At 69.8% G+C, this 227482-nt stretch carries 192 protein-coding genes and 1 pseudogene (2 of these 193 cut by a window edge); 95 read left to right on the top strand and 98 right to left on the bottom strand.

The window, feature by feature from the left end; genetic code table 11:
• Together Q9R17_RS20060 and Q9R17_RS20055 are read left to right on the top strand one after the other, a co-directional pair.
• On the top strand, positions 1-642 hold the end of the coding sequence (locus Q9R17_RS20060) for an amino acid adenylation domain-containing protein (protein WP_308156338.1). The gene continues 3270 nt to the left of window position 1, outside the view; 642 of the gene's 3912 nt are visible here — the last part of the coding sequence; its start codon lies off the left edge, out of view; its stop codon occupies positions 640-642.
• Positions 633-1397 (top strand): 2,3-dihydro-2,3-dihydroxybenzoate dehydrogenase, encoded by a 765-nt coding sequence (locus Q9R17_RS20055; RefSeq protein WP_308156337.1) that lies wholly within the window; start codon positions 633-635, stop codon positions 1395-1397. Before Q9R17_RS20060 ends, Q9R17_RS20055 begins: the two co-directional genes overlap by 10 nt.
• A gap of 83 nt (positions 1398-1480) precedes the next feature.
• On the opposite strand, the gene Q9R17_RS20050 is transcribed toward Q9R17_RS20055, so the two are convergent.
• The 10 genes from Q9R17_RS20050 to Q9R17_RS20005 form a co-directional block, all read right to left on the bottom strand.
• Entirely contained in the window at positions 1481-2956 is a 1476-nt protein-coding gene (locus Q9R17_RS20050; RefSeq protein ID WP_308156336.1) for an esterase-like activity of phytase family protein, read from the bottom strand.
• A 22-nt stretch (positions 2957-2978) separates the two neighbouring features.
• Complete coding sequence (locus Q9R17_RS20045; protein ID WP_308156335.1) at positions 2979-5297, bottom strand: TonB-dependent receptor; 2319 nt, start codon at positions 5295-5297, stop codon at positions 2979-2981.
• Positions 5298-5600: 303 nt separating this feature from the next.
• Positions 5601-7976, bottom strand: a complete 2376-nt coding sequence (locus Q9R17_RS20040; RefSeq protein ID WP_308156334.1) for a TonB-dependent hemoglobin/transferrin/lactoferrin family receptor — start codon at positions 7974-7976, stop codon at positions 5601-5603.
• Between the two features lie 106 nt (positions 7977-8082).
• Positions 8083-9543 (bottom strand): DUF2271 domain-containing protein, encoded by a 1461-nt coding sequence (locus Q9R17_RS20035; protein ID WP_308156333.1) that lies wholly within the window; start codon positions 9541-9543, stop codon positions 8083-8085.
• 126 nt (positions 9544-9669) lie between these two features.
• Complete coding sequence (locus Q9R17_RS20030; RefSeq protein ID WP_308156332.1) at positions 9670-10578, bottom strand: EF-hand domain-containing protein; 909 nt, start codon at positions 10576-10578, stop codon at positions 9670-9672.
• A 29-nt stretch (positions 10579-10607) separates the two neighbouring features.
• Complete coding sequence (locus Q9R17_RS20025; protein WP_308156331.1) at positions 10608-11405, bottom strand: DUF4198 domain-containing protein; 798 nt, start codon at positions 11403-11405, stop codon at positions 10608-10610.
• Between the two features lie 199 nt (positions 11406-11604).
• On the bottom strand, positions 11605-11991 hold the full coding sequence (locus Q9R17_RS20020; RefSeq protein ID WP_308156330.1) for a DUF2894 domain-containing protein: 387 nt from the start codon (positions 11989-11991) through the stop codon (positions 11605-11607).
• Entirely contained in the window at positions 11981-12646 is a 666-nt protein-coding gene (locus Q9R17_RS20015) for an OmpA family protein (RefSeq protein ID WP_308156329.1), read from the bottom strand. Before Q9R17_RS20015 ends, Q9R17_RS20020 begins: the two co-directional genes overlap by 11 nt.
• Positions 12643-14874 carry a DUF802 domain-containing protein gene (locus Q9R17_RS20010; RefSeq protein WP_308156328.1) on the bottom strand — a complete coding sequence of 744 codons (2232 nt, stop codon included), beginning with the start codon at positions 14872-14874 and terminating at the stop codon, positions 12643-12645. The genes Q9R17_RS20015 and Q9R17_RS20010 overlap by 4 nt, the downstream gene beginning before the upstream one ends.
• 10 nt (positions 14875-14884) lie before the next feature.
• Positions 14885-15538: a DUF3348 family protein gene (locus Q9R17_RS20005; RefSeq protein ID WP_308156327.1), complete on the bottom strand. Its 654-nt coding sequence runs from the start codon at positions 15536-15538 to the stop codon at positions 14885-14887.
• Between the two features lie 143 nt (positions 15539-15681).
• Between Q9R17_RS20005 and Q9R17_RS20000 the strand changes: the two genes are divergently transcribed.
• On the top strand, positions 15682-16599 hold the full coding sequence (locus Q9R17_RS20000) for a M14 family metallocarboxypeptidase (RefSeq protein ID WP_308156326.1): 918 nt from the start codon (positions 15682-15684) through the stop codon (positions 16597-16599).
• Positions 16600-16635: 36 nt separating this feature from the next.
• Here the strand turns inward: Q9R17_RS20000 and Q9R17_RS19995 are convergent, their stop codons facing one another.
• From Q9R17_RS19995 to Q9R17_RS19955, 9 genes are all read right to left on the bottom strand, one after another.
• Complete coding sequence (locus tag Q9R17_RS19995; RefSeq protein ID WP_308156325.1) at positions 16636-16956, bottom strand: hypothetical protein; 321 nt, start codon at positions 16954-16956, stop codon at positions 16636-16638.
• Positions 16953-17525 carry a sigma-70 family RNA polymerase sigma factor gene (locus tag Q9R17_RS19990; RefSeq protein ID WP_308156324.1) on the bottom strand — a complete coding sequence of 191 codons (573 nt, stop codon included), beginning with the start codon at positions 17523-17525 and terminating at the stop codon, positions 16953-16955. Before Q9R17_RS19990 ends, Q9R17_RS19995 begins: the two co-directional genes overlap by 4 nt.
• The gene (locus Q9R17_RS19985; protein ID WP_308156323.1) at positions 17518-17886 is read right to left on the bottom strand and encodes a DUF6249 domain-containing protein; all 369 of its coding nucleotides are present in this window, start codon (positions 17884-17886) and stop codon (positions 17518-17520) included. The genes Q9R17_RS19990 and Q9R17_RS19985 overlap by 8 nt, the downstream gene beginning before the upstream one ends.
• 65 nt (positions 17887-17951) lie before the next feature.
• Positions 17952-19472: a serine hydrolase domain-containing protein gene (locus Q9R17_RS19980; protein ID WP_308156322.1), complete on the bottom strand. Its 1521-nt coding sequence runs from the start codon at positions 19470-19472 to the stop codon at positions 17952-17954.
• 154 nt (positions 19473-19626) lie between these two features.
• Positions 19627-20109, bottom strand: coding sequence for a hypothetical protein (locus Q9R17_RS19975; protein WP_308156321.1), 483 nt, complete (start codon positions 20107-20109; stop codon positions 19627-19629).
• Positions 20110-21549 carry an efflux transporter outer membrane subunit gene (locus tag Q9R17_RS19970; protein ID WP_308156320.1) on the bottom strand — a complete coding sequence of 480 codons (1440 nt, stop codon included), beginning with the start codon at positions 21547-21549 and terminating at the stop codon, positions 20110-20112.
• Positions 21546-22430 carry a biotin/lipoyl-binding protein gene (locus Q9R17_RS19965; RefSeq protein WP_308156319.1) on the bottom strand — a complete coding sequence of 295 codons (885 nt, stop codon included), beginning with the start codon at positions 22428-22430 and terminating at the stop codon, positions 21546-21548. Before Q9R17_RS19965 ends, Q9R17_RS19970 begins: the two co-directional genes overlap by 4 nt.
• Before the next feature lies 1 nt (position 22431).
• Entirely contained in the window at positions 22432-22641 is a 210-nt protein-coding gene (locus tag Q9R17_RS19960; RefSeq protein ID WP_308156318.1) for a DUF1656 domain-containing protein, read from the bottom strand.
• Positions 22631-24628, bottom strand: a complete 1998-nt coding sequence (locus tag Q9R17_RS19955) for an FUSC family protein (protein WP_308156317.1) — start codon at positions 24626-24628, stop codon at positions 22631-22633. The genes Q9R17_RS19960 and Q9R17_RS19955 overlap by 11 nt, the downstream gene beginning before the upstream one ends.
• Before the next feature lie 80 nt (positions 24629-24708).
• Here Q9R17_RS19955 and Q9R17_RS19950 point away from each other — a divergent pair, with 80 nt between their 5' ends.
• The gene (locus tag Q9R17_RS19950) at positions 24709-25512 is read left to right on the top strand and encodes a helix-turn-helix transcriptional regulator (RefSeq protein WP_308156316.1); all 804 of its coding nucleotides are present in this window, start codon (positions 24709-24711) and stop codon (positions 25510-25512) included.
• Positions 25513-25540: 28 nt separating this feature from the next.
• Here Q9R17_RS19950 and Q9R17_RS19945 read toward each other — a convergent pair whose 3' ends face one another.
• The 3 genes from Q9R17_RS19945 to Q9R17_RS19935 form a co-directional block, all read right to left on the bottom strand.
• Positions 25541-26728: a serine hydrolase domain-containing protein gene (locus tag Q9R17_RS19945; RefSeq protein WP_308156315.1), complete on the bottom strand. Its 1188-nt coding sequence runs from the start codon at positions 26726-26728 to the stop codon at positions 25541-25543.
• 145 nt (positions 26729-26873) lie between these two features.
• Complete coding sequence (locus Q9R17_RS19940; RefSeq protein WP_308156314.1) at positions 26874-27554, bottom strand: hypothetical protein; 681 nt, start codon at positions 27552-27554, stop codon at positions 26874-26876.
• A 154-nt stretch (positions 27555-27708) separates the two neighbouring features.
• The gene (locus Q9R17_RS19935) at positions 27709-27978 is read right to left on the bottom strand and encodes a hypothetical protein (protein WP_308156313.1); all 270 of its coding nucleotides are present in this window, start codon (positions 27976-27978) and stop codon (positions 27709-27711) included.
• Between the two features lie 401 nt (positions 27979-28379).
• Here Q9R17_RS19935 and Q9R17_RS19930 point away from each other — a divergent pair, with 401 nt between their 5' ends.
• Both Q9R17_RS19930 and Q9R17_RS19925 read left to right on the top strand, forming a co-directional pair.
• Positions 28380-28703: a hypothetical protein gene (locus Q9R17_RS19930; protein WP_308156312.1), complete on the top strand. Its 324-nt coding sequence runs from the start codon at positions 28380-28382 to the stop codon at positions 28701-28703.
• Entirely contained in the window at positions 28700-29479 is a 780-nt protein-coding gene (locus Q9R17_RS19925) for a helix-turn-helix domain-containing protein (RefSeq protein WP_308156311.1), read from the top strand. Before Q9R17_RS19930 ends, Q9R17_RS19925 begins: the two co-directional genes overlap by 4 nt.
• A gap of 54 nt (positions 29480-29533) precedes the next feature.
• Here the strand turns inward: Q9R17_RS19925 and Q9R17_RS19920 are convergent, their stop codons facing one another.
• The 4 genes from Q9R17_RS19920 to Q9R17_RS19905 form a co-directional block, all read right to left on the bottom strand.
• Entirely contained in the window at positions 29534-31054 is a 1521-nt protein-coding gene (locus Q9R17_RS19920; protein WP_308156310.1) for a sulfite reductase flavoprotein subunit alpha, read from the bottom strand.
• Complete coding sequence (locus tag Q9R17_RS19915) at positions 31051-31479, bottom strand: PAS domain-containing protein (RefSeq protein WP_308156309.1); 429 nt, start codon at positions 31477-31479, stop codon at positions 31051-31053. The genes Q9R17_RS19920 and Q9R17_RS19915 overlap by 4 nt, the downstream gene beginning before the upstream one ends.
• Before the next feature lie 139 nt (positions 31480-31618).
• A complete protein-coding gene (locus Q9R17_RS19910) occupies positions 31619-31936 on the bottom strand; it encodes an AzlD family protein (RefSeq protein ID WP_308156308.1) in 318 nt (105 codons plus the stop codon).
• A complete protein-coding gene (locus Q9R17_RS19905; RefSeq protein ID WP_308156307.1) occupies positions 31936-32670 on the bottom strand; it encodes an AzlC family ABC transporter permease in 735 nt (244 codons plus the stop codon). The genes Q9R17_RS19910 and Q9R17_RS19905 overlap by 1 nt, the downstream gene beginning before the upstream one ends.
• Positions 32671-32795: 125 nt before the next feature.
• On the opposite strand from Q9R17_RS19905, the gene Q9R17_RS19900 reads away from it, so the two are divergent.
• The 15 genes from Q9R17_RS19900 (at position 32796) to Q9R17_RS19830 (ending at position 59574) form a co-directional block, all read left to right on the top strand.
• Entirely contained in the window at positions 32796-33260 is a 465-nt protein-coding gene (locus Q9R17_RS19900) for an Lrp/AsnC family transcriptional regulator (protein WP_308156306.1), read from the top strand.
• A gap of 222 nt (positions 33261-33482) precedes the next feature.
• Positions 33483-34166 (top strand): STN domain-containing protein, encoded by a 684-nt coding sequence (locus Q9R17_RS19895; RefSeq protein ID WP_308156305.1) that lies wholly within the window; start codon positions 33483-33485, stop codon positions 34164-34166.
• Between the two features lie 16 nt (positions 34167-34182).
• A complete protein-coding gene (locus Q9R17_RS19890; protein ID WP_308156304.1) occupies positions 34183-34713 on the top strand; it encodes a sigma-70 family RNA polymerase sigma factor in 531 nt (176 codons plus the stop codon).
• A 69-nt stretch (positions 34714-34782) separates the two neighbouring features.
• A complete protein-coding gene (locus Q9R17_RS19885) occupies positions 34783-35754 on the top strand; it encodes a DUF4880 domain-containing protein (protein ID WP_308156303.1) in 972 nt (323 codons plus the stop codon).
• A gap of 57 nt (positions 35755-35811) precedes the next feature.
• Entirely contained in the window at positions 35812-36372 is a 561-nt protein-coding gene (locus Q9R17_RS19880; protein WP_308156302.1) for a hypothetical protein, read from the top strand.
• 117 nt (positions 36373-36489) lie between these two features.
• A complete protein-coding gene (locus Q9R17_RS19875; protein WP_308156301.1) occupies positions 36490-37077 on the top strand; it encodes a hypothetical protein in 588 nt (195 codons plus the stop codon).
• A 57-nt stretch (positions 37078-37134) separates the two neighbouring features.
• Positions 37135-37572 carry a type II secretion system major pseudopilin GspG gene (gspG, locus tag Q9R17_RS19870; RefSeq protein ID WP_308156300.1) on the top strand — a complete coding sequence of 146 codons (438 nt, stop codon included), beginning with the start codon at positions 37135-37137 and terminating at the stop codon, positions 37570-37572.
• Between the two features lie 9 nt (positions 37573-37581).
• Positions 37582-38487, top strand: a complete 906-nt coding sequence (gene gspK / locus Q9R17_RS19865; protein ID WP_308156299.1) for a type II secretion system minor pseudopilin GspK — start codon at positions 37582-37584, stop codon at positions 38485-38487.
• Positions 38484-39650: a type II secretion system protein GspL gene (gspL, locus tag Q9R17_RS19860; RefSeq protein WP_308156298.1), complete on the top strand. Its 1167-nt coding sequence runs from the start codon at positions 38484-38486 to the stop codon at positions 39648-39650. The genes gspK and gspL overlap by 4 nt, the downstream gene beginning before the upstream one ends.
• Positions 39647-40198 carry a type II secretion system protein GspM gene (gene gspM / locus Q9R17_RS19855; RefSeq protein WP_308156297.1) on the top strand — a complete coding sequence of 184 codons (552 nt, stop codon included), beginning with the start codon at positions 39647-39649 and terminating at the stop codon, positions 40196-40198. Before gspL ends, gspM begins: the two co-directional genes overlap by 4 nt.
• On the top strand, positions 40195-42552 hold the full coding sequence (gene gspD / locus Q9R17_RS19850) for a type II secretion system secretin GspD (RefSeq protein ID WP_308156296.1): 2358 nt from the start codon (positions 40195-40197) through the stop codon (positions 42550-42552). The genes gspM and gspD overlap by 4 nt, the downstream gene beginning before the upstream one ends.
• Entirely contained in the window at positions 42549-43991 is a 1443-nt protein-coding gene (gene gspE / locus Q9R17_RS19845; RefSeq protein ID WP_308156295.1) for a type II secretion system ATPase GspE, read from the top strand. Before gspD ends, gspE begins: the two co-directional genes overlap by 4 nt.
• A 5-nt stretch (positions 43992-43996) precedes the next feature.
• Entirely contained in the window at positions 43997-45196 is a 1200-nt protein-coding gene (gene gspF, locus Q9R17_RS19840; protein ID WP_308156294.1) for a type II secretion system inner membrane protein GspF, read from the top strand.
• A 630-nt stretch (positions 45197-45826) separates the two neighbouring features.
• The gene (locus tag Q9R17_RS19835; protein ID WP_308156293.1) at positions 45827-47002 is read left to right on the top strand and encodes a substrate-binding domain-containing protein; all 1176 of its coding nucleotides are present in this window, start codon (positions 45827-45829) and stop codon (positions 47000-47002) included.
• Positions 47003-47202: 200 nt separating this feature from the next.
• The gene (locus Q9R17_RS19830; RefSeq protein WP_308156292.1) at positions 47203-59574 is read left to right on the top strand and encodes a filamentous haemagglutinin family protein; all 12372 of its coding nucleotides are present in this window, start codon (positions 47203-47205) and stop codon (positions 59572-59574) included.
• A gap of 174 nt (positions 59575-59748) precedes the next feature.
• Here the strand turns inward: Q9R17_RS19830 and Q9R17_RS19825 are convergent, their stop codons facing one another.
• The 3 genes from Q9R17_RS19825 to gspH are packed head-to-tail and all read right to left on the bottom strand — an operon-like array spanning position 59749 to position 61177.
• Positions 59749-60378 carry a prepilin-type N-terminal cleavage/methylation domain-containing protein gene (locus Q9R17_RS19825; protein ID WP_308156291.1) on the bottom strand — a complete coding sequence of 210 codons (630 nt, stop codon included), beginning with the start codon at positions 60376-60378 and terminating at the stop codon, positions 59749-59751.
• Positions 60375-60734, bottom strand: coding sequence for a type II secretion system minor pseudopilin GspI (gspI, locus tag Q9R17_RS19820; RefSeq protein ID WP_308156290.1), 360 nt, complete (start codon positions 60732-60734; stop codon positions 60375-60377). Before gspI ends, Q9R17_RS19825 begins: the two co-directional genes overlap by 4 nt.
• Positions 60731-61177 (bottom strand): type II secretion system minor pseudopilin GspH, encoded by a 447-nt coding sequence (gspH, locus tag Q9R17_RS19815; RefSeq protein ID WP_308156289.1) that lies wholly within the window; start codon positions 61175-61177, stop codon positions 60731-60733. Before gspH ends, gspI begins: the two co-directional genes overlap by 4 nt.
• A gap of 115 nt (positions 61178-61292) precedes the next feature.
• On the opposite strand from gspH, the gene Q9R17_RS19810 reads away from it, so the two are divergent.
• Positions 61293-61751 (top strand): hypothetical protein, encoded by a 459-nt coding sequence (locus Q9R17_RS19810; RefSeq protein WP_308156288.1) that lies wholly within the window; start codon positions 61293-61295, stop codon positions 61749-61751.
• Positions 61752-61758: 7 nt separating this feature from the next.
• Here Q9R17_RS19810 and Q9R17_RS19805 read toward each other — a convergent pair whose 3' ends face one another.
• Positions 61759-62100: a hypothetical protein gene (locus tag Q9R17_RS19805; protein WP_308158390.1), complete on the bottom strand. Its 342-nt coding sequence runs from the start codon at positions 62098-62100 to the stop codon at positions 61759-61761.
• A 174-nt stretch (positions 62101-62274) separates the two neighbouring features.
• Here Q9R17_RS19805 and Q9R17_RS19800 point away from each other — a divergent pair, with 174 nt between their 5' ends.
• From Q9R17_RS19800 to Q9R17_RS19695, 22 genes and pseudogenes are all read left to right on the top strand, one after another.
• A complete protein-coding gene (locus Q9R17_RS19800; RefSeq protein WP_308156287.1) occupies positions 62275-63915 on the top strand; it encodes a ShlB/FhaC/HecB family hemolysin secretion/activation protein in 1641 nt (546 codons plus the stop codon).
• Positions 63916-63965: 50 nt separating this feature from the next.
• The gene (locus Q9R17_RS19795) at positions 63966-65750 is read left to right on the top strand and encodes a MotA/TolQ/ExbB proton channel family protein (RefSeq protein WP_308156286.1); all 1785 of its coding nucleotides are present in this window, start codon (positions 63966-63968) and stop codon (positions 65748-65750) included.
• 9 nt (positions 65751-65759) lie between these two features.
• The gene (locus Q9R17_RS19790) at positions 65760-66173 is read left to right on the top strand and encodes a biopolymer transporter ExbD (RefSeq protein ID WP_308156285.1); all 414 of its coding nucleotides are present in this window, start codon (positions 65760-65762) and stop codon (positions 66171-66173) included.
• Between the two features lie 3 nt (positions 66174-66176).
• Complete coding sequence (locus Q9R17_RS19785; RefSeq protein ID WP_308156284.1) at positions 66177-66848, top strand: energy transducer TonB; 672 nt, start codon at positions 66177-66179, stop codon at positions 66846-66848.
• A 50-nt stretch (positions 66849-66898) separates the two neighbouring features.
• Complete coding sequence (locus Q9R17_RS19780; RefSeq protein ID WP_308156283.1) at positions 66899-68647, top strand: putative porin; 1749 nt, start codon at positions 66899-66901, stop codon at positions 68645-68647.
• A gap of 11 nt (positions 68648-68658) precedes the next feature.
• Positions 68659-69384: a hypothetical protein gene (locus Q9R17_RS19775; protein ID WP_308156282.1), complete on the top strand. Its 726-nt coding sequence runs from the start codon at positions 68659-68661 to the stop codon at positions 69382-69384.
• Positions 69347-69688, top strand: a complete 342-nt coding sequence (locus tag Q9R17_RS19770) for a hypothetical protein (RefSeq protein ID WP_308156281.1) — start codon at positions 69347-69349, stop codon at positions 69686-69688. Before Q9R17_RS19775 ends, Q9R17_RS19770 begins: the two co-directional genes overlap by 38 nt.
• 120 nt (positions 69689-69808) lie before the next feature.
• Complete coding sequence (locus tag Q9R17_RS19765) at positions 69809-70309, top strand: RNA polymerase sigma factor (RefSeq protein WP_308156280.1); 501 nt, start codon at positions 69809-69811, stop codon at positions 70307-70309.
• A gap of 85 nt (positions 70310-70394) precedes the next feature.
• A pseudogene (locus Q9R17_RS19760) lies at positions 70395-71344 on the top strand (FecR domain-containing protein).
• Positions 71345-71490: 146 nt separating this feature from the next.
• Positions 71491-74604, top strand: a complete 3114-nt coding sequence (locus tag Q9R17_RS19755; protein WP_308156279.1) for a TonB-dependent receptor — start codon at positions 71491-71493, stop codon at positions 74602-74604.
• A gap of 57 nt (positions 74605-74661) precedes the next feature.
• The gene (locus tag Q9R17_RS19750) at positions 74662-75426 is read left to right on the top strand and encodes a Slam-dependent surface lipoprotein (RefSeq protein WP_308156278.1); all 765 of its coding nucleotides are present in this window, start codon (positions 74662-74664) and stop codon (positions 75424-75426) included.
• Positions 75427-75504: 78 nt separating this feature from the next.
• Positions 75505-76977, top strand: a complete 1473-nt coding sequence (locus Q9R17_RS19745) for a surface lipoprotein assembly modifier (protein WP_308156277.1) — start codon at positions 75505-75507, stop codon at positions 76975-76977.
• 46 nt (positions 76978-77023) lie between these two features.
• Positions 77024-77623: a biliverdin-producing heme oxygenase gene (locus Q9R17_RS19740; RefSeq protein WP_308156276.1), complete on the top strand. Its 600-nt coding sequence runs from the start codon at positions 77024-77026 to the stop codon at positions 77621-77623.
• A 94-nt stretch (positions 77624-77717) separates the two neighbouring features.
• Positions 77718-78422, top strand: coding sequence for a tonB-system energizer ExbB (exbB, locus tag Q9R17_RS19735; RefSeq protein WP_308158389.1), 705 nt, complete (start codon positions 77718-77720; stop codon positions 78420-78422).
• Positions 78409-78837 (top strand): biopolymer transporter ExbD, encoded by a 429-nt coding sequence (locus Q9R17_RS19730; RefSeq protein WP_343238760.1) that lies wholly within the window; start codon positions 78409-78411, stop codon positions 78835-78837. The genes exbB and Q9R17_RS19730 overlap by 14 nt, the downstream gene beginning before the upstream one ends.
• Entirely contained in the window at positions 78834-79586 is a 753-nt protein-coding gene (locus Q9R17_RS19725; protein WP_308156274.1) for a TonB family protein, read from the top strand. The genes Q9R17_RS19730 and Q9R17_RS19725 overlap by 4 nt, the downstream gene beginning before the upstream one ends.
• Positions 79587-79712: 126 nt before the next feature.
• Positions 79713-80888, top strand: a complete 1176-nt coding sequence (locus Q9R17_RS19720; RefSeq protein WP_308156273.1) for an efflux RND transporter periplasmic adaptor subunit — start codon at positions 79713-79715, stop codon at positions 80886-80888.
• Positions 80885-83998, top strand: coding sequence for a multidrug efflux RND transporter permease subunit (locus tag Q9R17_RS19715; RefSeq protein ID WP_308156272.1), 3114 nt, complete (start codon positions 80885-80887; stop codon positions 83996-83998). Before Q9R17_RS19720 ends, Q9R17_RS19715 begins: the two co-directional genes overlap by 4 nt.
• Positions 83995-84687, top strand: coding sequence for a heavy metal response regulator transcription factor (locus Q9R17_RS19710; protein ID WP_308156271.1), 693 nt, complete (start codon positions 83995-83997; stop codon positions 84685-84687). Before Q9R17_RS19715 ends, Q9R17_RS19710 begins: the two co-directional genes overlap by 4 nt.
• Positions 84684-86054, top strand: a complete 1371-nt coding sequence (locus tag Q9R17_RS19705; RefSeq protein ID WP_308156270.1) for a heavy metal sensor histidine kinase — start codon at positions 84684-84686, stop codon at positions 86052-86054. Before Q9R17_RS19710 ends, Q9R17_RS19705 begins: the two co-directional genes overlap by 4 nt.
• Positions 86055-86189: 135 nt before the next feature.
• Positions 86190-86594, top strand: coding sequence for a response regulator (locus tag Q9R17_RS19700; protein ID WP_308156269.1), 405 nt, complete (start codon positions 86190-86192; stop codon positions 86592-86594).
• 58 nt (positions 86595-86652) lie between these two features.
• Positions 86653-88179: a PAS domain-containing sensor histidine kinase gene (locus Q9R17_RS19695; RefSeq protein WP_308158388.1), complete on the top strand. Its 1527-nt coding sequence runs from the start codon at positions 86653-86655 to the stop codon at positions 88177-88179.
• Positions 88180-88214: 35 nt separating this feature from the next.
• On the opposite strand, the gene Q9R17_RS19690 is transcribed toward Q9R17_RS19695, so the two are convergent.
• The gene (locus Q9R17_RS19690) at positions 88215-89540 is read right to left on the bottom strand and encodes a hypothetical protein (RefSeq protein WP_308156268.1); all 1326 of its coding nucleotides are present in this window, start codon (positions 89538-89540) and stop codon (positions 88215-88217) included.
• A gap of 213 nt (positions 89541-89753) precedes the next feature.
• On the opposite strand from Q9R17_RS19690, the gene Q9R17_RS19685 reads away from it, so the two are divergent.
• Positions 89754-90170, top strand: a complete 417-nt coding sequence (locus Q9R17_RS19685) for a host attachment family protein (RefSeq protein WP_308156267.1) — start codon at positions 89754-89756, stop codon at positions 90168-90170.
• Positions 90171-90236: 66 nt separating this feature from the next.
• Here the strand turns inward: Q9R17_RS19685 and Q9R17_RS19680 are convergent, their stop codons facing one another.
• A complete protein-coding gene (locus tag Q9R17_RS19680) occupies positions 90237-92900 on the bottom strand; it encodes an autotransporter outer membrane beta-barrel domain-containing protein (RefSeq protein WP_308156266.1) in 2664 nt (887 codons plus the stop codon).
• A gap of 251 nt (positions 92901-93151) precedes the next feature.
• Between Q9R17_RS19680 and Q9R17_RS19675 the strand changes: the two genes are divergently transcribed.
• A complete protein-coding gene (locus tag Q9R17_RS19675; RefSeq protein ID WP_308158387.1) occupies positions 93152-95503 on the top strand; it encodes a GH92 family glycosyl hydrolase in 2352 nt (783 codons plus the stop codon).
• Positions 95504-95813: 310 nt separating this feature from the next.
• Here the strand turns inward: Q9R17_RS19675 and Q9R17_RS19670 are convergent, their stop codons facing one another.
• Together Q9R17_RS19670 and Q9R17_RS19665 are read right to left on the bottom strand one after the other, a co-directional pair.
• Positions 95814-97190, bottom strand: coding sequence for a sensor histidine kinase (locus tag Q9R17_RS19670; protein WP_308156265.1), 1377 nt, complete (start codon positions 97188-97190; stop codon positions 95814-95816).
• Positions 97183-97857 (bottom strand): response regulator transcription factor, encoded by a 675-nt coding sequence (locus Q9R17_RS19665; RefSeq protein ID WP_308156264.1) that lies wholly within the window; start codon positions 97855-97857, stop codon positions 97183-97185. Before Q9R17_RS19665 ends, Q9R17_RS19670 begins: the two co-directional genes overlap by 8 nt.
• A gap of 62 nt (positions 97858-97919) precedes the next feature.
• On the opposite strand from Q9R17_RS19665, the gene Q9R17_RS19660 reads away from it, so the two are divergent.
• From Q9R17_RS19660 to Q9R17_RS19650, 3 genes are read left to right on the top strand one after another with little or no spacing between them, the layout of a single operon-like run.
• On the top strand, positions 97920-99167 hold the full coding sequence (locus Q9R17_RS19660) for a TolC family protein (protein ID WP_308156263.1): 1248 nt from the start codon (positions 97920-97922) through the stop codon (positions 99165-99167).
• Entirely contained in the window at positions 99164-100357 is a 1194-nt protein-coding gene (locus Q9R17_RS19655; RefSeq protein WP_308156262.1) for an efflux RND transporter periplasmic adaptor subunit, read from the top strand. Before Q9R17_RS19660 ends, Q9R17_RS19655 begins: the two co-directional genes overlap by 4 nt.
• The gene (locus Q9R17_RS19650) at positions 100354-103440 is read left to right on the top strand and encodes a CusA/CzcA family heavy metal efflux RND transporter (protein ID WP_308156261.1); all 3087 of its coding nucleotides are present in this window, start codon (positions 100354-100356) and stop codon (positions 103438-103440) included. Before Q9R17_RS19655 ends, Q9R17_RS19650 begins: the two co-directional genes overlap by 4 nt.
• A 197-nt stretch (positions 103441-103637) precedes the next feature.
• Here Q9R17_RS19650 and Q9R17_RS19645 read toward each other — a convergent pair whose 3' ends face one another.
• The 9 genes from Q9R17_RS19645 to Q9R17_RS19605 all read right to left on the bottom strand — a co-directional run bounded on the left by Q9R17_RS19645 (position 103638) and on the right by Q9R17_RS19605 (position 112356).
• Complete coding sequence (locus tag Q9R17_RS19645; protein WP_308156260.1) at positions 103638-105140, bottom strand: PepSY domain-containing protein; 1503 nt, start codon at positions 105138-105140, stop codon at positions 103638-103640.
• Positions 105141-105148: 8 nt separating this feature from the next.
• Positions 105149-107281 (bottom strand): TonB-dependent receptor, encoded by a 2133-nt coding sequence (locus Q9R17_RS19640; protein ID WP_308156259.1) that lies wholly within the window; start codon positions 107279-107281, stop codon positions 105149-105151.
• 202 nt (positions 107282-107483) lie between these two features.
• Complete coding sequence (locus Q9R17_RS19635; protein ID WP_308156258.1) at positions 107484-107957, bottom strand: DUF2946 family protein; 474 nt, start codon at positions 107955-107957, stop codon at positions 107484-107486.
• Positions 107958-108055: 98 nt separating this feature from the next.
• On the bottom strand, positions 108056-109450 hold the full coding sequence (locus tag Q9R17_RS19630; RefSeq protein ID WP_308156257.1) for a heavy metal sensor histidine kinase: 1395 nt from the start codon (positions 109448-109450) through the stop codon (positions 108056-108058).
• The gene (locus Q9R17_RS19625) at positions 109447-110145 is read right to left on the bottom strand and encodes a heavy metal response regulator transcription factor (protein WP_308156256.1); all 699 of its coding nucleotides are present in this window, start codon (positions 110143-110145) and stop codon (positions 109447-109449) included. Before Q9R17_RS19625 ends, Q9R17_RS19630 begins: the two co-directional genes overlap by 4 nt.
• 51 nt (positions 110146-110196) lie before the next feature.
• On the bottom strand, positions 110197-111075 hold the full coding sequence (gene copD / locus Q9R17_RS19620) for a copper homeostasis membrane protein CopD (RefSeq protein WP_308156255.1): 879 nt from the start codon (positions 111073-111075) through the stop codon (positions 110197-110199).
• Positions 111076-111087: 12 nt separating this feature from the next.
• Positions 111088-111465 (bottom strand): copper homeostasis periplasmic binding protein CopC, encoded by a 378-nt coding sequence (copC, locus tag Q9R17_RS19615; protein ID WP_308156254.1) that lies wholly within the window; start codon positions 111463-111465, stop codon positions 111088-111090.
• Between the two features lie 101 nt (positions 111466-111566).
• A complete protein-coding gene (locus Q9R17_RS19610) occupies positions 111567-111914 on the bottom strand; it encodes an alpha/beta fold hydrolase (protein ID WP_308156253.1) in 348 nt (115 codons plus the stop codon).
• Complete coding sequence (locus Q9R17_RS19605; RefSeq protein WP_308156252.1) at positions 111901-112356, bottom strand: alpha/beta hydrolase; 456 nt, start codon at positions 112354-112356, stop codon at positions 111901-111903. The genes Q9R17_RS19610 and Q9R17_RS19605 overlap by 14 nt, the downstream gene beginning before the upstream one ends.
• A 148-nt stretch (positions 112357-112504) precedes the next feature.
• Between Q9R17_RS19605 and Q9R17_RS19600 the strand changes: the two genes are divergently transcribed.
• Both Q9R17_RS19600 and Q9R17_RS19595 read left to right on the top strand, forming a co-directional pair.
• Positions 112505-113065, top strand: a complete 561-nt coding sequence (locus tag Q9R17_RS19600) for a sigma-70 family RNA polymerase sigma factor (protein WP_308156251.1) — start codon at positions 112505-112507, stop codon at positions 113063-113065.
• Positions 113062-113730, top strand: coding sequence for an NrsF family protein (locus Q9R17_RS19595; RefSeq protein ID WP_308156250.1), 669 nt, complete (start codon positions 113062-113064; stop codon positions 113728-113730). Before Q9R17_RS19600 ends, Q9R17_RS19595 begins: the two co-directional genes overlap by 4 nt.
• A gap of 9 nt (positions 113731-113739) precedes the next feature.
• Here the strand turns inward: Q9R17_RS19595 and Q9R17_RS19590 are convergent, their stop codons facing one another.
• The gene (locus Q9R17_RS19590) at positions 113740-114669 is read right to left on the bottom strand and encodes an AraC family transcriptional regulator (protein ID WP_308156249.1); all 930 of its coding nucleotides are present in this window, start codon (positions 114667-114669) and stop codon (positions 113740-113742) included.
• Between the two features lie 97 nt (positions 114670-114766).
• Between Q9R17_RS19590 and Q9R17_RS19585 the strand changes: the two genes are divergently transcribed.
• The 11 genes from Q9R17_RS19585 to Q9R17_RS19535 all read left to right on the top strand — a co-directional run bounded on the left by Q9R17_RS19585 (position 114767) and on the right by Q9R17_RS19535 (position 128897).
• Positions 114767-116095, top strand: coding sequence for an MFS transporter (locus Q9R17_RS19585; protein ID WP_308156248.1), 1329 nt, complete (start codon positions 114767-114769; stop codon positions 116093-116095).
• A gap of 25 nt (positions 116096-116120) precedes the next feature.
• Complete coding sequence (locus tag Q9R17_RS19580) at positions 116121-117146, top strand: SDR family NAD(P)-dependent oxidoreductase (protein ID WP_308156247.1); 1026 nt, start codon at positions 116121-116123, stop codon at positions 117144-117146.
• Entirely contained in the window at positions 117143-118567 is a 1425-nt protein-coding gene (locus tag Q9R17_RS19575) for an aldehyde dehydrogenase family protein (protein WP_308156246.1), read from the top strand. Before Q9R17_RS19580 ends, Q9R17_RS19575 begins: the two co-directional genes overlap by 4 nt.
• A 98-nt stretch (positions 118568-118665) precedes the next feature.
• A complete protein-coding gene (locus tag Q9R17_RS19570) occupies positions 118666-119460 on the top strand; it encodes a MipA/OmpV family protein (protein ID WP_308156245.1) in 795 nt (264 codons plus the stop codon).
• 27 nt (positions 119461-119487) lie between these two features.
• Positions 119488-120150: a response regulator transcription factor gene (locus Q9R17_RS19565; RefSeq protein ID WP_308156244.1), complete on the top strand. Its 663-nt coding sequence runs from the start codon at positions 119488-119490 to the stop codon at positions 120148-120150.
• Positions 120147-121511, top strand: a complete 1365-nt coding sequence (locus Q9R17_RS19560) for an ATP-binding protein (protein WP_308156243.1) — start codon at positions 120147-120149, stop codon at positions 121509-121511. Before Q9R17_RS19565 ends, Q9R17_RS19560 begins: the two co-directional genes overlap by 4 nt.
• Before the next feature lie 96 nt (positions 121512-121607).
• Positions 121608-122768 (top strand): efflux RND transporter periplasmic adaptor subunit, encoded by a 1161-nt coding sequence (locus tag Q9R17_RS19555; RefSeq protein WP_308156242.1) that lies wholly within the window; start codon positions 121608-121610, stop codon positions 122766-122768.
• Complete coding sequence (locus Q9R17_RS19550) at positions 122765-125812, top strand: efflux RND transporter permease subunit (RefSeq protein ID WP_308156241.1); 3048 nt, start codon at positions 122765-122767, stop codon at positions 125810-125812. Before Q9R17_RS19555 ends, Q9R17_RS19550 begins: the two co-directional genes overlap by 4 nt.
• Before the next feature lie 124 nt (positions 125813-125936).
• A complete protein-coding gene (locus Q9R17_RS19545; RefSeq protein WP_308156240.1) occupies positions 125937-126956 on the top strand; it encodes an NAD-dependent epimerase/dehydratase family protein in 1020 nt (339 codons plus the stop codon).
• On the top strand, positions 126953-127639 hold the full coding sequence (locus Q9R17_RS19540; protein ID WP_308156239.1) for an NAD-dependent epimerase/dehydratase family protein: 687 nt from the start codon (positions 126953-126955) through the stop codon (positions 127637-127639). The genes Q9R17_RS19545 and Q9R17_RS19540 overlap by 4 nt, the downstream gene beginning before the upstream one ends.
• Positions 127632-128897, top strand: coding sequence for an MBL fold metallo-hydrolase (locus tag Q9R17_RS19535; protein WP_308156238.1), 1266 nt, complete (start codon positions 127632-127634; stop codon positions 128895-128897). Before Q9R17_RS19540 ends, Q9R17_RS19535 begins: the two co-directional genes overlap by 8 nt.
• A 9-nt stretch (positions 128898-128906) precedes the next feature.
• On the opposite strand, the gene Q9R17_RS19530 is transcribed toward Q9R17_RS19535, so the two are convergent.
• The 5 genes from Q9R17_RS19530 to dkgB are packed head-to-tail and all read right to left on the bottom strand — an operon-like array spanning position 128907 to position 133001.
• Positions 128907-129905 (bottom strand): aldo/keto reductase, encoded by a 999-nt coding sequence (locus tag Q9R17_RS19530; RefSeq protein ID WP_308156237.1) that lies wholly within the window; start codon positions 129903-129905, stop codon positions 128907-128909.
• Positions 129906-129945: 40 nt separating this feature from the next.
• Positions 129946-130272: an adenylate cyclase gene (locus tag Q9R17_RS19525; RefSeq protein WP_308156236.1), complete on the bottom strand. Its 327-nt coding sequence runs from the start codon at positions 130270-130272 to the stop codon at positions 129946-129948.
• Complete coding sequence (locus Q9R17_RS19520) at positions 130269-131207, bottom strand: cyclase family protein (RefSeq protein ID WP_308156235.1); 939 nt, start codon at positions 131205-131207, stop codon at positions 130269-130271. The genes Q9R17_RS19525 and Q9R17_RS19520 overlap by 4 nt, the downstream gene beginning before the upstream one ends.
• Positions 131208-131239: 32 nt before the next feature.
• Positions 131240-132187, bottom strand: a complete 948-nt coding sequence (locus tag Q9R17_RS19515) for a TIGR03571 family LLM class oxidoreductase (RefSeq protein WP_308156234.1) — start codon at positions 132185-132187, stop codon at positions 131240-131242.
• Between the two features lie 10 nt (positions 132188-132197).
• Complete coding sequence (gene dkgB / locus Q9R17_RS19510; RefSeq protein ID WP_308156233.1) at positions 132198-133001, bottom strand: 2,5-didehydrogluconate reductase DkgB; 804 nt, start codon at positions 132999-133001, stop codon at positions 132198-132200.
• Positions 133002-133114: 113 nt separating this feature from the next.
• On the opposite strand from dkgB, the gene Q9R17_RS19505 reads away from it, so the two are divergent.
• A complete protein-coding gene (locus Q9R17_RS19505) occupies positions 133115-134017 on the top strand; it encodes a LysR substrate-binding domain-containing protein (RefSeq protein ID WP_308156232.1) in 903 nt (300 codons plus the stop codon).
• An 81-nt stretch (positions 134018-134098) separates the two neighbouring features.
• Here Q9R17_RS19505 and Q9R17_RS19500 read toward each other — a convergent pair whose 3' ends face one another.
• The gene (locus tag Q9R17_RS19500; protein WP_308156231.1) at positions 134099-135517 is read right to left on the bottom strand and encodes an aldehyde dehydrogenase family protein; all 1419 of its coding nucleotides are present in this window, start codon (positions 135515-135517) and stop codon (positions 134099-134101) included.
• Between the two features lie 115 nt (positions 135518-135632).
• Between Q9R17_RS19500 and Q9R17_RS19495 the strand changes: the two genes are divergently transcribed.
• Positions 135633-136568, top strand: a complete 936-nt coding sequence (locus Q9R17_RS19495; protein WP_308156230.1) for a LysR family transcriptional regulator — start codon at positions 135633-135635, stop codon at positions 136566-136568.
• Between the two features lie 114 nt (positions 136569-136682).
• Here Q9R17_RS19495 and Q9R17_RS19490 read toward each other — a convergent pair whose 3' ends face one another.
• On the bottom strand, positions 136683-137555 hold the full coding sequence (locus tag Q9R17_RS19490; RefSeq protein ID WP_308156229.1) for an AraC family transcriptional regulator: 873 nt from the start codon (positions 137553-137555) through the stop codon (positions 136683-136685).
• A 130-nt stretch (positions 137556-137685) separates the two neighbouring features.
• Here Q9R17_RS19490 and Q9R17_RS19485 point away from each other — a divergent pair, with 130 nt between their 5' ends.
• Entirely contained in the window at positions 137686-139875 is a 2190-nt protein-coding gene (locus tag Q9R17_RS19485; RefSeq protein ID WP_308156228.1) for a TonB-dependent receptor, read from the top strand.
• Between the two features lie 41 nt (positions 139876-139916).
• Here Q9R17_RS19485 and Q9R17_RS19480 read toward each other — a convergent pair whose 3' ends face one another.
• Complete coding sequence (locus tag Q9R17_RS19480; protein ID WP_308156227.1) at positions 139917-140408, bottom strand: MerC family mercury resistance protein; 492 nt, start codon at positions 140406-140408, stop codon at positions 139917-139919.
• Positions 140409-140441: 33 nt separating this feature from the next.
• On the opposite strand from Q9R17_RS19480, the gene Q9R17_RS19475 reads away from it, so the two are divergent.
• From Q9R17_RS19475 to acpA, 9 genes are all read left to right on the top strand, one after another.
• Positions 140442-140975 (top strand): DUF2796 domain-containing protein, encoded by a 534-nt coding sequence (locus tag Q9R17_RS19475; protein ID WP_308156226.1) that lies wholly within the window; start codon positions 140442-140444, stop codon positions 140973-140975.
• 10 nt (positions 140976-140985) lie between these two features.
• Complete coding sequence (locus tag Q9R17_RS19470; protein ID WP_308156225.1) at positions 140986-141681, top strand: ATP-binding cassette domain-containing protein; 696 nt, start codon at positions 140986-140988, stop codon at positions 141679-141681.
• Positions 141674-142927, top strand: a complete 1254-nt coding sequence (locus Q9R17_RS19465; protein ID WP_308156224.1) for an ABC transporter permease — start codon at positions 141674-141676, stop codon at positions 142925-142927. Before Q9R17_RS19470 ends, Q9R17_RS19465 begins: the two co-directional genes overlap by 8 nt.
• An 83-nt stretch (positions 142928-143010) precedes the next feature.
• Complete coding sequence (locus tag Q9R17_RS19460; RefSeq protein WP_308156223.1) at positions 143011-143499, top strand: DUF3299 domain-containing protein; 489 nt, start codon at positions 143011-143013, stop codon at positions 143497-143499.
• Positions 143489-144121, top strand: a complete 633-nt coding sequence (locus Q9R17_RS19455; protein WP_308156222.1) for a DUF3299 domain-containing protein — start codon at positions 143489-143491, stop codon at positions 144119-144121. Before Q9R17_RS19460 ends, Q9R17_RS19455 begins: the two co-directional genes overlap by 11 nt.
• 5 nt (positions 144122-144126) lie before the next feature.
• The gene (locus tag Q9R17_RS19450; protein ID WP_308158386.1) at positions 144127-144882 is read left to right on the top strand and encodes a hypothetical protein; all 756 of its coding nucleotides are present in this window, start codon (positions 144127-144129) and stop codon (positions 144880-144882) included.
• 126 nt (positions 144883-145008) lie between these two features.
• Positions 145009-146538 carry an MFS transporter gene (locus Q9R17_RS19445; protein ID WP_308156221.1) on the top strand — a complete coding sequence of 510 codons (1530 nt, stop codon included), beginning with the start codon at positions 145009-145011 and terminating at the stop codon, positions 146536-146538.
• Between the two features lie 16 nt (positions 146539-146554).
• Complete coding sequence (locus tag Q9R17_RS19440; protein ID WP_308156220.1) at positions 146555-147100, top strand: TetR/AcrR family transcriptional regulator; 546 nt, start codon at positions 146555-146557, stop codon at positions 147098-147100.
• Between the two features lie 88 nt (positions 147101-147188).
• Positions 147189-148988: an acid phosphatase gene (gene acpA / locus Q9R17_RS19435; protein WP_308156219.1), complete on the top strand. Its 1800-nt coding sequence runs from the start codon at positions 147189-147191 to the stop codon at positions 148986-148988.
• A 16-nt stretch (positions 148989-149004) separates the two neighbouring features.
• Here acpA and Q9R17_RS19430 read toward each other — a convergent pair whose 3' ends face one another.
• The 13 genes from Q9R17_RS19430 to Q9R17_RS19370 form a co-directional block, all read right to left on the bottom strand.
• Positions 149005-149922, bottom strand: a complete 918-nt coding sequence (locus tag Q9R17_RS19430) for a hypothetical protein (RefSeq protein ID WP_308156218.1) — start codon at positions 149920-149922, stop codon at positions 149005-149007.
• Entirely contained in the window at positions 149919-150584 is a 666-nt protein-coding gene (locus Q9R17_RS19425; protein ID WP_308156217.1) for a response regulator transcription factor, read from the bottom strand. The genes Q9R17_RS19430 and Q9R17_RS19425 overlap by 4 nt, the downstream gene beginning before the upstream one ends.
• A 208-nt stretch (positions 150585-150792) precedes the next feature.
• Positions 150793-152292, bottom strand: a complete 1500-nt coding sequence (locus Q9R17_RS19420) for a S8 family serine peptidase (RefSeq protein ID WP_308156216.1) — start codon at positions 152290-152292, stop codon at positions 150793-150795.
• 245 nt (positions 152293-152537) lie between these two features.
• Entirely contained in the window at positions 152538-153212 is a 675-nt protein-coding gene (locus tag Q9R17_RS19415) for an oxidoreductase (protein ID WP_308156215.1), read from the bottom strand.
• A 16-nt stretch (positions 153213-153228) separates the two neighbouring features.
• Positions 153229-153789 carry a lipocalin family protein gene (locus Q9R17_RS19410; protein WP_308156214.1) on the bottom strand — a complete coding sequence of 187 codons (561 nt, stop codon included), beginning with the start codon at positions 153787-153789 and terminating at the stop codon, positions 153229-153231.
• A 10-nt stretch (positions 153790-153799) separates the two neighbouring features.
• Positions 153800-154870 carry a class I SAM-dependent methyltransferase gene (locus Q9R17_RS19405; RefSeq protein WP_308156213.1) on the bottom strand — a complete coding sequence of 357 codons (1071 nt, stop codon included), beginning with the start codon at positions 154868-154870 and terminating at the stop codon, positions 153800-153802.
• On the bottom strand, positions 154867-155661 hold the full coding sequence (locus Q9R17_RS19400) for a DUF1295 domain-containing protein (RefSeq protein WP_308156212.1): 795 nt from the start codon (positions 155659-155661) through the stop codon (positions 154867-154869). Before Q9R17_RS19400 ends, Q9R17_RS19405 begins: the two co-directional genes overlap by 4 nt.
• Entirely contained in the window at positions 155658-156203 is a 546-nt protein-coding gene (locus Q9R17_RS19395) for a DUF2878 domain-containing protein (protein WP_308156211.1), read from the bottom strand. Before Q9R17_RS19395 ends, Q9R17_RS19400 begins: the two co-directional genes overlap by 4 nt.
• A 1-nt stretch (position 156204) precedes the next feature.
• Positions 156205-157464, bottom strand: coding sequence for a cyclopropane-fatty-acyl-phospholipid synthase family protein (locus tag Q9R17_RS19390; RefSeq protein ID WP_308156210.1), 1260 nt, complete (start codon positions 157462-157464; stop codon positions 156205-156207).
• Positions 157461-158228 carry a DUF1365 domain-containing protein gene (locus Q9R17_RS19385; protein WP_308156209.1) on the bottom strand — a complete coding sequence of 256 codons (768 nt, stop codon included), beginning with the start codon at positions 158226-158228 and terminating at the stop codon, positions 157461-157463. Before Q9R17_RS19385 ends, Q9R17_RS19390 begins: the two co-directional genes overlap by 4 nt.
• Positions 158225-159502 carry an FAD-dependent oxidoreductase gene (locus Q9R17_RS19380; protein WP_308156208.1) on the bottom strand — a complete coding sequence of 426 codons (1278 nt, stop codon included), beginning with the start codon at positions 159500-159502 and terminating at the stop codon, positions 158225-158227. The genes Q9R17_RS19385 and Q9R17_RS19380 overlap by 4 nt, the downstream gene beginning before the upstream one ends.
• A 1-nt stretch (position 159503) precedes the next feature.
• A complete protein-coding gene (locus Q9R17_RS19375) occupies positions 159504-160463 on the bottom strand; it encodes an acyl-CoA desaturase (RefSeq protein WP_308156207.1) in 960 nt (319 codons plus the stop codon).
• Between the two features lie 110 nt (positions 160464-160573).
• Positions 160574-161344: a hypothetical protein gene (locus Q9R17_RS19370; RefSeq protein WP_308156206.1), complete on the bottom strand. Its 771-nt coding sequence runs from the start codon at positions 161342-161344 to the stop codon at positions 160574-160576.
• A gap of 144 nt (positions 161345-161488) precedes the next feature.
• Here Q9R17_RS19370 and Q9R17_RS19365 point away from each other — a divergent pair, with 144 nt between their 5' ends.
• From Q9R17_RS19365 to Q9R17_RS19355, 3 genes are all read left to right on the top strand, one after another.
• Complete coding sequence (locus Q9R17_RS19365; protein ID WP_308156205.1) at positions 161489-162112, top strand: sigma-70 family RNA polymerase sigma factor; 624 nt, start codon at positions 161489-161491, stop codon at positions 162110-162112.
• Positions 162109-162786: a ChrR family anti-sigma-E factor gene (locus Q9R17_RS19360; RefSeq protein WP_308156204.1), complete on the top strand. Its 678-nt coding sequence runs from the start codon at positions 162109-162111 to the stop codon at positions 162784-162786. The genes Q9R17_RS19365 and Q9R17_RS19360 overlap by 4 nt, the downstream gene beginning before the upstream one ends.
• Before the next feature lie 179 nt (positions 162787-162965).
• Positions 162966-163418 carry a PA2169 family four-helix-bundle protein gene (locus Q9R17_RS19355; RefSeq protein WP_308156203.1) on the top strand — a complete coding sequence of 151 codons (453 nt, stop codon included), beginning with the start codon at positions 162966-162968 and terminating at the stop codon, positions 163416-163418.
• 72 nt (positions 163419-163490) lie between these two features.
• On the opposite strand, the gene Q9R17_RS19350 is transcribed toward Q9R17_RS19355, so the two are convergent.
• The 6 genes from Q9R17_RS19350 to Q9R17_RS19325 form a co-directional block, all read right to left on the bottom strand.
• Positions 163491-165674, bottom strand: coding sequence for a hypothetical protein (locus tag Q9R17_RS19350; RefSeq protein ID WP_308156202.1), 2184 nt, complete (start codon positions 165672-165674; stop codon positions 163491-163493).
• A gap of 111 nt (positions 165675-165785) precedes the next feature.
• Positions 165786-168164, bottom strand: a complete 2379-nt coding sequence (locus Q9R17_RS19345; protein ID WP_308156201.1) for a response regulator — start codon at positions 168162-168164, stop codon at positions 165786-165788.
• 4 nt (positions 168165-168168) lie between these two features.
• Entirely contained in the window at positions 168169-168639 is a 471-nt protein-coding gene (locus Q9R17_RS19340) for a response regulator (protein WP_308156200.1), read from the bottom strand.
• On the bottom strand, positions 168636-170876 hold the full coding sequence (locus Q9R17_RS19335) for an ATP-binding protein (RefSeq protein WP_308156199.1): 2241 nt from the start codon (positions 170874-170876) through the stop codon (positions 168636-168638). Before Q9R17_RS19335 ends, Q9R17_RS19340 begins: the two co-directional genes overlap by 4 nt.
• A 243-nt stretch (positions 170877-171119) precedes the next feature.
• The gene (locus tag Q9R17_RS19330; protein WP_308156198.1) at positions 171120-174008 is read right to left on the bottom strand and encodes a type 2 lanthipeptide synthetase LanM family protein; all 2889 of its coding nucleotides are present in this window, start codon (positions 174006-174008) and stop codon (positions 171120-171122) included.
• Positions 174009-174085: 77 nt separating this feature from the next.
• Entirely contained in the window at positions 174086-174292 is a 207-nt protein-coding gene (locus Q9R17_RS19325) for a DUF6229 family protein (RefSeq protein WP_308156197.1), read from the bottom strand.
• A gap of 309 nt (positions 174293-174601) precedes the next feature.
• On the opposite strand from Q9R17_RS19325, the gene folE2 reads away from it, so the two are divergent.
• Both folE2 and Q9R17_RS19315 read left to right on the top strand, forming a co-directional pair.
• Positions 174602-175561, top strand: a complete 960-nt coding sequence (gene folE2 / locus Q9R17_RS19320; RefSeq protein ID WP_308156196.1) for a GTP cyclohydrolase FolE2 — start codon at positions 174602-174604, stop codon at positions 175559-175561.
• A 38-nt stretch (positions 175562-175599) separates the two neighbouring features.
• Complete coding sequence (locus Q9R17_RS19315; protein ID WP_308156195.1) at positions 175600-176043, top strand: DUF4124 domain-containing protein; 444 nt, start codon at positions 175600-175602, stop codon at positions 176041-176043.
• Positions 176044-176062: 19 nt separating this feature from the next.
• Here Q9R17_RS19315 and Q9R17_RS19310 read toward each other — a convergent pair whose 3' ends face one another.
• The 8 genes from Q9R17_RS19310 to Q9R17_RS19275 all read right to left on the bottom strand — a co-directional run bounded on the left by Q9R17_RS19310 (position 176063) and on the right by Q9R17_RS19275 (position 185207).
• Positions 176063-176704: a response regulator transcription factor gene (locus Q9R17_RS19310; protein ID WP_308156194.1), complete on the bottom strand. Its 642-nt coding sequence runs from the start codon at positions 176702-176704 to the stop codon at positions 176063-176065.
• Entirely contained in the window at positions 176697-177755 is a 1059-nt protein-coding gene (locus Q9R17_RS19305) for an ATP-binding protein (protein WP_308156193.1), read from the bottom strand. Before Q9R17_RS19305 ends, Q9R17_RS19310 begins: the two co-directional genes overlap by 8 nt.
• Positions 177756-177839: 84 nt before the next feature.
• Positions 177840-178577: an MgtC/SapB family protein gene (locus tag Q9R17_RS19300; protein WP_308156192.1), complete on the bottom strand. Its 738-nt coding sequence runs from the start codon at positions 178575-178577 to the stop codon at positions 177840-177842.
• A gap of 28 nt (positions 178578-178605) precedes the next feature.
• Positions 178606-181365 carry a magnesium-translocating P-type ATPase gene (mgtA, locus tag Q9R17_RS19295; RefSeq protein WP_308156191.1) on the bottom strand — a complete coding sequence of 920 codons (2760 nt, stop codon included), beginning with the start codon at positions 181363-181365 and terminating at the stop codon, positions 178606-178608.
• Between the two features lie 140 nt (positions 181366-181505).
• Positions 181506-181814 carry a hypothetical protein gene (locus Q9R17_RS19290; RefSeq protein WP_308156190.1) on the bottom strand — a complete coding sequence of 103 codons (309 nt, stop codon included), beginning with the start codon at positions 181812-181814 and terminating at the stop codon, positions 181506-181508.
• 344 nt (positions 181815-182158) lie between these two features.
• Entirely contained in the window at positions 182159-183091 is a 933-nt protein-coding gene (locus Q9R17_RS19285) for an ornithine cyclodeaminase family protein (protein ID WP_308156189.1), read from the bottom strand.
• A gap of 5 nt (positions 183092-183096) precedes the next feature.
• Positions 183097-184227 (bottom strand): DSD1 family PLP-dependent enzyme, encoded by a 1131-nt coding sequence (locus tag Q9R17_RS19280; RefSeq protein WP_308156188.1) that lies wholly within the window; start codon positions 184225-184227, stop codon positions 183097-183099.
• On the bottom strand, positions 184227-185207 hold the full coding sequence (locus tag Q9R17_RS19275; protein WP_308156187.1) for a threo-3-hydroxy-L-aspartate ammonia-lyase: 981 nt from the start codon (positions 185205-185207) through the stop codon (positions 184227-184229). The genes Q9R17_RS19280 and Q9R17_RS19275 overlap by 1 nt, the downstream gene beginning before the upstream one ends.
• 151 nt (positions 185208-185358) lie before the next feature.
• Between Q9R17_RS19275 and Q9R17_RS19270 the strand changes: the two genes are divergently transcribed.
• Positions 185359-186318 (top strand): LysR family transcriptional regulator, encoded by a 960-nt coding sequence (locus tag Q9R17_RS19270; RefSeq protein ID WP_308156186.1) that lies wholly within the window; start codon positions 185359-185361, stop codon positions 186316-186318.
• 181 nt (positions 186319-186499) lie between these two features.
• Positions 186500-186685, top strand: coding sequence for a hypothetical protein (locus Q9R17_RS19265; protein WP_308156185.1), 186 nt, complete (start codon positions 186500-186502; stop codon positions 186683-186685).
• A gap of 19 nt (positions 186686-186704) precedes the next feature.
• Here the strand turns inward: Q9R17_RS19265 and Q9R17_RS19260 are convergent, their stop codons facing one another.
• On the bottom strand, positions 186705-187607 hold the full coding sequence (locus tag Q9R17_RS19260; protein ID WP_308156184.1) for a LysR family transcriptional regulator: 903 nt from the start codon (positions 187605-187607) through the stop codon (positions 186705-186707).
• 141 nt (positions 187608-187748) lie between these two features.
• Here Q9R17_RS19260 and Q9R17_RS19255 point away from each other — a divergent pair, with 141 nt between their 5' ends.
• Complete coding sequence (locus Q9R17_RS19255) at positions 187749-188432, top strand: hypothetical protein (protein ID WP_308156183.1); 684 nt, start codon at positions 187749-187751, stop codon at positions 188430-188432.
• A 63-nt stretch (positions 188433-188495) separates the two neighbouring features.
• Here the strand turns inward: Q9R17_RS19255 and Q9R17_RS19250 are convergent, their stop codons facing one another.
• From Q9R17_RS19250 to Q9R17_RS19225, 6 genes are all read right to left on the bottom strand, one after another.
• Complete coding sequence (locus tag Q9R17_RS19250; RefSeq protein ID WP_308156182.1) at positions 188496-189656, bottom strand: alpha/beta hydrolase-fold protein; 1161 nt, start codon at positions 189654-189656, stop codon at positions 188496-188498.
• A gap of 22 nt (positions 189657-189678) precedes the next feature.
• The gene (locus Q9R17_RS19245; RefSeq protein WP_308156181.1) at positions 189679-189987 is read right to left on the bottom strand and encodes a hypothetical protein; all 309 of its coding nucleotides are present in this window, start codon (positions 189985-189987) and stop codon (positions 189679-189681) included.
• Between the two features lie 98 nt (positions 189988-190085).
• The gene (locus tag Q9R17_RS19240; RefSeq protein ID WP_308156180.1) at positions 190086-191042 is read right to left on the bottom strand and encodes a pyridoxal-phosphate dependent enzyme; all 957 of its coding nucleotides are present in this window, start codon (positions 191040-191042) and stop codon (positions 190086-190088) included.
• A 125-nt stretch (positions 191043-191167) separates the two neighbouring features.
• Entirely contained in the window at positions 191168-191938 is a 771-nt protein-coding gene (locus Q9R17_RS19235) for an SDR family NAD(P)-dependent oxidoreductase (protein ID WP_308156179.1), read from the bottom strand.
• Between the two features lie 23 nt (positions 191939-191961).
• Positions 191962-193143, bottom strand: a complete 1182-nt coding sequence (locus Q9R17_RS19230; RefSeq protein ID WP_308156178.1) for an arabinose transporter — start codon at positions 193141-193143, stop codon at positions 191962-191964.
• Positions 193144-193207: 64 nt separating this feature from the next.
• A complete protein-coding gene (locus Q9R17_RS19225; RefSeq protein ID WP_308156177.1) occupies positions 193208-194533 on the bottom strand; it encodes an amidohydrolase family protein in 1326 nt (441 codons plus the stop codon).
• Between the two features lie 151 nt (positions 194534-194684).
• Here Q9R17_RS19225 and Q9R17_RS19220 point away from each other — a divergent pair, with 151 nt between their 5' ends.
• A complete protein-coding gene (locus Q9R17_RS19220) occupies positions 194685-195620 on the top strand; it encodes a LysR family transcriptional regulator (protein ID WP_308156176.1) in 936 nt (311 codons plus the stop codon).
• On the opposite strand, the gene Q9R17_RS19215 is transcribed toward Q9R17_RS19220, so the two are convergent.
• Positions 195617-196486: an NAD(P)-dependent oxidoreductase gene (locus tag Q9R17_RS19215; RefSeq protein WP_308156175.1), complete on the bottom strand. Its 870-nt coding sequence runs from the start codon at positions 196484-196486 to the stop codon at positions 195617-195619. The genes Q9R17_RS19220 and Q9R17_RS19215 overlap by 4 nt on opposite strands.
• 44 nt (positions 196487-196530) lie before the next feature.
• Positions 196531-197733 carry an MFS transporter gene (locus tag Q9R17_RS19210; protein ID WP_308156174.1) on the bottom strand — a complete coding sequence of 401 codons (1203 nt, stop codon included), beginning with the start codon at positions 197731-197733 and terminating at the stop codon, positions 196531-196533.
• 100 nt (positions 197734-197833) lie between these two features.
• Here Q9R17_RS19210 and Q9R17_RS19205 point away from each other — a divergent pair, with 100 nt between their 5' ends.
• A complete protein-coding gene (locus tag Q9R17_RS19205; RefSeq protein WP_308156173.1) occupies positions 197834-198766 on the top strand; it encodes a LysR family transcriptional regulator in 933 nt (310 codons plus the stop codon).
• Positions 198767-198785: 19 nt separating this feature from the next.
• Here Q9R17_RS19205 and Q9R17_RS19200 read toward each other — a convergent pair whose 3' ends face one another.
• Entirely contained in the window at positions 198786-199955 is a 1170-nt protein-coding gene (locus tag Q9R17_RS19200) for a M23 family metallopeptidase (RefSeq protein WP_308156172.1), read from the bottom strand.
• A 431-nt stretch (positions 199956-200386) separates the two neighbouring features.
• Here Q9R17_RS19200 and Q9R17_RS19195 point away from each other — a divergent pair, with 431 nt between their 5' ends.
• Positions 200387-207283, top strand: coding sequence for a CshA/CshB family fibrillar adhesin-related protein (locus Q9R17_RS19195; RefSeq protein WP_308156171.1), 6897 nt, complete (start codon positions 200387-200389; stop codon positions 207281-207283).
• A complete protein-coding gene (locus Q9R17_RS19190) occupies positions 207280-210966 on the top strand; it encodes a hypothetical protein (protein WP_308156170.1) in 3687 nt (1228 codons plus the stop codon). Before Q9R17_RS19195 ends, Q9R17_RS19190 begins: the two co-directional genes overlap by 4 nt.
• A 37-nt stretch (positions 210967-211003) precedes the next feature.
• On the opposite strand, the gene Q9R17_RS19185 is transcribed toward Q9R17_RS19190, so the two are convergent.
• On the bottom strand, positions 211004-211657 hold the full coding sequence (locus tag Q9R17_RS19185; RefSeq protein WP_308156169.1) for a hypothetical protein: 654 nt from the start codon (positions 211655-211657) through the stop codon (positions 211004-211006).
• Between the two features lie 131 nt (positions 211658-211788).
• Here Q9R17_RS19185 and Q9R17_RS19180 point away from each other — a divergent pair, with 131 nt between their 5' ends.
• The gene (locus tag Q9R17_RS19180; protein ID WP_308156168.1) at positions 211789-212886 is read left to right on the top strand and encodes a crosslink repair DNA glycosylase YcaQ family protein; all 1098 of its coding nucleotides are present in this window, start codon (positions 211789-211791) and stop codon (positions 212884-212886) included.
• Positions 212887-212958: 72 nt separating this feature from the next.
• Here the strand turns inward: Q9R17_RS19180 and Q9R17_RS19175 are convergent, their stop codons facing one another.
• The 6 genes from Q9R17_RS19175 to Q9R17_RS19150 all read right to left on the bottom strand — a co-directional run bounded on the left by Q9R17_RS19175 (position 212959) and on the right by Q9R17_RS19150 (position 218533).
• The gene (locus Q9R17_RS19175) at positions 212959-213219 is read right to left on the bottom strand and encodes a hypothetical protein (RefSeq protein WP_308156167.1); all 261 of its coding nucleotides are present in this window, start codon (positions 213217-213219) and stop codon (positions 212959-212961) included.
• Positions 213216-214568 (bottom strand): TFIIB-type zinc ribbon-containing protein, encoded by a 1353-nt coding sequence (locus Q9R17_RS19170; protein WP_308156166.1) that lies wholly within the window; start codon positions 214566-214568, stop codon positions 213216-213218. Before Q9R17_RS19170 ends, Q9R17_RS19175 begins: the two co-directional genes overlap by 4 nt.
• A 21-nt stretch (positions 214569-214589) precedes the next feature.
• A complete protein-coding gene (locus Q9R17_RS19165) occupies positions 214590-215729 on the bottom strand; it encodes an SPFH domain-containing protein (RefSeq protein ID WP_308156165.1) in 1140 nt (379 codons plus the stop codon).
• A 146-nt stretch (positions 215730-215875) separates the two neighbouring features.
• Positions 215876-216769, bottom strand: a complete 894-nt coding sequence (locus Q9R17_RS19160) for an NAD(P)-dependent oxidoreductase (RefSeq protein WP_308156164.1) — start codon at positions 216767-216769, stop codon at positions 215876-215878.
• Positions 216770-216832: 63 nt separating this feature from the next.
• Positions 216833-217111, bottom strand: coding sequence for a hypothetical protein (locus Q9R17_RS19155; protein WP_308156163.1), 279 nt, complete (start codon positions 217109-217111; stop codon positions 216833-216835).
• Positions 217112-217186: 75 nt separating this feature from the next.
• Entirely contained in the window at positions 217187-218533 is a 1347-nt protein-coding gene (locus Q9R17_RS19150) for a sigma-54 dependent transcriptional regulator (RefSeq protein ID WP_308156162.1), read from the bottom strand.
• Positions 218534-218927: 394 nt separating this feature from the next.
• Here Q9R17_RS19150 and Q9R17_RS19145 point away from each other — a divergent pair, with 394 nt between their 5' ends.
• The 6 genes from Q9R17_RS19145 to Q9R17_RS19120 all read left to right on the top strand — a co-directional run bounded on the left by Q9R17_RS19145 (position 218928) and on the right by Q9R17_RS19120 (position 224415).
• Complete coding sequence (locus Q9R17_RS19145) at positions 218928-219455, top strand: hypothetical protein (protein WP_308156161.1); 528 nt, start codon at positions 218928-218930, stop codon at positions 219453-219455.
• Positions 219452-220075: a hypothetical protein gene (locus Q9R17_RS19140; protein WP_308156160.1), complete on the top strand. Its 624-nt coding sequence runs from the start codon at positions 219452-219454 to the stop codon at positions 220073-220075. The genes Q9R17_RS19145 and Q9R17_RS19140 overlap by 4 nt, the downstream gene beginning before the upstream one ends.
• Before the next feature lie 44 nt (positions 220076-220119).
• Positions 220120-221433 carry an adhesin gene (locus Q9R17_RS19135; protein ID WP_308156159.1) on the top strand — a complete coding sequence of 438 codons (1314 nt, stop codon included), beginning with the start codon at positions 220120-220122 and terminating at the stop codon, positions 221431-221433.
• Between the two features lie 153 nt (positions 221434-221586).
• On the top strand, positions 221587-222309 hold the full coding sequence (locus tag Q9R17_RS19130; RefSeq protein WP_308156158.1) for a C39 family peptidase: 723 nt from the start codon (positions 221587-221589) through the stop codon (positions 222307-222309).
• A gap of 13 nt (positions 222310-222322) precedes the next feature.
• Positions 222323-223075 carry a hypothetical protein gene (locus Q9R17_RS19125; RefSeq protein WP_308156157.1) on the top strand — a complete coding sequence of 251 codons (753 nt, stop codon included), beginning with the start codon at positions 222323-222325 and terminating at the stop codon, positions 223073-223075.
• A 44-nt stretch (positions 223076-223119) separates the two neighbouring features.
• A complete protein-coding gene (locus Q9R17_RS19120; RefSeq protein WP_308156156.1) occupies positions 223120-224415 on the top strand; it encodes a hypothetical protein in 1296 nt (431 codons plus the stop codon).
• Between the two features lie 10 nt (positions 224416-224425).
• Here the strand turns inward: Q9R17_RS19120 and Q9R17_RS19115 are convergent, their stop codons facing one another.
• Positions 224426-225313, bottom strand: coding sequence for a LysR family transcriptional regulator (locus tag Q9R17_RS19115; RefSeq protein ID WP_308156155.1), 888 nt, complete (start codon positions 225311-225313; stop codon positions 224426-224428).
• 93 nt (positions 225314-225406) lie between these two features.
• Between Q9R17_RS19115 and Q9R17_RS19110 the strand changes: the two genes are divergently transcribed.
• Both Q9R17_RS19110 and Q9R17_RS19105 read left to right on the top strand, forming a co-directional pair.
• Positions 225407-226117 (top strand): SDR family NAD(P)-dependent oxidoreductase, encoded by a 711-nt coding sequence (locus tag Q9R17_RS19110; RefSeq protein WP_308156154.1) that lies wholly within the window; start codon positions 225407-225409, stop codon positions 226115-226117.
• Positions 226118-226137: 20 nt separating this feature from the next.
• Positions 226138-226383, top strand: a complete 246-nt coding sequence (locus Q9R17_RS19105) for a 4-oxalocrotonate tautomerase family protein (RefSeq protein WP_308156153.1) — start codon at positions 226138-226140, stop codon at positions 226381-226383.
• Between the two features lie 6 nt (positions 226384-226389).
• On the opposite strand, the gene Q9R17_RS19100 is transcribed toward Q9R17_RS19105, so the two are convergent.
• Positions 226390-227482 carry the 3' portion of an MFS transporter gene (locus Q9R17_RS19100; protein ID WP_308156152.1) on the bottom strand. 140 nt of this gene lie beyond the right edge of the window, so only the last 1093 of its 1233 coding nucleotides appear in the window; the start codon falls outside the window, past its right edge; it ends in the stop codon at positions 226390-226392.

Raw genomic sequence — 227482 nt, 5'->3', positions numbered from 1 at the left:
CCGGGCAGCATCGAAGCCATGGCCAATGCTTACGTGCAGCGCGTCATCGCATTGCAGCCACAGGGACCGGTCCATCTGCTGGGCTGGTCGGTGGGCGGCATCCTGGCGCAGGCGATGGCGGTACGCCTGCAGGAGATCGGCCGTACCGTCGGCGAGCTGGTACTGCTGGATGCCTACCCCAGCGAGTGCTGGCGCGCCGAGCCCGAGCCCGACCCCATCGCAGCGCTGCGTGCGCTGCTCGCCATTGCCGGCCACGACCCGGACGCGCATCCGGAACTGGATGACCGCGAGCGCATCCTGGCGTTCCTGCGGCGCGGCGGCAGCGCGCTGGGCAGTCTGCCGGACCCCGTGCTGGATGGGGTGGTACGGGCAGTGACCGGCACCAATCGGCTCATCCGCGATCACCACCACCGACCGTATGACGGCACGCTGGTGCATGTCCGCGCGGGCCGGGATCACCAGGCACGACCGCAGCTGCAGTCGGCGCTGTGGCAGGCGCACGCACGGCAGGTCGAGGCGCGTGAACTGCCGTTCCTGCATGCCGAGTTGACCGGGCGCGATGCGGTGGCACAGATCGCGCCGTGGCTGTCGCAGCGGCTGCAGGCGTGGGACCACGAACAGGAGACAGGTGAATGCAGCTGAGCGGATTTGCGGGGCGCATCGCGCTGGTGACAGGGGCGGGCGGTGGCATTGGCGCCGCCTTGGTCGGGCAGCTGGCGGCGGCGGGTTGCGTGGTGGTGGCGACCGATCGCCACGTGCCGAGGGTCGATGCAGCGCAGGGGCGGGTACATGCCTTTGCACTGGACGTGCGCGATGCCGCGGCCGTGGATGCGTTCGTGGATCTGGTGGAGGAGTCACTGGGACCGATCGGGCTGGCTGCCAGCGTGGCCGGCGTGCTGCACGTGGGCGCGGTGCAGGACACGCGGGATGAGGACTGGCGGCAGGTGTTCGCGGTCAATGCCGATGGCGTGTTCCATCTGGGCCGCGCCCTGGCGCGGGTGATGTCACCGCGCCGCGAGGGCGCACTGGTGGTGGTCAGCTCCAACGCCGCTGGCGTCCCGCGCCATGGCATGGCGGCCTATGCCGCGTCGAAGGCCGCCGCGACGATGTTCACCCGCTGCCTCGGGCTGGAGCTGGCGCCCTTGGGCATCCGCTGCAACATCGTGGCCCCGGGCTCGACCCTGACCCCGATGCAGACCGGGATGTGGGAGGACGGGCAGGGCGTGCAACGGGTGATCGATGGCAGCCTGGACACCTACAAGGCAGGCATTCCCCTGCGCAAGCTGGCCACGCCGGAGGACATCGCCAACGCGGTGATGTTCCTGCTGAGCGAGCAGGCCGGGCATGTGGCGATGAGTGACCTGTACGTGGATGGCGGCGCCACGCTGCGCGGCTGAGTCCAGCACACCGTGGCCTGTCATGGCAGGCGCGGTGGTGCATCCGCCAGGCCGGGCCTGGCGCTACCGGAACATCTGCCGGGTCAGGGCAGGGTCAGGCGGTACACCAGGATGCGGTTGTCATTGTCGTACGGGCTGTCGCACGCCTCGCCCTGCATCACACAGTGGCGGGCGATGAAGTCGTTGTCATTGCCGACCAGCAGCAGGACATCGTCCGGCCGGGCCGGGTCCAGCGCGGGCAGTACGTCCATGGCTTCCCATTTCTCCGACAGCAGCCCGTCGTGCGGGCCGCGCGTGGTATCCAGGTCCAGGCCCGCACGGGCCAGCTGGCCACGGTCGAGCAGGTTCAGCAGCTCGGTGGAGTGTGCCGCGTGCAGCCCCGGCTTCAGCGCGGCCGCATCGGCATGGGCAAGTACCGTATCCGTGCCGGTTTCATGGGCGGTGCCGGCCAGGTTGCTGGCCTTGCCGATGTCCACCAGCAGCACGGACTTGTAGACGATCGGGTCCGGCCCGTCCTTGCCCAGGCCGTTGCCATCGCGGGCCAGCAGCAGGAAGCGGTCATGGTCCAGCACCCGCAGTTCGCTCTGCGCGGCGGTACGGTCCAGTTTGCCCTTGCCGTCGTGGGCATAGGCGGGCAGGGTGACCACGTAGTGGCCGATGGGTGCCGACGGGGTGGCACCGGCCGAGACGTCGTACACCAGCACGCGGGTATTGATCCGGCCTGCGGCGTTGCCACGGGCGCTGTCCTGCAGCAGCGCGCTCTGCAGCGCGACGAACAGGCGCTTGCCGTCCGGCGACAGGCCCAGGCCTTCCACGCCCTGGTTGTTGCGGCGACCGGTCTGCGGCGGGGCCAGCGAGCCGAAGGCCGGCGCGCCGTCACGGCGCGGCTGCACGGCCGGCGGCGGCACGATCACGCCCTGCAGCTGGCCCTGCGCGTCGAAGTAGTAGACGTTGGCCGTGTACTCATCGCCGATGTAGAAGTGCCCGTCTGCGGTGAACTGCAGCGACTCGGCATCCAGCGAGATCCTGCCCGCGCCGATGCCTCCGGCAGGCGAGGGCAGCACGATGCCGCGCTGCTGCACGGTATGGTCGCCCGGGTCTGCGCCGGTGAAGGGTTGGCCGTTGAAGTCCTTCAGTACCCGCCCGCCGTCCGGTACCAGCGTTACCGTTCCGGCGGCGCGGGTCGCCTGCGTGTTTGCCCCGGTGATGCGCAGCTGCAGCTTCTCCAGGCGCCCGGCGTAGTCGTAGAACAGGCCGGCATCGGGATCATTCCGGCCACGGTCGGGCAGGGTCCACAACGTGCCCTCGTAGCCGTCGGCCGTACGCCGCCAGGTGCCCGGCTGCACGGCCAGCGAGGAGAACGACCCCAGCGTGTCGCCGAGGAAATCCACCGTGCCGGCCGGCAGCCGCCCGGCCGCCACCAGCCCCTTGTCGACATAGCGGCGGCCCCCGGCCTGCACGGTGCGTGGCGGCGTGCCCTGTGCCTCGTGCGGCGCGGCATGGCCGGCAACCGGGGCGGTGGACAGCAGCGAGGTCAACAGCAGGGCGGTGGCAAGCATCGGGGCAGGTCCTGGGCGCGGGTCAGAAGCGTACGTCGATGGAGCCGAACACCTGGCGCGGCGCCGACGCATGGAACACGTACAGCTTGCCGGCCGGATCGCTGGGTGCGAACACGCTCGAATCCAGGTTGCTGGCGTAGCGCTTGTCGGTCAGGTTGGTCACGTTGAAGGACAGGCGCACAGCCTTGGCGAAGCCGACGCGGCCCAGATCGTAGCCGCCGGCCAGGTCGAACACCGTGAAGCCACCGAAGCCCTGGTCGTTGGTGTAGGTGTAGAAGCGCTCGCCGGTGTACTTGCCGCGCAGGGTGGCAAACCAGCCGTTGTTGCGCCAGGTCAGTTCCGTGGCCAGCAGGCGCTGCGGGGTGTCGGTCTGGATCTTGCCCTTGATCTGCTGCTCCACGCCGGCCTGCACGTAGTTCGATGCGTAGGTCGAACGGTTCAGCGAGGCCGAGGTGTACCAGCTGAAATGGGCGTTCGGGGTCCACAGCACGGTGAACTCCGCGCCGCGGCTGTCCACGCCGCCCACGTTGTAGAAGCGGTTGCCGCAGGTGGGGCCGACCGGCTGGCGCGAGTCGCAGGGGTTGTACTGCAGCAGGCGGTTGTCGAAGCGCACCGTATAGGCAGCCACGGAGGCCTGCACGGTATCGCCCACGAAGCGGTAGCCGGCTTCCAGCGAGCGCGATTCTTCCGGCTTCAGGTCGCCCTGCGCATTCCAAGTGGCCTGGCTGACCGCCTGCGGCCCCAGCTTGAATCCGCCCTGGAACATCGCGATGTTCTCGGCGTAGCTGGCGAACACCTCGTGGTGGTCGGCCAGGCGGAAATTGGCGCCCACGCTGGGCAGCAGGTTCTTGCTGGCCTTCAGCGAGCCGGTGGCGAACTGGTTGTTGGAGGTGGCTGCAATCGGGGTCTTCGCATCGCCCGGCAGGGCCTGCGCATCGGAGGTGGCATGCGGGCTCTTGGCACCGAATTCCAGCGTCAGCCGGTCATCCAGCAGGCGCCAGGTGTCCTTCAGGAAGACCTGGTGGGTCTTCCAGCGGGTGCGCTGGGCGAACACGCCGACGTCAGAAGGCAGGGTGTTCATGCCGCTCAGGTCGCGTGGGCCATCCACCGCCGTCTGGTAGCGTTCGGCGCTGCTGGTGTTGCGCTCGTACCAGACACCACCTTCGATGCGGTGCGCACCCAGTTCCCAGTCGAAGGAAAGCGTGCCGCCATCGCGGTCGATGGTGTAGATGGTGTTGCGGAAGATGATCGGGATTTCCTGCGCGGTGCCCTTGTTGGAGTACGCGCCGCTGTTCCAGTTGTGGCCTTCGCCACGATCGTCGTGATGATAGGCCAGCGCACGCACGGTGAAGCCGTCGGCCACGAAGAAATCGCCGGCCAGGTAGTACAGGTTGTCATCGCGCAGGATCTGGCCGGCGGTGAAGGCGCCATCGGCATCCTTGTCCGGGCCGCTGGCATCGCACCTGGCCGCGTTGAAGCTGGCGGTGTTGCAGTACGCCTTGGCCACGGCCTTGTTCCAGTCCGGTGCATAGCCGCCCCAGTCCCAGCCCAGCCCGCGGGCCATCGCATCCTTGGACAGGTAGAAGTAGTCGGCCTGGCTGGTGCGCGAGGTATCGACGAAACCGGTCACCTGGCCCCGCCCGAAGTTCCACACGCCCTTGGCGTTGAACTGCCGGGTCGTGGATCTGTTGTAGGCGGTCTGGTCGTTCCACAGGTCCGAGACGGCGTTCATGCCGGACACGTAGCCGGAGAAGCCGTTGTACTCGCCGCTGTCCACGCGCACGGAGGTGCGGCGGTTGGCATCGCTGCCGAAGGTCTGCACCAGGCGCCCGCCCCGTTCCTTGGCCGGGCGGTCGGAGGTGTAGGAGATCGTGCCGCCCAGGTTGCTGGTGGAGGGCGTGCCCAGGCTGCCGATGCCCACGGCCAGTTCGGCGCCGGCCATGTTCTCGCTGATCAGGGCGCGGTTGATGGTCAGGCCGTTGTAGTTGTTGTAGGCGCCATCGCCCAGCGGCACGCCATCGAGCGTGTAGCCCAGGCGGGTGGAATTGAAGCCACGCAGGCTCAGGGTCATCGACTGCTCGTTGGTGCCCAGCGCATCGGCCGACTGTGCGTTGACACCCGGCAGCAGGTTCAGCGTCTTCTGCAGGCTGGTGCCCGGCGGCAGGATGTCGAGGTTTTCACGGGTGATGCGCTGCACCTGGCGGGCCTCGCCGCTGCCGATCACCGACACGGCATCCAGGTCGGTGGCGGTGGTGCCGCCGGAGGTCGGGGCAGCGTCCTGCGCCAGGGCCGTGGATGTCAGGACAACAGACAACGCAACGGCCAACAACGTCTTGTTCATGGTCGATCACTCAGGCAGGTGCGAGCCACCGCGTGCGGGCGCGGAGCTCAGGGAACCAGGGAGGGGAAACGGCAGGTGTGACGCGGTGGCGGCAGCCGCCTTGCGTCAGCGTGAAAAGGGTGCGCCTTTTCGATGACTGTCTGGTGACACGTTAAGCATTCGTGCGGCCAGACCTGCGGTGTCCGCCGCAGCCCTCATGCCTGTCTGCAAGGCCCGGGCACGCAGGGCGTGCCACGGACCGGAGCGGGGGTGCCGATGGCTCAGCGTGGGCAGGGTGCGCCCACGGCAATGCCAGCGCCCGTCTCAGAGGAAGTCATAGCTGACGGTGAAGCGCACGTTGCGGCCCGGCTGCGACCAGCGGCCGATGCCCACGGCGCTGGTGGCACCCTGGAAGATCGCGGTGCCGGCACCGGCCGTGCGTACGCGGTTCCACAGGTAGTACTCCTTGTCGAACACGTTGTAGACACCGGCGGTCAGGTGCAGTCTGGGGGTCAGGTCGTAGCTGCCGAAGATGTCCAGCAGCGTGTATTCGCGGGCCTTGCTGGCGTACACCGGCACGACCTCGGCGCCGTAGCTGCTGTTGGTCACGCTCTTGCCATAGTCGGCCGGGTCCTTGCGGTCCTGGTGGGTGACGTTGGCGGTCAGGCTCCAGCGGCGCGACGGTGCGGTGTAGGTCAGGCCGGCCACGGCCTTGGCCGGGATGATGCTGGCCAGTGGCTGGCCATCGTTGTCCTTGCCTTCGTTGTACGAATAGGCGACGCGGGCCAGCCAGTCATCGGCCAGCAGCCACATGCCTTCCACTTCCACGCCCTTGACCACGACCTCGCCACGGTTGATCGGCATGGTGTAGGTGTAGCCGTCGGTCACCACCGGCTTGCCGCCGACGATCTTGCTGTAGGCGGTGCCAGCGTCGGCCACGAACTGCGCGCTGTCGATGAAGTTGCTGTACTTGTCACGGAAGGCCGAAACACCCAGGCGCAGGCGATCGCTCTGGTAGCGCCAGCCCAGTTCCAGGTTGAGGCTGCGCTCGGCGTCCAGGTCCGGGTTGCTGCGGCCATCGGCCACGGTGACGGTCGCGCCATCGGACACGCGCGTGATCTGCGTGGTCGAGGAACTGCCGTACATGTCATTCACCCCCGGTGCGCGGAAGCCACGCCCGACCTGGGCCCACAGCGAGTTGGCGTCGGTCAGCTTGAACTCCGTGCCCAGGTTCCAGGTGGGCGAGGAGAAACGGGACGTTCCCACGCTGCCGGCCTTGTCCTGGTAGCCGGACTGGCCATTGCCGGTGGTCGCGGTCTGCGGCACGTACTTGTAGCTGTCATAGCGCACGCCGCCGGTCAGCGACAGGCGATCATCCAGCAGGCGCACCCGATCACGCAGGTAGGCGGTCAGGTCCGTTTCACGGGTGTCCGGCCACAGCGAGGGATCGGTTTCCCGGCTGTACAGGGTGCCGGTGTTGCCCCAGCGCGAGTCCACCGAGTTCCAGTGGATCTTCGCCTGCTGCCAGGCCGCACCGTAGACCAGGTCGTGGTGCAGGCCGCCAGTGTCCACCTGCTTGTCGAAGTCCAGCGCGACGCGGTTGCGCTTCTGCGTATCCCAGCGGTTTTCCTGGCGCGAGCACAGCGCCGTCGTCGAACACCGCGTGCCGTAGGTCGCAGCGGTGCCGTTGGCGACCTGCACGTTGGTCTGCCCCTGGATGTAGTTCTTCTGGTAGTCGGCGGTGGCTTCCAGGCTGTCGAACAGGGCGTTGCCTGCCTTCCAGGTGTACTTCAACCCATAACGGTCGCGGTCGCTGCGGTCGACGGCACTGCGGAAGTAGTACGAGCCGACGCCATCGCTGCGGGTCCAGTTGTCGATGTCATTGGTGGCGCGTGCGCGTTCGTAGATGACACCCAGCGTCTGCGTGCCCGTGGCCAGGAAGTTCACCTTGGCCAACAGGTTGTCGCTGCGGCGGTCCATCGGGTCGGGCGTGCGCCGGTCCGGGCCGAGCAGTGCATCGGTGGTGTCATACCACCCCTCGGTCTCGTGGCCGTCGCGCCGGGTATAGACCAGCAGCGACTCGAAACGGCCGGTGCGGTTGGCGAACGTCAATGACCCCATGTTCTCGCTGCTGGAGCCGGTATAGCCATACTTGACCGAGCCGAAGCTGTCGTTGCCGGTGGCCTTGAGGAAGTCGGCCGGGTCCTTGGTGGTGAACATCACCGCGCCACCGAGTGCGCCGCTGCCGGCGGTGATGGCATCGGCCCCCTTGATGATCTCCACGCTCTTCACCGCTTCCAGATCGACGCTGCCACGGCCGGAGCGGAAGAATTCATAGGGCTGGTAGGAGCCGGGGTCCAGGCTCTGCGGGAAGCTCAGGCCATCCAGGGTGATCGCCACCCGGTCGGCTTCCAGCCCGCGGATGTTGAAGCCATTGAAGCCGGCACGGCCCAGATCGACCATTTCCACGCCGGGGACGTAGCGGATGGCATCGTCCATGCTCTGTGCGCCCTGCTGCTGCAGGGTGCGGGCCGAGAGCCGGGTGACGTTCTGGGTGTCGGACTTCTTCCGGGTTTCCGTTACGTGGATCGTATCGAGGGTGCTGGCGGCATCGGCGTCGGCGGCGGCCGCACGCGTGGTCAGTGGGGTTGCGATGCTGCTGGCGACCGCCAGTGCAAGCAGGGAGGGGTGCAGTCTCATGGGTAACTCCGCAGGAAGGAGGGAAGGGCGGGGATGCATTCCTGGCTGCGGGGTGCCATCGGGTGGCCGGTGTGCGTCGCTGGGAAGAAGGGGGGCAGGGGGCGGGCTAGCGCGCGGTGGAGCGCACGCGGACCTGCCCGATCTCGGTCTGGCCTTGCTGTTGCTGGTCCACCGTGCGGTCCGGGTGCAGCACGACCGGCACGGACAGGTATTCGTGTCCGCCACCCTGGCGGGCGGCTTCCATCTGCAGCAGGTAGTGCCCGGCGGGCAGGGCCCGGCCGCGGTCATCGCGGCCATCCCAGGCCACCGTGTACTGCCCGGGAAGGCGGGTGGGGCGGGCCATGCCCTGGATCGCCGGCAGATCGTCCTTGCCATACCGGCGCCACCATTGCGGCAGTTCGTGCAGGTAGCGCGAACGGTCACCGAGCACCAGCAACTGCCGCAGCGGTGCGCCGTCCGCGCCGGCGATCCACATCGCCAGGTACGGTGCGTGGTACATCGCCGTGGCCTGCGGTGGAATCTGGTACTCCACCACCAGATGCTGTTCGTCGGTGGTACGTACCGGCGCGTCTGCCAGCAGGGTGGGCCATGCCCGGGAGATGAATGACGTGCCGGTATCGCTGAGGATGAAAGCGGCGACCTGCGGCAGCTGGTCGGCCAGCGCGATGCCATCGCGGATCGGCATCACCGATAGGGTGGTGGCCAGCGCATCGGCGGTCGCGGCATCGGCAGCGGTGACGGTTGCTGCCGGTGCGAACTGCATCGGCCAGCCGGAGAACGGGTCAAGGATGTGGCTGTAGCGGCGGTACCCGACCTGGTAGCCACGGGTGGCGTGGCCACTGGCGGCGATGGCGCGGTTGTGCAGGGCCAGCGCGGCCAGTGGCTGGCCGTTGTCGCGCGGCAGGCGTGCGTCGGCCACGCCCACCATCCAGGGGGCCGCATGGCCGGCGGCCTGCCAGTACACGGCATCGCCGCCGATATCGAGCTTGATGGCGGTGGCGGCCGGTGCGGCGGCGCGCGCCGCTTCCAGCGCCCGGTCGAGGATGTAGCCCTTGGCCACGCCGTCGATATCGAAGACAACGCTGGCCGGTCGGCTGACCGGCCCGGCGGTGTCGATCACCACCTCGGCGTCGCGTGCTGCGGCTGCCAGTGCGCGCATTTCCTCGCGTGCGGGCAACACCCCGGATGCTGCCGCCGCGCGCCAGCGCGCCGCCGGCAGGCCGAGCCTGCAGCTGAACATGCCCTCCGTGCGTGCCAGCCACGTCTCGCACAGCCCCAGCACGGCACGCAGGTCCGGTGACAGGTGCTGCGGGGTGGTGCTGGCGTTGAAGCGCGCCAGCTCGCTGTCTTCGTGCCAGCGGCTCAGGATGCCGTCAAGCCGGGTGACCTCGGCAAGCACGGCCTGCAGTGCCGTGTCGGCGTCGGCGGGTGCAGCCTCGACGGCAAGGTCGAGCGAGGTACCCAGCACGTCGTCGCGGTGGAAGCTGGCAGGTGCATCCGCTGACGCCGGCGGCAGGGCCAGACCGGTGGTGGCGCTCAACAGCAGGCGGGAAGCAAGGCGATACATGGGGCGGTCTCGGGCACGCACGCGGTGGTGCGGCAGGCCGTTGGCCGGCGTTGCCGCGGGTGATCCCGGTCCATGGGCGGTAACGGGGGCGCGATGGCGCCTGCCATTGCAGGCGCCCTGCGTGCGTCAGCGGCGTGGGGCGGGGGCCGGCAGGGCGGCGTCGGCCGCATCGACGACACCGTCCTTGTTGCGGTCGGCCGTGTCGAACAGGCGCTTGCCGGACACCTGGTACTCGGCGAAGGTCATCGCCCCGTCCTTGTCCGCATCCAGCACGCCGAAGCGCACATGCGCCTGGCGATCCTCGCCCTGGTCCAGCGTGGCGGCGCGGCGGTCGATGCGGCTCTCGAACTCGGCCAGGTACTCGTTGGCGCTCAGGCGGCCATCGCCGTTGCTGTCGGTGCGGGTGAACTGCGCATCGCGCACGCGCTGGAACTCGGCCTTGTCCACCGTGCCGTCGCCATTGCTGTCGTACAGTTCGAGGAAGCCTTCGGCGCTGTGGCTGCTCGGCAGGTTCAGGCGGCTGCGCGGGCCGTTGTCGAAGCGCTGCGCGCCGGCGGCGGTCCGCTCGGTGCCGCGTGCCGCTGGCGTGCCGGTGCGGTCCTGGCTGGCCAGCCGCTTCTGCGCGGCCTGCCAGGTCTTTTCGCCGGCCGCATCGAACGCGGAGCGCGATACCAGGCCGTCCGTGCCGGGGCCCAGCTGGGCGAAGCGGCTGCGCGCCTGCTCCATCAGGCCTGCGCGCTCGCGTTCGACCTCCGCAGCCATGCGCTCGCTGAACTCACGCACGTACTCGTCCTCGTCCAGCGTGCCGTTGTGGTCGTAGTCGGTGGCATCGAAACGGGCGCGGCGGAAGGCCTCGAACTCGGCCCAGGTGACCTTGCCATCGCCGTTGTCGTCGAATTCGGCAATGAAGGCCTGCACGTTGTTGCCGTGGCCACCGACCAGCGGCCGTGGGTGGGTGGCAGGCGACTCGGCAGCGGCGACGGCGGACAGCAGCAGGGCACCGGCGCAGGCGCCGATGAGCAGGGAGCGTTTCATGACAACCTCGACAGGTACGAAGGGGGGGATTAGGGGTTCAGGACGCGGAAGCTGAGCGTGTAGCTGTGGCTGTACTCGGCCACGGGCGCGCCGTCGGGGGCGGGCCTGCGCAATCGGGTCAGCGCGATCCAGGTACCGGCGGCCTGCAGGGGCATGCGTGCGTGGCCCTGCGCGTCGGTGGTGAGCGTGACCACCTGCGGGGTGCGGTCCGAACTCCATACCGCCTCGGTCACCTCCACCTTCTGCCCGGGCAGCGGCTGGCCGTCGTACTGGACGATGAACGCGAAGGTCTCGCCCACGTAGAGATCATTGGGGTGGCTGACGGCGACCAGCTCCAGCCCGTTGTCGCGTGGCTTCAACGCGGCGCGGTCGGGGTTGCCGGCGGTGACGTAGGTTTCGGCGCGGGTAATGGACTGGAAGTCGGCGATGACCTTTGCACCGGCGGGAATCTTCACTGCCGGATCGCGCGAGCTTGCACGTGTGCCGTTGATCTCCCAGGTGCGGAACAGTGCGCCCATGCGCAGCCCCGTGCTGAACCGGTAGGTGCCCGCCCCTGCGGGGAGGGTGTACTCGGCCACCGTCCGGTTGGTCATGGCCCGTGACGGCACCACCTGGTCCTTCCCGTCCGGGCCGACAACACCGAAGGTGCTGTTGTCGAAGGCCACTTCGGGCACGAAGAACGTCTCGGCGAACGAGGCGTCCAGGGCAATGGTGCTACCGGCGCGCGGCGCGAAGCTGCTGGGCACGAGGTAGGGGGTATGCGCCGATGCCGGCAGGCATGCGGCAAGCAGCAGTGCGGCAAGACCCGCACGGGTAAAGGCCTTCATGGAACCCTCGAATCGAAGAGCGTGGACGCTGGCGAGTCGACGGGCGAGGCTGGCGGAGCGCATCCTAGTGCAAATGGGAATTGTTCGCAACATGTGAAGCCGGCCTGCATGCGAACGGCTGTCGGGGTGCCTGCAGGATGGGGCGACGCTACCCGGGGGCGGGGCAGCAGCAGTGCCCGGGGCGTTTGAATCGTCTACGTCAACCGTCGCTGGCCTTGGCGGCGCGGGGCTTGCGCGTGCGCTTGGGCTTCGGTGCGTCAGCGCCGCTGGCGGCGCTGTCCTGCCGTGCCTGCAGCCACGACAGGGTGTCGATGTAATCGATGAAATGCCGCAGGTAGCCGGGGCTGGCCTGCTGCATCGTGTCGAGCATGCGCTGCACCAGCACGGCCGAATTCAGCGGGCCACCGTCGGCGGGGGCTTCGGTGCGCAGCGAGCGGCGCACCTGCAGTTCGCTGCGCAGTTCGGACCAGCTGCGCCGTGCCTCGTCCAGCATCGGCACGTGTGGGTAGTGCGGCAACGCGCGCGATCCGGTATCCAGATCACGCACCAGCGCCTGCAGGCTGTCGGCGGCGGGCTTAGTGGCCATCGGTGGCCGTGGGGCGGGCGGCGGCAGCATTCGCCTTGGGCTTGGCAATCGGTGCGATCTCCACGCGGCGGTTGCGTGCGCGGCCGTCTTCGCTGGTATTGGAACTGACCGGCTGCTCGCTGCCGAAGGCGGCGGCAAACACCGCGTCGGCGGGCACGCCATCGGCGATCAGGGTGCGGGTGACGGTCAACGAACGCTGTGCGGACAGCTCCCAGTTGTCGGCGAAACGGCGGTTGCCATCGCGGATCGGGGCGTCGTCGGTGAAGCCGCTGACCATCAGGATTTCTTCGCGGCTGCCCAGGTAGGCGGCCAGCGGGGCGGCCAGGCTGCGCAGCAGCTCCTGGCCTTCCGGTTGCAGCTGGTCGGAATTGAGGGCGAACAGCACGCTGCCGCTGATGCCGATGCGGCCATCGACCAGCGTCACCCGGCCGGCGGCGAGCGGGCCGGCCAGGGCCTGTTCGAGGGTCTGCAGGCGCTTGGCTTCGGCCTGGCGCTGCTTCACCTCGTCCTCCAGCCGCTGCGACAGCTCCAGCTGCACCGCGACCACGCCGACCAGGATCAGCACGAACGCGCCCAGCAGCACCGACATCAGATCGCCGAAGGCGGCCCAGATGGGGGCGTGCGATCCGCCGTCGACTTCGATGTCATCGCTCATGCGGTGCCGGCCTTGCCGCGGCGCGTGGCCAGCTGCTGCAGTTCTTCCATCACCTGTTTCTGCGAGAGCAGGCTCAGGTCGACCACTTCGCGGGCCTGGGCGACGTAGTAGGCCAGCTGTTCGTCGCTGCGGGCCAGCGAGGCATCCAGTGCGCCGCCGATCTGCTCCAGGCGCGCGGCCAGGTCGGTCGAGGCGGCGCCGAACTGCGCCACTGCCGTGCCCAGCCTGCCGGCCAGTTCGCCGACATCACCGGCACTGCCAGCCAGCTGTGCGGCGATGCCGTCCAACTTGCCGGTCTCGGCGCTGATGTGGTCGGTGAAGCGGCTGCCCACGCGCTCCAGCAGTTCGGCCGAGCCGCCGACCAGGGCATCCACTGCGCTGCGCTGTTCATGCGAGGCATGGTTGACCGCGTCCAGCAGCGTCTGCACGGTGGCCAGCAGGTGGCCACGCTCTTCCAGCATGGCGTTGTCGCGTACCAGGCTGTCCGACAGCGAGGTGCGCAGCTCGTTGATGACATCGGCGGCGGCCTTCGGCGCGGCCGCGGCGGTCTGCAGCAGGGTCGATACTTCGGCCAGGGTGGCCTGGGCCTGGGCGCGGCCGTTGTCGCCGATCTGCTGCGCGGTCTGTGCCAGCGCGTCGCAGACCTGCTGCTGCTGCGTGGCCAGGTCGGCCGACACGGCCTGCAGGGCATCGCTCCAGCGCTGCAGGCGCTGTTCGTCACCGGCCTGCAGCTGCGCCTGCAGCGCGGCGTGGGCCTGCTGCAGTTCGGCCGCCGCGGCATCCCAGCGCGCCTGGCGCTGTTGTTCGCGGGCGTCGAGGTGGTCCTGCAGCTCGCGGTGTGCACCGGTGCTTGCGGCCTGCGCGGCCTGCCATTCCTGCTGGCGCTGCTGTTCGTGCTCCTGCAGCAGGGCCTGCAGGCTGGCATGGCGTGCGTCCAGCGCCTGCAGCACGGCCTCGGCGCGGGCATCCAGCTGCGCCCCGGTGGCCTGCAGCGCCTGTTGCTGGCGCTCGATCAGTGCGTGATTCACCGCCTGCTGCCGCTCGGCGGCGGTCCGCCAGGCCTCGGCCGTGCCTTCGGCATCGGCCTGCAGACGCTCACCGATGCTGCCCAGCAGGGCCTGCGCCTGTACGCCCTGGCCTTCGCTGAAGGCGTGCAGGTGCTGGCGCAGATCGGCCACCAGCGTCTGCTGTGCGCGGGTCTGTTCGTCCACCACCCGTGCCCAGCTGGCCTCGGTGGCGGTGCGGCTGCGTTCGAAACCGTCGGCCAGGCCGGTCAGCTGCTGCTGCACCGCCTGTTCGATGCGCGCATGCAGGGCCTGGCCATGCTGGGCCAGGCCAGCCAGCGTGGTTTCGGCCATCGGCTGCAGCGCACCGCCGATGGCCGCGGCACTGGCCTCGGCGCCGTCGCGCAGCGACTGCTGCAGTGATACCGCCAATCGTTCCTGCAGCGCCTGGCTCTGGGTGAGGAAGTCGGCCTGGCCGGCCAGCAGGCGTTCGTTGGCTGCCGTGCTGTGCTGTTCGAACGCGGCGGTCATCGCCTGCAGGCGGTCCACCAGCACCGGCAGCGCGGCCGATTGTGCCTGCAGCAGGCGCAGCGACTCGGCGCGCTGCCACGCCTGTGAATACGGGTGCAGTTCACCGGCGATGGCGCGGTCGAGCTGCTGTACCACCTGCAGGCGCTCGCGGCGCAGCAGGGCCGACAGCAGGCCCAGCATGGCCGAACTGGCAACGCCGGCGATCGAGGTGCCGAAGGCCACGGCCAGGCCCTGCACCGGCGAGGCCAGCGAGCCGCGGATGGCGGCCATGTCGGTGGCGCTCTGCAGGGCAAGGCCGGTGCCGCGCAGGGTATCCATCATGCCCAGCAGGGTGCCGAGCATGCCCAGCAGCACCAGCAGGCCGACCAGGTACGGGGTCAGCACCGGGCCGGGCAGGGCGGTGCGCTCGCCTTCCACGCGCAGGCGCACGGCGTTGCGCAGGCCCACCGGCACGCGCTCCAGCCACGGTGCCAGGCGTTCGCTGGCAGCCGAAAGATCGCCCAGTGCCGCGCGCAGGCCGTTGCTGGCCTGCCGGTAGCGGTACAGCTCCACGCCACCGGTGATGTAGCAGGCGGCGATGACCGCCGCCACGGCGGCCCCCAGCGGATGCACCGCGACATAGCCGATGCCGATCCAGCACACGGCCAGCAGCCCGACAAGGAAAACAACGACAGCGAATGCAGTTCTGGACATGGTGTTCCGGTCAGTGGGAGCGCAGGGCCGCAAGCAGCCCGTGGATCGGGTGGAAGCGCAGTTCAAGCTCGGCCAGCAGCAGGCTGCGCATGTCATGGCGGAACGGCGCGCGCCAGCCGGGCTGGCCGTGCACGCGTTCAAAGCGGGTGCCCAGCACTGCCGGCGCGGTGGCCAGCAGCGCGTGTTCGCGCGGGCTGAGAGTCTGTTCCATCACCGCATCGACCTCGGCCAGTCGCGCCAGTGCGGGCGATACCTGCACCAGCTGCTCACGCAGGCGCCCGCGCAGCCGCCCGGTGGCGGTCTGGATGGCCCGCTGCAGCACCAGGTAGCGTTGCCGCAGCGAGGCGAAATTCGGTGCGGCGGCGGCTTCGGCAAGGTCGAGCAGGCGCTCGGCTTCGGCATCGTCGTGGATCGATGCCTGCAGGCTGGCTTCGGCCTGGGCGCAGTCGGCCAGCACATCGTCTGCCGCCTCGCCGGCTCCGCCGGGCTCGGGCAGGCGCCCGGTCAGCGCGGCGGACAGGGCGACGGCACGGTTCCAGTCCACCCACTGGCCGAGGCGATCGGTCAGGGCGGGACTGGTGGCCGGCATCGCGCCGTCGCTGAGACGGGCGAGCAGGCGGAGGAAATCCGGTCCACCCAGGACCGGCTGCGCTGCGTTCGCCATCAAGGGGTGAGGGGCCAAAAACCGTTGATTTTACAGCCAGATGACCCGGCCAGCATGAAAGGGCCGGGTGAGGGCGGCCGCGCCCGGGCCGCAGGGCTTAGAATGGGAGGCTGTACCCGTTCAGTTCGACCCTGGAGCACGCCATGACCGCTGCGCATTTCTATCCGATCGGCACCCCCGGCCAGCCCTGGGGCGAGGCGGAGAAGACGCAGTGGCGGGCGCGCCAGCAGCGCCAGCGCAGCTACCAGACCGATGTGGTGGCGGCCCTGCAGCCGCTGGACGGGCGCCTGCAGGTGATCCAGTACGGCCAGCTGGACTACGCACCGGACCAGTACCCGCTGTTTGCGGTGGTGAACCGTGACTGGAACCCGGCGCTGCCGACCGCGCTGATGACCGGTGGCGTGCATGGCTACGAAACCAGCGGCGTGCATGGCGCGCTGCAGTTCCTGCACCAGCATGCGATCGGCTACCTGGGCCGCTTGAACCTGATCGTGGCCCCCTGCGTGTGTCCCTGGGGTTACGAGCGCATCCAGCGCTGGAATCCCCAGGCCATCGACCCGAACCGGAGCTTCCGTGACGGTGGGCAGATCGAGGAAGCCGCTGCGCTGATGCGTTTCGTGGCCGACCGCAACGCCACCCTGCGCGTGCACCTGGACCTGCACGAAACCACCGACAGCGACCTGCAGGAGTTCGACCCGGCCCGCTGCGCGCGCGACGGCAAGCCGCTCGGCTACGAAGCCATTCCCGATGGCTTCTATGTGATCGGCAACAGTGAAGACCCGCAGCATGAATTCCAGAAGGCGCTGATTGCGGCCGTGGCCCCGATCACCGCCATCGCCCCGCCGGATGCCAACGGCAACCTGGCCGGCATGCCGCTGCAGTCCACCGGCGTGGTCTGGGGCGAATCGCGTTCGATCGGTGCGTGCGCCGGCTTCACCGATGCGCGCTATGCCACGACCACCGAGGTGTACCCGGACAGCCCGCGGACGAACCCGCAGGAGTGCAACGACGCCCAGGTGGCGGCGGTGTGCGCGGGCCTGGATTTCGCGCTGGCGCACTGACGCGCCCTGCGCTGCAACGCCAGGCCATGCCTGGCTTCACGCCTCGCGGGCTTCGGCCAGGCCCCAGGCCATCACCAGTGCGGCAACCGCCAGGGCGATCGCCCAGGTTGCAGCGCCTGCGGGGGAAGGGGCCCCTGCCAGCCAGTCCCCCCAGCCCGCGCGCAGCAGGGGGGCCCGGGCCAGGGTCACGGCGCAGGCCAGCACGCCCAGCCCTGCGCCGGCCCACAACGGCCAGCGCGTGCGCCGGCGCGGGGGCAGGTGCTGCATCACCCGTGCACTGAATCCCTCATCGGCTACCGGGCCGGCAAACTGCCCGCGCAGCAGCGCATCGATATCGTCAGGGTCATCGGTCGTCATGGGAATTCCTCGTCGCCGTCGGCAGGATGCCATGCCGCCAGCCATGTCTTCAGTTTGGCCCTGCCGCGCAGGGCATGCGTCTTCACCGTGCCCAGCGGCAGGGACAGCACGTAGGCGGCCTCCTCGTGGCTCAGCCCAAGCTGCACGCAATGCAGCAGTACGGCCTGTTCAGCCGGTGACAGCCGGCGCATCGCCTGTTCCAGGTCCAGCTGCAGGTCGATCCGTTGGCGGGGGGCGGGCAGCTGCTCCAGCCCCCCGTCCTCGTCGCCCTCCGGTTGTGCGGGGCGTCGCCGTGCCTGCAGGAAGCAGGAGTAGGCCACGCGGTACAGCCAGGTGGAAAAGCGCGCATCACCACGGAACTGGTCCAGCTTGCGCCATGCCAGCACGAAGGTCTCCTGCGCCAGGTCATCGGCAGTGGCGTCGTCACCGTGCAGCAGGCGCCGCAGCTGCGCGCGCACCGTGCCCTGATGGCGGCGCACCAGCTGCTCGAAGGCCTGGCGGTCACCGTTGTGCTGTACGCGCCTGGCCAAGGCCAGATCGATGCGCGCCTCGGCCGCATCATCAGCCACGCACGTCCCCGCGCCGGTTGAACCACCAGCTGGCCAGGTAGCCCAGCCCGGTCATCAGGGGCAGCAGGCCGATGCCCCACAAGCGGCTGATGCCCAGCCCGCTGTCCAGCTGCCCGGGCAGTGCCAGGAACATGGCGATCACACCGATGCCGCCGCCGATCAGCACGAACGCACGGCGCCGTTCGATCGTGGACGGCAGGGGTTCGTACAGCAGGCGGTCGGGCAGTTCCACGCCCTTGTCGGCCAGCGCCAGCAGCGTGCTGTAGCGCGCCTGTGCCTGCAGGTGGCGGTAGCGGAGCACGATCAGCACGATCAGCACCGGTGCCGCCATGACCAGCAGGGGAATGAAGATGAAATCCATGGAGAGCTCCAGAAAAGCGAGGAAACAAACGGGGCATGCACCGTGCAGCATCGCATGCCGTGAATTCAGCGCGATGCGTCCCCGGCGGCCAGCAGATCGGCGATGCGTTCGGCCAGCATCCAGTTCTGCGATGCGCCCTGGTTGCTGGTCATGGCAACGGCGGCACCGGTTTCCCACACGATGGCCAGGTTGGCGGTGGTGCCTTCGATGCCACCGGCATGCCCGCGGATATGGCGCCCCTGCGAGAGGCGGTCACCGAAGCCGGCGGCATAGCTGCCGGGGCCGGCCGGCACCCGGTCGTCGAACATGGCGGCCAGCGTCGCCGGCCGCACCAGCCTGCCCGCGCGCAGCGCCGTGGCGAACTTCAGCAGATCGGCAGTGGTGGAGTAGCCGCCACCGGCAGGCCCGCCCTTGTAGCCCAGCTTGAGCCACGCCGCTTTCCAGTCGGTGGCGAACAGCCCGTCGCGGTAATAGCCCACGGCCAGCCGGGGCACCACCTCGTCGATGGCATCGAAGCCGCTGTCGGCCATCGCCGCCGGGCCGAACACGTGGTGCTGCAGGTAGTCGGTGTAGCGCTGGCCGGAGGCCTTTTCGATGACACGGCCCAGCAGCATGTAGCCGGCGTTGCTGTAGCGCCATTGCGTGCCGGGCTCGCCGGCCAGCGGCTGGCGGGCGATCAGCTCCAGATAGTCGGCCGGTTCGACGAAGCGCTGGGCATGTTCAAAGTACTCCGGGACCAGGAAGTCGCCCAGGCCAGCGGTATGGTGCAGCAGCTGCCATAGCGTGATCTTCCCGGCGGTTGCCTGGTCGGGATACTCCGGCAGATGCTGGGCGAGCGTGTCCTGCCATGACAGCTTGCCGGCCTCGACCAGCTGCGCGATGGCCACGGCGGTGAACATCTTGTTCATCGAACCGATGTGGAAGCGCGTCTGTGGTGTGGCGGGCACCTGGAAGCTGCGCTCCGCCTGGCCCCGGCATTCGTTGAAGATGATCTGGCCTTCGCGCTGCACCGCGATGCAGCCGGAGAAATCATCGCTGCGTACAAGGTGGTCCAGCGCCTGGCGGATCAGGCGCGCCAATGCCGGTGTCGCCGGCGTGCCGGTGCTGGGCCAGCCCGCATACACGGCCGGATCGTCCATCGCAACGGCCATGGCCTGCGACAGCTGTGCAGGCTGGTCCGGGTCGGCAGCGAGCCAGAGCAGGGCACGCCGGCCATCGCGGCGGCCTTTGACGGCCACTTCAAGCAGGCCGGGCTGACGGGGATCGGTACGGACATCGAACAGGTCCACGCCACCACTGTCGCGAGCGGCTGATGTCAGGTCACCGATGAAGGCGTTGCTGTCTTCCGCACCGATACGGGGCGACAGCACCGAGGGTGCCCACTGCTGGATGCGGGCCGGATCGGCCATGTTGATCTGGGCCAGCAGGTGGCCGGCAATCGCCCCGGCCGGCGTGTCCGGCAACACGGGGCTGGCCGTGGCCGGAGCGCCAAGGGTGCCGGTGATGCCGGCCACGATCGCGGCCACCCACAGCGTGGTGGCCCTGAGGTGGCGGGACACCAGGCAGGGAAGGAAGGAAATGGTCACGGGACGCGCTCGCAGATCACCGGCCGACACGGCGGTTTCAGCATCTTGGATGCAGGAACTGCCCGGTTTGGATTCAGCCGTGGCGATGCCGCCGACCGGGCGCCATGCCGATGCAGCGGGCACGGCGTGGCCCGCCCCCGCCACGACCCTTCGGTCAGCGATGGGGTGTGCTGCCGCGGCCTCTGCCCAGGTAGATGCGGAAGGCCAGCAACACCGCAAACGCGATGGCAGCGGCCTGCACCCGTGGCAGGACGATGACGCCCTCCTGCGGCCAGAACGACACCCAGAGGGCGAAGCCCGCAAGCGCGGCCAGGACCAGCAGAAGCGCCTTCTTCGCTACCCCGCGGGAGAACGGGAACGCAAGCAGTGGGGTGGACAGGAGAAGTGCTGTGGCAGCCGCCATGTACACACCCGTCCGGCCCTGGACGGCATGGCCGGAGATGGCAAGCGCGACCAGGAGCAGGCCGACGCCTGCAGCGCAGGTGCCCATCGCAAGCGCCACGAGGTTGAGCACAGGGCGCCATCGCACCCCTTTGTGTTTGTCGGCCTGGCGCCGCATCCCGTCCATGGGCGGATCGTAGAAGCAGCCGGTGTGGCCGGCAAGCGGACTGTCACCGTGCCTGCTGGTTTCCGACATTCATCGGCTGTGCCCGGCCCCGTCATCCATCGCCGACCATCCCCCGCCCAGTGCCAGGAACAGGTCCACCTGGCGGTCGGCCGATTGTGCGCGTGAGGCTTCCAGCGCCGATTCGGCGTCGGCCAGTGCGGCTTGCGCGGACAGCACGTCCAGGAAGCCGATCTTGCCGGACTGGTAGAGCCTGCTGGCCTGTGCACTGGCACGGCGGGCATCGTCACGGGCGCGGGCCAGGCTCTGCTCGCGCTCCATTTCCCGGGCATACGATGACAGCGCACTCTCGGTCTGCCGCAGGGCCTGCAGCACCGTGCCGTCGAACGATGCCAGCGCGGCGTCGGCATCGGCCCCGGCCGCATCGATGCGTGCCTTGGCCAGTGTGCGGTTCGGCCAGTGCCAGGACAACAGCGGCCCGAAGGTGGCGCCGAAGCTGTCACCGGACAGCAGCCGCCTGAACGTACCGGCGGTCCCTGCCGAAGCACCGATGCTGACCTGCGGATAGAGGTCGGCGGTCTCGATCCCGATCCTCGCGGTGGCGGCGGCCAGCTGGCGTTCGGCGGCACGGATGTCCGGGCGGCGCTGGATCAGCTGCCAGCCGTTGCCGACCGGAATGGGCTGGCGAAGCTGCGGTGGCTGCGTGCAGCGTGCCGCCGCCTGCGGGGCGTCGGCCGGCAGCCGGCCCATCAGTGCGCCCAGGGTGAATACCGCCGCCTGCCGATCGGCCACCAGGCGCGGCAACGCCGCCGCGCCGCGGTTCACGGCGGCGCGCGCGCGGCTGACATCGAAATCCGTGCCGCGGCCCCCCGCTGCCAGCCGGGTGGTGGCCTCCAGCGTGGCGCGCTGTGTGTCCAGCACCTGCTGCGTGGCGGCCAGTGTGCGGTTGGCCGAACAGGCGCCCAGATAGGCACGGGTGACCGCTGCGGCCACCGCCGTCCGCACATGGTCGCGTGCGGCGGCCACGGCGTCGGCATCGGCGCTGGCCGCTTCGATGCCCCGGCGGATGCCGCCGGCCAGATCCAGCGGGTAGGACAAGGTGATGCCCAGCGCATAGACCTGGGGCACCGACGTGGTGGCCAGCGCGTAGCCACCGACATCGGCGAACGTCGCCGACGCCGTCGTGGCGGTATCCACCCCGCCGTATGCCCGGGATTGCCGCACCCGTGCCGAGGCACGGCGCAGGTTGGCGTCGGCCACGCGCAGATCGGTGTTGGCGCGCAGCGCCTCGGCCACGTAGGCCTCCAGCTGCGGGTCGTCATACAGCCGCCACCAGTGGTCGGGCAGGTCGGCCTGGGTAGAGACCGCCGTGGTGGCGGAGACGAAGGCACCGCGCGCTGCCGGTGCCACCGCAGCGGCACTGGCGGGCAGGTGGTAGTCCGGGCCGGACACGCAGCCGGCCAGCGACAGCGCCAGGCCGAGCGTGCCCAGGCGACGCAGGCAGGTCGTCACTTGCAGTTCCCCTGCAGGGAGGGGGTGACCGTGACGCTGGCCGAGCGGCCGATGATCAGGCGGGTGTCCGGCGGCACGTCGTCCAGCTGGATGCGCACGGGAATGCGCTGGGCCAGGCGTACCCACTGATAGGTGGGTGCCACCGCCGGCAACAGGTTGTGCGTGCTGGAACGCTGGTCATCGGCGATGCCGGCGGCGATGCTTTCCACCTGCCCGTGCAGGTCGCGGGCATCGCCCATCAGCCGCGCCGTTGCCGGGTCGCCTTCGGTGATGCAGTTGAGCTTGGTTTCCTCGAAGTAGCCCTCGATGCGCAGGCTGCCGGTGGCCACCAGTGCCATGGCCTGCGCACCGGGCTGCAGGAAGTCGCCCGGGTGCAGGTCCAGGTTGGTCACGATGCCATCGGCGGTGGCGCGCACTTCGGTGCGCTGCAGGTTCAGCAGTGCGACGTTCCGTTCGGCCTGTGCCTGCGCCAGCCCGGCAACTTCGGTATCGACCCTGGCCGCGTTCTGTTCGCGGGTTTCCACGGCCACCAGGTTGCCCAGGGCGATGTCACGCGTGGATTCGCGGCGGGCCAGGGCCAGCGTGGCCTGCGCGCTGCGGACACGCGCATCGGCCTTTTCCAGTGCGGCGGCAAAGCGCGGCTGGTCCAGCACCAGCAACAGCTGGCCGGCGCTGACCCGCTGGTTGTCGTGCACCCGTACCTGGGTGACCAGCCCGCCCTGGTCCGAGGCCACGCGGACCACATCGGCACGCACACGGCCATCACGCGTCCACGGGTGGCGCTCGTAACGGTTCCAGATCGACAGTGCGGCAATCACGGCCAGGGCAAACAGGCAGAGCGTGGCGCTCCAGCGGCCAAGGGCAACGAGCATCGGTTTCATTTCAGTTCTCGAGCAGGGGCGCGAAGCGGGTGAGCAGCGCGGTGAAAATCACGAACAGGGACAGGCCGACCAGCGGGCCGTTGGCAAACACGCGGTACAGCCCCAGGCGCGCCAGGCCGCGCGTTGCCAGCAGCGCCAGCAGCAGGGCGATCACCGCGACGTTGACCAGGCCGGGAATGAACACACCATCGATGGAAAGGTCAGGCACCATCGCGTTGGCCTCCGCTGGGCGTCAGGGGGGAAAGCAGGTCGCGGCGCAGGTTCGACAGCGCCAGCAACAGTTCGGCGCGCTCGGGGGCATCGCCTGCCAGCAGGGCCGTGCGTGCCTGCTCCAGGCGCTGCAGCACGCGGGCATCGGGCGGCACGGGCGTGGCGAACGGGCTGCGCGGCGGCGTGGCCAGGCACGCGTTCAGGGGGGCAAGCGCAGCGCGGGCGCTGGGGCTGATCGCCGCGTTGCCCAGTGCACGCAGTTCGGCGATCGCCATGGCCGCACGCATGCCGGCGAAGGCGCGGCGCAGCAGCCCGGCAGCATCGGCATGGCCACGCAGGCGCGGTGCCAGCAGGCCCAGCCGGTCCACCATGCGGCTGGTCCACACGGTGGCATCCCCGCTGCGTCCGGCCGCATGCCGGGCCATGCCCGCGGCCAGCACATCCTGCAGACGACGCCGGCTGTAGTTGGCATCCAGGGTCTGGAACAGCAGCATGCTGCACAGCGCCGCGCCGGTGCCGGCAAACAACGCGACGCCACTGTTGATCGCGCCGATGAAGCTCCACGCATTCGTTGCGCCCAGCCCGGCAACCAGCGGGAAGGTCAGCAGCACGCCGAGCGCGGCCATGATGTACGGCGGCCGTGCCAGGAAGCAGCCGCCCAGCAGCAGGGCCGGTGCCAGTACCGCGATGAGGGTGGGAAAGCCGGAGACGGCCGGAAACACCGCCAACCCGTACACCAGCCCCACGGCCACGCCGATGGCAGAGCCGGCCAGGTAGCGCAGCACGTTGCCCGCCGGCGCATCGCTGGTACCGAACAGCACGCAGGCGGTGCCGATGATGGACACGGCCGTGGCCCCGTCCGGCCACGCGCTGCCGATCCACAGGGCGCAGCTGAGCAGGATGCCGACGAAGGCGCCCAGGGCGCTGCGCAGGGCCAGCCGGTGGTCACGGTGCAGCTGATGCCCGTTGGCGGCACCGGCCAGATGCGGGGGCACCCGCCGCCGCCAGTCGGGCGCGGCGCTGTGCAGCTGCCGCTCCAGCAGGCGGCAGTCGTGCTGCGCGGCCTCCAGTTCCACCCACTGGCGCGACAGGCTGGCCTGCAGCAGGTCGGTCCAGCTGCCGGCGTCGGCGGGCCCGTGCGCCGTGGCACGCAGCTGCGCCTGCGCATCATCCACCGCGCTGGACAGCACCAGTACATCCAGCAGGCGGTCATGCAGTGCCCGCAGGATCTGAACCTGGGTGATGCCGTGCGCACTGTCGAACGGCAGGTGGATGGACAGCGTGTGCAGCTCCAGCAGGTCCATGGCCAGCTTCGCGCGGTCCTGTGCCAGCGCCGTGCCGGCCGCACCGGTCTGCATGTCGGCGGTCCAGCGTTCGGCATCGGCCAGGACGGCGGCTGCGCGCTGCCGTACCCGGGGCCCGACCCGGCGTGGCAGCAGCAGGGCGTGCACCAGCGTGGCGGCGAGGATGCCGATGGCGATCTCCTGCACGCGCACCAGCGCGATGCTGAACACCTCGCCGGGTGCCATCACGCTGGGAAAGCCGATCAGGCTGGTGGTATAGCCCGCCAGCAGGAACGCATAGGCGCGTGGCGTGCGGTCCAGCATGGCCAGGTACAGGCACAGCGCCATCCAGGCGGCGAGCGCCGCACTGAGCACCAGGGGCGCATTGGCAAAGCGCGGCACCAGCAGCACGGTGGCCGCGGCCCCGCCGGCGGTGCCCAGCAGGCGGAACAGGCCGCGGCTGAGCGTGGCCCCGGAAAGGGGCTGGGAGACCAGGTACACCGTGCCCACCACCCAGAACGGACGGGTCAGGCCGATGCGCAGCGAGACGTACAGGCCCAGCACGGCGGCCAGCAGGCATTTGAGTGAAAACAGTGCGGCTTCCTGGTCGGCCCTCAGTGCGGGTGAGGTGAGCAGGGCCAGCGGGCGGTCCAGCGAACGCCGGATCCGCCAGCGGCGGAGGGCGATGGGGTGGGGGATGTGCATGGCCGCCATCGTAGGCAGCCGCCCCGGGCGCCGAATCTCGTTACAATGACAACATATCGCTAAATCCGGTCAATGTGAGAATGGCTCGCATTTCCTTTCCCGGCTTCGACGTCCATCCCGATGCCACCGACCGGCCGGCCGTGGCCCGGCGGCTGCAGGTGGCCGAGCATGATGCCGAGATTCCGGTGCATGACCACCGCAAGGGCCAGCTGGTGCTGGCCCTGCATGGCGCGGTCAGCTGCGAGGTGGCCAATGCGCTGTGGATCGTGCCACCGCAGTGCGGTGTCTGGATTCCCGGCGGCATGCCGCACAGCAACCGTGCCACCGCCAATGCGCGCCTGTGCTATCTGTTCGTTGAGCCCGGCGTGGTCGAACTACCGCCGCAGTGCGTGACCCTGTCGATTTCGCCGATGCTGCGCGAGATGATCCTGCAGCTGGCCGATGCGCCGTTCGATTACCCGCCGGACGGGCATACCGGCCGGCTGGCACGCGTGCTGCTGGACGAGCTGGTGCGGATGCCGGCCGAGCGGCTGTACCTGCCGGTGAGCGACCACCCGAAGATCCAGGCGCTGGCGGCGGCGTTGTCCACGCACCCGGAAGACCGCGGCACCATCACCGACTGGGCACGCCGACTGGCACTGGGCGAGCGCACGCTCACCCGGTTGATCGCCCGCGAGACCGGCCTGTCATTCGGCAGGTGGCGACAGCAGCTGCACCTGCTCATCGCCGTGCGCGAACTGGCCGCCGGCGTGCCGGTGCAGCGGGTGTCCGAACGGTTGGGCTATGAGTCGGTGACGGCGTTCATCACCATGTTCAAGAAGGCGCTGGGGCTGTCGCCGACGCGGTATTTTGCCGCGCGGCTGCAGGGGCAGGGCGACGGCTGACAGGACGATGATGCCGGGCGGCGGCGTGTCATCGGAACACGCCAGTGCCAGCGGCGCGCTCCTGTTCGGCGATCCGGTTGACCACTGCGTCCACGGCCTTCTCCATGGCGCGCGCGGTCTGGTCGCCACTCTGGTTGGTGATGATGAAGATGCCCAGATCGTACTTCGGCAGGATGTACACGTAACACTGCGAGCGGGGTACGCCGCCATGATGGACGTAGTAATCACCTTTCACGGCGTCGCCGCGGGCGATGTTCCAGAAGTAGCCGATGCTGAATTCCGGATCGAACGTGGCCAGGGCGCGATGTGATTCCGCCACGACGGGGCTGTCACCCAGTTGGAACCGGAGGAAATTCACCATGTCCGGGACGGTGGTCTTGACGCCGCCAGCGGCGGCCCACGGCAGCGCCGGCATGGGCGTGGTCGGCACGGTGTTGTCGCTGTGGTAGCCGGGCGCGAGCCGGGATGCGTCGGCGTCGTTCAACCGGATACGCAGGTCGGTCATCCCGGCAGCATCGCGGAAGAAGCGGCGCAGTAGTTGTTCGTAGTCGCTTGCATAGACCGTTTCCAGAATATGCGCCACCAGTTCGGTGCCGGCGCTGGAGTAGGCGTAGGTCTTGCCGGGGGCCTGATGGATCTCGACGCTGTGCAGGTCCTTGAGGAAATCGGGCTTGCCGTAGTGCGCGTAGATCGCGTTGAGGTTGCGGGGCGTATCGTGATCCAGGAAATCGGCCAGCACGGTGTTGGCGCGTTCCGGCAGCATGTTCGGCAGCCCGCCCGTATGCGAGAGCAGATGGCGGATGCGGATGGGTTCGCCCTGGTACTGCAGGTTCGGGTAGTCGCCCTGCAGATAGCGGCGAACATCGTCGTCCAGGCCCAGCCGGTGTTCCAGCACGGCATTGGCCATCAGCGCGCCCGCCAGCGTCTTGCTCAACGAGCCGATTTCATACAGGGTCGCGTCGGTCGGCGGGCTGGGCCGGCCTGCCTGCATGTCGCCACGATGGCGGATGAATGCCTGCCCTCGGTAGACGACGCCGATGGAGGTTGCGTGAAGCAGTGGCCGCTCGATCAGCGTTGCGGCGGCTTCGTCGAGGGTTGCCCCGAGATCCTGGGGGGACGCAGGCGTCTGCCTGCACCCGGCCCCCAGCAACGCAGCGCAAAGCAGCAGACAGCTGAACCACCCCCTGTTCCGGACCATCATCGGTGTTGCGTGCATGCGTCGGCGCCTTGACCGCGTGGCGGGCTGTCCCCTGATGGAAGCCGATCCTAAGGGGGACAGGGGCGGCCAACAAGCAGGAGCTCCGGCGCAGCCTGTCACCGTGCGCTGACCGATGCGGCTGCAACGGTGCGCCGGCCTGCTGCTACTTGCCGGCGTGCCTGTGGTCCTTCCGGTCGTCGGCCTGCGCCGCCCCACGGCTCTGCGCGAAGGCCGGGAAGGTGCTTGCCAGGGAGTCCTTGTCCGGCAGGATGTAGAACACACCGCCACGCTCGAAGGTGGCGTGCACAACCGCTTCGTAGAACTCGGGTGTGACGTTGATGCAACCGTGGGTGACGCGGTTGTCGTCAGGCGTGGGTGTGGCCAGCCGTTCGGCACGTTTCTCGGCCGGGGGGCCGGGTGGGGTCGGATGGAGGGAAACGGCGGAATCGTAGTCCACCCACAGCACGCGCCCGGCATCGATCGAGGGACCGTAGCCGCCGACGAAACGCCCGGCAGGCGTGGTGCGGTCCCGGCCTGGAATGGCGCGAAGGGCAAGGCCGGCGACGCCGGGCGCCGAATGGTCGCCTGTGGCCGAGCCGAACAGGGCCGGTGCCGCGCCGCGAAGCTTGCCATCGCCACCGAATACGAGGATCTGCGCAGCCGCCTTGTCCATGATCGCGAACGGATAGCCCTGGCTGTCCTTGCTGGCGACCACCCAGCCGGCCAGTTCGATCACCGTTTCGGAAACGTGCTGGTCCGGTGGAAGCGCATCGACAGCAGCGGGCGGCTGTGTGGCCGGGTTTCCAGCGCTGGCCACGCCGGCGCACGCGAACGCCAGTGCCATGGCCAGCGCGGCACGAACGGCCCGGCGTGCAGGGGATGAAGGGATTCGGATGAGCGGCCTCCCGGGCATCAGGAATGCATGGCGGGTGGACGCCAGTGGCCGGTGAGGGCCACTGGGTCCGGATTCAGAAATTCGTCAGAGGGCGCAGGAGCGGTTACCCGCGTGGCGTGCGGCGGGGGGCTTTTTCGAGCTGCTGGACGCGGCTCTCGATCTGATCCAGGCGCTGGTTGGCCTGCTGTGCGGACTGGTTGGCCGATTCGGCGCTCTGTGCAGCGCCCTGTACCTTTACATCGAGTTGGTCCAGGCGTGAGTTGATCGTTGCGAACTCATCCTTGTAGGTGGCGCAGGCGCCAAGGCTCACGGTGGTGATGAGGGCCACGCTGAGTGCGCGGGCCACCTTCAGGTGTTGCGAGGTCAGGTTCATTCCACTCCTCCTTCGTCTGGGGAGACTGGAATATAGCGGCGTTTTTCCATCGGCTGCGAACGGCTTTCAGCTGGAATTGGAAGACGTGGAAGCACTGTGAAGAACGCGCGTTGAGCATGCCGTGGCGCCCCGGGACCCGCGTGCCGTTCCGCCGCGAAGAACGGGGATGGCTGCTGTGGTGTGGCACTCCCCATTCATCGGCAGTGCCACGGTGGTGCACCGCGCCGCATCCAGGCAGGCGCAGGCGCCAGCAGTGGGCAGGCGACAGCCATCCCCCGCCTGGCGGCGCGACACCCTACACTATCCACCGATCTTCGCTTCGACGTTGAACCTGTGATTCCAGAGCACCTTGCCTCACCTGCCGACTGCCTTGCCTGCACCGCCGCCGCGGAGCAGGCCCGATGAAGGTCCAGCTGCACCAGCAGTCGCTGCGCCTGCACCTGTCGATGGCGGATCTGCAGGCCCTGCTGGCCGGCGAATCCATCGAGAATTTCACCGGTTTCGGTGCGTCCGGCGGCTGGACGGTGGCGGTGTCGCTGCACGGCGGCGAGCAGCCGGTGTTGCTGGACGGCGGCACCTTCTGCCGCGTGGTCCTGCCACGCGCCACGGTGGAAGCACTGGCGCCATCGCCGGCACCGGACCTGTCGCTGCCGATCTACCTGGACGATGGGCAGGTGCTGCAGGTGCAGCTGGCGGTGGACGCAGGCGACGCGGGCCCGCCATGAGCGTGCCGTCACCGCGCGCGCCGCGCCGTACCGCCACGGCGGCCACGCCCAACCCGGCCGCCGCCGACGATGGGGATGCGCTGCATTTCTGCAGCACCTGCGCGTTTTCCGATGCATGCATGTCGCAGGGCTACGACAAGGCCGCGCTGGGTGAGCTGCATGTGCTGGTCGATCACGTAGGCCCCTTCCATGCAGGCGATGCACTGTTTCGCGCGGGAGATCCGTTCGACGCCATCGCTGCCGTGCGCGCGGGCGTGGTGAAGACGGTGCACGATGATGCGCAGGGCAACGAACAGATCCTGGGCTTCCATCTGCCGGGCGAAGTGATCGGTTTGAGCGGCATCCACGGCGCGCGTTACCCGTGCCATGCGGTGGCGCTGGATACGGTGTACCTGTGCCGCTTCTCGTTCCCGAAGATGAGCGTGCTGGCCACGCGCATGCCGGGGTTGCAGGCGCGGTTGTTCAGCCTGTTGAGCGCGGAGATCGGTAAGGCATCGGTGCTGTCGGCGCCGCAGCGCACCGACGTGCGCATGGCGGCGTTCCTGCTGGACCTGTCCCAGCGCTACGCGCGGCGCGGGTTCTCGGCCACGCATGTGCCGCTGGTGATGGCGCGCAACGAAATCGCCAACTACCTGCGCATGGCACCGGAGACCGCCAGCCGGGTGATGCGGCGCCTGGCCGACGACGGGCTGATCGCGGTGGAGCCGCGGCAGGTGGTGGTGCTGCAGCCGCAGCGACTGGCGGCGCTGGCAGCCGGCGATGGGATTGAAGACTGAGGGCACAGCGGCAGCCCATCCCTGCGGGCTGCAGGATGGGCCCGGCCCGGCGGGTCAGTACAGCTCGCAGTGCAGTCGGTTTTCGTTACGCAGGCGGGCCCAGCAGTCCTCACCGGTGATGGCATCGATGGCGCTGCGCACGGCGTTTTCCAGATGCGCCTTGTTGCCGCACAGGTAGACGTGCCCGCCACGATCCAGCAGGTGGCGCACGTCGTGGTGGCGTTGCTGCAGCACATCCTGCACGTAGACCTTGTCGGCGCCGTCGCGGGAAAACGCGGTGTGCAGGCCGGTGATCAGGCCGCTGGCCTGCCAGTCCTGCAGGTGCTGCTGATACAGGAAATCCTGCGCGCGGTGCTTTTCGCCGAACACCAGCTGTACCTCGCGGCGGCTGCCGGTGGCCTGCAGTTCCTGCAGCAATCCCATCAGCGGGGCGATGCCGGTCCCGGTGCCCACCATCAGCAGAGGTGCGCGTGCATCACCGGGCAGATGGAAACCGGGGTTGGCGCGGCAGTACACCCGGGCGGTGTCGGCCCCGTGCAGCAGGCTGCCGGTGGCGGTGCCGACACGCTCCCGGCCGCGCAGGGTATAGCGCACTTCGCGCACGCACAGGTCCAGGGTCTGGCCGTGCGGGTGCGAAGCGATGGAATAGGCGCGTGGCAGGCAGGGGGAGAGCAGCCCCGCCAGGGTGGCCAGCGGTACGTTGTCCGGCGTGGCGTGGTCCTGCAGCACATCCAGCAGGTCCAGGCCGTGCAGGTAGGCATCCAGTTCGGGTTTCCGGCTGATCTTCAGCAGGCCCTTCAATGCCTCGCTGCCACTGAGGCGGGCCAGTTCACGCAGCACGCCCTTGCCGGGCAGCCGCAGTTCGCGGTCGTGCAGGGCGGTGACGGCCGCAGGGTCGCCGTACCAGTGGGCCAGTGCCTGCAGCAGGGCCGGATCGTTGTCCGGCACCACGTGCAGGGTGTCGCCGGCGCGGTAAGCCATGCCGCTGCCGCTGATGTCCAGCTGCACGTGCCACGCCGCGGGGTGGCTGCGGGACAGGCGTTGGCACGCCACGATGCGGGCCGGGAAGGCGGCGTCCTGGTGGTAGGCGGTGACCTGCAGGCGCAGGTGTTGCCCTGCGCGGGCATCACCGGACAGCACCTGCGCCAGTACCGGTTGCCATTGGCGGTAGAACGGTTCGTAGCCCAGGTCGGCATCCACGCGCTGCAGCAAGGGGTGCGCCTGGCGTTCAAGCAGTGCAGCGTCCAGCGCCTTGGTGAAGCCGCAGAAACGCGGGTAGCCGGTGTCACCCAGGCCGAACACCGCATAGCGCAGGCCGGGCAGCGCGGGCTGTGCCTGCAGGCGCGCGAAGAAGCGTTCGCCATTGGCCGGCGGTTCGCCATCACCAAACGAGCTGGACACCGCCAGCAGCACGTCGCCGTGGCCGAGGCTGGCCACGTCGATCGCATTGAACGGCAGCACCTGCGGCGCGTGCGGCTGCAGGTCCGCGCCCAGGCGCTCGGCCAGCGCCTGGGCATTGCCCGATTCGGAGGCAAAGCCCACCAGCAGCCGGGTGATCGGGGCAGGGATGTTCACGCGGCCTCGTAGGCGTCGTCGAAGGCGTCCTTGCAGAATTCGACCCGCTCGAAGTCCTGCATCAGGTCGTTCACCACGCGGCGGATGCTGATGTACCCGGTGATCCCGCCATGGGCGTCGAACAGCGGCTGCACGGTGGTATCGACCACGTACAGCACGCCGCCCTTGCCGAGGTTGGGCACGATGCCGGTCCAGATGTTGCCGGCCTTGATGGTGTCCCACATGTCCTTGTAGACGGCCTTGGGTACGTCCGGGTGGCGCACCATGCTGTGCGGCTGGCCGATCAGCTCTTCGCGGGCGAAGCCGGTGAGCGTGCAGAACAGGTCGTTGGCATAGGTGATGTTGCCCTGCAGGTCGGTGGTGGAAATCACCATGACGTTCTGCAGGGCATCGAGCAGCTGCTGGTTGTCGGGGGTGTAGGTCATCGCAGGGTCCTCGTGGGGCCGGCCGGGCCGGCGCAGTGGGTTCCTGCATAGAAATACGCGCCCCGGGCGGGGGCAGGCTTGACGTGGGTCAAGCGCCTGCCGCGCCGGCCTGCGACCGGGTGTCGCAGGGCTGCGCGCGTCAGCCCATGGCGGCGCGCAGCACCGCTGCCGACGCCACGCCGATCAGTACCGTGGGCAGCATCGAGAGGCGGCTGGCCGCGGCCAGGGTGATGGCCAGCGCGATGAGGTCGGCAGGGCGGTCGGCCACGAAATCCGGCGCGATCACCGCGATCAGCACGCAACCGGGGGCGGCTTCCATCACGCTGACCGCGCGGCGGCTGAGGGTGCGGTTGCGCAGGGCCAGGAAGCCGATGATGCGGGTGAGGTAGGTGACCACCGCCATGCCGAGGATGGCCAGCAATGAGCTCCAGTGGATCAGGTCGTGCGGCGCGGGCATCAGGCGTCCCTCCCGGCCAGCAGCCATGCTGCCGCCAGGCCGGCCACGGCACCGGTGGCCACGTACCAGGCACCGGGCACCAGCAGGGAGGTGGCGGCGGCCACCACCAGGCTCACCAGCCAGGGCCGCGCGGCGCGCAGCCCCTGCCACATGCCCCGCAGCAGCACCAGGAACACGGCCGGGAAGGCCATGTCGAACCCGTAGGCATGCACATCGCCCAGCAACGGCCCGGCCAGCGCGCCCAGCGTGGTGCACAGCACCCAGATGACATACAGCCCGGCCGATACGCCGACGTAGTAGGGCAGGCTGAAGCCAAGCGCACGGCGGCGGGCATCGGCCACGCCCAGTGCCCAGCTCTCATCGCACATGAAGAACAACGCGGGCAGCACGCGCCGGCGCGGCAGGTGCTGCAGCAAGGGCGCCAGGCTGGCCCCCATCAGCAGGTGGCGACTGTTGACCAGCGCGGTGACGGCCACGATCAGCGCGATGTGCGGCGGTGAGGTCCACAGCTCCACCGCCGCGAATTCCGAGCCGCCGGCGAAGTTCAGGCCGGTCATCAGCGGCACTTCCAGGGCGGACAGGCCCTGCTGCGCGGCCTGCGCGCCCAGCACCAGGGCGAAGGGGATGAAGCCGATCATCACCGGCACGCCCGCGCGCAGGCCGCGCAGGAACTCGCTGCCGGTGGTGTCGTCCTGGCCGAGCAGGGGCGGTGAAAGCGGGGTACGGGCGTCCATGGGGCGTGAGCGTAGGGGGGGACGACCATGGTAGGCGGCGATCGCCAGAATCGGGTTGCGTTGATGCGGCATGCGCGCGACTATCTGGAATCCTGTTGCGCCCTTGGCAGAAAAGCTGAAATACGATGCAATCGCCCCTGGATAACCTGGACCGCCGCATCCTCGATGCCCTGCAGGGCGATGGCCGCCTGCAGAACCTGGAGCTGGCGCGGCGGGTCGGCCTGTCCGCATCCGCTTGTCTGCGCCGGGTGCGGCTGCTGGAGGAGGCCGGCTACATCGACCGCTACGTGGCCCTGCTGAACCCGGCCAAGGTGGGGCGCGGGTTCACGGTGTTCGTGCGGGTGTGGCTGCGCGGGCAGGACGAAGACACCACCAACCACTTCATCGACAGCGTGAAAATCCTGCCGGAAGTGCTGGAATGCCACCTGATGGCCGGCGACTGCGATTTCCTGCTGCGGGTGGCCGTGGCCGACCTGGATGCCTACCGGCAGTTCCAGATCCAGCACCTGAACCGCATTGCCGGGGTGCAGAACACCAAGACCGACATTCCGATGCAGCGGATCAAGCAGACCACCCGGTTGCCCCTGTAGACCCACGCCATGCGTGGAAGGCTTCCCCGATCGGCCTCTCCGGTAGATCCACGCCTTGCGCGGATGCGCCTGCCTTGATCCAGCCGCCTGAACAGGCCCCGGTCATCGCAATGACATGTGACGCAGTTACGGTCTGAACCCGCTTGCCAGTACCGGGCAGCGCGGCCGCTGGGCCGGCGCCGACCCGGGGCTGCCGCAGCTGCAGTCGCTGCCGAGGGTCACGTGTTCAACGTCAGGGGGCTGGATGGACACCACACGCGCAGGTCATGGAGGACGGCCATCGCCGCATGGCTGCTGCTGTGCTGTGCCGCCGTGCATGGCCAGGACGATGCACCCCGCCGTTTCGACCTTCCCGCGCAGCCGCTGGAACAGGCGGTGGAGCGCTTCAGTGTCATCAGCGGGTGGTCGGTGATGTACCGCGGCGAACTGGCCGCTGGCCGCACCAGCCAGCCCGTGCAGGACACCCTGCCGCCGGCGCAGGCGCTGCAGGCATTGCTGGCCGGTACCGGGCTGGACATTGCCATGGCCGGCCCGCAGCGTGCGGTGCTGCACCCCGCAGGGGCGATGGTGGACCCCCGGGATGCGCCGCTGGCGCCGCTGCCTGACAGGGAGCGCCAGCGCCGTTACGGGCAGCTGCAGCAGCAGCTGCGCACGGCGTTCTGCGGTGATCCGATGCTGGCCCCGGGCCGCTATGCCGCCACGTTGGCGTTCCAGGTGGACGCGCGGGGCCAGGTGCAGGCCGTTGAACTGCATGAAGGCACCGGCGACCCCGGCCGCGATGCGCGGCTGCGCGCGGCGCTGCTGGCCCTGCCGCTGGGCACCGATGCCGCCGCGCTGCCGCAGCCGGTGCTGCTGCACATCCAACCACGGGCAGGGCGCCATGAGTGCGCCGCCGACCGACCCTGACATCAAGGATCCGATCATGAACAACAGCACGGCTGGCGCAGTGGACCTGATGGATTACCTGCTGGGCACCTATGACGACCTCAAACGGCGCCTGGTGCGCCGCCTGGGCTCGGAGGACCTGGCCGGCGATGCACTGCAGGACACCTGGATGCGCCTGAGCGCGCGCCGTGACCGGCTCGACCCGGTGCAGAACCCGGCCGCCTACCTGCTGCGCATGGCGATGAACACGGTGGTGGACCGCCAGCGTGCCGACCACCGCCTGCTGAGCGTGGAGGAGGTGGATGCCCTGATGGACCTGGCCGATCCGGGCCCGGGCCCGGCGCAGGTAGCCGAGCAGGATTTCGCGCTGGAGGAAATGGTGGGCCTGCTGCAGCGCATGCCCGAGCGGCGCCGGGGCATCCTGCTGGCGATCCGGGTCGATGGCCTGCAGCAGCGTGATGTTGCCGACCAGCTGGGCGTCTCGCTGCGGCTGGTGCAACGTGAACTGAAGGCGGCGCAGGAATACCTGGCCGCGCGCAGTGGCCAGGGGAGCCCGGTGCGGTTCTGAGCCGCGTCATCCGTCTACACTTTGACGCCGAGCAGAACCCCGCAGCGTGCGGGGACGGCATGAGCCCCCATGGATGCTGATTCCACACCGCACCGCCCGGTCGACGCCGTCGAGCGCCAGGCGCACGCGTGGCTGGTGCGGCTGACGTCCGGCGAGGCGACGGCGGCCGAGGGCGAGCAGTTCCGCCGCTGGTGCGCGGCCGATCCGGCCCATCGCGCGGCCTTCGCACAGGCCCGGCAGCAATGGGAACAGATCCGCCTCGCGGGGCAGTCACTGCCTTCCCGGCAGTTGCAGGTGGACACCCGCCGCCGCTGGACGCGGCGGGCCTTCCTGGGCGCAGCGGTGGCGGCCCCGGCCAGCCTGGCGGTGGTGGCGGCAGTGCACCCGCCGCTGGGGCTGTGGCCGCCGGTATCGGCGATGGTGGCGGATTTCCATACCGGCACGGGGCAACGCCTGCGCGTCGCACCGGCCCCGCAGGTGCAGATCGAGCTGGACACCCAGACCAGCCTGCGCCGGCGTACCGACACGCTGGGTGCGGCGTTCGAACTGGTGCAGGGGCAGGCGGCGGTGCTGGCCGGGGGTGGCACGCGGCTGGCGCTGTATGCAGGCGCGGGCTGCGTGGTGGCCGATGAGGGCCCGGCCTGGCTGGATGCGCGCAACACCGATGGCCGGGTGCGGGTGACCTGCCTGCGTGGCAGCGTGCGCATCGAGCACCCGCAGGGCCGGTTGCAGCTGCAGGCCGGGCAGCAGACCCGCTACGACGACCGCCTCAGCGGCGTGGTGTCCGAAGCGGTGGCCGCCGAAGTGAACGCGTGGACCGAGGGCATGCTGGTATTCCGCCGCGCACCGCTGGCCGAGGTGGTGGCTGAACTGAACCGCTACCGGCGTGGCCGGGTGCTGCTGGGCAGCCCGGCACTGGCACGCGAGCCGGTCAGTGGCCGGTTCCGCATCGACGATCCCGATGCCGCGCTGGAGCAGCTGCGGCAGACGTTGTCGCTGGGGCTGCGTCGCTATCCCGGGCGCATTGCCGTCATTGGGTAGGGCGTTGCCGCGCAGACCGCGCGGGGCGTGACCACTGCGAAGGGGAGACAGCCAGGGATGCGCAACGAGACCGTCGGCGTGCTGGACCTGCGGCGCAATCTGTCCGCATTGCTGGAAACCACACAGCGCCGCCCATTGATGGTGCACCGCTATGGATCGCCCTGGGTGTGCGTGGTGTCCGATGCCTATTGGCAGCGGCATGCCGCGCTGCTGGCATTCGACCCGCTCTCGCACCCGCTGGCCATGCTGCTGCGCCTGCAGCGGCACTGGCTGCCGCTGCAGGAGTCTGGCATGGCCGACGGACTGGGCCCGGCGCAGGTGGCGCGGGCCCTGCTGCTGCAGGCGATGCATGCGCTGGGGGGCATGCACGCGTTGCATGACCAGGTACGCCATCATCGGCTGTGGCACTGGTTTGTGGCCGGTGGCCACGACGTGATCGAGGCATGGCGGCTGCCGGCCCTGCGTGCCGGCCTGCAGGCGTTGCTGGATGACACCGGCGCACGTGACGCGCTGCTGATGTTCGCGCAGCGCGATGATGTGGCCGTGCTGGCCCGCCGCTGTGGTGGTCTGCCGCCCCACATCGATGCCGATGCTTGCAGGCGCATGACCATGGCGTGACCACGGCGCGATCCTGCGCACCCGCGCACAGCCTGGTGCAGCCGCTGTCGTGTCCTTGCCACTGCGTGCGTCTTCTGCACAGAAGGCGCGCGTTGCGCCACGGAGCAGGCGCCAGCGATGAGCGAAAGCCGCCGGATCACCATGCTGGATCTGGACCGCCACTTGAGCCAGGCCCTGGAACAGGCGCGGCATGCACCGTTGAGCGTGCAGCGCTATGGCCAGCGCTGGGTATGGATGGTGTCGAGCACGGCATGGGCCGATGCGGTGCGCTGGGGGGCGCTGGATGCCGCCGCGCATCCGCTGCTGCAGCTGCGCCACGCGCTGGATCTGCAGCTGCGCGCGTGGCCGGAGGCGGTGATGGCCGCACTGCGGGTGGACGCCAGCAGCGTACGCGAGCAGCAGCGTGCCGCACTGCTGGTGGCCGCCTATGCGCCGTGCAGTGCGCAGCGTCTGCATGACGATCTGCATTACCAGCAGGTGTACCGGCAGTTCATCGGCCTGGATGCAGGCAGTGTCTGGCCGCTGCAGGACTGTGCGCGGATGCTGGCCGCCTGTGGCTCGGCCATGGTGCAGGCCACGCTGGCGGATGCGGTGGCGACGCTGCCGCGGGCGCTGCTGGCCGCTGCCTGCGTGCAGGGCAGCGTGCTGCTGCATGCGCACGATGGCATGCCGCAGCAGATTGAAGGGTCTTGTTTATCGTACTGACACATGCACCGCTGACGATGGTGCAGCGGTCTCTTCCAGGATGACGAGGGCGGAACCATGCGTAGGCAGCATCGCGGTCGCAACAATCGGCAACAGGGCTTCAGCCTGATCGAGATCATGGTGGTGGTGGTGATCATCGGCATTCTGGCGGCGTTGATCGTGCCGCGGCTGATGGACCGGCCCGACCAGGCGCGTGCCGTGGCGGCGCGCCAGGACATCGCTGCGCTGATGCAGGCCTTGAAGCTGTATCGGCTGGACAATGGCCGCTACCCGAGTGCCGGACAGGGCCTGCAGGCACTGGTCAAGCCGCCGCAGGGCAGTGGTGCGGTGCCGGTGACGCCCTACCTGGAGCGCCTGCCCAACGATCCATGGGGGCACCCGTACCAGTACCAGAACCCGGGCAAGCACGGTGATATCGACGTGTTTTCGCTGGGAGCGGACAGCGCGCCCGGCGGTGATGCCGGCAATGCGGACATCGGTTCCTGGCAGCTCTGAGGCAGGCCGATGCCTTCGCATGCGTGCAGGTCCCTGCGCGGCCGCCAGCGCGGCATGGCGGTGATCGTGGCGATGCTGGTGGTGGCGATCGTGGCCGTGATGGCTGCCGCGCTGCTGACCCGGCAGGCCGCTGCGCTACGGACGTTGCGCAGCGAGCAGCTGCGTGCGCAGGTGGACATGGCCGTGGATGCGGCCCTTGAACAGGCCGGTGTGCAGCTGCGCGAGGATGCGCGCGGGCAGCTGGCCACCGTGCTGCAGGGGCGGTGGGCGCAGCCCCTGCAGCTGCAGGCACCGCTGCCGGTACGGCTGCAGCTGGTGGATGCACAGGGCCTGTTCAACCTGCGCAACCTGCTGAAGGACGGCCGTCCCGATGGGGCTGCCGGGCAGGCCTTCCAGCAGTTGTGCAACGCCCAGGGCCTGGCGCCTGGCGAATGCGGGCAGGCGCAGGCGTTCCTGCAGGCGCGCCTGCGCGATGGCGAGCGCGCGGCGCTGGCCCCCCTGCCGCGTGAGGAGGCGCTGGCACTGGCACTGCCCGGCAGTGACCCTGCTGCGGTCCTGGCCCTGGCACGGCGCACGGTGGTGCTGCCGGCACACACCCTCATCAATGCCAATACCAGTGATGTCAGCCTCCTGCAGGCCAGTGCGGCCGGGATCGCGCCGGCACGGGTGAAGGCCCTGCTGGATGAGCGCGACCAGGGGCGCTGGTTCGCCAACCGGGGTGACATCGCCAACCGCCTGCGCCTGACCGATCTGCAGATGGAGCGGGTGCCGTGGGGCATCCACAGCGAATGGTTCCTGGCCGTGGGCGAAGTGCAGGCCGATGCACGCCGCGTGGATTTCCGTGCGCTGATCTGGCGCGAATACCGTGATGACGAGGTGCGCGTGCAACGGGTGTGGACGAGGGTAGGCGCATGAAGGCGCACCTGCGGTTGCAGCTGCCGCCGTTGCAGCGGCTGCGCGGCGAGGCATGGGTGGACTGGGCGTGGCTGGAACGCGGCCAGGTAGTGGCGCACGGGCATGATCCGCTGGTGGTGCTGGGGGCACGCCACCCGGATGCACCGGTGCTGGCCGGCCTGGATGCGCAGGACCTGATCCTGCTGGAACTGCAGCTGCCCCCCCTGCCGGCCCGGCGCCTGCCGGCGGCGCTGCAGGGGGAGGTGGAAGCCCTGTTGCTGGATGACCTGCACGACGTGGTTCTGGGACACGGGCCGCAGGGCGCCGATGGCGTAGTGCCGGTGGCATGGCTGGGCGTTGCGGCACTGGAGCAGCTGGTGACCGCATTGGCGGCGTGCCAGCTTCGCCTCCACGCGCTTTACCCAACCCCGCTGCTGCTGCCATGGCAGGAAGGCGTTGCAACGGTGCAGGCCAGCGGTGACCACGTGGTGGTGCGCAGCGGTCGCGACCGTGGGTTCGTGCTGTGGCGTGCAGCCACCGGGCCGGGCGAGCGTTGGGAGGCGCTGTCGGCCCGGCTGCGCGCGGTGGGAATGGAGACGGTGCAATGGCTGGATGCGGTACCTGCTGACTGGCCTGTCGTGCTGCGCGCACAGGCCGTATCTCCTGCGGCACAGTGGACGGGCCCGTTGCCGGGATGGTCGTTGCCGCTGCCGGCGGCACGCAGGCGTTTTCCGCGGCTGGCGTTGGGGCTGGCAGCGGCGGCGCTGCTGCTGCTCGCGCTGGGCCTGCAGGTCCAGGCGCTGCAATGGCGCAGCCAGGGCCAGGCGTTGCAGCGCGATCTGCAGGCGCAGCTGCGCGCAGGTTTTCCGGGTATTGGCGAGATCGTCGATCCGGTACAGCAGGCACGCCGTGCACTGGCCACGCCGGTGGCCCCGGCGGCACTGCCCGAAGTACAGCAGCTGGTGGCGGCCACGCTGCAGGCGGTGCCCGAGCTGGGGGGACAGGTGCGTGGCCTGCGCTACCAGCCGGGCGAGGTGGAACTGGAACTGGACAGCGCTGTGCATCCGCTGCTGGAGGATGAGCAGCGGATGGGGCAATGGCAACAGGCCCTGCAGGCGCATGGCCTGCGCTTGGCGATGGCCCACGCCGGGACCGTGCGTGTGCACGGCGGGGCACCGCCATGACCGCCGACGCACGGGGCAGCACCGCGGGCGCCGCGCGGCGGCCGGTGCTTGCCGCAGTGCGGGTCCGCTGGAACGGGCTGGCCGCGCGTGAGCGTGCTTTCCTGGCGGTGATGCTGCTGGCGCTGGCCGCGACGGCGGCATGGCTGCTGTGGTTGGAGCCGCTGCTGGTACTGCGCGCGCGCTGGCAGGCTGAGCTGCCCCGGCTGCAGGCACAGGCACAGGCCCTGCAGCCACTGCTGCGGGCCCGCCAGGCACAGCAGGCCGCGGGCCAGGCGGTGCCCACCCCGGCCGCGGTGCGCCTGCAGCTGCAGGCAGCAGGGCTGCAACAACAGGTTCGGATCGAGGCGCGCGCGGGCCGTTGGCACCTGCAGGTGCAGGCGGTGCCCGCCGATGCGCTGTGGAACTGGTTGCTGCCGTTGCTGGCCGATCCGGCCGTGACGCTGCAGCAGCTGCAACTGCAACGGACGGGGGATGTGGACATGCCGGCGGCACGGATTTCAGGAACGATCGTACTGGCCATCGGCAGCGCCAAGGGCGGCGCGCCATGAGGCGCTGGCAGGGCCTGCTGGGCAGCACGCTGCTGGTGCTGTGCGTGGCCACCGCGCAGCTGCCGGCCGGTGCGCAGGCACCGCAGGGCACCGATGAACCGGTGCAGCTGAACCTGGTGGACACGGACATCGGCGGCGTGCTGCGCATGGCCGCACGCTTCACCGGCCGCCAGTTCCTGGTGGACCCGCGGGTGACCGGCAAGATGAGCGTGGTATCCGACGGGCCGGTCAGCCGCGTGCAGGCCTACCAGCTGCTGCTGGGCGCGCTGCGCATGCGTGGCTATGCGGTGGTGGAGTCCGGTGGGGTGAGCCGGGTGGTGCCGCAGGCCGATGCGAAACTGCTGGGGGGGCAGGTGGGCACCGGAGGGGCGGGCGGGGAGGTGGTGACGCGGACCTTCCCGCTGCGTTACGAGAATGCCGTCGCACTGGTGGCCGTGCTGCGGCCGATGATCGCCCCGGACAACCCGATCACCGCCAACCCGGGCAACAACACGCTGGTCATCACCGATTATGCGGACAACCTGGAGCGCATCGCGCGGGTGATCGCCAGCGTGGATACCCCGGCCGGCATGGATACCGATGTGGTGAAGCTGCAGCAGGGCATCGCGGTGGATGTGGCGGCCATGGTATCGCCGCTGCTGGATGCACAGGGCAGCGAGCCCACGCAGAAGGTGGTGGTGATGGCCGACCCACGCAGCAACAGCGTGCTGCTGCGCTCGAGCAGCCCGGGACGTACCCGGCTGGCGCGGCAGCTGGTGGAAAAGCTTGACCGCGCACAGGATGAATCGGGCAACCTGCACGTGGTGTACCTGCGCAACGCGCAGGCGGTGCAGCTGGCGGCGGTGCTGCGTGGCGTGGCGGCCGGGCAGACCGATGCCCCGGCGATGGGCAGCGCCCAGGGCAGCACGCCGGCGGTGGCCGAGGCCGCACGCAATGCGCCACCGGCGCAGGCCACCGCGCAGAAGGGCCGCACTGCGCTGGAATCGGTGCGGCTGGGCGATGGCAAGGAGGGCGACCGTGATCCCAATGGCGGCGGCTTCAGCCACAACGGGGTTTCGGTGCAGCCCGATGCAGCCACCAACACGTTGCTGGTGTCCGCCCCGGAGCCGGTGTACCGCACCCTGCGCCGGGTGATCGACCAGCTCGACCAGCGCCGCGCGCAGGTGCTGGTGGAAAGCCTGATCGTGGAAGTGACCCAGACCGACGCCGCCGAGCTGGGCGTGCAATGGATGCTGGGCAACGGGCGCACCTTCGGCGGCACCCATTTCGGTGGCAGCCGCCTGAACACCACCGCGCGCACCACGCTGGACGTGCTGCCGCGCGATGGCCTCAACGTGGGCATCATCGACGGCACCATCAACCTGCCCGGCGTCGGCCAGGTGCTGAACCTCAAGGCACTGGCCAATGCACTGCAGAGCAAGGGCGGCGCCAACATCCTGTCCACGCCGAACCTTATGACCCTGGACAACGAAGCGGCGAGCATCATGGTCGGGCAGACGGTGCCGTTCGTCAGCGGTCGTTACGTGACCGATGGCGGCGGCGGCAGCAACAACCCGTTCCAGACCATCGAGCGCGAGGACATCGGCCTGAAACTGAAGGTGCGCCCGCAGATTTCCGAAGGGGGCACGGTGAAGCTGGACATCTACCAGGAGGTCAGCAGCATCGATGCGGCCAATTCCAGTGCCAGCACCGGCATCATCACCAACAAGCGGGCGCTGGATACCAGCGTGCTGCTCGATGATGGCCAGATCATGGTGCTGGGCGGCCTGCTGGAAGACAGCGTGACCCACGGCCGTGATGCGGTGCCGGGACTGGGCAAGATCCCGCTGCTGGGGGCGTTGTTCCGCAGCGATACGCGCCGGCGCGGCAAGACCAACCTGATGGTGTTCCTGCGGCCACACGTGGTGCGCGACCCGGCCGCCGGGCAGCGCCTGACGCGCGACCGCTACGACTACATGCGCAGCGTGCAGTCCGGCGCGCAGCCGGTGGCGAGCTGGGCCCTGCCGGACATGAGCGCGCCGCTGCTGCCGCCACAGGACCTGCCGGTACTGGGCGATGGCGCCAGCCGCGGGGTGGCCGGGCAGGCGGTACAGGCCTCGGCCGTGACACTGCTGGCGGCTGCGGACAGTGCCGCGCAGCTGGTGCAGTTCGCGCAGGGGCTGGATGCCGCGCGGGCGGCGCAGGCGGTGGCACAGGTGCGTGCGCTGGGCCTGCCGGCCTACGCCGAAGCCATGCCCGATGGCGAGGGGCAGCGCCTGCGCGTGCGTCTGCCGCGTGAACCGGCCCGGCTCGACCCGGCGCTGCAGCAGCTGCGTGCGCTGGGGCACACGCCCGAACTGGTGATCGGGCCATGACCGTTCCGGGCCCGTTGCCGCGTCTACCGTATGCCTGGGTGCGCAGCCATGGCGTGCTGTTGGCCGAGCAGGATGGCCTGCCGACCCTGCTGGGGACGGCTGGAACACCGGCGTGGGCCGTGGCCGAGCTGCGCCGCCGGCATGGCCCGCTGCCGTTCCGGGCGCTGGACGCCGCGCAATGGCAACAGCAGCTGGGCGAACAGTACCGTGATGGCGGTGATGCGGCAGCGGTGGTGGGCGCCGCTGAAAGCGAGGTCGATCTGGACCGGCTGATGCAGGACATGCCGGAGGTCACCGACCTGCTGGACACGCAGGATGACGCGCCGGTGATCCGCATGATCAACGCGCTGCTGGCACAGGCCGCCCGCGATGGCGCCAGCGATCTGCATATCGAACCGTTCGAGGCCCACTCGGTGGTGCGCTACCGGGTGGACGGCACGCTGCGTGACCTGGTGCAGCCGCGGCGGGCACTGCATGCCGCACTGGTGTCGCGCATCAAGATCATGGCCCACCTGGACATCGCCGAGAAGCGCCTGCCGCAGGATGGGCGCATCGCGCTGCGTGTCGGCGGGCGGCCGCTGGACATCCGCGTGTCCACCGTGCCGACCGGACATGGCGAACGCGCGGTGCTGCGCCTGCTGGAAAAGGATGCCGGTCGCCTGCAGCTGCAGCGGCTGGGCATGGCCGAGGACACCCTGGCCACGTTCACCGGGTTGATCCGCCAACCGCACGGCATCGTGCTGGTGACCGGGCCCACCGGCAGCGGCAAGACCACCTCGCTGTATGCCGCGCTGGGCCAGCTGGACAGCAACGGCAGCAACATCCTGACCGTGGAGGACCCGGTGGAATATGACTTCGCCGGCATCGGCCAGATCCAGGTGAACGCGCGCATCGGCATGACCTTCGCCACGGCGCTGCGCGCGATCCTGCGCCAGGACCCGGACACCATCATGATCGGCGAGATCCGTGACCTGGAAACCGCGCAGATTGCCGTGCAGTCGTCATTGACCGGCCACGGCGTGCTGGCGTCGCTGCACACCAACGACGCCATTTCCGCGGTGACCCGCCTGGCCGACATGGGCGTGGAACCCTTCCTGCTGGCGTCCTCGCTGCGCGGCGTGCTGGCACAGCGGCTGGTGCGGCGGTTGTGCGTGCACTGCCGCCGCGCGGAGCGGCAGGACGATGGCCGCACGCGGTGGTGCGCGGTGGGCTGCGCCGCCTGCGGGCACAGTGGCTACCGGGGCCGCACCGGCATCCATGAACTGTTCGTGGTCGATGACCGCGTGCGGGCCTTGATCCATGAAGGGGAGGGCGAGCCGGCCCTGCGCGACGCCGCACGGATGGCCGGCATGCGCAGCCTGCGCGAGGATGGCCAGCGCTGGGTGGACAGCGGCATCACCACGCAGGAGGAAATCCTGCGCGTGACCGGCGACGGCTGAAGGCAATGGCGCGCTTCGATTACCAGGCGGCCAACGCGCAGGGCCGTGTCGAGAAGGGCCAGCTGGATGCGGACAGCCCGCGCGGGGCGCGGCAGCTGCTGCGTGGGCGTGGTTTGACCCCGTTGCAGGTGGATGCGGTGCGGGCCACGACGACGGGCTGGGGCCAGCGGGCGCTGTCGGCCAGCGAACTGGCCTGGGCCACACGCCAGCTGGCCAGCCTGCTGGCGGCGCGGCTGCCGCTGGAAGCCGCACTGGGGGCGGTGATCGAACAGGCCGAGCGCCCGCATGTGGCGCAGGCATTGCGTGCGGTGCGCAGCGATGTACGCGCGGGCCAGCGGCTGACGGCAGCGCTGGCGGCGCGGCCGCGTGACTTCCCGGCGATCTACCGGGCGCTGGTGGGGGCCGGGGAGGATTCCGGAGACCTGGCCCGGGTGATGGAGCGCCTGGCCGACTACATCGAAGAACGCAATGCATTGCAGGCCAAGGTGCTGACGGCCTTCATCTACCCGGGGGCGATCAGCCTGGTATCGGTGGCCATCGTCATCTTCCTGTTGAGCTATGTGGTGCCGCAGGTGGTGACCGCGTTCGTGCAGGCACGGCAGACCCTGCCGCTGCTGACCCAGCTGATGCTGGCGGCCAGTGCTTTCGTGCGCCAGTGGGGCGTATGGGGGGCGCTGGCGCTGGCCGCGCTGGTGGTGGGGTGGCGGCTGGCGCTGCGCCGCGCAGACCTGCGCCTGCGCTGGGACGCGATGCTGCTTCGACTGCCGTTGCTGGGGCGCTTCGTGGTGGGCGTGAACAGTGCGCGCTTCGCGTCCACGCTGGCGATCCTGCTGGATGCCGGCGTGCCGTTGCTGCGCGCACTGGAGGCGGCGCGGCAGACGCTGGGCAACGCGATGCTGGCGCGCTGTGCCGACGACGTGGCCGCACGCGTGCGCGAAGGTGCCGCGCTGGGCGCGGCGCTGAAGGTGCAGAAGGTCTACCCGCCGATCCTGGTGCATCTGGTGGCCAGTGGTGAGAAGACCGGCACGCTGGCGCCGCTGCTGGACCGGGCCGCGCAGACGCTGTCGCGCGAGATCGAACGGCGCGCGATGGCGCTGACCGCGCTGCTGGAGCCGGCGATGATCCTGGTGATGGGCGGCGTGGTACTGACCATCGTGCTGGCGGTGCTGATGCCGATCATGGAAATGAACCAGCTGGTGCAGTAGATCCACGCCATGCGGGGATGCTCTTTGCGTGGCGCATGGCGTACCGGCGGTTCCATCCACGCATGGCGTGGATCTACGGAATGCCGTGGTCTGACGCGATGCATCGGCGGTGCCATCCACGCATGGCGTGGATCTACGGAATGTCGTGGTCGGTCGCGATGCATCGGCGGTTCCATCCACGCATGGCGTGGATCTACGGAATGCCGTGGTCCGTCGCGATGCATCGGTGGTTCCATCCACGCATGGCGTGGATCTACGGAATACCGCGGCCCGTCGCGATGCATCGGTGGTTCCATCCACGCATGGCGTGGATCTACGGAATGCCGCGGTCCGTCGCGGTGCATCGGTGGTTCCATCCACGGATGCCATCGCGCCGTTGTAGATCCACGCCATGCGTGGATGCATCTGCATGGCGCACCGATCACCCCACCCACGCGCGGCTTCTCCACACAATTCTCCACACCTTTGCACCGTTCTCCACACCTTTATTAAGCGCTTTGTCATGCCCATCACCGAGCATTTCACCGTCGTCGCAGAGTGGGCTGGGAGGCCCCCGGCGACAGCAGGCGTGAAGTGACCGTTCCTCCCGTGGTGTTTCACCTTCGCAGTAAACCCCTTCAGGAGAAGATCATGTACAAGTGCAAGACTCTGGCCGCGCTGGTTGCCACCGCGCTGCTCGCCACCGTCGGCGCCGCCTCGGCGCAGACCGCCGTCACCGGCGGCGGTGCCTCGCTGCCGGCCGATCTGTACAAGGGTTCGTCGGACAGCATCCTGCCGGCCAACTTCAGCTACGCCGTGACCGGTTCGGGCACGGGCAAGAAGGCCTTCCTGGAAAACAATGCGGCCCTGTTCTCGACCACCGGCACCGTGCACTTCGCCGGCAGCGACTCGGTCCTGAGCCTGACCGAACTGAACACCTACAACAGCACCTACAACGTCAGCGGCGATGCCAACCGCTACGGCCCGCTGATCCAGGTGCCGTCGGTGGCGACCTCGGTCACCATTCCGTTCAACAAGGCCGGTTCGGCTGTTGACCTGTCGGTCACCCAGATCTGCGGCATCTTCTCGGGCAAGATCACCAACTGGAACCAGGTCTCCTCCGACCGTACCGGCGCCATCCAGGTGGTGTACCGTCCGGAAAGCAGCGGCACCAGCGAACTGCTGACCCGCTTCCTGACGGCGGCCTGCCAGAACACCGATGTGGCCGGCACCACCCTGAAGCTGACCGGCGGCGTGCCGAAGTTCTCGGTGCAGTCGACCTTCGCCAACCTGTTCGTCAACAACACCGTGCCGGGCAACTTCCTGCAGGCCACCGCTACCGGCGGCACCGCGCTGTACAACACCGTGTACGCCGCCGACGGCCGTATCGGCTACGTCGGCCCGGACGTGATCCCGAGCCTGACCGACGCCACCAAGGTCGCCAAGGTCAAGGGCAAGTCGCCGGATGAAGTGAGCGTGCTGGCCACCCTGGATACCATCGACCCGCCGACCGGCGATGCAGCGCTGGATCCGGCCAACTGGGTGCCGGTGTTCGGCAACCCGAGCGAAGGCTACCCGATCGCCGGCTACACCAACCTGGTGCTGGGCCAGTGCTACAAGAACGCCACCGTTGCCAGCAACCTGCGTACCTTCCTGCTGAGCCACTACAGCAGCGCCGGCGGCAGCAACACGGCCATCCGTGCCCACGGCTTCATCCCGCTGACCCAGGCCTGGCGCGATGCCATCCGCAACCGCTTCGTGCTGGCTGGCAGCAGCGCGGGCCTGAACAACCCGGGCGCCTGCGGCAGCATCGGTCGTCCGCTGTAAGGGCATCTGACAGTTGATTGCCCCATGAACGGGCGCCGGCAGCCATGCCGGCGCCCGTCTGCATTGCGGGCGGCGCAGGCCTGCAGGCCGGTGTCGGCTTCACGCGCCCTGCACCGTCTATCAGTGGCAGCGCTGCGCATTTTGCACGCGCCCCCGTATTCACCGCCCCGGCGGCGGTCCATCAGGTTGACGAGGTCCCGATGTCGCACCCGCTCACGTCCGCTGTCCGTCCTTCCGCGCGCACGCGCCGCAACCATCCGATGGCCTGGGCCATCGCCGTGGCACTGGGGACGGTGGTGGCGCCGGCCAGCCAGGCGCAGCAGGCCTTCAGCCCGGCCTGGTTCGCCGAACGTGGGGCCGCGCAGGGCGCGGCGGCACAGACCGGGCGCATGCCGACCGGTGCGCCGATCCAGTTCCAGCTGCCGGTGCAGCAGCAGGACGCTGCGCGGCAGAAGCTGCAGCAGTCCATCGACAACCTGGGCAGCGCCGCGCAGGCGATCGCCCTGCAGCAGCGCCTGCAGGAACAGGCACGGCAGGCACGCCGTGATGCGGGCTTCATCGTGGCCGACGGCCTGGGCCGGGACGGGCTGAAGGTCGATGAAAACCCGCTCACCCGCGGCTGGGCCAATGCACGCGAGGCGATCCAGTCGCAGGGCAGCGATGGCCGGGTGCAGGTCAGCATCGAGCAGACGGCGGACAAGGCGATCCTGAACTGGGAAACCTTCAACATCGGCAGCAACACCACGCTGACCTTCCTGCAGAACGCCGACTGGGCGGTGTTGAACCGGGTGAACGACCCGAACGCGCGGCCCAGCCAGATCCTGGGGCAGCTCAAGGCCGGTGGCACCGTATTCGTGGCCAACCGCAACGGCGTGATCTTCGGCAACAACAGCCAGGTGAACGTGCGCAACCTGCTGGCCGCCGCGGCGCGCATCAGCGATGGCCAGTTCCGTGACAACGGCCTGTACAGCAGCGATGCCAGCACCGCCGCGCTGAGCGAGGCATTCGGCAAGGTGGTGGTGGAGCAGGGCGCGCGCATCAGCACGCAGGTGCCCGGCACCGCCACCCGTGGCGGTGGCTATGTGCTGCTGGCCGGCCACAGCGTGGAGAATGCGGGGCAGATCGAGACGGACAAGGGCCAGACCCAGCTGGCGGCCGGCGACAGTTTCGTCATCCGCCGGGGCATGGGCACCGCCGCCAATACCAGCTCCACCACCCGGGGCAATGAAATCGCACCGCGCTTCGTGGCCGGCAGTACCGCAGGCGGCGTGCGCAATACCGGCCTGATCCTGGCGCGCGAGGGTGACATCACCCTGGCCGGACGCACGGTGGAGCAGGCCGGTGTCGCGGTAGCGACGTCCACGCTTGCCCAGCGCGGCACGGTGCACCTGCTGGCCTCGGCCAGCGACCGCCAGAGCAGCGTCAGCCTGGCCAGCGGCGCGACCACGGCGGTACTGATCGAAGACGACGGCAAGACCACCGTGCTGGACAGCCAGCGCGATGCGCTGATCAAGGAATCGGCCGAGCATGACGCGCTGCGCGCGGGCGCCAACAGCGGGACGTTCGACAACCTGTCGCGGCAGCAGGACCGGCGTGACCAGTCGCGCGTGGAGATCGTTTCCGGCGGCGACATCCACTTCCGCAGCGGTTCGCTGACGCTGGCCACGGGCGGCCAGATCATCGCCGATGCCACCGCGCGTACCGGGGTGGACGCTGGCGCGCGGGTGGATGTGTCCGGCGCGGTGGGTGTGCGCGTGGCGATGGAAAGCAACAACGTCAAGGTGAAGGTGCAGGGCAATGAACTGCGCGATTCGCCCGACAACCGTGACAGTGCCAAGCTGACCGGCAGCGAGGTCTGGATCGACCGCCGGCAGTTGATCCATGTGCCGGGTGGTACCGGTGGCCATGAGGCGGACCGCTGGTATGCCGGTGGCGGCCTGCTGGAAGTGGGCGGCTACCTGGACAACCAGGGCCATTCGATCGGTGAGTGGGCCGCGCAGGGCGGCACGGTGCTGCTGGGCGGCAACGAGGTGGTCACCCAGGCCGGCTCGCGGATCAACCTGGCCGGTGGCAGCCTGGACGTGCAGTCCGGGATGATCCAGCAGAGCTGGCTGCGCGGCGCCGATGGTGGCCTGTACCGGCTGGATGATGCGCCGGCGGAAATGCTGTTCAATGGCCTCTACAGCGGCTATGAAGTGAAGCAGGCACGCTGGGGCATCACCGAGGCCTTCCGCAATCCGCTGATCGCCGCCTCGCAGCGGGTCGAGAACGGCTATACGGTTGGCCGCGATGCTGGACGCCTGGTCGTTTCCGCACCGACCGCCGTGCTGCAGGGGCAGGTGGATACCCAGACCTTCCAGGGCACCCAGCAGGGGCGCCGCGCCGATGCCGCGCTGGACGGCTATGCGCAGGCACAGACGGCGGTGGCACGCAATGCGCAGCTGTGGCTCGGCCGCTACGACGGCAACGGGCGCAATGCCGTGTTCAATTCGGAGGTGCGGCTGGAGGGCCTGCCCAAGGACGCACCGGCGGTGTCGCTGCAGGATGCCCTGCCGGAGGCGCGACGCAATACGGTGTGGCTGGATGATGCGCAGCTCAGCGCACAGCAGTGGGGGCGCATCGACCTGGCCACGTCCGGCAGCGTGGCCGTGCAGGGCCGGCTGCGGCTGCAGGCCGGTGGCCAGTTGAACCTGTTGGGCAGCACGGTGGAGGTGGCCGGTGACATCGGCATCGTCGGGGGGCAGCTGCAGCTGGGCAATCTGCTGGACGTGGCCGGGCGACCGACCGCGCTGCTGCGCGATGGCCACAGTGCGCTGCGCATTGCCGACGGTACGCGCATCGACCTGGCCGGTGGCTGGAGCAATGCCCTGCTCGGGCCGGAGGCCGAGGCGGGCCGCGCGTGGATCGACGGTGGCAGCCTGCGCATGCGCGGCAGCCATGACGTATCGGTGGGCGACAACGTGGTGGTGAACCTCGACGCCGGCGGTGCGCTGGACGCCAAGGGCAAGGGCCGTATCGGCAAGGGCGGCAGCGCCAGCCTGCTGGCCAATGCCGGTGAGGTCACCACCGATGGCAGCGGCCGGGTACGGCTGGGCACCGGCAGCACGTTCAGCGCGCTGGGCAAGGGCAGCGGTGCGTTCACGCTGGCCACCGGCGGCAAGGTGACCATCACCGATGGCGCCGCCGCCGATGCACTGCCGTTGGGTACCGCGCTGTTCGGCAGCGGCTTCAGCCACTACGACATCAATGGCCACCAAGGGCTGGACGTGGCCGATGGCACGGTGCTGCAGGTCGCGCTGCCGGGGTTGCGGCTGGCCGATGCCGCACGCACCGCAGGCGATCGCCAGGCGGCGCTGCAGGCATGGCTGGCACCGTTGTACAGCGCCGACCCGCTGACCGGGCGGGTCAACCAGCGCGGTGGTGCCAGCATCACGTTGCGTTCGGACCGCAATTTCGTTTCCGGCGATGTGCGCATCGGCAAGGGGGCGCAGGTCGCGGTCGATCCGGGCCAGAGCATCGTGCTGCGCGGCGCGGCCGATATCCGGGTGGACGGCATGCTGCAGGCGCAGGGCGGGCGTATCGCACTGGAAGATGCGGCGGCACGCAACGCGTTGCTGCCGGGCCAGCGCAGTGAACGGACCTGGCGCATCGGCGAGGGTGCGGTGCTGGATGTGAGCGGCGATGCGGCCGCGATTGCCGAAGCCGGCACCGTGCGCGGGCAGGTTCGCAAGGGCGGGCAGATCGAGATCGGCGGTGCGCTGGACTGGGAAGGCGGGGATGCCAAGGCGCGGCAGGCGCCGGCCGCCTTCGTGGTGATCGAGCGTGGCGCCGCGCTGCGCGCGCGTGGCGCATCGGCGGCGCTGGACATCGCCGGGCAGGGGCGTACGCGCGTGGACAGCGACGGTGGCAGCATCGTGCTCAGCTCGGCCAACGCGCTGTACCTGGCGGGCGAGATGGATGCGGCGGCCGGCGGTGCCGGTGCGCGCGGGGGCACGCTCGGCCTGGCATTGCTGGGCCTGGGCTATGCCCCCACTGCGGTCAACGAGGTGCTCGCGCCGCGCTACATCGCGCTCAGCCAGCACGGGGCGGCCGCTGCCACGGCTGGGCCGCTGGCCTATGGCCATGCGGCGTTGTCGGTCGACCAGATCCAAGCGGGGGGCTTCGATCATCTGTCGCTGTTCGGCGATGTCCGCGCTGCCGGCGATGTCACGCTGCGCATGGACCAGAGCCTGCGCCTGTACGGCACCATCGGCATGCTGCCCGGGGCGGCGGCCGGCAGCCAGTTGTCGCTGCAGGCACCGTATCTGCGCTTCGCGCAGGCGCTGAAGTATGTGGACCTCACCGAGAACAAGCGCATGCCCGTGGCTGCGCCACTGGCCAGCGGCAACGGCTACCGCCTGACCACCCAGGCAGAGCTGACCGACATCCGTGATGCGAACCGCCTGGACAGCTTCGACCAGGTGGACCTGCGCAGCAGCGGTGATGTGCGCCTGCTGGCACCGGTGCTCGACCCCACCGGCGTGTCCGAACTGCTGGCCCCGGGCGTGCTGGATGTCACCGCCAGGCGGCTGTACCCGGCAACGCTGGCGCGCGGGCGGCTGGTGGCGGGGGCCACGCTGAACGACGCCAACCTCTCCGGCACGTGGACCAACCCGGACGGATTGCTGCGCATCCACGGCACCGGCGGCGCTGCGTCGGCCGCGCCGGACTCGGCCTTCGGCAGCCTGGAACTGCTGGCGGCCACCGTCCAGCAGGGCGGGGCGGTGTTCGCACCCTGGGGCCGGCTGCAGATCGGTGGCCGGGACAACAACAGCAACCGCGCCGGCACGGTCGAACTGCTGCCGGGCAGCCTCACCTCGGTCAGTGGTGCCGGCCTGCGCCTGCCCTTCGGCGGCACGGTGGACGGCGTGGGCTGGCAGTTCAACGGGGCGGCGTTCGATCCGCAGGACCTGCGCGCGCGCGGGCTGGGGCTGGAATTGATCGGCAACCGCATCGATCTGGCCGCCGGTGCGGTGCTGGACCTGTCCGGCGGCGGCGAGCTTCAGGGCGGGGCCTTCGTCAGCGGCCGGGGCGGCTCGGTGGACATCCGGCGCACCGCGCTGGCCGATGCCAATCCGCGCTATGGCTTCAGCAGCAGCGGCAGCGAGGTCTATGCGATCGTGCCGGGCAAGGTCGACGTGCAGGCGCCAGCGGGACTGGCCGACCGCACGCGCGACCCGCGCCTTGGCCAGCAGATCACCGTGCCGGCCGGTGTGCCGGGCCTGCCGCCGGGCACCTATACGCTGCTGCCGGCCAGCTTCGCGCTGCAGCCGGGGGCATTCCGTGTCGAGCTGGGCGCCACCGGTACCACCGGCGTGGCCGGTGCGGTGGCCACCGGCACCGGGTCCTGGCGCCTGTCCGGACACCAGGGGCAGGCACTGGGCGGGGCGACCTCGCCGCTGTTGACCGACCTGCTGATCACCCCGGCCGAGGTAGTGCGGCGCCATTCGGGCTACAACGAGACCAGCTACAACGCTTTCGTGCAGTCCACCGCGGAACGGCGTGGCGACATGCGCAGCTGGCAGACGGTGGATGCCGGCAACGTCACGCTGCGCTTCGGGGCAGGCGCAGGGCGTGAGGGAACGCCAGCGCTGTCGGCGGCCGGCACCATGCAGACCGGGGCCGGCACGGGCGGCCTTGGCTCGACGCTGGCCGTGGTGAGCAACAGCAGCAGCACCAGCACGCTGGAGATCATCGGCAGCGGGGGTACCGCCACGGCGGGGCTGCAGGGCGTGACCGTGCTCGACAGCGCGCTGAACGCGTTGCAGCCTGCGCGCCTGCTGGTGGGCGGCGCGCTGGCCACCAGTCCGGGCGGGTTCGGCATCGAGGGCATCGACCGCAGCGTGACGGTGCGCAGTGGCGCGACATTGCGGGCCGGTGAGGTGCTGCTGGCCGGCACCAGCGGCGGTACCGGCATCCTTGTCGAGGCCGGTGCCACGATCGACACCCTGGGCCTGCCTTCGCCCTTCGGCACGGCGCAGACACTGCCGCCGTACCTGGTGACCGGCGGCCTGCTGGCGGTGTCCAACAACCGGCTCAACGTGGTCACGGCGGGGGGCACCACCTCGGTGCCGGTGGCCATCGACATCGGTGGCTGCCGCACGCAGTGCGCCGGCGACACGCGCCTGGTATCCGATGGCAGCATCAGCATTGCCACCGATGGTGCCCTGCAGATCCGCGACGGGGTCAGCTATGGCACCCGCCAGCTGGGCCTGAGCATGTCCACGTTGAACCTGGGCAGCGCCGAGGCCATCGCCGCGGCGGCGGCGGCCGGCGGGCTGCCGCAGGGCATGACCCTCAACCAGGGCGTGCTGCAGCAGCTGCTGCGGGGCAATACGGCCATCGGCGCGCCGGCACTGGATACCCTGAGCCTGACTGCCGCCGAGGCGATCAACGTGTTCGGCAGCGTGGACCTGGATACCCGCGATTCGGCGACCGGCCACAGCAGCCTGCGCAGCCTGGTGCTGGGTGCACCGGCCATCCATGGCTATGGCGCCGCCACCGACCGGGCGCGCATCTTCGCCGATACGCTGGTGTGGGACGGCACGCGCGCGGGCAGCCAGTTGCCGGGCAGCGAGCAGACCCAGGCACCGGGCGAGGCGATGGTGGGCCGGCTGGGTAGCGGCACGCTGGACATCGTGACGCGCACCCTGGAGCTGGGGCGGGCGCCGTTCTCGCGACCCAGTTCGAGCGTGCCGGCCGACCGCCGCATCCTCGGCTTTGCCGGTGTCAACCTGACGGCCAGCGAGCGCATGCTGTTTTCCGGCAAGGGCAGCCTGGATGTCTACCAGACGCAGGGCGGTTACGTGGCCGGGGAGGGCTGGCAGTACAGCGGCGGCGCACTGGACATCACCACGCCGCTGCTGACCGGTGCGGCCGGCAGCCAGTTGGCGATGCGCACCGGCGGCACGTTTGCCCTGCACGGTGCGGGTGCGAGCACAGGCAACGACGCGCTGGGTGCCGAACTGAGCATCAAGGCGGACCGGATCAGCCTGGACAGCCAGATCGCACTGGCCTCGGGCCGGCTGGAGGCTGCTGCGCGCCAGGGGGTCACCCTGGGGGCGCATGCGGTGGTCGATGTGGCCGGGCGCAAGGTCAGCCTGTTCGATGTGGACAAGTACAGCTGGGGCGGCGACGTGCTGCTGTCGTCGACCGAGGGCGACGTGCGTGCCGATGCTGCTTCGCGCATCGACCTGTCCGCACGCAACAACCGCGGCGGCCGCCTGAGCGTCAGCGCACAGGGCGCGCAGGGAGGGCGCGTGGACCTGGCCGGTACGGTGCTGGGCAGCGCCAGCGGCCGTTACGATGCCGGTGGCACGGTGGTGCCGTACGACGCAGCGGAGCTGATCGTGCGGGCACGCCAGCTGCAGGATTTCAGCGGCCTCAACCAGCGCTTGAACAGCACCGGCGTGACCGGTGGACGGACGTTCCAGCTGGGGAAAGGCGATCTGGTGATCGGCGATGAAGTGAAGGCACGCCGCGTGGACATCAGTGTCGACGGCGGCAGCCTGCACGTGAACGGGCGCATCGACGCCAGTGGCGAGCAGGTCGGCAGCATCCGCCTGTCCGCACGCGATCTGCTGCGCGTGGACGGGGCGCTGGACGCGCACGGCAGTGGCCTGCGGGTGGACAGCTACGGCAAGATCATCGACAGCCCCAACCGCGCGACCATCGACCTGAATTCAGCCAGCGGTGGTATCGCATTGGGTGCCGGGGCGCGCATGGACCTGCGCGCGGGCACGGATGTGGCCACCGGCAGCAGGCCCGGCCAGAACGACGGCCGAGACCGTGGCACGCTGCGGTTGAACGTGCCACGTGCGGGCAGCAACGATGCGCGGGTGGATGTCGCCACGGGCGTGCGCATCACCGGCGCCGCGGACATCCAGGTCAATGGCTTCCGCACCTACGACAACGCCCCCCTGGCCAGTGCGCCGGACGTGCACGGCTACCGCCCGCAGGTGATCAACCAGCACTGGCTGGACACGGTGGTCGACCCGGACAACAGCGCCTGGATGAATGCTGCACTGGCCAATGCCGGGCTGCAGGAACGCATGGCGGCGCTGGGCAGCTACCGCCTGCGCCCCGGCGTGCAGATCGTGGCGCGCAGCAGCGCCGACAACCCACGCGGCGACCTGGTGGTGTCCGGTGACATCGATCTGTCCGGGTACCGCTATGGGCCGCAGGCGAACCGGTTCGATGCGGCGCGGCGCGGCTTCGGTGAGTCGGGCGCGCTGGTGCTGCGTGCGCAGGGTGACATCACTGTCTATGGCAGCATCAACGACGGCTTCGCGCCGCCGCCGGCCAATCCCGATGAGGGCGGCTGGGTGCTGATCGAAGGGCGCATCGGCAACGGGCCCCAGACCGCATTCGGTGGCGACCTGGTGGTGCCCAACGACGGTGTGCAGCTGCAGCCGGGCACCGAGTTCCGGCCGGGCGTCACGCTGAACTACGCGGTGCCGTTCCAGGCCACGACGCTGCCGGCGGGAACGGTGCTGCCGGCGGACATGACGCTGTCCGGCCCGCTGGTGCTGGCTGCCGGCTCGGTACTGGGAGCGTCGGTCACCACGGCCGACGGCCAGGTGCTGGCCGCCGGCACGGTGCTGCCGCAGGCGCTGACCCTGCAGGCCGGCGCACGGCTGGGCGCGGGCTTCCGCCTGCGCAGCGCGGTGGCGGTGGCGGCGCAGACCTGGCCGGCCGGTGTCGCGTTGCCGGTCGCACTGCGCCTGGCACGCGCGCTCGACCTGCGTGCCGGTTCGATCATTCCCTCGATGACCAAGGTGGAACTGGCGGGCGATGCCCCGGTGAAGCTGCGCCCGGCCGATGCCAGTGGCAACCAGGGCCGCAACTGGGCCCTGGCGGCGATGCTGCCCGAAGGCACCACCTCGTGGGACCTGACCACCGTCGCCGGCGCGGACACGGCCGCTGCCGACCCGCGCACGCGGCGCTGGGGCAGTGCCGGCAGCATCGTGCTGGCCGACAGCCACTACACCACCATCGGCACGGTGAAGGTGGTCAGCGAGTGGAAGGGGGACAAGGTCGTCAGCGAGCAGGGTTCGATCGACTACTGGGGCGACACCAGTTACGCCGGCAAGCCGGTGAAGGAGTTCCTGGAGGTGGTGGGTGGCACGGAAGACGACTTCTGTGCGGCCGGCCCCTACTGCCTGCCGGCCCCGCGCCTGGTGGACAAGCAGGGCTCGCTGGATTTCTGGGGTGACGAATCCTATGTGGGTACGTCGGCGAAGGACTTCGCCGAGATGAATGGCATGACCGAAGCGGAGTTCTGCGCGCTTGCCGTCAACTACTGTTATGGCGGCGGTTCGTTGACCGAGGTCACCACTTACGGCAAGCGCATCGGCGCACCGGCCTGGAGCGTGCTGCGCACCGGCAAGGGCGATCTGGAGCTGCTGGCCGCAGGCGATGTGGTGATGAAATCCGCGTTTGGCGTGTACACCGCCGGCGCGCCGACGCAGCTGGGGAACGGGCGCGATGCGGCGTTCAATCCGGCGCGCGCACCGGCTCCCTGGAACACCACGCTGCTGGGCAGTGCGGCGGCATCGGGTGCCTATGATGCCGCGCTGGCGACCTACCAGGCGTGGTACCCCGACCACGGCGGCAACCTGCGCGTGGAAGCCGGCCGGGACATCCTCGGTGATGTCTGGGGCGAGTCTGCCGAAGCGGGCAGCGAAGAACGCGACCGGGCCGACCATGCCAACGCGGCCGTGGGCAACTGGCTGTGGCGGCAGGGTACCGGCAGCACGTCGGGCGTGCAGGCCACCCCGACCAGCTGGTGGATCAACTTCGGCACCTACAGTTTCGTGCGCCAGGGAACCGGCAAGGCTGCGCGCATGGTGGGCTTCACCGGTTTCGGCACGCTGGGGGGCGGCAATCTCACCCTCGATGCCGGGCGCCATGCCGGCGTGCGCGATGGCATGGGCAATGCACTGGGCCACCTGTCGGCGCCGCATTCCAGCGCGATCGTGGCTGCGGTGGGCTCCACCGGGCGGGTCAGCGATGGCACGCTGCACCTGACCGGCGGTGGCGATCTGGAACTGCGCAGTGGCGGGGCACTGAACCCGGGCCTGCGCGCCACCGCCCAGCAGTCCACGGACTATGAGCAGAATCTGGATGTCAACGGCGCGCTGATCAACCTGCGCGGCAGCACCCGGGTGGAGGCGTCGCGCATTGGTGGGCTGAGCGCGGTGCAGGCCAGCTACGGCACCCTGGGCAGCCTGCGCGCCGCCGATCCGTTCAGCGCCGATACCCCGCGCGCCATGGGTGGCCCGGTGCTGGTGCTGGGGGATTCGGCCGCCACGCTGCAGGCGCGTGGCGATGTGGTGCTGGGTGGGGTGGGCGACGCCGGGCGCGTGCCGTTGGCCAACTACACCAGCGTGCTGCTGGATGATGGTCGCCGCGCCGCCGGCACCAGCTGGTTTTCGCTGTGGACCCCCGCGACCGCGCTGGACCTGTTCTCTGCCGGTGGCAACCTCAATCCCGGCCTGGTGGGCAGCCTGCATGCCGGCAGCAGCAATTTCGCGCCGGAGCTGCTGGCCCTGCAGCCTGGCCAGCCCCGCACGGACGTGGCGTACTGGCTGTATCCCTCGCGGTTCAGTGCCGTGGCCGCCCGGGGCAGCATCATGCTGTCGCGGCTCAACGGCCTGCAGAACGCGGGCCGCCAGGATGTGATCCTGCTGGCGCCCTCGGCCAGCGGCCGCCTGGACGTGCTGGCCGGTGGCTCGCTGCTGGCCGAGGACGGGGCGACCCAGATCGCCCGTTCGGGTGCCGATGGCCGCCTGCCCGGTCCGTTCGATCCGGCCTTTGCGGCCGAGATCGGCCAGGCCGGCCAACGCGAGCGCAGCAACCTGTCGGTGGATGCCACCGGCCTGGGCGGCGGTGCGTTGCCGCTGTTCGCGTTCGGCCCGAACACACCGTTGTCGGGCGCGCTCGCACTGCTGCCGGCGTCGCCCAGCCGGTTCTACGCGCTCGCAGGGGACATCATCGGCCTGGGCAGTGGCGCCCAGCGCACGCTGCAGGCCCAGGGCGCACGCACGCGGCTGGCCTGGTTCGAGGCTGCCGCCCCGGTACAGCTGCGCGCCGGCCGGGACGTGCTGGGTGTCGATGTGACCGCGCTCAACACGCAGGGCACCGACATCAGCCGCGTCGAGGCGGGGCGTGACATCGTGCGCAGCAACGTGACCGTGGCAGGCCCGGGCAACGTGGAGGTGGCCGCCGGTCGCCAGCTGCGCCAGGAAGATGGTGGCAGCGTGATCACCCTCGGCGGCATCGTGCAGGGCGATACCCGGCCGGGCGCCAGTGTCGCGCTGACCGCGGGCAACCAGCAGATCGACTACGCCGCGATGCGCGCGCGCTATCTCGACCCGGCCAACCGTGCCGACCCCGGCCAGTCGCTGGCGGCACAACCCGGCAAGGCAGTGAAGATCTATGATGAGGAACTGAAGCAGTGGCTGCTGCAGCGCTTCGGCTTCAGCGGCGACGGCACGGCCGCACTGGCGTACTTCGATGCCTTGCCGGCCGAGCAGCAGCGCCTCTTCCTGCGCCAGGTGTACTACGCCGAACTGCGCGAAGGTGGCCGCGAGTACAACGATGCCAGCGGCCCGCGCTTCGGCGCGTACCTGCGCGGCCGCGAAGCCATCGCCACGCTGATGCCCGACAAGGACGCACGCGGCAATGCCATCGACCGCAGCGGCGATATCGTGATGTATGGCGGTTCGGGGGTGCGCACCGAAGCCGGTGGCACCATCGAGCTGATGGCCCCGGGCGGGCAGATCGTGGTGGGTGTGCAGGGCGTGGCGCCACCGGCCAGTGCCGGCCTGGTAACCCAGGGCCAGGGTGACATCCGCCTGTTCAGCCAGGACAGCGTGCTGCTGGGCCTGTCGCGTGTCATGACCACCTTCGGCGGTGACGTGCTGGCGTGGTCGGAGCAGGGCGACATCAATGCCGGCCGCGGCTCGCGCACGACGCTGCTGCATACCCCGCCGCGCCGCCTGTACGACAGCTGGGGCAACGTGCGGCTGTCACCGCAGGCGCCGGCCAGCGGTGCGGGCATCGCCACGCTGAACCCGATCGCCGAGATCGCGCCGGGCGATGTGGACCTGATCGCGCCGCTGGGCACCATCGATGCCGGCGAAGCGGGCATCCGCGTGTCGGGCAACATCAACCTGGCGGCACTGCAGGTGCTCAATGCCGCCAACATCCAGGTACAGGGTGAAAGCCGCGGCCTGCCGGTGCTGGCCACGGTGAACGTCAACGCGCTGGCATCGGCCAGTGCCGCCGCCGGCAGTGCCAGCCAGGCCGCGCAGGATGTGATGCGCAAGAGCCAGGACGATGCACGACGCAACCAGCCTTCGGTGATCAGCGTGCAGGTGCTGGGCTTTGGTGGCCGCACCGGCAGCGTGGAACCGGCGGCGCAGAAGGCGCGGCCGTTCGGCAACTACGACCCGGACAGCGCGTTCCAGTTCCCGCAGGCGGCCGAGCCGCAGGCGCGGCTGGACAAAGAGGGTGCGAAGACGCAGTAACGCACGGCACCGGGCCAGCTGCCACGGAGCGGCGGCGGCCCCAGCCAGGACGGCACGGAGGGCAGGGAGCGGCCATCGGCGGTGAGGACCACCGGCAGGGGCCGCTGGGGCGCAGGAGGACGCTCCAGCGGCGGCAGGGCGGGGCAGGCGCGGTCCTGCGCCGGGAAGGCGCGGCTACAGCCCCAGTACGCGGCGGTAGCGCTGTTCGCCACGCGCATCGCGCAGCACCAGGCGCAGTTCCAGCCCGGTGGCCGGCAGCACCTCGGCGGCACCGGGCAAGGTGGCCCAGCCGGCACCGGGTTGCCAGGCGCGCACGTCGAACATCTGCACACCGCTGGCGACCTTCAGTGCCTGGGCGGTATCCGGGGCGGGCAGCGGATAGCGTGCAGACGGCGCGCCGCTGGCCCGCCACACAGCGTGCCCCTGGCGCCACCAGCGCACGCGCTGCCATTGGCCGCCTTCACTGCCGACGCTGCGGGTGATTTCCAGCGCGAAGCTGCCATCGGGATGGCGTTCGCTCACCAGTGAAGGGGGCAGCAGGCGCTGTGGCTGGTCGGCCGCACGCACGGCACCGTTCATCAGGGCATCGTCGGCACGCAGCTGGATGTCACGCTGGAACTGCTGCAGCACGCGCAACGCCGCCGCGGTTTCCGCGTCGGCTGCGCGCAGGCGCTGGTCGGCGCTGGCCACGCTGTCCAGTGCGCGCCAGCAGATCACGCTGAGCAACGCCATGAGGGTGATGGCGATCATCACTTCGATCAGGGTGAAACCCGGTGCCGGGCGTGATGGCGGCCTGCGCGTCACGGTGTTGCGGTCCAGGGCAGCTGCAGGTGGGCCAGGCGCTGCCGTGGCGCATCGCGGGCGACCACCGTCAGCTGCACCTGCCGCTGGCCATCATCGCCCTGCGCCACCTGCTGCAGGACCACGAACACGCTGCGCCCCTGCGTGCACAGGTGCCGGCCCGGCACCGGCGGTTGTCCGCCCAGGCGCAGTTCCTGCCAGTGGTCCTGCGCGCACAGCAGGGCCAGCCGCCGGTCGCGCAGGCGGCCCTGGTCATCGGTCGCCACCGCCACCGCGCGCATCACCGCCGCCAGTGCGACGGCCACGATGGCCAAGGCGATCAGCACTTCGATCAGGGTGAAGCCACGTACGCGGGTCATGGCAGCACCTGTACCTGGCCGCTGCCATCGTCGCGCAGCTGCATGCAGCGGCCGTTGCTGTCCAGCTGGAGATGCCAGGGTACGCCGATCCACTCCGGGCTCAGTTCGATGGGCGCGGCCGGCTGGGTCTTCACGGCTGTGGCCTGCCAGCGCTGCGGCTGCAACAGGTCATCGCGCTGCAGCACCTGCCAGCGGCCTGCCTCGCGGCGGCTGAAGCGATAGCCCTGTGCATCGGCCTGCCAGCGGATCGGCCGGCCGTCGATGCGGGCTTCCTCGCGCGCGGCCTGCAGGCGCTGCGCCAGCTGCTGGGCGTCCTGGCGCAGCTGCCGCTGCGGGTCCAGCAGGCTGCCCAGGCCCAGCCCGATGCCCGCGGTGCAGATGCCGATGATGACCAGCACGACCATCAGTTCCAGCAGGGTGAATCCGGGTGCGGCAGGCCGCATCGACATCGCCTCCAGTCGTCGCCGATGGCGGTAGAGCCTAGCCGGGGATGATGAAACAAAAGCGTCAGCAGCACCTGCTAGCGTGCTGCTACACGAACGTGGCAACGGTGCAGGCATGGACGGAACGCGCTGGGAACGCAATCGGGTGCTGGATATCGCCGCTGCCGCGCTGCTGCTGGCGGTGGTGACGTACTGGGCAGGCCAGCTGTGGCCGGCCCGTGCCCAGCCGGCCGGGCCACGCGTGGCGCCGGTGGTTGCCGTGGCGCGCGTGGCGGATCCTGCCGCGAGCGCGCCGCTGGTGCGCCTGCAGTCGCCCGGTGCCGTGCAGACCGAGGTCAGTGTGCTCGGCGTGCTGGCCTCGGAACGTGCGCCATTGGCCTTGCTGTCCATCAACGGTGCGCCTGCGCAGGCCTATGCACCGGGACAGGCATTGGGCCCCTCCACGCAGCTGCTGGCGATCGATGCCCATGGCGTGCAGCTGAAGCAGGCGGGGCACCGGCGCGCAATCGCCGCACCGGCGCTGCCGGCCCTGCCGACGGACGGCATCACGCCGCTGGCAGCGCCATCGCCCTGAGAGTGCTTCATCGCGCTGGCCGCTGCGGCACCACTGAGTGGCCGAACGCGTTTCCCATGCGCTGGCGGGTGCCTTCCAGGTTGTACTGCAGCATCTGGTTGCCGGGCTGGCGCATCAACCGCTCCGCTTCGGTCAGCGTGGGCTGGCGAGTGGGCGTGGAAGCGGGGGCCAGCCGTCGCTGCAGGCAATCCCAGGCAGGGGTGCGTTCGCCATCGACCTGTACTTCGATGCAGGCGGCGTGCTCGACGGGTTTCTTCGGCGTGCGCGAGGTCGCGGCCTGCTGCGCGTGCAGGGCGGGTGCAGCGAGCAAGCACGGCAGCAACAGCAGTACGGCACTCAGCGGCTTCATGGTTGTTCCCGGGCACAGGCGGTCTACCTGATTGACGTTGCCGGTGCGCCGTCTCCGCCATGCCATTGCGGCACCGGTAAATCCGCTGTCGGCTTTCATGCGCCGTGCACGTCCTGTTGATAGATCCACGCGCCGCTCCCTGGCCTTCACTACCGATACGACGCGATGCCTTCGATGATGCCTGTACACCGTGGTACCCAACCGTTGCCGGCCCACCGGCGGACGTTGGTCGTTGCGCTGGCGCTGGCCCTGCTGCCGCCCGTCGCGCTGGCACAGCAGGGCGGCGCCGCCGCTGCCGGCAGCGCACCGGCCACGGTGACCATCAATGAATACATCGTGCGTGGCAACAGCCTGCTCGATGCACGGCAGATCGAGCGCGCGGTGGAGCCGTACCTCGGGCCAGGCAGAACCCTGGCCGATGTGGAGCAGGCCCGTGATGCAGTGAACGCGCTCTACCAGAAAGCCGGCTACCAGTCGGTGTACGTGGAGCTTCCCGAACAGCAGGTCAGCGCTGGTGTGGTCCTGCTGAAAGTGCAGCAGACGCCGATCGGGCGCCTGCGCGTGGTCGGCGCGACCTACGATTCTCCCGCGCGCATCCGTGAACAGGTGCCGTCGCTGGCGGAAGGCAAGGTGCCGGATTTCGACAGGGCCCAGCAGGAACTGACGGCGCTGAACCAGGGCGGGCGCCGCCAGGTGATGCCGCTGGTGCGCGAAGGCGCACTGCCCGGCACCATGGATGTGGACCTGCAGGTGGACGATCGTTCACCCTGGCGGGCCAGCGCTGCGCTGAACAACGACCACAGCGCCGATACCGAAAAGCTGCGCCTGAGTGCCTCGCTGTCGCATGAAAATCTCTGGCAGCGCGGCCACAGCGCCACGATCGGCGTGTTCCTTGCGCCGGAGGACACCCAGCAGGCCAAAGTGTTTTCCGCGTCGTACAGTGCGCCCTTCGCGGGCACGCCGTGGAGCGTGGAAGCCTCCGGCTATGTGTCCGACAGCCGTGTACTCAACGCCGGCGGGCAGGGCGGGGCAGGCACCGGTACCAATGTCATCGGTGATGGCCACTCGATCGGCATCAAGCTCAACTACCGCCTGCCGGGCAGTGCCGCCTGGTGGCGCCAGCTCAGCCTGGGCGTGGACTTCAAGGATACGAAGGAAGACACGCAGATCGGCAACGATTCGCTGCGCACGCCGCTGAAGTACGCGCCGTTGACGCTGGGCTTCGCCGGCGTGCGCCAGGGCGACCACGACCAGACCAGCATCACCGCATCGGTGGTGGCCGGCACCCGCCGCCTGCTGGGCTATGGCAGCGATGGTGACGCGTTCTTCCAGAAGCGCTACTGGGCCGACCCCAGTTTCATGGCCTTCAAAGCCGATGTGTCCAACACGCACACCTTCGACAGTGACTGGCAGTGGCATGTACGTGGCGCGGTGCAGGTGACCGACGCGCCGCTGGTGTCGGCCGAACAGTTCGCCGCCGGTGGCATGTACACCGTGCGCGGCTACCTGTCGGCCGAAGCCATTGGCGATTACGGCGGCCTGGCCAACCTGGAATGGCGCACGCCCGCGTGGTCGCTGTGGTCGGGCAGCGACCTGCGCCTGTACACCTTCGCCGATGCCGCCTACCTGCGGCTGCGGCGCCCGCTGCCCGAACAGGCCAGCAAGTACAACCTGGCCTCGCTCGGCATCGGTGCACAGCTGCGCCTGGGCGAGCACCTGCAGCTGCGGCTGGACTACGCCTGGCCGTACAGCGATGGGCCGATCACGCGCAGGGATGACAGGCGCCTGCATTTCAACATCAGTACCAGCTACTGATGCCCACCCATCCTCTTTTCCTGAACGTGCGTTCGCCGGAGACCCTTCGCATGGACCGTTTGTTGACCCGACTGCTGTTGCTGCTGCTGGCGCTGAGCGCGCTGCCGGCGTGGGCAGCCGATGCCGGCTGGTGGCAGGCCGAGTGGCAGTACCGCAAGCCGATCACGATCGATGCCGGCCCGCAGGGCGCCGGCCTGGCCGCCGACCCGGGCCGCACGCCGGTGCTGCTGCGCCTGCATACCGGCAATTTCGGCTTCGATGGCGTGCAGGACGCAGGCAACGACCTGCGTTTCGTATCGGCCGATGGCCGCACCGTGCTCGCCCACCAGATCGAGCAGTTCGATCCGCTGCTGGGCCTGGCGCTGGTCTGGGTGGATGTACCGAATCTTTCCGCCGGTGCGCCGCAGACGGTGTGGATGTACTACGGCAACAGCAAGGCACCGGCCAGTGGCAACGGCCAGCAGGTATTCGACCCGGATTACACGCTGGTCTATCACTTCGCCGATGCCAACGCCCCGGCGCGCGATACCACCGCCTATGGCAACAATGCCGGTGCCGTGGTGCCGCCGGCCGAAGGCGCGGTGATCGGCCGCGGCGTGCAGCTGGGCGCCGGCCCGCTGCCGTTGCCGGCCAGCGCGTCGCTGGCGCAGGCGGCCGGTGCGGCCTTCACGCTCTCGGCGTGGATCAAGCCGGGCATGCAGCCCGGGGCACAGGCGATCTACGCACGTCGCGATGGCAGTGCCGAACTGCTGGTGGGCATCGACAACCGCGTGCCGTTCGTGCAGGTCAATGGCCAGCGCAGCGCGCCGGGCCAGCCGATCCCGGAAGGGCAATGGGCGCATCTGGCCGTGGTGGCGGACAAGGGCAGCGTGCAGCTGCTGCTCAATGGCCGCCCCGCCGCACAGCTGGCGGCGGACCTGCCGGCGCTGTCCACTGCGGCGGTGGTCGGCGCCGACGCACCGGGTGCGGCCACGCCGCTGGCGAATTTCGACGGCGCGCTGGATGAGCTGCGCGTGTCCAAGGTCGCCCGTCCGGCCGCACTGCTGCAGGCCGATGCGGTGGCCCAGGGTGCCGATTCGCGCATGATCGGTTATGGCGCCGATGAGCAGTCCACGGGCCAGAGCCATTTCGCCTTCATTCTCAAGGCCATGCCGTTCGATGCCTGGGTGGTGGTGGCCATCCTCGGCCTGATGATGCTGATGTCGTGGGCGATCATGATCGCCAAGGGCCGCCATTTCGGCCGCACCAGCAAGGCCAACGCGGTGTTCACCGAAACCTTCGGCCAGCTGGCGGGCGTGCCGCTGCGCACCCTGGCCGACATGGACCGCCAGGGCAAGGCACCGGCCGCCATGCGCGACGGTTCGCTGTGGCGCATCTACCAGGTGGCCATCGATGAAATGCAGCAGCGCCACCAGCGCGACGGCAGCAGCGGCTATCTGGGCGCGGCGACCATCGCCGCCATCCGCGCCTCGATGGATGCGGTGATGGTGCGCGAGCAGGAAGCGATGTCCAAGCGCATGAACTGGCTGTCCACCACCATCGAAGGCGCACCCTACGTGGGCCTGTTCGGCACCGTCATCGGCATCATGCTGGTGTTCGTGGTGGCGGCCATGGCCGGTGCGGTGGACATCAATTCGGTGGCACCGGGCATGGCCGCGGCGCTGCTGTGCACCGCGGCAGGCCTGGGCGTGGCCATCCCCGCACTGTTCGGCTACAACTACCTGGGCGCGCGTGCCGAGGCGATCGGTGCGGACATGAGCGTGTTCATCGATGAATTCGCGGCCCGCCTGGCCGAAGAACAGGACCTGCGCGCTGCCGCGCCGGTGCAGGGCTGAGGTGCCGCCATGGGCCACGGCGTGAAGTTCGGCATCAAGAAGCGCGAGAAGGGCATCAATGTCACGCCCTTCGTCGACGTGCTGCTGGTGGTGCTGGTGATCTTCATCCTCACCAGCAACGCCAGCATTCCCGGCATCCAGGTCAACCTGCCCAAGGCCAGCAACAGCGTGGCGCTGGAAAAGCCGCAGACCAAGGCCATCACCATCGACAACAACGGCCAGGTGTTCCTGGACGCCTACCCGGTGAGCATGGCGGAGCTGGAAGACCGGCTGCGCACGCAGCGGGCGACCACGCCGGATTTCCCGGTGATCGTGCGCGGTGACGCGCAGGTGCAGTACGCCCGCGTGGTGGAGGTGCTGGACCTGTTGCGCCGGCTGGAACTGGCCCAGGTCGGCCTGGTCACCGGCAAGGCGCAGGGGTAGGGCATGGCTGCAACCCGCCCGATCCGGCAGCTGCTGGTCACCACGGCCATCGTGCTGGGCGTCCTGCTGGTGCTGGGCATCGCCCTGTGGTGGCTGCTGTTCAAGGACACCGCCAGCACCAAGCGGCAGGTCACGCCGCCGCCGATGCTGACCCTGCCCCCGCCGCCACCCCCGCCGCCCCCGCCGCCGGAAAAGCCCCCGGAGCCGGAGACGCCCGAGGAAACCGTGCCCGACCCGGAACCGCTGGAACAACCGACCCCGGCCGAGGAACCGACGCCGGCGCCGGAGGCGGCCGACCCGGTGACGATGGATGCCCAGGGCCAGGCCGGCACCGACAGCTTCGGCATCCAGTCCGGCAGCGGCGGCGGGTCGTCCGGTGTGGGGCGTGGCGGTGGCACGGCCGGTTATGGGCGCTACCTCGGTTACGTGATGCAGCAGGCCATCGCCCGCGACCCGCGCCTGCGCCGTCTGGCGTTCCAGCTGCAGATCAACGTGTGGCTGGAGGCCGACGGCCGGCTGAGCCGCGTCGAACTGCTGCGTGGCAGCGGCAACGACGAGGCCGATGCCGCGGTACTGGATGTGCTGCGCCAGCTGGGCCGGGTCGACCAGCCGCCCCCGCCGTCACAGGAATTCCCCGCCCGCGTGCTGGTGCAGGGCCGCCGCCCCGGTACCTGACGCCTGCTTCACCGCCTTCTTTTCCCGCTTTTCCTTTCGCGAGAACGATGATGAACAACGCACCCCGCGCCCGAACCGCCCCCCCGCGCCACCGTGCACCGCGCGCATTGCTGTGCTGCGCGGTGCTGCTGGGCCTGGCCGCGCCGGCCGGCGCCATGGCCGCCGACACCACGATGGTCAAGCTGATCAAGGGACTGATCGCCAGCGGCGCGCTGAAGCCGGAGGACGGGCAGGCACTGCTGGTGCAGGCCGAAGCCGAGGCCGCCGCCGCGCAGCGCGCCAGTGCGGGCAGCGCGGCGGTTGCCACCAGCAGCGGTGGCATTGCCCTGGAGCCCGGCGACGTGCGCGTTCCGTATGTGTCGCAGAGCGTGCGTGACGGCATCCGTGATGAAGTCCGCCAGGAGGTGATGGCACAGGCGAAACAGGAGGGTTGGGCCACGCCGAACGAGGTGCCCGAATGGACCCAGCGCATCAAGGTCAGCGGTGACATGCGCGTGCGCAGCGAGTCGCGCTTCTATTCGGAAAGCAACAGCCCGGAAGCGCCGAACTGGTCGGCGGTCAACGCCGGCGGTGGCTTCGATACCAATACCAACACCAACCTGGCGCTGCCGCCGCTGCTCAATACCCGCCAGGACCGCCGCAACCTGTGGCGCATCCGCGCGCGGCTGGCGGTCGATGCGGCCATCACCGAGCGCGTGCAGGCCGGCGTGCGCCTGGCCAGCGGCAGCAGCAACGGCCCGGTGTCCACCACCGAACAGCTGGGGGGTGGGTTGAGCAAGAAGGACCTGTGGCTGGACCAGGCGTGGCTGTCCTACCGCCCTGCGGACTGGATCACCCTCAAGGGCGGGCGCTTCGGCAACCCGTTCTGGTCCAGCGATACGCTGTTCTCCAACGACCTGAACTTCGATGGGCTGGCCGCCAACCTGCAGTACGGCCTGGCCGGTGGTGAGCTGACGCTGTACGGCAACCTGGCCGTGGTGCCGCTGGAGTACGTGTCCGACAACGGCCCCAGCCAGAGCCTGGTGAAGACGCCGAACGAGAACAAGTGGCTGTCCGGTGCCCAGCTGGGCCTGGGCTGGGCGATGGATGAGGACAACACGCTGCGCGCGGCGGTGGCCTACTACGATTTCAAGAACATCAGCGGCAGGCTGTCTTCGCCGTGCTACCTGTACGCACGCGACACCGCCTGCGATACCGACTGGACGCGCCCGGCCTTCATGCAGAAGGGCAACAGCCTGATGCTGATCCGCAACATCGCACTGAACCCGCTGGACCCGGCCAATACGCCCACCCCGCAGTACGTCGGCCTGGCCTCGGCCTTCCGCCTGGCCAACCTCAACCTGCGCTGGGATACCGCTCTGGCCGATGGCATCGGCCTGCGCGTGGAGGCCGATTACATCCGCAACCTGGCCTTCGACAAGGACGCGATGTTCCGCCGCGCCAACAACGCCATCGTCAACAACTTCGGTGCAGGCGGCGCGGCGACCCGCGATACGTTCCGCAGCGGCGATACCGCCTGGATGCTGCAGGCCACCTTTGGCGCCGCGGACCTGAAGGAGAAGGGCCAGTGGCAGGCCCTGCTGGGCTACAAGCGGATCGAGGCCGATGCGCTGCCCGACGCCTTCAACGATCCCAACTTCCACCTCGGCGGCACCAACGCACGCGGCTACTACCTGGGCGGCGCCTATGCGCTGGATCGCCGCAGCTGGGTCAGCGGCAAGTGGATGTCGGCCAAGGAAGTGTCCGGCCCGCCGCTGTCCATCGACGTGTTCCAGCTTGAGTTCAACACCGGCTTCTGAGGGCTGACCCCATGCATCGCCTGACCATTGCGCGCCCGAACCGTACCTGCCTGGCCCTGGCCGGCCTGCTGCTGGCCGTGGCCGGCAACGCACCGGCGCAGAACAGCAGCCTGGAGCAGCGCCTGCGCGCACAGCTGCAGGCCACCACCACCCAGCTGCAGCAGGCGCAGGCCGAACTGGCGCGCCGGCCCGTCGCAGCGCCAGCGACGACCCCCAGCCTCGCAGCGGATGCGGACGTGCAGCGGCTGAAGCAGCAGCTGCAGGCGGCACAGGCACGGCAGGGGAGCGATGGGCAGCAGGCCCGGCAGCTGCGCGTGCAGCTGGCCGAGCGCGACCAGCAGCTGCAGCGTCAGGCGCAGCAGCTGCAACAGCTGCGCGAGCAGCAGGCGGCCGGTGGCAGCCGCGAACAGGCGCTGGCCAGCCAGCATGAAGGGCTGCAGCAGGACCTGCTGCAGTGCCGGCAGCGCAACCAGGCCCTGTACGAGATCGGCCAGGATGTGCTGAGGGAATACGAATCGCTGGGCGTGGCCGGTGCGCTGCGCCGCCGCCAGCCGTTCGCCGCCCAGTCACGCGCCCGCTATGAGCAGTGGGCGCAGGCGCAGGGCGACCGCCTTTACGAAAACAGGGTGGGCGCGCGTGCGCTGCCTCCGGCAACGTCCAAGGACACCGACACCACACGTCGTGCAACAGGAGAAAAGGATGAGCCGTCGCAAGTTGTTCCAGGGCCCGGACGCTGACCACACCCTGCTGGGCAAGGGCCCGGCCTATGTGTCGGTGGAAGGGCTGCGCCAGCACCTGGCCGAGTTCCTGCTGTATGCCGGTCGCCCGGTGGTGATCATGCGCGGGCGCAGCGAGGTGGGCTATTTCCTGCCGGCGCGCTGCTGGCGCGAACGTGACGATGATCCGTTGGCGGCCAGCGCTACCGATGACCTGCTCGATGCCGCCGGGTTCCAGGCCGAGGACATCCAGCGTTCGGAACAGGAGTTCGCGCAGATGCGCCAGCGCACCGTGCTGCACGCCCGGCGCGCACCGCCGCGCTGATGTCCCCGGGGGCCGCCCGGCGGCCGCGGGGCTGGGCGTGCCTTCACGGCTCTTCTACAATGTCCCGGCGGACCGCCGCCATCACGCCCATCATTCCCCGGTCCGGCCTTGGCATGCCTTATGTCCCCCAATGCCCTGGCGTTGGTTGAACTGCTGATCCGCGAACGGCGCGCGCTGTTCCGCTTCATCGCCCGCTACCTGGACCCGGCCAGCACCGAGGACACGCTGCAGAACCTGTACCTGAAGGCGAGCAGCGTGCCCGGCGACCCGCCGATCCTGGAGCCGCGGGGGTACCTGTACCGCATGGCCTACCACCATGCGCTCAACCGCAGCCAGGCCGAGGCGCGCGAGCGGCGTGCGCTGGCCGAATTCGCCGCCGACCTGGGCGAGCTCGCAGCGGACGGGGAGGCCACCGCCCTGGACCAGGCACAGCTGCGCGAGATCACCCAGACCATCCTGGCGCTGCCGCCGCAGGTGCGCGAGTGTTTCGTGCTCAACCGTTACCTGGGCCTGACCGAGCGCGAGATCGCCGCGCGGCTGGGCCTGTCCAAGAGCGTGGTCGGCAAGTACGTGCTGCGCGCGGCGCTGCTGGTGCAGCAGCAACAACAAGGGGGGCGCTGATGGCATGCAATTGCCGTGGGCAGATTGCGCCCGCAGTTGTCTCAATGGAAAAGGGCACCCGCAGTGGGTGCAGCAGGCCATACGCATGACCACGTCCGAACCCTCGCCGCGTCAGGCCAGGCAGGCGTTGCGCTGGGTAATACGGTGCAGTGCCGGCGCCTTGCCGCCGCGCCAGCACGCCGCCCTGCAGCGTTGGCTGCGTGCCGACCCGCGCCACCTGCGCGCCTGGCAGCAGCAGGCCGCCTTCTGGAACCGGCTTGATGCGGCTGGCCCTGAGGTGCTGGCGGCACTGCCGGCGTTGACTGCCGACACCCAGGGCGCCCGCCCGCTGCGCCCCCGCTGGCGCATGGGCTGGCTGGCGGCTGCCGCCGCCCTGGTGCTGCTGGTGGGCGCTGCCCCCCAGGCCTGGATGATCGCCCGCAGTGATGTCCGCAGTGGCAGCGCACCGCGCAGCGTGGTGCTGGCCGATGGCAGCCAGGTGGTGCTCGATGCGGGTAGCGCGCTGGCGGTGGATCTGCAGGACGACACCCGCATGCTGCGGCTGCTGCGCGGGCGGGCCTGGTTCGCGGTGGCGCACGAGCGGCGCCCGTTCGTGGTCGAGGCCGGTGGCGGCCGGGTGCGTGACATCGGCACCGCGTTCAGCGTGGGCCTGCACGACGATGCGGTGCTGACCCAGGTCAGCCAGGGTGAAGTGGAGGTGGCGCCGGGCAAGGTGCCCGCCGCGCGCCTGCATGCCGGCCAGTCGCGCACCTTCCGTGACGGCCAGTGGCGCGAAGCGCTGGTGCTGCTGCCGCCCGAAGCGGTCGCGCCCTGGCGGCGCGGCGAAGTGGGCATCGACAACCTGCCGGCCGCGCAGGCCATCGCCGAACTGGCCCGTTACCGCGCCGCACCGGTCTGGGTGCTGGGCGGGCGGCGCGCGTGCGGGTCAGTGGCCTGTTCCACCTGGACCAGGCCGATGCGGGCATCGACGCGGTGGCGGCGCAGGCGGGCCTGCGCGTGGAACGCCTGCCGGGCGGGGTGCTGCTGCTGCGATGAAAAAAAACTAGAACAAGTGTGGGCAGACCCGCTTCCGGGTTGTCTGTATTGATGTAGCCAGAGCGAAACCACGTTTCTCCTCAAGCCAGCCGAGCCACCGCCACCCGATGTGCCGGTGGGCCCGTTTTCCTTGAGGAGTCCTGTTCATGCCGTCTCCGGCAGTTGCCCACCGTCGTACCGCCACCGTCCTGGCCGTGGCCATCGCCACCGCCCTGTTGCCTGACCTGGTGCCCGCTGCGCAGGCACAGGCGGCACCGGCCGATGCCGGCCACGCCTTCAACCTGCCGGCGCAGCCGCTGGACGACGCCCTGCGTGCCTTCGGCCGCACAGCCGGCGAACAGGTGGTGTTCCGCAGCGAACTGGTGGCGGGCCGTCGCTCACCGCCGGTGCAGGGCCAGTACAGCGGGGCGCAGGCGCTGCAGCAGCTGCTGGCCGGCAGCGGGCTGCGCGCGCAGCAGGGCCGTGATGGCACCTGGACGCTGGCACCGGGTGCGGGCGTGCAGGCCGGCGATGGCGTGGTGGTCACCGATACCCTGAGCGTGGGCGGCACCGCCCAGCAGCGTGGGGGTGCCGCGCGCGACCAGCGCGGCTATGACGATGTGTACGACCTGGATTTCACCACCGGCTATTCCGGCCGCGACCGTGTCGAGCGTTACCGGGGCTCCAACCCGGCCGACGTGGTCAAGGACCTGGTAGGGGTGTTCAGTGGTGATGCGCGCAACAGTGGTGCGCTGGACCTGAACATCCGTGGCATCCAGGGCCCCGGCCGCGTGCCGGTCAGCATCGATGGCGGCGAGCAGGCGCTGACCGTGTGGCGCGGCTACAACGGCGTCAGCAACCGCAACTACATCGATCCCAACCTGATCGGCAGCGTGCAGGTCATCAAGGGGCCCGCGCAGGTGCGCGATGTGCACAGCGGCATCGGCGGCGCACTGGTCATCAAGACGCTGGACGTGGATGACATCGTGCCCGAGGGCGAGCGCTTCGGCGGTGAGCTGAAGATCGAAGGCAGCAGCAACGCCGTCGCCCCCCAGCTGCCGCGCCTGCATACCGGCCAGGACTACCGCAGCGTGCCGGGGTTCCCGCAGGCATCACCCTCGGCGCCCTATGCCGACAGCACGCTGCTGGTGCCGGTGCGCTCGCGTGGCGCGGAAACCAATGTCTTCGACGGTGAAGACCAGGCCTGGCGCCTGGCGCTGGGCCTGCGTGGCGACAACGTGGACCTGATGGCCGCCTATGCCTGGCGCAAGCGCGGCAACTACTTCTCCGGCAAGAAGGGCACGGCCTATTACGACCAGGATCCGCGCGAACAGTTCGAATACCAGGGGCTGGATTACATCACCACGCTGGCACGCTATTTCAAGCCCGGTGACGAGGTGCCAAACACGTCCAGCGAGCAGGAATCCTGGCTGCTGAAGGCCACCTGGCAGATCAACGATGACCAGCAGCTGCGGGCGACCTGGCGGCACACGCTGTCGCACTATGGCGAGATCATGCCGTCGCGCATCCTGTCCGCGCCGGATTACGGGCGCATCCAATGGCCGCTCAGCCGTGTCGATGCCGATGCCTGGAACCTGGAATACCACTGGCAGCCCGCCGGCAGCCGCTGGCTGGACCTGCGCGCCAACCTGTGGCGCACCGAAACGGTCAGCGATACCTACACCGCCGGTGGCTTCCCCAATTTCGCCAGCAACCCGGCCATCACGCCCGGTGCCAACCCGATCCTGCGCAACACGGCGCTGGCCAATGCCCGCAATGACCGCACCGGGCTGACCCTGAGCAACCGCTTCGCCCTGCATTCCACCCTGGACCTGACCGTCGGCGGCAACTGGCAGTTCGAAAAGCTGCGCTCGGGCGATACCTACTTCGGTGTCAGCGACGGCTGGCGCATGTACCCGCGTGCCGGCCGTCGCCAGGAAGGCGAGGGCTACATGACCCTGGAATGGCGTCCGGTCGATTTCCTCACCCTCAGCGCGGGCGTGCGCTACGCGCGCTACTGGGCCTTCGATGATTTCCTGCAGGCGCACCCGGAACTGCTCACCCGCGCGGTGTACCCCAAGGAAGCCCGCTACCGGGTCAACGAACTGCCGCCGCGCCCGGACAGCCTGCAGGGCGAGATCGACGCGCTGGAAGCCCAGCGCGCCTTCTGGGAAAGCATCGGCATGGGCTTCATCGTCGATGACCTGCTGAAGAACCTGCTGGTGAAGTACGAAACGCCGATCCAGGTCGAGCATGGCATCCCGTGGCAGCCTGATGCCAACGGCAACTACAGCCGCGCCACCAACCCGTGCCTCAATGGCCAGGTCGCTGCGATCCCGGGCCTGCTGCCGGTGCAGGGCGCCAACATCTTCTGCACGATCCAGAGCGGCGCCGCGCAGGCCGTGGAAGGCCGCAATGACCGCAAGCGCGATCATGCCTGGCTGCCGAACTTCTCGGCCACCGTGCATTTCTCGCCCGACGCCCGCGCCTACTTCCGCTACAACGAGGCAGTGCGCTTCCCCAGCATGTTCGAAAGCACCATCGCCTTCTCCAGCAGCCTCAATCCGCTGTACCCGCTCAAGCCCGAACACGCCTACAGCTATGAAGTGGGTTACGTGCACAACCTGGCCGCACTGTTCGGGGACAGCGCCGATGCGGACGTGAAGCTGGCCTATTTCGTGCACAAGACGCGCAACGTGATCGAGCGCGATGCGAACTTCCTGTTCGACAACCTGGACAAGCAGACCATCCGTGGCGCCGAACTGCAGGCACGCTTCGACAACCGCCGCTTCTTCACCGACCTGGGCATCAGCCGCACGCTGGAAAACAAGGTGTGTGATGAAAGCATGGCGGTGCAGATGGATGCCATCCGCGGGCAGGTGCCCAACTGCGTGCAGGACGGCTTCGTCAGCGGCTATCTGTTGACCCAGGCCATTCCCAAGCTGTCGATCAACTGGTCGGTCGGTACCCGCCTGTTCGACGAACGCCTGGAGCTGGGCAGCCGCATCGTGCACTACCAGCGCCATGAGAACCCCGATCTGCAGGCCTACCGTGACCGCCTGCTCAGTGGGGTCGGCGGCCTGCTCTGGCAGAACGTGCCGTTCACCTGGGGAAACATCACCACCGTGGATGCCTATGCACGGTGGCGCATCAACGACCACGCCACGGTCGAACTGGTGGGCACCAACCTGGGCAACCGCTACTACGTCGACCCGGCCACCCGTTCCACGCTGCCGGCGCCGGGTCGCACGCTCAAGCTGGGCGTGACCGCGCGCTTCTGAGCCTTCCCCTGTTTTCCGTGTTGTACCCGTAGTTCCCTCAACCCAAGGAGCAATCCCATGAACATGATCTCCCGTTCCGTACTGGCCGCGGCCGCCACCCTGGCCCTGGCCGGTGCCGCCCATGCAGCCGACATCGTCGGTGCGGCCAGCCCGGCCACCGACGCCCAGCTGTACATCAAGGTCGGTGCCTCGGAAGTCAACGGTGGCCCGCACACCGCCGGCAAGGCCGGTATCGGCGTCGGCACGGTCTCCAATGCCAAGCCGGTCGATTTCCAGGGCCTGAGCAGCTACTCGGTGCCCACCACCGTCAATGGCGTGACCGTGCGTACCCTGGCCATGCCGATCACCGGCACCCCGGGCAACCACTCGGGCATGGGCCACTTCAACTTCGTCAAGGTCGGCAGCGGCGATGTGTGGTTCGGCGAATGGTCCAAGGACGGCGCCGCCGGTGGCTTCAACAACCGCCAGGTGTACTTCGCCGGTGACCGCGCCGGCACCACGCTGCCCAGCGGTACCGCAACCTACGCGGTGGCCGGCCTGAACAAGTTCAACGGCAGCAACCTGCTCAGCGGTACCTTCGTGGCCAACTTCGGCAACGGCACGCTGGTCGGCGGCCTCAGCGGTGGCGGCCAGACCCTGTCGGTCAACGCCGCCATCAACAGTGCCGATGCGTCCTTCGCCGGCAGCGCGGTGGCCAATGGTTCGGTCAACGGCAGCAGCAAGGGCCAGTTCTTCGGCGCCAATGCGGCGGCCCTGGCCGGCATCGCCACCTTCGCCGGCAACAGCCAGTACGACACCGCCTTCGGCGGCACCAAGAACTGAGTGAACTGAGCGCCCCAGCCGGGGCCGGGCAGGGACAAGCCGCGCTTCGCCAGTCCCTGCATCCCCGGTGGCCTTCCCATGATCCCATTCCGAATTTTTCCGTGCTGCGTACTGCTGGCCGCCGCCGGTGCCTGCCTGCCTGCGCAGGCGCAGCAGGACGATCTGCGCCGCGTGCTGGAGCAGGGCGCCGAACAGCGCCACCAGCAACAGGACCAGCAGCGCCTGCAGCAGGCCGATGGCGAGCGCCCGACGTTGACCATCGATGGCCAACCCTACCGCGTCGAACGCACGGTGGACGACCTCGGCCAGGCACTGTACCTGTCGCTGCAGCACCAGCAATGGCAGGCCGCGCAGCGCTTCCTGGACGAGTACGTGCAGCTGCCGGGCCATGACCCGCTGCTGCGCCACTATGCACAGGGCGCCGTGGCACGCGTGGCCGGGCATCACCACCAGGCGGCCCGTGAGTTCGAGGCCGTGCTGGCGGCCCAGCCGGATTTCCTGCCAGCACGGCTGGAGCTGGCGCGCGTGCTGGCCGAAGACCAGCGCGACCGCGAAGCCATTGCCCTGTTCACCGCCATCGCCGCGCAGATCGATGCCCGCGATGCCACCACCGAAGGCGTACGCGCGCGCGTGCAGGGGTACCTGCAGGCGCTGCAGGCACGCCAGCGCTGGAAGGGGGCCATCGCGGCCGGCCCGGCCTGGAGTGACAACATCAACCGCAGTTCGGCCAGCCGCACCTGCCTGCTGGGCGATGGCGCGGGCAGCTGCCTGATCGAACGGCGCCTGCCCGATGCGCAGGCCGCCGCGGGCCTGGACTACGACGCCAACCTTGAACGCCGCCTGCCGCTGTCCGGCCACCATGGCCTGTATGTGCGCGGGCTGGCCTATGGGCAGGCGTGGCGCGGCTACGCCAGCTACAACGAAACCAACGCCAGCGTGCAGGCCGGTTACAGCTGGCGCAGTGCACGGCAGACCCTGCAGCTTGCGCCCAGCTTCGACTACCAGGGCTGGGGCAACCACGCCCTGTACGGTGCGGCCGGCGTGCATGGCGAATGGTCGTATGCCATCGATGCCTCAACGCTGGTCAAGCTGGAGGCGGACTGGAAGCGCCAGCGTTACCGCCAGCGAGCCCTGGCCGACAACTACGATGGCGACCTGCGTGCGCTGTACGCCACCTGGTTCCGCGCACTGAACCCCCGCTGGACCGTGTTTGCCGGCGTGGATCTGGCCGACAGCGGCGCCGCGCTGGACAGCAACGGTTACCTGCAGCGTGGCCTGCGGCTGGGCACGGCGCGGCAGTGGCCAGGCACCACGGCCACGGTGTTCGTGTCGTTGCGCGAGCGCCGCCATGATGCCTGGGCGCCGTTGCTGGAGGCACGCCGCCACGACCACGAACAGAACCTGATCGCCATCGTGCGCAGCGAACGCCTGGCCGTGGCCGGGCTGGTGCCCAGCCTGAGCGTGCGCTACACGCGCGTGGCCAGCAATGTCGATTGGCTGTACGCCTATGACCGCAGCCTGGTCAGCCTGAAATGGGAGCGCCCGTTCTGATGCAGGCACGTTGCGTGTTGTTTTCCGCCACCACCGGAGGCCGCTGATGCCCACCGACACCCCCGCCGCCGCACCCGCGGCACCCACCCGCGCCGAGGGCCTGAAGGCCGCCACGCGCCTGACCCATGACCGCCTGGACCAGCGCATCATGGCCGCGCGCATTTTCGACGACCGCGAGCGCTTTGCCGGCTTCCTGCGCATGCAGTACCGCTTCCACCGCGATATCGAAGCGCTGTATGCCCTGCCAGCCCTGCAGGCGCTGCTGCCGGACCTGGCGCAGCGCTCGCGGCTGGCGCGCATCGCCCAGGACCTGGCCGACCTCGGCCAGCCACTGCCACCGGCGGCGGCGCCGCGCCTGGCCAGTGATGCCGCAGTGCCCACCGCGCTGGGCTGGCTGTACGTCGCCGAGGGTTCCAACCTCGGTGGCACGCTGCTGTACAAGCTGGCCGCAGCGCTGGGCCTGGATGCGCGCTTCGGTGCGCGCCATCTGGCCGCCCACCCGGAAGGTGCGGCGCGGCACTGGCGCGCGTTCACCACGGCATTGAACACGCTGGTGCTGCCGCCGGACCAGGAGCAGGCGATGGTGGCCGGCGCGCAGGCCGCGTTTGCCGCCGTCAACGCATACGTGGCAGAGGAGCTGCCATGAGCGGGTACGCCAGGACGAACGCGGGGTGGGGCGGCGGGGCCGGGGAGTGTCCCGTGCCGCCCCGCGGCCCGGCAGCGGCAGGGAGGTCGCACTGATGGCCATGGTGGTGGCCGCCGGGGCCCTGACGCCGTGGCAGATGTACCTGCAGGCCGATGCCGTGGTGAAGACGGTGATGCTCGGTCTGGCAGTGGCGTCGCTGGCCACCTGGACGGTGCTGCTGGCCAAGCAGTGGGAACTGCGCGGCCAGCGCCGGCAGGTACAGGCGGCCATCGCCGCCCTGCGGCACGCCCGCGACTGGCCACAGGCCTGCACTGAGCCCGCCCTGCAGCAGGGTGTGGCCGGGCAACTGCTGCATGCCGCGCAGGACGAACTGGAACAGTCGGCCGATCTGGCGCATGTGCAGGGCGTGGCCCCGCGCCTGGCCTCGCGGCTGCACCGCATCGAACTGGCGGCGCTGCGGCGCTGGCGGGTAGGCACTGGCGTGCTGGCCACGGTGGGCGCGGTGGCACCGTTCGTCGGCCTGTTCGGTACGGTGTGGGGCATCATGAACAGCTTCGTCGGCATCGCCGCCAGCCACAGCAGCAGTCTGGCGGTGGTGGCCCCCGGCATTGCCGAAGCGCTGCTGGCCACGGCCATGGGCCTGGTCGCGGCCATTCCGGCGGTGGTGATCTACAACCACCTGGGCCGCCGCATCACCGTGCTGCGCGCCGAACTGGGCGATGCCAGCGCGGCGCTGCAGCAGCGGGTATCGCGCGAACTGGACCGGCCCAGCGCGGAGCGTGCCGATGCACCTGCCTGAGGGAAACGATGATGACGACACCGCACTGCCCGAGCAGCACGACATCAATGTCACGCCGTTCATCGACGTGATGCTGGTCCTGCTGATCATCTTCATGGTGGCCGCACCGCTGAGCACGGTGGACATCGCCGTGCAGCTGCCCGCCAGCCGCACCGCCGCGGCGACCCCGCCGGACCCCCCGCTGCAGCTGGCGTTGTCCGCCGACGGCAGCCTGCGCCTGCAGCAGCAGGTGGTCGCGCCGGGGGACCTTGGCCGTCTGCTGGATGCGCGCAGTGGCGGCGACCGCAACCGCAGCGTGCTGCTGGCGGCCGATCGCCAGGTGGCCTACCAGCAGGTGATTGCCGTGCTGGATCAGCTGCGCATGCAGGGCTACCTGCGTGTCGGCCTGGTCGCGCAGGATGCTGCTGCGCCGTGAGCGCTGCACCGTCGCGGCACTGGGCCATCGCCGCGCTGCTGGCCACGCTGCTGCACGCGGCCGTGATCGCCATGCTGCTGTGGCCCACGCACGATCGCGTGCCCCTGCCCGCAACTGCGGCGGTGCGCATGGTGATGCTGGTACCGGCCGAGACGGTTCAGGCGCCACCGGCCGCCGACACGCCGTTGCCGGTGGGGCCGCCGGTGCCGCAGGGGCGGCCGGCCGAGGCCGAGGCCGCCGTGTTGCCAGCGCCGGTGTCGGTGCGCAGCACGGTACCGGCCACCGCCGTGCCGCCGGTGCCGGCGGCCGCCGACGGCGAGCTCGCGGTGGCGGCAGGCGCCGCGCCGGCATCCGCTGCGCCGGGCGCCGAGCAGGCCACCGCGCCACCGGCCAGTGCCGCCGCGCCGGGGCCGCAGGTGCAGGCCCCGCGTGACAGCAGCGGCAGTGGCCTTCAGGCCATGGCGCGCTGGCAGGCCCAGCTGCTGGGGCACCTGGAGCGGCACAAGCGCTACCCGCGGCAGGCCCAGCGCCGCCGCGAACAGGGCGTGGCCGATGTGCAGTTCGCGGTGGACCGGCACGGACAGGTCAGCGCGATCCGTCTGCTGCAGGGCAGTGGCGTTGCCGCACTGGATGCCGAAACCCTGGCCGTGGTGCAGCGTGCGCAGCCGGTGCCGCCGCCCCCGGCCGGCGTGCCGGGTGATCCGGTGCAGGTGGTGGTACCGGTGGAATTCTTCCTCGACCGCCGTTGAGATGGGCTGGGCGCGGCACCGAACCTGACAGGATTGTCAGGCGGCTGACAGCGTGATGCTGGCCGCCAGGCGGGAGCATGGTGCCCTGCCAGCGATCCCACGCTGGCCCCGGACCGGACCTGCCCGATGCCCATGCCCGATGTTTCCGCCCTGCTGCGCCGCCGTCGCCCACTGCTGGCCAGCGTGTTGCTGCTGGCCCTGCTGCTGGGGTTCCTGTTCCATGGCGCGTCGCGCACCGATGCGCAGCCCAGCACGGCGCCGCCACCGGTGCCGGTGGTGACCACCCGGGTCGAGCAGCGCGATGTGGCGCATTGGCGCAATGGCATCGGCACCGTGCAGTCGCTGCAGAGCGCGGTGCTGCGCCCGCAGGTGGATGGCGTGCTGACCGAGGTGCTGTTCGAGGAAGGGCAGAAAGTGCAGCGTGGCCAGCTGCTGGCCCGCATCGACGACCGCGCCATCCGGGCCGACCTGGGCGGTGCGCAGGCCGCGCTGTCGCGTGACCAGGCCACGCTGCAGGCCGCGCGTTCGGACCTGGCGCGGCTGCAGCACCTGTCCGGCGACCAGCTGGTGTCGCGGCAGATGCTGGAACAGCAGGCCGCCACGGTGAAGCAGCTGCAGGCCACCGGCAACGGCAACCAGTCGGCGGTGGATGCGGCCCGGGTGCAGCTGTCGTACACGCGCATCGTCTCGCCGCTGGACGGCCGTATCGGGCTGCGCCAGGTGGACCCGGGCAACCTGGTACGGGCCAGCGATACCCAGGGCCTGGTGACGGTGCAGCAGACCGATCCCATTTCCGTGGTGTTCCCGCTGCCACAGGATGCGCTGCCGCAGCTGCGCGCGGCGCTGGCGGCCGGCCCGGTCGCGGTGCAGGCACTGGATCGCGATGGTGGCCAGCTGCTGGCCGAAGGCACCCTGCGGGTGATCGACAACCAGGTGGAAGAGGCCTCCGGCACCGTGCGCCTGCGCGCGTCCTTCGGCAACGCCGATGACCGCCTGTGGCCCGGCCAGCTGGTCAGCGTGCGGGTGCTGGCCGGCCGCAGCCGCGCGGCGCTGGTGCTGCCGCCCGAAGCCGTGCTGCGTGGCGTGGACGGCAGCTTCGTCTACCGTGTCGAGGCTGATGGCAGGGCGCAGCCGGTGCCGGTAGAGGCCGGCGCACAGGGTGACGGGGCGGTGGTGGTCCGTGGCGCGCTGAAGGTGGGCGACGTGGTGGTGCGTGATGGCCAGTCGCGGCTGCGCCCGGGCAGCGCGGTGGCCGAAGCCCGGCCGGCGGCAGCGACCAGCACGCGCGGGGCGGCACCGTGACCGCGCGGGTATCGCTGTCGTCCTGGTTCATCCGGCACCCGGTGGCGACCACGCTGCTGACCCTGGCGGTGGTGCTGCTGGGCGTGGCGGCCTTGCCGCGCTTGCCCATCGCGCCGCTGCCGGAAGCCGAATTCCCCACCTTGCGCGTCAGTGCCAGCCTGCCGGGGGCCAGCGCCGAAACCATGGCCTCGGCCGTGGCCACGCCGCTGGAAACCCAGCTGACCGGCGTGCCGGGCATCATCGAAATGACGTCCAGCAGCGCCCTGGGCAGCACATCCATCACGCTGCAGTTCACCCTGGAAAAGGACATCGACACCGCCGCGCAGGAAGTCCAGGCCGCCATCAATGCCGCGGCCGGGCGCCTGCCCAGCGATCTGCCGAACCTGCCGACCTGGCGCAAGATGAACCCGGCCGACAGCCCGTTGCTGGTGCTGAGCATGGTGTCATCGCAGATGCCGCTGACCGAACTGAGCGATCTGGCTGAAACCCGGCTGGCGCGTGCGATCAGCCAGATCAGCGGGGTATCGGAAGTGGCCATCGTCGGCCAGCGCCGGCCCGCCATCCGCATCCAGGCCCAACCCGAGCGCCTGGCGGCCATGGGGATGACCCTGTCCGACCTGCGCAGCGTTGCCCAGGCCGCCAGCGTCAACCAGGCCAAGGGGGCGCTGGTCAGCGACCGCAGCCTGTCCACCTTCGACGCCAACGACCAGCTGTTCGACGCGCAGGCCTACCGCACGCTGGTGGTGGCCTACCGCAACGGTGCGCCGGTACATCTGGGCGATGTCGCAACCGTGGAAAACGGCGCGGAAAATGCCTATGCGCAGGCCTGGCCGAACGGGCAGACCGGCGTTGGCCTGATCATCAGCCGCCAGCCCGGCGCGAACATCGTGCGTACCACCGATGCGGTGCTGGCCGCGCTGCCGGAACTGCGCGCCACGCTGCCGGCCAGTGTCGATGTGGAGGTGCTCAACGACCGCACCCGCACCATCCGTGCCTCCCTGCACGAAGTGGAGCTGACCCTGGTGCTGGCCATCGTGCTGGTGGTGCTGGTGATGGGCCTGTTCCTGCGCCAGCTGTCGGCCACGCTGATCGTGGGCGCCGTGCTGGTCGTGTCCCTGGTGGCGACGTTCGCGGCGATGTACGTGGCCGGGTTCAGCCTGAACAACCTGACCCTGGTGGCGCTGGTGGTGGCCGTGGGCTTCGTCGTCGACGATGCCATCGTGGTGGTGGAGAACATCCACCGCCACCGCGAAGCCGGGCTCGGGCCGGTGGAGGCGGCGCTGCAGGGGGCCGGCGAGATCGGTTTCACGGTGGTGTCGATCAGCCTGTCGCTGATCGCCGCGTTCATCCCGCTGCTGTTCATGGACGGTGTAGTGGGGCGCCTGTTCGCCGAATTCGCGCTGACCATGACCGTGGCCATCCTGATCTCCATCGTGGCCTCGCTCACGGTCGCACCGATGATGGCCGCGCACCTGATGAAGCGCATGCCCGTGCACCACGAGGGCCAGGCGACGCTGGCCACGCGCCTGCTGGCCGGGTACGACCAGAGCCTGCAATGGGCACTGGGCCACCCGAAGACGGTACTGCTGGGCTTTGCCGCCACCGTGGCCGTGGCGGTGGCGTCCTACGTGTGGATTCCCAAGGGCTTCTTTCCGCTGCAGGACACCGCGTTCGTGGTTGTCACCACCGAAGCGGCGCAGGACATCGGCTACGAGGAAATGGTGGCCAAGCACAAGCAGCTTGAACGCATCGCCGCCGATGATCCGGCGCTGCTGGCCTACAACCATGCCGTGGGTGCCGTCGGCGGCAGCCAGACGCTGTCCAACGGCCGCTTCTGGTTCATCCTCAAGGACCGCGGCGACCGTGATGTGGACGTGCACGCCTTCATCGACCGCATGCGTGCCAAGCTGTCGGCGGTGCCGGGCATCGCGGTGTACATGCGTGCCGCGCAGGACATCAACATCGGTGCCGGGCCTTCGCGCACGCAGTACCAGTACGCACTGCGCGGGCAGTCCAGCGGCGAGCTGTCGGCGTGGGCCGAACGGCTGACCGCGCGGCTGCGGGCCCTGCCACAGCTGCGTGATGTGTCCAACGACCAGCAGATCGGCGCCAGCGTCACCCGGCTGGAGATCGACCGTACCGCGGCCGCGCGGTTCGGGCTGAGCGCCCGGGACATCGACCAGGTGCTCTACGATGCCTTCGGGCAGCGCCAGATCAATGAATTCCAGACCGAGACCAACCAGTACAAGGTCATCCTGGAAGTCGCTCCTGGCCAACTGGGCAATGTCGATGCGCTGGCCTATTTCCACCTGCGCTCGCCGCTGAGCGGGCAGATGGTGCCGTTGTCGGCGGTGGCCCGCGTGCAGCCGCCGCGCAACGGCCCGGTGACCATCAACCACAACGGCATGCTGCCGGCGGTCAACCTGTCCTTCAACCTGGCCCCGGGCGTGGCGTTGGGCGATGCGGTGGCGCTGGTGGAACGCGAGCAGGCGCAGATCGGCATGCCGGCCAGCATCAGCGGCCGTTTCCAGGGGACCGCGCAGGCATTCCAGGAATCGCTGGCCAGCCAGCCGATGCTGATCCTGGCCGCGCTGCTGGCGGTCTACATCATCCTGGGCGTGCTGTACGAAAGTTTCGTGCACCCGCTGACCATCCTGTCCACGCTGCCCTCGGCCGGCATCGGCGCGGTGCTGATGCTGTGGCTGTGGGGGCTGGATTTCTCGATCATGGCACTGATCGGCATCGTGCTGCTGATCGGCATCGTCAAGAAGAACGGCATCCTGATGGTCGACTTCGCGCTGGATGCGCAGCGCCGGCGGGGCCTGTCACCGCGGCAGGCCATCCACGAGGCCTGTCTGACCCGGTTCCGGCCGATCATGATGACCACCCTGGCGGCGTTGCTGGGGGCCATTCCGCTGATGATCGGCTTCGGTACCGGCTCGGAGCTGCGCCAGCCGCTGGGCGTGGCGGTGGTGGGAGGGCTGCTGATCAGCCAGGTGCTGACGCTGTACAGTACCCCGGTCATTTACCTGGCCCTGGACCGCCTGTTCCTGCAGCGCCGACGCGAGCGCAGGGCGATGGCCGGGGCCGCCGCGGCGGAGCCCGGATGAAGCTGTTGATCGTCGAAGATGAAAGCAAGACCGCCCATTACCTGCGCACCGGCCTGGGTGAGCAGGGCTGGGCGGTGGACCTGGCCGCCGATGGCATCAGCGGCCTGCACCTGGCGCGCGAACTGGACTACGACGTGATCGTGCTGGATGTGATGCTGCCGGGCATGGATGGCTTCAGCGTGCTGCGCGAGCTGCGCCGCAGCAAGCAGACCCCGGTGATCATGCTGACCGCCCGCGACCGCGTGGATGACCGCGTGCATGGCCTGGGGCAGGGGGCCGATGACTACCTGGTCAAGCCGTTTTCCTTCATCGAACTGCTGGCGCGGCTGCAGGCGCTGGTGCGCCGTGGCCGCCAGCAGGAACCCACCGAACTGCAGGTGGGCGACCTGCAGGTGAACCTGCTGGCGCGCCGCGCGTTCCGTGACGGCAACCGGCTGGACCTGACCGGCAAGGAGTTCGCCCTGCTGGCCCTGCTGGCGCAACGGCGTGGGCAGATCCTGTCAAAGACGCTGATCGCCGCGCAGGTGTGGGACATCAACTTCGACAGCAACACCAACGTGGTGGAAGTGGCGATCAAGCGCCTGCGCAGCAAGATCGACGGCCCCTACGCACGGCGCCTGCTGCACACCGTGCGCGGCATGGGCTATGTGCTGGAAGTGCGTGAAGGCGAGGAGGAGCCGCGCGCATGAGGCTGTCCATCGCACAACGGCTGGCGCTGATGTTCGCGCTGGCGGCGCTGCTGGTGTTCACCCTGCTCGGGTTCGGCGTGTACAGCGTGCTGGAACGGCAGGTGATGCGCTACCAGCGCGCCGAGCTGGAAACCAAGCTGCATTCGGTCAGTGGCAGCGTGGCCATGTGTGATTCGCAGGTGCGCTGGGCCAAGGTGCGCGAGAAGGTCGCCAACCTGATTTCCGGCGACCGCGATACCCAGGTCTGGGCGTGGAGCCCGGACGCCAATTTCCGCATTGGCGATGCCCCGCCCAGCGTGCGCGCGGCCGGGCGCGGTGACGGCGGCATGGGCACCCTGGCCCGTGGCAGCGAGCAGCTGCGCACGCTGCACCACCACGTGCCCGGCCACGGCGAGCGGCCGGCGGTGGACCTGTGGATCGGCATCGACGATGAACCCTATGCGCAGGCGCTGCAGCGCTTCAGCTGGGCCTTGTGGGTGGCCGGCGTACTGGGCGTGCTGCTGGTGGCGGGGCTGGGGTACTGGATCGCGCGGCTGGGCCTGCGGCCCTTGCGGGCGCTGTCCAACGAGGCACGGGCGCTGAGCCCGCAGCGGCTGTCGCAGCGGTTGCGGGCCACGGCGCTGCCGGCGGAGCTGGGCCACCTGACCCATGCCTTCAACGGCGCGCTGGACCGGCTGGAAGCGGCCTACACCCGTCTGGATGGCTTCAATGCCGATGTGGCGCACGAGCTGCGCACGCCGCTGGCCAACCTGATGGGCCAGACCCAGGTGGCGCTGTCGCGCCCGCGCGATCGCGATGCATTGCAGGAGGTGCTGCAATCCAACCTGGAGGAACTGGAACGGCTGCGGGCGATCGTCAACGACATGCTGTTCCTGTCGCGGGCCGGGCAGGGCGACATCGCCGTGGACACGCGCCAGCTGCAGCTGGCCGACGAGGTGGCCAAGGCGGGTGAGTTCCTCGAATTCCTGTTCGAGGAGGCGCAGCTTGGCCTGCGCATCGAGGGGGATGCCCAGGCCTGCATCGACCCGTCACTGTTCCGGCGGGCGCTGACCAACCTGCTGCACAACGCCGTGCAACACGCACAGCCGGGCAGCGACGTACGGGTGCTGCTGACCAGCGAAGGCCAGGGCGCGCGCATCGCGGTGGTGAACCAGGGAAGGGAGATCGCCGGCGAGCACCTGCCGCTGCTGTTCGAGCGTTTCTACCGCGTCGATGCGGCACGGGAGTACCAGGGCGAGCGGCATCATGGCCTGGGGCTTTCCATCGTCAAGGCCATCGCCGCCCTGCACGGGGGCGAGGTGTTCGCCAGCAGCGCCGGCGGGCAGACCACGGTGGGGTTCGGGGTGGCGCGCCGGGCACCTGCATGACCACCGCCAAGGGCGCGTGATGAACGCACCGGTTGCCCGTGCGGCGGCCGTCACGTCCTCTTGGCGGTGGCTTCGCGCACGCTGTACCGGCAGCCGCTGACCATGGTGACAGCAGGCACGACCGGAGGAAGGCGCGTGAGTGATCGCGGCAACAGCGAGGAAGTGCTGCAGGGTGTCCGGGTGCTGGTGGCCGAAGATGAATTCGCCATCGCGATGTTCCTGGTCGAGTACCTGCAGCTGAAGGGTGCGCAGGTGGTGGGCCCGGCAGGCGACCTGCGGGCGCTGGGCGTGCTGCTGGATGGAAACGTGGTGGATGTAGCGCTGCTGGACATCAACCTCGGCGGCGAACAGGTCTATCCGCTGGCCGATCGGCTCAGCGAGGCGGCCATTCCGTTCCTGCTCACCTCCGGCTACGACGACAACATTCCGGTGCGTTTCGCCCAGGCGCCCCGTTGCCCCAAGCCGTACCGTATCGATGTACTGGCCCAGCAGCTGGCCGGGCTGGTGGCCAAGGGGGGTGGCCGGGCGCATGTTGCCTGATCCGGCGGGCATGGCCAGCCAGGCCGGTGCTTCCGGGCCCCAGCCGCCACCGGCAGGCATGCATGGGGCTGTGCGGGCCGCCGGCGCTGGCGGCATGGCCCTGCGCATTGCCGGCTTCGACTGGTCGGGCACGGCGCTGGGCCCGCGCACGGGCTGGCCCCCGCACCTGCGCGCGAGCGTGGACCTGATGCTGGCCCATGGCTTCCCGATGATCGTGCTGTGGGGGCCGGATCTGGTGCAGCTGTACAACGATGGCTATGCCCAGATCCTGGCCGACCGGCATCCGGGCGGGCTGGGCCAGGCCACCGCCGCGTGCTGGCCCGAGGTGTGGCACATCAACGGGCCGATCTATGAACGGGTGTGGCGCGGGGAAACCGTGACCTTCCAGGACAAGCTGTATCCCCTGGCGCGCAGGGGCCGGTTGGAAGATGTCTGGTTCACCATCAGCTACAGCCCGCTGCGGGACGACGATGGGGGCATCGACGGCGTGCTGGTGACGATGTTCGAAACCACGACCGTACACGCCGCGCGGGCCTCGCGCGACCGCGAACAGGCGCGGCGTCGCGACAGCGAGCGCCGCCTGGCGCTGCTGTTCAAGGTGCTGCCGGTGGGGGTCTGCCTGATCGGCACCGATGGCCAGGTGCAGATGAGCAATGACCGCATGCGCACCTACCTGCCCAGCAATCGGGTGCCGTCCAACGATCCGGACAACGCCGTGCGCTGGCAGGGCTGGCATGCCGATGGATCGCCGGTGCAGCCCGCCGATTTCGCCGCCGCCCGCGCGTTGCGCGGGGAAACGGTCGTGCCGGGCATGGACTTCCTGTTCACCCACGAGGATGGCCAGGCGCGCTGGACGCGGGTGGCCGCGGCCCCGCTGCACGATGGGCAGGGCGGCATCAACGGGGCCTTCAGCATCGTGATGGACATCGATGCGCTCAAGCGCGCGACCGAGCGGCAGGCCGTGCTGCTGGCGGAGCTTCAGCACCGCGTGCGCAACATCATGGCGGTGATCAATGCCATCGCCGTGCGTACCCGCGATTCGGCCACCACCGTGGATGATTATGCCGAGCGCCTGTCCGGCCGCCTGATGTCGCTGGCCCGCACGCAGGCGCTGCTGACCCGCACGGCCAATGCCGGCGTGTGCCTGCGCGGCATGCTGGAAGAGGAGCTGGCCGCGCAGGCCCACGATGCCAGCCAGTACCAGCTGGAGGGCGAGGATGTGCTGCTGCCGCCCAAGGCCGCCGAAGTGCTGTCGCTGGCGGTGCACGAACTGGGCACCAATGCGCTCAAGCACGGTGCGCTGTCGGTTGCCGGTGGCCAGGTCCACGTGGCGTGGCGGCTGGCCAGGCGGACCGGTGGCGAGTGCTGGCTGGAACTGCACTGGCAGGAACGGCATCCGCCGCTGGAAGGTTGGGTGGCGCCCCAGCGCAAGGGCCTGGGCCGTGCGCTGATCGAACAGCGGGTGCCCTATGAACTGGCCGGCACCGGCCGCCTGCGCTTCGCCGCCGATGGCACCGAGGCCTGGATACGTTTTCCACTGCGCGACCGCGACAGCCTGCTGCAGACCGACGCGCCGGAAAGCTGAGCCTGCGGCCTCGGGCCCCGTTCTGCGCAGCGGCATCAGGGCAGTGGCTGGGCCGCGATATGGGCCAACAGGGTGTTGCTGATGACCGCGTACCCGGCCCCGGCATGCGCGGCCAGGGATGTGGCGCGTGGATGCTTGTAGCCGGAGTGGTTGCCCGCCGAAAAGAACGCTTTGGACACGCCTGCAACAGCGGCCGGTGGAACCGCGTGCTTGCTGCCATCACTGCCATGGTGCGGTACCACCACCGCATCGCACGGTACGCCGACCAGTGCCTTGATCGAGGGATTGCCGTCGCTGGCGAACCGGTTGTAGTGGTAATCACCCGGGAACAGCAGGGTCTGGCCGTCCATGCTGAGCCGGGCCACCAGCGCCTTGCCATTGGAGTCGGCGCAGGACGGCGCGGTCCGCATGACCGACAGCGTGGCAGTGCCCAGTGGTACGGTGTGGTCGCCTGCGGCAACGACCTTGCCGGCCAGTGCGGGGGATTTGAACGGCAACGGAGCCAGGCCGACCGGCACGATGATGCGCCCGACGCCGGCAGCAAGCGCGGGATCCCAGTCGAGCAGGCGCCAGTGGTCCGAGTCCGCATGCGAAACGATGGCCTCCAGTGTCGACAGGGGCTGGATGGCAGTGTGCAGATCGTTGATGAAGGGGCCGGCGGGAGCGGGTCCGGCCAGGTAGGCCGGGCGCTTGATCGGCGTGCCGGCGCCGCAGTCCAGCAGCAGGCCATGCTGGCCATGGGTGATCAGGCTGCACATGCCCTGCCCGACATGGAAGGCCGTGACAGACAGGGGCGTGGCCATCGGCGGCGCGGGAACGGGCGCCGGAGCGGGGGCTGGCACAGGCAGTGGCAACAGCGGGGGCGGCGTGATGGCCGGCCCGGCGACCAGCTGCAGGCTCATGATGTGCAGGTAGGTGGGTGTCCGCACGCCCTGGAACAGGCAATAGCCATAGCTGCCGGTCGGTCGGCGGGCCCGCCGGTAGCGGACCTTGATCCACGGCACGACCGCCTGGGCGTCCGTGTCGTTGCCATCCCACTCATCGTCCCACTCGTCGTCCCACTCATCGTCCCGCCCAGCGTCCTGTTCGAGATAGCGACGGAACGATGGCCGCAGCGCTTCCCACAGGGGGTCGTGGGGCCTGCTACGGCATACGTCATGCCAGGCGATGTCCAGCAGGAAGACCTCTGCCTGCGCTTCGTTGAATGCCCGGGCCTGGAAATCGCCAGCGCTCACCCCCACCAGCCGCAGGCAGGGAAGGTCCGGAGCGTAGTCCTGGATGGCGTACCGCTGGTCCAGCCGCGCGTAGAGCGTGCCTTTCGGCAGTGGGTAGGCGTTTTTATTCCGGGGAGCATCGGTCATGGTCTGCATCCTGCATGGCTTGCGTCCGTGTACGCGCCGCTACTGTTGCACGCGGCGGCCACTGCGGGCAGTCGGGGCCGGCCCTACACCGGCCGGCAGCAAGCACCGGCAGACGGTGTGCCCTGAACCCGATGACACCCTCTGCACAGGGCCTGGTCGTGGCGCTTACAGGCGGCCTTCTAGGGTGGAATCCCCTTCTTCCAGGAGCAGACCATGACCCCGCGCATTCCCCAGGGCACCCTGATCATCGTGGCCAATGGCGGCTCCGCACGTGTGTTCACCAATGTCGGCAGCGATCACGCGCTGGCCTTGAAGCAGGAAGGCGAACTGAACCTGCAGGAATTCAGCGCCGAAGGCGTGTCCGGGCAGGGGCCCTCCGGTGCGGTGCCGCCGGACATGTCGCCGTCCCAGCTCAATGAGGCCACCTTTGCCAAGCAGGTGGCCGAGCAGATCAACGACGATGCCCTGCACGGCCGCTATACGCATTTCGTGCTGGTGGCCGACCCGACCACGCTCGGGCGTATCCGCCCGCTGCTGCACAAGGAAGCGCAGGCGCGCCTGCTGCATGATCTGGCCAAGGACCTGACCAATGCGCCACTGGAAGACATCCAGCGCGCCCTGGCGGCGTGACCGGCATCCCTTTCCTGCGTGGGACGACGCTCCTGCTGAACCCGCTGTCCCCGCCGGGCGCCGCGCTTACCAGGCGTAGCTCATGCCCAGCTGCGCGCTGGTCAGGTGGTAGCCGCTGGCCTGCTGGCGGGCCAGGCCGCCCCACACGCCCAGGCCGTTGGCAAACGTCACCGAGGCACCGGCGCTCACTTCGGCACGGCTGCGTGGAATACGCGCCTCCACCCGTTCGCCATCCATGCGCACCCGCGCGTCGGCGCGGCTGTGCAGCCAGTGGGCGGCCAGGTACGGCTGCACCTGTGCGGCACGGCCTTCCCAGCGGGTCACGCCGGACAGGCGCAGGCCGGCGCGCCCGAACAGGCCATCGGCATCGTCGGTGGTCACCACCGTGCCGTTGGCTTCGGTGTGGCGGGTATCGCTCCAGCGGGTGTAGCCCACCTGCAGCTGCGGCTCCAGGTACAGGCTGCTGCTGGACGCGCCGCGCAGACGGAATGCGTAGCCGGTTTCGAGCGCCCCCTGCCAGGCGCGGCTGCCATAGCGCTCGGCCATCAGGCTCACGCCTTCCACGCGGTTGCGGAACCGTGCCCGCTGCACCGAGCCGTCCACATAGAAGCCGGCATGCGGGTCGGCCAGCGGGCCACCGCGCCACGTGCCGTACAGGCCCAGCGCTTCACCCTTCACCTTGCCGCGCGCGTAGTAGCCGCTGAGCGGATTGGTGGAGGTGCTGGTGGCGTTGCCGCTGGACAGCATCACGCCGACGCTGCTGCCGTTGCCGGCGCGCCACAGATCGGTGCCCACGCTCAGCGCCTGGCTGTTGCCATGGATCTCCAGCTGCCGGCCTGCCGCATCGAAACCCTGCCGGTCACCGTCCACACGCGCCCAGGCGCGGCCGCCGTTCTGGCCGGCACGGCGCGCGTGGTAGCCGATGCGGAACATGTCCTGCGAGGCACGCAGGTTGGCCACGTATGCGCCGCCTTCCGGGCGCAGGATCGGCTCGGGGTCCGGGCCGGGTGGCGGAGTTTCCTCGCCAGGATCGACCGGGGTGACCGGATCGACCGGCGGCGTACAGGCGGCGGGATCGACCACGCAGGGGTCCGGCGGCGTCGGCAGCACCGAGCGCAGGTACCAGTTGCCATCGGTGCCAGTGCCCTTGTGCAGGAAGTAGTCGTACTGGCCGCCCACGGCGCGGCCGGCCAGGGTGAACTGGCCGTTGGACGCCCCGCCTACTGAAATCAGCTCGATGCCCTGGGTGGTCTGTGCGCCGGCTCCGCCGATGTTGTTGACGCGCACGTTGGCGGTGCCATGGGTGTCGCCAGCGATCACCAGCGTGTCGGTCGCCGCGTCATCGCCGGCCAGCACCGTGTTGAACAGCAGCGTGCCGCCGTTGCCGGTGAAATCATCGCTGATGGCCAGACGGTGGAACGTGTCGCCCCGGCCGAGCGCCACCACCGCTTCGGGGCCGACCTGCAGGCTTGCGATCGTGCTGTCGCCGGTCAGCTGCCACTGCGCATCGTGGATGGCAATGGCCCGGCCACCGTCGATGCGACCGGTCAGCGTGGCACCATCGCCCAGGGTCACGTCCAACCCGGTGGTCATGTTCTGGCCGACCAGATCGCCCACCAGGTGCGAGGCCGAAACCCGCAGGTCCACCTGGCTACTGGCCTGTGCATGGAGCAGGATGCCGCTGCTGGCAGCGAGCGTGGTGCCGTTGCGCAGGTCGATGCGGGCCAGCGCGCTCGCGGTCCCGTCCACCTGGATCGCATCACCACCGGTTGCCACGATATGCGTACCGTCCAGCAGGATGCTGCTGCGGGCAGGCGTTTCGATGCGCAGTCCGCTGAGGACGCCTTCGATGCGGCTGCCGTAGGCGGCCAGGGTGATGTCACCCTGCGCCAGTACGCCGATGCCGTTGCTGCCAGCCCCCTGCAGGTGGCTGCCGCGCAGGGTCAGTGCGCTGGGCCCGGACAGCAGCACCGCCGGGCCGGCGGTCGCGGTGACCTCGGTGGTGTCCAGCCGCGCATGTGCAGGCATGGCCGCACCGGCGGTGGTGGTGACCAGCACCCCGCGCGTACGCCCAGCCACGGTGCTGCCGATGATGTCCGCTTCGCTGTTGGTCATGGACACGCCGGTGTGACCGGACTGGATCCGGCTGTCGACGACGGTGGCGCGGCTGTCCGCAAGCCGGATGCCAATGCCGTTGCCGGTGTTGGTGGCTTGCAGCTGGACGTCCTGCAGGCGGATGGCCGCGCCTTCCTGGACATCCACGCCGATTTGGGTGGTGGTCACTGTCGAGCGGATGACCTCGAGTTCAGTACTGGCACGTAGCGCCCAGAGGCCGATGCCGAAGACGGTGACATCCACCGCTTCCAGCCGGGCCATGCTGTTGTTGATCAGCGCTGCATACCCCCCACGAACGGGATTGCCCAATGTCCCGCCCCGGATATCCACATGCCCGCCTCTGGCATTGATGAAATCGATCCGGGCGTCGGTCGCTTCCATCCGCGAATCGGTCACGAACGTGTTCAGCACCTCGGATTGCGGCAGCAGTTGGAGCAGCGCCCCATCGTTGACGAACCAGTCCTCCACCCGATCACCTGGTTGCACGGTGTGGGTCGCGCCCGGGCCTGAGACAGTGCCGGCCCGGGCAAAGGGCACCGGCAAGGCCAGCACGGCGAGCAGCGCCATCGCCAGCGGACGGGCAAGCGGGGCGATGGTGGCGGGGCGGATGACCATGGGGCGACCTCCTCGACGGATAGGGGTATGTGCCAGAGACTGTCGTGTGTGACGTATTTGGCGCGTTATCAGTGTTCACCGCCCCTGCCGCAGATGCCATGCAACAAGTTGCAAAGCATGTCGATCCGCGCATTGCGTCCGGTTCTGGGCGTGTGACCACGCGCCTGCGCCGGGGGCCCCCTCAGCCGCAATGCAACATGCGACGGGGACTGCCCAGTGCTATGCTCGGCCCACCACCTGAATCGATCTAAATACCGATGCCCACGTTGGACCGTCGTTTCCTGATCGCTGTCGCCGCCTCGGCGATGTTCGCTTCCGGCCTCAGCGCCGCCGCCCCCGCCAAGACCGCTGCCGACAAGGCCTATGCCTCGGTCGATCCGTTCATCGGCACCGGCGGCGAGGGCCATACCTATCCGGGCGCCACCGTACCGTTCGGCATGGTCCAGCTCAGCCCGGACACGCGCATCCAGCCGCGTGAAAAGGCCTATGGCTGGGCGGCGGGCTACCGCTACGACGACAGCAGCATCGTCGGCTTCTCGCACACGCATTTCTCCGGCACCGGCCATTCGGACCTGGGCGACATCCTGGTGATGCCGTTCACCGGCACCCCGGGCCTGGAACGTGGCGATGCGGACAAGCCGGGCAGCGGCTACGCCTCGCGCTTCCGCCACGATGATGAAAAGGCCGAGCCGGGCTACTACGCCGTCACCCTGGATGACTACAAGGTCCGCGCCGAACTGACCACCAGTGCGCGCGTGGGCGTGCACCGCTACGCCTTCCCGAAGGGCACCGATGCGAAGGTGCTGGTGGACATGCGCACCAGCATGTACGACTACCCGGGCAAGGTGCTGTGGTCGCGGGTGCGCGTGCGCGAGGACGGCACCGTGACCGGTTTCCGCGAAACGCGCGGCTGGGCGCCGGGCCGCCAGCTGTACTTCGCCATGCGCTTCTCGCGCCCATTGGCCCGCCATGAACTGCACAACACCGAGCAGGACATCATCTACAAGGGCTTCGCCCCCCCGGGGGAGAAGGACCCGAGCCAGCGTGCACAGATCGAAGGCCGCCAGCTGGTGGGCACCTTCGATTTCGGCAAGCTGGACGCACCACTGGTGGTGAAGGTGGCCATTTCGCCGGTCAGCGAAGCCGGTGCCATCGCCAACCTCGATGCGGAAGTGCCGGATTTCGACTTCGACCGCGTGCGTGCGCAGGCGAAGCAGGAATGGACCAAGGCGCTGTCGGTGCTGGATATCGATGCGCCTGAACATGCGCGCCGCAGCACCTACACCGCGCTGTACCACACCATGCTGGGCCCGACGCTGTTCATGGATGCCGATGGCCAGTACCGCGGTGCCGACAATGCCGTGCACAAGGCCACCGGTTTCACCAACTATTCCACGTTCTCGCTGTGGGATACCTACCGTGCGCTGCATCCGTTGCTGACCCTGGTGCAGCCGGAAAAGCGCACCAGCGATTTCATCAACTCCATGCTGGCCCACCAGGAAAGCAGCCCGTACGGCATGCTGCCGGTGTGGTCGTTCCACGGCCTTGAAGACTGGTGCATGATCGGCTACCACGCCGTGCCGGTGATCGCCGATGCCTACGTGAAGGGCATCCGCGGCTTCGATGCCGACAAGGCGCTGAAGGCGATGGTGGCCACCGCCAACTACGGCCCGTATGACGGCATCGCGCAATACCGCGAGCTGGGCTACGTGCCGATCGATGAAGAAGGCGAAGCAGCCAGCAAGACGCTGGAATACGCCTTCGACGACTGGACCATCGCACGCATGGCGCAGGCGATGGGCAAGCAGGACGTGGCGGCCACCTTCGACAAGCGGGCGACCAACTGGCGCAACGCCTTCGACAAGGACACCGGCTTCATGCGCGCGCGCAAGCGTGATGGTTCGTTCCGCACGCCGTTCGACCCCAGTGCCAGCGGCTACGGCACCGACTACACCGAAGGCAATGCCTGGCAGTATTCGTGGTACGTGCCACAGGACGTGGCGGGCCTGGCGGCAGCGCACGGTGGCAGCGACAAGCTGCTGGCGCGCCTGGATGATGTATTCAATGCCAAGGTCGACCCGTCGATCTTCGCGCACATGGAAGACATCACCGGCCTGATCGGCTGGTACGCGCACGGCAACGAGCCGAGCCACCACGTGGCCTACCTGTATGCCTATGCCGGCCAGCCGTGGCGCACCCAGGCCCGCCTGAAGCAGATCATGGACACCCAGTACGCCGACCGCCCCGATGGCCTGGCCGGCAATGACGACGTGGGCCAGATGTCGGCGTGGTACGTGTTCACCGCGCTGGGCTTCTACCCGGTGGCACCGGGCTCGGGCGAGTACATCATCGGCCGTCCGTTCCTGCCGAAGACCGCCATGCGCCTGCCCAACGGCAAGACCTTCACGATCATCGCCGACGGCCTGGACGACAAGCACACCTACGTCGGTGGCGTGACCCTCAACGGCAAGCCGCTGCAGCGCACCTTCCTGCGCCATGACGAGATCCTGGCCGGTGGCGAGCTGAAGTTCACCATGCAGGCCGAAGCGAACACCGCCTGGCCGGGGCAGGGCGCACAGGCGCCGTATTCGATGAGTCGCTGACCCGATACGGCTCTGGTCGGTGCCAACCGAGGTTGGCACCGACCGGATGAATCACCGGCCCGCAATCCCGCTTGGGTAGATGCCAACCTTGGTTGGCACACCGGAGATCAACGGCGCCAACCAAGGTTGGCGTCTACCGGATGAGTCGCTGACCCGCGATCCCGCTTGGGTAGATGCCAACCTTGGTTGGCACATGGGAGATCAACGGCGCCAACCGAGGTTGGCATCTACCGGATGACTCGCTGACCTGATACCGGCTTTGGTAGATGCCAACCTTGGTTGGCGTCCACCGGATGGGTCGCCGGCTCGCCTACCGGGCGGGGAGCCGCAATCCCACCCGCGCGCCGCCCAGCGGCGATGTGGCGATGGTCAACCGCGCGCCATGCCGGTTGGCGATCTCGCTGACGATGGCCAGCCCCAGCCCGCAGCCATCGCCGCTGTTGCTGGCGCGATAGAAGCGTTCCGTGACGCGGGTGCGTTCGCCGGCTGCGATGCCGGGACCATCGTCATCCACACACACCTGCACGCCACCGGGCTGTATCGCTACGCTCAGCGTGACAACACCGCGTGGACGGCCATAGCGCAGCGCGTTGTCCACCAGGTTGCCCAGTGCCTCACGCAGCAAGGGCACATCGCCCTGGACCGGCACGCCCTCGTCCGGGCCTTCGTAGCCCAGATCCACCCCGGCCTGCACCGCGCGGTCGGCACTGCGTTCGAGCACCTGCCGCGACAGCGCCGCCAGATCGACGGTCTGCAGGGGCAAGGCCGTGCCGTTGCTGTCTTCCGAACGGCTGAGCATCAACAGCTGGTGCACCAGGTGCTGCAACCGCGCCAGCCCGGCCAGGGTGCCCGACAGTGCCAGCTGCTGGGCCTGGGGATCGTGCTGGCGCAACGAGCTTTCCAGTTCGACCTGCATCGCCGCCAGTGGCGTGCGCAGCTGGTGCGCGGCGTTGGCGACGAAGCGGCGCTGCGCGTCCTGCATGGCCGATAGCCGCTGCAGCAGTGCGTTGATGGCCTCGACGGCCGGCCACAGTTCGCGCGGCGCCTCGGCGGCAGGCTGCAGCGGTGCCAGCGGGTCGGGCCGGGGCCCGGCCAGCCGGCGCGCCACCTGGTTGGCCTGGCGCGCGGCTGCGCCGGTGCCGGCCCAGGCCAGCCACGCGGCAAGCGCCATGATCGCCGCCTGGAAGGGCACGCTGGTCATCAGCAGCTTGCGTTCCAGCCGGTGCCGCTTGCGCAGGGTTTCGGCCACGCGCAGGCGCACGCTCTGGCCGCTGGCGGTGGGTACCTGCACTTCCACCATGCGCACCGCCTGGCCACGCAGGCGCGCATCGTAGTAGACCGCCTCGCCAGCGGCGGCCTGCACGGGGCGTGGCAGCGGTTCGGGCAGATCGCCATACAGGCGTGCGCCGCCGGCATCGAGCACCTCGCCGTGCACCTCATCCACGGTGTCCCAGGTGAACATGCGTGACACCGCCGGGGTGATCTCCATGCTGGCCCTGCCGTTGTGCACCTTCACCAGTTCGGCCAGCGACATGGCCGAGTCCAGCAGCCAGCGGTCGTAGACCTGCCCGGCATAGAAGCGGGCCAGCGCGAAGGAACCCACGGCACTGCACAGCAGCAGCCCCAGCAGCGGCAGCCACAGGCGGCGCAGCAGCAGCCCGCGCAGGCTGTGCATGCGCTCAGCCATCGTGGCGTTCCAGCCGGTAGCCCAGCCCGCGCAGCATGCGGATGCCCACGCCGGCACCGGCCTGCTCGAACTTGCGGCGCAGGCGGCTGACATGCACTTCGATCACCGACAGGCTGGCCTCGTGGTCCCAGCTGTAGAGCGTGTCGAACAGGCGCTGTTTGGTGACGATGCGCCCGGGCTGCTGCATCAGCATTTCCACCAGTGACAGCTCGCGCGCGGTCAGTTCCAGGCGCTCGCCATCCACCTGCACTTCGCGGCGGTTGCTGTCGAAGCACAGCGCGCCGATGCGCTTGTGCGCCGGGGCATCGCTGCGGCGTCGCGACAGCGCACGCAGGCGCGCTTCTAGTTCGCCCAGGGCGAAGGGCTTGGCCAGGTAATCATCGCCGCCGCTGTCCAGGCCGAGGATGCGGTCCTCCACGCCATCGCGTGCGGTCAGGATCAGCACCGGCAGGGTGATGCCTTCGCTGCGCAGGCGCGAGAGCAGCTCCAGGCCATCGATGTCGGGCAGCGACAGGTCCAGCACCATCACGTCATAGGGCGCACTGGCCAGCGCGGCCGGCGCGGCCAGGCCACGCGGAAGATGGTCGCAGGGATGGCCCGCGCCGTGCAGGGCGCGCACCAGTCCATCGGCCAGGGCAGCATCGTCTTCGATCAGCAGGATACGCATTGCAAGCTTCGCGCAAGGTTCGGGAAAGTTTGGCGCAAGTGCGTCACCTTACCGTGGCGCGCATGAATTTCACCTCTCGCCTTGCGGTGCTGGTTGCCGCCGTAGTGTGTGCGCCGGCGGCATCGGCGCTGACCCTGGCCGATGCCCTGCGTGCGATGGAAGCGCACAACCCGGACCTGCGCGCGGCCGCGCTGGAACTGCGTGGCGTGCAGGGCGATGCACTGACGGCGGCGCTGCGGCCCGAGGCCGAACTTGCGCTGGGCACCAGCAAGTACAGTGCGCAGCAGGGCCTGGGCCCGGGCGGGCCACAGCACAAGCGGCTGGACAGCACGCTGGGCGTGGGCTGGACCTGGGAACGTGGCGGCAAGCGGGCGCTGCGCATGCGCCAGGCCGATGCGCTGCTGGCCACCGCCGGCCTGGAGGTGCTCGACAGCCGTCGCCAGCAGCAGGTGGCCGTGCAGGAAGCCTATTTCGGCCTGAAGGCCGCGCAGGAACGTGCAGCGATCGCCGAGGACAACCGCCGCAGCTCCCGCGAGCAGCTGGCCGCGGCCGATCGCCAGGTGGCGGTCGGTGCGCTGGCGCCGGTGGACCGCGCGCGCCTGGCGGTGGATGACCTTGCCGTGGCCGATGCCGCGCGCGATGCGGCGCTGGACCTGGGCGATGCACGCCATGCGCTGGCGCTGCTGATGGGGCGTGATGCGGGCGATGCACTCAGCGCCGACGATGCGTGGCCGCAGGTGGACTCCGACGGCGGGCGCAGGGCGATCGATCCGCAGCAGCGCAGCGATCTGCGCGCGGCACGGGCCCGCCTGGAGGCGGCGGAGGCGGGGGTGGCGCTGGCCCGCAGCGAGCGCCATCGCGATATCCAGCTCGGCATCGAAGCCGAGCGCGAACCCGGTGACATCAGCGGTGTCACCTGGGGCGTGTCGATGACCGTGCCGCTGGGCGGTGCATCGCGTGCACGCGGTGCCATCCAGCGTGCGCAGGCCGACCGTGACGGTGCGGCCCTGGCCCTGCAGCACCTGCACCGGCAGGCGCGTGCCGAGATGGACCAGCTGCAGGCGGCGCTGGTGGCCGCGCAGGCGCGACGCCAGGCCTATGAAGGCGCGCAGGGCGACAGTGCCCGGCGTGCGGTGGAGGGCATGGAGCTGGCGTTCCGCCGCGGTGCCGCCAGCCTGACCGATCTGCTGGATGCGCGCCGCAGCTGGCGCGATTTCGAGGCCGCGCTGATCGACGCGCGGGCCGGCCATGCCATTGCCCTGGCGCGCTGGCGCGCCGCCACCACGGTTGTCGAAGGAGAGATCCGATGAAGGTGTTTACTGCCCGTCCTGCGGCGCGTGCCGCGCTGCTGCCGGCCGTGCTGGCGCTGGCGCTGCTGGCCGGCTGTGGCCGCGAGCCGGCCCTCTACAGCGACACGGCGCCGACCGTGCGCGCGGGCGACATCCAGTTTCCGGCCGACAGCCGGCAGCTGGACGTGCTGCGCAGCGAAGCGGTGACCGCCGGTGCCAGCGCGACGCTGCAGTTGCCGGGGCGCGTGGCCTGGGACGAGACCCGTTCCAGCGCGTTGCGTGCGCCGCTGGCCGGGCAGGTGGCCCGCATCGAGGCGCAGCCCGGGCAGCGGGTGAAGGCCGGGCAGGTGATTGCCTGGATCACCTCGCCGGAATTCGGCCAGGCGCAGGCCGATGGGGCACGCGGCCGCGCCGAACTGCAGCAGGCACGCAATGAACTGGCGCGCGCCCGTGAACTGCACGCGGCAGGCGTGGTATCGGGCCGCGAGCTGGATGATGCCGAAGCGGCCTTTGCCGGCAGCCAGGCCGAACATGCGCGCGCGGCGGCCTTTGCCAGCGCCTATGGCACGGGCCACCGCATCGACCAGCGCCTGCCGCTGCGCGCGCCCATCGATGGCGTGCTGGTGGAGCGGCGCATGAGCCCGGGCATGGCGGTCAGCCCGGAGGCCGAGCAGCCGCTGGCGGTGGTCGGCGACCCGGAGCGGCTGTGGCTGCTGCTGGACATCCCCGAGCGGCTGGCCAGCCGCGTGGCGCCGGGCGTGCAGGTCAGCGTTGCCGGTGCCGATGGTGCGGTGGTGCAGGCCACGCTGCAGCACGTGGATGATTTCGTCGACAACGAGCGCCGCGTGGTGCAGGCCCGGGCCGAGCTGGACAACCACGGTCGCCAGTTCAAGGCCGGGCAGTACGTGCGTGCCGGGGTCGCGTTGCCGGCCCAGGGCGGGGTATCGCTGCCCGACGCCGCCGTGCTGCTGATCGAGGGCCGGCAGGTGGTGTTCGTCGATGAAGGCAAGGGCCACTACGTGCGCCACGCCGTCAACGCGGAAGAACTGGGCGATGGCCGCCTGTGGGTGCGTGACGGGTTGGCCGTCGGCACCCGGGTAGTGGTGGAAGGCGGGTTGCTGCTGCAGCAGCTGGTGGACAGCGCACCGGCCGTGCCGGCCGGCCCGGCCAGCACGGCCACCGCCCAGGCGGCAGGACGCGCCACGCCATGATCGATCGTCTGATTGCGTACTGCCTGCGCCAGCCGCTGATGGTGATGCTGGCGCTGCTGCTGTTCGTCGGTGCCGGTATCGCCGCGTTCCGCATGCTGCCGGTGGAAGCCTTCCCGGATGTGTCCGACACCCAGGTGACCGTGGTGACCCTGCACCCCGGGCGCGCCGCCGAGGAAGTGGAACGCGAGATCACCATACCGCTGGAGGTGGCACTGTCGGGCATCCCGCACTCGGTGCGGGTGTTCTCGCATACCCAGTTCGGCCTGTCGATGATCATCCTGACCTTCGACGACAAGGCCGACGACTACTTCGCCCGCGCGCAGGTGCTGGAGCGCCTGCAGGGCGTGGACCTGCCCGAAGGGGTGCAGCCGGAACTGGAAGCGATGAGTTCGGCGGTGGGCGAAATCTACCGCTATGTGCTGCACGCCCCGCACCTGTCGTCCACGCAGCTGCGCACCGTGCAGGAATGGGTGATGGAGCGCGGCCTGCGCACCGTGCCCGGCGTGGCCGATGTGATCAGTTTCGGCGGCTATGCGCGCACCTTCCAGGTCAAGCCGGACCTGGACAAGCTGCGTGACCGGGGCGTCAGCCTGGGCGACTTCGCACAGGCACTGGAAAACGGCAGCTCCAATGCCGGTGGCGGCTACATCGAGCGCGGCCAGCAGCAGTTCCTGATCCGTGGCGTGGGCCTGATGCGGTCGCCGGCGGACATCGGCAATGTGGTGGTGGCCCAGCGTGGTGGCACCCCGGTGCTGGTGCGCGACCTGGCCAGCATCGCCGATACCGGCCTGCCCCGGCAGGGGCTGGTCGGCCAGGATGACAACGACGATGCGGTGTTCGGCATGGTGCTGATGCGCAAGGGCGAGAACCCCTCGGCGGTGCTCGATGCGCTGCATGCCCGCATCGCCGACATCCAGGCGCGGCAGCTGCCGGCCGGGGTGACGCTGGAGCCGTTCTACGACCGCTCCTGGCTGGTGTCGACCACGCTCAAGACCGTGTTCCGCAACCTGCTGGAAGGCGCGGTGCTGGTGTTCCTGGTGCTGTGGCTGTTCCTGTACAACGCCCGCGCCGCGCTGATCGTGGCGGCGATGATGCCGCTGGCCCTGCTATCCACTTTCCTGGGCCTGCACCTGTGGGGCGTGCCGGCCAACCTGCTGTCGCTGGGCGCGATGGACTTCGGCATCATCATCGATGGCGCGGTGATCGTCACCGAGCACATTGTTTCGCGGCTGTCCGGCCTGCCCCCCGGGGCCGACCGCAGGACGCGGCTGTCCACGGTGCTGTCGGCGGCCTCGGAAGTCGGCCGGCCGACCTTCTTCTCGATGATGATCATCATCGCCGCGCATATTCCCATCTTCACCCTGCAGCGGCAGGAAGGGCGCATGTTCGCGCCGATGGCCTATTCGGTGACGTCCGCGCTCATCGGCGCGCTGATCCTGGCGCTGACCGTGGTGCCGCTGCTGTGCTTCTGGTGGCTGCGGCGCGAGCGCATGCGCGGCGAGAACCCGCTGATGAACCGCCTGACCGGCTGGTACCAGCCGGTGCTGGTCAAGGCGCTGGCACGGCCGCGTGCGGTGGTGCTGACGGCGGTGGCGCTGCTGGTGGCCACGCTGGCGCTGGGCACGCGGCTGGGTTCGGAGTTCCTGCCGGAGCTGGATGAGGGCTCGATCTGGCTCACCGCCACCCTGGACCCCAGCACCAGCCTGGCCGAAGCGCAGCAGCAGTCGCGGCGCATCCGCGAGCTGGTGCGCACCTTCCCGCAGGTGTCCACGGTGGTGGCCAAGCTGGGCCGCCCCGAAGACGGCTCCGATGCGAAGGGCGCCAACCAGATCGAGGCACTGGTGGCGCTGAAGCCGGAAAAGGAATGGCCGCGCGGGGTCGACAAACGGCAGCTGGTGGCCGACATGCAGCGCCTGCTGGAACAGCGCATTCCCGGGCCGGAGTTCTCGATCTCGCAGCCGGTGCGCGACAACATCCTGGAGAGCATTTCGCAGATCAAGGGCCAGGTGGTCATCAAGGTCAGTGGTGAGAACCTGGACGTGCTGACCCGGCAGGCGCAGGCCCTCCTGGGCCAGGTGCGCGGCGTGGACGGCGTGGAGAGCGCGTTCATCGACCGCGACGGTACGCTGCCGCAGCTGCGGGTGGAGATCGACCGCGACCGTGCCGCGCGCTATGGCCTGAACGTGCGTGACATCGACGAAGTGATCGAGACCGCCCTGGGCGGCCGCGAGGTGGGCGAACTGTGGGAGGGCGAGCGGCGCTTCCCGATCACCCTGCGCCTGGACGATGCCGACCGCGATCTTCAGCGCCTGCGGACGGTGCCGGTGGGCATCGGCGAGGGACATACCGTGACGCTGGCCGACGTGGCCGATTTCCACCTGGCCAGCGGGGCGATCAACATCTCGCGCGAGAACGCACAGCGGGTGAAGGCGGTCAGCATCTTCATCGCCGGCCGTGACATGGGCAGCGTGGTGGCCGACATGCGCCGCGTGGTCGAGGCGAATGTGACGCTGCCCGAGGGCTACCGCATTGAATGGTCGGGGGAGTTCGAGAACCAGCAGCGCGCGATGGCGCGGCTGGGCTGGGTGATTCCGTTGTCGGTGCTGATCATCTTCGTGCTGCTGTTCGATGCCTTCAAGGACATCGGCAGCGCCGCGCTGATCCTGGCCAATGTGCCGCTGGCGATGATCGGCGGCATCCTGGCCCTATGGCTGACCGGCATCCCGCTGTCGGTGTCGGCTGCGATCGGGTTCATCGCGCTGTTCGGACAGGCGGTATTGAACGGGGTGGTGATGCTGAGCCGGTTCGGGCAGCTGCGCGAGCAGGGCATGGATCTGCTGTCATCGGTGGTGCAGGGCTCGCTGCAGCGCCTGCGCACGGTGCTGATGACCACGCTGCTGGCGATGTTCGGCCTGCTGCCGATGGCCACCTCGCATGCGATCGGTGCCGAGACCCAGAAGCCGCTGGCGGTGGTGGTGATCGGCGGGTTGATGTCGGCCATGCTGCTGACGCTGCTGGTGCTGCCGACGGTGTACTACTGGATGCACCGGCGGCGCGAGGCGCGTGGGGTGGTGGTGGAGTGAGCCCGTCGGTGTGTGTATCGGCGGTTCATCCACGCATGTCAACAGGGTAGAGCCACGCCATGCGTGGCTTGGGTCGGGTGGATGTATCGGTGGTTCATCCACGCATGGCGTGGATCTACAGGGAATCATGCCATGCGTGGCCATGCGTGGCTGGGGGCGGGTGGGGTATCGGCGGTTCATCCACGCATGGCGTGGATCTACCCGTGTCGGCGTTGTGGTGCTGCACCGAACTTGCGCCGCAACCGCCGCCAGGCGATCACCAGGGCGGTGCTGCACAAGGCCGTGCCGCCGAGGCTCAGCAGCAGCAGGATCGCCTGGCGGGTGCCGGCGGCCCCCAGCATCACCGGCAGGTCCCAGCTGTGCAGGAAATTGAACAGCCAGCGTCCCACCCGTTCGCGTTGGCCCATCACCAGCACCACATCGCCGGTGGCCAGTTCGATGTAGGCGGTGGTGGCGGCCGGGTCGGCATAGGTCAGCTTCAACGCGGGCAGGCGCCGTGAGGCGGCGCCGTTCATCGCTTCGGCGGCACGCGCGTAGTAGTACGCATCGGTACGTTCGATGACCGTGGCCGTCAACACCGGTGCCGCCACCAGCGAGCGTGCGGCCTGTTCCACCTGCACGCGGGGCAGCTGTCGGGCGATCTGCAGGCGGGCGTTGACCACGCGCACCTCACCGGTACGGTCGAAGGCCAGCGCGTACAGCGCGCCGCCCATGCGCCGCCACTGCAGCTCCACCGGTGCGAAGCCGGCATCGGCCAGCGCGTCCAGCACGTGGGCCGGCTGCGCGACCGCGCTGTCCAGCGACGGTGGTGGCCCCCGGTAGGCGTCCATCGCCCCGCCGCTGCGTTCGCTGCTGAACAGGCCGGCCGGATTCATCGACATCAGGCCGCTGAAGATCCACGTGCACACCAGCGCGCTGGCCATCAACCCCAGCAGGTGGTGCCAGCGCATCCACGGTTCGGTGTACGGCGTCTTCGCGCCGGAGCGGTACCGCCCTTGGAACCGCCAGCGCCACACCCCGACCAGCACACCGCTGAAGGCGGCGATGCTGCACAGGGCCGACAGCACGATGACGGTCCAGGTCCAGACCGGATCGCGCGGCTGCATGCGGATCATGTAGACCCAGTGCAGCCACGCACCGACGTAGTTCCAGCGCTGCTGGGCGTACGGTGCGTCCAGCACCACTTCACCGGTGCGCGACGATACGTACAACGAGGCCGGCGCAGGGCCACCGACCTCCACCCGGTACAGGGGCCGGTGCGGATCGAGCGCACCGCTGTGCGTCCAGCGGTCCTCACCAACCGGGGCGACAGCGTGCGCGTCGGCACCGGCAAAAGCCGCCGCCGACTGCGCCGCCGTCGCGGTGTCCACCGCCGGCAGTGGCCGGCCATCGCGGGCCGACCAGGCCCCGGCGTCCTTGCCGGCGCGCACCAGGTACACGGGCTGGCCGCGCAGCAGGCGCAAGGCCACGCTCTCCGGCCGGGCCTGCAGTGCGGGGGGCAGCACGTCCAGCCCGCGCAGGCCGCTGGCGGCCAGCGGCGCAGTGGCCGCCAGCCGCTCCTGCGGGGTCAGCTTGGGGTAGCCGATGAACAGCATCACCATGCCGCTGAGGAACCACAGCAGCATCAGCACGCAGCCGCCGATGCCCAGCCAGCGGTGGGTGAGGTAGGTCCAGCGTTTGCCGCGCGCGCTCCAGGACATGGCGGTGCTCAGAACCGGTGGTCCAGGCTCAGTTCAACGCGCCGGTCTGCACCGAGCAGCCATTGCGTGGCGGTGTAATAGGCGGTGCTGTAGTAGGCCTTGTCGAACACGTTGAACACGCGGGCGGTGATGCGTGTGGCCGGCCGGGCCTGCCAGCTCAGCGACAGGTCGGTGGTGGCATAGCCGGGCAGTTCCAGTGTGTTGGCGTTGTCGGCGTAGCGCTTGCCGACGTAGCGCACGCCGCCAGCCAGCTGCCAGTCCGGCAGGAAGCGCCAGCCCAGCCACGCATTGGCCAGGCGTTCGGCCACATTGGGCGGCACGTTGCCATCGCGCGAGACCAGCCGCGGCGGGGTGCCGGTGGTTTCCAGGAAGTCCTCGAACTCGGCCTTGAGCACGGTGGCATTGAGGTCCAGCGACCAGTCGGGGGCGAATTCCCAGTTCAGCGAGGCCTCGATGCCACGTGAGGTCTGCGCGCCGATCTGCACCCGCTGCGAGGGATCGAGCGGATCGCGGCTGAGCAGGCCGGTCTTGCGGATGCGGTAGGCGGCCAGCGTCCATTCGCCACGGTCGAAGGCCTGCTTCACGCCGACTTCCACCTGGCGGCCCTTGGATAGGTCGAACACGCCGTTGGCCGGGCTGATCATCAGCAGGCCGCTGACCGGATCGGCCGCCTGCGCGTACTGCGCGTAGACGCTGAACCCCGGGGTGACCGCGAACACCGTACCGGTGCGCCAGCCGGTGCTGGAATAGCGCTTGGAAAACGCCGCTTGCCCGCTGACCAGGTCGGTGCGCTCGATGGTGGCGCGGTCATGGCGCAGGCCGCCGAGCAGCGACCAGCGCTCGGTGAGGGCGATGCGGTCCTCGGCGAACAGGGCGACCTGCTCGGCGCTGTTGCGGTAGCGCGGAATGTTTGGTGCGGCGCTGGCGAACTGCCCAGGCACGGGATTGAACGGGTCCACCGGGCCGGAGCTGCCGGTGTAGGTGTTGTTGGTGTGGGTGAAGTGGGCGCGGTTGGCATCCACGCCGATCGCCAGCGCGTTGCCGAAGCCGCCCAGCGTGCCGGTCAGGCGCAGGGTGGAGGTCAACCCGGTCTGGTCCTGGCGGTGGGTGATTTCGGTGTTGTCCGAGCGGTCGATCAGGCCACTGGCCGGATTGAAGACGTAGCGTTCGGCATTGCGCCAGTCGCGCTGGCTGTCCACCTGGTACAGGCGGGTGCGCCATTCGACGGAGGCGTTCGGGGTCCATACCGCATCGAGCTGGCTCCAGCGGTCGCGGAAGCGGATCATGCTGTCGGCCACGTTGTAGTTGCGGTGGCGCAGCGCGTCGAGCTGCTGGCCGTTGACCAGCGGCGTGCCGAAGTAGCGCATCGGTGCCTGGTAGCCCTCGGCGTGGGTCAGGGTGAACTGCAGGTCCGCGCGGGGCTGCCACAGCAGCGCGCCGTTGAAAGTGGCATCGGCACTGCGGCCGCGATCGACCCAGCCGCCGCTGTAGTTGCCGCTGGCATCCACGCGGTAGGCCAGGGTGGGCGAGAGCGCGCCACCGGAGCCGAAACCGAGGCGGGCGGTGTCTTCGCTGCCGAGGGTGAGCTGCACCTCGTTCTCGATGGCGCCCAGGTGCGGCTTCTTCGGCACGATGTTGACCACGCCGCCGATGGCGCCATCGCCGTACAGCACCGATGCCGGGCCGCGCAGCACTTCGATGCGTTCGATCGACCAGGTGTCGAAGGGGAAGGTGACGCCGATACCGCCGTACTGGCGTAGGCCGTCGTACAGGCGCATGACCGAGGCGCTGTCGGTGAAGCCGCGGCTGGACAGGGCGCTCAGGCCGTTGCCGGGGTGCGGCATCGCGCTGATCGCACCGGCGCGGCTGATCGCATCGTTGAGGCTGGCATCGCCACGCTGTTCCAGCTGGGCACGGGTGACCACGGTGAGGCTGGCCGGGGTCTGCAGGGCATCCAGGCCCAGCGATGAGCCGGTGCTGGTGGCCAGGCCGAGCGTGCCGGCGCGGGTGTCGAGCACGCGCACGGTGTCCAGGGTGCGCAGCGGATCATCGGCGGCATGGGCGGAAAAGGCAGTGGCCAGCGCGCAGGCAAGCGCGCTGAAGGCGCCCGCAGGGCGGGCGGCAGGACGGAATCGGGACATGGTTGTTCACGCAAAGCAGGCGGCCGCTGTCGGCAGCGGTCGCGTCATCGGGCCCGGCAACACGACCGGGCAGGCACGGCAGGCAGTCCGCGGGCCGACGCGAGGCCATGTGCGGGCCCCCATGCAGCAGGGGCCACGCATATCCCGCCGCGCCCGCGCGCGAAGTGCGGGGCAGCATTGATGGGGTGCGTCGGCAGGGAACTCAGGCAGCCAGTGCGGGTGGGCCGCGGGCTGCGTAGGCGTGCGGCGGAGGCGCGGCATGGGTGCGTGCCAGCCCGGACAGGGCACGGCGTGGCGGTATCCAGGCGATCAGCAGCCACAGCGCGGCCAGCACCAGGGTGGTCATGCGCGCGGCGATGGCGCAGTAATCGCAGTCCACGCCCATCTCATGGCCGGCATGCGGATCGCTGGGGGCAGGCGCAGGCGTGGCTGCGCTGCCGTGCATGTCCATGTGCATGTGCATGGACATGTGTGCGCCGTGTTGCCCGTGCGCACTGTGGTCCATCATCGCCCTGTCGTGCGCGGCAGGCGTGTGCGCATGCGATGCGCCTGCGGGTGTGGCGTACAGCAGCGCGCGGCTGACCAGCGGTGCCAGCACCAGCAGGGCGATCGCCAGCGCCGCCAGGATCTGCATCCGGCGGTGGAACGGCTGGCGGTGGTGGAAACGCGCATGCACGGCGGCAATTCTACGTGGCCGCGCCGGGGCTGGCAGGTTCCCTGGCGCGCGCGGGGCCTGCGACGGAGTGTCGCAGGGCGGACGTTGCCGGCCTGGACTCAGGAGCGTGCAGCGCGGGGCAGCACCAGGGTGAACACCGTGCCATCGGCATCGGACACCAGTTCGACGCTGCCGCCGTGGGCCTGGGCGATGGCGCGGGTGATGGCCAGGCCCAGCCCGGCGCCTTCATGGCGGGGTTGTTCGCGGTGCCGGGGGGCGCGGTAGAAGCGGTCGAACAGCCGCGGCTGCAATGCGGCCGGAATCGGCGTGCCGGTGTTGTGCACGCTGATGCGGCATTGGCCGGCCTGCTGCTGCAGCACCACCCGCACGGTGCTGCCGGGGGCCGCGTGCTGCAGGGCATTGGACAGCAGGTTGGCCAGTGCGCGGTGCAGCATCAGGCGGTTGCCGTCGAGCCGGGCCTCGCCCTCGCGCAGCAGCCGCAGCTGCCGGTCCTCGGCCAGCAGGCCGTAGAACTCCAGCAGGGCATCGGCCAGTGCTGCCATCGCCACCGGCTCGCGCGAGGGCAGCGCGCCGTGCGCTTCGGCCTGGGCCAGGTACAGCAGGTCGCCCACGGTCTGCGACAGCCGCTGCAGTTCCTCGGCGCAGGAGGCCAGCGTATCGCGGTAATCCTCGGCGCTGCGCGGGTGGGCCAGCACCACGTGCACCTGGGTGAGCATGTTCGTGATGGGCGTGCGCAGCTCATGCGCCAGATCGGCGGAGAACGCGGCCAGCCGGTCGAAATCCTGCTGCAGCCCGGCCAGCATGCCGTTGAGGGTGTGGGCCAGCTGCTCCAGCTCCACCGGCGCGCCCTCGCTGGACAGGCGGCGGTCCAGGCGCTCGGCGGTCACCTGGCGGGCTTCGTCGGCCAGGGTACGCAGCGGGCGCAGGCTGCGCCGCACCACATAGCCGCCGAGCAGGCTGCTGGCCAGCGCGGCGGCCATGATGCAGGCCGCCAGCAACTGCTGGAAGCGGTGCAGGAAGGCGGCATGGCGCACGTCATCGATGCCGAGCAGTACGCTCAGCTGGCCGCCTTCGGGCAGCGGCTGGCGCAGGTGCAGGACGTGGAAACGGCGGCCATCGGCCAGCACCCAGTCGCGGCGCACCGGGTGGGCGTCGGCCGGTTGTTGGCGGGCGTAGGCCTGCAGCTCGCCCGGGGCGGTGGAAAACAGCAGCTGCCCGTTGTCATCGCGCACGGCGAAGGCCATGTCCGGGTGGTGGCCCAGGGCCACGGCCAGGCGTTCGGCACGGCCGGCGGAGGGCGCGCTGCGGGCGATGTCGGCGATCAACGCCGCCTTGTTCTCCAGCTCGGCGTAATCCTGTGCGATCAGGTTGTGGCGCACGCTCAGGCGGATGGCCAGCCCCAGCGCGGCCATCACCCCGATGGTGACGACCGCGAACAGCACGGTCAGCCGGTTGGCGGTGGACAGCCGGGTGAAGCGCGTGCGGCGGCTCATCGTGGCCGTTGCGCCACATCCTCCGGCGCCTCCAGCACATAGCCCATGCCACGCACGGTGATGATCAGCTTGTCGATGAATGGATCATCGATCTTGGCGCGCAGGCGGCGGATCGCCACATCGATGACATTCGTGTCGCTGTCGAAATTCATGTCCCACACCTGCGAGGCGATCAGCGAACGCGGCAACACCTCGCCGCGGCGTCGCGCCAGCAGCTCCAGCAGGGCGTATTCCTTCTGGCTGAGCGTGATGCGCTGACCACCGCGCTCGACCCGGCGGCGCAGGGTGTCCACCAGCAGATCGGCCACCACGATGCGTTCGGCCTGCGGTGCGGCCTGGCCACGCCGCAGCAGGGTGCGCACGCGGGCCAGCAGTTCGGCGAAGGCGAAGGGCTTGGCCAGGTAGTCATCGGCCCCCAGTTCCAGGCCCTGCACGCGGTCGCCGATGCTGCCGCGTGCGGTGAGGAACAGCACCGGCACCTGCTGCCCGGCGGCACGCAGGCGCGACAGCACGTTCCAGCCATCGAGCCCGGGCAGCATCACATCGAGGATGACCAGCTGGTATTCGCCGCTGCCGGCGTGGTGCAGGCCATCGAGGCCGTCATCGACCAGATCGACCACATAGCCGGCCTCGACCAAGCCCTGCCGCAGGTAGCTGCCGGTCTTGGGCTCGTCTTCGATGATGAGCAGTTTCATGGGGTGTCGGCAGTGGCGATGGGGCGTGGATGCAGGCTAGCAGAGGCCCGCTCAGTGCAGCGGGTCCAGCGTGCCCAGCAGGGCCACGCAGGCCAGTACCAGCAGGGCCAGCAACGCTTCTGCGGCCAGGCTGCGGCGCAGGTGCTGGATCGGCGCGGGTTGCCAGGCAACGTGCACGGCCTGCTGCAGCGCCGGTACCAGCCGCCAGCGGTGCAGTGCCGCCAGCAGCAGCATGCCGGCCACCAGTGCCAGTTTCAGCAGCAGCCAGCGGCCATGGGCGGTGGTGACCAGCGTGGTGGGCGAGCCGCCGAGGTCGAGGTAGGCATAGCTGCCGGTCAGTGCCAGCGTGGCCACGATCAGCGTGCCCGGCACGGCAAAGCCCTGCAGGGCATCGAGCAGGTGCCGGCCGCGTGCGCGCAGGTTGGGGCCCTGCGGGCGCAGCGCCTGTTGCAGCAATGCGGCGATCGCGCCCAGCCAGGCACCGGCGGCGAGCAGATGCGCGATGCCCGCACCCAACCGCAGTTGCCCGCGCAGGCCTTCACCGGCGGCGGCGTGGCCATTCCAGGCCAGGCTGGCCAGCGCCACGGCGGCCAGCAGGCCCATCGCCAGCCGGCGTGGCATCGAGGGCCGCCGCGGCAGGGTCTGCAGGCCGAGCAGGGCCAGCAGCGCCGCCACCCGCACCAGCGTGGCAGCGCCGACCGGCAGCGCGAGCAGGTACCAGCGCACGCTGTCGGCATCCAGCTGCCGCAGGTCGATGCCGAGCACCTGGCACAGGCGCGCCACGGCATCGACCAGCACCAGCAGCAGGGCCAGCGCGGTCATCGCCATCCCTGCGGGCGCGCGGGTGGAGTGCGCGTACAGTGCCCGCCCGAACAGCAGCATCAGCAGCAGGTACAGCGCCAGGCGCAGCAGGTAGGGCGCGGCGTCCATGCGGAACCGGCCTTACTTGACGGTGAAGGCGAAGCTGCCGGTCATCGGGTGGCTGTCCTGGCCGACCGCGCGCCATTGCAGCGTGTAGCTGCCCGCCGGCAGCGGCGTCTTGAACGTCGCGCGCAGGGTGCGGCCATCATCAAGCACCTGCTGCTGGGACGTCGGCATGGCCATCTGCATGTTGCCGTGGCCCATGCTCAGCTGGATCTGGGTGGCACGCGGCATCACCGGCTCGTTGAAGGCCAGCTCGATCTGGGCGGTCGGCGCCACGCTGGCATCGGCAGCCGGGGTGGAGCGCACCAGCGCGGGATGGGCCAGCGCCAGCGGGGCAAGGGCACTGCCCAGCAGCACGCTGGCGACGGGAATCAGGCGACGGAAGGTGGACGACATCGGCGGGGCCTTGCAGCAGGGAAGGAAGGCGCAGGCTAGGGGCCTGCGCCTTTCAGCGCCCTGACCCGGACATTACCGGATCGTCATCTAAATGCACCCGCTCACTTCAACGGCGCACGGCCGGCCGCGGCCAGGATCAGGTTGGCGATCTCGCGCGGGTGCGACACCAGCGAAAGGTGCCCGGAGGCCAGCTCCACCGTGTGCGCGTTCATGCGCTTGGCCAGGAAGCGCTGCAGGTCCGGCGAGGTGGTCTGGTCATCGCGCGAGACGGCGTACCAGCTGGGCTTGTCGTGCCAGGCCGCGGCCTGGGTGCGGCCATTGAACAGCGTGGCGGCGATCGGCTGCTGCACGGCGTACAGGGTGCGTGCGCGCGCGGCCGGGACGCCGTTGGCGAAGTACTTCAGGAAGGCCTGTTCGTTGATGGTGGCGTAGCCATCATGGGTTTCCACCCCGGCGCGTACCGGCATGGTCGGGTAGCGCGCGGCCAGCGCGGCGAAGTCCTCGCCGGCGTCCGGCGTCCGGGGCACGTGCGGCCACGTAGACCAGCGCGCTGACCTTCGGGTCCACGCCCGCATCGGAAATCACGTTACCGGCATAGGAATGGCCGACCAGCACGGTCGGTCCCTCCTGCTGGGCCAGCACGCGGCGGGTGGCCGCCACGTCGTCGGCCAGCGAGGTCAGCGGGTTCTGCACCGAGGTGACATGCAGGCCGGCACGCTGCAGCAGCGGGATGACCTCGGCCCAGCTGGAGCCATCGGCCCAGGCGCCGTGCACCAGCACGACATTGTTGGCCGGGGGGGCTGCTGCCGGGGCCGGCTGCGCGCCGGCACTGCCGGCGAACACCAGGGACAGGCCCAGCAGGGCGGAGAAGGTTAGGTGACGCAGGTTCATGGGGTGGTCCTTGTGGGGAAGCGCAGGTGCTTCCCTTACCTGTTCGCTGCAGGCGGGCGATTCGTTACACCCCACCGTTACCGGGGGTTGCCGAAGGCCGCCGTATACTCGCCGCCGTTCACCCTGGGTACGGCCTTTCCGCATCGCCATGCACACCCGCTCTTCCCGCTGGACCGTCGCGCTGCTGGCTGCCCGCCAGGGCGACGCCACGGCGTACGCGGCGTTCCTGCAGGAACTGGCGGCGTTCCTGCGCCGTTTCGTGACCCGGCAGATGCTGCTGGGCGGCCAGCCAGCGGCCGATGCCGAGGACGTGGTGCAGGAGGTGCTGCTGGCCGTGCACCAGCAGCACGCCCGCTGGGATGAGCAGCGCCCGCTGCTGCCGTGGCTGCATGCCATCGTGCGCTACAAGATCAACGATGCGTGCCGCCGTGCCAGCCGCGATGCGCGGCGCCACCTGGACCTGGATGCACCGCGCTGGGAAGCGCTGCTGGCCGAAGAGACACTGGCCCCGGATGCGCCGCTGGACGTGGCGCGGCTGCTGGCCACCTTGCCCGCGCGCCAGCAGGCGCTGGTGCGCGCGATCCATCTGGAGGGCCGCAGTGCACGCGAAGCGGCCGACCACTTCCATTCCAACGAAGGTGCGGTGCGGGTGACACTGCACCGCGCATTGCGCCGCCTGACAGAGCGCGCGCGAGGAGACGCACGATGAGCCCCCAGCCCCCGATGACGGGTACGCCCACCACACCAGCCGATACCGCTGCGCTGGTGGCACGGTTGGCTGCAGAGCCGGCCACGCCGGCGCCGGCAGGCGCGATGGCGCGGCGCGGATGGGCGGTGCCGCTGGCGCTGCTGGCGGCGCTGGCGGTGGTGCTGGGCGTGGCCGGGGCGCGTCCCGATCTGGCCGGCGTGGCTGGCACCGGCCTGTTCGCCTTCAAGATCGCCTGCATGGGGCTGCTGTCGCTGGCGGCGGCGGTGCTGGTGCATCGCGCCGGCCAGCCCGGGGTCGCGCTGCGGCCACTGCGCGTGGTGTGGCCGTTGCTGCTGGTGCTGCTGGCGGGCCTGCTGCTGGACCGCTCCGGCTATCCCTTGCTGGGCGCATCGACGTGGTCGGTGGCCCGCTGCGTGGGCACCATCGTGCTGGCCGCACTGCCGGTGCTGGCCGGGGCCCTGTGGTGGCTGCGCGCGGCGCTTCCCACCCGGCCCGCCGTGGCGGGCGCGCTGGCCGGCGTGCTGGCCGGGGCGATGGCGGCACTGGCGTACACGGTGGCCTGCCTCAATGACGGCGCCGCGTTCGTGGCGCTGTGGTACCACGTGGCGGTGCTGCTGGTGGCCGCGCTGGGGGCGCTGGCCGGGCGCATCGTGCTGCGCTGGTGAGGTGCGCGCTCAGCCTTCGCGCAGTTGCCGCGCCGCTTCGCGGAACCCGCGCGGGGCCAGCCCGGCCGAGCGCTTGAAGGCGGTGCTGAAGGCGCTTTCGGAGCTGTAACCGAGGCGGCTGGCGAGCGCGCCGATGGTGATGTCCTCATCGCGCAGCGCGCCTTCGGCCAGGCGCATGCGCCATTCGGTGAGATAGGCCACCGGGGTGACGCCGGCGGTGGCGCGGAAATGGGCGGCGAACGCACTGCGTGACATCGCCGCCGCACGCGCCAGTTCCTGCAGGCCCCAGCCACGGCCGGGCTCGGCATGCATCAGCGCCATCGCCGGGCCGAGCCGGCGGTCGGCGATCGCGCGCAGGGTGCCGGCCGGCAGTGCCTGTGCGGACTGCAGGTGGATGCGCAGCACCGCCAGGAACATCAGCTGGATCAGATGCGAACAGGCCAGCGCGGCGCCGGCCGGGCGTTCGGTGCGTTCCTGCACCAGCTGCGCCAGCAGCCAGCGCAGCGGCTCGGCACGCGAACTGCCGGCGCGGACGTGGATCAGCGGCGGCAGCACATCGCCGAGCAGGCGGCCGGTCACCGGGTCCAGGCGCACGTGGCCACCGATCTGTTCGCAGTCCTGCCCGCTGCCCAGCAGCGCGGTCTTGTCCTCGGTGCCGGTGAACACCTCCACCGCCAGCACGGGTGGTACCGCCGGATCGCTGCACAACACGAAGCCACGCGGGGCGGTCAGCACGAACACATCGCCTTCGTACACGCGCTGCGGTTGCGCCGCGCCGTCGAGCAGCAGCCAGCAGCTGCCCTTGAGCAGGGCGAAGAACTTCAGCTTGTCCGGTGGCGGGAACCGCAGCGACCAGTCGCCACCGGCGCGGAAGCCGCCGGCGACCACCGGCTGGACGTTGGCCAGGTGCAGCAGATCGGAGAGGGGGTCAGTACGCATGCGTGGACTATGGCGCAGGTATTCCGCACTCACAAGCATTCGCAATCCAGAACGCCCCGCCTAGTCTGGAGGCATTCACCGGTTGCAGGAGTTGCCCTTGTCTATCGCGCCGTCCCCACGCCCCGCTGTTGCACCCGCGCCGGAATGGCGCGCCTGGCTGACCGTGGCCATCCTGTTGCTGCTGGCGGTGCTGGCCTCGATCGACCGCAATGCGATCGCCCTGATGGTCGACCCGATCAAGCAGAGCCTGGGCCTGAGTGATGCGCGCATGGGCCTGCTGCAGGGGCCGGCGTTCGCGGTGTTCTTCCTGATCGGCAGCATGCCGATGGGCTGGCTGGTGGACCACTTCTCGCGGCGCTGGACGATCTATGCCGGTGTCACCGTATGGTCGCTGGCCACCGTGGCCTGTGGCCTGGCTGGTTCATTCACCGAGCTGCTGGTGGCTCGCTGCGTGGTGGGCTTCGGTGAAGCGGTGCTGCAGCCGGCCGGCTGGTCGATGGTGGCGCGGCTGTTCCCGCCGCAGCGGCTGGCGCTGGCCATCGGTGTGCTGGGCGTAGGCGCGCAGATCGGCGCGGCGGCCTCCTACCTGCTGGGCGGCCTGCTGATTGCCGAGGCCGACCGCTTTGCCGGGCTGCATGTACCGCTGCTGGGCGAGCTGGCCTCATGGCAATGGGTGTTCGTCATCGCCGGCGTGCCCGGCATCGTCGCGGCGCTGCTGATCTTCCTGGCGCCCGAACCAGCACATGAACGGCCCGGGCCGGGCAGCGCGAGCGTCTCCCTGCGCGGCTTCGTGCGCGACAACCGCGCCTTCCTGGGCCACCACTTCCTCGGCTTCAGCCTGCATGCGGCCGCCGTGTTCGGTGCAGCGGCATGGCTGCCGAGCTACCTGATGCGCCAGTTCACGATGGACGTGGGTACCGTCGGGCTGGTGATGGCGCTGGCGGCGGTGCCGGTGGGCATGGCCGGTGTCATCTTCAACGGCTGGTGGGTGGACCGCCGTTACGCGGCAGGGCAGGCGGACGCGCACCTGGGCTATTTCGCCCGGGTCACCGTGGCGATGGCGGTGGTCGGTGGTCTGGGCTTCTGGCTGGGCACGGCGGCGTGGATGGCCATTGCCGTGTTCGTGGTGATCCAGTTCGTGCAGCCGTTCTCCGGCGTGTCCGGTGCGGCGCTGCAGATCATCACCCCCGAGCCGCTGCGTGGCCGCATTTCCGCCGCCTATGTGATGACCTACAACGCCGTCGGCATGGCCGTCGGCCCCAGCGCCGTGGCGCTGTTTGCCGACCATCTGGCCAGCGACGCCGGCCTCGGCCCGACCATCGCGCTGTCCTACCTGGTGTTCGGCGTGTCCGCGTCGATGCTGCTGTCGCGTGGCCGTCGCCACCAGACCGCGGCGATGGCGCGTGCCCGTGCCGCCACCGCCTGATTCTTTCCCCATGGAGTGCTGCAGCATGTCTACCCCCCAGATTCCCCTCGGCTCCGGCTTCGGCCCGGCCACGACCAGCGAGGAGGTGATGCAGGGCATCGGCCTGCACGGCCAGCGTGCGCTGGTGACCGGCGGCTATTCCGGCCTTGGCGCGGCGACGGTGCGTGCGCTGGCGGCGGCCGGTGCCCATGTGCTGGTGCCCAGCCGCGATCCGGCCCGTGCGGCGCGCGTGCTCGAGGGCGTCGGCAACATCACGATCCTGCCGATGGACCTGGCCGACCCGGCTTCCATCGCCACGTTCACCGACCGCCTGCTGGCCAGTGGCCTGCCGCTGCACCTGCTGGTCAACTCGGCCGGCATCATGGCCACCCCGCCGATGCGCGATGCGCGCGGCTACGAGGCGCAGTTCGCCACCAACCACCTGGGCCATTTCCAGCTGACCACCGCGCTGCTGCCGGCGCTGCAGCGGGCACAGGGCGCGCGGGTGGTGATGGTGTCCTCGCGCGGGCACCGGTTCTCGCCGGTGCACCTGCACGACCCGCATTTCCTGCAGCGCCCGTATGACCGCTGGCAGGCCTATGGCCAGTCGAAGACGGCCAACATCCTGTTCGCGGTGGCGCTGGACCGGCGCCAGGCGGGCGAGGGCATCCGTGCGTTTGCGGTGCACCCGGGGTCGATTGTCGGCACCGGTCTGGAAAAGCACCTGGACCCGGCCGACCTGGTGGCCGCCGGGGTGATGCAGGCCGACGGCACGCCCATCCTGGACCCTGCGCGCGGCCTGAAGACGGTCTCGCAGGGCGCCGCCACCCAGCTGTGGTGCGCGACCAGCCCGCAGCTGCAGGATCACGGCGGCGTGTACTGCGAAGACGTGGACGTTGCCGGTGCGATGCTGCCGCGCCATGAAGGTGCACCGATGGCCGAAGCGCTGGAAGCACGCGGGGTGATGGCCTATGCCGTGGACCCGGTGACGGCCGATGCGCTGTGGGGGCTGAGTGAACAGCTGCTGGCGCCGTCATCGTCGGCATCTGCCGCCCGGGAGGCCAACGCATGAAGTGCATCGACAGCCACTACATCGACGGCCGATTCGTTGCTTCGCACGGCGAGGAGCGCCTGCCCCTGCAGGATCCCAGCACCGGCGCCACCGTCGCCGAGGTGGTGCTGGGCGATGCGACCGATGTCGAGCGTGCCGTGGCCGCCGCGGTGAAGGCGTTCCCGGCGTTCTCGCGCAGCAGCCTGGACGAACGCGCCGGCTACCTGCGTGCGTTGCATGCCGCACTGCTGGCCCGCGAAGACGAACACGTGGTGGCGCGCGCGCAGGAGTACGGCGCGGTGGAACGGCACAGCCGGTTCTCGATCCAGGGTGCGGCCAAAGCCTTCCTCAACATGGCCGCGACCCTGCCACAGGTGCCGTTCGAGCGGCAGATGGGCAAGGCGTGGGTGACCAACCACGCCGTGGGCGTGGCCGCGCTGATCACGCCGTGGAACTCGGCGGTGTTCATGATCTGCAACAAGCTGGCCCCGGCGCTGGCCGCAGGGTGCACGGTGGTGATCAAGCCCAGCGAACTCAGTGCCCAGCAGACCCGGCTGCTGATGGAATGCGTGGACGCCGCCGGCCTGCCGCCGGGAGTGGTCAACCTGGTCAACGGCCGCGGCGATACCGTGGGCGAGGCGCTGGCGCGGCACCGGCAGGTGGCCAAGGTGTCCTTCACCGGCTCCACGGCGGTGGGCAAGCACATCATGCGGGTGGCGGCGGATACCCTGAAACGGCTGACGCTGGAACTGGGCGGCAAATCCGCGCATATCCTGCTGGATGACGTGGACATGGACACGGCCATTCCCTTCGCCCTGGCCACGGCATTCATGAACAACGGCCAGGCCTGCATCGCAGGCTCCCGCCTGCTGGTGCCACGCGCGCGCCTGCAGGAGGCGCAGCAGGCGCTGCTGCGGCACCTGCCGGCCTGGCGCAGCGGGCGGCCCGGAGATGCTGGTACCGCGATCGGCCCGGCGGTCAGCCAGGCCCAGCACGCGCGCGTGCAGGGATACATCCAGGCGGGGCTGGACGAGGGCGCGACCCTGCTGGCCGGTGGCCTGGGCGCGCCGCCGGGGCTGGAGGCCGGTTGGTTCACCCGGCCGACGGTGTTCGTCGATGTGCACAACGGCATGACCATCGCCCGTGAGGAGATCTTCGGGCCGGTGCTGTCGGTCATCGGCTATGCGGACGAGGAGGAGGCGATTGCCATCGCCAACGATTCGCCCTATGGCCTGCAGGGGTGGGTCGGTACGGCCGATCCGGAACGCGGCCGCGCCGTGGCGGCACGCATCGAGGCGGGCAGCCTGATGGTCAATGCGGTGTTCGACATGCTGGACGAGGCCGGTGCGCCGATCGGTGGCCTGAAGGAATCGGGCATCGGCAGGGAATTCGGGGTGGCCGGCATCGAGCAGTACCTGGAGACGCGCAGCCTGTTCGCGTGAGGTGGCGGTGCCGGGCTTAAGAGGATCCTAAAACACGGACGGGATGATCGCGGCGCCGGGCAGAGGGCCCGGTGCCACCAACCGCCGAGGAACCGATGATGGTCCGTCCCTACGCTTTTGCTTCCCTGCGGCGCCGCCGCCCGCGCCTGCTGCCCCGTCCGCTGCTGCTGGTCGTCGCCCTGCTGGCGATGCCGCTGGCCCGCGCCGAGGACACGCCGGCCCCCGCACGAGCGGTGGGGGTGGCTGTGGCCAGTCTGCAGCCGCCGTACCGCGCTGCCGACCGCCGCACGCTGCTGCTGCCGGTACTGCGCTACGACAACCGCTGGCTGGCGGTGTCCGGCCCGCAGCTGGACCTGAAGGTGCGCGATGGCGATGCGATGTACCTGCGCGCGCGGCTGCGCTACGAACCGGGACTGGGCTATGAGGCGTCCGATTCCCCGGTGCTGGCAGGCATGCGCGACCGTCGTGCCGGGCTGTGGGCCGGGCCGGTGGTCGGCGGCGCATTGGGCCGCACGCAGTGGCAGCTGGAAGCACTGGCCGATGTCGGCGGTGCCAGTGGCGGCCGCCAGGTGGTGGCTTCGCTGCGCCACCCGTACCGGCTGGGGCAGTTCCAGCTGACGCCACGGGTGGAGGCGGGGTGGGTGGATGCAGACTATGCGGATTACTACATGGGCGTGCGCCCGGAGGAAGCCGCCCCCGGACGTGCGGCCTATGCCCCGGGCAGCAGCGGTTTCTGGCGGGCCGGGCTGCGGCTGGAACGGCGGATCGGCCGCCGCCAGTCGATCGGCCTCGACCTGGCCGCGACGCGGCTGGGGGGAGCATTGCGTGACAGCCCGATCGTCGATGATCGGCTGCTGACCACGCTGTCGCTGGGGTATCTGGTGGATTTCTGACCGCGTCGGGCGGTCGAGGAGCGTGTGGTGAACCTGCTGCTGGTGGAAGACGATGCGATGCTGGCCGAGGCCATCTGTGATGGTGCGCGCCAGCTGGGGTGGCAGGTCGAGCATGCGCGCAGCGCGGAAGCGGCGCGCGCCTGCATGGAAGGGCACGCCTTTGCGGCGGTGCTGCTGGACATCGGCCTGCCCGGGGAATCCGGGCTGGCCTGGCTGCGCTGGCTGCGCCGCAGCCACGACCCGGTGCCGGTGCTGCTGATCACCGCCCGCGCGCAGCTGAGCAGCCGCATCCGTGGCCTGGATGAGGGGGCCGATGACTACCTGGTCAAGCCATTCGACCTGGACGAACTCAATGCGCGGCTGCGTGCGCTGGTCCGCCGCAGCCAGGGCAGCTTCGCGCCGGTGCTGTGCTGTGGCCCGGTCTGCCTGGACCCGCACCGCCGCCAGGTCACCCGCCATGGCGTGCCGGTGCCGCTGAGCCTGTACGAGTACCGCCTGCTGCTGGCATTGCTGCAGAACCCGGGGCGGGTGCTGGCCCGCGATACCCTGGAACGCCATGTGTACGGCAACGACCTGCGGGTGGAGAGCAACACGGTGGCGGTGTTCGTGCACCAGCTGCGGCGCAAGCTGGGCGACGGCATCGTGGTCACCCAGCATGGCCTGGGCTACCGGCTGGGGGATGTGCCATGAAGCCGTTCTCGCTGCGCGGGCGCATGCTGCGCGCGCTGGCCATCTGGGTGTTGCTGGCCTGGGTGCTGGCGGTGGGGGTGATGTATGTACTCACCAGCAGCCGCCAGGACAGCAACTGGGACAGCAAGCTGGAAGCCATGGCGCTGCGCGTGCTGCAGTCGATGCCGGCCGATGCACCGGCCTGGCCGGGCGGCGGCGGGCGGCTGCAGGCGCGCGATGGCGCGACGCCCGAGGATGGCCTGGTGGTGCAGGTGTGGCGGCGCGACGGTACCCTGCTGACCGCGTCGGCCAATGCACCGCAGGTGCCGTTGCGCGCGGGCTTCGGCGAGGGCTTTGCCAGCGTGCCGCTGCACGGCCGCGAGTTCCGCGTGTACGCGCTGTCCGACCGCAGCGGGCGCTACCAGGTGCAGGTCGGCAACGACCGCGCGCTGATCGATGCCGATTTCCAGAAGCACTCGGTCAAGGCGGTCAGCCTGGCCGCGATCGGCATGGTGCTGTCCGGCCTGATGATGTGGTGGTCGGTGCGGGTGGCGCTGCGGCCGATCACCAGCGTGCAGCAGGCCCTGTCGGCACGGGCGGCGTTCGACCTCACCCCGTTGCCGGAACAGGCGCTTCCCGCCGAGATCGCGCCGATGGTGCGCGCCTTCAATGGCGTGCTGCGGCAGCTGGATGATGCCATCCAGGCCGAACGCAATTTTCTCAGCGATGCCGCGCATGAGCTGCGCACGCCGTTGTCGGCGCTGCAGACCCAGCTGGATGTGGCGATGAATGCCGGCACCGCCGAGCAGCGCCAGCGGGCACTGGAGAAGGCCCAGCTGGGCGTGCGCCGCAGCAGCCGGCTGTGCGAGCAGCTACTGGACCTGGCACGGCTGGATGCCGGCGGCCGTGCACCCGAGCGCCATGCCTGCGCCCTGCAGGACGTGGTGCTGCATACGGTGGACGAATATGCGATGGCCGCCACGCTGGGCGGACGGCGGCTGGATGCCGATGTGGACGGGGCCTGCGTATCCGGCGACCAGGACGAGCTGTCGATCCTGCTGCGCAACCTGGTGGACAACGCGCTGCGGCATACCCCGGTCGGCACGCGGGTGCGGGTGCGCTGCGGCAACGAAGCGGTGCAGGGCACGACGCATGCCTTCCTGGAAGTGGAAGACGATGGCCCCGGCGTGCCCGATGCCCAGCATCAGCGCCTGTTCGAGCGCTTCCGGCGCCAGCCGCAGGCGCTGGATGTGCGCGGCAGTGGCATCGGCCTGGCGCTGGTGGCGCGTATCGCGGCCCAGCACGGGGCGTCGATCGATACCGGGTGCGGGCCGCAGAAGCGGGGTTTCCGGGTGCGCGTGGTGTTTCCGCAGCCGGCCTAAAGGCCGCTTAAAAAGTCGCTGCGATGCTGGCATGCAGGACGGGCGTGGGCCTGTCGCACAGCGGACGAGGTAACTCAGGTGGGTGTCGATCTTTCCGTGGCCGCAACGGCCCGTGGGCGTGTGCGCCGGCGGCGCCTGCTGCTGGTGGCCGGCGTACTGGTGGTGGCGGTGGCCCTGGTGCTCGGCGTGGCGCTGCGGCGCACGCCGGCAGGTGCGCCGCCGGCACCGCCGGCGATGACCGTGACGCTGGCCACGGCCACCCAGCAGTGGTGGCCCAGCGAAGTGCGCGCTGACGGCAGCGTGTTCGCACAGCATGAAGCGGTGGTGGCAGCAGCAGCGGCCGGCCTGTCGATCGCACGGCTGCCGGCCGATGTCGGCGACACGGTGGTGCAGGGCCAGGTGCTGGCCGAACTGGATGACCGCCCGTTGCGTGCGCGCCAGGCCGAACTGCAGGCGACACTGGAGCAGGCCGAGGCCAGCGCGCAGCAGGCCGCGCAGAATGCACAGCGTGCACTGCGCCAGCGCAGCGCGGGCGCGTTGAGCGAACAGGACATCCAGACCAGCGTGACCCACGCGCGCGTGGCGCAGGCCCAGGTCGGCGTGGCCCGGGCGCAGCTGCAGGGCAATGCGGTGGCCCTGGCCAATACGCGGGTGCGTGCCCCGGCGGCCGGCGTGCTGTCGGCACGGCTGGCCAGCCTGGGCATGGTGCCGGTGGGCGGCGAGCCGCTGTTCCGCCTGATCGTGGACAACACCCTGGAATGGCGCGCGGAAGTGCCCACCGCTCAGGCCACGCGCCTGCGGGTCGGTCAGCGTGCGGTCCTGGCACTGCCCGATGGCAGCCAGGCCGAAGGCCACGTGCGCCTGCTGGCACCGGCGCTGGACAGCAGCCGCCGCCTGCAGGTGGTGCATGTGCAGCTGGACAATGCCGGCAGCGCCCGCGCTGGCATGTATGCCAGCGGGCGCCTGCTCGGTGGGCAGGTGCAGGCGGTGTCGGTGCCCGCCGAGGCGGTGGTGATCCGTGACGGCCGGCCGCAGGTGTTCGTGGTCCAGGCTGCCGGCGATGCCGCGGGGGATACGTTGGCGGCGGTGCAGCGCCGCGTGCAGACCGGGCGCCACCGCGGCGAGCGCGTCGAGATCGTGCAGGGCCTGGCCGTGGGCGAATCGGTGGCGGTGGCCGGTGCGGGGTTCCTCGCCGATGGTGACCGGGTACGCAGCGCGGTCCTGCCGGCAGGCGTGGCCAAGGGCGGCCTGCCGTGAGCCTGGCGACCTGGTCGCTGCGCCACCCGTTCGCGGTGGTGCTGCTGTTCGTGCTGCTGGTGCTGGGCGGGCTGCGCAGCTTCCAGCAGCTGCCGGTGCAGGACTATCCGGACATCGAGCTGCCGACGGTGCAGGTGACCCTGGCCCAGCCCGGTGCCGTGCCCAGCCAGCTGGAAAGCGAGGTGGCGCGCAAGGTGGAGGACGCGCTGTCCACGCTGCCCTCGCTCAAGCACCTGCGCACCTCGATCCGTGACGGCGTGGTCTCGATCCGCGTCGAGTTCGAGCTGGGCAAATCATTGTCCGATGCGCTGATCGAAGCCAAGGATGCGGTGGACCGCACCCGCGCGGACCTGCCCAGCGACCTGCTGCCGCCGACGGTGTCGGCGGTGCACGTTTCGGTCAGCCCGGTGCTGACCTATGCGCTGTCCTCGCCGGCGATGGATGAGGCGGCACTGTCATGGTTCATCGACGATGCGCTGACCCGGCGTCTGCGCCGTATTCCCGGCGTGGAGGCGGTGGGCCGGGTGGGCGGGGTGGACCGCGAAATCGAAGTGGAGGTGGACCCGGCGCGGCTGTCGGCGCTGGGGGTCACCGTGGCCGATGTGTCGCGTGCCCTGCGCCTGAACCAGCAGCAGTCTTCCGGTGGCCGCAGCGAACTGGGCGGTGGCCAGCAGGCCGTGCGGGTGATCGCCCTGGCCGCGCGTGCAGAGGAGGTCGCCGCGCTGCCGGTGGCGCTGGCCGATGGGCGCGAACTGCGCCTGGACGAGGTGGCCCGCGTGCGTGATGGCCATGCGCTGCGCACCCGTGCGGCCACACTGGACGGCGCAGCGGTGATCGGCGTGGAGATCTTCCGTGCCCGTGACCGCGACCAGCTGGCGCTGGCGGCCGGGGTGGCCGCGGCGATGCAGCAGCTGGTGCGTGAACACCCCGGCCTGCGCGCCACCGAAGTGGTGAACCGGGTCGACTACACCCACGAGCAGTACCGCGGCTCCATGCAGATGCTGTGGGAAGGCGCGCTGCTGGCGGTGCTGGTGGTGTGGTGGTTCCTGCGCGACTGGCGGGCGACGCTGGTCGCGGCCGCCGCGCTGCCGCTGTCGATCCTGCCGACCTTCATCGGCATGCAGTGGCTGGGGTATTCGCTCAACACGCTGACCCTGCTGGCGCTGGCGGTGATCGTCGGCATCCTGGTGGACGATGCCATCGTGGAGGTGGAGAACATCCAACGGCACCGGGTGGGCGGCAAGCCGATCCGCGAGGTCACCGAGGCGGCGGTCAATGAAATCGCACTGGCCGTGCTGGCCACCACGCTGACCCTGGTGGTGGTGTTCCTGCCGACCGCGTTGATGAGCGGAACGGCCGGGCTGTTCTTCCGCCAGTTCGGCTGGACGACGGTGATCGCGGTGCTGGCCTCGCTGCTGGTGGCACGCCTGGTCACGCCGCTGCTGGCGGTAGCGCTGCTGCGCGATGCGCCGCTGCAGATGCATGGCAACGAGGAAGGGCGCTGGATGCGCGCCTACCTGCGGCTGGCCGATGCGGCGCTGCGGCGGCCGCTGCGGACGCTGCTGCTCGCGCTGGGCACGGTGGTGGGATCGCTGCTGCTGGCCACGCAGCTGCCGGCCGGCCTGGTACCGGCGGCGGACCGTGGTTACACCTCGGTGCAGCTGGAACTGCCGCCGGGCGGGAGCTTGCAGGCGACGCTGGCACGGGCCGAGCAGGCACGCCGCGCGATTGCCGGGCTGGCCGGCGTGCGCGGCGTGTACATCGCCGCCGGCGCCGCGCCGGCCGGACCGGACGGCGGCGCGCGTGCCGACCCCGGGCGCGCCAGCCTGGCCGTGCTGCTGGTGCCAGCGGCCGAACGGCCGTCGCAGCAGCAGATCGAGGCGCGCATCCGGCAGGCGTTGCAGGCCGTGCCGGGCGCACGCTTCGCCGTCGGTGCCGGTGCGCTGGGCGAACGCCTGGAGCTGATCCTGGCCAGCGACAGCCCGACGGCGCTGGCCCACGCGGCGTCTTCGGTGATGCGTGGCATGCGCGGCATCGCCGGCCTGTCCAACGTGCGCACCACCGCCGGGCCGGACCGTCCGGAAATGGTGGTGCGCCCGCGCGCAGCGGCGGCGGCCGAGCAGGGCCTGACCGCGGCGGCGCTGGGCGAGACCATCCGCATCGCCAGCAGTGGCGACTTCAGTGCCGCGCTGCCACGGCTGAGCCTGGAACAGCGCCAGCTGGATGTGCGCGTGCGCCTGCCGCGGGCGCTGCTGGCCGAGGACAGCACGCTGGGCAACCTGCAGGTGCGCGGCCGTGCGGGACTGCTGCCGCTGGCCAACGTGGCCGACATCGCGCTCGAAAGCGGCCCGGCCCAGGTGGACCGTTACGACCGCGTGCGCCAGGTCACCCTGGTGGCCGATCTCGGCGGCGTGCCGCTGGGCCGGGCATTGGCGCAGGTCCGCGCCTTGCCGGCGGTGCAGGCCTTGCCGGCGTCGGTCGGCCTGCTGCAGTCCGGCGATGCCGAATGGGCCGGCGAGCTGGCCGCTTCGTTCGGCTGGGCGATGCTGCTGGCGGTGGTCTGTGTCTACGGCGTGCTGGTGCTGCTGCTGGGCAACCTCGCGCAGCCGCTGACCATCCTGACCGCCATCCCGCTGTCGGCCTGCGGCGCGGTGGTGGCGCTGGTGGTGGCCGGGGCGCAGCTGGACATCCCCTCGATGCTGGGCGTGGTGATGCTGATGGGCATTGTCAGCAAGAACGCGATCCTGCTGGTGGAACACGCCAGTACCGCGATGCGGGCCGGCCTGGGCAGCCGCGAGGCGCTGCTCGATGCCTGCCGCACCCGCGCGCGCCCGATCCTGATGACCTCCGTGGCGATGGTGGCCGGCATGTTGCCGATCGCGGTGGGCATCGGCGCCGACGCCAGCTTCCGGCAGCCGATGGCGGTGGCGGTGATCGGCGGCCTGCTCAGTTCCACCGTGCTGAGCCTGCTGGTGGTCCCGGTCGCCTACCAGGCGATGCAGGCCGCTGCGGCCCGGCTGGCGCGGTGGCGGGGCAGGGCGTGAACGCATTCATGATCCATATGTCTACAGTGGTAGACATGCGCGGTGCGGTGGATTACGCTTTTATGTATACATGCGTAGACATTGCGCCAGACCCTTTCATTTCCAGGACCTCCGAGAGATCCCCATGACCCAGACCGTACTCGTCACCGGCGGCAATGGCTTCGTCGCCAGCTGGTGCATCGCCGACCTGCTGCGCCGCGGCTACCGCGTGCGTACCACCGTGCGCCACCCCGACCGCGCCGGCCCGCTGGTGGAAGCGCTGGCACGGCAGGGGGTGCCCACCGGCCCGCTGTCGGTGCACGCCGCCGACCTGACCCACGACGCCGGCTGGGCCGAGGCCGTGCAGGGCTGTGACTACGTGCTGCACGTGGCCTCGCCGCTGGGCATTGCCGGCAACAGCGATCCCGAGGCGCTGGCCACCGCCGCGCGCGACGGCACCCTGCGTGTGCTGCGCGCGGCGGTGGCCGCCAACGTGCGGCGGGTGGTGATGACGTCGGCGGCGACCACCGCGACCCCGCCGCTGCAATCGGCCGACAGCCTGAGCGACGAATCGGTGTGGTTCGACCCGGACGAAGCCGATGTGGATGGTTACCGGCGCTCCAAGCGCCTGGCCGAACGTGCGGCCTGGGAGTTCATGAAGACCCAGGGCGGGGGCACCGAACTGGTCACCGTCCTGCCCGGCGCGGTGTTCGGGCCGCTGCTGACCAGCCAGAGCATCGGCTCGGTGGAGGTGATCGCCAAGCTGCTGCGCGGCGAACTGCCGGCGTTGCCGCGGCTGGGCCTGGAAGTGGTGGACGTGCGCGACCTGGCCGACATCCATGTGCGTGCGATGACCACGCCGGACATCGGTGGCCAGCGCTTCCTGGCCGTGGGTGAATTCCTGTGGATGCGCGATATCGCCGCCGTGCTGCGCGCGCAGCTGGGCGTGCTGGCCGCCGACGTGCCGACCCGGGTCATGCCGGACTGGGTGTTCCGCCTGCTGGCGCGCGTGCAGCCGCAGATGCGTGCGATGGTGCCGCGGCTGGGCCGGCAGCACTGCCACAACTGGCAGAAGGCGCGCATCGAACTGGGCTGGTCGGCGCGGCCGGCGCGGCTGACCGTGCTGGATTGCGCGCGCAGCCTGCACAAGGCGGGGCTGGCATGAAGCTGCTGCTGACCGGTGCGACCGGCTTTGCCGGCGGCGAAGTGCTGCGCCAGGCGCTGCTCGACCCTGCCATCACCCGGGTGACCGTGCTGACCCGGCGCCGCCTGGCCTGGCGGCACCCGAAGCTGCACCCGGTGCTGATGGACGACTTCATGGATTACAGCCATGTCCCGCTGCACGGCCACGATGCGTGCATTTGGTGCCTGGGGGTATCGCAGGCCAGCGTCGAGCCGGATGAGTACGTCCGCATCACCCTGGACTACACGCTGGCGGCGGCGCAGGCGATGTTCGCCGCCAACCCGGCGATGCGCTTCTGTTTCGTCAGTGGCCGCAGCGCCGACCCGCACGAGCGCGGGCGCTCGCTGTTCAGCCGTATCAAGGGCCGTACCGAACGCCTGCTGCGCGAACGCTGGGGGCAGCGGGTGGTGGTGCTGCGGCCCGGCTACATCTGCCCGACCGCGCGCACCGGCCCGCGCCGCGATCTGGCCCGGCTGTTCACGCCGCTGGGCCGGTTGATGACCTGGATGGGACCGGACCTGGGCGTGGCCGGCGACACCCTGGCCGCCGTGCTGCTGCATACCGCGCGGCACGGCGCACCACAGCCCGTGCTGGGCAACCGCGAGATCCGTCATTACCCGCTGGCCACTGCCGGCACCGCACCCGGAGGCGTACCGCATGGCTGACATACTTTCCCGCACGACACCCGCTACGCCGCGCCGCGGCCGCATCCGGCGCGCGCTGCGCTGGTCGGCGCTGGGCGCGGCGTCGCTGCTGCTGGCCCTGCTGGCGCTGTTCCTGGTGACCGGCTGTGCGGCGTTCGGCGGAACGCTGGAGGGCCAGCGCCTGGTGCGCGCCCAGCAGTCACCGCAATGGAGCCAGGGGCAGTTCCAGAACCCACAGCCGCTGTGGGCCGATTCACGCGGTGCGTGGCGGCGCCTGCTGTTCGGCAGCACCCCGGACGGCCAGCGCCCGGACGCGCCGGTGCCGGTGGTGCATACCGACCCGGCACTGCTTGAGTCTGCGCCGGCCAGCGGCCTGCGGGTGACCTGGTTCGGCCATTCTTCGGCGCTGGTGGAGATCGATGGCAGCCGCGTACTGGTTGATCCGTTCTGGAGCGAACGCGCTTCGCCGGTGTCCTGGGCGGGCCCGAAGCGCTGGTTCGCACCGCCGATCGCGCTGGCCGACCTGCCACCGATCGACGTGGTGGTGGTCTCGCATGACCACGTCGATCATCTCGATTACGGCACCATCGTCGCCCTGCGCGGCGGAAACACCCGTTTCGTGGTGCCGCTGGGCATCGGCGCGCATCTTGAAATGTGGGGCATCCCGGCCGCGCGCATCACCGAACTGGACTGGTGGCAGCAGGCCCAGGTCGGCACGCTGGCGGTGGTGGCCACGCCGGCACGGCATGGCTCCGGCCGCGTGCTGGACACCAAGCACAACCACACGCTGTGGGCCGGCTTCGCGCTGATCGGGCCGCACCACCGCGCGTGGTACTCCGGCGATACCGGACTGCATGACACGCTGGACCGCATCGGTCGCGAGTACGGCCCGTTCGATGTCACCCTGGTTGAAGCCGGGCAGTACGACAGCCTGTGGCCCGACACCCATCTGGGCCCGGAACTGGCGGTGGAAGCCCACCGCCGCGTGCAGGGCCGGGTGATGATTCCGGTGCACTGGGCGCTGATCGGCCTGGCCCCGCACCCGTGGACCGAACCGGCCGAACGGGTGCTGGCCGCTGCGGCCTGCCAGGGGGTCAGCGTGCGCATTCCGCGCCCCGGCGAAAGCGTGGAGCCGACGGTGCCGGGCAGCGTGCAGCGCTGGTGGCCGCGCCAGGCCTGGCGCACCGCCGCACAGGCGCCGGTGCTGGCCACGCGCGATGGCGACCCGGCGCACCGCGTCGAGGCACCGGCGTGCATGGACGGCATGGCCGCGCGCTGAGCGGCCGGTCTACAGGCCCGGCAACGGTGCTTCGGCGGCGACCAGGTGCTGTGCGCGCAGGGCCCGCCAGAACGCGGCCGGGATCGGCGCGGTCGCCAGTGCCAGATTGTCGGCGATGCGTTCCGGGCGGCTGGCGCCGGGAATGACCGAGGCCACCGCCGGGTGGGCCAGGGCGAACTGCAGCGCCGCTGCGCGCAGGTCGACGCCGTGTTCGGCGGCCAGCGCCTGCAGGCCCTGCACGCGCGCGGCGATGTCCGGCGGCGTCGGCTGGTACTCGTAGTGCGCCCCCCCGGCCAGCACGCCGGAGTTGTACGGGCCACCCACCACGATGCCGGTACCGCGCGCGACGCTGGCCGGCATCAACCGCTGCAGGGCCGCGTCATGGTCGAGCAGGGTATAGCGGCCGGCGATCAGGAAGCCATCGGGGTCGGCCTGCTGCAGCGCCATTTCGCACGGCTCCACCCGGTTCACGCCCAGCCCCCAGGCCTTGATGACGCCTTCCTCGCGCAGGCGGGTCAGCGCCACGGCGGCGCCGTCCATCGCCTGCTGGAAGACGGTCTTCCAGGCGTCGCCATGGAAATCGCGCGCCGGGTCATGGATCCACACGACATCCAGGCGGTCGGTACGCAACCGCGCCAGGCTTTCCTCGATCGCGCGCAGGGTGCCATCGGCACTGTAGTCGTAGACGATGCGGTTGGGCAGGCCGTGTTCGAACAGCCCGCCTTTCTCGCCCAGATCACGTGCGGCGGGGTCTTCGATCTCGTCCAGCACGCGGCGGCCGACCTTGGTGCTGAGCACGTAGGCATCGCGATCGTGGTGCTGCAGGGCCTTGCCCAGGCGCAGCTCGGCCAGCCCGGCGCCGTACAGCGGGGCCGCATCGAAGTAGCGGATGCCCTGCTGCCAGGCCGCCTCGACGGTATCGAGGGCCTCCTGCTCGGGAATGTTGCGGTACATGTTGCCCAGCGGCGCGGTGCCGAAGCCGATGGGCGAGGGAAGGGAAAGGCGCATGGATGTCTCGCGAAGTGATGGCCGCGCGTGCGGCCGGTAATCAGTCGTGCGGCAGGGGCTGCAGCGTGCCCTGCATGCGGTGGAAGCTGCCGTCGCTGGCGGTGAACCACGCCAGCGAGCAGCCGTTGCCGAAATCATCGACGTGCACCACGGTGGCGCCGTCGGCTTCCTGCCAGGAAATGGCATAGACACCTTCGGCAATCGCCTGCCACTGGCAGTCGGCCGCGCCGCGTGCGCCGGCATACGGGCCGGACACGATGGCGTACTGCACGTGGCGGCCATCGGCGCTGTAGTGGTTGTCGGCGGCCAGGCCGTCATAGCTGACCCGGAAGCGGCGGCCGGCGAACAGGGGCAGGGGCGTGCTCATCGGATCGCCACCGGATTGATGTTGACCTGGGTGGAGCCGACGTACAGCGGCTGGCCCAGCACGAACAGGAATTCCCAGGCCTTGTCGCGCACCAGTGCACGGCTGTCGATCAGTTCCAGGTTGTAGATGCCGCGCTTGGCCAGCATGTACTGGTTGACCGGGAATTCGTCGGCGCCGTGCGGATTCGGGTACACCTCCGAGGCCCAGGTGTCGCCACCGAAGGCGACGATGCCCTGGTCGGCCAGCCACTGTGCCGCGGCCATGCCGATGCCCGGCTCCACGTCCAGGAACTGCGTGTTGTCCTTGCCGATCAGCTCCAGCCAGCCTGTGTTGAACAGCACCACATCGCCTTTGCGCAGGGTCAGGCCCTGCCGCTTCAGCACGGCCTGGATGTCGGCCACGCTGAATTCGGTGCCGCCGGGCACGATGGCCTTGCCGTAGTACGCGGTCATGTCCAGCACCACGCCACGGGTGACGATGGGCGGCACCTTTTCCACGCCCAGCCGGCGCACGCCGTCGACGGTGACGAAATCGGCGGCCTTGTTGCCGTTGTAGTAGACGTTGTCGATGCCGATGTGGCCGATGCCGTTGAGCTGGGTGCCGACACCGGTCCAGGCGTTGACCAGTTCGTCGTTGAAGGTGAACTTGTTCGGGCCCAGTGATTTGCCTGCCTGCTGGCCGACCTGCACGTTGTACAGGCGGAAGCTGCGGTGGCGGAAGGCGGGCAGGTGCTGGTCCACCGGCACGGCCAGCGGGTAGGTCTTGCCGGTCCTGACCAGCGACACGGCCTGCTTCACGCCCTCGGGCGTGAGCAGGTTGGCCGCACCGATCTCATCGCCTGCGCCATAGGCGGAGGGGTACCAGTCCTGCGCGGTGGCGCTCAGGGACAGCGGCAGGGTGGCCAGCGCAAGCGCGGCCAGGGTCGTGATCTTCATGGGGAGTCCTCTGGGGAAAATGGCGCCGGCGCTCAGGCCGGCTGCGGCGCAGTGGCGTGCGCGGCAAAGTGCGGCAGCACGGTCTCGGCGATTTCGTGGAAGGTCTCGGCCAATGGCCGTTCGTTGCGGCGGAACTGCAGGCCGACATGGTCCACGTCGGCCGCCTGCAGCGCCTGCAGTTCGGCCAGCAGCGCATGGCGGCCGCCGCGCAGGCCGAACCGCCAGCGCTGCAGCGGTGCATCGGCCTGCTCCACCAGATCCAGGTGGATGAAACTCGCATACGGTTTGTCACCGGCGACCGCGCGCCAGGCCGCCACGCGCGTGCGATGGTCCTGCGGCGTGCCGGGGTAGGCCAGGCAGCCATCCAGGTGCGCACCGATCCACGCCGGTTGCTGCTGCGCCAGCCCGGCCACCAGCAACGGCAGCGCCGTCGGGTTGGCCGGCAGCACGTCCAGCCCCTGCGGCAGGCGCAGGCCATCGCCACCACGCAGCAGCGCCACCTGGTCACGGAAGCGGCTGCCGCGGCTGTCGAAGTCGCGGCCGAACAGCGGGTATTCCACCGGCCGGTCACCGCTGGCCACGCCCAGCAGCAGGCGGTCATGGCTGAGCCGCTGCACGCTGCGGGCGGACTTGAGCGTCAGCAGCGGCTCGCGGATCGGCAGGACCACCGCGGCCGTGCCCAGCAGGATGTCGCGGGTGATGCCGGCCAGGTAACCCAGGTAGGCGAACACCTCGAATACCTGCGCGGCATCGCCGAAGGCCGGATCGTAGAGCGGCACATCCCGTACCCACAGCGCTCGGAAGCCGAGGCGGTCGGCCAGCCGTGCCAGGTCGGCGTGGCGCTGCAGGTCCGGTTCGCCGGGCAGGCGCTGTGCCACGCGCCGCGCCTGTTCGCCGGCCGGCGTCCAGTCGTTGTCCAGCGGTGCTTCGATGCCGATGCTGAATCCACCGGCCCGCAGTTGCGTCAGCGCGCTGCCCATGGCCGTGGCCTCAGTCCCAGGCCGGGGCCAGACCCGGCGGATCGACCTCGCGGCCGTTGCGGTCCAGCGCCGCGATGGCGGCCATGTCCTGCGCGTCCAGCACCAGTTCGCGCGCCAGCAGGTTGCTGGCCAGGTTCTCGCGCTTGGTCGAAGACGGGATGACCGCATAGCCCAGCTGCAGCGCCCAGGCCAGCGCGACCTGGGCCACGGTGGCCTGGTGCTTGGCGGCGATGGCGGCCAGCACCGGGTCCTTCAGCACCTTGCCATAGGCCAGGGTCATGTAGGAGGTGACCGTGATGCCCTGTTCGGCCAGGAACGCGGTCAGCGCGGTGTTCTGCAGGTAGGGGCTGAGCTCGATCTGGTTGGTGGCGATCCCGCCCTTGCCGACCACCTCGATGGCCTGCCGGGTCAGCGCGATGTTGAAGTTGGACACGCCGATCTGGCGGGTCAGGCCCAGCGCCTTGGCCTCGGCCAGCGCTTCCATGTACTCGCGCAGCGGCACGGCGCTGCCCGGCGCCGGCCAATGGATCAGCAGCAGGTCCACATGATCGGTGCGCAGCTTGGCCAGGCTTTCGCGCAGGCTCGGCAGCAGCGCATCGGCGGCATGGTTGTCCACCCAGATCTTGGTGGTCAGGAAGATCTCATCGCGCGGCACGCCGGATTCGGCGATGGCCTGGCCGACCTCGGCCTCGTTGCCGTAGATCTGCGCGGTATCGATGGCACGGTAACCGACGTCCAGCGCATTGCGCACCGAATCGATGACGGTCTGGCCGGTCAGGCGGAAGGTGCCGACACCGAAGGAAGGAAGGTTCATGGGAACTCCAGGCTGGGAAGGGAGCGGAGTGCTCCGACGGCGGCCAGTCTGGCGGCTTTACATTTGCGGATTAAGCCGTGTATGAAGGAAATGCTTTTGATATGGGGTAAACAATGAAAACGACCCTCGATGAGCTGAAGGCGTTCGTGGCGGTGGTCGACAGCGGCTCGATCACCACCGCGGCCGAGCACCTGGACCTGACCATCTCGGCGACCAGCCGTACCCTGGCGCGGCTGGAGGACAAGCTGCAGACCACGCTGCTGCGGCGGACCACGCGGCGGCTGGAGCTGACCGAGGAAGGCGCCGCCTTCCTGCAGTACGCACGCACCATCCTGGCCACGGTGGACGAAGCCGAGGAACAGATGGCCGCACGGCGGCTGCAGCCGGTCGGGCGGCTGCGGGTGGATGCGGCCACGCCGTTCATGCTGCACGTGATCGTGCCGTTGCTGGCCGGGTTCCGTGAGCGCTACCCGCAGGTGGAGCTGGAACTGAATTCCAACGAAGGCATCACCGACCTGATCGAGAAGCGCACCGACGTGGCGTTCCGCATCGGCGTGCTGCGCGATTCCACCCTGCATGCGCGCCCGATCGGCAGCAGCCGCATCCGCATCGTGGCCAGCCCGGCGTACCTGCAGCAGCACGGCACGCCGACGCGGGTCACGCAGCTGGGCGACCACCACCTGCTCGGGTTCACCCAGCCCAGCTCCTTGAACGAATGGCCGCTGCACGACGCCGACGGTGCGCCGTTGCACATCCAGCCGGCGATGGCCTCCTCCAGCGGTGAAACCCTGCGGCAGATGGCGCTGGCCGGCCTGGGCATCGCCTGCCTGTCCGATTTCCTCACCCGCAACGACCGCCGCGACGGGCGGCTGGTGCAGTTGTTCGCCAAGCAGAGCCTGGACATACGCCAGCCAGTCAACGCGGTGTATTACCGCAACACCGCGCTGGCGGCGCGGATCACCTGTTTTGTCGATTACGTGACGCAGACGCTGGGCCGGCGGCCGTTCGATGAGTGAGGGCTGGGCGGAGGCGGGCGGTGCAGCCGGCAGTCAACCAGCTGCCGACGCTGCCAGCGCTCCATCATCACCCACCGTCTGTCAGCCCTCCAGCACGGTCTGCGGCTCCAGGAACGCTTCCAGCCCCCACGCACCGCTTTCGCGACCGATGCCCGACTGCTTCATGCCGCCGAACGGGGCCAGCGGTTCGTGTGCCAGCGTGTTGACCAGCACGCGCCCGGACTGGATGCGGCGGGCCACGCGTCCGGCACGCTCGCGGTCGGTGCCGATCACCAGCGCACTCAGGCCGTAGGTCGTGTCATTGGCGATCGCGATGGCGTCCTCGTCGTCGCGGTAGCCGATGATGCTCAGCACCGGCCCGAAGATCTCCTCGCGCGCGATGGTCATGTCGTTGCGCACATCGGTGAACAGGGTCGGGCGCACGAACCAGCCCTGCGGCAGTCCCTGCGGGCGGCCTTCGCCACCGGCCAGCAGGCGTGCGCCTTCGGCAAGCCCGGTGTGGATGTAGCCCTGCACCCGCTGCCACTGGCGGGCGCTCACCATCGGCCCGACATCGGTCTGCGGGTCGGTCGGGTCGCCGCTGCGCACGGCCTGCACGGCGGCGGTCAGTGCCGCCTCGAACGCGGCACGGCGTGATTCGGGCACCAGGATGCGGGTGCCGGCGATGCAGGCCTGGCCGCTGTTCATGAAACCGGCCTGCACGGCCAGCAGCGCCGCCTGGGCCGGGTCGGCATCATCGAGCAGGATCGTCGGCGACTTGCCGCCCAGTTCCAGCGTGGTGCGCTTGAAGGTGTCCGCACTGGCGCGCAGGATCGCCCGGCCGGTGCCGGTGGAGCCGGTGAAGGAGATCTTGGCGATCGCCGGCGAGGCGCTCAGGGCGGCGCCCACGTCTTCGCCGAGGCCGTTGACGATGTTGGCCACGCCCGCCGGCAACTGCGCGGCATGCAGTGCCTCCATCACCACCTGGGTCTGCAGCGCGGACATTTCACTGGGCTTGACCACGGCGGTGCAGCCGGCCGCCAGCGCGGTTGCCAGCTTGCCGCAGATGAACGAAGCGTTGCTGTTCCACGGGGTGATCAACCCCGCCACGCCGACCGGCAGCAGGCGCACCCGCGCCTGGCCGACCTGGCGCTCGAACGGGAACTGGCGCAGTACGGTCATCGCGTCCTCGATCACCTGCACGGGGTGCTCGGCCATCCACTGCGAGCGTGCCGACGGCGCGCCGTACTCTTCGATGATGGCCTCGCGCAGCGCGTCCTTGCGCGCGGCCATCGCATCGCGGTAGCGGGACAGCTGTTCCAGCCGTTCGGCCACGCTGCGCGCAGCCTGGGCCGGCAGGGCCGCGTGGGCGGCGGCGATGGCCGCTGCGGCATCGGTGGCATCGCCCAGCCGTACCTGGCCGATCACCGCCTCGGTGGCCGGATTGTGCAGGTCGGCGGTACCCCGGCCGTGGGAGGCCACGAAGGCGCCGTTGATGTAGTGGTGCTCGATCTGTCGCATGGCGGAATTCCTGGAAAGGGAGAAGGCAGGTCCAGTCTGGGTGCGCTCGACCGTTCAGGGAATCCGGCTTATCGTGGATGGGGAATCCCGATTTCCGGGATGATGGGGGGTGCCGATGCACCGTTCCGGCCTGGTGGAACTGGACGCCGTGCTGGCAGTGGCCCGCCGCGGCAGTTTCCGTGCGGCGGCGCGCGAACTGGGCATGTCCACCTCGGCGCTGAGCCATGCCGTGGCCAGCCTGGAAGCCCGGCTGCAGGCGCGCCTGTTCAACCGCACCACGCGGAGTGTGGCGCTGACCGAGGCCGGTGCACGCTATGTGGCCCGGATCGGCCCAGCGGTGGCGGAGATCCGCGCGGCGGCCGAGGAGCTGCACGCCGATGACCTGCACCCGAGTGGCACGCTGCGCATCAGTGTTCCGCGCGAAAGCACGCGGATGCTGGCCGGGCTGATCGGCGAATTCGTGCAGCGCTGTCCCGACGTGCGCCTGGAACTGGATGCCGACGCCCGGCTGGTGGACATCGTGGCCGAGGGCTTCGATGCCGGCGTGCGCCTGCACGACCAGGTGCCGCAGGACATGGTCGCGCTGCCGCTGTACCGGCAGCAGCGCCTGCGGGTGGTGGCCAGCCCGGGTTACCTGGCCGCGCATGGCGTGCCATTGACCCCCGATGCACTGGCCGCGCACGGTGCGATCCGCATGCGCATGTCGCATGGCGGGCTGTACCGCTGGGAGCTGGAGCATCGCGGGCAGCTCCTGCAGGTCGACCCGCCCGCGCGGCTGGTGGTGGGCGAACTGCAGGCCGCGCGGGCCGCCGCGCTGGCCGGTGTCGGGCTGGCGTTCCTGTCCGAGTGGCATATCCAGCAGGAGCTGGATGCGGGCACCCTGGTGCCGGTACTGGATGCCTGGTGTCCGCCGTTCCCCGGGCTGTACCTGTATTTTCCGGGCCACCGCCACCTGCCGCCACCGTTGAAGGCGTTCGTCGCCCTGCTGCGCGAGCGTGATGCCGCAGGGTTGTCCCCGGATGCACCGGCGCGCGCGGGCGCCGCCGCCTGATGCCGGTACTGGACGGAGGGCGGGGCGCGCGCGGTTGATGCGCGCAACGTGCAGGGCGCGGGGGGACCTTCCGCGAAGCGCAGTCAACCCGCGGTCGGCGCGACCCCGTTGGTTTCACCCATCGCCCCCATCGGCTGAATACCTACGGTCCGCCCATGCCGACGGCACGCACCCCATCACGCGGCGGAAGGCGGCGCTGAACTTGCTGGGGTTGGCGTAGCCGCTGGCCAGCGCCACGTCGGTCACGCTGCGGCCGGCGCGCAGGGCCTGGCCGGCCCACTGCATGCGCCGCCGGGTCAGGAAGGCATACGGTGGCAGGCCGGTGGCGGCGTGCAGGGCGCGGTTGAAACGGGAAACCTCCATCTGCAGCACCGCGGCCAGCCGGGTCACCTCCAGCGCATCGTCGCGGTGCGCGTCGATGTAGTCTTCCAGCGTCCGCACCTGGCGTGGCGACAACGGCGTGGCCGCCCGTCGCGGCACCGCAGGTTGCCCGGCCAGCTGCGCAAGCCGGTGCAGCACCACCTGGGCACCGTGCTGCAGGAAGCCGGGCAGGCAGGCATCGGCCTGCGCGCTGCACCACAGCGCCTGCAGCACGGCGGTGATCACCGGATCGCGCTGCAGGCGCGCTGCCAGCGGCTGCAGCGCGGCGGCCTCCACGGTGCCTTGCAGCGGCAGCAGGCGGGTATCGATGGCCAGGCCGAGCAGGTCCACCGCCGGGCTGGCGTAGTGGCCATCATCACCGGGCAGCACCAGCGTGAACTGTCCCGGTTGCCAGTGGCCCTGCAGGGTGGCTGCCGCGCTGCGTTGCCACAGCCGCCCGCCGCCGCCCAGGGCCAGGCCCAGGCGCAGCTGGCCGGGCTGGCCCATCGTGCCTTCGCTGGCGGCAAAGGCATGGCGCAGCAGCACCACGGCGCCATCGTCGCTGGCCTGCGTGCGGGCGCTATCCGCGCCGTTTTCCTGCTGCAGCTGTGTGGCAAGGGCAGTCATGGCCTGTCCCGGAATGGAGCCGCGCGGCGGGAATGGAGTGGCGGCACGGCGGAAATGTTACAGGATAACAGTTTGTCGTCGCGCTCCCGCCGGCCGCGCGCCCGTTTCCTGTTCCTGCCGAGGTTCCCCCGTGAAAGCCCCTGTCCCGTCCGCCGCCCTGGTCGCGGCGTCGCTGCTGCTTCCTGTCCTGCCCGCCCACGCGCAGCAGGCCGATGCCACCACGCTCGATGGCGTGGTGGTCACCGGTTCCAAGCGCGATACGCCGTACCTGAAGAGTGATCTGTCGGTCACCGTGCTCGACCGCCAGGCCCTGAAGGAAGCGGGTGTCACCGCGTTCCGTGACCTGGACAAGCTGGCGCCGAACGTGAAGTTCAATGTGATGGGCCAGTTGAGCAACCTGTACATCTCCATCCGTGGCATCGAGTCCAATCCGTTCCTGGTCAACCGCGCCTCGGTCTACATCGACGGCATTCCATTCCGTGAGCTGAGCAATGCCGTGCTCAACCAGGTCGAGTCGGTGGAAGTGCTGCGCGGCCCGCAGGGCACGCTGTACGGTGCCAACAGCGAATCGGGGCTGGTGCTGGTGCGCACCCGTGGGCCGGCCGACCGGCGCGAAGGCGAGATCAACGTGCGCAGCACCTGGTTCGGCAACGGCAATGGCACCGCGCTGGATGGCTTCGTTGCCGGTCCGTTGAGTGCCGATGGCCGGCTGTCCGGCTCGGTGGCGTTCATGGGCTCGGACGAGGATGCCTACCTGAAGAACCTCACGCCGTCCGGTGCGCGCGGCACGGTGGGCGAAGGCTACCTGCAGGGCAAGCTGCGCTGGCGGCCGACCGATTACGTGAGCGTCAACGCGCTGGCCTATCACCTGCGCACCCGTGCGCCGGGCATGTTCGAGTACGAATACCTGCCGCTGGATACCGGCCTGTACAACCGCACCTATGGCGATGCCCTCAACGGCGGCCGCCGTGCGGGTGACTTCACCTACATCAACGATGCCCCCAAGCGCACCGAGAAGGACGAGACGGTGGCCGGGCTCAGCGCGCAGTGGCAGCTGCAGGCCGGCACGCTGGACGTGGCCGCCTCGCACCGCAGCGAGGAGGTGACCTCGGCCGGCTATGACTTCGACATGACCGCCAGCCCGGCGCTGGCCGGGCGCATCTATGACAAGAAGGGCGAATGGTCGGCCGAGGCGCGCTTCAGTTCGCCCAGCGACCAGGCGCTGACCTGGATGGCCGGGGTGTCCACCTACCGCATCACCAAGGACTCGATCCAGGGCACGGTGGTCGGGCCGCCGATGCGCGGGCTGGACAGCTACAACCTGGCCCCGCGGCAGACCTCCAAGGGCGAGGACTACAGCGTGTTCGCCACGGCCAGCTACACCTTCCCGGCGGTGCCGGCGCTGACCGCCAGTGTCGGCCTGCGCCACGAGCAGGCACGCCGTTCCACCGAACAGCGGGCCGGCGCGCTGGACCTGGGCGCCGGGGGCGTGGTGCGCTACCGCGATGCGGCCCTGGCGCACACGTTCTCGGCCACGCTGCCGCGCGTCTCGCTGCGCTACGACGCCAGCGATGACCTGTCCTTCTACGCGGCGTCGGCCAAGGGCTACATTCCCGGTGGCTTCAACCTGGCGGCAGCACAGAGCGATGTAATCAATGACAAGGTGCTGCGCTACGAGGCCGAGCGCATGTGGAGCCACGAACTGGGCTTCAAGATGAACCTGGCCGGCGGGCGCGGCCACATCGGCGGCGCGCTGTTCCATATCCGTTCGGACAACTGGCAGGAAATCCAGGTGGCCACCGATGCCGATGGCCGGCCGATTTCGTCGGACTACGTCGGCTCCGATGCCTCGATCCGCTCGCGCGGTGCGGAGCTGGAAGGCGTGTTCGAAGTGTTGCCCGGCTTCACGCTGATGGCCAACGTGGGCTATGTGGATGCGAAGTACACCAAGCTGTGGGTCAGCCCGCAGGAGAACCTGGACGGCAAGCGGGTCAAGCTGACCCCGCACTACACCGGCTACCTGGCCGCGCGCTACCAGTTCGCCTCGGGGATCTATGCGCGGGTGGAATCGCAGTTCACCGGCTCCAGTGCGCTGGACGAGCGCAACCGTGCGTTCCAGCCCGCAGTGGCGGTGCTGGGCATGCAGCTGGGCTACGAGAAGGGGCTGTGGAGCACGCGCGTGTTCGTGCAGAACCTTACGGACAAGCGTCGCATCAACGGCCTGATCTTCGACAACCTGGCCTTCGGCCGCGATGGCAACTACTACGGCCCGGTGGACAGCCCGCGCATCGTCGGTGCGGAGGTGGGCTACCGGTTCTGAGCCGGTAGCCGGGTGTGCGGTGCCGCTGGCCCCGGCACCGTCTACCGGTGCGGGACGTGCAGGGCGCGGCGGTTCAGCAGGTGCGCGGCGGCCAGCAGTACGCCCCCGCAGGCGGTGGCGATGCCATGCCACAGCAGGGATTCCTTCAGCGGCAGGTACAGCGATGCGGCCAGCAGCGGCAGCGCACCGGCCAGCGCCAGCAGCAGCGCGGCGCGGTGGCCGTGGCGGCGCCAGCCGGTGGCGGTGCTGCTGAGGGCCAGGCTGGACGCCATCAGTGCGAACAGCCATTCCCAGCGCGACATGACCAGCAGCGCGGTCATCAGGCCATGGGCCGGGTGCTGGAACGAACGCATCGCCATCATCGCTGCCGGCACGAAAGCCAGCAGCAGCGGCAGCGCCAGGCAATGCAGTGCGCAGGCCAGGGAGATCCAGGCGCCGGCCAGGTCCAGCCGGGGGTGCCAGCGCCAGTGGGGTGAACGGGAGGGGGAGGGCGAATGGCGGGCCCTTGCGGGCGGGGAAGGAATGTGGTCCATAATGTTACATAGTAACACTTCAGGGAATCCCCCATGAAACTGCTTGCCGCTTCAACACTGCTGCTGCTTGCGCCCTTGGCGCAGGCTGCCCCGATCGGCCAGATCGCACCGCACGTACATGGCCAGGCCACGGTCGATGTGGCCGTTGATGCGGGAACCGTTGAACTGGCGCTGCAGGCGCCGGGAATCGGCGTGCTCGATTTCGAGCGGCCACCGGCCAGCCCTGCCGAACAGGCGGCACTGGCGCGTGCGCAGAGCGTACTCAACAGTGGCACCTGGATTGCATTGCCGGCCGCAGCCCGCTGCACGCTGGCCGAAGCACGTGCCACCGCCACGGGGTTCGATGCGGCCGCACAGGCCGGTAGTGCCACCGGCCATGTCCATGCCGGTTTTTCAGCATCACTGCGTTACCGCTGCGCCGCACCGGCCGCGTTGCATGCGCTGGAGGTCCGGTTGCCGCTGCTGTTCCCCGGCCTGCACGAGGTGATCGTCAACCATGCCACCGCCAGCGGCCAGGGCCGCAGCGTGGTGACGGCCGGCATGCTGCATGTCAGCCTCGATTCCTGAGCCGCGCCGCATGACCTCTCCCCCCATCATTGCGCTGCACGCCGTGCAGTTTGGCTACGGCAGCGCCGCGCTGCTGGATATTCCGCGGTTGTCCATCGATGTCGGCCGCCGCGTCCTGCTGCAGGGGGCCAGCGGCAGTGGCAAGAGCACGCTGCTGGGCCTGCTGGCCGGCGTGCTGCAGCCGCAGCGTGGCACGGTCACCGTGGCCGGGCAGCCATTGCACGCGATGGGCGGCCCGGCGCGCGATCGTTTCCGCGCCGATCAGCTGGGCGTGATCTTCCAGCAGTTCAACCTGCTGCCGTTCCTGAGCGTGCGCGACAACATCGCCCTGGGCCTGCGCTTCTCGCGCCCCCGTGCCGAACGGGTTGCGCCGGTGCTGGATGAGGAGATCGTGCGGCTGCTCGACGGCCTGCAGCTTGACCCGGCGCTGATGCAGCGTCGGGCCGGCGCGTTGAGCGTGGGCCAGCAGCAGCGGGTGGCCGCGGCACGCGCCCTGATCGGCCGCCCGCAGCTGCTGCTGGCCGACGAGCCGACCTCGGCCCTGGACCGGCACGCGGCCACCGCGTTCCTGCAGGTGATGTTTGACCAGTGCCGTGCCAGTGGCACCACCGCGCTGGTGGTCAGCCACGATGACAGCCTGCAGGGCCAGTTCGACCAGGTGCTGCCACTGGGCAGCCTCAACCAGGCCGGGGGTGCCCATGCTTGAACTTGCCTGGGCCAGCCTGCGCAGCCGCGCGCTGAGCGTCGGCCTGACCGTGCTGGTCATCACCCTGAGCGTGATCCTGCTGCTGGGCGTGGAGCGCGTGCGCACGCAGGCGCATGAGGGCTTCGCCAGCACCGTATCGGGCACCGACCTGATCGTCGGCGCGCGCTCCGGACCGGTCAACCTGCTGTTGTACTCGGTGTTCCACATCGGCGACCCCACCAACAATGTCTCCTGGCAGTCCTACCAGGCGCTGGCGGCGCAGCCGGAGGTGAAGTGGGCGGTCCCCCTGTCGCTGGGCGATTCCTACCAGGGCTACCGGGTGATCGGCACCAGCGCGGGCTACTTCGCGCACTACCGCTTCGGCGCCGGCCATGCGCTGGCGTTCGAGCAGGGCGACGCATTTGCCGATCTGTACGACGCGGTGGTGGGCGCCGAAGTCGCGCAGCAGCTCAAGCTGAAGCTGGGCGACGAGATCGTGCTGGCCCATGGCACCGGCGTGGTGACCCTGGCGCGGCATGCCGACAAGCCCTTTCGCATCCGCGGCATCCTGCAGCGCACGGGCACACCGGTGGATGCGTCGGTACTGGTGTCATTGCAGGCGATCGAGGCGATCCACGTAGACTGGCGCTCCGGCGTGCAGCTGCGCAGCCAGCATGTCAGCGCCGAGCAGGCGCGCACGCTCGACCTGACCCCGACCAGCATCACGGCGTTCATGCTGGGCCTGAACTCGCGCATCGCCACGTTCTCGGTGCAGCGCCGCATCAATGACTATCCCGACGAGGCGCTGCTCGCGATCCTGCCCGGCGTGACCCTGCAGCAGCTGTGGCAGTCGCTGGGCACGGCCGAGCGCGCCCTGCAGCTGATCAGCGGCATGGTGGTGCTGCTGGGCATGGTCTCGCTGGTGGCGCTGCTGGTGTCCACGCTGCAGGAACGCCGTCGCGAGATGGCCATCCTGCGGGCCACCGGCGCGCGCCCTGGCTACATCGCCGGCCTGCTGGTGGTCGAGGCGGTGGCCACCAGTGCCGTGGCCTGCGCGCTGGCACTGGCGGTACTGGTGGTGGCCAGCGCCGTCGGGCGCAGCTGGGCACTGGCGAACTTCGGCCTGTCGATCACCCACATCTGGCCGGACCTGCGCGAGCTGGCCTGGGTGGGCGGCGTGCTGCTGGTCAGCGCGGTGGCCGGCCTGGTGCCGGCACTGCTGGCCTACCGCCGCACCTTGGCCGATGGCCTGTTGCCGGGGGCATGAGCATGCGGCTGCGAAGGATGTGCCTGGCCGGACTGCTGGGCTGTGCGTTGCTGGCGGGGTGCAAGCGGCCGACCGACACGGGCATGAGGGCGTTGCCGCCGACACCGGTGGTCGACCGCGCCGCGTCGCCGCCTGTCGATGCCCCCGAGCGCGAACTGGACTGGCTGGAGATGATGCCCAAGGATGAGCTGGCCGCACTGGAGCGTGGCGACGGACCGGAGGTGGAGCACACCGGCAACCGCCGCATGCCGCAGTTCGGCACGTTCCGCACCGTGGATGCCGTGCTCGGCCGCGCCGTACGCCTGCCGGGCTATGTGGTGCCGCTGGCCAACGCGCAGGATGGGCGGCTGACCGAGTTCCTGTTCGTGCCGTACTACGGCGCCTGCATCCATGTGCCGCCCCCGCCACCGAACCAGATCGTGCATGTGCGGCTGGCGCAGCCGATCACGATGCCGGACATGTACTCGCCGTTCTTCCTGGCCGGTACGCTCGGCGCCGAGCGCACGGACGATGCCCTGGCCGGTTCGGCCTACACGATGCACGATGCGCAGCTGAGGCCCTATGAACCGTAACGCGATGATCGCCGGTGCGTTGTGCGTGCTGGCCGTGAGCGCCTGCGGCCGGCCTGCGGTGCCGGTGCCGGTCGCCACGTCGGCGGGAGCGGTGGCCGGGCAGGCCGCCCCGGTCGGTGCCGGCCCGATCAATGACTGGGCCACGCTGCGCCCGGACGATGATGAGGCGTTCCAGCGGCCACCGCCGCAGATCGGCCTGTCCCGCAACGGCATGGACGGGGTGGGCGGGCTGATCGATGACACCGGCTCGGGCACGGTGCCCGGGCAGGAGATCGACCATTCCAGCCCGGACCGCGCCAAGCAGTTCGGTTCGTCTGCCGTCGTCGGTGCCGCCGATGGCCGCCGCGTGGACCTGGACGGCTACGTGGTGCCGTTGGGCACCAACGATGCCGGGCTGGTCGATGAACTGCTGTTCGTGCCGTTCTACGGGGCGTGCATCCACGTGCCGCCACCGCCGCCGAACCAGATCATCCACGTGACCCTGGCCGCGCCGATCGCACTGGGTGCGCTGTGGGACCCGTACCATCTGGCCGGACGCCTGCAGGTCAAGCGTTTCGATGCGGACATCGCCAGCGCGTCCTACGATGCCGCCGCTGCAGTGCTGACCCCGGTCGGCGGCTGATGCGCGTGCACAGCCGATGGCGGTGGGCGGCCGGCGTGCTGGGCGTTGTTGTCGTTGCCGTGGTCGCCGGGTGGATGCGCAGCGGCAACAGCGGGCACGCGCCGGTACGCACCACGGTGGCGGCAGCACCGGACGCAGCCACGGTCGCGCGCATCGAACGCCTGCTGGCCGACGACACCGCGTTCCGTGACGACCTGGTGTTCCTGATCGCGGCCACCCTGCGCGACCGCTGCCAGCCCGTACAGGCGGGCCTGCTGGCGCGCATGGCCAACCGTGCGTCGCTGCCGGTGCTGGCGGCGGTCAACACCGTCACCACCCGTGAGCCCGCACTGGACCGGCCGCTGTACCGCTATATCCAACACCTGGCCGACAGCACCGGCTGCGGCCAGCCGCTGCGGCTGGCGATGGCGGGCGGGGCGGTCCTGGAGGTGGACGTGGAACAGTACGCGGCGATGTTCCCGGACAGTTACTTCGATCCCCGGCACAGCCACCTGCCGCGCGATTTCGACGGGCGTCCGCTGGCCGAGCGCGTGGCCAATGCTTGCAATTCGGTGGTGTATTCGGTGCTGCCGCTGGGCGGCAACGACTGGCGCTGCAGTTCGCTGCGTGCCCATGCCCGGCAGCGCGTACGTGGCCTGTGCGAGGACGAGCTGCAGCGCCAGCACGGCAGCACCGCCGGCGAACTGGACGCGGCCGTGGGGCAGGGCATGGCGCCAGCGGTGGTGCAGGCAATCGCCGCCTTGCCTGCCGAGTGCCGTTGAGCGCTGCAGGAACAGCCCGGGTGGCCTGCCATGGCCTGAACGGTGATTGTGGTTGGCCTCATAACTATACAGTACATCCTGTATAGTTATGACCCATCCTGAGACCGGCACGACCCGGAGACCCGCATGGCTGTTTCTTCTTTCCCCACCGGCCCGCAGCTGTCGCGCGCGCGGCGCTGGACACTGCTGTTCACCGTGGCGGCCGGCCTGCTGCTGGTCACCCTGGACAACTCGGTGCTGTACACCGCGCTGCCCACGCTGACCCGCGAACTGCATGCCAGTGCCAGCCAGGCGCTGTGGATCATCAACGCCTATCCGCTGGTGATGGCCGGCCTGCTGCTGGGCGCGGGCACGCTGGGCGACCGCATCGGCCACCGTCGCATGTTCCTGTGCGGTCTGGTGCTGTTCGGCATCGCCTCGCTGGCGGCGGCGTTCTCGGCAACGGCGGCGCAGCTGATCGGCGCGCGCGCGTTCCTGGCCGTGGGGGCCGCTGCGATGATGCCGGCGACGCTGGCGCTGATCGGCCTGACCTTCCATGAAGCCCGCGAGCGCAACATCGCCATCGCGATCTGGGGCTCGGTGGCGATCGTCGGCGCCGCGCTGGGGCCGATCATCGGTGGCTGGCTGCTGGCGCACTTCTGGTGGGGCTCGGTGTTCCTGGTCAACGTGCCGGTGGTGGTGGCCGCCTTCATCGCCACCTGGATGCTGGCGCCGCAGGGCCAGCGCGATGACCGCCGGCCATGGGATCTGGTTTCGTCGCTGCTGGCGCTGGTCGCGCTGTCCGGCCTGGTACTGGCCATCAAATCGCTGGTCGCCACGCCGCCGGCGTACGGCACCGGCGCGGTGGCGCTGCTGCTGGCGCTGGCCGGTGGCGCGGCGTTCCTGCGCTGCCAGCAGCGCCTGCCGCATCCGCTGCTGGATGTGGCGATCTTCCGCAACCCGGCGTTCCTGTCCGGCACGCTGTCGGCGGTATTCACCCTGTTTGCGATGGCGGGCCTGCAGCTGGTCACCACCCAGCGCTTCCAGCTGGTGGCGGGCTTCACCCCGCTGCAGGCCGGCCTGCTGGTGTCGGTGGCGGCGCTGGGCAGCCTGCCCAGTGCGCTGCTGGGCGGCAGCATCCTGCACCGGGTGGGCCTGCGCCCGCTGATCAGCGGGGGCCTGGGGCTGGGCGCGGTGGGCGTGGCGATGGTCGGGCTCGGCTTCGCTGACAGCCTGGGCTGGGTCGTGGCCGGCATGGCGCTGACCGGGCTGGGCATGGGCGCGGCCATCTCGGTGGCCTCCACCGCCATCCTCAACAACGTGCCGCCGCACCGCGCCGGCATGGCCTCGTCGGTGGAAGAAGTGTCCTACGAATTCGGTGGCCTGCTGGCGGTCGCGTTGCTGGGCAGCCTGAGTGCCGCGCTGTACGCCGCCTTCCTGCCAGCGACCGCGGATATCCCGGCGGTGGCGCGCGAAGGGTTCACGCAGGCGGCGCTGGCCGCGCAGGACGGGGGCGCGGGCACCTGGTTCGGCCATGCCGCAGCGGCCTACGACCGCGCGTACCAGATCGTGCTGCTGGCCATTGCCGCGGTGCTGGCTGCCGGTGCCACGCTGATCGGCCAGCTGCTGCGGGGCCCGGTGGGCGGCCGCGAAGGCGCGGCGGTGCGCGCGCATTGATGCGATCATGGGCGCGATGAGAACCAGCAAGCGCACCCGCATCCTCGACGCCGCCATCGCCGTGATCAACCGCGAGGGCGTGCATGCCGTCACCTTCGAATCGGTGGCGGCCGAATCCGGCCTGACCCGCGGCGGCCTGCTGTACCACTTCCCTTCGCGCCAGGCCCTGCTGCGCGGCATCGACGAACACCTGGTGCAGCAGTGGGAAGCGTCGATGGAGCAGCTGCTGGGCAAGGCCGCCGGCGATGCCACCGCGCACGAGCGCTACCAGGCGTTCGTGCGCGTGTCGGCGCACAGCGCGACCCGTGCCGAGCTGGTGTTCATGCTGGAATCGGCCGATCCGGACCGTGATGCCGCACCGTGGGCCGGGGCGATGCAGCGCTGGGCGCCTGCGGCACCGTCGGCCACCGACAGCGATGCCGCCGTGCTGGATGATTTCGTGGCACGCCTGGCCGCCGATGGATTGTGGATCTACGAAGCGATGTACCACGGCAAGCTGGATGATGCGGTGCGGGCGCGGCTGGTCGAGCGCATCGCGGCCCTGCTGTCGCCCACCGGCTGAACCGGTGCTTTCGCGTTCCGTACGCTGACACGGAACTGCAACACGACGGGCCTAGCGTCACCCGCTCCGCCTGCGTAGTCCCCGATCCATGCCTTCCCCCGGCGCACCGCACGACCCGTCCGTCGCTTCCACCGACGACGCTGCTTCCCCGACCGCCAGCGGCACCCCCCTCAACAACCCCGGCCGCCGTCGCCTGCTCGGCGGTGCGCTGGCGGCCGCTGCCTCCGGCGTGGTGCTGCAGGCGTGCCAGCCGGGTGCGCCGCCTGCGGCGGCCGGTGGGGCGGCCGCCGCCGCGCCGCCGCCCGCACTGACGCCGCAGGCAGTGGATGCGCTGCTGCGCGAGAAGGTCATGACCGTGGTGGTGATCTACGGCGAGAACCGCAGCTTCAACAACCTGTTCGCCGATTTCCCCGGCCTGCAGAGCCCGCTGTCGGCGCTGAAGCCCGAGCAGGGCCTCCAGCGCGACCGCAACGGTGACGTGCTGCCGCACCTGCCGCCGGTACCGGGTGGCTGGCTGCAGGCCGCACAGAGCCACCAGGGCGTTGACTACCCGTCCGGGCAGCAGTACCAGACCACGCTGCCCAACGGGCCGTTCGCGCTGAAGGGCCCCGGTGGCGAGCACCTGCCGCTGTCGCTGATCACCCGCGACCTGTGGCATGTGTTCTACCAGAACCAGATGCAGATCAATGGCGGCCGCAATGATGGCTTCGCTGCCTGGGGCGACTCCGGCGCACTGACCATGGGCCACTACGCCAATGCCAGCTATGGCATGCGGCTGTGGGATGTGGCCCGCGAATTCGTGCTGTGCGACAACTTCTTCCAGGGCGCCTTCGGCGGCTCGTTCCTCAACCACCAGTACCTGGTGTGCGCCACGCCGCCACGCTATCCCGATGCCGACCAGAGCATCGCCAAGGGCCTGATCGCACAGACCGAGAACGGCCAGCCCGGTGATACCCGGCTCAAGCCGCTCGTGGGCACGCCGGCCAGTGCGCTGGATGGCATTCCGGTGTTCGGCCCGAGCGCCTTGACCCCCACCGAGACGCTGGCCGACGGCAGCCGCCTGAGCTACGCGGTGAACACGATGGCACCGCCGTATGCGCCGACCACGCCGACGCTGAAGCTCGATGCCGCTACCCAGACCATCGATTTCAGCAACCCGGTCAACGCGCAGGCGGTGCCGCCGCAGCACCATGCCCATATCGGCGACCGCCTGGACGCGCGCGGCGTGGAGTGGGCGTGGTATGCCGGTGCCTACCAGCAGACGCTGGACCAGCATGGCCGCAACCTGGCCAACGGCGTGGTGGTGATGCCCAACTTCCAGTACCACCACCAGCCGTTCAACTACTTCGCCAACCTGGCACCGGGCAGTGCGGCGCGCGGCAAGCGCCTGCGCGATGGCGGCCTGGGCGATGACGAAGTGGGCAACCGCTTCCTGGCCGATGCGCGCGCCGGCACGCTGCCGGCGGTGACCTTCTACAAGCCGCAGGGCAACCTCAACATGCATGCCGGCTATGCCGACGTGGCCTCGGGCGAGCAGCACATCGCGCATGCGCTGTCGGTGCTGCGGCAGAGCCCGCAGTGGGAGCACATGGTGGTCATCGTCACCGTGGATGAGAACGGCGGATGGTGGGACCACGTGGCACCGCCGCAGGGCGACCGCTGGGGCCCGGGCACGCGCATTCCCGCGCTGGTGGTGTCACCGCATGCCAAGCGCGGCCATGTCGACCACACCGTGTACGACACCGGTTCGGTGCTGCGCCTGATCAGCCGCGTGTTCGACCTGCCGCTGCTCGATGGCCTGCGCGAACGCGATGCGGCGATGGTGGCCCGTGGCCAGGCGCCGATGGGCGATCTGACGGATGCGCTGGAGCTGGCTGCACCGCGCTGAGCCGTGCCCGGAACGGCTACAACGGTGTGAACGGGCCCAGCCGCAACTGGCGGCGCGGACGCGTCGTGATCACCAGGCGCAGGCCCTGTGCCTGCGCCAAGGGCGCGATCCACGGGGGCAGCGGGTGCCCAGCCCCCTCGATGGCCAGCCAGAGGCCATCGGCGTGCGTTGACAGCATGCAGCTGAGCCCTTTCTCGGCGGGGGTGCAGGCGGCCAGCACCGCGCGCAGCAGCGCGGCATCGGCGATCACCCAGGCCGATGCGTCGGGCTGGATCGGTGCCTGGGGCCCGAGCGTTCGCCGCAGCAGGGCGTGCAGGTCCAAGGGGTCGCACAGGGGCTCCATTCCGCCCGCCGCCCGGCCGGGGCGCGGCAGCCCCCGGCCCGGCCCCGGGCGCAGGCCGATCAACGCGTGGGCACTGGCCAGCAGCGCGACCAGCAGCAGCACCACAGAGGAGGCCAGCAGCACCCATGGCAGGGGCAGGGCGGCGGTCGGCCCGCTCCGTTCGCCGATCAGCACGGCGGTGCCCAGCCCGGTACCGGGCAGCTGGACGGGTACGGCCACGGCGCGTCCCTGCCGGCCATCGGGCAGCTGCAGGTTGAAGTAGTGCGGGGTGGTCAGCGTGGCATGGGACGGGGGCAGGGCGTTGTCGGCCAACCGGCCGTGGTGCAGCAGCAGCGTTCCGTCGTCGGCGTACATCCCGAAGAAGGCCAGCCCGTCCTCCAGCAGGGAGGCATTGCCGCTGTCCATCACCGGTGCCAGTGCACCGGCAAGCGTCCGTGCATGGGCGAGCAGCGCCTGGTCCAGCTGCGCCTGCCGGTCACGCTGGCCGGTGCCTTCCAGCATCAGCAGCACGGCACCGGTTCCACTGCCCAGGGCAAGCAGCACGCCCAGCAGCAGGCGGCGGTGCACCGGCGCGGCGGCAGCGCTGCTCACGGCAGCAGATAGCCGAAGCCGCGGCGGGTTTCGATCAGGCCCTGTGCACCGGCCCGTTCCAGCTTGGTGCGCAGGGTGCTCATGATGACTTCCACGACCCGGTCCGACACATCGCTCTGGGTGTCGTACAGGCGCTCGAAGATCATCGGCCGCGACATCAGCCGGCCGCGGTTGCGCATCAACAGTTCCAGCAGGGCATGTTCCTTCGGGGTCAGCTTCAGGGCCTGCTTCCGCCAGCAGGCCGTGCCATCCTGCAGGTCCAGTTCAAGGCCCTTGCAGTGCAGCACGCTCTGGCGGGTGTGGGTGGTGCGGCGGAACAGGGCGCGTACGCGCGACACCAGTTCCTGTGCATAGAAGGGCATGGCCAGGTAGTCGTCGGCGCCCGCATCGAGCACCTGCACGCGTTCGCCGGCGTCTTCCTGGGCGGACAGCGCCAGCACCGGGGCATCACCGCCCTGTGCGCGGTAGTGCCGCAGCACCTGCACCCCATCAAGCAGGGGCAGCATCAGGTCCAGCACGACCGCGTCATAGCCAAATGTCTGCAGGAACCCCAGCGCGCTTTCCGCATCCGGTGCCGCATCGCAGACGTGGCCCTCTGATTCGAAATCGTGCTTGAGCGTGCGCGACAGCAGGTCGGAATCTTCGATCAGCAACAAGCGCATCGTTACGGTGGAATCATGGACGATGCCACCGATCATAACGGGGAATGAACGGCCGCTGGGCATGGCCCGGCGCCCGGCCCGGCCACGTGGATGGCCGGCAGCCGCGTGGGCGCCGGGTGAACGGGGGGCGCCAGGCCATGCCCGGCGGCGGTTCGCTGCGCTGCAAAAAAACATGGCGGGCCCCGCAGGTGCCCGCCATGCCGTGGCGTCAGTTGCTGGCTGCCTGCACGGCGGCCGCCGCATCGACGATGCCCGGGCCGCAGCCGCCGGGGCAGTTGGCCGCGGCGATCGGCCGTGCGGTGCGGCGCAGGATGTCCTTCACCTGCGCGGTGGTCTTGGGCACCGGCGCCACCGACTGCATCAGCGCCACGATGCCGGCGATATGCGGTGCGGCCATCGAGGTACCACTCTCGAAGTCGTAAGCATTGTTGCCCACCGTGGACAGCACGCCCTGTGCAGGGTGCTGGCGGATCGGCGCGCAGTTGGCCTGCGAGGGGGCCGTGTTCAGCGGCAGGAATTCGCCGGCGCTGGCACGGCAGCTCCAGGTTTCACCGCCCGGCGCGGTGATGTCGATGCGCGCGCCATAGTTGGAATAGAAGGCGCGGCGCCCGCCCTGGTCGTTGGCGGCCACGGCAATGACATTGTTGCAGTTGGCCGGTGCGGCATTGGCCACGTTGGTGTTGTCATTGCCGGCGGCGACCACCACGATCGTGCCGCGCGCCACGATGCGGTTGATCGCATCCTGTTCGGCCGGTGAACAGGCCCGCAGCCCGCCCAGGCTCAGGTTGAGCACCTCGGCAGGGTTCGCGTTGGCCGTGGTGCCCGGCACGGCGATGCCGGCCCCCCACAGCATGCCGTCGATGATGTCGGCCGAGCCGCCGAAGCCCTGGTTGCCGAGCACGCGCACCGGCACGACGCGGGCGTTGTAGGCCACGCCTGCCACGCCGACGTTGTTGTTGCCCACCGCGGCCACGGTGCCGGCCACATGGGTGCCATGGGCCACGCCGGAGGCATCGAAGGCATTGTTGTCGCGGCCATCGCCATCATCGGAACCGCCGCAGCCGGCGGTGGCGCCCGCCTGCGCGCACTGTGCCGCGGTGTAGGGCGCGGTGGAGGAGATCATGTCGTAGCCCGGCAGCAGGTTGGGCTGCAGGTCGGCGTTGTTCAGGTAACCACTGTCAACCACCGCCACCACCACGCCCTGGCCGGTGGAACGGTCCCAGGCGCCCGGCAGGCGCGCGCCGCTGGTGGGGTTGCTGTAGTGCCACTGCTCGGCATAGCGCGGATCGTTCGGGGTGGCCGACGCACGCATCATGTAGTTGGGCTGCACGTATTCCACGTCCGGATCCTCGGCGATGCGCTGCATCAGCGCTTCGGCGTCCAGGCGGTCCAGCGCCTTGTCGGTCTTCACCAGGTCGGCCCCGACGCCGAGACGGCGGTGCTGGGTCACGGCCACGGCGGGAGCGCCGCCGAGCGAGCGCTTGCTGCGCTGCGGGCTGGCGATGCGGTCTTCCAGCTGCGCCTGCGCGGCATCGGCCGATGCGCGCTTGGTGGTGCCGTCGCGGTATTTGACGATGAAGCTGCTGTACTGCTCGGTGTTGGTCATGCCCTGGGTCCAGACGCGCGGTGCGTTCTGGGCCAGGGCGGGGGTGCTGGCCAGGGCCAGGGTGATGGCAGCAGCCAGTGAAGCGCGGAGCGTGGAGTGCATGGAAAGTTTCCCGTTGTTGGTCTTGTGGTGTCCTTGCGGCGCGCAGCGCGCGGCGCCAAGGGCAGGGAACTGCCAGAGCGTGATGGGTGGTGAAGGGAGGGACACATCCTCGTGTGCGGCGATACGCAGGCAAACGGGAGATCCATCTGATCTCCCCCGGTGCGGACATCAGATTTTTCTGAAGTGATTAATCAATGTGGCGGACTGTGCGTTCGTCCACGTTTTGTGACGCATCCTGTCGCCGGTCAACGCGCCCAGTGATGGATGTCGGCGCATTCCACCCGTGCCGGTGCATTGGCGCTGCGCGCCAGGGCCAGCATGGCGCGGCCGATCGCTTCGTTGCTGACCACCAGTGCTGGGAACAGCGTTTCGGCCACCGCCATCAGTGGCCGCGACACGGCGTAGAAGGGCTTGAGCAGGGCATGGGCGGTGCCGGTGCCGGCCACCGGCCGTACACCCCCCGGGCGCAGCACCACGGTGCGGATCGGCAGTGCCGCCAGCGCCTGTTCGATCTCGCCCTTTATGCGCAGGGGCATCACCGGGCTGCGGGGATTGGCCTGGGCGCCGGATACATACAGGAAGCGGCCGTGTGGATTGGCCGCGGCGAAGGCCTGCGCCACGACCAGGGTCAGTTCGACGGTGACATGGCGATAGGCGCGTTCCGGGGTGCCGATCGGCGGCGCGCCCGCGCAGTACAGGCACGCGTCGAAGCCGCGCAGGTCATCGATGTGGTGCCCGGCCTGGGAAAAATCCGGCAGCACGATCTCCTCGACACCGGGCAGGCCGGTGGCACCGCGGCGGCGCACCAGCGACACCAGGCGGCCTGCCGGCGTGGCCTGCCGGCAGGCGCGCAGCACGCCCTGGCCGACCAGGCCACTGGCACCGGCAACCACTACACGCAGTGCATCGGGGGATTCCATGGCGGCAGTATGGCAGTCACGGTGTTGATGGCGTGTGGCTGCTGCTGCGCAGCGACTGCGGCACCGGGCGCAGTTTCGCCACGTCATAGCCCATCGCCGCGATGCGTTGCACGGCCTGCTGGTAGTCGGCGGCGTCCACCTGGGGGCTGCGGGCCATGTACCAGACATAGTCGCGCTTGCTGCGCGCCACGATGGTCTGGGTATAGCCTTCGTCCAGCCAGGCGATCACGTACTCGGCCTGGATGGGCCAGATGAACTGCATCCCCCACACCGCACCGTTGCCGTGCTTTTCCACGCGGCCCACCGGGTGCAGGGTCTTCAGTGGCGCGTGGAAGCTGCCCTGCCGGTAGGTGAAGGTGGTCTGGATGCGCCCGTCCGGGCGCAGCCGGTAGCTTTCCAGTGCATCGAAGGCATCACGTTCGGGATAGGAGGGAATGTGGGCGATCACATACCAGTCGCCCATGAAGCGTGGTACCTCCACGGCTGCCGCACGCGGCAATGGGCGGGTGTCCTGGCTGCTGCAGCCGGCACCGGCCAGGGCAACACCGAGCAGCGAAAGCAGGGGCAGCGGGCGCATGGAACCTCCTTCAGCGGGGGCGGAACAGGTAATGGGCCACCAGCCACTGCTGGCCACCGTCGTAGCCGAACAGTTCGGCACAGGCCATCCAGAACATGCGCCAGCGGTGCCACCACACCGGCGCACCGTCACCGTAGGCCTGCTGCAGCACCGGCATCAGCGTGGCGCGGTGCGCATCCTGGTTGGCCAGCCAATGGTTGGCGGTGCGCTGGTAGTGCGTGCCATCGAGCAGCCAGCGCTGCTGCAGCTGCAGGTCCTGCTGGAAGTGCAGCAGCGTGTCGGCGGCCGGCATCAGGCCACCGGTGAAGAAATGCCGGCCCATCCAGTTGTCTTCGCCAGCGGTCTCGAACGGGTACATCAGCGTACGGTGGGCGAAGATGTGTACGAACAGCGCGCCGTCACACCGCAGCCAACGGGCGATGTTGCCCAGCAGGCGGTCGTAGTTGCGCATGTGCTCGAACATTTCCACCGACACGCAGCGGTCGAAGCGGCCCGACGGCAGCGCCAGCTGGTTCACGTCGCAGGTCATCACCTGCACGTTGTCCAGCCCACGGGCCTGGCACTGCGCCAGGATGTAGGCACGCTGGCTGTGCGAGTTGGATACCGCGGTGATGCGCGCCCCCGGGTAGCGCTCGGCCATCCACAGCGTCAGCGAACCCCAGCCACAGCCCAGTTCCAGGATCTCCTGCCCGTCGGCCAGCCCGGCGCGCTGGCCATACAGCGCCAGCATGGCGTCCTCGGCCTGGTCCAGGGTTTCCGTGCCGGTGCGGTAATAGCAGCTGCTGTACTTCAGGCGCCTGCCCAGGCAGGCCTGGAAGAACGCGGCCGGGACTTCATAGTGCTGCCGGTTGGCGGCATCGGTGTGCAGCGCCAGCGGACTGCCGGCCAGTTCGGCGATGCGCCGTGCGAACTGCTCGGCCTGTGCCTGCTGGCCGCCCGCCCGCTCTTCCTGCAGGCGCTGCGCGCACAGCCGGCGGATCCCCCAGCGCAGCGCGGCATCGGGCACCCAGCCGCGTTCGGCCCAGCCGGCCAGTCCGGTTTCGCGGTCAGCGGGGGCGGGAATCGAGGACGTGGCAGTCATGGGTGGCGTTCCTGCGGTGGCGAAGGGGGACGGGGAAACCAGGGGAAGAACATCGGCGTATCGCGCTGGTAGGCGCGGTAATCCTCGCCACGGCTGCGCAGGGCCTGCTTTTCGGTGAACGGCACGCCGCTCAGGTAGCGCAGGAACACGTACATCACCACCGGCCCGGCCCACGCCAGCCACCACAGGGGGGAGCCGACCGCCAGCAGGACGTAGGTGAACCAGTGCAGCCACTCGAAGAAGTAGTTGGGGTGGCGGGAATAGCGCCAGAATCCTTCGCGGCACGTGCGGCCGGCATTGGCCGGGGTGGCGCGGAAGCGGGCGAGCTGTCGGTCCGCCAGTGCTTCGCCGCCCACGCTCGACAGCCACACCAGCACGGCCAGGGCCACCCATGCACCGCCATCGGCGCGCGGGTTGGCCGCCACGGCGGTGAACGGCAGGGCAAACAACAGCACCAGCAGCGCCTGCGCCATGAAGAAGGCGAAGATCTTTCCCTGATGACCCTGCCAGTGATCGCGCAGGTAGCGATAGCGCCCGTCCTCGGGTTCGTGGCGGACCCGGTGCCACAGATGCAGGGCCAGCCGGCTGCCCCACAGGCCGCCCAGCACCGCCAGCGCCAGGCGCGGCAGCAGCGCGCCGTCGCCCAGCCAGGCCAGCAGCAGCGCGGCGGCGGCCACGCCCTTGGCCCACAGCACGTCGACGATGCCGATGTTGCGCTGCCGACGCTGCCACGCCCAGCCCCAGACCATCACCAGCAGCGCATACAGCAGGACCCAGAGCAGCGCGTTCATGGCTGCACCTGCTGTGCGGGCGGTTGCGGGGCGCTGGCGCGTGCGCGCCGTGCCGCGTGGCTGAGCAGGGGCAGGGCGATGGCCCAGCCGGTGCCGAGCAGCAGCAGGCCCTGCCACGCCGGCGGCTGGAACTGCACCGCGCCGAACCCGCGTGCCGCCGACAGGTAGGCCAGTGGCGCCAGCAGGCCGACGCCTGCCGCCAGCAGCCAGTGCCGCTGCAGGAACGCCATCGAGACATTCAAGGTCATCGCGAAGGCGGCCCACAGCGCCAGGATCCACGGAGGGGGTGCCCATCCCCAGGGGGCGGCGGCATAGCGCAGCACGCCGCTGGCGGCGGCCGTGCCATCGACCAGCCAGGCGCACGCCAGCGCCAGCAGCAGGACGCCCAGCTCTGCCCGCGGCTGTGCGGCCGTGGCCAGCTGGCTGCCGACGTAGAGCGTGGCGGCCAGCAGTGCCGGCCATTGCCAGCCGCGGCCGGCACCGGCCACCGCGCACAGCCAGACCAGCTGGTTGCCGAGCAGGTTGGGCAGGGTGCGGCGCATGTCAGCCCGCTCCTCCGGCATTGCCGTCCGGGCGATGGCCGGGGCGGGCCAGCAGCAGGTGTGACACCCCGATCGAGCGCTCCAGGAAGCCGCCTTCGCAGTACGCCAGGTAGAACTCCCACAGGCGGATGAAGGCCGCGTCGAAACCCTGCGCACGCACGGCCGGCAACTGCGCCATGAAGCGCTGCCGCCACGCGCGCAGGGTCAGTGCGTAGGAATGGCCGAAATCGTGCTGGGCGATCAGCTGCAGATCGCTGGCGCGCGTCTTGCTGGCCATGATCGCCGCCAGCGAGGGAATGAAGCTGCCGGGAAACACGAAGCGCTTGATGTAGTCCACGCTGCGCCGGGCCTGTGCGTAGCGGTGGTCCTCGATGGTGATCGCCTGCAGCAGGGCGGTGCCGTGCGGCAGCAGCAGGCGCTGCAGCGTGCCCATGTAGGTATCCAGGTACTCGGCACCGATGGCTTCGATCATCTCGATCGACACCAGCTTGTCGAACTGGCCCTGCAGGTCGCGGTAGTCGTGCATCAGCACCGTCACCCGGTCCTGCAGGCCCGCGTCCCGCACGCGCTGCACGGCCAGCGCATGTTGTTCGGCGGAAATGGTGGTGGTGGTCACGTGGCAGCCGTAATGGCGCGCCGCATGCACGGCGAAGCCCCCCCAGCCGGTGCCGATCTCGACCACGCGATCGCCCGGCTGCAGCTGCAGCTGCTGGCAGATGCTGTCCAGCTTGCGCCGCGAGGCCACCTCCAGTGGTTCATCGGGCTGGCTGAACAGGGCCGAGGAATACATCAGGTCCGGCGACAGGAACAGGGCGAAGAAGTCGTTGCCCAGGTCGTAATGGGCGGCGATGTTGCGGCGGCTGCCGGCACGGCTGTTGCGGCGCAGGCGGTTCCAGCCGCGCAGCAGCCAGCCGCCGATGCGGGCCGGGCCGTGTTCCATGCCATCGAGCAGGTCGCGGTTGCGCACCAGCAGCCGCACCAGGGCCACCAGGTCATCACAGCGCCAGTCACCCTGGATGTAGCTTTCACCGGCGCCGACGCTGCCTTGTGCCGCCACTTTGCGGTAGAACGCGGGGTCCTCGATGGTGACGCTCGCCTGCAGGGCCGCGCCGGCCTGGCCGAGCTGCACCTCGCCCATCGCATCGCGCACGCGCAGGCCGCCTTCGCGCAAGGGCGCCAGCTGTTCCAGCAGGCGGCGGCGCAGGAAGGCATCGAGTGCGCCCGGGCGCGGCAGCACGACCGAAGGAGTGAGGTTGCTCATCGCGGTTTCTCGGCAAGGGAAGGGTGGTCGTGCACGGGGGTGCGTTTGAGCCACAGGCGCAGCGCCTGCCAGTGGATCGCGCCGACCACCTGCAGCGTCATCAGCGGGTAGCAGGCCAGCACCCGGGCCAGGCCGCGGCCATCGAGCGGGCGCCGCTGCAGTGCCTGGGTGGCGTCGAACTGGCGTACGCCATCGCGCCAGACCTGCATGTGCACATAAAGATCATCACCTGGCGGGGTGAAGCGCCAGTCATAGCGGCAATCCATCGGCAGGAACGGCGAGACGTGGAACACCTTGTCGAACTGCCAGCGCAGCGCACGCCCCTGCGGCTGCGCGGTGTCCACCGGCAGTACGTAGGCGTGGCGTTCCTTCCACGGCGTGTTGGTGATGTCGGCCACGATGCAGTCCAGCGCCTGTCCATCGGGCTGGTAGCAGTAGTAGAAGCTGACCGGATTGAAGACATGGCCGCCATAGCGCAGATGGGTCAGCAGCCGCACCGGCCCGGCCGGGCGGCGGCCGAGCGCACGGGCGGCGTGGTCGCGCACGGCCTCGGCAAGGGGCTGCCGGGCATCGCCGAGGTAATCGCTGCGGCGGAACTCGGCCACGTTGCGGCGGTTGACCGACCACAGCCAGCGCCCGGCAAACACGCTGTCCAGCTCGTCCAGGTCCAGCAGCAGCTGCGCCACCCGGTAGCCGAAGGCATGCGCGTGCGGCAGATGGCGCCGGTGCTCGACGTGGCCGGTATAGAGGGCGCTGGCGCTCATGCGGTCACCGCCTCGTGCAGCGGGAGGCCATCGCCCTGCGCCTGGGCCTGCAGAGCATCGACCACGCGGCGTGCACTGCGGATGCCGTCTTCGTGGAAGCCCCAGCCCCAGTAAGCGCCGGCAAACCAGGTGTGGCGGCGGCCCTGGATGTCGTGCCAGCGTTGCTGGGCGCGTACCGCGGCGTGATCGTGCACGGGATGGGCATAGCGCAGGCGGCGCAGCACGCAGGCCGGATCAATCGCCTCGCTGCGGTTGAGGGTGACCACCAGCGGTGTGCGGGTGGGCAGGCCCTGCAGCAGGTTCATGCAGTAGCTGACCGTACAGGGTGCGGCGGGATCGCGGGGCACATGGGCGTTCCAGGCCGCCCATGCCTTGCGGTTGCGCGGCAGCAGCCGCGCATCGGTGTGCAGCACCGCCTCGTTGGGCTGGTAGCGGATCGCGCCGAGTACCGCGCGCTCGCGGGCGTCGGCATCGTGCAGCAGGTCCAGCGCCTGGTCGCTGTGGCAGGCCAGGATCACCTGGTCGTAGCCTTCGGTGCCGGCGGCACTGTGCACCAGCGCGCCCCACGGCAGCCGCTCCACGGCATGCACCGGGCACTCCAGGCGCTCGTGCACGCGCCAGCGGGCCCGCAGCGCATCGACATAGCGCGCCGATCCTCCCTGCACCACGCGCCACGGTGCGCGCCCGGCCACCTGCAGCATCTGGTGGTTGGCCATGAACTGCACCAGGTAGCGTGCCGGGAAGGCCATCACCTGGGCCGTCGGCGAAGACCACAGCGCCGATGCCATCGGCAGCAGGTGTTCCTGCACGAAGGCGTCGCCATAGCGTCCGGCCTGCAGGTAGTCGCCCAGCGTCGGGCCATCACCGCCGGCCAGCAGCGCCGGCGCATCGCGATAGAACCGGCGCAGATCCGCCAGCATGCCCCAGAAGCGCGGGGAGGCCAGGTTGCGGCGCTGGCAGAACAGGCCGTCCAGCGAGGTGGCGTTGTATTCCAGGCCACTGCGCTCGCTGTGCACCGAGAAACTCATCGTGGTCGGCTGCGAGGCCACCCCCAGCTCCGCGAACAGCGCGGTCAGCAGCGGGTAGTGCAGCGGATTGAACACGATGAAGCCGGTATCCACCGCCAGTGCCTGCCCGTCCACCTGCACGGCATGGGTATGGGTATGCCCGCCCAGGTAGTCATTGGCTTCGTACAGGGTGACCTCGTGTTCGCCGTCCAGCCACCATGCGCTGGCCAGACCGGCAATGCCCGAACCGATGACGGCGATGCGCATGTCAGCGCTCCGCCTTGGCCAGCACCCACGCCGGGATCGGCTTGAGTCCATGCACCACGCGCAGCGCCGCCAGCACCCGCAGGCCATACCAGGTCAGGTCGATTTCCCACCAGCGGAAACCCTGGCGCGCCGTGCCGGGGAAGAAGTGGTGGTTGTTGTGCCAGCCCTCGCCGAAGGTCAGCAGGGCCAGCCAGAGGTTGTTGCGGCTGTCATCGCGGGTTTCGTAACGGCGACTGCCGAAGCGATGGGCCAGCGAATTGATGGTGACCGTGGCATGGAACAGCACCACGGTCGAGATGAAGAAGCCCCAGACCAGCAGCTGCGCGCCACTGGTGTGCAGGCCCGGCGCGGTCCGTTCAAGCACCGCCCCCAAGCCGTACAGGCCCGCGGCCAGCACCACCGGCACCACGGTATCGAAGCGGTCCAGCCAGCGCAGTTCCGGGAAGCGCGCCAGGTCCGGAATGCGTGAGAAATCGGTGGCGAAGGCCTCGCGGGTGAGGAACCAGCCCATGTGGCTGCGCCAGAACCCCTGTTCGCGCGGCGAGTGCGGGTCCTGCGGCTGGTCGGCATGGCGGTGGTGATGGCGGTGGTGTGCGGCCCACCACAGCGGCCCGCGCTGCACGCTGGCGGCGCCGATGACGGCGAAGATGAACTGCACCGGCCGCGAGGCCTGGAAGGTGCGGTGCGAGAAATAGCGGTGGTAGAACGCGGTGATGGCGAACATGCGTACCGCATAGAGGGCCACGGCCACGATCACCGCCGTCCAGGACACGCCGACCCAGATCACGCCCAGGCAGGCCAGGTGCAGCAGCGCGAACGGCACCGCCCGCAGCCAGTCGATGCGCGCTGCACCGGCACCTTCCGGTGGGGCGGGCTGCACGGCGGCCTGCGTATCGAACCAGCGCCGCACGGTGGGCAGCAGGCCGGAGCGTCGGTCGGTGCGTGGCGCGGCTGAAGGCATGTCGGGGCTCGGAAAAGAGGGCGCTCACCCATGTCTACGCGCGGTACGCACGATTGGATGCAGCGACCTGCACAATGCGGGCGACGCCGGCCACACGGCGTGAAGCGTATTCACGGCAGCGTGCAGCGGCTGACCAGGGGTTGCTGCAGTTCCTGCTGCCATTGGGCGCTGTCGCGCTCACCGGCGTTGCGTGCAAAGCGCACGATCACCGGCGGGTAGCGGCCCTGCGCATCGCGCAGGTTGCTGGTGCCACGGAATTCCAGCAGGCGGCGGTCGGCATCGGCATAGACCAGGGACAGCGTCGGCGCCACGGCACCGAACCAGGTGTCCAGCCGCACGCGGATGGCCTGTGCGGGCAGTCCGTTCCACGTCACCGCGCCGGTGTGCTGTACCCGGACCGGGTAGAAGCGCTGCCGGCCAGGCACCAGGAACGGCAACGTAACGGCCGTGCCCTGCATCAGCGTGGACCAGTGCTGGCGCACGGCCGCATCGAACCCGGTGTCGATCACCGCATCCGCCGGCAGTGCCAGCGTTGCGGTGCGCGGCGGGGCATCGGCCTGTTCACGCCAGTCCACCGTGACCTGGCCAGCCCCGGCGACCACCCTGGCGTGCTGGCCGCTGCGCGCATCGCGCAGTTCGTAGCCCCGGGCCTGCACCTGCGCGGTCGCCGGCAGCACCTTGCGGGCGAACGGGCGGCCATCCGGGCACTGGTAGATCACCCAGCGTTGGCTGCCATCGGCTTCGCCGCGCTGCCAGTGGACTTCCCGGTAGAGCGGCGTGCCGTCGGCGGTGGTGGCCACGCCTTCTCCCCGCAGCAGCGGGCTGGCCGGGCAGGCCAGGGGCAGCAACAGCAGCAGGCAGCAGAACCGTGGGGCCGGCATGGCAGGTTCCTGTGGGGGCATGACCTGCCTACGCGGGCAGGCACGGAATGGATGCAGTACCGCGGCGTACGGCCTGCCTGCATCCAAACCCGTGCGTGCTGCGTACACAGGGCAGGCCATTTCACCCGGTTCACCGCGCTGCCGATGTACCCTCCCTACGGCAAAACTCCCCTTTCCCTCGACACGGTCCGCCTTGTGTCCAGTTCCCCGCAGCCGAGCAGTACGCCGGGCAACTGGTCCGGCGACATGGAGGCCGTGGCGCGGCGGCGCGACCGTGACGGCTTCATGCGCATCTACGACCACTTCATGCCACGGCTGTGCGTGTACCTGCACGGCATGGGGGCGCCGGAGGCGGTGGCCGAGGAACTGGCGCAGGAAAGCCTGCTGCGGCTGTGGCTGCGCGCGGCCGAGTTCGACCCGGCACAGAGCGCATTGAGCACCTGGCTGTACCGCATCGCGCGCAACCTGCATATCGACCGGGTGCGCCGCGAGCGCAGCTGGCTGCAGGTGCAGGAGGCCGTGCAGGCGGCGGCCGCGGACGATCCCGGCGAGCGCACCAGCGCCGAACAGTTCGCCGACCAGGCACGGCTGCGCCAGCGCATCAACGAGCTGCCCGCCGTGCAGGCGCGGCTGGTGCGGATGTCCTATTTCGAGGCGCGCAGCCATGCCGAGATCGCCCAGGCGCTGGACATGCCGCTGGGTACGGTGAAATCGCACCTGCGCCGTGCCTTCCTGCAGCTGCAGGGCAAAGTAGGGGGGGGCGCATGAATCCGCACCATCACCTGCACGAATCCACGCTGATGAGCTACGCGGCCGGCGCTCTGCCGGCATCATTGGGCGTGGTCGCCGGTGCACACCTGGAACAGTGCCCGCTGTGCCGGCAGCGCCTGCGCGACGCCGAGGCCATCGGTGCCGCCCTGCTGGAACAGACCCAGCCCGACGCCGCCACGCCGGGCCGTGCAGGGCTGCGCGCGGCGATGCTGGCCCAGCTCGACGCGTTGCCCGGCGTGCCGGACAGCACACCGCCGGTGCCGCGGCAGCGCCCGCACCCCGGGCCGGCCGATCCGGACCACCTGCCGGTGTCGCTGCATCCGCATTTCGGCACGTCGCTCAAGGCACTGCGCTGGCGCTGGATGGCACCGGGCGTGCACTGCATCCGTGCACCGGCGATGCCCGAGCTGATCCTGCTGCGCATCGCCCCCGGCAAGTGCCTGCCGATGCACAGCCACGGCCGCAGCGAGCTGACCCAGATCCTGCGCGGCGCCTACAACGATGCACTGGGCCTGTTCGCACCCGGCGATGTCGCCGATCTGGATGCCGATGTGGAGCACCAGCCGGTGACCACGCCTGGCGTGCCCTGCATCTGTGTGTCCGCGCTGGACGCGCCGCTGGTCTTCAGCGGCTGGCTGGCGCGGAAGATCCAGCGCTTCGTGAAGCTGTAAGGCATGCCACCGCGCGGTGAAGGCCGCGCGGCAGGACGTGAAGGCGTTGCACTGCGGTTGCGGGAGATGAGGTGGCCATCAAACTCTGCTCACCGCGGCTGGACATGGCGGCGTCCAAGGTGGTGGCCAAGGCGGCGCACGGTATCGCCGCCTCTTACCCGCACAGGAGTCCTTTCACGATGAATACCCCGTCCACCATCGAACACCGCCTCAATGACCTGATCGAGATCGCCCGTGATGGCAAGGCGTTCTACGAGGAAGCCGCCACCAAGGTGAAGGATGCCGAACTGTCGGCCCTGTTCACCCGCATCGCCGGCGTGAAAGCCCGCATCGTCACCTCGCTGAGTGCGGCGGTGGCGGCCAGCGGTGGCACGCCGGCCGAGCATGGCACCCTGGTGGGGTCGATGCAGCAGTTCTACGGCAAGGTCCGCGCCGCCTTCGGCGATACCGGCTATGGCTACGTGGCCGAGCTGGAAGAGTCCGAAGACCGACTGCTGGGCGCGTTCAAGGAGGTGCTGAAGGAGAACGACCTGCCGCCGGCCGTACGCCAGGACGTCACGCAGTGGTTGCCGGAGGTGCAGGAGTGCCACAACGTGATGCGGGCCCGCAAGCACGCGATGAAGGCTGCCTGATCGCTGCGGCACGGTGAACAGGGGCCGGGATGCCAGCGCATCCCGGCCTTTTCCGTGCATGCCGCCAGGGCGTCAGTCGGTGGCCTGCGCGGGGGGCATCGGCGGCAGCAGGGCCGGTTGGGCGTCGTACCACTCGCGCGCACCGGCCAGGTGCCAGGTGCGCCCGCGGTCCTCCATGCGTACCGCCGCACCGAGCACGCCCCAGCGCAGGTACAGGTCGCCCTGTCGGCGGGCGTCATCCAGGTCCAGCCGGGCGCGTACCGACAACCGGTCGTTTTCGGCCTGCAGCGCATCCATCACCAGGTGTTCGCGGCGCCAGCGCAGGCGGGTGCTGGCCTGCACCTCGCCCGCGTCGAGCAGGCCCAGCGCCCAGCGCGGGTAGTCGCCCCGCGCGGCGAACAGCGCCATCAGCGGGGCGGCATCGCGCAGGCGCAGGTCGGCCAGGGCGTCCACCTGGAACGGCGCGGTCCCGTCGATATGGCCCTGGCGGATGCCCAGCTGGCCCCACCAGCGCCCGTCGCCGGCGTCGTCAAGCTGGATGTTGCGTAGGGCCACCGTGGTGCCGGCCAGATCGAACTGGCGGTGGCGGATGTCCGCCCGTTGCAGCCGGGCCTTCAGCTGTGCATCCCCCTGCAGGGCGATGCCGCCCACCTGCAGGCGGGCACCGCTGCCGCGCAGGTCGGCGCTGCCGCGCCCGATCTCACCGCCGGTATCCAGTTCCACCTGGCCGCTGACCGTGCCGCTGCCGCCCAGCAGGCGCACCTGGCCCTTGCCCAGGTAGCGGTTGTACGCGGCTAGGTCGGGCACGCGCGCATCGGTGAAATCCACCTTCGCCCGCACGCTGCGGTGCAGCTCCTGCAGCCGCCCGTCGCCCTGCAGCAGCACGGCCAGGTCGTGCCCGTCGAACAGCAGCGTGTCCGGCGCGTCGGCCGGCGCGGCCTTGAAGCGGGGCACGCTGACAGCCAGCCGCAGCTGGTTGGGTGTGCCTTCCTGCAGGCGGCCGCTGGCCTGCGCGGTGCCCTGCAGGCGGACGCCGGCCACGTCGGCCAGGGCCGCCACCGAGGGAATGTCCACGGTACTGCCCGGGGCCAGTTCACCGTCGCGCACGCGCAGATCGGCTTCCAGCAGGCCACCACCGTCCAGGCGGAACCAGGGCTTGCGCACGAACAGATCGGCGATCCAGTTGAGCGAGGTGAACTGCCAGCGTCCCCGGACGGTGCCGGACACGTGGGGCAGCAGCTGCGCGGGGTGCTGGAAGGGAATACGGCGCGTGGCCACGTGCAGGTCGGCCTGCAGCTCGCTGCCGGTCGTTGCATCACGCGGCAGGCGCGCCTGCACGCGGATGTCCCGTGCGGTGTCCAGCTGCAGCGCCAGCATGCCCCGGTCGGGGGCGCCATCACCGGCCTGCAGCGGCAACCGCCACTGCAGGTGGCTGCCCGGGCGCAGCGCGCCATGGTCCATGCCGAGGGTGGCACGCAGGTGGCCGGCGGTGGGCGTGCCACCCAGCGTCACGGCGGTGCCCTGGGTATCCACGCGCAGGCCCTGGCTGCGTGCGTCCAGCGCCAGCGTGGCGGAAAGCAGGCCCAGCTTGGCCAGGCCCGGTGCCTGGTCGCGGTAGTGGCGCGGGTAGTGGAAGCGCGCGTCCAGCTGCAGGTCACTGAGCAGCTGGATGCCGCCGTAGCTGGCATAGGCCCGCTTGAACTGCACGCGCGAATCGAACAGTTCCGACGGCCCCCCCTTGAGCTGCTTGAGGAAGCCGACCGTGCCGCGGCCCTGGCCATGCAGCAGCAGGGTGCCCAGCCGCAGCCGGTAGAGGGTTTCGGTATGGATCGCGTCAAAGCGCAGCGTCCAGCCCTGGTCGCTGCGCGGTGGTGGCGGAACCGCCTTGGCCACCCGGTCGATCTCGGCCGACACGCCCACCGCCTCGATGCGGGGGATGCGCACTTCGCGCCGCAGCAGCGGCCACAGGGCAATGCGCCCGCTGGCACGTTCGGCGCGCAGCACGTACACGGTGTGGTTGGCGTGGCCACGCATGCGCACGTTCCAGGCGGTGATGTGGCCCGGCCAGAGCGTGATCGCCGGACCGGTCTCCATCACGAACTTGTGTGGCTTGCGGTCCGTTACCGTGTCGAACAGCGGCGTGTTGAGGAAGACATTGCCGGCCAGCAGGTAGCAACCGTACAGGCCCAGCAGGAGCCGCAGCAGCTGTCGCGACGGGCGTGCAAGGGCGGGCAGGGACGGCAATCGCAGGGGCATGGGCCGGGGCGCAGCGGGGAGGGCCCGACTATGGCCGAGGCGGTGACGCCCCGGCGTGAACACCCCTGCTCAGGCACGCCTGCTCACGCCCGCCCGCTCAACCCGGCCAGCTCAGGCTGCCGCCGACGGTTCGAGCATGCTGCGCACGGCGGCGGACAGGTCGCTGCGGGTGAACGGCTTGGCCAGCAGCGTGGCGTTGCGGCCGCTGGCGCCATGGTCGCGCGGGTACCCGGAGGTGAACAGCACGGGCAGCCCCGGGCGGCGTCCGGCGACTTCGCGCGCCAGCTCCCAGCCGGACATGCCCGGCATCACCACGTCGGAAAACAGCAGGTCCACGCGCACGTCCGGGCGATCGAGCAGGCGCAGCGCCGTGGGGCCGTCATGCGCTTCCAGCACGCGGTAGCCCAGCTGCCGCAGTGCTTCCACCGTGTACGCACGCACATCGTCGTTGTCCTCGGCCACCAGGATCGTTTCCTCATGGGGCTCGAAGCCGGCCAGCCCCGTCGGGATGTCACGCTGGGCGTCCGGCAGCGGCAGGCCCGAACGCGGGAACATCAAGGTGATGGTGGTGCCGGCACCTTCGCGCGAATCCACCTGGATATGGCCGCCGGACTGCTTGACGAAGCCATGCACCATGGACAACCCCAGGCCGGTGCCACGGCCGACCTGCTTGGTGGTGAAGAACGGTTCGAATACCCGCGCGAGCGTATCGGTGGACATGCCATGGCCGGAATCGCGTACGCGCAGCATCACATACTGGCCCGGGGCGGTATCGGGGAACTGGGCGGCGTAATCCTCGTCCAGCAGGCCGTTGTCGATCTCGATGGCCAGATGGCCGCCATCGGGCATGGCGTCACGGGCGTTGACGGCCAGGTTCAGTACCGATGCCTCCAGCTGGCTGACATCCAGTTCGGCGCACCATACATCCGGCATGGTGTTGATCTCCAGCCGCACCAGTTCGCCCAGCGCACGCTGCAGCATGTCCTGCATGCCCAGCACGCGGTCGTTGAGGTCCACCGCTTCGCTGCGCAGCGGTTGGCGGCGGGCGAAGGCCAGCAGGCGCTGGGTCAGGCTGGAGGCACGCATCACGCCTTTCAGGGCATTGTCCAGGGCACGGGCGCTGGGCGCGCTGGCGGTGCCGCTGCGCTCGTTGAGCAGCATTGCGTGTTCGACGTTGCCGGCGATGACGGTCAGGATGTTGTTGAAGTCGTGCGCGATGCCGCCGGTAAGCTGGCCGACGGCCTCGATCTTCTGCGATTGCCGCAGGGCGTGCTCGGCGTCGCGCCGTGCCGTGGTGTCCACGCCTTCCCACACCACGGCGGTGGTCGTCCCGTCGTGGTCGCGCAGGGGGCGGAAGGAAAAATCAAAACGGCGCAGGCCGGTGGGCAGCTCCAGGTCCAGTTCGTGGCGCGATGCGTGGCCGGCCGTCGCCGCCGCCACGGCGCTGGCCACCATCGCACGTGCGCCGGGCGTGCCGGCAAACCAGGCCGAATCGCAGAAGGCGGTGCCGACCACCTCGTCCTTGGAGGCCAGGATGGCCGCCAGCGAGGCGACGTTGGCATCCAGCAGCGTGCCATCGGTGCCCAGCAGGGCCTGGTGCTGGAAGCTGGACTCGAACACCGCCTGCAGCCGCATTTCGCTGGTCTGCAGTTCGGCGGTACGTGCTTCGATCTCGCGCTCCAGGTTGCCGTTGGCGCGCCGCAGCAGCTGTTCGGAGCGCTTGAGGCCGGTGATGTCGCTGGCCAGCGTGGTGAACCCGGTCACCCGGCCATCGGCGGCGATCTCGGGCATGCAGTCCACCTGCAGGTGGCGCAGCCCATCGCGGTGGTGCTGCAGGCTGGCCTCGAAACTGACCCGTTCACCGGACAGCACGCGCTGGAAGTACGGCAGGGCCCAGGCGAACAGTTCCGAGCCGACGACATCGGCCAGGGAGCGGCCCAGCAGTTCGCCGGCCGACAGGCCATGCCATTCCTGGTAGGCACGGTTGGCGAAGCGATAGCGGAAATCCAGCCCGAAATGGGAAATCATCGCCGGCACGGCATCAGCGATCAGCTGCAGGCGATCGCGGTTTTCCTGCAGGGCCTGCTCGGTGGAGGCCAGGCGGTGGCGTTCGTGGCGTTCCTGCAGGGCGCGGGTGATGGCATCGGGCAGGCGCTGCAGGCGCTGCTTGACCACGTAGTCGCGCGCGCCACGGGTCAGCGCCTGCACGGCCAGTTCCTCGGTCAACGTTCCGGAAACGAAGATGAAGGGAATGCCGGGTGCCAGTTCGCGCGCCAGGCCCAGGGCAGTGTCGCCGTCGAAACCGGGCAGGACATGGTCGGCCAGGATGATGTCGAAATGGCCGTTGACGAGGCTGTCGATGAATGGATCGCGGGCCCAGACGCGGTGGCTGTCCACCTTCAGCCCGGCGCGGGCGAGCTGGGCCAGGATCAGCTCGGCATCCAGCGCGCTGTCTTCCAGCATCAGGATGCGGATGGAGGCGGCGGCCATCGGCTCATTCATGGTGCGTGCCCGAACCCGTGCCACTGCGGTGCGGCGGGGGCTGGTTGGTGATGCCCCAGAACATGCCCAGCCCCTGGATGGCGGTGAAGAACTCCTTGAAATCGACCGGCTTGACCACGAACGCGTTGACGCCCAGTTCGTAGCTGCGCACCAGGTCCTGTTCCTCCCGCGAAGAGGTCAGCATGACGATGGGCGTGCTGCTCAGCTGCGGGTCCCGCCGTACCGCTTCGAGCACTTCCAGGCCATTGATCTTGGGCAGCTTCAGGTCCAGCAGCACCACCACCGGGCCACCGTGCCTGGCTTCGGCATAGCGGCCCTGGCAGCGCAGGTAGTCCAGTGCTTCGGCGCCATCACGCACGTGGGTGACGTCATTGAGCAGCTGGCAACGCGCCAGCGCCGCCAGGGTCAATTCGGCGTCGTTGGGGTTGTCTTCAACCAGCAGGATGGGTCGCAGGTCCTTCAAGGGCCTTCTCCGGAAAACAGGGGCAGGCTGAAGTGCAGGGTGGCGCCTTTGCCGACCTCGCCTTCGGCCCAGGTGCGCCCGCCGTGGCGGGCAATGATGCGGTGGACATTGGCCAGGCCGATGCCGGTACCTTCGAATTCCTCGACGTGGTGCAGCCGCTGGAACACCCCGAACAGCTTGTCCACGTAACGCATGTCGAAGCCACAGCCGTTGTCGCGGACGAAGAACACGTCCTCGTCGCCGGCACGCTCGTGGCCGACTTCGATCACGGCGTCGGGCTGGTCGCGGGTGAACTTGACCGCGTTGGACAGCAGGTTCTGCCAGACCAGGCGCAGCATGGCCGGGTCGGCATCCACGCTGGGCAGGGGGGCCATGCGCCAGGTGATGGCGCGGCCGGTGTATTCCATGTCCAGACTGCGGCGCACATCCTCCACCAGCGTGGCGCAGTCCACCTGCGCCCGCCCGATGGCCGAACGCCCCATCTGCGAGAAGCTGAGCAGGTCATCGACCAGCGTTCCTGCGGATTTCGCCGATTCGACGATCGTGTCCAGGAAGCGTTTCTCGGTCGCGGTCAGCCGGTCGGCAGCCGAGCTTCCCAGCAGTTCCGAATAGCCGACGATGTGCCGGAACGGGGCGCGGAGGTCATGGCTGACCGAATACGAAAATGCCTCCAGTTCCTTGTTGCTGCGCAGCAGCTGCTCGTTGAGTTCGGCCATTTCTTCGGCCTTACGCAGCACGATATCGACGATGGCCGTGCGCATTTCCAGGGCGGCATCGCGGTCCTCCGGCTCCCAGGGCAGGCTGCGCTGGTGCACGGTTTCCTTCCAGGCTTCAAAGGACATGCGCGGTGACAGCGGCTGCCCGGCGCTGGGGGCCTTGCGCGGGTCACCGCCCCAGCGCACGGTGCGCACCACCTCCGGCCGGAACCACATCAGGAAGCTGTCGTGCAGCTGGGAAATGGACACCGCCAGCAGGCCGCTGGCCACATCGGCAAAGGCATCGGCTTGCGGCCACAGCTGGCTGAGGTGATCGGTGGCCAGCAGCTCGTGGCCCTGGCCGCTGCCGGCCATCCAGTGCACCAGCGCCATCACCTGTGCCTGGCTGGGCGCCTGGCCCAGCAGCACGCAGTCACCGCGGTGCACGATGGCCGCGCCGGTCGCGTTGGCCAGTGCCAGCAGGCTGGCGCTGTCGCGGCCCAGGGCGGCCATGAAATCCTCGGTGCCGGCCATGCGGCCGAGCAGCTTGACCAGGGTGGCGCGGCGCGCGACCCGTTCCTCCACCGCCAGGGCGCGTTCCTTCAGCGCGATCTGCAGCGACAGGATCTGCCCGATGAACTCGCAGGCCGTGCGTACGTGGTAGGGCACCCGGCGTGGTTGCTGGCTGTGGCAGGACACCAGGCCCCACAGCCGGCCCTCGTTGAGCAGCGAGACCGACATCGATGCGCCGGTGCCCATGTTGCGCATGTACTGCAGGTGCACCGGAGAAACACTGCGCAGCGACGCCAGGCTGAGGTCGGTGGGGGCACTGCCGGCCATTGCCGCACTGCGCTGCAGCGCGACGGGCTGGTAGTCGCTGTCGGCGATCAGCCGGACCCGGTTGCGCCGGTACAGTTCGCGGGCCTGCGCCGGGATGTCCGATTCGGGGAAGCGCAGGTCCAGATAGGAGGGCAGCACGTCGTTGCGGTCCTCGGCGACCACGGTGCCATTGAAGCCTTTGTCGAACTGGTAGACCAGGGCGCGGTCGAAGCCGCACAGTGCACGCACATGGACCGACGCCAGCTCGCACAGCTCGCGGGTGCTGGCGGCCTTTTCGATGGCGGCCATGAACCGGCGCAGCGCAGGGTAGAGGTCTTCCAGGGAGCCGGGCTCGCCATGCACCGGCGATTCCAGTTCCAGCAGCAGGTGCGTGGTGGAACGGTGCGCCAGCAGCTGGTGGCGGCCATGCCCGTCCAGGTACACGCCACCGAGGAACGCCGATGCCCCGGGGCGCATCTGTTCCAGGTGCGGCAGGAACGGGGCCAGCACGCCGCCCAGGACCTGGGCGACCGTGTGGTCGAGCGGATCACCGAAGGCGGCGAGCATCGATGGCAGCGAAACCGCCCGCTCCACCACCTGCAGTGTCCCGGGATGGACGACCAGCAGCACACCGTAAGGCTGGATGGCGCCGGGGGTATGGATGGGTTCGCGTGCGCAGCTGGACAGGTCCAGGCGGGACGGCGGCGCTGCAGGTTCGGACATCGTGTTGGAATTGCCGGAATGGCGCTACTGCAACAGGTGGGCCGTCTTCATCGCGTGATGCGGCCGCGGTGCCTGTTCGTGTGGCGCAGTCACCAGCGCAGTGAGCAAGGGCCCCCATGGTGCCTCAAAGCACCGGCATCGCCTACACCTGCAGGCCCGCGCACCGGTCACGCAGGCGGCCGCCGTCCTTCGCGCTGCCGGACTGAATTCTTCAGGCAGGCAGCGCGTGTGCCGGCCGTGCTGTCATGCGCTGGCCATGTCCGCGCCGTGGCGGGCGCCCACGGCGTGGGGGGCCGTCGTGGCGGTACGTTCCAGCAGCAACGGCGATGGCAGGCGGCACCGCGGATGCATGCGCAGGAAGCCGTAGATCGCCCCGGACAGCCCGATCATCAGCCCGGGGGTGAAGGCCGCACGGGTGAGCCCCCCCACCATGCCCTGGTGCTCCTCCACCGAGGAGATCACTTCGATGGCGGCCGTGTCCTGCGGGTAGGGACAGCCCTGCGGGTCCACCACGGCCGCCTTCAGCAGCAGTTCGCGGGTGGACAGATCGCCATGGCACAACGTGTGGCTGAAGCCCCATTGGCCGGACGCATCGGCCACGGCGCGGCGCAGGTCACGCAGGTGCGTGGGAGCGCCGGTGCGCGCATACAGGTCGGCGGCGGCCAGGCCGATGCCGACACTGCCATGGCACCAGGTGGGGAACACCTTCTGGTCAGCGGTCAGGTGCAGGTCGCGCCAGCGCCCGGTGTGGTCCTCGAACAGGGCGGCCTGGAAGGCGAAGGCGCCGTCGGCCAGGGCCTGCCACTGCTGGCGCTGCGCGGCGGTGCCGGCGCCGGTCAAGGCCAGCCGCGCCAGGGCCCAGCCCATGCCCATCGCCCCATGGCCGAAACCGCCGATGGGCGTGCTGAACTGCGGCGTCGGCCAGCGCACGCCATCACCATCGATGAGGGCCGCAGCCTGCATGCGATCGGCCGCACGCGCCGCCAGCGCCAGCCAGCGCGCCTCGCCGGTGGCCTCGGCCAGTGCGATCAAGGGTGGGATCAGGCCGGCCACGCCGTCGATCAGCTCGAACTTGGTGGCGTGCGCGAAGCCGTGCTGTTCCAGCCGGGCCGCGCACTGGCGGGCCTGTGCCAGCAGGTCCGGGCGCTGCAGCAGGTCGTGCAGGGCAACGAAGGCCCAGACCTGCGACCCGATGCCGACAAAACCGCCGTCGGTGCCGGGGACATGCAGCCGTGCCATCGTGCCCAGCACCGTGATGGCGCCGGCCAGTGCGCTGTCCAGCCCGGCCACCGGGTCGGCGCGGCCGTGCCGCACTTCCGTCGCATAACCGGCCAGGGCGAAGGCGATGCCGCCCAGGCCGAAGTACAGGTCCGGCTGCACCGGCTGCACCGTCCAGCCGGTGCGGGTGACTTCAGGCGTGATCCAGGTAAGGGTTCCATCGTTGCCACGCACCGACAGCCGGATCAGGTTGCGCGCGGCGGTGGCGGCCTGCATGCGCCGGCGGGCGTCCAGCGCATCGGCATGCGGATGGCGCGCGGCATAGGAATAGCCCGAACGTGCTTCGGCACGGGCCAGCGCGTGCTGGTTCAGATCGGTGGCGACCAGCGTGCTGCGGATGGACACATCTTCCAGGTCGATGCGCATGCTGCGCCAGTTGTCCACCACGCTGGCGATGCGTGGTGCATCCAGCGTGCACACGAAGATCGGAATGTCGCCATGGCGCAGATCGTCGATCTCCGCGCGTACGGCCGCGGCCGACGCCGGTGCCGCCGGGGCCACGGCGGCATTGCGCTGCAGCAGGTCCATCGCCCGTTCCACCGCGGCCGCTTCCTTGTGCAGTGATGCCGGGTGCCACAGCATGCGGGCCATTTCGGCATAGATCATCGTCGGGCGCAGCACCTCGCGCACCTGGCAGCCTTCGAAGCAGGCCAGCAGCGGGGCCAGCGTGCCATCGGCATCGCGTGCGCGCAGGCGTTCGCTGGCGGCCATGAAACCGGCACTGATGTCGTCCCAGTAGCGGGAGACATCCGGTTGCGGGCTGGGATGGTTCTGGGCAACGGCCACCTCGGCTTCCACCATGCCCAGCCGCGCGGGGCCCTCCGCGCTTTCGACGATGGCCGGAATGCGTATGCGCGGTTGCTCGCCCGGCAGGGCGCCGGCGGCAGACAGGTCCACCCCGTCCATGCCCAGGCCGCTGCTGCGGAACGGCACGATGCCGGTGCGCAGCACCGAGTTGCGCATCAGCCCCACGGCGGTGTCATGGGCGTTGCCGTAACCGGAAGGCGTGGTCGGGATGACCGGTGCGAACACACTTTCGGCATCGACCACGACCGGCACCGGGCCGCAGGCGATCAGGTTTTCCAGGTGGATGTCGGTGCCGCCGATCAGGCGCAGGATGGCCAGCCAGTGGCCCAGCCCCTGGTAGTAGCGGTGCAGTTCGGGTTCACCCTCGCAGTAGCGGTGTGGCGCGAACGCAGCCCAGCCATGGCTGCCACGGTCGATCACCGCAGGCACCCGCACCCGGTCGGGATCGTCGCCGAACACACCGGCAAGCAGGGCATCCAGCACATGGTCGATACGCAGCGAACGGGGCTTGTACATGACCGTGCCGCCGTCGAAGTGCACCCGGGCCACGGTGCGGCCCCCGGCGTGCAGGTCACCCCGGCCCAGCGCCAGCTGCTGCAGGTGGCCAGCGGGACGGCCGAGCAGGGCGGCCAGGCGCGGTCGGTCGCTGCCGATGCGTGCGGCCAGTTCGATGATGGCTTCGCATTGCCCATCGAGCATGCGCTCCAGCCGTGCCTGCAGTACCGGGTAGCGGGCGCGCAGGTGCACCTGGAAATCCGCATGGGTCGCCAGCGCCTCGAACTGTGCATGCTGGGTGGCGGCATCGGCAGCGGCATCGATCTGGCCGCAGCGCACGGCCGCGTGCAGTTCCAGCAGCAGCACGCGGTTGAGCTTGAGCTGGGCATTGGCCAGCAGCGCCTGCCGTGCCTCGCCATCGATCCGTTCGATCTCGTCCGGGTGCAGCGGGCCCTGCAGGGCCTGCAGGCCAGCGCGCAGGGCAATGCAGGTGTCGGCCAGGAAATGCGTGACGATGCGGGCAAGCGAAGCCGTGGCCGAATGTGCGGTCATGGGGTGTCCGGTGTGGATGCAGGGAAGGGCATGGAAACGGCGCGCAGCACGGGGCTGCGCGCCGCGGCACGCTTACATCAGCAGCACAGGCAGTGGTCGACCACCGACATGGTGGTGGTGCACATCGTGCCGCCACCGGTGACCATCGCAGCCGAGGCGACCGTCATCGCCGCTTCGGTGGCCTGCTGGCCATGGATGAAAAGGGAACCGGCCGGGTTGTCGCAGCCATCGACACTGTCCGCACCTTCGAGCCAACCTGAAACGACGTCATCATGCATCTGCATTGCTCAGTCTCCAGTTGATCCAGCATGTGGCGAAACACGGTGCTGCGCGGGTGCAGCACCGCGTGATGCACGGCCAGTCCATGGCGTTGCCAGAGCTGCAGCAATACGGGTCACCAGGATGGCCGCCCAGGGAGAGTGCAGGGAATGTCTTGTTGCGTCAAACCGTGACGTGCGTTGTTTCGCCTCCGGACAACGCCGCACGCGCTTCCGGACCGGCGACGGCCAGCGCGTGCCTGCAGCGTGGCTGCTGCCTACCCATCAGTGTTATAAAGTAACATCAGCCAGTCGCCTTCTACGTGACCCCATTCCATGCAGCGCCCATCCCCGCACGATCTCCCTGCCACGACCGCACCGGCCCAACCGGTACTTCCCGATGTCTGCGCCACGGAACCGGCCGCACTGCCGGCGGCACTGGACTGGGTGGGCATGGAGGGCATCCAGATGCCGCTGCAGCTGGACGACCCGCTGGCGGCCGGTCCGGCACCGACCACCTTCGACCTGTGGGTGGACCTGCCGCAGGCCGGCACCAAGGGCATCCACATGTCGCGCCTGTACGGCCGGCTGCAGGCGATGACAGCGGCCCGTGTGGCGCCGTCGGACATCGCCGCGCTGCTGGCATCGGTGATCGACAGCCATGCCGACTGCGGCAGCACGGCAGCGCGGCTGTCATGCAGCACCCGGGTGCTGCGTCCGGTACAGGCGCTGGTGACGCCAGGGCTGCACGGCTGGGCCGAGCATCCGGTACGGCTGCACGCCGAACACCGCGGCGGGCAGTGCTCACTGTGGCTGTGCGTGGAAGTGGTGTACGCATCCACCTGCCCGTGTTCGGCGGCGCTGTCGCGCCAGCTCATCCAGGCACAGTTCCGCCGCGACCATGCGGCCGGGCAGGCCGTGCCGGTGGAGGAGGTGGCCGCCTGGATTGGCGAACATGGCAGCCATGCCACCCCGCACAGCCAGCGCAGCGTGGCCACGCTGCAGGTGGCCCTGGACCCGGGCGATGCACGGGCCGCGTGGGGAATCGGGGATCTTGTCATGCGCGCCGAAGCGGCGCTGGGCACCCCGGTGCAGGGGCCGGTGAAGCGCGCCGACGAGCAGGCCTTCGCCCGCCGCAACGGGCAGAACCTGATGTTCGTGGAGGATGCCGCCCGTCGCCTGCTGGCGGCACTGCGCCCGTGGCATGCCGCCGGCACCATCGCGGTACGGCACCTGGAAAGCCTGCACCCGCACGATGCTGTCGCGCGGGCAAGCTGGCACGGCGGCGCCGGTTGAGCAGCGCCCAGCGCGGGACGCTGCGGGAAGCACTGGCCATGGGTATGATGTCGCCCGAACAGGGGGACAACATGGACGTACGCATCGTGATGGTGCTGTTGCTGGCGTTCAGCGCGCCGGCACAGGCGCAGCGGGTCTACAAGTGCGTGGAAAAGGGTGCGACGGTGTACCAGTCCGAGCCCTGCGCATCGGGCCCGGAGCAGAAATCGTGGTCGGCACAGGTGCCGCAACGCCGTGCGGATGCGCGCCGTGCCGAACAGCGCATTGAATCCATGCGCCGCGAAAACGCGTGGCGTGCCTATCGGGAGCGGGCGGCCGGACCGACCCGCGCCGTCATCGAGGAACCCGACATGCCCGACCGCGACCACTGCGAGGCGGCCAAGCGCCGGCGTTCGGCCGCCCTCGACGCGATGGGCACGCGCCGCTCCTGGGAGGCTACCCGGCCCCTGGAGGACATGGTCAACCGCGCCTGCGGTTACTGAGGGCCGCGCCGGGGCGGCATCAGCCGTGTTCCAGGCCCAGCCGGTCGTACATGCGCACCAGGTCCACCAGCGTGCGCGCCTGCATCTTGCGCATCACATGGGCGCGGCGCACCTTCACCGTGATCTCGCTGACCCCCAGGTCGGCGGCGATCTGCTTGTTGAGGCGGCCACGCACGACCCCGCCCACCACATCGCGTTCGCCGGTGGTCAGGCTGTCCCAGCGCTGGCGCAGCTTGTCCAGCACGCCATCGTCGCGGCGCCGTGCGCGATCGCGTTCGATGCCCTGGTGGATGGCATCGAGCAGTTCCTGGTCGCGGAAGGGTTTGGTCAGGAATTCCACGGCACCGCTTTTCATGGCGCTCACGCCCATGGCGATGTCGCCGTGGCCGGTGATGAACACCACCGGCAGGTGCAGGCCCAGGCCGGCCATCTGGCGGCTGAAATCCAGCCCGCTCTGGCCAGGCATGCGCACATCCAGCACCAGGCAGGCCGGCGCATCGGCCAGCGGGCAGGCGAGGAAGTCCTGGGTGGACGCGAACGCCTGCACCTGCAGGCCCATCGACGCCAGCAGGTCTTCCAGCGCCGCGCGTACCGAATGGTCATCGTCCACCACGTAGACGATGGGGCTGGGTTCAACGGCAGGAGGGACGGGCTTACGCATGGTCATGTTCGGTACGCGTGGGCAGGTCGAAGATGAAGCAGGCACCGCCGCCGCTGGGGCGTTCGGCACGGATATGGCCATCGTTGGCTTCGATGATGGAACGGCTCAGGCTCAGCCCCAACCCCAGGCCCCGTGCCTTGGTGGTCCAGAAGGCATCGAACACGCGCTCGGGGTGTTCGGGTGGCAGGCCGACGCCCCGGTCGCGCACGCTCAGGCTGACACGGTCACGGCCGTCGCGGGCGGTCACCAGCGACAGCCGGCGTTCGGCGGCCGGCACCGCTTCCATCGCATCGACGGCATTGAGGATCAGGTTGCCGATCACCTGCTGCACCTGCACGCGGTCGGCAAACACCGCCGGCAGGTCCGCGCCGGTCACACGGGCCAGCACGATGCCATGCTGGTCCAGTTCGCTGCGCGACAGGGCCAGCATTTCGTCGATGGCCTCATCCAGGTGGAAGGCGCGGCGTTCGGGCGCCGCACCGCGGGTCAGGCCACGGATGCGGGCAATGACATCGCTGGCCCGGTGCGCATCGGCCAGGATGCGCGCGATGCCCTGCAGTGCCTTGTCCACGTTGGGGGGCGACTGCGCCAGCCAGCGCTGGCTGGCCTCGGCGCTGGTGGCGATGGCGGCCAGCGGCTGGTTGACCTCGTGGGCGATGGAGGTGGTCAATTCGCCCACCGTCGAAGCGCGCGCCACCCGCAGCAACCGTGCCTGCGCATCCTGCACGGCCGCCTTGGCCGCTTCCATCTTCAGCGACAGGTAGGTGGTGATGCTGATGACCAGCACGCCGATGGCCGAGTTGACCACGCCCACCTGGAACGCACCGAAGCGGGTCAGGAAGAAGCTCAGCACGGTCAGGGCGATGCACAGGGCCGCCAGTGCGAGCAGGCCGCGGCGGGGCAGCACGCGCGAGGCGGCCAGGATCACCGCGGCATAGAAGCAGGCCGCGGCCACGGCGTAGTCGGTCAGCGTATCGGCGATGAAGATCGCCGCCATCACGACGATCAGTGCCAGCAGGACCAGGGTGCGGCGGGGCGGCAGCGATGACATCGGGAAGCTCCCGGGCAGGGTGGAGGAGGATAGCACCGGGGGCGGCTCCGCCCGGTCGCGGCGTGTCGTGCCAGGCCAGGCGCGTCAGTCGTCCATGCTGGCGTTCCAGTAGCCCTGCAGTACCCCGGGCGTGGCCGACAGCGTGGCCAGCACCGCGTCCAGTTCATCGGCATCGACGGAGGTGGCATACAGCGTCGCCTCGATCTCCACATCGCTTTCGCCGAACGGACGCTGGTCGACACCCCGGACCGGGTAGTTGGCCTGTTCCAGCAACAGCAGCAGCTGGTCGAGCACATCGGCCTGCTGGCCGCGCTGGCAGACCACGTTCACCGCGTAGCTGGCCTCGCTGAAGGCCTCGGGCAGCGGCTGCCGCTGGATGCGGTTGACCACCGGCCGCAGCAGCGTGTTGGTGGCCAGCACGAATACCGCCGCCAGCACGGCCTCGGGCAGCAGCTTGATGCCCGCGCAGGCGCCCACCGCCGCCGATCCCCACAGGGTGGCGGCGGTGTTCAGGCCCGAGACCTGGGCACCATCCTTCATGATCACGCCCGCGCCGAGGAAGCCGACACCGGAGATCACGTAGGCCACCACATACAGGGGCGACGGCGAGCCGCCGGCCATGTCGTGGAAGCGCATGGCCAGATCGACGAACACTGCCGCGCCCACCGCCACCAGCGTGTTGGTGCGCAGCCCGGCGGTGCGCTGGCGCAGCTGCCGTTCCAGGCCGATGGCGGCGCCGAGCACGAAGGCGGTGAGCAGGCTGATCAGCGAACTGACCAGCGCGCCGGGATGGAACGGGGGCAGGTGGGGGTTGAAATCCATCATGGGGTTCCTGCGCGGGGGCGGGCGCTTACTGCCAGCCGAAACGGCGGATGTAGAACTTCTTCAGTGCGGTGGTCAGCACCGCGTAGCCGAACAGGATGGCCACCAGGAACGGCCAGTAGCCGGTCGGCAGCGCCTGCAGCTTGAAGTAGCCGGCCAGCGGGCTCATCGGCAGGAACACGCCGATGGCCATGATCAGCCCGGTCATCAGCAGCAGCGGCGGTGCGGCCAGGCTCTGCACGAACGGCAGCTTCGGCGTGCGGATCATGTGCACGATCAGGGTCTGGGTCAGCAGGCCGACCACGAACCAGCCGGACTGGAACAGGCCCTGGTCGGCCGGCGTGCGCGCGTCGAACACGTACCACATCAGCGCGAAGCAGGTCAGGTCGAAGATCGAGCTGATCGGCCCGAAGAACACCATGAAGCGCCCGATGTCGGCCGGGTTCCACTTCAGCGGCTTGCGCACCAGCTCTTCATCCACGTTGTCGAACGGAATGGCGATCTGCGAGATGTCGTACAGCAGGTTCTGCACCAGCAGCTGCAGCGGCAGCATCGGCAGGAACGGCAGGAAGGCCGAGGCGACCAGCACCGAGAACACGTTGCCGAAGTTGGAGCTGGCGGTCATGCGGATGTACTTGAGCATGTTGTTGAAGGTGCGCCGCCCCTGCAGCACGCCTTCTTCCAGCACCATCAGGTTCTTTTCCAGCAGGATGATGTCGGCCGCCTCCTTGGCGATGTCCACCGCGCTGTCCACGCTGATGCCGATGTCGGCCGCCCGCAGCGCCGGGGCATCGTTGATGCCGTCGCCGAGGAAGCCGACCACCTTGCCCTGTGCGCGCAGTGCCCGCACCAGGCGCTCCTTGTGCAGCGGGGTCAGCCGGGCGAACACGCGGTGCCTGCGCAGGGCCTCGGCCACGGCGGCCTCGTCCATGCGCTCGATCTGTGGGCCGGTCAGGATCGCCGAGGCCTGCAGGCCGACCTGGGCGCACACCCGGGCGGTCACCAGTTCGTTGTCGCCGGTGAAGACCTTCACTTCCACGCCGTGGTCGGCCAGTGCCTGCAACGCCTGCGCGGCCGATTCCTTCGGCGGGTCGAGGAAGGCGACGTAGCCGATCAGGGTCAGGTCGTTCTCGTCGGTCTGCGAATACACGCTCTGGGTGGCGGCGGTTTCCTTCATCGCCACGGCCACCACGCGCAGGCCCTGTTCGTTCAGTTCCTCGGTGGTCTGCCGCACGCGGGCCAGGCGCTGGGCATCGAGCGGCATGTCCTGGCCGTCCTCGCGCACGCGGCTGCACACGGCCAGCATTTCCTCCACCGCGCCCTTGCAGATCAGTTCGTGGTGGTCTTCGCGCTCGGACACCACCACCGACATGCGGCGGCGCTCGAAGTCGAACGGAATCTCATCCACCTTGCGGTAGTCCTGCGACAGGCGCAGTTCGCTCTGCAGCTCCACGTGCTCCAGCACGGCACGGTCGAGCAGGTTGCTCAGGCCGGTCTGGAAGTGGCTGTTGAGGTAGGCGAACTTCAGCACATCTTCCGAGTCGTGGCCGAACACATCGGTGTGCCGCTCCAGGGCGATCTTGTCCTGGGTCAGGGTGCCGGTCTTGTCGGTGCACAGCACGTCCATCGCGCCGAAGTTCTGGATCGCATCCAGGCGCTTGACGATCACCTTGCGCCGCGACAGCAGCACCGCCCCCTTGGCCAGGGTGGAGGTGACGATCATCGGCAGCATTTCCGGGGTCAGGCCCACGGCCACCGACAGCGCGAACAGGAAGGCTTCGGTCCAGTCACCCTTGGTCCAGCCGTTGACCAGCAGCACCACCGGCACCATCACCAGCGCGAAGCGGATCAGCAGCCAGCTGACGCTGTTCACCCCGGCCTGGAAGGCGGTGGGCGCGCGTTCGGTGCTGGTGCTGCGGTGGGCGATGGTGCCGAAGTAGGTGCGGTTGCCGGTGGCCAGCACCACGGCGGTGGCCGTGCCGGAGACCACGTTGGTGCCCATGAACAGCAGGTTGTGCTGGTCCAGCAGGCCGGCCTGGGCATCGCCACGGCTGGCGAATTTTTCCACCGGCAGCGATTCGCCGGTCATCGCGGCCTGGGCGACGAACAGGTCCTTGGCCGCCAGCACCCGGCAGTCGGCCGGAATCATGTCGCCGGCCGACAGCACGATGTGGTCGCCGGGCACCAGTTCGCGGATCGGCACCTCGCGCTGCTGCGCCGGGCGGCGGCTGTGCAGATGGGCACCGAAGTACTGGTCGGCCACGTCGGCCGCTTCGGTACCGGTGTCACGGCGCAGCACCCGCGCGGTGTTGCCCACCAGCGCCTTCAGGCGCTCGGCGGCACGGTTGGAACGGCCTTCCTGCACGAAGCGGATCAGCGTGGACAGCACCACCATGGCGCCGATCACGACGGTGGCCTTGATGTCCTCGGTCAGCCAGGACACCACCGCCAGCACGGTCAACAGCAGGTTGAACGGGTTGCGGTAGCACTGCCACAGGTGGCGCCACCACGGCAGTGGCTTTTCGTGATCGACTTCGTTGGGCCCCAGCCGTGCCAGGCGCTCGCTGACCTCGTTCGGGCTCAGGCCATCGATGTGCGAATCCAGGGTGACCAGCAGCGCGGCGTCTTCCTGCTGGGCCAGCGCCACCAGGCCGGCGGTCAGGGCGAAGGGCGCGGCCTCGGCGGCACCGCGGCCAAAGCCGGCTTCGGGCATCGCACGGCGGCGGAACAGGTTGCCGGCGCGTCGGCTGCGCAGGAAGGCATTGAACCAGGCGTTGAGCAGGCTCATGGGTACGTCCTCATGGGTGAGGCCCGGCCGGCAAGCTGGCGCGACGGGCAATGAACGGAACAGCGGAAAAAACGCGGCAGGTACCGGCGCTGCGGCCGGCCGCCCGGAAGGCCCGGCCGCAGCGGCCGGGCCCGGGTGGATCAGGCGTGCTGGGCGTGGGGGCCGTGCTGCACGGCCAGCGTCCACGGCAGCAGGCGGATGCGCTGGCTGCCACCGATGCACAGCGGCTTCATCGCCTCGCGCAGCGGGCTGGGCAGGTGCCGCAGCACGCTGATGCGCTCACTGAACGGCAGCAGCGACAGCGCATCGGCGATGACCCGTGCCGACCCCAGTGCCAGGGCGCGGGCGAACAGGGCCGGGCCGTGCTGCAGCAGCTGGCTGCGCAGGCCGGTGACATCGCGCTCGCCGATCAGGCGGCGCAGGGTGATGTACAGGATCTTGTAGGACATGGGGGAATCTCCGGGAAAACGGCACCCGGGGCCCCCATCGCTCACACGGACAGGGACCAGCGGCCAGGCGCCAGCAGCAGGGGGCGGGACGGGTGCGCGATGCGCCCGGCAGGGTCAGGGTCCATGGGGGTCTCCACGATGCGGTCCGGTGCCAGCCGTCGCAGCTGGCCCGCGTATTGTCCGCGTCTGAACAGGACGGGCCTAGATGCCCTTCGGTTCGTCCGGCTATACCTTGGTATAGCGCGCTGGGGCGGTGTTCAGGTGGCTCGCCGGAACGGGGCGGGCGGCGCGTACACGCCAGCGCGCCCGCTACGGCTGGGCAGGCGTGCGCAGCAGCGCAGGGGTCAGCGGCGCGCGGGGTCGGCGGCGTCGGCGGCCAGCAGGGCTTCGGCCAGCAGCAGGTCCTGGATGGCGGTGCCGGAACTGTCGAACACGGTGATGTCGGTCGCACTCGCGCGGCCACGGGCATGCCCGGTCAGCACCTCCCCCAGCGCGGTCAGATCGGCCCCGGCCGGGGCATGCTGGAATTCGCCGATCACGCGTGATTGTGCGGGCAGGTCGCAGAACAGCCGTGCCTGTGCATGCAGCGCCACCGGCAGCTCCTGCTTGCCCACGGCATCGGAGCCCATCGAGGCGATGTGCGTGCCGGGCTGCACCCAGCCGGCATCGAACAGCGGCTGCCGGGCCGTGGTGGCGGTGACGATGATGTCGGCAGCGCGGCACGCCGTTTCCGCATCGGTGGTGCGTGCGTCCAGGCCCGCGTCGCGCAGGCGCGCAGCGAACGCCTCGCTGCGCTGCGGGTCACGGCCGACCACATGGACCCGTTGCAGTGGACGCACCGCGGCAATGGCCAGCACTTCATGCAGGGCCTGGTGGCCGGTGCCGAAGATCGCCAGGTGCCGTGCATCGGCGCGGGCCAGTGCATGCGCGGCCACGGCATCGGCGGCAGCCGTGCGGAACGCATTGGCTTCGGCGGCCTCGATCACCGCCTTCAGGCGGCCGGTCAGCGGGTCCAGCAGGACGATGCTGGAGGCATGACGCGGCAGCCCGCGCTCGGGATTGCCGGGCCAATAGCTGCCGATCTTCACGCCGGTGGCGGTCGCGGTGGTGCCGGATTTCAGGCCGAAGCGTTCGCCTTCGTGCAGGCCGTGTCCCTGCACCACCGGGAAGCAGGTGGTGGTGGGGGAGGCCAGGGCGATCATCGCCTCGGTTGCTGCCGTGAACGCCAGGGCCCGGTTCACCAGGGCAGCGGTGCGGGCTTCGGAAAGGTGGATCATCGGGCTCACCATCCGCGGAAACGCGGCCAGAAGGGAATCGTATCGGTCGCAGCGTCCAGCACATGGTAGCCGTCGAACTGCGCGGCGGTCGCGCAGGCATGGTTGGGCAGGATGCGCAGGCGGGTGCCGATCGGCAGCGTGGGCAACGCCGCCCTGCTGCCCGGACGCAGGGCAAGGATGCCGTGCTCCTGGTTGGCCTGGACCACGATCAGCCCTTCGATCTCCTCGCCCTGCGCGTCGCAGACCACACCGTAGCCCTGGTCGATGGCCTGCCCGGCGGTGCCACGGTCACGCGACAGCGCCATCCAGCCGGCATCGACCAGGATCCAGCCCTTGTCCTGCTGGTGACCGATCACGCGGGTCAGCACGGACAGGGCGATGTCCTCGCGCCGGCACACGCCGATGCCGGCCATCACCAGGTCGAAGAACACATAGACGCCCGCCCGCACTTCGGTGATGCCGTGCAGGTTGCGTGCGAAGTGCGCGGTCGGGGTGGAGCCGACGCTGACCACGGTGCAGGGGTGGCCAGCCGCCGCCAGGGTGTCGGCCACCTGCACCGCGGCCCGTCGCTCCTGTTCGGCGAATGCCGCCAGGGCATCAGGGGTGGTCGCGTTGTAGCTTTCGCCGGCATGGGTCAGCACGCCACGCAGTTCCACGCCGCCGGCGCGCAGGCGATCGGCGATGGCCACGATGTGCGGGTCACCGGGCCGCAGGCCGGAGCGGTGGCCGTCGCAGTCGATTTCCAGCAGTACCGGGAAGGTATCGCCCAGGCGCCGTGCGGCGTCGGCCACGGCGTCGGCCTGCGCCATGGCGTCGAGCACGATGGCCAGGTCGCAGCCCTGCTGGCGCAGCGCATGCACGCGGTCCAGCTTATGCGGGGCGATGCCCACGGCGTAGATGATGTCGCGCACGCCGGCCGCGGCGAACACGTCGGCTTCGCGCAGCGTCGATACGGTCGCGCCGATCGCGCTGTCGCCCAGCTGCCGGGCGGCCACCTGCACGGATTTGGCTGTTTTCAGGTGCGGGCGCAGGCGTGGGCCGAGCGGTGCCAGATGCGCCTGCAGGCGGGCGATGTTGCGTGCCATCTTCGCCGCGTCCAGCAGCAGGCACGGCGTGTCCATCAGCAGGGTGTCCATCATGGGCCCCGCGCGGTCTGCAGCAGGCGTGCGTAGCTGTCCAGGTCCACATTGCCGCCGCTGAGGATCAGGCCCACGCGCTGGCCACGCACGTCCAGCGCACCTGCCAGCAGCGCGGCCAGGCCCAGGCACGCGGTGGGCTCGACCAGCAGCTTCATGCGCTCGGCCAGGAAGGCCATCGCTTCCACGAGCTGCGCATCGCTGACCGTCACGATGCTGCGTACGTGGCGGCGGAGGATGGCGAAGGTGTAGCGGCCGAGGAACGTGGTGGTGGCACCATCGGCCACGGTACGCGGTGGCGCGATGGTCACCACCTGGCCGGCCTGCAGCGACTGCTGCCCATCGTTGCCGGCCTCCGGCTCCACCCCGTACAGCTGGCAGCCGGGTGACAACGCGGTGGCCGCCAGGCAGGCGCCGCCCAGCAGACCGCCGCCGCCCAGCCCGACCACCAGCGCGTCGAGCGGGCCGGTATCCTGCAGCAGCTCGCGGGTGGCCGTGCCCTGGCCCGCGATGACATCCGGGTGGTCGAACGGTGGCACCAGCGTCAGGCCACGTTCGGCCACGAGTGCGGCGCACAGCTGCTCGCGGCTTTCGGTATGGCGGTCGAAGAACTGGATCTGCGCGCCATAGCCACGCGTGGCCTCGACCTTGGCGCGCGGCGCGTCGGCAGGCATCAGCACGGTGGCCCGGGTGTCGTGCAGCCGGGCGGCAAGTGCCACGGCCTGGGCATGGTTGCCGCTGGAATAGGCGATCACGCCGGCAGCACGGCGGGCCGGTGCCATCGCCGCGATGGCGTTGCAGGCGCCACGGAACTTGAAGGCGCCCACGCGCTGGAACTGCTCGGCCTTGATGAACACCTGCGCCTGCAGGCGTGCATCGAGCGTGCGCGACGTCAGCACGGGGGTGCGATGGGCGTGGGCGGCGATGCGGGTGGCGGCCGCTTCGACATCGGCATAGCAGGGCAGGTCGGATGGATCCACGTGGGTCGCTGCGCAGGGGAAGGCTCTCCACGCTAGCGGTCCGGGGCGCGCGGCGCTGCAATACCGCGTTGCAGGCGCTGCAACGCCGCGCGGCGCCTGCACGGCAACGGGCTCTGGTATAAGGTTCGCACCTCTTTCGCGCAGCGGCCCCATGCCACGGCCCCATCACCGTCCGGACCCGGTGCGCCTGCTCGATCTGCAGGCGTTCTGCGCCGTGGCCGAGCACCTGAGTTTCGTCGCCGCCGCACGCGGCACCGGCATGAGCACCAGCACGGTGACCCGTTCGGTGCAGGCGCTGGAACAGGTGCTGGGCAGCGAACTGGTCAATCGCAGCCATCGCCATGTCTCGCTCACGCCGGCCGGTGAAGCGTATTACCAGGCCGTCAAGCCGGCACTGCGCCAGCTGGCCGAAGCGGCCGCCGCACTGGACAGGCCGCAGGCGGGCCTGGAAGGCTGGGTGCGTTTCGTGGCGCCCCCCGTGCTGGAATCGCGGGTGTTGCCGCAGGCGCTGGAGCAGGTCAGTCGCCTGCATCCCGGCATCCAGGTGGATATCACGTTCTCCGATACCGCCGTTGATCCGGCCGGGGCCGGGCTGGATTTCGCCATCCGCGGCGGTTATCCGGCCAGCAGCCAGTTGATCGGCCAGACGCTGTGGCGCTATGAGCGCCTGTTGTGCGCCAGCCCTGCCTATGTGGCGCGCCACGGGCTGCCGCTGGAGCCGCACGCCCTGGCCGGGCACCGCTTTGTCATCCATACCGGCCCGCGGTTGCTGCGCGGCTGGCGCTTGCAACGGCAGGACCAGGTGGTAGCGGTGCCGGCCGTCGCCACGCACCGGGTCAACAGTGGTGCTGGCCTGCTTGCCATGGTGGACGTGGGCCTGGGCATAGCGCGCATCGCCGACTGGATCGCTGCGCCGTTGATCGCGGCCGGGCGGCTGGTGCAGGTGTGTCCGGACTACAGCGTGGTGTCGCGCACCGGGCAGGTCGCGGAAATGCATGTGGTGCACCAGAGCCATGCCCTGTCGGCGGCCAGCCGTGCCATCATCGCGGCCATCCGCGAACATGCGCCGCCCGGCATGCTGCGTGTGGCACCGCGGCCTGCATCCGTCTGAGCCAATCCACACGTTCCGTCACGCGTTACGCATGTCCGCATGCGTGACTATACTGGCGCTGTCACCGCTACCGTCACCCCACGTTGCCATGGCACCGCGCGCCCCCCGATCATCCCCGCCGCCGGGTACCGACGCGCCCACGCCGCGCCGGCGCGGGCGCCCGCCCGTGCATGAGCAGGCCATGACGCCGGCCGAACGCCAGGCGCGTTATCGCCAGGTGCGGGCGCGGGCCGCCAATTCCGCGGCCGACCCCGCTACCTTCACCGACACCGCATTGCTGGACCGCATCCGCATGGCCATTTCCGATGGCAGCAGTGCCCGCACGATCGGCCGCTACGTGCGCGAACTGTCGCGGCGCTACCCGTGATGCCTGCGTACCCGGCGGATCAGCCGGCGGTGGCCAGTGCATCCACCAGCGGTGCCAGCCAGCCCGGTGCTGCCGCCGGTTGCCAGGCCAGGAAGACCTCTTCGGTGCACGGATACGGGTAATCCTGCAGGGGGATCGGCTGCAGTCCCAGTGATGCCAACAGCGTATCGGGCAGATAGGCCACCGCGGCGCCGGCCAGCACCAGTGACAGCAGTGCAGGCAGATCATCGGTCCAGTACCGCACATGCCGGGCGGCGATGTCCTCGCGCCAGCCATCGGCACGGCCGCCCCGGGCCAGCCCGCAGAAGGGCGAATGCTGGGGGGCCACGAAATCGACGCCGGCCAGGTCCTGCAGCCGGTACGCTGCGGCCGGATCCTGGCGGCCGGCCAGCAGCGGGTGGCCGCGATGGGCCGCCAGTTGCAGGGTCATGCGTCCCAGTGGCAGCAGCGTCGTGCCTGCCGGCGTGGCTGCGTTGGCGGCAACGCCGGTAACCACCGCGATATCCGCCTCGCCGCGTGCCAGGCTGGCCAGCGCGCTGTCTTCATGCGCGGCGGTGAGGTGCACACCACGCCGCCCCGGCAGGCGGTCCAGCGCCGCCGACAGCGCCGGTGCACTGCGCCACAGCAGCAGCGGCGGTCCGTGCACGCGCACGTGGCTCGGCACCTGGGTATCGCGGAATTCGGCCACGGTGTCCTGTGCCAGCGCCAGCAAGGCCTGGGCGCGCCGCAGCAGGCGCTGGCCATCGGCGTTCAGGCGCATGGCGCCGCCGCTGCGGTCGAACAAGGGCGTGCGCAGTGCCTGTTCCAGCCGGCGGATCGCCTTGGATACCGCCGACGGGCTGGCGTGCAGCGCATCGGCCGCCTGCCGCAGGCTGTCCTGCCGGGCGACTTCAGCGAACGTCCGCAGGTCATCGAGATTCATCACTGTGCACCATGGGGAAACGAAAGGCTCCCTATTGTCGCTTTCGGGTGAACGGGCGCCAAGGCAGACTGCCGGTCCCGCCCCTTCCGTCGCCGCCCGATGCCGCTGCCACCGCTTCCCGTTCGTTCTGCACTGCGCGGCGTGTTGCTGTTGCTGATGCTGCTGCTGGTCGCACTGCCGGCACAGGCCGATGGCCCGGCGGCGGGCCGTTGGGGCACGCATGGCATGGTGGTGTTCGGCAATCGTGACGGCCTGTATGCCATGCACCTGGCGATGTTCCACCGGCCCCACGACGTGCAGGTGGTGCTGCGCATCCACCTGGCCGATGCCGCGGCGGATGACGCCCTGCGCCGCACGTTGGCACGACGGTCCGTGTTGTGGACGCTGGCGCCGGAGCGTTTCGACCTGGATCGCCTTGCGCCGGCAGCGCCTGCGCCACTGCCGGGCTTCCCGGCCCGGTTGTATCGCGGGCATTTCGAGCGCGGTGGACAGCCGCAGCCGGCCCTGCAGCAGGTGGTGGTGGAACAGGTACTGGTGTTCCAGCCGCTGGACCCCGCTTACCGCAGCGCCGCCGTCGAACGCTATCGCCTGATCGGGCAGGGCCGCCACCGCTTTCTGGTGAAGCAGCTCGACCAGCGGCCGGATGCCGACCTGCTGCTGGCGGTCACCGTGCCGGCCGCGACCGCAGCGGGGACGACGGTGGCACGCCCTGCCGATGGACGCCTGCCGCGCGCAGGGCAGGGGCCGCAGTGGCTGGGGCGCGAGCGTTACCGTGGGTGGCGCGCGGGTGCGGTGATCTACGCCGATGGCGCGGACCTGCGCTGAGCCCTGTTGATGGGCGGCGGCGCAGGCCGCGCGCCCATCGACGCATTGCCACAGCGGGCGGCACTACCCGGCGGACGGCACCCGCACGGCGTGTACCAGGTGATCCTTGCGCGCCCCATTCGGGCCCGGGGTATCTTCCAGGGAAATCGCCAGGCCCTGCACCTTGCCGTGGTCGCGCAGCACCTGCACCCGGGTCCAGACATAGCGCTCAAACCAGGCATCAGGGGCGGAACTGAGCAGCGTCACCCGCTCCTGTGGCTCGTCACCGAAGCCGATCATCATCAGCTGTCCATCGGCATTGGCAAGCGTGAATGTCCTGCCGTCGCCGGTGCGGTAGCTGCCGGCCAGCTCCTGCGCAGGTGCCTGGCGCAGTTGTGGCCCATAGATCGCGTACAGCGCATCGATGGCATTGCGGAAGGCGATGGTCTGGTGCGTCTGGCCCTGCGTGCGTTCGGCATGCCAGTGCAGCGCCGGATAGTGGTGCCCTGCAACGGCGGCATCCAGGGCCGCCAGCCGGCCATCGTCACTTTCCAGTCCGCCCTGGTCCACGAACACCCGCGCGGCGACCTCGGGGTGCAGCGCATGCAGCTGCTGTTCCTGCGTGAGCAGCACGAAATCCTGCCAGACCAGGGACGGGCTGGAAGCATAGACGTGCTGGAACTGCTGCGGCGCATTGAACAGGGCGTACAGCGCAAAGAAGCCGCCCAGGGAGTGCCCGCCGATGCCCGTATCGTCCGGGTTGGTCGGGAACGAGCGATCGATGTAGGGCTTGATGTCCTGCTGGAAGATGCGCAGGAAATTGGCGGCCCCCCGGTTGTCCGGGACCGTCCAGTGCGGGTCCTTGCCGGCCGTGGGCAGGTCCATCGAATACGAATCGTCCGGCGGGAAATCCACGCCCACCAGGATCAGCGGCGGAATGTCCCCGGCGGCCAGGAAACGCGTTACCTGCGAAAAGAACGTACCGAACGCATTGCCGGGGATGAAGTAGAAGACGCCATAGCGCTTGCCGTCACCGGGGGTGTAGCCGCGTGGCATGAAGACCTGCAGGGAATAGGTGACCCCATTGCCCGCGGCGACGATGCTGCGTTTGTAGCTGTTTGCCACCGCGACCTCGGCGGCCGGGGTCGCGGACGGGGGCCGTGCCGGTGGCGTTGTGGCCCCGGCGGGGCTGGACAGGAGCCACAGCAGGGCACTTGCCGCGGTGCGGCAGATCAGGCTTTTCATCGGTGCAGGGGCCGTCAGGGAATCAGCGGGCGGTACAGTCGGCCAGCACGGCGTGGTGCGTGGTGCCGTGTGTGATGTCGACCGGGGTGCTGCAGGCCAGGCCCTGCTGGGCAGTCAGCTCATAGTGCCCCTCGGGCGCGACGGCGACGAAGTGCCCGCGCGCATCGGCGACCACGCCGATGATGGCACCGCTCCCCTTGTTGATCAGGTACAGCTGCTGGCCCGGCGTGGCGCGCCCATCGACCTTGCCTTGGCGGGGGGTGTCGGCCCCGGCGGTCCCGGCAAGCAGGGTGGTTGCAAGCAGGAGGGTGTACGAAAGAGGGGCGTGCATGGCAGGGACTCGGGATGGAGAGACGATTGGATGCCGCGGGGACGCAAAAGGTTTAAACGGCGCCGCCGCGCGACCGAGCGTCCCCGTGCAGCGTTCCCTCAGCCGTGCGCCGACAGCGCCAGCGCTTCCGGGTTGCCGAACAATCCTGGCAGGCCACCCGAGTGCAGGAATACCGTGCGCTCGCCCGGCCGCACCTGGCCCTCGCGCACGGCGGCGATCAGGCCGGCAAAGGCGCGGCCGGTATAGATGGGGTCCAGGATGATGCCTGCCGTGCGGGCGGCAAGCTGCAGTGCCTGTGCCACCGCGGGAGTCAGGTGGCCATAACCCGCGCCCACCTGGTCATGGCGGATGCGCAGCGGCGCTTCAAATGCGGCCTCGCGGTAAGCGGACAACAGCCCGCGTACCCGCCCTTCCGGATCGGCCACGGCACCCGCGTCGACCCCGTGCACGCGCTCGGCACCCAGCGCCTGCACCAGCCCCGCCATCGTGCCGCCCGAACCGATCGCGGTGAATACATGGGCGAGGTCGGGTGCCTGGTGCAGCAGTTCTTCGCCGCCGTCGACATAGCCTTGCACCGCCGCCGCATTGGAGCCCCCGAAGGGAATCAGCACCGCACGCACGCCATCGTGCTGCAGCCGGTCCACTTCGGCCTGCGCCAGCGCCTCCAGCGCGTGGTCATCCACATCCCCCGCCCAGTGGATGCGTGCACCCAGCAGCCCATCCAGGGCGATGTTGCCGGTGTAAGCCTGCGGTGCATGGCCAGCCAGCACCAGCAGCACGTCCACGCCCAGACGTGCGGCCGCGGCCGCGGTCAGCCGGGCATGGTTGCTCTGCGCCGCACCCACGGTGACCAGCAGCGTGGCACCCTCGGCCAGGGCCTGCCCGCCGGTGTATTCCAGCTTGCGGATCTTGTTGCCGCCACCGGCCAGGCCGGTCAGGTCGTCGCGCTTGATCCACAGGTCATCGGCCCGCAGGCCCAGTGCCTGTGACAGGCGGGGTGCCGGTTCCAGCGGGGTCGGCCAGCTGCCCAGCGCGATGCGTGGCCTGCGGGTCATGGTGTCGTTCCGTGATGGGGGATGGCACAGCGTAGCGGCAGGCAGGGTGGCAGCAGTGGGAGGCTGGCACAGCAGCATTGCAACAACGGCTGTGCTAGCGCGCGACCGCCGCCCACCGCATCCGCTCAGCCGGGCAGGGCCACCCCGCTGATGTCCTGCAACCGGGCCAGCAGCCTGTCCTGCAGGGCAGGGTCATGCGCCTGCGGGTTGGCGGCCATCTGCCGCTGGTAACGGAAGTAGCGGCCGCTGGCCTGTGCGGCGGCATCGTGGCTGGTGGCCAGCCACGCCTGGGTCAGGTGCGCCTTGTGCAGATCATCGGGGGCGCCGGCACCGCCCATGCGCGTGGGCACCCAGCCCGGCTCCAGTGCGGTGGCCACCACCTGCGGCCAGCGGCGCGCAATGGCGAAGGCCAGCATCGCATCGTGCAGCTTGGTTTCGGCATAGGCGGTGGCGGCATTCCAGCGGCGGCGCTGCCACAGCAGGTCATCCAGATGGGCATCGACGTGGTGGTGCATGCCCGAGCTGAGGTAGACCAGGCGCGCCGGGCGCGCGATCAGCGCGGTCAGCAGGTAGCTGGACAGCGTGTTGACCGCGAACACATGCGGCAGGCCGTCCTCCGTCAGGCGCAGGGCTTCCTGGTAGCCGACGGCGGCGTTGTGGATGACCGCATCGAACCGGCCGAGTGCGTTGACCTGCGCGGCCACGTCGCGGCAGCCGGCGAGGGTTTCCAGATCGCCCACCACCACGGCTTCGGCGGTGGGCAGGGCAAGGCGTGCGTCGTCGGCGCGTGCGGTGGTGCGGGCATGCAGCACCACCTGGTGGCCGAGCTGCTGCAGGTGTTCTGCGGCCATCAGGCCCAGGCCGGTGGACGAGCCGGAAATGAAGATGCGTGACATGGGGAAGTCCTGTGCGGGAGGAATCAGCGGGAAGCGCGGGAGGAGCAGGCGGCCAGTACGGCACCCAGCAGTGCGCAGCCGGCACCGAACACATACACCGCGGCATAGCCGAAGTGTCCGGCGATAAGCCCGGCGGCAGGCCCGGCGATGCCGTAGGCGATATCCAGGAAGGCCACGAAGGCCCCCATCGCACTGCCACGGTTGGCCGGCGGCACGCGCTTGAGCGCTTCCACGCCCAGTGCCGGGAACACCAGCGCGCAGCCCAGCCCGGTGACCAGTGCGCCGGCCAGTGCCGTGGCTTCGTCAGGGGCCAGCCACAGCATCGCCTGGCCGGCGGCTTCCACCAGCAGCGACAGCATCGCAACGCGGTAGCCGCCCATGCGGTCGGGCAGGTGGCCGAACAGCAGGCGCACCAGGATGAAGCCGGCACCGAAGGCGGTCATCACCCAGCCGGCGTTGTGCCAGTGGCGTGCGGCGAAGTACAGCGAGGCGAACGCGGTCAGTCCGGACAGGCCCACGCCCTGCAGCATCAGGCCCAGGCCTTCGCGCCAGATGCGCCCGATGACATGGTGGAACGGCAGCCGCAGCCCGCCCGAGGACGGGTACGCGGTGGCGGCCGCAGCGATGCCCAGCGCCAGCAGCGGTGCGGCGATGCAGGCGGCCATCGCCGCGCCCACGCCCAGGTGCTGGAACAGCAGCATGCCGGCCGGTGCACCGACCGACAGCGCGGCAAACATCGCGATGCCGGTCCATGACATCGACAGGCCGGCACGCTGCGGGCCGACCGAGGCGATCGACCAGGACACGCAACCGGTGACGAACTGGCTTTCGCCGACGCCGGCCAGCAGGCGCCCGAGCACGATGATCGCCAGGCTGGCGCCGGGGGACAGCATCGGCAGCGTGGCCAGCAGGTACAGCACGCCGGCCAGGGTGCACACGGCGGCTCCCTGCAGTGCCGAGCGCTTGCCGCCGTGCTGGTCGGTCAGGCGGCCGGCGTAGCCGCGGGTGAGCACGGTGGCCAGGAACTGGATGCCGATGACCAGTCCCACCACCAGCGTGCTGAAGCCCAGTTGGCCATGGATGAACAGCGGCAGCACCGGCAAGGGCAGGCCAACGGCCAGGTAACCGCAGAACAGCGCGGCGATCACGCCGCCGGCCGGGCGGGCGAGGGGCACGGTGACCGTGCCGGAAGGCGAAGTAGACATGGGGTGTCCCGTAGGCTGGAAGAAAAGGCGGCAGGGCGGGCGCATGCACCGCCCTGCCACGCGGTCAGGCCCGCGCGGTGAACAGGTCAAGCGACTGGCCGCCGGCGCGCAGCAGGTAATCGCGCGAGGCGTCGATATCCGCCGCCAGCGCCGTGGTATCCACGCCGAGCAGCACGCCGCCGCGCTTGCGCAGCTGCCCGGCCACCATCACCGTGTCCACGTCGGCCCGCTCGACGGCCTGCACGATGGTGGCGATCGCGTTGTTGACCGGGAACACCGCCGCGCCGCTGGTACGCACCATGATCAGGTCGGCCTGCTTGCCAGGGCGCAGCGTGCCGATCCGGTCCTCCCACCCGGCCGCACGCGCACCGTTGACGGTGGCCGCCTGCAGCACCGCGTCCACGGTGATCGGCGCAGGCACATCGGTTTCGCCACGGAAGCGGCGGTAGCGCATCGCGGCGCGCTGCTGGCCGAACAGGGCGTGCATCTCGCCGAACAGGTCACTGCCGAACGCGGTGTCCAGGTCGATGCCCAGTGCCGGTGACAGGCCACGGTCGATCGCCATCTGGTAGGCGAAGCGGTCATCGTCGAAGCCGAACAGCGCATCCGAGCGCGGGTTCACCGTGATGTTCACCCCGGCATCGGCCAACAGGGCCCAGGTGGCCTCGGGCACCCGTGTGCAGTGATTGAAGATGTTGTGCGGCCCCAGCACACCGGGTGCGGCAAAGGCCGGGCCGAGGGTGGCCAGATCGCCGATGAACTCGGTGAGGATGCGCAGGTCCAGCTGGCGCGCGACCTGCCAGGCGGCCAGGTCCAGCTGGCCGAACAGGCCCACCTGCACACGGCTGCCGGCGTGGTTCCAGCGGGCGGCCAGGCGCTGCAGATCGCCGGGCAGGTGGGCCTTGTCCGCCTGCGTGTCCATCGGCGCGCCGACCATGTGCAGGGCACGGATACCGCTGTCATGCAGCGCCTGCAGCGCCGCGTCGCTGTGCAGGGGGCTGCGGGCGTTGTGGCAGGCGTCGATCACGGTGGTGATGCCCGATTCCAGCGCGGCCACGGCGGTCAGCCGGGTGCTCAGGTACATGTCCTGCGGCCGGTAGTGGGCGCCCAGTGTTTCGCCGACGAAGTCGATGTAGGCGAACAGGTCATCCACGTTGGGCAGCATCCGGCGCATCACGCCCAGCCACATGTGGTGGTGGGCGTCGACCAGGCCGGGCATCACGATATGGCCGCGGGCGTCGATCACCTGCGCATCGCCGTCCGGAAGGGATGGGGCGATGGCGGCGATGCGGTCATCCTCGATGAGCACATCGCCGGTGGCCAGGTTCGGGGTGTGGGCGTCGAGCGTGAGAACGCTGCCGCCCTTGAACAGGGTGCGGTTGCGGGACATGGGGGCTCCGGGAAACGGGTAGCAGGGACGGGCAGGCGCGGCGTGCCTCGGGCGAGGGGCGCAGGCCACGGCGTGCACGATAGGTTGCAGCCCTTTGTTGATAAATATAGATTCAGTCAAATAATCCTTGCTGAAATTCAACAAAGACCCCATGAGCACCGACGGGCGCATTCTTTCGGGCATGAGCGTGCTGGCCACCGTGGTCGAGGCCGGCAGCTTCAGCCGCGCCGGCGAGCTGCTGGGCATGTCCACCTCCGGGGTCAGCCGGGCCATCAGCCGGCTGGAACAGCGGCTGGGCATCCGCCTGCTCGACCGCTCCACGCGTTCGCTGCACCTCACCGGCGAGGGCGCCAGCCTGTACGCACGTGCCGCGCCGCACCTGGAGGGCATCGAAGAGGCGGCCAACTACGTGTCCGGCGCGGCGGTCGCGGTGCGCGGCACGCTGCGGGTCAGCCTGAACCGGCTGTTTGCCCGCCACCTGCTGGCGCCGCGCCTGGACGAACTGCACCGGCGCCATCCCGGCTTGAACCTGGTCACGGTGCCGCCGCTGGACAGCGGCGAACTGATTGCCGAAGGCATCGATGTGGCGGTGCGCTTCGGGCCACAGCCGGCCTCGACGATGGCCTCGCGCCTGCTGCTGGAAACACGGGTGATGACGCTGGCCTCACCGGACTACCTGGCCCGGCATGGCCGGCCGGCCCACCCGGAACAGCTGAAGGACCATGACTGCATCCAGTACACCGACCCGCAGCGAGGCCGTCCCTTCGACTGGGAATTCCACCGCGACGGCCGGGTGTTGCCGGTCGATACCACCGGCCGGCTGACCACTAGCGACGTCGACCTGATGCTGCAGGCCTGCGCCAGTGGTGCAGGCGTGGCGCAGATCCTCGAACTGACCGCGCGCGACTTGCTGCAGCAGGGGCGGCTGCTGGAACTGTTCCCGGACTGGCCGGGGGAAACCTACCCGCTGTACGCGATCCGGCCGTCGCGACGGCTGGCCCCGGCCGCGGTCGAAGCGTTCCTCGATTTCTGCGTGGAAATCTGCCGCGACGCGGCGGCGCAGGGCCTGCCGGCAGCGATGCGCTAGCGGCGCTTGCCGCTGTACAGGGTGGCCACGCTGGTCATGTGCCGCTCGCCCAGCCCGGCGGCGGCAGCGGTGGCAAACACCTGGCGGGTGGCTTCGGTGGCCGGCGCGCCCGCCGGGCCGCCGCACGCATCCACCATGTACTGCAGGTCCTTGTGGATCAGCTGCACCGGGAACAGCGGGCGGTAGTCGGCGGCCAGCATCGAGGCCGCCACCTTGCCCACCGCCGGGCTCCACACGGTGGTTGCGCTGAGGGCATCGATCACCGGCGCAGCGGCGACGCCACTGCGGGCCAGCAGGCCGACCACCTCGGCCATCGCCGCGACCTGCACGCCCAGCAGGGTGTTGGTGGCCAGCTTGGCCAGCGCCCCGGTGCCCAGTGCGCCCACCCGGTGCACCTCGCAGCCCATGCAGCGCAGGGCCGGTGTGGCCTGGGTGATGGCCTCGCGGTCACCGCTGGCAAGGTAGATCAACTGGCCCATCTCCGCCTGCGGCAGGCTGCCCGATACCGGTGCTTCGATCAGGCGCACGCCCGCGCGCTGTGCGGCCTGGCCAAGCGCGGTGATCCAGCCCGGCGACACCGTGGAACTCTCGACGGCCACCGCCTGCGGACCGACCGCGGCCAGCGCGCCGTTGTCTTCATCCAGCCAGATGCTGCGCGAGGCGTCATCGTTGGCCACCATCGCCACCACCAGGTCGGCGCCGGTGGCAGCTTCGCGCGGCGTGGCGGCCCAGCGGGCCCCGGGCAGCACATCGTTGCGGGCGGGCCCGGCACTGCGGTTCCATGCGGTCACCTGGTGCCCGGCGTCGATCAGCCGCGCGCACATGCGCTGGCCCATGCTGCCGATGCCAAGAAATGCGATTTTCATGATGCGTCCTTCTTCGATGGAATGTTCAACAACGGGCAGGCGGCTCAGGCCCGGCGTGCGGCGCGATGCACCACGGCCAGCCCCACCAGCACGAACACCGCTGCCACAACAGGAATGCGTGCGGGCCCGCTGGCATTGATGACCTGGCCGCCGATCAGCGCGCCCAGGCCGATGGCTGCGTTGAAGACGGCCACGTTGATGGCCGTCGCCGCGTCGGCGGCGCCCTCCAGGCGGGCCGCGCCACGGAACACCAGCGTCTGCAGCAGCACCGGCAGCGCGCCATACGCCGCGCCCCAGCAGGCGATGACGCCCACGGTGGTGGCGAGGTGGTGGCCGGCCAGCGCCAGCGCGAACAGGCTGGCGGCCATCAGCGCGGTGATGATGGCCAGCCCGGTGTGCAGGGCACGTGCGGCCAGCGGCGCAGCGGCGAAATTGGCGGCCACCCCGGCTGCGCCGTAGACCAGCAGCAACAGGCTGGTCTGCTCGCTGCCCACGCCGGCCACCTGCGCCAGCCACGGCGTGATGTAGGTGTACGCCAGGAAGTTGCCGGTGACGATCAGCGCGGTGGCCGAGAACACCGCCAGCAGGGCGCGGTCACGCGCGATCGCCCCCATGGCATGGCGCAGCGAGGCCTTGGACAGGCGTACGGCCGGCACCGACCAGGTGACCACCGCGAACACAGCCAGGCTCAGCACCGACAGCGCGGCAAATACCGCCCGCCAGCCGGCGTGGTCGCCGATCAGCGTGCCGGCGGGAACGCCCAGTACCGTGGCCAGCGAGACCCCGCCGAAGACGATGGCGGTGGTGCGGATGGCATTGCGCGCCGACACCAGATGCACCGCGGTCACCACGGCGGTGGACCAGAACACGCCGATGGCAGCGGCCACCAGCACCCGGCCGGCCAGCACGGTGGCGTAGCCCGGGGCCAGGCAGGTGATCAGGTTGCCGATACCACACACCGCCAGCAGCGCGGCCATCAGCATCCGGCGGTCGAGGCGGCCGAGCAGGCCGGTCAGCGGCGCAGCGGTCAGTGCGACCACGAACGCGAAGCAGGACACCAGGTAGCCCGCGGCGCCGAGCGAAACGCCCAGGCCCTGTGCCATCGCCGGCAGCACGCCGACCGGCATCAGTTCGGTGCTGACGAAGGTGAAGCAGCCCAGGCTCAAGGCCAGGACGGCGGCAGCCGCCCGCAGGCGGGAGGGATGGTGCGTGCCGGCGGTGCCGGCGAGGGGCGGTGCAAGGGACATGCAGGCATCCTCCGGTGGTCTGCGAAGGCGGCATTCTGCTGCGTGGCCATGGCGGTTGCGATAGCATGGATGGCATGACATTCATGCGCAGGAGGCATCAATGACACGCATGGACAGCCAGTTGCTGGCGGGCCTGGAGGTGATGTTCGCCATCGTCGAAAGCCGCAGTTTCAGCGCCGCTGCCGAGGTCGTGGGGCTGTCACAGCCCGGGGTCAGCCGGGCGGTGGCCCGGCTGGAGGCGCGGCTGGGCATGCGCGTGTTCGAACGCACCACGCGCGCCGTGCGCCTGACCGACGAAGGGCGCCGCTACTACGAAGCGGTGCGGCCGCTGGTGGCGGCGATCGCTGAAGCCACCGAGTCGGCGGCAGGCACGACCGCCGTCATCCGTGGCCGCCTGCGCGTCAATGTCGATCCGTTGTTCGCCCAGGCCGTGCTGGCACCGCAGATCGGCCGCTTCATGGACCGGCACCCCGCGCTGGAGGTTGAACTGCGCAGCCGCGATGACCTGGGCGACATGGTGGCCGAAGGCTTCGACCTGGCTCTGCGCTTCGGCCACCCGCGCGCCTCGTCACTGGTGGCGCGCCGGGTGTTCGACACCCGGGTGATCGCCGCGGCTTCGCCGGCCTACCTCAAGCGCTTCGGCCGGCCGGCCGATCCGGGCGCGCTGGAAACCGCCGCGCACCGCTGCATCCTGTTCCGTGAGGCGGCCACCGGCGGCACGTTTGCCTGGGAATTCCGGCAGGGGCGCCGGAAGCGCGTGGTGGTGCCGCAGGGTCGCCTGACCGTCAACGAAGCCGGGGCGGTGTACGCCGCCTGCCTGGCCGGGCAGGGCATCGCCCAGCTGTTCGAACTGGGCATCGAGCAACACCTGGCCAGCGGTGCACTGCTACCGGTGTTCCCCGAGTGGTGTGACCTGCGTTTCCCGCTGTACGCCTATTACCCCACGCGCCACCACGTGCCGGCCAAGACCCGGGCGTTGCTGGCGTTCGTGGCCGAGCTGGCGGCAGGGCAGGCCGGCGTGGCGAACACCTAGCGGCGAGGCCCGGGCCGTATCAGTGCAGCGGGAAGCGCACCACCACATCGTTCAGCGGCAACTGCTGCTGGCGGGGCTGCGCAGGGGCGGCGTGCCAGGCCGGCCCGCCCGGGAACAGCTGCGCCTCGCTTTCCGGGCCGAGGTAGTGGAAGTGCTCGAAGGTGTACGGCACGCCTTCGGCGCCTTCGAAGGTGGGTTGGTCGGAGAGCTGGAAATGCAGGTGCGGGGCCGCCGAGTTGCCTGACTGCCCCAGTTGCGCCACCACTTGCCCACGCACCACGTGGTCCCCGGGCTTCACCCGCACGCTGCCGGTCTTCAGGTGTGCATAGCTGGCGAATACGCCGGGGGCGATTTCCAGGATCACGTGGTTGCCGAACAGGGTATCGGCGGTCAGCGCCGCAGGTTCGGGCTGTGCCGTGAGCGGCGGGTATTCGGGCTCACCATCATGGCTGCCCCGGACGATGCCGTCGGCCACCGCCACCACGTCCCAGCCGTAGCCGATCCAGTCGCTGTGCTGCTTCCGCTGCAGTGCGCGGGTGCCGTGGCGCAGTGCACGGCCGGACGCATCCACGCCCACCAGGTCCAATGCGTAGCGCTGTGGAATCGTCAGTGCGCCATTGACGGCCACCAGGCTGCCCCAGTGGTGTGACTGCGCCGCGCCCGGGCCTTCATGGGCCAGCCAGTCGCCTCCGCGCAGCGGCGGCCCCAGCGTCGGGGGCGGGGTGGTCGCCACCTGCAGTGCAGCGCCATCCAGGCGTACCGGGGTGCCCTGCACGGTGCGCAGGTCCATCACGTGCCGCAACCGGCGCGGCATGGCCCTGCCATCGGGCAGTGTGATCCAGACGAAGATGACCGACCGCGCGCCTGCGGCGATGGATGCGGCGCTGCCCTGGGCCGGCGTGGGGCGGATCTGCCGCGCCAGTGCCTGCGGGTCCCAGTGCAGCAGCGGCACCGGCCCGTCGTCTGCGAACACCTGCAGGTCCTGCGCCGCCAGCGCACCGGTATCGCCGTAGAAATTGCTGACATGCAGTTCGTAGGCAAGGTGCCGATGGCCATCGCTGCCCAGGAACGCCGACGGTGCGAAGGGTACATGGGCCTCCACCGGTGCCGGTGGCGGCGTGGCCGCGTTCGCCCACACGGGCACGGTGGCCAGCAGCATCGCCCACATCCATCCCGATCGATCGCGCATCGACGTCCCCCGTAAAGGCAGCAGCATGCGCCATGCGTGGCCGCCTGGAAATGCCCGCCGGTCGCCCGGGAGCGCGCCCGGGAAGGCAACGCGCAGGGATTTGATTGGATCGAAAAAATCTGCCGTTTCTGCACATTCAGCTTCCGGAAATGCGCAGAGCGGGCGGGGATGGGCGTGTTACAAAAAGACACGCTTAACAACCGGGTCACTTGAAAATGTGATGTCTATCACATTAGGATGGCGCCACCTGTAATGCCGGGTGCAGCAACACGCCCCGGGCAAGGCTTCACGGACAGCACTACCTGCCACGGACCCGGCACCTGCGATGTCATGCACCCGGGACCTCACCGGGCACTGCTGTCCCCACTGTTGAACCAGTAGATGCGTTCCCGCCGGGAGCGCTGAAAGGGGATAACCACATGTGGCAGTCCATGACGTCGCGCTTCGGCGCGGGCGGTGCTTCCGTTCACCCTGATGTTTCCTTCCTGCGCCGGCGTGCCGGCCGCTACCTGGCATGCCTGCTGCTGGCGGCACTGTCCATCGCCGCGCCCGTATCGGCCTGGGCAGCGGCGTATGCCACCGGCGGCAGCAGCCCGTACCGCAACACGGTGCTGTGGCTGACCTGGGGCGGCGGTACCGATCGTGGCACGCCGGGGGTGCTGCTGGGCAACGGCAGTGCCTCGTCGATCTCGATGCCGGTTGCCGCCGGCATCAACCTGGATGTCACCTGTTCGCTGACCGGCGTATCCGGCGTTCCGCTCAGCAGCTACCGGCCTGGCGCCTATTCCGGCGACAGCCTTGATGACCTGTACAACATCGGTGGCACCGGCGGCGCCAACCAGTTGATCGCCGGCATCGCCGGTTCGTCGGGCATCGCCAACTTCCGCGTCAACTGCGTGTCCACCCTGGGCGGGGCGCCCTATCGCCTGCGTGGCGTGGTGATGGCCGATGCCGAATCCATCAATGGCAGCAACGAGTACGTGCAGGCGCGCGCCACCGGCACCTGGAACGTGGTGGAGATGCGCAAGAACATCGGTGCAGGCCCGTACCGCGTCACCAAGTCCGCCACCGGCGCCGACCAGGTGATCCGCTTCGGCCCGGGCAACGACAACAACACCGCCGCGGTCACCTTCCTCAGCTTCGACAATGCCGCCTACACGCCGGGCAACCTGGCCGTGGGCATGGATTTCGAATTCCGTGGCGGCGGTACCACTGCCATCGCCATCGGCCTGCTGGTGCCGTACGCCGACTTCGGCGATGCACCGGCCAGCTATGGCGACGCCATGCACGTGGTGGACGACCTGCAGTTCCGCAACGACAACATTCCGGGCAACGCCACCAACCTGGACATCAATACCGCCGGCTATACGCCCGGTGGCCTGGCGCCGCCGGCGACCAACTACCTGGGCACGGTCGGCCCGGATACCGAACAGCGCAGCAGCTACAGCAACGACGCGCGCGGTGACGACGATTTCCCCGCAGGCAATCCCAACGAAGAAGATGCATGGCCGCGCAACTACCGGCTGACCGTCATGCAGGCCGGCACCGTGGTCACCCAGCCGGTGGCGTGCATGGGCAACGGCAGCGTGGCCGGCTGGATCGACTTCAACCGCAATGGCCAGTTCGATGCCGGCGAACGCAGCAACACGGCGCTCTGCAGTGGCGGCACCGCCACCCTGAGCTGGACCGTGCCGGGCACGGTGGTGGCCGGGCCCAGCTTCGTGCGCCTGCGCTATGCCACCAACCCGGCACAGATCCAGCAGCCGATCGGCGTGGCCGACGACGGCGAAGTGGAAGATCACCTGATCACCATCGCCGCACCGTCGCTGCGCATCACCAAGACCAACAACAGCACGGCAGGTGTCTGGAACTACGGTGTCACCGGCCAGCTGTACACGCTGACGGTCAGCAACACCACCGATGTGCCTACCGGCAACCCACCGAACGTGCAGCCGGGCACCATCACGGTGCTGGATGACCTGCCGGCCGGTATCGTGCCGGCGTGGACCGGCACCCTGGTCAGCAACGGCTGGAGCTGTGCCGCTGCCGGCCAGCGCGTGACCTGTACCTCCGCCCAGGTGCTGGCCGCCACGGGCAACCCCGGTGCCAGCAGTGCGATGGTGCTGCCGGTCACCGTCACCGCCAGTGCCACCGGCACGCTGACCAACTACGCCAGCGTCGGCGGCGGCCATGACCCCTTCAACGGCGGCGTTACCCCGCAGCCCGGTGCGGCCTGTACCGATGCCGATCACTGCGCCCTGAGCCCGGTGACGGTGCCGCCCACCCGCGTGGGCTACGTCAAGCGCGCCAACACCGCCGGGCCGGTCAGCGTCGGCGACACGCTCGGCTACACCGTGGATGTCACCGTCGCCGATGGCAACACGCGCGATGTGGTCACGCTCACCGATACGCTGGGCACGGGCCTGGATTTCGGCAGCGTCACCAGCGCGGGGCCGTTCACCTGCAACGCCGCCAACCCACTGGTGTGTACGCTGCCGACCGATACCCTGCCGGGCACCTACAGCCTGACCTACAGCGCGGTCGTCAACGCACAGGCCAGCGGCCAGGTGACCAATGCCGTGGTCGGCACCGGTACCGATACCCCCACCTGCACCGGCGTCTGCACGACCACCACGCCGGTGGCGGCACCGCAGGTCAGCGTGTCCAAGGCCAGCACCACCCCCGGCCCGGTGGTGGTCGGTGACAGCGTCGGCTACACGCTGACCGTCGTCGTGGCCAACGCACGCACCAACGGCGTGGTCACGCTCACCGACACGCTGGGCACCGGCCTGGACTTCGGCAGCATCACCAGTGCCGGCGCGTTCACCTGCAACAGCGCCAATCCGCTGGTGTGCACATTGCCGGCCGGCAGCGTGCCGGGCAGCTACAACATGTCCTACACCGCCACCGTGAACGCGCAGGCCAGCGGCCAGGTGCGCAATGCGGTGGTGCCCAGCGGGCCGGATACGCCCACCTGCGGTGGCAGCTGCGATACCACCACGCCGGTCGGCGCACCGCGCGTGAGCGTATCCAAGGCCAGCACCACGGCCGGCCCGGTCGCCATCGGTGGCAGCATCAACTACACGCTCAGCGTGGTGGTGGCCGATGCGCGCACCACCGGCGTGGTCACTCTGACCGATACCCTCGGCACCGGCCTGGATTTCGGCAGTGTCACCAGCCCCGGGGCATTCACCTGCAACGCGGCCAATCCGCTGGTGTGCACGCTGCCGGCCGGCACCGTGCCCGGCACCTACACGATGTCCTATACCGCCACGGTGAACGCACAGGCCATCGGCCCGCTGCGCAACGCCGTGGTGCCCAGCGGCCCGGATACGCCCACCTGCAGCGGCAGCTGTGACACCACCACGCCGCTGGCCAGCCCGCAGGTGCGCTACAGCAAGCAGGCCTCCACCGGCGGCCCGCTGCGCGTGGGTGACAGCCTGGCCTACACGCTGACGGTCACCGTGGCCGATGCACCGACCACCGGCGTGGTCACCCTGACCGACACGCTTGGCACGGGCCTGGATTTCACTGCGGTCACCAGTGCCGGAGCGTTTACCTGCAATGCCGCCAACCCGCTGGTGTGCAGTCTGCCGGCGGGCCGCCCGCCGGGCAGCTACAGCCTGACCTATACCGCCACCGTCAATGCCCAGGCCAGTGGCCAGCTGCGCAATGCCGTGGTCGGCACCGGGCCGGACACTCCCAGCTGCGGCAGCAGCTGCGACACCACCACCCCGGTGGCCACGCCCGGCGTGAGCTATGCCAAGTCGGTCAATACCGCCGGGCCGGTCGCCGTGGGTGATGTGCTGACCTACACGCTGACCACCGTGGTGACCAATTCGCAGACCACCGACGCGGTCACCCTGACCGATACCCTGGGCACCGGCCTGGATGTGGGCACCATCACCAGTGCCGGCGCCTACAGCTGCACCGTCGGCAATCCGCTGGTGTGCGTGCTGCCGGCCGGTACCGTACCGGGCAGCTACAGCGTGTCCTATACCGCTACCGTGAACGCGCAGGCCACCGGCCAGGTGACCAACGCGGTGCTGGGCAGCGGTGGCGACACCCCGTCGTGCACCAGCAACTGCGGCACCAGCACGCCGGTGGATGCGCCCCGCATCGATTACCGCAAGTCCTCGGCGGCCGCGGGCGCGGTCAAGGTGGGCGACACCATCGCCTATACGCTGACCGCCGTGGTCAGCCGTTCGCAGACCACCACCGTGTTCACCCTGACCGATACGCTGGGCACCGGCCTGGACTTCGGTGCGGTGACCGCCACCACCGGTTTCAGCTGCGGTGCCGGCAACCCGCTGGTGTGCACGTTGCCGGCCGGCAGCGTGCCCGGCACCTACACCGTCAACTACACCGCCACCGTCAATGCACAGGCCACCGGCAACGTGCGCAACGGCGTGGTGGGCAGCGGCAACGGCACGCAGACCTGCGTGACCGATTGCACCACCACCACGCCGGTGCTGGCTGCCGCCGTGACCTACCGCAAGACCTCGGCGACGGCCAGCCCGGTCAGCGTGGGCGACGCGGTGGAGTACAGCGTGGAGGTGGTGGTCGCCAATTCGCAGACCACCGGCGTGCTGACCTTCACCGACACCCTGGGCAACGGCCTGGACCTGGTGGCGGTGACCCAGCCGGGCGCCTTCAGCTGCACCGTGGCCAACCCGCTGGTGTGCACGCTGCCGGCCGGCACCGTGCCGGGCACCTACACCCTGGGCTATCGCGCGCAGGTCAACGCGCAGGCCACCGGCAGCGTGCGCAACGCCGTGCTCGGCAGTGGCAGCGATACGCCCACCTGCAGTGCCGACTGCAGCACCGAGCACGTGCTGCGCGCCACGGAAATCCAGGTGGTGAAAAGCTCGCTGCCGGCCGCTGGCACGGAGGTGCGTGCCGGGGACAGCATCAGCTATACGCTGACCGTGGATGTGCTGCATGCCGCCACCACCCAGCCGCTGCGGCTGGATGACACCCTGGGCAACGGCCTGGTGTTCGATGCGGTCAGTGCGTCGGGTGCCTTCACCTGCAGCGCCAGCCTGGTCTGCACGCTGCCGGCCGGCACCGTGCCGGGCCGCTATGCGGTGACCTACCAGGCGCATGTGTCCGTCGACGCCCGTGGGCCGATCGGCAATGTGGTGGTCGGGCAGGGCGGTGGCGGCCAGCCGCCGGACTGCACCACCTGCAGCACCGAGCATCCGCTGGCCGAGCCGCGCGTGGTGCTGGACAAGCAGGCCGACCCGGCCAGCGGGACCACGCTGCGCCCGGGCGATCGCCTGCGCTACACCCTGGGTGCCACGGTCGAACGGGCGGCCCTGCGGGCGGCCCTGCAGCTGGTCGATACCCCCGACCCGGGGCTGACCATCGACACCCTGCCGGCGGGCTGCGCACGCCAGGGCAGCGACATCGTCTGCACGCTGCCGGCGGGCACCACGCCGGGCCGGCATGAGTTCAGCTACCAGGCGGTGGTCAATGCGCAGGCCCGCAGCGCGGTCAGCAACCGCCTGCGTGGCCAGTACCCCGACGGTGGCACGCCGCCGGAGTGCGGCACCTGCGAAACGCGCCACCCGGTGCTGTCCGATTTCGCGCTGCGCATCACCAAGACGGCCAGCCCGCGGCTGGTGAAGGTCGGTGACCTGGTCCGCTACCAGCTGGTGGTGGAAAACGTGGGCGGCAGCAACTGGCGTGACGGCATCGTGGTCGATACGCCGCCGCCGGGCTTCAGCTACGTGGCCGGGTCGATGGCGGTGGCCGATGATGACGGCGCCTTCGCCCTGGCCAGCAGCCAGGCGCCGCTGCGCATCGGTGCGGTGGATATCGCCGTGGGCCGCAGCGCCACCATCACCTACCTGCTGCGGGTGGGGGCGGGGGTGCGTTCGGGCAACCACGTCAACGAAGCCGTGGCGACCGGGACCGATGGCGCACCGCTGTCCAACCTCGCCACCGCCGAGGTGCGCATGGATGCCGACCCGCTGCTGGAAGACAGCCTGGTATTCGGTACCGTGTTCGATGACCGCGATGGTGATGGCTGGCAGGACAGTGCCGAACTGACCGGCGTCCGCGTGCAGGGCGGCTTCGCGCCGTCGGCCTACATCCCCGGCTCGACCACCATCGACCATGGGCAGGGCCCGCAGCCGGTGGCCGATGCCAGCGCCCCGCTGCTGCATGGGCTGCAGGTGGGCACCGTGGCGGGCCGGGGTTCCAGCGCCGACAGCGCCGCGGACCACCAGGTGGTGGTGCGCCAGCGCCTGCGCGAACTGGCCTTCACCGATGACTTCCAGCTGGACAGCACACAGGGGCTGCAGCTGCGCATGGATGCGGCCGGCGCCACCACGCTGCAGCGCAGTGGGCAGGCGGCCAAGGGCCTGACCGCTGCCGAGCCGTCGGTGCACCGCGATGTGGCACGCGTGGCCGATGGCTACGAAGTGGCCTATGTGATCCGCAACGAGGGCATCCAGGAACAGGGCATCCCGGGCGTGCGCCTGGCCACGGTGGAAGGCCTGCTGATCGAGACCGATCCGTTCGGGCGCTACCACCTGGCCGATGTACACGGGGGCGATGCGCGGCTGGGCCGCAACTTCATCGTCAAGCTGGACCCGGCCACCTTGCCGGCCGGCAGCGAACTGACCACCGAAAACCCGCTGCTGCGCCGCGTGACCCAGGGTGTGCCGACCCGCTTCAGCTTCGGCGTGCGCCTGCCGCCGTCGCCACAGGCAGCGGCCGAGCGCATCGAACTGGCACTGGGCGAGGTTCTGTTCGCGCCCGGCAGCAGTGAACTGCGCGCCGATTACAAGCCGGTGCTGGCGAAGATCGCCGAGGTGGTGGACCGCTACCGCGGCGGTGATGTGGTGATCCTGGCCGACGGTGACAGCCAGGCCCTGGCGTTCGCCCGTGCGGTGGCCGTGCGTGAGGCGCTGCAGGCCGAGGTGGCCGAAGCCTCGCGCGGTGGCCTGACCGTGCAGCTGCGCACCCGGGTGGACGACCCGCATTCGCTGGTGGCCGGCGTGGATGCCGGCGGCGCACTGCTGGGCACCGTGCTGTTCGACACCGACAAGGCCGTCATCCGCGAAGGCTTCACGCCACTGCTGGCCAGCATTGCCCGCCGGCTGGAGGCCATGGGGGGGGGGCAGGTCAGCCTGGTCGGCCATACCGACGTGCGCGGCCGGCACGCCTACAACCAGGCGCTGGGCCTGCGCCGTGCCGAGGCGGTGTTCGAAGCCCTGCGAGGCCAGCTCAGCCCGGCCGTGCAGCAGCGCGTCCGCGTCCGCAACCAGGAGAGCGCCGCCACCCGCGAGGCGGCACGGCAACAGGAGGCACGCCGATGAATACCCGTTACATGGCCCCCCGGCGTCCTTTGCGCCTGCCGCGCGCCACCCTCTGCCATGCCCTGCTGCTGTGCCTGGCCGGCACGGCACAGGCTGCACCGGCGGACACGCCACTGGAATGCAATGGCGCGCAGTGCAGCGCTGATGGCAACCTGTTGTTCACCCTGCGCTCGCGCAGCTACGACGAGCCGGTGACCGAAGGCACCGATGCCCGTTCCGGTTCGCAGGCCCTGCAGCCGGACCGCCGTGTCAGCATCGCGCTGGATGCGCCGGGCAAGGCGACCGTCAGTGGCCAGTTCATGATCCGCCTGCCCGAAGGCGGCGCGATCTGGGCCACCGAGGACCCGGCGATGGGCCAGCCGGAACTGTCCATTTCCGCTCCGTCGCTGGTGGCCTTCGACCAGGGCCGCATCGTCCGCCCGGTGGATTTCTACGTGCGTGGCAATTACACCGCCTTCATCCAGCGCCTGGAAGTGAGCGTCTACCGTGGCAGCGACAGCGATCTGGTGCAGCCGCTGGCCACCTTCGCGGTGCCGGTGTCTGCCGTGGGGCAGGGCAGCTGGGATGGCACGTTGCCGGCCTCGGTGCCGCTGCGCCGTGGTGATCGCCTGGTGTACGTGCTGCGTGCGTATGACGCGCAGGGCAACATGGACGAGACCACCCCGCAGTCGCTGCAGCTGGTGACCGTGGCCGAGGTCGAGCACGGCAACCAGCAGTTGCGTGACGCGCTGGAGAACCGCCGCGGCAGTGCCGTGGATGCCAACCAGGCCGCATCGTTGTCACTGCTGGAACAGGTATTCCAGGGCAACGGCCTGCGCCTGCAGAACATCCCGGTGCATGGCTCGCGGGTCCGCCTGCGTGGGCGTGACCTGCCGCTGGGGGCATCGCTGAAGATCAATGGCGAAAGCTACCCGCTGGACCAGGACCGCAAGTTCGCGGCCGAATACCTGATGCCGATCGGCCATCATGAATTCGCCGTCAGTGTCGAGCGCCCGCGCGAGCCGGCGATCAACCGCACGCTGTCGGTGGATGTCAGTGGCAGCTACCTGTTCGGCGTCGGCCTGGCCGACATTACGGTGTACCAGAACAAGGCGACAGGGGCCGGGCGCGATGTGGCCCGCGGCGAGCGCAACGACGATGTGCTCAGCGACGGGCGGCTGGCCTTCTACCTGAAAGCCAAGACGCGTGGCCGTTACCTGCTGACCGCCCAGGCCGATACCCAGAACCGGCCGTTGAAGGATCTGTTCGACGGCTTCACCAACGCCGACCCGCAGGACCTGTTCCGCAGCCTGGACCCGGACCTGTATTACCCCACCTATGGCGATGATTCGCTGACCCAGCGCGACGTGGATACCATGGGCCGCTTCTACCTGCGCATGGACTGGGACAAGAACCAGGCGTTGTGGGGCAACTACAACACCGGCCTGACCGGCACCGAGTACGCCCAGTACGTGCGTTCGCTGTACGGCGCGGCCGTGTCGTGGCGCTCGCGCGGGGCCAATGCCTGGGGCGATGCGCGCAGTGAACTGCGCCTGTTCGGTTCACAGGCGGAAACGGCACCGGGCCACAGCGAATTCATCGGTACCGGCGGCAGCCTCTATTACCTGCGCCATGCCAGCATCCTGCGCGGCTCGGACCAGGTGGTGCTGGAAATCCGTGACCGCACCACCGGCCGTGTCGAGCAGCGGGTGGCACTGGTACGCGGCGCCGACTACGAGATCGACGCCCTGCAGGGGCGCATCCTGCTGACCCGGCCGCTGGCCCAGGTCAGCCGCGAGAACCTGCGGCGGATCAGCCGCGACGTGCCGCTGGACGGCTACGAGCAGCGCCTGATCGTCGATTACGAATGGGTGCCCACCGGCTTCGATGCCGACGACATCACCGCCGGCGTGCGCGGCAAGCACTGGTTCGGCGACCATGTGGCCGTCGGTGCGACCTATGTGGACGAACAGCGTGCGGGGCAGGACTACTCCCTGCGTGGCGCCGACCTGACCCTGCAGGCCGGCCGGGGCACCTACCTGAAGGTGGAGCACAGCCGTACCGAGGCCACCAGCACGCCGGTGTTCTTCTCCGACAACGGTGGCCTGAGCTTCACCCGGCTCAACCCGCAGGGCCCACGCGAAGGCGAGGCCACCGCGGTGGAAGGCCGCATCAACCTGCGTGAACTGGGCTGGACCGACAAGGACTGGAGCGCGGGTGCATGGTGGCGGCAGGTGGACGGTGGCTATTCGGTCGGCCGCTTCGATACCGGCCAGCGCGTGCGCGAACAGGGCGTGGAACTGCTGGGCTACGTGACCGATGACTTCAATCTCTACGCCCGCTACAGCGAAGCGCGGCGCGGCAACGAGTCGCTGATCCAGGCCCAGGCCACGGCCGAATGGCGCATCGGCGACAATGACCGCCTGTCCGGCGAACTGCGCCGCGTGCAGGAGAAGCGTCTGGGCAACGGCAACAGCAACATCGCCGGTGTGCTGGCGGCGGCCCGCTACACCCACCGCATCGGCACCGCCCTGGATGTGTACGGCGGTGGCCAGCTGACCGTGGATGACGACCATGGCCGCTATGCCGACAACGATGCCGTGGTGGCCGGCGGCACCTACACGTTTGGTAACCAGTCCACGGTCGGTGCTGAAGTGAGTGATGGTGACCGCGGCAGTGCCGCGCAGGTGAGCGCCGAATACAAGCTCACCCCGCAGCACAGCTTCTACGGCACGTTCACCCAGTCCACCGACCGCAGCGAGTACGACCCGCTGTTCAGCCCCAACGCCCAGGATGGCTGGACGCTGGGCCAGCGCTGGCGGTTGTCCGACCAGGTCAACGTGTTCAATGAAAGCCAGTTCCTCAAGTCCGGCCAGGAATCGGGCCTGGCCAACACCTTCGGCATGGACTTCTTCCCGGCGGTGGGCTGGAACGCGGGGTTCACGCTCAGCGACGGCAAGCTGGACGCGGCCAACGGCCAGGTGGACCGCAAGGCCATCAGCCTGTCCGGTGGCCGTACCGCGCCGGGCACGGACTGGCAGAGCAAGCTGGAATGGCGCCGCGATACGGGGGCCGAACGGCGCACGCAGTGGGTCAGCACCAACCGCCTGAGCCACCGCCTCAATGACAGCTGGCGCATTGCCGGCCGCTTCAACTACGCCGACACCGATGATGCGATCAACCCGCAGGCCGGGGCGCGCTTCATCGAAGGCAACATCGGCTTTGCCTACCGGCCGTGGGACAACGACCGCTGGGCGCTGTTCGGCCGCTATACCTACCTGTACGACCTGTCCACGCTGGGCCAGGTGAACGGCGTGGACTACGACCAGCGCACGCAGGTGCTGTCCGTTGAGGGCGTCTACCGCATCGACCAGCGCTGGGAAGTGGCCGGCAAGCTGGCCCGCCGCGAAGGCGAGATGCGCTACGGGCGTGGCAGTGGGCCCTGGTTCGATTCGGCCACCAGCTTCGGGGCCGCGCAGCTGCGCTACGACCTGTATTACCAGTGGCATGGGCTGCTGGAATACCGCCTGCTCGACGTGCGCGATGGCGGGCGCCGGCAGGGTTGGCTGGCCGGGGTGGACCGCGATGTCGGGCGCAACTTCCGGGTTGGCGTGGGCTACAACTTCACCGATTTCAGTGATGACCTGACCCGCTTCGACTACAACCACCGCGGCTGGTACCTGAACCTGGTGGGGCGCTACTGAGCCGGCAGCGGCGGCGGCACGCCGGTGCCGCCGCCGGTCAGCGGACCCAGTGCAGGGCCTTCAGGGCCGTATCCAGCTGGGCTTTCGCGGCGTCCTGGCTGAAGGGCGGCGTGCGCGGCGGATCGTAGACCTCCGGCCGCGTACCGAAGACGATCTGGTCGATGGCATAACACGCGCCATCGCGCACCACGCGGTAGCTGTCGGCGGACAGGTAATGGCTCATGGCCGCATCACCGCTGCGGAAGTGGGTGGCGTCCACGCCGGCCACGGTCACGCGGTCGGCGGCGCCGGTCGCCTCGGCCGGGGGCTGCAGGCAGGCGGCCACCGCGGCGGCATCGGTGCTGCGGCCGACCCGCAGTTCGGCAGCGGTGATCGCATTGGAGCCGTCCATCACCAGCGCGGCCAGCGGGGTGCCGGTGCTGTCCGGCCCGGCGAACAGTTTCCAGCTGTCCAGCGCCAGGTAGCTGCGCGTGAAGTCCCGTACAACGTGCATGCCCGGCACGTTGTCGATGCGCAGGCCCGCTGGCGACTCACTGAACGCGGGCGCCGGTGACGGTGCAGTCGCGGCTGCGTTGGCGGCGGCGGCCGGGGCGGCGGCCGCCGCTGGGCCAGCGGAGGGCGTACGGCTGCATGCACTGGCCGAGGCCACAAGGACCGCCGCAGCGGCGAGAGCGGAAAGGGAAGGGCGCATGCGTGGGTTCCGTGCCGAAGAAGCGCCAGTCTGCGCGCCTGCAGGTCAACGCAATGCCAGCGCGGCCCGTCCCTGATGGCAGGCGTTCAGCCAGCACCGCCGCGTGGACGGGCTATGCTCTAATACGGTCGATGCCGCGCCCACCCTGCCTCGATGACCTGCGCCGCTACGCCGTAGCCCGCACGCTGTTCACCCCGACCACGCTGCCGGTGGCGATCCGCCGGCTGGGGTTCGTGCAGGCCGATCCGATCCGCGCGCCGGCGCGGGCACAGGACCTGACCCTGCGCCACCGGGTGAAGGACTACCGCGCCGGTGATCTGGAGCGGCGATACAGCCGCCTGCAGGTGGATGAGGACTATCTGGTGAACTACGGCTTCCTGCCGCGCGAGCACCTGGCCCTGATGCACCCGCGCCAGGCCAAGCGGCGTTGGGATGCCGCCACCCGGCGCAAGGCGGCCGACGTCCTGGCCTTCGTGCGCGAGCGTGGCACCGTGCACCCGCGCGAGGTGGACCAGGCTTTCGCCCATGGCCGGGTGACCAATTACTGGGGTGGCACCAGCAATGCCAGCACGCACCTGCTGGAGGGCATGCATTACCGCGGCCTGCTGCGGGTCCATCGCCGCGACAGTGGCACCCGCATCTACGAAGTGGCCACGCACGTGGTGCCGGACAACAGTGCCCAGGCCCGTGCGCAGCGGGCGGCGGCGTTGATCGAACTGGTGGTGCGCAAGTACGCACCGCTGCCCTCGGCCAGCCTGACCTACCTGGTGCGGCTGCTGGGTTACGGTGCCCCGCACCTGGCCACGCAGGCGCAGGCAGCCTTGAAACTGGCCCGCACGCACCTGGCCAGCGGCAACATCGATGGCACCACCTGGTACTGGCCGGCCGATGAAGACCCCCGTTCGCGCCGCTACCGCGTGGATGCGCAGGTACGCCTGCTCGCCCCCTTCGACCCGGTGGTGTGGGACCGCCGCCGGTTCCAGCAGCTGTGGGGTTGGGAATACAAGTTCGAGGCGTATACCCCTGCCGCCAAGCGCCGCTTTGGTTATTACGCGCTGCCGTTGCTGTGGCATGACCAGGTGATCGGCTGGGCGACTGTGGGCGCGCGCGAGGGGGGCATCGCGCCGGCACTGGGTTACATCGCCGGTGCCGCACCCGCTGGCGTGGCATTCCAGGTGGCGCTGGAGGAAGAACTGGAGCGCATGGCCCGGTTCCTGCAGCCGGCGTGACAGCCCGCTGGCGCGTGCAACCGGGAACGCCCGCCTTTCCGGAATGCCCGGAAACACGGGCAGTTCCTGACGCTAGCTCCCTGGCCCCTGCTGGCGCACCACGCGCTTGCGGTACTCATGCACGTTGTCACCGCGCACGCGTGTTTCCTGCGTACCGGTAATGGTGTCCACCTTCCGGTCCGAACCGGTCACCGGCTTGGCGGCGATGTCCGTTTCGCGCTCGAACCCGTGCGATTTATCGGTGTTGCGGTAGTAACGGTACAGCGCCCAGTACAGCGCGGCGCCGGCCGCTGGCCCTGCGGCCAGCAGGGCAAAGCCACTGTCATCACTCATGAGCTGACCACCAGGAACCAGAGAACGAGGGCTTCAACGATGCTGCCGGTGGCCAGCGCGGCCAGCAGCAGCTTCCACTGCTGCACCGGCACGCTGCCCATGGTTTCACCGGTACGGCCGTTGACGGCGATGTAATGCAGCATGCCGCCGTTGCGGCCAGGCTGGTGGTAGGAATACAGCCAGACCGGCAGGTACATCGACACCCAGCGCGAGCCGTGCACCTCCAGCTGTTCCTGCTCCCAGCGCACGCCACGGTCGTAGCGCTGCACCGAGCGTTCCACCTGCGCACGCGCGATGGACAGCAGCTGGTCCTCCAGCCGTGGCCGCAGCGCGTCGACATTGGTGTCGCGCTTTTCCGACGTGAAGCCCAGCAGGTAGGAGGCATTCCACTTCAGCGCGTTCTTGGTATCGAACGGCAGGATGGTGTTGATGATGTTGTTGGTGTTGACCGACACATCCAGGTTGCCCCGCTGCGCCGAGGATTCCAGCGGCAGGTCGTCCACGGTGAAATCCACCTGGCGCTCCACCTGGTACACGTCGGCGTCGTAGTAGGTTTTCTTGTTCTTTTCCGTGCCGCGGGTGTACTCGCGGGTCTTGATCTCGCCCTTGCCGGCCACGCTGGCGCTGGCCCGGCTGTCCACGATCATGTACGGCATGTAGACGCCCACCACGTTTTCCGGGGTGAACTCGTCCTTGAACGCCTTGAGCGCGAACAGGCGGCGCTTGTCGACGAACTGGCGGATGCGTGCGATGGCATCGTTCTTGCCGATGCGGAACGGCAGCACCGCATCGGGCACGGCACCGTTGCTGATCTGCTCGTTCACCCCGAACACGTGGCGGCACCAGTGGCAGCGGGCGGTCATCGTGCTTTCGGTGTTGACCGTCACCTCCGCGCCGCAGCCGGAACACTTGAAGCTCATCAGGCTGGCGGTATCGGCATCGATGTCGCGCGCACCGGAAGCGACGATCGTGCCGGTCAGGTCCTCCAGCCCCTCACCCAGCCCGAACGCCTCCTCGGCGCGGGTGCTCTGCCATTCGTGACGGCAGTAACGGCAGACCAGGGTGTCGGTGCCGATCTTCAGCGTGACGTCGGTCGCGCCGCAGCGCGGGCAGCGGTTCGCGCCGTCCTTCAGTTCGGCCGAGGCGGTATCGATGGCCACCGGGTCGGGGGCCTCGACTTCCTCGCGGATGGCCTCGGGCAGGCGGCTTGTGTCCAGCGGGAAGGTGCCGGGCAACGGTGGCACGTCCTGCGGCGAGCCGGGACCGGTCAGCGGGGTGCCGGGCAGGGGCGGCGGTGTAGCCGCTGCCTTTGACGGCAGCGGCGGCGGGGTGTTGCCGGGGATGGACATGGTGGTCGTGCGTCCTGCCGCTTACAGGCCCAGTGCCTTGGCCTTCAGGGCATCGTAGTCGGCCTGGGTGATCAGCCCCAGGTCGAGCATCTCCTTGGCCTTCTTCAGCTTGGCCACCGGGTCATCCGCCGCCGGTGCCACCGGTTGCTGCAGGGTGCCGGCACCGAACATGCCCGAGGCCATGCCCACGCCGACCAGTCCTGCCGCACCACCGTTCTCACCGGCCGACTGGATGCCCTGGGCCACGCTGGCCTGCAGGTTGGAGTTGCCGCGCGCACCGGCCAGCGCATCGGCGCGCTGCACGGTCTTGAGCAGCTCGCGGGTGTTGGCGTCGTATTCGATCGAGACGATGGCGGTCTTGACGATGGCCAGGCCGCGGTCGGCCTTCCACTGGTAGGCCTGCTCCACGGCGGCCGACAGGCTCTGCGCGAAGCCCAGCGAATCCTGCTGCAGTTTCGTGATGCGGTTGCCCTTGCCCGGGTCGTTCGTGTACAGGCTGAACGCCGGTGCCAGCGAGCCGACCACTTCATTGAACAGCTGGCTGGCCGCAGCGTTGTCCAGATCGGTGAAGTCGAACACCTGGCCGGGCTGCAGGTAGCTGGCCGGCACGAAATTCTTCACGAACAGGATCGGATCGAGGATCTTCAGCGTGTAGGTGCCGCGGGTAAGCGCGCCGACCTGGGTGCCGAGGAAGCCATCATCCCAGTAGATTTCCGACTGGGTACCGAAGCGGTTGTCCGGCAGCTCCTTCAGCGAAACGAAGAACGCGGCCTGCTGCGCGCCGGGCTGGCCGCCGAACTTGAAGCGCTCCCAGCTCTGCTTGATCAACGGGGTGACGATGCCATCGCCGGCGAAGATCGACTGTGAATTCAGGTCGTCCGAACGCCATTCGTAGCCGCCGGCTTCGGCGACGAAGGCGGTGATGGCGCCGTCCTGCATCAGCAGCAGGCCATAGCCTTCGGGCACGACGATCTTCGAGCCGTTGCTGATGATGTGCGATGAGGCGCTGGTGTTGGAGCCGCGGCCTGCATTGGTGCCGCGCGGCACCGCCGCGAACAGCGCCGCCGTGGACGGCAGCCCGGCCGGCACGGTGTAGAAATCCTTCCACTGGTCGGCCAGTACACCGCCAACCGCGCCCTTGATCGCCTGAACCAGACCCATGACCCACTCCCTGTGATGCGTGGGCGGGCCGGGTGCCCGCCATGACCGGCTGACTATATCAGCGGCCGATGGCAGGTGGGGAGCATGGGCGCGCGTGGATACCCCGCTGGCGGCTGGGTATCGCGACTGGATCGAAGCGCGCCCGGCTAACCGTCGACGCTGTCCATCGGCGCTGCCCATCGAGCGCGGACAGCTTCCAGCACGGCGGCCATGTCCTGGCCCCCGAGGCCCATCGCCAGGGTGCGGGCGAACAACGCGTCGCTGGCCGCGATCAGCGGCGCCTGCATTCCTGCTTCGCGTGCAGCACCGGCCACCAGCTGGCTGTTCTTGAACACATCGGCAATGGACGCCTGCACGGCATAGTCACCACGCACCATCTTGTCCAGCTTGATGCGCGAGACATCGCTGGCCATCGGCCCGGCATTGAGCACTTCGGCGAACCGCTCCAGTGCGATGCCCTGTGATTCGGCCAGGTGCGCCGCCTCGGCCAGGCCGGTGACCAGCGTGATCAGGTACAGGTTCACCGACAGCTTCATCCGCAGCGCGGCAGGCACCTCGCCGCAGGCAACGCACTGGCGCCCCAGCGGTGCCAGCAGGGGCGTCACCTGGGCGATGTCATCGGCGGCGCCGGCCAGCAGGATCACCAGCTGCGCGTTCTCTGCCTGGACGCGCGAGCCGGATACCGGCGCTTCCACGTAGCGGCCACCGTTGGCGTCCACCTCGCGCGCCAGCGCCAGCGCGTAGGTGGCCGAACTGGTGCCCATGTTGACCAGCCGGCGTCCACGGACACGGGGAGCGAATGCCGGCGACTGGCGGCCAAGCACGCTGTCGATGGCGGCATCGTTGGCCAGCATCAGCACCACGGTCGTGCACTGCTCGAACACCGTGTCCAGCGATCCGGCAATCCGCACGCCTGCGGCCTGCACGGCAGCGTCGTTGTGCGATGAACGCGACCACGCCAGTACCGCGTTGCCGGCCTTGGCCAGCTGGATGGCCATGGGGGTTCCCATGACCCCCAGGCCGATGAATCCGATGGGCATGCGCGTCTCCTGCAGTGGGCGGGGGCCATGATCGCGCAGAAACCACCCGGCAGGTGTGGGGGATCACCCCGGCAGGGTGCACTTCATCTTGCCATCGACGTAATAGGGCTTGGGCACATCCGGGTTGGCGGATGTTTTTTCAAAGACGATCTCGAACGATGCGGCATCCGGTGTTCCCTTGCGCTCGGTGCAGGCCGCCTGCAGCTTCTGTTTGACGGCGGCCACGCCGGCCTCCTTGCTGGCGCCCTCGGCGCTGTTGGTCAGGTTCACGGTTTCAGCCAGTGCCAGCGGGCTGAACGCCAGCAGGCAGCCTGCAACAAGCATTGCGCGGAGCGTCTTCATGCGGTGGTGTCCCTGTGTCGTATGAGCCGGCGCCCAGCATAGGGACAGCAGGTTAAGCGTGCGTGGAACCGGTGTTCATCGCAGCGCCGGCAGCTCCAGCCGATGCTTGCGGCACAGGCGGTACACCGTTACCCGGGAAATCTGCATGTGCCGGGCGCACGCCGAAACGTTGTAATCGTTCTGCCGCAGGGCATGCAGCAGCACATCGCGCTCCACCTGGCCGCGTGCCTCCTGCAGGCGTGGGTTGCCCACCTGGCCTTCATCGCAGGCCAGGTCGAGGTCGCGCACGGTGATCAGTTCATCCTCGGCCATCACCGCGGCACGCTGCACCCGGTTCAGCACTTCGCGCACGTTGCCCGGCCAGCCGAAGCGCCGCAGTGCCTGCCGTGCGTCGTCGTCGAAGCCGCGTGCACGCACATGCTGGCGATGGCGGAAGCAACGCAGGAAATGCTCGGCCAGCAGCAGCACGTCCGTGCCGCGATCGCGCAGCGACGGCATCGGCAGGCGCAGCACGTTCAACCGGTAATACAGATCACGGCGGAAGCGCCCCTGTGCCACCGCCTCTTCCAGATCGACATGGGTGGCGGCCAGCACCCGCACATCCACACGGATGGGCTGGTTGCTGCCCACGCGCTCGAAGGTGCCTTCCTGCAGCACACGCAGCAGGCTGGTCTGTGCATCGGCGGGCAGATCGCCCACTTCATCCAGGAACACGGTGCCCCCGTGTGCGGATTCGAACAGCCCTGCGCGGCGCAGCGTCGCGCCGGTGAATGCGCCCCGTTCATGGCCGAACAGTTCCGATTGCACCAGGCTTGCCGGAATGGCGCCGCAGTTGACGGCCAGGAACGGCTTGGCGGCACGGGCGGACAATGCATGCAGTGCCTGCGCGGCCAGCTCCTTGCCGGTACCGGTTTCGCCGGTGATCAACACGGGCAGTTCCACCGGGCCCAGCTTGTGCAGGGCCGTGCGCACGGCCAGCATGGCCGCGCTGTCGCCGATCAGTTCCGGCAGCGCCGTGGCGGCAGCCGGGGCGGCGGCATCGTCCACATCGAACTGCAGCTGCAACGCGGCCAGCAACGCATGCAGGCCCATCGGCAGCGCGAACTGCTGCTGGCAGGCCAGCAACAGCGTTGCCCAGCTGGGGGGCGCACTGCCCAGGCCGGGCGGCAGGATGGCCATCCAGGGCAGGAAGCGGTGGCGTTCCACCCAGGGCAGCAGCAACCGCACGGCATCGCCGTCCAGATGGCGAAGGTCCAGCACGCCGATCAGGCGGTCACGGCCACGCAGGCCGATGGCCATGGCCGGGTTGGGCGTGATGCTGCGCAGTTCCCAGCCAGCGGCGGCAAGCGCGGAGCGCTCTGCTGCCTGCGGCTGGCCGAACCAGATGACGCAGCGCGAATGGGCTTGCTGATCTGCGGTCATGCCATCCCCCAGCACCCAGGTACTGTCGGCGGGGCAGCATGGTTGCGCCGACGTGCCGCCCCGCGTCGGCATGCTTGGCCGCTCGGGCGGCCTGTTTTGGCCGGATGCTACCGCGCGGCCAAGCGTGAATGCAACGAAAACAGCGGGAAAAAAGCCAGCTGAAGCGACGGCGCAACAGGGGTGTGCCATGCCCTGTAACAAAAATGTTGCACTGGCCCACCACGCCGCACGGCGGGCATTTGCCACGATCCGATCATGCCGGCGGCCCGCACCGGCTGTATCAGCCAGGCGCCGGCGGACGCACCCGGCAGCGTCCTGAACGCCCGCTGCCGGGGCCTTGCGCACTTGGCACGGAAGCTGCGTACGCCCCTCCCACCTGCAACGGGAGAGGGGCATGGACAGCAGCAGCCAACGGGGTAGTGCGGTGCGGTGCGCGGCCATCGTGCTGCTGGCATTGCCGATGCTGGCCGCCGCATCCGGCGCCCGCCAGGGCGTGAAGGCGCAGCCGGGAGAGGTGGTGCTGCTGCGCGATGTGGCGGCCCGCCCGGCATACCGCATGGCACCGCCGGGCGTGGCCCTGATTGCCGACCCGAAGCCGCAGCGCGAGCTGGCAGCGGCGCTCGGCAGTGGCGACGCCGGTGGCATGCAGGAGCTGAGCGAGGACGACTATGCGGGGATGGGGGCCAGCCGCGCGGCAGGCCTGGCCGGTCCCGGCAGCAGCACCGTCGAACGCACCACCCAGCAGGCGCTGCAGGGCACCCTCGGTCGCACGGGCGAGGGTGCCCTCGGTGGCAGTTTGAACAGTGCACTGGGCGGGCCGCTCGGCGCCGTCGGGTCCACCACCCGTGGCATCGGTGCGACCGTGCAGGGCGCGTTGGCGCAGTTCCCGATGGGCGCGCCGACGCCGGCAGGTGGCAAATGAACGCAGCGTGGCGTGTTCGCGCGGTCCTGCTGCTGGCCCTGCTGCCGCTGCAGGCCGTTGCCGATGACTACAGCGGCATGCTCGGCTATCTCGACCAGGCCCGCCTCGATGGGCGGGCCTTCGCCGGTGCGAACGGCGCCATCGCCATCAACCAGGCCGCTGGCGATCTGAACCTGCAGGCCAATCTGCGCGGTCTGGCCAGTGGCGACCAGGCCAGCGCAGACATCACCGCGCGCCAGCAGCACCAGGGCAACGTGGTGCTGTCGGCACCGCTGCATGCCAGCGCGCAGATCGCCGGCCAGGCGCTGTCCGGCGCCAGCGGCATCGCATCGATCAACCAGGCCAGCGGCATCGCCAACACGACGCTCAACGTCGTCAGCGCGACGCTGGCCCGACAGGGCATACGCGAAACCGATGATGCGGCATTGGCCGCCTCGGGCGTCGCGTCGGCAGGGGGGCAGGGCGACGCCGGCAACGGTGTTGCGGCCGGCACGCGCAGCGTCGGGGTTTCGGCGACCGCGCTGCGTGGCTTCGACGGTGTCCTGCAACTCAACCAGATCGCGGGTGCACGAAACGATACGGCCAATGTGCTGGCCCTGGTCGTGCAGGGCAACCCGTGAGCACCACCCACCCGAGTGCATGACCTGAAGAGAGAGAGGGCACCATGAAAGCGACCGTCAGCAAGACCATGCTCGCCATGGCCATCGCTACTGCCTCCACCGCTGCCGCGGCCAATGGCTGGGACAACCAGAACGCCAACGCGAACATCAACCACAACCACACCGTCAGCGAAACCCGCAACGACACCCACAACCACACCGACAACGACGTGCGCAACCGCACCGTCAATGTCAACGTACAGAAGCACAGCACCATCCAGGCCGACGAGCGCAAGGAAAAGAACAACCACGGCGTCGACGTGAACCTGGAAAAGGACCTGCGGCTGGGCACGGACATCCAGTTCTCCGGTGATCCGTCCATCACCGGCGACATCGACCTGGATTCGGCCGCGATCGCGGTCATCGACAACCGCCAGTCGATCAGCAACAACGTCACCAGCAACAGCCTGGTCACCAACCGCGCCTCCATCGCCGACAGCGTCGGTGCCGGTGCCTCGGGCAACCTCGGCTTCAACGTGGTATCCGGTGACAACAACGCGCAGGACAATGCCGCATCGCTGTCCGCCGCCGATGCCTCCTTCAGCTTCGGCATGGCCGATGCCGAGGTGTTCGTCAACCAGGCCGGCTTCGGCAATACCACCATGAACGCCGGCGTCACCAACGCCGCCAGCCTCGGTGGCAATGCCTTCGGTGGCGCGTCGGGCAACATCGGCGTGAACATCGCTTCGGGCAACAACAACGAGCAGAAGAACGCCCTGGCAGCGTCGGTGGCCACCAGCGCGGTGGCACAGTCGAGCATCAGCTCCAACCAGGTGTCCACCGGCAACACCGTGGCCAACGCCGGCTATGTGCGTTCCTACACCGATACGGTGCAGGTGGGCCTGAGCGGGCGCGTGGCCGGCGGCACGCTGGCCTACGGTGCCGGCACCTACCGTGGCTCCGGCAATGCGTACCAGATGGCCAACTACTACCTGGATACGTGGAACGGCGCGCTGCCGCACCCGGGTGGCAACGCGACCGGGCACATCGACCTGGACAGCGACATCCAGAACGCAACGATGAATCCGTACCGGCAGGGCGTGGGCGGGCTGGGCTTCGACACCCGCGAGAGTGGCACCAGCCAGTTCGTCGAACTGGGCATTGCTGATCTGTACGCGAGCCTGAGCGGCACGGTCAGCACCACCCGCTGGGTCAACGTGGATGCGACCAACACCGCGTCGTTGTCCGGCAGTGCCTTCTCCGGGGCCTCGGGCAACATCGGCGTGAACGTGGCCTCCGGCACCGGCAACCTGCAGGCCAACAGCCTGGCGCTGGCGGTGGCCCAGCCCAGCGCCGGCGGCGGTGGTGGCAGCGAGTAACAGCGCGTGCGGCCGTCCACTGCGGGCAACCGCAGTGGGCGCAACACACCTGGCCATCCGCCAATGGCCAGGTTCCCCGGGAGCCCCTGTCCTGTCTCCCCCCTTGGGCAGGGGCTCCTTCCTGCCGCTGCACCGTGCCAGGAAGAACACGTCATGACCGCTCACCGCCGCCTGCTGCATCTGTTGCTGCCCTGCCTGCTGCTGCCGGGGTTGCTGGCGTGGGCCAGCGTGCCGGGCTGGGCGGGGGAGGTGTCCTTCACTGGCGTGCTGCCCAATGGCGCGCTGCTGCAGCAGAAGGTGGAAAGCATGCAGGAGCGGCGCTACCGCAACGTGGTGCGCCAGCACACCGACTACAGCTGCGGGGCGGCGGCGCTGGCGACCATCCTGCGCCACGCCTACCACCTGGACACGGACGAGGCCACGGTGATCGAAGGGATGATGGGCGTGTCCGATCCGGCGCTGGTGCGCGAGCGTGGCTTCTCGCTGCTGGACATCAAGCGCTATGTGGAATCACTGGGCATGCGCGGCCGTGGCTACCGCATCGATGAAGCGCGCCTGCGCACCCTGCGCGTGCCCGGGCTGGTGCTGATGGATGTGCGCGGGTTCCGGCATTTCGTGGTGCTCAAGCAGGTGCGCGACGGCAGGGTGGACGTGGCCGACCCGATCCTGGGCAACCGCAGCCTGCCGCTGGCCGAGTTCACCGCCGCCTGGCCCTCGCGGGCCGTGTTCGTGGTGATCGGCAGTGATTTCGACCGCAACACGGTGCTGCTGCAGCCCAGCGAACGGCCCAGTGCCCGTGCGCTGTATGCGCGGCAGGGACCGATTACCGATGCCGAGCTGGTCGACTTCGGCTTCAGCCATGCCGACCTGTTCTGAAGGAGAGACGACCATGTCGTGCCAACGCTGCCTGTTCGCCCTGCTGCTGATGCTGCCGCTGCTGCCCGCCACGGGCGCAGAGCGCGCACCGGGGCGTGGCCTGACCGAAATACCGGACCCGGAACTGGGCCTGATGCGCGGCCGCTACACCGTCGGCGGCACTACCGTGGCCTGGTTCGGGGTGACCATGGTGTCGCAGTGGCAGGCCGCCAACGGCGCCACCCTGCAGGGATCGCTGACGCTGGGCATGGATTTCCGCCAGGGCGGCGCACCGCGCCTGAGCTTCCAGCCCAACGTGCAGGTCACCGCTGCCGATGCGCCCCTGCCGGCCACCACCGGCCGCAGCATCGACAGCAGCGGGCTGGCCAATGCCAGCGGCCTGGTGCAGAGCGTGCAGGTCGCCGGCGATGGCAACCGCGCCCGCAATGTCACCGCGCTGACCGTGCGCGACGGCGCCGTGCCCATCGCGCTGGCCGACAGTGGCCAGCGCCTGGCCAGCGTGCAGCAGGGCGGTGCCAGCGCCAGCGCAGTGCTGGAGGGCAACCAGGCGCGCCTGCTGCTGCAGATGGACGGGCAGGGCCTGGTCCAGCAGTGGATCCGCAACGGCAGCGTGGGCCAGGGCATCGCCCTGGCCGGCGATGGCCAGAGCGCCAGCAACCAGCTGCAGCTGGAACTGGTCCGCAACACCGTGGCCAGCAACCTGCCCCTGAGCCAGAACGTGGCCCAGGCGATGGCGCTGAACCGCGGCATGGCCCCGGGTCCTTGAACGGGCCCGGGTGGGGGGAGTGAGGTTCAACGCAGGGTACGACCATGCATACGATCATGCGGTTCACCCCGCTGGCGCTGGCGGCGCTGGCAACCACCGCGTTCGCACAGGCCGGCGCGCCCGTGCAGGATGCGGACGTACAGGCCCTGGCCAGCCAGCTGGAACAGCTCAAGGCCAACTACGCACAGGAAGTGCGACGGCTGCGCGAGCTGGACATGCAGGTGCAGGCGATGCAGGCCCGCGTGTCCGGGCGGGCAGCCGTTGCACCTGGCCCGGCCGAGGCACCGGCTCCCGTGCCTTCGGCACCGACGGCGGTGCCGCCCAGCAGCGAGGCCTATGCCAGCACGGCGGCCGAGGCACAGCAGGCGCGGCAGGAGGCGCGGCGCAGCGTGGACGATGTGAAGCAGCAGCAGTCGGCACTGTTCAGCCGCCGCTTCACCGTTGAAAACAGCCTCACCTACGCGCGCTACGACCGCAAGCAGCTCACCCTCAACGGATTTCTGGCGCTGGATGCGATCTTCCTCGGCAACATCGCCATCGAGAACGTCGAGTCCGATTCGATCACCTACAACCTGGCGGCACGCTGGGGCGTGAGCCGCAACCTGACCTTGAACCTCGATGTGCCTTATCTGGCGCGCCGCACCGTGTACCAGAAGGGCGGGGCCGGCGGCGCGGCAGCGGCGATCGCGCAGGAGGAAACCAGCGGCAACGGCATCGGCGATATCGGCCTGAGTGCCAACTACCGCCTGTTCGGCGAGCGGGGCTGGCGACCGGAAACGGTGCTCACCGCCGGTGTCACCGCCCCGACCGGGCGTGCCCCCTATGGCCTGGACTGGCGGGTGATCGAGCGCGACGACGATGACTACATCCGCTTCGCCGTGCCCGCCGAGCAGCCCACCGGCAACGGGGTCTGGCAGGCCAACGTGGGCGTGTCGATGGTGAAGACCGCCGATCCGGCCATCCTGTTCGCCAACGCCGGCTACGTGCATTCGTTCGTGCGCGGTTTCGACGACATCGACAGCAACCCGGACACGGTCAATCCGGGCGAGGTGAAGCTGGGCGGATCGGTGTACTTCGGTGCGGGCGTAGCGTTCGCCTTCAACGAACGCACCAGCCTGAGCCTGTCCTTCAGCGACCGCATCGGGGCGCGCGCGTCCACGCGCTACAAGGGGGGACAATGGGTGAAGGTGATCGGCAGCGATTCCAACGCGGCCTCGCTCAACCTCGGCGTGACCTACGCACTGAACTCACACACCACGCTGGTGACGTTGCTGGGCATCGGCCTGACCCCGGATGCACCGGATTTCACCCTGGCCTTCAAGATTCCGTACATGCTCTAGCAATGCCGGCTCAGGGCTCGAACAGCGCCCGTGCATCGGCAAACACCTGCAGCAGGTGGTCGGCAACGGTACGGATGGGCAGGTCGCGGCGGTCCTGCCGGCGCGTGAGCAGGAAGATGCCACGCGACGGCGGGGCCACCGGCAGCGTGCAGGGATGCAGGCCGGGCGTGCTGCGGCCAAGGTAGTGCGGCAACAGCACCAGCCCGGCCCCGGACCGCGCCGCGATGGCCTGCGCTGCCTGGTTGTTGGCACGGAACACGATGCGCGCCTGCGGGAAATGCTGCGCCAGCCAGGTCGCCTCCGGCAGGTAGGCGTTGGCCTCGTCGAAGCCCACGAACGATGGGGCCTGGCCCGCCTCGATACGCGCGCGGACGGCCTCGGTGCCATAGAAGCCGAAGGCCATCGTGCCCAGCGGCCGGGCGATGACATCACCGTCGCGTGGCGGGTCCAGGCGCACGGCGATATCGGTGACATGCCGTTCCAGGCTGACCGCGCGCAGGTCCGAGGCCAGCTCGATGTCCAGCCCCGGGTACTGCAGCGGCAGCGGCGCCAGCTGCGCGGTCAGGAACCCCTGGGTCAGCGCCGGTGGCGCGTTGACCCGCACCAGCCCGCGCGGCACGCCGTCGGCCTGCCCGCGCCCCAGCGTCTGCACGGCCGCTTCCATGTCACTGGCCGCCGCCAGTGCCTGCGTGCCGGCCGGGGTCAGCACATAGCCCTGCGGGCGGCGCTCCATCAGCTTTTCGCCCAGGCTGGCTTCCAGCGACTGCAGCCGCCGGGAAATGGTGGAGTGGTTGGTGCCCAGGGCCCGGGCGGCGGCCGACAGGCTGCCGTAGCGCCCCAGTGCCAGGAACACGCGGACATCCTGCCAGTCCGGCTCTGTGCGTTTTTTATCAGCCATTGCGCAAGATTAGCGGATTTTCGAACAGCCGGGCCGCGCCTAGATTGGTGTCCACGCCGGGCGATCCCGCCCGGCCTGCCAACGGGAATCCCCATGAACAACACGCAGAAAGTGGCCATCGTGACCGGCGCATCGCAGGGGCTGGGCGAGGGCATCGCCCGTGCCTTCCTGGCGCGCGGCTACCGGGTGCTCGGTACCTCCCGCCGCATCGCCGCTTCCAACGACCCCAACTACCTGACCATCGCCGGCGACATCGGCCATCCGGCCACCGGCAAGGCGCTGGTCGAGCAGGCGCTGGAGCGCTTCGGGCGGGTCGATACGCTGGTCAACAACGCCGGCATCTTCATCGCCAGCCCGTTCACCCAGTACAGCGCGCAGCAGTACCAGCAGATGCTGGCCACCAACCTCGACGGCTTCTTCCACACCACCCAGCCGGCGGTGGAGGCGATGCTGGCGCAGGGCGGCGGCCATGTGGTGCAGATCACCACCACCCTGGTCGACAACGCCAACCACAACGTGCCCTCGGTGCTGGCGTCACTGACCAAGGGCGGGCTGGCCGCGGCCACGCGCAGCCTGGCCATCGAATATGCCACCCGCAACATCCGCGTCAACGCGGTGTCGCCGGGGGTGATCCGCACGCCGATGCACCCGCCGCACACCCATGCCACGCTGGCCGGCCTGCACCCGATGCAGCGCCTGGGCGATGTGGCCGACATCACCCAGGCGGTGATGTACCTGGAAGACGCGGGTTTCGTGACCGGTGAAATCCTGCACGTCGATGGCGGCCAGGTGGCCGGCAGCTGACCCCCCAACGGAGCACTGACATGCCTTACGTGAACATCAAGGTGACCCGCGAGGGCACCGCACCGGGTGCCGAAGCCACCACCGCCGCGCAGAAGAAGGCGCTGATCCAGGGCGTGAGCGAGCTGCTGCTGCAGGTGATGGGCAAGCCGCTGGCCTCGACCTTCGTGGTCATCGAGGAAGTGGCGCTGGACAGTTGGGGCGTGGGCGGACTGCCCACGCCCGAATTCCGCGCCCGGCAGGCACAGCGCGGCACCGGCGGCGACTGACCGCTTTCAGGCCTGCTGCGGCGGCAGCGCGTTGGCAGCAGGCGCAGGTGCGGGCGCGGCATCGCCGATCCGGCGGTCGCGCCCGGCCAGCAGGCCGATGCTGCCTTCCAGCAGGGCCAGGCCAGTGCACAGCAGCAGCGGCCACTGCCAGCTGCCCGCCGCATCATGCAGGGCGCCCATACTGATCGGGCCGCTGGCCGCCAGCAGGTAGCCCACGCACTGCGCCATGCCGGACAGCGCCACTGCCTGCGCGGTGGTGCGCGTGCGCAGGCCGACGAAGGCCAGGCCGAGGATGAAGCCGGTGCCCGAGCCGACGCCCAGCAGCGCGCACCAGGCGATGGCCTGGGCCGGCGCAAGCAGCAGTCCCAGGAAGCCGCCGGCCATGCAGGCCGCAGACAGCGCGGCCGCAAGACGCTGGTCGCGCAGGCGGCGCACCAGTGGGCCGATGACCAGCCCCGGCACGGCGATGGCCAACTGCAGCACCCCATGCAGCGAACCGGTCTGCGCCTGGCTGTGGCCGGCCTCGACCAGCATCGCCGGCAACCAGCCGATGGCGATGTAGCTGAGCAGGGAATTCAGGCCCAGGAACAGGGTGACCTGCCACGCCAGCGGCGAACGCCACAGGCGCGGTTCCGGCGTGGACGCTGCCGCAGTGGGGGCCGTCGCCGCTGGCTGGCGCAGCTGTGGCAGCCAGGCCGCCAGCGCGACCAGCGGCAGCACGATGAAGCTGGCCAGGGCCGCCGGCCAGCCCCAGGCGGTGGACAACGGCACCACCACGGCCGAGCCCGCCGTGGCGGCAATCCCCATCGTCAGCGCATAGGCACCGGTGAGCGGGGTGATGCTGTTGGGGAAGCTGCGCTTGATCAGGCTGGGCAGCAGCACGTTGCCAACGGTGATGCCGATGCCGATGACGGCGGTGCCGACGAACAGCGCCGCTGCAGCACCGGCCGAGCGCAGCGCGATGCCCACCGCGAGGATGACCAGGCCTGCGGTCAGCGTGCGCTCCAGCCCCTGCCGCCGTGCCAGCGCAGCGACCAGTGGGGACAGCAGGGCAAACGCCAGCAAGGGCAGGGTGATGATGGCGCCGGCCAGGCCGGTG

The organism is Stenotrophomonas sp. 24(2023) (assembly GCF_030913365.1).
In the GTDB taxonomy this organism is placed as follows: Bacteria; Pseudomonadota; Gammaproteobacteria; order Xanthomonadales; family Xanthomonadaceae; genus Stenotrophomonas.
Note: the sequence above shows the minus strand (reverse complement) of the source record. Positions and strands in the feature narration are given on the sequence as shown.

What these genes read in the sequence shown, in the direction of transcription:
- Q9R17_RS19185 (WP_308156169.1), bottom strand. Translation starts at nt 211,657, where the DNA reads ATGCGCCCTTCCCTTTCCGCTCTCGCCGCTGCGGCGGTCCTTGTGGCC.
- Q9R17_RS19785 (WP_308156284.1), top strand. Translation starts at nt 66,177, where the DNA reads ATGGCTGCAACCCGCCCGATCCGGCAGCTGCTGGTCACCACGGCCATC.
- Q9R17_RS19380 (WP_308156208.1), bottom strand. Translation starts at nt 159,502, where the DNA reads ATGCGCATCGCCGTCATCGGTTCGGGCATTGCCGGTCTGGCCAGCGCA.
- Q9R17_RS20005 (WP_308156327.1), bottom strand. Translation starts at nt 15,538, where the DNA reads ATGGCGAACGCAGCGCAGCCGGTCCTGGGTGGACCGGATTTCCTCCGC.
- Q9R17_RS19975 (WP_308156321.1), bottom strand. Translation starts at nt 20,109, where the DNA reads ATGTCGGAAACCAGCAGGCACGGTGACAGTCCGCTTGCCGGCCACACC.
- Q9R17_RS19740 (WP_308156276.1), top strand. Translation starts at nt 77,024, where the DNA reads ATGCCCACCGACACCCCCGCCGCCGCACCCGCGGCACCCACCCGCGCC.
- Q9R17_RS19230 (WP_308156178.1), bottom strand. Translation starts at nt 193,143, where the DNA reads ATGTCTACTTCGCCTTCCGGCACGGTCACCGTGCCCCTCGCCCGCCCG.
- Q9R17_RS19300 (WP_308156192.1), bottom strand. Translation starts at nt 178,577, where the DNA reads ATGGATTTCAACCCCCACCTGCCCCCGTTCCATCCCGGCGCGCTGGTC.
- Q9R17_RS19810 (WP_308156288.1), top strand. Translation starts at nt 61,293, where the DNA reads ATGGACGGAACGCGCTGGGAACGCAATCGGGTGCTGGATATCGCCGCT.
- Q9R17_RS19315 (WP_308156195.1), top strand. Translation starts at nt 175,600, where the DNA reads ATGGGTATGATGTCGCCCGAACAGGGGGACAACATGGACGTACGCATC.
- Q9R17_RS19535 (WP_308156238.1), top strand. Translation starts at nt 127,632, where the DNA reads ATGGCTGACATACTTTCCCGCACGACACCCGCTACGCCGCGCCGCGGC.
- Q9R17_RS19110 (WP_308156154.1), top strand. Translation starts at nt 225,407, where the DNA reads ATGAACAACACGCAGAAAGTGGCCATCGTGACCGGCGCATCGCAGGGG.
- Q9R17_RS19690 (WP_308156268.1), bottom strand. Translation starts at nt 89,540, where the DNA reads ATGACCGATGCTCCCCGGAATAAAAACGCCTACCCACTGCCGAAAGGC.
- Q9R17_RS19125 (WP_308156157.1), top strand. Translation starts at nt 222,323, where the DNA reads ATGTCGTGCCAACGCTGCCTGTTCGCCCTGCTGCTGATGCTGCCGCTG.
- Q9R17_RS19570 (WP_308156245.1), top strand. Translation starts at nt 118,666, where the DNA reads ATGGTCCGTCCCTACGCTTTTGCTTCCCTGCGGCGCCGCCGCCCGCGC.
- Q9R17_RS19600 (WP_308156251.1), top strand. Translation starts at nt 112,505, where the DNA reads ATGCACACCCGCTCTTCCCGCTGGACCGTCGCGCTGCTGGCTGCCCGC.
- Q9R17_RS19680 (WP_308156266.1), bottom strand. Translation starts at nt 92,900, where the DNA reads ATGGTCATCCGCCCCGCCACCATCGCCCCGCTTGCCCGTCCGCTGGCG.
- Q9R17_RS19940 (WP_308156314.1), bottom strand. Translation starts at nt 27,554, where the DNA reads ATGGCACTGGCGTTCGCGTGCGCCGGCGTGGCCAGCGCTGGAAACCCG.
- Q9R17_RS20025 (WP_308156331.1), bottom strand. Translation starts at nt 11,405, where the DNA reads ATGAAGGCCTTTACCCGTGCGGGTCTTGCCGCACTGCTGCTTGCCGCA.
- folE2 (WP_308156196.1), top strand. Translation starts at nt 174,602, where the DNA reads ATGCAGCGCCCATCCCCGCACGATCTCCCTGCCACGACCGCACCGGCC.
- Q9R17_RS19605 (WP_308156252.1), bottom strand. Translation starts at nt 112,356, where the DNA reads ATGAACCTGCGTCACCTAACCTTCTCCGCCCTGCTGGGCCTGTCCCTG.
- Q9R17_RS19410 (WP_308156214.1), bottom strand. Translation starts at nt 153,789, where the DNA reads ATGCGCCCGCTGCCCCTGCTTTCGCTGCTCGGTGTTGCCCTGGCCGGT.
- Q9R17_RS19140 (WP_308156160.1), top strand. Translation starts at nt 219,452, where the DNA reads ATGAACGCAGCGTGGCGTGTTCGCGCGGTCCTGCTGCTGGCCCTGCTG.
- Q9R17_RS19245 (WP_308156181.1), bottom strand. Translation starts at nt 189,987, where the DNA reads ATGCACGCCCCTCTTTCGTACACCCTCCTGCTTGCAACCACCCTGCTT.
- Q9R17_RS19575 (WP_308156246.1), top strand. Translation starts at nt 117,143, where the DNA reads ATGAAGTGCATCGACAGCCACTACATCGACGGCCGATTCGTTGCTTCG.
- Q9R17_RS19875 (WP_308156301.1), top strand. Translation starts at nt 36,490, where the DNA reads ATGAGCGAAAGCCGCCGGATCACCATGCTGGATCTGGACCGCCACTTG.
- Q9R17_RS19670 (WP_308156265.1), bottom strand. Translation starts at nt 97,190, where the DNA reads ATGGCTGAGCGCATGCACAGCCTGCGCGGGCTGCTGCTGCGCCGCCTG.
- Q9R17_RS19270 (WP_308156186.1), top strand. Translation starts at nt 185,359, where the DNA reads ATGCCACGGCCCCATCACCGTCCGGACCCGGTGCGCCTGCTCGATCTG.
- Q9R17_RS19775 (WP_308156282.1), top strand. Translation starts at nt 68,659, where the DNA reads ATGCATCGCCTGACCATTGCGCGCCCGAACCGTACCTGCCTGGCCCTG.
- gspH (WP_308156289.1), bottom strand. Translation starts at nt 61,177, where the DNA reads ATGCGGCCTGCCGCACCCGGATTCACCCTGCTGGAACTGATGGTCGTG.
- Q9R17_RS19305 (WP_308156193.1), bottom strand. Translation starts at nt 177,755, where the DNA reads ATGTCATCGCTGCCGCCCCGCCGCACCCTGGTCCTGCTGGCACTGATC.
- Q9R17_RS19595 (WP_308156250.1), top strand. Translation starts at nt 113,062, where the DNA reads ATGAGCCCCCAGCCCCCGATGACGGGTACGCCCACCACACCAGCCGAT.
- Q9R17_RS19630 (WP_308156257.1), bottom strand. Translation starts at nt 109,450, where the DNA reads ATGAGCCGCCGCACGCGCTTCACCCGGCTGTCCACCGCCAACCGGCTG.
- Q9R17_RS19750 (WP_308156278.1), top strand. Translation starts at nt 74,662, where the DNA reads ATGAACATGATCTCCCGTTCCGTACTGGCCGCGGCCGCCACCCTGGCC.
- Q9R17_RS19190 (WP_308156170.1), top strand. Translation starts at nt 207,280, where the DNA reads ATGAATACCCGTTACATGGCCCCCCGGCGTCCTTTGCGCCTGCCGCGC.
- Q9R17_RS19105 (WP_308156153.1), top strand. Translation starts at nt 226,138, where the DNA reads ATGCCTTACGTGAACATCAAGGTGACCCGCGAGGGCACCGCACCGGGT.
- Q9R17_RS19720 (WP_308156273.1), top strand. Translation starts at nt 79,713, where the DNA reads ATGCCCATGCCCGATGTTTCCGCCCTGCTGCGCCGCCGTCGCCCACTG.
- Q9R17_RS19375 (WP_308156207.1), bottom strand. Translation starts at nt 160,463, where the DNA reads ATGCCTTCAGCCGCGCCACGCACCGACCGACGCTCCGGCCTGCTGCCC.
- Q9R17_RS19935 (WP_308156313.1), bottom strand. Translation starts at nt 27,978, where the DNA reads ATGAACCTGACCTCGCAACACCTGAAGGTGGCCCGCGCACTCAGCGTG.
- gspM (WP_308156297.1), top strand. Translation starts at nt 39,647, where the DNA reads ATGACCGCCGACGCACGGGGCAGCACCGCGGGCGCCGCGCGGCGGCCG.
- Q9R17_RS19685 (WP_308156267.1), top strand. Translation starts at nt 89,754, where the DNA reads ATGACCCCGCGCATTCCCCAGGGCACCCTGATCATCGTGGCCAATGGC.
- Q9R17_RS19405 (WP_308156213.1), bottom strand. Translation starts at nt 154,870, where the DNA reads ATGACTGCCACGTCCTCGATTCCCGCCCCCGCTGACCGCGAAACCGGA.
- Q9R17_RS19445 (WP_308156221.1), top strand. Translation starts at nt 145,009, where the DNA reads ATGGCTGTTTCTTCTTTCCCCACCGGCCCGCAGCTGTCGCGCGCGCGG.
- Q9R17_RS19290 (WP_308156190.1), bottom strand. Translation starts at nt 181,814, where the DNA reads ATGTCCTACAAGATCCTGTACATCACCCTGCGCCGCCTGATCGGCGAG.
- Q9R17_RS19440 (WP_308156220.1), top strand. Translation starts at nt 146,555, where the DNA reads ATGAGAACCAGCAAGCGCACCCGCATCCTCGACGCCGCCATCGCCGTG.
- Q9R17_RS19945 (WP_308156315.1), bottom strand. Translation starts at nt 26,728, where the DNA reads ATGCACGCAACACCGATGATGGTCCGGAACAGGGGGTGGTTCAGCTGT.
- Q9R17_RS19240 (WP_308156180.1), bottom strand. Translation starts at nt 191,042, where the DNA reads ATGACCCGCAGGCCACGCATCGCGCTGGGCAGCTGGCCGACCCCGCTG.
- Q9R17_RS19590 (WP_308156249.1), bottom strand. Translation starts at nt 114,669, where the DNA reads ATGCGTACTGACCCCCTCTCCGATCTGCTGCACCTGGCCAACGTCCAG.
- Q9R17_RS19710 (WP_308156271.1), top strand. Translation starts at nt 83,995, where the DNA reads ATGAAGCTGTTGATCGTCGAAGATGAAAGCAAGACCGCCCATTACCTG.
- gspL (WP_308156298.1), top strand. Translation starts at nt 38,484, where the DNA reads ATGAAGGCGCACCTGCGGTTGCAGCTGCCGCCGTTGCAGCGGCTGCGC.
- Q9R17_RS19120 (WP_308156156.1), top strand. Translation starts at nt 223,120, where the DNA reads ATGCATACGATCATGCGGTTCACCCCGCTGGCGCTGGCGGCGCTGGCA.
- Q9R17_RS19665 (WP_308156264.1), bottom strand. Translation starts at nt 97,857, where the DNA reads ATGCGTATCCTGCTGATCGAAGACGATGCTGCCCTGGCCGATGGACTG.
- Q9R17_RS19170 (WP_308156166.1), bottom strand. Translation starts at nt 214,568, where the DNA reads ATGTCCATCCCCGGCAACACCCCGCCGCCGCTGCCGTCAAAGGCAGCG.
- Q9R17_RS19475 (WP_308156226.1), top strand. Translation starts at nt 140,442, where the DNA reads ATGAAACTGCTTGCCGCTTCAACACTGCTGCTGCTTGCGCCCTTGGCG.
- Q9R17_RS19355 (WP_308156203.1), top strand. Translation starts at nt 162,966, where the DNA reads ATGAATACCCCGTCCACCATCGAACACCGCCTCAATGACCTGATCGAG.
- Q9R17_RS19925 (WP_308156311.1), top strand. Translation starts at nt 28,700, where the DNA reads ATGAGCGTGCCGTCACCGCGCGCGCCGCGCCGTACCGCCACGGCGGCC.
- Q9R17_RS19580 (WP_308156247.1), top strand. Translation starts at nt 116,121, where the DNA reads ATGTCTACCCCCCAGATTCCCCTCGGCTCCGGCTTCGGCCCGGCCACG.
- Q9R17_RS19370 (WP_308156206.1), bottom strand. Translation starts at nt 161,344, where the DNA reads ATGCCGGCCCCACGGTTCTGCTGCCTGCTGCTGTTGCTGCCCCTGGCC.
- Q9R17_RS19965 (WP_308156319.1), bottom strand. Translation starts at nt 22,430, where the DNA reads ATGAAACCGATGCTCGTTGCCCTTGGCCGCTGGAGCGCCACGCTCTGC.
- Q9R17_RS19650 (WP_308156261.1), top strand. Translation starts at nt 100,354, where the DNA reads ATGATCGATCGTCTGATTGCGTACTGCCTGCGCCAGCCGCTGATGGTG.
- Q9R17_RS19215 (WP_308156175.1), bottom strand. Translation starts at nt 196,486, where the DNA reads ATGAAAATCGCATTTCTTGGCATCGGCAGCATGGGCCAGCGCATGTGC.
- Q9R17_RS19955 (WP_308156317.1), bottom strand. Translation starts at nt 24,628, where the DNA reads ATGCACATCCCCCACCCCATCGCCCTCCGCCGCTGGCGGATCCGGCGT.
- Q9R17_RS19150 (WP_308156162.1), bottom strand. Translation starts at nt 218,533, where the DNA reads ATGACCGCAGATCAGCAAGCCCATTCGCGCTGCGTCATCTGGTTCGGC.
- Q9R17_RS19640 (WP_308156259.1), bottom strand. Translation starts at nt 107,281, where the DNA reads ATGTCCCGATTCCGTCCTGCCGCCCGCCCTGCGGGCGCCTTCAGCGCG.
- Q9R17_RS19765 (WP_308156280.1), top strand. Translation starts at nt 69,809, where the DNA reads ATGTCCCCCAATGCCCTGGCGTTGGTTGAACTGCTGATCCGCGAACGG.
- Q9R17_RS19835 (WP_308156293.1), top strand. Translation starts at nt 45,827, where the DNA reads ATGTACAAGTGCAAGACTCTGGCCGCGCTGGTTGCCACCGCGCTGCTC.
- Q9R17_RS19265 (WP_308156185.1), top strand. Translation starts at nt 186,500, where the DNA reads ATGACGCCGGCCGAACGCCAGGCGCGTTATCGCCAGGTGCGGGCGCGG.
- Q9R17_RS19950 (WP_308156316.1), top strand. Translation starts at nt 24,709, where the DNA reads ATGGCTCGCATTTCCTTTCCCGGCTTCGACGTCCATCCCGATGCCACC.
- Q9R17_RS19645 (WP_308156260.1), bottom strand. Translation starts at nt 105,140, where the DNA reads ATGTCCTGGAGCGCGCGCGGCAAACGCTGGACCTACCTCACCCACCGC.
- Q9R17_RS20050 (WP_308156336.1), bottom strand. Translation starts at nt 2,956, where the DNA reads ATGCTTGCCACCGCCCTGCTGTTGACCTCGCTGCTGTCCACCGCCCCG.
- Q9R17_RS19755 (WP_308156279.1), top strand. Translation starts at nt 71,491, where the DNA reads ATGCCGTCTCCGGCAGTTGCCCACCGTCGTACCGCCACCGTCCTGGCC.
- Q9R17_RS19495 (WP_308156230.1), top strand. Translation starts at nt 135,633, where the DNA reads ATGCACCGTTCCGGCCTGGTGGAACTGGACGCCGTGCTGGCAGTGGCC.
- Q9R17_RS19985 (WP_308156323.1), bottom strand. Translation starts at nt 17,886, where the DNA reads ATGGATTTCATCTTCATTCCCCTGCTGGTCATGGCGGCACCGGTGCTG.
- Q9R17_RS19365 (WP_308156205.1), top strand. Translation starts at nt 161,489, where the DNA reads ATGTACCCTCCCTACGGCAAAACTCCCCTTTCCCTCGACACGGTCCGC.
- Q9R17_RS19915 (WP_308156309.1), bottom strand. Translation starts at nt 31,479, where the DNA reads ATGACCTACACCCCCGACAACCAGCAGCTGCTCGATGCCCTGCAGAAC.
- Q9R17_RS19530 (WP_308156237.1), bottom strand. Translation starts at nt 129,905, where the DNA reads ATGCGCCTTTCCCTTCCCTCGCCCATCGGCTTCGGCACCGCGCCGCTG.
- Q9R17_RS19160 (WP_308156164.1), bottom strand. Translation starts at nt 216,769, where the DNA reads ATGCCCATCGGATTCATCGGCCTGGGGGTCATGGGAACCCCCATGGCC.
- Q9R17_RS19210 (WP_308156174.1), bottom strand. Translation starts at nt 197,733, where the DNA reads ATGTCCCTTGCACCGCCCCTCGCCGGCACCGCCGGCACGCACCATCCC.
- Q9R17_RS19280 (WP_308156188.1), bottom strand. Translation starts at nt 184,227, where the DNA reads ATGGACACCCTGCTGATGGACACGCCGTGCCTGCTGCTGGACGCGGCG.
- Q9R17_RS19465 (WP_308156224.1), top strand. Translation starts at nt 141,674, where the DNA reads ATGCTTGAACTTGCCTGGGCCAGCCTGCGCAGCCGCGCGCTGAGCGTC.
- Q9R17_RS19930 (WP_308156312.1), top strand. Translation starts at nt 28,380, where the DNA reads ATGAAGGTCCAGCTGCACCAGCAGTCGCTGCGCCTGCACCTGTCGATG.
- Q9R17_RS19770 (WP_308156281.1), top strand. Translation starts at nt 69,347, where the DNA reads ATGAGCCGTCGCAAGTTGTTCCAGGGCCCGGACGCTGACCACACCCTG.
- Q9R17_RS19730 (WP_343238760.1), top strand. Translation starts at nt 78,409, where the DNA reads ATGCACCTGCCTGAGGGAAACGATGATGACGACACCGCACTGCCCGAG.
- exbB (WP_308158389.1), top strand. Translation starts at nt 77,718, where the DNA reads ATGGCCATGGTGGTGGCCGCCGGGGCCCTGACGCCGTGGCAGATGTAC.
- Q9R17_RS19795 (WP_308156286.1), top strand. Translation starts at nt 63,966, where the DNA reads ATGGACCGTTTGTTGACCCGACTGCTGTTGCTGCTGCTGGCGCTGAGC.
- Q9R17_RS19200 (WP_308156172.1), bottom strand. Translation starts at nt 199,955, where the DNA reads ATGCGCGATCGATCGGGATGGATGTGGGCGATGCTGCTGGCCACCGTG.
- gspI (WP_308156290.1), bottom strand. Translation starts at nt 60,734, where the DNA reads ATGACCCGCGTACGTGGCTTCACCCTGATCGAAGTGCTGATCGCCTTG.
- Q9R17_RS19500 (WP_308156231.1), bottom strand. Translation starts at nt 135,517, where the DNA reads ATGCGACAGATCGAGCACCACTACATCAACGGCGCCTTCGTGGCCTCC.
- Q9R17_RS19335 (WP_308156199.1), bottom strand. Translation starts at nt 170,876, where the DNA reads ATGTCCGAACCTGCAGCGCCGCCGTCCCGCCTGGACCTGTCCAGCTGC.
- gspK (WP_308156299.1), top strand. Translation starts at nt 37,582, where the DNA reads ATGCCTTCGCATGCGTGCAGGTCCCTGCGCGGCCGCCAGCGCGGCATG.
- Q9R17_RS19470 (WP_308156225.1), top strand. Translation starts at nt 140,986, where the DNA reads ATGACCTCTCCCCCCATCATTGCGCTGCACGCCGTGCAGTTTGGCTAC.
- copC (WP_308156254.1), bottom strand. Translation starts at nt 111,465, where the DNA reads ATGTCGTCCACCTTCCGTCGCCTGATTCCCGTCGCCAGCGTGCTGCTG.
- Q9R17_RS19525 (WP_308156236.1), bottom strand. Translation starts at nt 130,272, where the DNA reads ATGAGCACGCCCCTGCCCCTGTTCGCCGGCCGCCGCTTCCGGGTCAGC.
- Q9R17_RS19960 (WP_308156318.1), bottom strand. Translation starts at nt 22,641, where the DNA reads ATGGTGCCTGACCTTTCCATCGATGGTGTGTTCATTCCCGGCCTGGTC.
- Q9R17_RS19655 (WP_308156262.1), top strand. Translation starts at nt 99,164, where the DNA reads ATGAAGGTGTTTACTGCCCGTCCTGCGGCGCGTGCCGCGCTGCTGCCG.
- copD (WP_308156255.1), bottom strand. Translation starts at nt 111,075, where the DNA reads ATGGACGCCGCGCCCTACCTGCTGCGCCTGGCGCTGTACCTGCTGCTG.
- Q9R17_RS19235 (WP_308156179.1), bottom strand. Translation starts at nt 191,938, where the DNA reads ATGTCACGCATCTTCATTTCCGGCTCGTCCACCGGCCTGGGCCTGATG.
- Q9R17_RS20015 (WP_308156329.1), bottom strand. Translation starts at nt 12,646, where the DNA reads ATGAGCGATGACATCGAAGTCGACGGCGGATCGCACGCCCCCATCTGG.
- gspF (WP_308156294.1), top strand. Translation starts at nt 43,997, where the DNA reads ATGGCGCGCTTCGATTACCAGGCGGCCAACGCGCAGGGCCGTGTCGAG.
- Q9R17_RS19205 (WP_308156173.1), top strand. Translation starts at nt 197,834, where the DNA reads ATGACACGCATGGACAGCCAGTTGCTGGCGGGCCTGGAGGTGATGTTC.
- Q9R17_RS19360 (WP_308156204.1), top strand. Translation starts at nt 162,109, where the DNA reads ATGAATCCGCACCATCACCTGCACGAATCCACGCTGATGAGCTACGCG.
- Q9R17_RS20020 (WP_308156330.1), bottom strand. Translation starts at nt 11,991, where the DNA reads ATGGCCACTAAGCCCGCCGCCGACAGCCTGCAGGCGCTGGTGCGTGAT.
- Q9R17_RS19155 (WP_308156163.1), bottom strand. Translation starts at nt 217,111, where the DNA reads ATGAAGACGCTCCGCGCAATGCTTGTTGCAGGCTGCCTGCTGGCGTTC.
- Q9R17_RS19400 (WP_308156212.1), bottom strand. Translation starts at nt 155,661, where the DNA reads ATGAACGCGCTGCTCTGGGTCCTGCTGTATGCGCTGCTGGTGATGGTC.
- Q9R17_RS19145 (WP_308156161.1), top strand. Translation starts at nt 218,928, where the DNA reads ATGGACAGCAGCAGCCAACGGGGTAGTGCGGTGCGGTGCGCGGCCATC.
- Q9R17_RS19345 (WP_308156201.1), bottom strand. Translation starts at nt 168,164, where the DNA reads ATGGCCGCCGCCTCCATCCGCATCCTGATGCTGGAAGACAGCGCGCTG.
- Q9R17_RS19885 (WP_308156303.1), top strand. Translation starts at nt 34,783, where the DNA reads ATGGATGCTGATTCCACACCGCACCGCCCGGTCGACGCCGTCGAGCGC.
- Q9R17_RS20040 (WP_308156334.1), bottom strand. Translation starts at nt 7,976, where the DNA reads ATGAGACTGCACCCCTCCCTGCTTGCACTGGCGGTCGCCAGCAGCATC.
- Q9R17_RS19890 (WP_308156304.1), top strand. Translation starts at nt 34,183, where the DNA reads ATGAACAACAGCACGGCTGGCGCAGTGGACCTGATGGATTACCTGCTG.
- Q9R17_RS19130 (WP_308156158.1), top strand. Translation starts at nt 221,587, where the DNA reads ATGACCGCTCACCGCCGCCTGCTGCATCTGTTGCTGCCCTGCCTGCTG.
- Q9R17_RS19135 (WP_308156159.1), top strand. Translation starts at nt 220,120, where the DNA reads ATGAAAGCGACCGTCAGCAAGACCATGCTCGCCATGGCCATCGCTACT.
- Q9R17_RS19165 (WP_308156165.1), bottom strand. Translation starts at nt 215,729, where the DNA reads ATGGGTCTGGTTCAGGCGATCAAGGGCGCGGTTGGCGGTGTACTGGCC.
- Q9R17_RS19515 (WP_308156234.1), bottom strand. Translation starts at nt 132,187, where the DNA reads ATGGGCAGCGCGCTGACGCAACTGCGGGCCGGTGGATTCAGCATCGGC.
- Q9R17_RS20035 (WP_308156333.1), bottom strand. Translation starts at nt 9,543, where the DNA reads ATGTATCGCCTTGCTTCCCGCCTGCTGTTGAGCGCCACCACCGGTCTG.
- Q9R17_RS19180 (WP_308156168.1), top strand. Translation starts at nt 211,789, where the DNA reads ATGCCGCGCCCACCCTGCCTCGATGACCTGCGCCGCTACGCCGTAGCC.
- Q9R17_RS20030 (WP_308156332.1), bottom strand. Translation starts at nt 10,578, where the DNA reads ATGAAACGCTCCCTGCTCATCGGCGCCTGCGCCGGTGCCCTGCTGCTG.
- Q9R17_RS19505 (WP_308156232.1), top strand. Translation starts at nt 133,115, where the DNA reads ATGAAAACGACCCTCGATGAGCTGAAGGCGTTCGTGGCGGTGGTCGAC.
- Q9R17_RS19695 (WP_308158388.1), top strand. Translation starts at nt 86,653, where the DNA reads ATGCATGGGGCTGTGCGGGCCGCCGGCGCTGGCGGCATGGCCCTGCGC.
- Q9R17_RS19175 (WP_308156167.1), bottom strand. Translation starts at nt 213,219, where the DNA reads ATGAGTGATGACAGTGGCTTTGCCCTGCTGGCCGCAGGGCCAGCGGCC.
- Q9R17_RS19310 (WP_308156194.1), bottom strand. Translation starts at nt 176,704, where the DNA reads ATGCGTAAGCCCGTCCCTCCTGCCGTTGAACCCAGCCCCATCGTCTAC.
- Q9R17_RS19330 (WP_308156198.1), bottom strand. Translation starts at nt 174,008, where the DNA reads ATGACCGCACATTCGGCCACGGCTTCGCTTGCCCGCATCGTCACGCAT.
- Q9R17_RS19560 (WP_308156243.1), top strand. Translation starts at nt 120,147, where the DNA reads ATGAAGCCGTTCTCGCTGCGCGGGCGCATGCTGCGCGCGCTGGCCATC.
- Q9R17_RS19880 (WP_308156302.1), top strand. Translation starts at nt 35,812, where the DNA reads ATGCGCAACGAGACCGTCGGCGTGCTGGACCTGCGGCGCAATCTGTCC.
- Q9R17_RS19995 (WP_308156325.1), bottom strand. Translation starts at nt 16,956, where the DNA reads ATGACGACCGATGACCCTGACGATATCGATGCGCTGCTGCGCGGGCAG.
- Q9R17_RS19790 (WP_308156285.1), top strand. Translation starts at nt 65,760, where the DNA reads ATGGGCCACGGCGTGAAGTTCGGCATCAAGAAGCGCGAGAAGGGCATC.
- Q9R17_RS19910 (WP_308156308.1), bottom strand. Translation starts at nt 31,936, where the DNA reads ATGCCCGCGCCGCACGACCTGATCCACTGGAGCTCATTGCTGGCCATC.
- gspD (WP_308156296.1), top strand. Translation starts at nt 40,195, where the DNA reads ATGAGGCGCTGGCAGGGCCTGCTGGGCAGCACGCTGCTGGTGCTGTGC.
- Q9R17_RS20010 (WP_308156328.1), bottom strand. Translation starts at nt 14,874, where the DNA reads ATGTCCAGAACTGCATTCGCTGTCGTTGTTTTCCTTGTCGGGCTGCTG.
- Q9R17_RS19490 (WP_308156229.1), bottom strand. Translation starts at nt 137,555, where the DNA reads ATGACTGCCCTTGCCACACAGCTGCAGCAGGAAAACGGCGCGGATAGC.
- Q9R17_RS19900 (WP_308156306.1), top strand. Translation starts at nt 32,796, where the DNA reads ATGCAATCGCCCCTGGATAACCTGGACCGCCGCATCCTCGATGCCCTG.
- Q9R17_RS20045 (WP_308156335.1), bottom strand. Translation starts at nt 5,297, where the DNA reads ATGAACAAGACGTTGTTGGCCGTTGCGTTGTCTGTTGTCCTGACATCC.
- Q9R17_RS19480 (WP_308156227.1), bottom strand. Translation starts at nt 140,408, where the DNA reads ATGGACCACATTCCTTCCCCGCCCGCAAGGGCCCGCCATTCGCCCTCC.
- Q9R17_RS19250 (WP_308156182.1), bottom strand. Translation starts at nt 189,656, where the DNA reads ATGAAAAGCCTGATCTGCCGCACCGCGGCAAGTGCCCTGCTGTGGCTC.
- Q9R17_RS19780 (WP_308156283.1), top strand. Translation starts at nt 66,899, where the DNA reads ATGAACAACGCACCCCGCGCCCGAACCGCCCCCCCGCGCCACCGTGCA.
- Q9R17_RS19905 (WP_308156307.1), bottom strand. Translation starts at nt 32,670, where the DNA reads ATGGACGCCCGTACCCCGCTTTCACCGCCCCTGCTCGGCCAGGACGAC.
- Q9R17_RS19705 (WP_308156270.1), top strand. Translation starts at nt 84,684, where the DNA reads ATGAGGCTGTCCATCGCACAACGGCTGGCGCTGATGTTCGCGCTGGCG.
- Q9R17_RS19325 (WP_308156197.1), bottom strand. Translation starts at nt 174,292, where the DNA reads ATGCAGATGCATGATGACGTCGTTTCAGGTTGGCTCGAAGGTGCGGAC.
- Q9R17_RS19425 (WP_308156217.1), bottom strand. Translation starts at nt 150,584, where the DNA reads ATGCGCTTGTTGCTGATCGAAGATTCCGACCTGCTGTCGCGCACGCTC.
- Q9R17_RS19420 (WP_308156216.1), bottom strand. Translation starts at nt 152,292, where the DNA reads ATGCACTCCACGCTCCGCGCTTCACTGGCTGCTGCCATCACCCTGGCC.
- Q9R17_RS19660 (WP_308156263.1), top strand. Translation starts at nt 97,920, where the DNA reads ATGAATTTCACCTCTCGCCTTGCGGTGCTGGTTGCCGCCGTAGTGTGT.
- Q9R17_RS19195 (WP_308156171.1), top strand. Translation starts at nt 200,387, where the DNA reads ATGACGTCGCGCTTCGGCGCGGGCGGTGCTTCCGTTCACCCTGATGTT.
- gspE (WP_308156295.1), top strand. Translation starts at nt 42,549, where the DNA reads ATGACCGTTCCGGGCCCGTTGCCGCGTCTACCGTATGCCTGGGTGCGC.
- Q9R17_RS19225 (WP_308156177.1), bottom strand. Translation starts at nt 194,533, where the DNA reads ATGTCCCGCAACCGCACCCTGTTCAAGGGCGGCAGCGTTCTCACGCTC.
- Q9R17_RS19520 (WP_308156235.1), bottom strand. Translation starts at nt 131,207, where the DNA reads ATGAAGATCACGACCCTGGCCGCGCTTGCGCTGGCCACCCTGCCGCTG.
- Q9R17_RS19455 (WP_308156222.1), top strand. Translation starts at nt 143,489, where the DNA reads ATGAACCGTAACGCGATGATCGCCGGTGCGTTGTGCGTGCTGGCCGTG.
- Q9R17_RS19220 (WP_308156176.1), top strand. Translation starts at nt 194,685, where the DNA reads ATGAGCACCGACGGGCGCATTCTTTCGGGCATGAGCGTGCTGGCCACC.
- Q9R17_RS19390 (WP_308156210.1), bottom strand. Translation starts at nt 157,464, where the DNA reads ATGAGCAACCTCACTCCTTCGGTCGTGCTGCCGCGCCCGGGCGCACTC.
- mgtA (WP_308156191.1), bottom strand. Translation starts at nt 181,365, where the DNA reads ATGAGCCTGCTCAACGCCTGGTTCAATGCCTTCCTGCGCAGCCGACGC.
- Q9R17_RS19545 (WP_308156240.1), top strand. Translation starts at nt 125,937, where the DNA reads ATGACCCAGACCGTACTCGTCACCGGCGGCAATGGCTTCGTCGCCAGC.
- Q9R17_RS19285 (WP_308156189.1), bottom strand. Translation starts at nt 183,091, where the DNA reads ATGATCCACCTTTCCGAAGCCCGCACCGCTGCCCTGGTGAACCGGGCC.
- Q9R17_RS20055 (WP_308156337.1), top strand. Translation starts at nt 633, where the DNA reads ATGCAGCTGAGCGGATTTGCGGGGCGCATCGCGCTGGTGACAGGGGCG.
- Q9R17_RS19800 (WP_308156287.1), top strand. Translation starts at nt 62,275, where the DNA reads ATGATGCCTGTACACCGTGGTACCCAACCGTTGCCGGCCCACCGGCGG.
- Q9R17_RS19385 (WP_308156209.1), bottom strand. Translation starts at nt 158,228, where the DNA reads ATGAGCGCCAGCGCCCTCTATACCGGCCACGTCGAGCACCGGCGCCAT.
- Q9R17_RS19115 (WP_308156155.1), bottom strand. Translation starts at nt 225,313, where the DNA reads ATGGCTGATAAAAAACGCACAGAGCCGGACTGGCAGGATGTCCGCGTG.
- gspG (WP_308156300.1), top strand. Translation starts at nt 37,135, where the DNA reads ATGCGTAGGCAGCATCGCGGTCGCAACAATCGGCAACAGGGCTTCAGC.
- Q9R17_RS19805 (WP_308158390.1), bottom strand. Translation starts at nt 62,100, where the DNA reads ATGAAGCCGCTGAGTGCCGTACTGCTGTTGCTGCCGTGCTTGCTCGCT.
- Q9R17_RS19415 (WP_308156215.1), bottom strand. Translation starts at nt 153,212, where the DNA reads ATGGAATCCCCCGATGCACTGCGTGTAGTGGTTGCCGGTGCCAGTGGC.
- Q9R17_RS19830 (WP_308156292.1), top strand. Translation starts at nt 47,203, where the DNA reads ATGTCGCACCCGCTCACGTCCGCTGTCCGTCCTTCCGCGCGCACGCGC.
- Q9R17_RS19625 (WP_308156256.1), bottom strand. Translation starts at nt 110,145, where the DNA reads ATGAAACTGCTCATCATCGAAGACGAGCCCAAGACCGGCAGCTACCTG.
- Q9R17_RS20000 (WP_308156326.1), top strand. Translation starts at nt 15,682, where the DNA reads ATGACCGCTGCGCATTTCTATCCGATCGGCACCCCCGGCCAGCCCTGG.
- Q9R17_RS19540 (WP_308156239.1), top strand. Translation starts at nt 126,953, where the DNA reads ATGAAGCTGCTGCTGACCGGTGCGACCGGCTTTGCCGGCGGCGAAGTG.
- Q9R17_RS19350 (WP_308156202.1), bottom strand. Translation starts at nt 165,674, where the DNA reads ATGCCCCTGCGATTGCCGTCCCTGCCCGCCCTTGCACGCCCGTCGCGA.
- Q9R17_RS19460 (WP_308156223.1), top strand. Translation starts at nt 143,011, where the DNA reads ATGAGGGCGTTGCCGCCGACACCGGTGGTCGACCGCGCCGCGTCGCCG.
- Q9R17_RS19395 (WP_308156211.1), bottom strand. Translation starts at nt 156,203, where the DNA reads ATGCGCCGCACCCTGCCCAACCTGCTCGGCAACCAGCTGGTCTGGCTG.
- Q9R17_RS19260 (WP_308156184.1), bottom strand. Translation starts at nt 187,607, where the DNA reads ATGAATCTCGATGACCTGCGGACGTTCGCTGAAGTCGCCCGGCAGGAC.
- dkgB (WP_308156233.1), bottom strand. Translation starts at nt 133,001, where the DNA reads ATGAACCTTCCTTCCTTCGGTGTCGGCACCTTCCGCCTGACCGGCCAG.
- Q9R17_RS19745 (WP_308156277.1), top strand. Translation starts at nt 75,505, where the DNA reads ATGATCCCATTCCGAATTTTTCCGTGCTGCGTACTGCTGGCCGCCGCC.
- acpA (WP_308156219.1), top strand. Translation starts at nt 147,189, where the DNA reads ATGCCTTCCCCCGGCGCACCGCACGACCCGTCCGTCGCTTCCACCGAC.